This is a genomic window from Xanthobacteraceae bacterium, assembly GCA_019454205.1.
Lineage (GTDB): Bacteria > Pseudomonadota > Alphaproteobacteria > Rhizobiales > Xanthobacteraceae.
The window spans coordinates 1,756,880-1,979,196 of the sequence record CP075369.1 but is presented as its reverse complement, the minus strand read 5'-3'; the positions used below and the strand labels follow the sequence as shown (position 1 = coordinate 1,979,196).

The window sequence follows — 222,317 nt, the reverse complement described above, 5'->3', positions numbered from 1 at the left end:
GAGTCGCTCGGCGAGCACACCACCGCTTCGGTGGTGAAGGCGATCTTCCTCGTCATCGTGCTCGACGGTTTCTTTGCGATGTTCTTCGCAGGCATCGGGTGGTGAGCATGGCGGATGTCGCGCATGTCACCGGCAACATGCAGAATCGCAACGTGAAGGCGGGCCGCGAGGCGGTGATCCGCGTGCGCGACGTGCATGTGTCGTTCGGCGACAATCCGATACTGAAGGGTCTCGATCTCGACGTATACCGCGGCGAAATTCTCGGCTTCGTCGGTGCGTCGGGCGGCGGCAAGTCCGTGCTGATGCGCACCATTATCGGTCTCGTCCAGAAGCAGTCCGGCATGATCGAGGTGTTCGGGCAGGACCTCGACGCGATCAGCGAGGAGCAGCGTCAGGCCATCGAACGGCGCTGGGGCGTGCTGTTCCAGCATGGCGCGCTATTTTCCTCGCTGACGGTGCGCCAGAATGTCCAGTTCCCGCTGCGCGAATACCTGAAGCTGTCCGACCGGCTGATGGACGAAATCGCGGTCGCCAAGCTGGAAATGGTGGGCCTCCCGGCCTCGGTCGTGGACAAGTACCCGTCCCAGCTTTCCGGCGGCATGATCAAGCGCGCGGCGCTAGCCCGCGCCCTCGTGCTGGACCCCGAAATCGTGTTTCTGGACGAGCCGACTTCAGGCTTGGACCCCATTTCCGCGGGCGATTTCGACGAACTGATCGCCGCGCTCCAGCAGACTTTGGGGCTGACCGTTTACATGGTAACCCACGACCTCGACAGCCTTCATACGGTCTGTAATCGGGTCGCGGCTCTGGCCGACGGGAAGATTATTGCCGAAGGCCCCATTGAGGCCATGCTTGCATCGGACCACCCCTGGTTGAAGTCCTATTTCCACGGGAAACGGGCATCCAGCCGCATGAACGGCAAGAAGGGCTAGACGGGCGAAAATGGAAACGCGCGCCAACTATGTGACGATCGGCATTTTCACGCTCGCCGTGATCGTCGGCATTTTTGCGTTCGTCTGGTGGTTCCAGCGGCTCGGCACCGGCGAAGAGCAGGTCGAGTACGAGATCTATTTCGAGAGTCCGGTTTCCGGCTTAAGGCAGGGCGCGGTCGTGAACTTCAATGGCATCCGCGTCGGCGACGTGAAGAATCTCGGCCTCGTCTTCAACGATCCGCAGGCGGTCATCGCCATCATTCAGGTGCGCAAGAGCACCCCGATCCGGACCGACACCAAGGTTTCGCTCGAATATCAGGGCCTCACCGGCATCGCGAATATCGCGCTCACGGGCGGCGCATCGAACGCGCCGATGCTGATGGAGCAGATGGCCGAGAAGGATAAGGGCAAGAAGCTGCCGCGCCTCGTCGCGGCCAAGACCACCGATGCCTTCACCGCCGCGACGCAGTTGATGACGCGCCTCAACGACTTGGTCGCCGCGAACGAAATGCGCTTCAATGAGATCACGACGAATCTCGCGGAAGTCTCGCGCATTCTGGCGCAGAGGGGCGACATGACGCTGACCGAAGTGCAGAACGCGGCCGAGGCGATCCGCAAGCTGGCGGACAGCGTGAACAACCAGACCGGGCCGGCGCTCAACGAATACCGCCAGCTGGCGTCGGATGCGCGCCGCGCAGTCAGCGAGATCGACCGCCTGATCCGGAATATCGAACGGAATCCGAGGCAATTTCTCTTTAACAACGGCGGAACCGTTCCGCAGTATAATCGCTAACAACAAAGTTCATGGGGCTGGTGCGTTTGTTCAAGTCGGTTCGAGATAACGCTGCGCGGATCGCGCTCTGCGTCTCGCTGGGGTTCGCCCTCGGCGGGTGCAGTGGCGGCGTCGTGGGCAGTCTGGTCGGCACCGGCAACAACCCGACGCCGACCTTCGACCTGACCGCCCCGCGCAACTTCGGGCGGCTGCCGCCGCGTGCGCGCGGCCTGCTGGCGGTCGATCAGCCGACCGCGCTGCAAATCCTCGACACCGAAAAGATCGTGGTCGCGCCGCAGCCGGGCGAGGTCGCCTATCTGCCCGACGCGCAATGGCTCGACCGGCTGCCGAAACTCTTGCAGGCGCGCATCGTGCAGGCCTTCGAGAACTCGACCCGCATCCGCGCCGTCGCCCGCACGCAAGATCGCGTGAACGCTGACTATCTGCTCGTCATCGACATCCGCCAGTTCGGACTGAGGGCGTATGAAGACAACACCGCCATCGTCGAGATGTCGGTGAAGATCGTCTACAACCGCGGCGGCCGCATCGCCGCAGGTACCGTGTTCGGCGCCAAGGTGAAGGCGAATAGCACAAGCGGTTCCGACGTGACGCTGGCGCTCGATCAGGCGTTGTCGCAGGTGATCGTTGAAATGGTGAAGTGGACTTCGCGGCGGATTTAATCGCCCGGCAATTTCTACGAACCCGAATAAAAAAGCCCGCCGGAATGGCGGGCTTTTTCTTTTCGGCGATGCCGGCGATCAGCCGAGGCGTCCGGCGGCGTGGGCGAGGAGCGTATAGACCTTGCCCGTCTCCGAGGTGAGGTAGGTGCGGGTCAGTGCCTGTCCGCGCTCGTCGCGGGAGACCTGATCGAGCAGCTTCTCGAACTCGTCGATGTAGCGGTCCACCGTCTCGCGGAACTCGCCGTTGCGGCGATACTTGCGGCGGATGTCCTCGAAAGCCTTCTGGCCAGTGCTGGTGTAGAGGCGTCGCGTGAACACGCCGCGCTCGCCGCGCTTCTGGCGATCCCATGCTTCGGCCGCGGCTTCATGGTCGATCATCCGTGCGATGTCGGCGGAGAGTGAATCCAGAGACTCGATGGCGGTGCCGTCGTCTTCCGGTTCGCGCTCGCGCGGCGGCTGCTTGTTCAGCGCTTCGTTGAGACGCGCGGCACGGTCAGCCGCGGGGCGCGCGGGCGGCGCGGCGCGCGGACGCTCGCGTGCCGGTTCCTGCCGCGAACGTGCGGGCGGGGCCGGGGGCAGGTCGTCTTCGTATGCCGGTTCCTCGCGCACCGGCGCGGGACGCGGCGGGGCGATCTGGCGCATCGGACGCGCGCCGCCAACAGCGGCCATCTCTTCCTCGCGATAGCTGTAGGAAGAAGCGGGCGTTTCGACCTCGCGGCCGTGGCGCGCGACGATCTCGTTCAGTTCGGCCAGCGCCTTGATCTGGTCGGCGACGACGCGGCGCATCGCGGCGGTGCTTTCCTTGGTCTCGGCAGGAAGCTCGAACACGGTGCGGCGGATTTCTTCGCGGGTGGTGTCCAGCGTGCGCTGGATGTCGTCGGAAATCTCGCGCAGGTCACGTGCCGCTTCGACGAACCGCTGGTTCTGCTCCGCGAACAGCGCATTCACCGATTCCGTGGCCTCGTTGTAAGTCGATTTCAGCGAGGCGGCGGTGCGCTCGCGCTCTTCTTCCGACGAGTTGCGGATCAGTTCGTACTGGCGCGCGATGGACTGCGTCGCGCCGGCGGTGCTTTCCGCGACCAGCTTGGCGATGTCCTGGGTCTTGCCCTGCGCCTGCGTGAAGGTCTCGTGCAGCATCGTGTTGAAGCGGGTGAGCCGCTCCTCCAGATCGCTGGTACGCGACGCAAGGATGCCGGTGATCTGCTCGATCGCGTTGCGGCGCTGGTCGATGCCGCTGTCGATCTCGCGATGCGCGGTGGCGAGGGCTTCCGAGGAAGCCGCGATCAGCCGTACCTGCTCCTCGAAGCGGAGCGTCAGGTTCGAGACGTCGCGGAGCACGCCGTTCGACGACGAATTCAGGTCGCGGATCTGCGCGTCCATCTTTTCCGAGGTCTGACGCGTCGAGGAAATCGCGTCGTTCAGGGTCTGGTGGAACGCGGTCACCTTCTCCGCCACCCGCGTCTCGATCGGGCCGAGCGTGGAGGAGGCGGTGTCGATGGTCGATTGCAGCAGCGAGTGGACGTTGCCCATCTCGCTGAGGATGTCGCGCACTTCGTTGCGCAGCACTTCGTGGCTGCCCGTGATGTTGTTCACGCGCTCGACGAAATTCTTCGAGATGCCGTCGGCGAGTTCGTTCAGGGTCATGCCAACCGATGCAGCCTGATTGCGCATCAGTTCGGTGACCTGTTCGACGCGGTGGACGAGGTGATCCGCGACCGAAACGCCCTTCTGCTCGATGGTGTTCGAGATATGTTCGAGGCGATTGACCACCATTTCCTCGAACTTGCCGACGCGCGCATCCATCGTTTCGGTGATCTGCGCGGCGCGGGCGTCGAGCGTTTCGGCGATCTGCGTTGCGCGGCCGCCCAGCGTTTCGTCGATCTTCTCGGTGCGTTCTGAGAGCACGGTCGAGATTTCCTGCGACTTCCCGGCGAAGTATTCGCCGATGCCGGCGATAGTTTTGTCTACCGTCTGCGTGGTGGTCGCGGCGCCGTCGGTGACCGCCTTGGCGAATTCCATCGTGCGGTTGGACAGCGTTTCGTTCAGCGTCTTCATGCGGGTATCGAGCGTCTGCTCGATCCGCGCGATGCGTGCGTCTACCGCGTCGGAAACCTCGGAAGTCTTCGCGCTGACCCGCTCGTCGAAGGCGGCGAGGGTGTCGCGCGAGACTTCGCCGATCGCGCCCACGGTGCCCTTCATTTCGGCGAGTACGTTGTTGCCGAACACCTTCACCGTGGTGTCGAAGGTCTGCAGGCCTTCGGTGAACTTGGTGGCAAGCGCGGCGGATTCGGCGCCGAGCGTCGCGGCGATGTCGTTGCCGCGCTGGGTCACGGTGTCGACCAGCGACTGCAACTGATTGCCGACGGTGTTCTCGAAGGTCTGGCCGCTTTCCGCGATCATTTGCGAGATGCCCGCAGCACGGTCGGCGAGACGGGCATGCATTTCGGCGGCAGATTGGGTCAGCGTTTCCGAAACCTTCTCGTTCCGGTCGGCAATTGCGCGAGCGATTTCGACGCCGACATCGGTCAGGCGCAGGGTCGCCTCGGCGCTGCGTTCGGCAAAGGTCTGCACCACGGTTTCGCCCGCGGCCATCAGCGTATTGCGGGCATCTTCAGCGCGCAGCGAGATGTTATCGGTGATGCGGCCGGTCGCATTGTCGAGCGCGCCAGCGACACGGTCGGCAACGTTCTGAATGTCGAACGAGAAGGATTCGTTCGCGGTCGCAATCGCTTCGCGCAGGCGCGCGGAATGCTGGATGATCGCGTCGCGTTCGGTATGGAGTTCGTCCACCAGCGCGCGCACGCGGTTTTCGTTCTCGTCGTAGGCACGCTCCAGCGTGGAGACTTCGGAGCGGACCATCGATTCCAGTTCGGAGGCGCGGGCAACCGCGCGCTCGATGCCGTCGCCGAGGGCCGCGACCTCGCGGCGGATCGCCTGACCGACGCTGACAATCGCGTCGGTGGAGACGCCTTCCGGTTCGGCGAGGCGGAGCGTGACTTCCGTCATCGCGCGGGAGATGTGGCGCATTTCCTGCGCGCGGCGCGTCAGCATCGCGAGCAGCATGAACACCATCGGGGGCAGCAGGATCGCCGCGAGGATGGCGAGGAAGGAGGGCTGCGCCGCGATTTCGCTCAGGCGCATGGTCGCGCCGCTGGCGTCTCGGAACAGGGTCGCGATCAATGCACCGCCGCCGATGATCCATGCGATGGATGCGCCGAGCGCCAGAATGATCGGCATGCTCGAAGGCTTGCGGTGGAGTGCGGAAAGAATCTGCCCGACCGACGGACGGTCGTCGTTTGCGGCAGGGCGCGCCTTTACGCGCTCGCGGGTAGAACGCGAACGGGGCGCGAAAACTTCTTCACCGGCATTGCGCTCAGGGGCAGGTTGCGGCTCGCCACGGCGGCCCGAGGCCGCGGGCGGCGCAACTTCCGGCGCTTCCTTGCCGATGTTCAATGCCTCTTCGATCGCCGAGAGCGCCGCCTCGGTCGGATCCTGGGACTTACGGTTCTTCATACGCCTTCGCCTCCGGTCCGTACTCGATACCGCGGCCGGCAACATGCCGCCCGGGCCGGAAAAAACTAAAAAAGGACCGAACCCCTCAAAGTCCCGATGGCCACATTCCACGCGAAATGCAGGCCGGCCGGGACTCCGGTCCACCGCTTGCGGTATCCTACCGCGCCGCCGTGTGGAAAAGGAACGCCAATCCGGCCCACTTTAGAAACATCGTTAACGTCTTGTTCACCCTACGGATCGAGCAATGGCGCGGGAAAAGCGAGGCAAACCGGGCGAAAAGGGCCGCGAACTCAAGGCTCGCGAACCCAAGCCCTGGGAGAGCGCCGACGGGAGTTCCGAAGCGCAGCGCCGCTACCTGTTGCGCGGAGTGGACCAGCCCGGCGGAAAGCTTCCGCTGTTCGATGAGCTGGGCCAGGAAATTCCCAAGGCTACGATCCGCGCCTGTATCGCCCACGGTTGGGCCGAGCCGTGGAGCGCAAACCCGATCCATCCCGACTGGCTGGTCTGCCGCCTGACCGATGCGGGGTATCGTCTGGTTGGTTACGACCCCGCCAGAAAGCGAAAACCGGCGAAGTTTTGAGACGCCGTTTACTCGACCGCGCGATACTCGCCGCATGGAAAATGCCATCGACCGCGAACATCTCGACGCCGCCACGTTCGGCGACCGCGCGTTACGGAGCGAGGTGCTGCGGTTGTTTCAGGCGCAGGTCCGTATTCTGACGGCGGCAATACGCGATGCAGACGGCAAGCCGCGCATGGATGCCGCGCATACGCTGAAAGGTGCGGCGCGCGGCATCGGCGCGTTCGCGCTGGCGGATGCGGCGGAAGCGATCGAGCGCGGCGATGAAGCCGCGCTCGCGCAACTCGAAACGCTCGCGATGCAGGCCAGCAAAGACGCGGAAGCGCTTGCCTCCTGAGGTCCGCGCTTAGCGCGGATCGACCGGAACGTGCAGGATGCTCAGGAAGTCGTTGTTCGATTGCGGATTGCACGCGAACACGTTGGCGTGCCGCCAGTCGCTCTCGCTGAGACGCCACGCAAACTGGTTGAGCTTGCAGCGGTCGCTGACGGGAAGCTCGCTGTTCCTCAACGGCGTGCCGTAGGTGCGGTGCAGCCAGCGCGCGATTTCAGGTTGCTCGGGGCGGACTTGCGATTCGAGGTTTACCGCGGAGAGCTTGTCGTCGCGGAAATAGAACACCGCGAGATAGGAGAAGCCGTTCACCTTCACGGGAGCGACCGCCAGCACCTCGCCCCATTTCTCCAGCCGCTTGCCCTGCTTCTCGGTGTCGGTGGCGAGACGCACGCCCTGGCTGCTGAAGGTCATTAGCTGGTCAAGAGACATGCCCCAGCGGGTGAACTCCCAGTTGGCGTGCGCGGGAGCGGAGGCGAGAAGCAGAAGTCCAAGAAACGCGGCACGGATAGCGGATTTCATGGTGATTTTCCTCGACGCAGGATGCGGCGAAAGGGAGACTAGCAAAGGCTCGCAAATCGCGTACTTCACATTATATAGAGCAGCCCTTCCTTGCTCCTCCCGAAACCGTTATCTCCCGCCAATGCCGACAATTACTTTCATCGAACAGGACGGCACCCGCCGTACCGTGGATGCCGAAACCGGCTCGACTGTCATGGAAGCCGCGATCCGCAATGGTATTCCGGGGATCGAGGCGGAATGCGGGGGAGCATGTTCCTGCGCCACCTGTCATGTTTATGTGGACGAGGCGTGGAGCGAAAAGGTCGGCAAGCCTTCACCGATGGAAGAAGACATGCTGGACTTCGCGTTCGACGTCCGTCCGACGTCGCGGTTGTCCTGCCAGATCAAGGTCACCGACGAACTCGATGGTCTGGTCGTCAATACGCCGGAGCAGCAAGGCTAGCCCGGCGCAAAGCGGAGCGCTGATATGAAGGCTGTCCATACTTTCATTCTTCGTTGTCTGGCCGTGGCGGCGATGACGGGCGCTGCAACCCTTGCCGCGCAGGCACAGGGCTGGTCGGGGCTGGCACCGAACGGCGAGAACACCGCGCCGGTCGTGCGCGGCGATACGCGCGAGATCGCGCGCGACCGCGCCGTTGCCGCGTGCCGCCGGGTTTCCAATAGCTGCACCGACCAGCCGGCCCTGACGCAAAACCTTGAGGATATTTTCGCTCTCGTTTGCTGCGACAAGCCGCGGCGCGGCTGCGTGGCGGCCCCGCGCCAGAACCGCGCGGACGGCGTGCGAGAAGCGCTTCGCGTACTGGAGAATGCTAATTTCTCTTCGTGCCAGACGGTCGCTTTCTACTCCGCGCGCACTGGCGAGAACCTGCCGCTGAACGAGGTGCCACAGCGGCCGCAACAGCAACAACAGCAGCAACAAAACCGCGATACCCGTGACTTCCAGAATCGCGATACGAACCGCAATCAGCCGCCCGGCACTGACGGGCCAATCGTGCCGCCGCAACAGGATTAATCCGCGTCAGATACCGGCGCTTTGCGGAGTGTTCATGTATCGCTCCCAGTAGCCTTCCGCGGGATGCGTCTGCTGGACGACATCGACGATGACGCCGGAAGGATCGGTAAGCGTGAAACGGCGCTGACCCCACGGCTCGTCGTGCAGATCATAAAAGATGTGGACGCCCTTGGCCTTCAACGCGGCACAAGCTTTCGCGGCGTCGCGAACCTGAATCGTTACGATTATGCCCTTGCCGTCGAAGGTTTCCGGTCCGGGAGGATTGGTCGGGTGATCCGGCGTCATCAGGCCGAGCGCGATCTTGCCGCTTGCGGGATCGCCGAGCATCGCGACCCAGTCCGCTTCGAAGATAACGCCGAGGCTGAAGTGTTTCACATAGAAGTCGCGGCTGGCCGCCATGTCGCGCACGGTGATGAGCGGATAGCTGTCCATGATTTTCATAGGTCACCTTTCAGCGGGAGATGAACGCGCGTCCGCAGTTTCGGCGGTGGCGTGTCGCGCGGGTCGTCGAGATATTCCTCGAAGCAGGGGAAATCCCCGGCTTCAAAGCCGCTGCCGGGAAGCCAGTCGCGGAACAGGGCGCGGTATGCGCGTTCGAGTTCGGCATAAGGGCCGGTATGCAGCACGCTTGCGCAGTGCATCGCGGGAATCCTGCGTTCGCGCACCGCACCGCTTTGCGGAATTTCGCCAGTGGTTTCGAGTCCCGCCTCCGCGCGCAAATCTTTCTCCGCGACGCTTTCGGGATCGTCGAAATAGATTCCGAACGAACGCGTGAAAGGAAGATCACGCGCGGCGAACCAGATTTGCAGCCTGGCGAAGCTGTTGTTGATCTTCTGGTAATCGCCGCGATGAGCGATGGCGGCAAGCCGCGCGCCGGCGAAGGGCGCTATCTCGACCCGATAAGGCATGGCCTGTGCATGCGGGCGCTTCGGCGAAGGCGGCAGCAACTGGCCCCGCATACGATAGGTGCCCGGCGGTACGCCATAGTCGGACGCGAAAGCACGGGAGAAGGCGGCGAGCGTGCCATAGCCCGCGCGCTTCGCGATTCGTTCGAGCGAAGTATTTTCCCGCGTCAGCTCGGTCGCCGCACGGTGCAGGCGAAGACGCCGCACGGTATCGGCCAGCGTTTCTCCGGTCGCCTCGCGATAGATGCGATGAAAGTGAAACGGCGAGAAGAATGCCACTTCCGCGAGCCGCTCGACGGAAAGGTCGCCGTCGAGGTTTTCGGCGATGTGGTCGGCCACACGGGCAATGCGGCGGCCATAATCGAGGCGGGTTTCGGGTTTTGTCATGCCGCGACATTAGCGCCAGCGGATTGATCGAAGTTGCGAAGTCTGGAGCGCTGGTCCTATATCGCGCGGGAAATAGTCTCGTATCACAGCAGAATTCCGGAAATTATGAGCGAAATCGTCAAAACGGATGCAGTCATCATCGGCGCCGGTCCTGTCGGTCTGTTCGCCGTATTCGAACTCGGCCTCGTCGATATCAAGGCGCATGTGATCGATATTCTCGACCGGCCCGGCGGCCAGTGTACGGAGCTGTACCCGGAGAAACCGATCTACGACATTCCGGGTCTGCCGATGGTGACGGGGCAGGCCCTCGTCAACAACCTGCTGGAGCAGATCAAGCCGTTCGGCCCGACCTTCGAATATGGTGCGCGCGTGGAAACGCTTGAGCGCATCGATGGCGGCTTCCGCCTGAAGACCGATATCGGCGGCACCATCGAAGCAAAGGTCGTGGTGATCGCAGCGGGCGGCGGTTCGTTCGAATCGAAGAAGCCACCGCTGCCAGGCATCGAGCAGTACGAAAACAAATCCGTGTTCTATCTCGTGCGCTCGATGGAAGCGTTCCGCGGCAAGAACATCGTGATCGCAGGCGGCGGCGACTCCGCGCTCGACTGGACGCTCAATCTCGCGCCGCTTGCGAAGAAGCTGACGCTGCTGCACCGGCGCGATGCGTTCCGCGCCGCGCCCGACAGCGTCAACAAGATGAAGGCGCTGGTCGCGGAGAAGAAGATCGATTTTCAGCTCGGCCAGTTGCACGCACTGGAAGGCGATAACGGCCAGCTCCGCAAAGTGATCGCGCGGCGCGACGACAACTCCACCTTCGACATCGACGCCGACGTGCTGTTGCCGTTCTTCGGGTTGACGATCAAGCTCGGCCCGGTCGGCACCTGGGGACTAAAGCTCGATCAGGAGCGCCTCGTGGTCGATACCGAGAAATTCGAAACCAGCGAGCCGGGCATCTTCGCCATCGGCGACATCAACTATTATCCCGGCAAGCTGAAGCTCATTTTGTCAGGCTTCCACGAGGCCGCGTTGATGTCGCAGGCCGCGCACAAGATCATTTACCCGGAGAAGCGTCTCGTGTTCCAATACACGACGACCAGTTCGAGCCTGCAAAAGAAGCTCGGGGTCTAAGGGGAAGGCAATGGCCACTTTCGTCGTCGCGCATGGCGCCTGGTCCGCGGGCTGGGCGTGGAAGAAGATGCATCCGCTCATGCGCGCGAAGGGCCATGAATTGCTGACGCCGACCTACACCGGGATCGGCGACCGCGCGCATCTCGCCAGTTCCTCGATCGGGCTGGAGACGCATGTGCAGGACATGCTGATGTTTTTGCGTGTCGAAGACGTGCGCGACGCCATCCTGATCGGCCATTCCTACGGCGGCATGGTTGCGACCGGCGTTGCCGATCTCGCGTCCGATCGCATTGCGCAGCTTGTCTATCTCGATGCGTTCGTGCCGCAGCACGGCAAATGCGTGTTCGACTACACGCCGCCGGAGCATCGTAAACGCATGGAAGACAATGCGGTGGAGGGCTGGAAGATTCCGCCGAACCCACTGCCGCCGGATACTTCGCCGCGCGACGTGGACTGGATCATGCCGCGGCGCGTGCATCAGCCGCTGGCATGTTTTCAGGAACCGCTGCTGCTGGAGAACGGCGAGCCGCAGATGCCGCGCACCTATATCTACGCGGCGCGTTCAGGCCCCGGCGATACGTTCCGCCAATTCGCGGAACGCGCGCGCGCGGAAGGCTGGAATTATGTCGAGATGGACGCCAGCCATTCGCCGCACATCACCGCGCCGGAAGCGCTGACCGAAGTGCTGGACAAGATCGCGCGCGGCTAAGTTAGCGGGACTTTTCCGGCTGGCTCGCGGGCACCGGCAACGGCACGGGCTTCTGCGAAAGCCCGATCGAGGCGAGTGCGCGTATCGCCGTTTCTTGCCATCCGCTTCGCAGGAGCAGGAATTGCACCGCGAGCAGCGACCACAGGAACGGCGCCATCCATGCGACGCGCGCGCCATAGCGGTGATGCGGGTTGGACAGCACGCCGGTCACGAAGGCGTTGGCGAACAGCGCAAGGATGATTGTCGCCGCCAACAGGTCTGTGTCGCGGATGGTTCCGCGCCGCCACGCAAACACGAGCAGCAGGGGCAGGAACGCCATGCTGCCGAGCGCCAGCGGCACATGCACCTTGTTCAGCGCAGTGAAGACCGGCGGCAGCAGCTTGAAGCGCTGCCGGGAAGTGTGCATCGCGACCGAACTCTCCGGCGCGTATTTGTCGATGCCGGCATAAGCGCTCCAGATTTCCTGCACGATGCCATCGCCGGTCTCGACCTTCACAAGCTGGATCAGTGTCGATTTCACCGCGGTCGTGACATGCATCCACGGATACATCGTCAGGCTTTCCAGCGTGATGGGGTTCATATGCTCGGCGCCGTCGAAGCCGCCGATGGAAACGAACGGGCCATGCGGTGCCTGATGCCACAGAAAATCGTCTGCGGTTTTCGGAATCTGCTTCTCGAACTTGCAGAGCCGGATTGCCGGGTCGGGGCACTTGTCGGCCAGATAGCGCGCGACGATACCGTCCTGCACCAGCCGGCTGAAGATGAATGCCGAGCCGCCGGGCGTCCACGCGAACTTGCCACCGAAAACGAAATTGACGGTCGGCAGAATGAGAATGCTGAGCAAAGTGGCAACCGTCGCGAAGCGCAACGCACGAAACGGCAGGATTTTTTTCGCGAATGGTGCGATCACCCATCCTGCCGCGAGCAGCAGGAGCAGTACGGCGAGGGTCGCGTTATGCGCGGTGCTGGCGAAAATAATCAGTGCGGCGAGTGCGTATGGCTCGAACCGGCCGAGCTGTCCGCGCTTGAACACGAGAAGATAAAGCGCGAGCACGGCCAGCGCCGCGAACAGATCGGGCATCATCTGGCCTGCGAACCACGGCAGCGCGGTCAGTGTGGCCAGCGTCAGCGTCACGGCCACCAGCGTAAGCGGCAGCGCGGCGGGGCGATTGCCCAGTCCATGCGTCCGCAGCATCAGATAGATTACCCACACGCTGATCGCGCATTGTGCTGCTGCAACCGGCCAGAAGTGGGGATAGCGTAGCGCCGCCAGCCACAGGCCGTACACCATCGAGCGGCCGGCACTGATCGTGCCTTCGAACGGACGCTCGAAATAGGCGCCGGTGTCGAAGAACATGAACGGAAAATCATTCCAGATTGCGGGCGCAAGCAGAATCAGCGTCGCCGCGATAAAGGCTCCGAGCATTGCAACAGGATAGGAAGGGCTTCGCGTGACGGCAGCCATGTATGTTCCGATGTGGACGCGGTACACGGCGCCGCGCCGGGCTGAGCAAGTTTTTGCCGTGAAGCGGTAACATAATGCGCAGCACGCGGTTCTGGTTCCCGCGCTGCGCATGCAACGGGATTAAATTTCGGCAATCCTTGAACATATTTCATGCAGCGCGGCTTCATTCGAACAACGCGCGTGCAAAGGGAGACGGCACATGAGGTTCGGTGGTTTTTTGCTGGCAGGTTTGTTCGTGCTCGTCATGGGCAGCAACGCCGAAGCGCAGCGTCGCGCGCCGCCCGATGCATGGTGCCGCGACATGCGGATCGGCGGCGGGCCGTTCGATACCGTGATGGTTTGTCAGGCCTATACACGCGAGCAGTGCCTTGCTTCGCGTACCGGCTGGAACGAACGCTGCTATCCGAATCCGCGCTATCAGCGGCGGTAAGGATCAGACGCGCTGCCGCTTTGCCGTGCTATGGCTTCACGCCGTAGCCCACGAATTCTTCCGCAATCCCGGGATCGATTGCTTTCGCCGCCTCGATGTCGGCGTTCCCACCTGCGGTATCGCCTTTTCGCAGTCGTGCGATGCCGCGGCCAAAAAGAGACGCCGGAATCTTTGGTTCGATTTTGAGGACTGCATCATAGTCGGCGATGGCCTGGTCGAAGCGGCCCAGAAGCACCTTGAGCAAAGCGCGGCTGTCGAGTGCCGGTACATAGTCCGGTTTCAGCTCGAGCGCCCGGTCGCAATCTTTCAGGGCCTCTTCCAGTTCGCGATTGTTGATGGCGCGTAGCCAGCACCTGCTGTTCCAGTACGCCGGCTCGGCGGGAGCAAGCTCGATTGCCTTGCTCAGATCTTCCAGCGCCGGATTGAAGTTCTTTCTCTCGCTGTGCGCTACGCCACGCTCGTAATAGGCTTCTGCGTGTGAACCGCTCAGCCGGATCACTTCCGTATAATCTGCAATGGCGCGGTCGTAATCCTTCTTTCTGGCGTGATAGCGCGCCCGTTGTTGCCACGCCTTGGCATAGGCAGGGTCAAGCTGGATGACGCGGTCGTAATCTGCAAGCGCGCGCACAAGTTCGCCCTTGGTTTCGAGCGCCGCGCCGCGATGCAAATAGGTGTCCGGTAAATTCGGATCCAGCCGCAGGGATTCCTCGAAATCCGCGAGCGCACGGTCAATCTCGACTTTTTGCAGGTAGGATTTGCCGCGATTGATAAACGCGAACGCGCTTTTCGGATTGAGCGTTAGCGCCTTGTCGAAATCGGCAATCGCCTTATCGAAGTCGCCGGTTTCGTTATAGCCGTGCCCGCGAATGACAAGCACGTCCGCCAGATCGGCGCCGCTGAAACGGCCGCTTTCGATCACCCCGGTACAGACCTCGATGCCTTTTTTCACGGTCGCCGGATCGAGGATCAGGCTGCGGCAGTCCGGGGTCGTTTGGGAGAGCGCGGGAGTAAAGGCAGATGCAATAAAGAGCGCTACGGCAATAACGGTTCGTTTCATGGCCGCAGGCTAGCAAACCTGCATAAGCGGAAAAGAGGCTACTCCCGGAATTCCTGCGCTTCCGGCACGCGCGTGAACGCAATCTTCGCGCCGAGATATTGCAGGCCGAGGTCTTTCTGCGAGGCCAGCGTCACCGTTTCGCGGCCATAGCGCGCAACCAGCTTGTCCACCGAACGCCAGAGAATTTCCTGCCGGGTGAGGCCGTCCGGCCGCGTCTCGATGAAAAGGTCGCGCGGGCGCGTCTCGACCGGCGTTAAACGCGAAACCCAGATCGAGACTTTCTTGAACGGCTCGCGCGAGCGCGGAAACTGCCGCCAGAGATCGTCGAGCGTGCGCAGCAACGTGAAGGAATCCTGCGTGGCGGAGAAGGTCATCTCCGCAACCAGGCTCGGCTGGTGCGCGCGCCTTGCGGAGAGGCCGAGCGCGCCCGCGGCAAGGCCGTAGCGGCGAAGCCTCGTCGCCGCCTTCATCAGCAGCGCGCGGCTGACGACGCGGGCGCGGCCGGGCGGGCGCATGTCGGGCGAGAGTACGCGCGAGTGGCCGATGGTGCGGCGGCCGTGCCCGGTATCGGGAATGTCGAAGCCTTGCAATTCGTACCAGTAGCGTTCGCCGCCGACCGATCCCCAGATGTGCCGCGCTTCTTTTGGCTCCAGCGCGAGCAGCGAAGCGATGTCGCGCACGCCGCCGCGATGCAGGCGCGCCTCCATGCCGTTCGCGATGCCGGGAAGGTCGGTGAGCTTCAGGTCGTGCAGGACATGCGGCAGGTCATGCTTTTCGATCAGCGTGAGGCCGTCGGGCTTCTGCATGTCGGATGCGATTTTGGAGAGCAGCTTGGTCGGCGCGATGCCGATGGAGGAGGTGAGGCACTGGCCGACATTGTCGCGGATGCTCGCTTTCATGCTGCGCGCGATTTTCTTCGCGTTCTCCGGCGCGCATTCGTCGCCGATCAGCTTGCAGATGAATTCGTCGATGGAGCCGGTCTTCATGATCGGCGCGTTGTTCTCGACCTGCTCTTTGAGTTTCTCGTGCACATCGACATAGAGATCGTGGCGCGCGGGTACGCAGATCAGGTCGGGGCAAAGCTCTTTCGCCTCCCAGATGCGCGTGCCGGTTTTCACGCCGAAGGCTTTGGCTTCGTAGCTCGCGGCGATGGCGCAGGTCTTGTCGGTGTTCGCGATCGGGACGACCGCGACCGGGCGGCCGCGCAGCCTCGGATTCATCTGCTGCTCGACGCTCGCGAAATACGAGTTGAAGTCGATGGTGAGGTAGCTGAAACGGCCCATGACGCGGCACTCATTCGAGGGCCGGAGAGGCTAGAACAAAAAGAGAACAAAGAAAAGAGGCCGTTCAGCGCGGCCTCCAGTCTCCGGACTGTTTTCTCAAAACGGTGCCTGCGCCACTGCAAGGGCGAGGAGAATGGCGGCGGTCACTGCCGCGCCTCCGGCCCATGTCAGGGCACTGGAAGCTTCTTCCCGGTCTTCGAACCTGTCGCCGAAATGCATGACGACCTCCTGTCGCCAGACCCTCCGATGAAGGCAAAACGCGCAAGCGTCGAAAACGATCCGCGGCGGCGTGGAGAAAAGAGAGGCGCTCAGTGCAGGCGAAGCAGGGACTTCGCGGCCTTCGCGACGGAAACGGGAAGGCGCGCGAGCAGCGATTTCGCCTGCGGCGCGAAGCGCAATGCGCGCGCGGTCAACTGGCCCTGCACCGAGAACGGCAGCGCGTAGTCGCAGACCGAAATCGCGCCGGTCGCGATCACGCGCTTGAAGGGATCGGCAGGCGCGAGCAGGTCGTAAGCGGAGAAGCCGTGCTCGCGGGCGTAGTCGATGGTGTCGGCCATCTGCACCTGTCCGGGGCCGCTCCTCGCGAACTCCGGGTCGATCGCGCCGAGGAAAGCGTGCCAGCGCTTGCCGTGCGTGACCGCAACTTCCAGTGCGGCAAGTTTTCCGCCGACTTCGAGGCGCGCGCAGGCGAGCAGGTTTGCGTGTTCGGTGACGAGGGAAACCAGCACGCCTTCCCAGTGTTCGTCGCCGATCACGGAGGAGGAATATCCCTTCGCCGCCAGCCAGCCGCGTTTCAGGTCCAGCGCGGTGCGTACGCAGGGAAGCGCGCTCTCGCCGCGCGTGATTTTCAGTTCGACATCGCCGCGCTCCGCGAGGCGGCGGCGATAGCGGCGCAACTCGCGCGCATCGCGCGGCGGCAGCTTCGCTTCGCGGCGGAGATCGACATAGGGCGACTCTTCCACCGACGACACATGCGCGCGGCGCGAAAGCAGCGGGGCGAGTTTTGCGTCCTTTCGCACCTTGCGAAACAGCGCGGCATCTGCGCCGAGCGTTCCGGCGGCGAGCAGCGCGCTTACGAGATGCGCTTCGGTGCCCGCGCACGACAGGATCGCGTCGCCATATTGAATTAGCGGATCGCCGAGGAAGCGGAGCACGCGCGAACCGGCCATCGACGTCATCACCAGCGGCAGGATGGCGCGCACCTCGCCGTATTCGCGCACGGTGACGATATGCGGCACATGCCCATGCGCGAGATGCGCGGGGAGAACGGCCTCGGCCACGGCGAGGGACTGGAACGGCGTACCGGGCGCTGTTTCCTGCTCCAACTGCCGCCAGTCGTGGCGCATGGCGTCGAGCGCTTCCACACCGGAGAAAATTTCGGTTTCGCCGGCGGCGCGATCGGCCACCGCCGCGCGGCGCGCGCCTTCGAACCCGGCCGCGAGTTCGGGCAAGGATTCCAGCGCGGCGAATACTTCGAGGGCGATATCGACGGGCATCTTGCTCTTTTATGTTTCCTGCCTTTTGTAGCCGCGGCGGCTTTATTATTCATTGCATTACGGCGCGCGCGGCAGGCTGCGCGGGCCTTAATCGTCCGCTATCCTTAACGCGGCGCCCGTTTCACGGTAGAAGTACGGGGCAAAAATCCGGAACGTCCGATGTTCATAAACTTCTTCAACGAGCTGAAATCCGCGGGCCTGCCCGTGACGGTGCGCGAGTACCTGACGCTGATGGAAGCGCTGAACTCCGACGCCGATCTCGCGAACCGGCGCGTGGAAGATTTCTATTTCCTCTCGCGCGCGGCGCTGGTGAAGGACGAACGCAACCTCGACAAGTTCGACCGCGTGTTCGGCCATGTGTTCAAGGGCCTCGACCTGATGTCGGACGCGGCCGGCACCGCGCAGATTCCGGAGGAGTGGCTGCGCAAGCTCGCCGAGAAATATCTCACCGAGGAAGAGAAGGCGCAGATCAAGGAGCTTGGCTGGGACAAGCTCATGGAGACGCTGGCGCAGCGCCTCAAGGAACAGAAGGGCCGCCATCAGGGCGGCAACAAGTGGATCGGCACCGCGGGCACGTCGCCGTTCGGCGCTTACGGCTATCACCCCGAAGGCATCCGCATCGGGCAGGACAAGAACCGCAACAACCGCGCCGTGAAAGTATGGGACAAGCGCGAGTTCAGGGATCTCGACGACACGGTCGAGCTTGGCACGCGCAACATCAAGGTCGCGCTGCGGCGGCTTCGCAAGTTTGCGCGCACCGGCTCGCCGGACGAACTCGACCTGCCGGGCACGATCCGCGAGACCGCGAACCACGGCTTCCTCGACGTGCAGATGCGCCCCGAACGGCGCAACGCGGTGAAGGTGCTCCTGTTCCTCGACATCGGCGGCTCGATGGACTGGCACATCGAACTATGTTCGGAGCTGTTCTCCGCCGCGCGCACGGAATTCAAGAACCTTGAGACCTTCTACTTCCACAACTGCCTCTATGAGAGCGTGTGGAAGCAGAACGTGCGGCGGCACTCGGAGCGCACGCCGACCTGGGACGTGCTGCACAAGTTCCCGTCCGACTACAAGGTGATCTTCGTCGGCGACGCGAGCATGAGTCCTTACGAGATCATGATGCCGGGCGGCTCGGTCGAGCACATGAACGAGGAAGCGGGGCAGGTGTGGATCGAGCGCGTCACGCGCACGTATCAGCACGCGGTGTGGCTGAACCCGGTGCCGCGCGAGCACTGGGACTACACGCAATCGGTCCGCATGATGCGGCAGCTTTTCTCCGACCGCATGTATCCGCTCACTTTGGAGGGGCTGGATGAGGCGATGCGGGAGTTGGTGAGGTAGGGATTGTTGCGCGAAATTACGCGGGTTTGAAAATACTTTGCGGGTTATCTGAGTGCAGTCGGGCATAGAACTCGACCGCGTACCGGTCGGTCATTCCGGCTACAAAATCGCAAACGACCCTTTGGCGTGATGTCGCATTCGACTCTGCATTTCGGTACAAATCTCGTACGTCGTCAGGCATCAATAAATGTCCCCTCGCGCCGCTTAGTGCATCGAATATTTTCTTTACGACTTCATAGCCGCGATATTCAGCTAACTTCAATCGCGTCGACGAAATAGTAGCTTCGAATGTATAATTCTTTAGAACTTCGACTTTGAATCTAGCGTCTTTGCTCAGCTCTACTTTCGAAAGCGCGGGCTGGTTTTTGTTGATCTCTAATACTTCGACTGCGCCAATAAATTCTCCAACAAGCTGTGACGTAAAGCTAGAACGCTTGTAACCGGACTCTGCTAAGTCTTGTGACGCTTTGAAGCCGCGAATGTGATCATAAAGGGCATCCGTCTCACCATCATCGAGATCAGATTTTGCTGTGATCTCTTGGAAGATATCCCAGAATGTAGCGACGATATCTGCCGACGTTGTGTTTCGACCAGTCGCTTGTTTAACTTTCTTCGCGACTCGATCTAACAGGGACCCGTTGGATGCAAGGATAGATGATGGGCTTAAAAATCCAGCTTTGAGCGAGTCTTCTAGGTCGTACGTCGAATATGCGATGTCATCCGCGATATCCATTATCGCGCATTCGATTGTTTTAAACTCCTCAACGTTGGCATTCGGCGCAATTGAGTTTTTTATTTTGCCTACGAGATCAGCTTGATCTGCGTAATATCCCTTCTTCAAACCTTCTTCAGCGGAACGTCTGCTAGGAATTAGTTTGTCGTACTTTAATATGGACCCCAATGACCTGTATGTAAGGTTAAGTCCAATTCGCGAGTCATTCGAAGATTTTTCAGCAAGTCGTTTCTTTTTCTCAATCTTGGCTATGATGCGAAGCGTCTGTGCATTTCCTTCAAAACCACCAAATTCACGCATAGAGTCGTCGAGCGCTTTTTCTCCGTTGTGTCCGAATGGTGGATGCCCCATATCGTGCATGAGGCCAGCGGAAAAACAAACTCTCGGGTCAATCGGATTTTTCTTAAAGAATGGGTCAGTTGCATTTAGTCGATGCGCGATCGACTCTGCAATTTGCGCTACTTCAAGTGAATGCGTTAGCCGATTACGAAAGAAATCTGACTCGTTGCCGGGAAATAGCTGTGTTTTTCCTTGGAGTCTTCGGAAGCTCGGAGAATGGACGATACGTGAATAGTCTCGTCGTGCTTCGCTGCGCCAAGGTTCGTTCGAAGGCTCTTTGACTTCTCGTCCCCAGTCGGAGGCCCGATATAGCTTCGAGATTAAGTCTGCGCTGAGCGCTTCTTTCTTAGTTTTTGAACGCGCGCCTTTGCTCGCAATTTTGACTTTCCTTGAAGCTTTGCGCGCAGCTTTATTACTGCGACTTGCCGAAGAATTATTAGCGCGCGATCGGCTTCCTCTGACGCCTCTTTTACTGCTGCGTACCTTGCCATTTTGCACCCTCTTGCTTTTGGCAGCCATGCGCTACTCACTAACTATACGATTCGCTACAAAAATAGGTAAAGAAGTAAGGCCCGTAATATCTTAGCTAAGAGTGGCTTTTTGACAAACTCAATGTTCAAAAGCCCTGTTTTACGTGCTCCGCAATCTTCCGCAGCACTTCGCTCGGGCGGTGATGATGTCGCCGTGCGAGGGGATCACGCGTTTTAGATCGGGAAGTCGGCTCACCGCTCTAATTGCGCGGCCCAAACTTACCTTGACTTTCCCACCGATACGGACTATATTCCTATCACCTTTTCCTCAAGGGGCCGCTCTCGCGAGGCGTCGCTAGATGAGGGAAGGGTGCGGCGCCCGCTGTTCGTGGTTCGCAGCCATGGATACCGGGAGGCCTCGGGTAACCGTCCGCGCGCACTACGACGCGCCGCCGTCCCTTCAATGGGCGCGAGCTTCCTCGCGATGGCTGGAATGGAGATCGGAAGTGCCGAAAGAAACGTCGGCATGGAAGGTCTCGGAAGCACGGTCCTGAGTCTTTCAAAACGCCGCAGGTTGTGAGTGGCGCGAGCTGCGCAAGCTTCTCGCGCGCTCCGAGCGCCGTAAGGCGTCACGCGAGGTATAAAAGCCTCGCGGCTAGAAATACCTAAGCGCTTTACGGCGCTCGCCGGCCCCACCGTAAACGGGGCAATCCAATGGGGGAGGCTTCCAACGCGCGCGATGGTCGCGCGCGAACAATGGAGCTTGCCTGCATGAAACGTGTCGCGCCTTCCCGGTTTCCTTCTCCCCGCGCGCGCCGCGCGGGCGCGGCTCGCTCCAACGAACGGGTGCGGGGAAAAGACGGCGCGCAGCAGAGCCGCGCGCCGGATGAAGGGCGGACGCAAACCGCGCCCAACACCCGATTGCTTCGGGATCGACCTCTCCCCGTAAAGGACGGGCAGAGGGAAAGACATTCTGCCCATGAGGAAAGAGGCGCGGCCAATACCCTCTCAAATCCCGTCGAGCATGGCTTCATGATCACCTGCTGGCAGCAAGGCCGCCGCATGCTGATGCATTCGTCCGAAGTGGCGAAGATGATGAAAGGCGCGCGCCGCGCCGGCGCGGTTCGCGCCGATCCAGTGGAGCAGGGAGAAAGCCGCGAACCGGATAACGGGCAATCGCAAGCTGTGCGCGCTACGCGCTCGCGCGCTGTTGCGCTTGATCCTTCTCTCCCCACAGAAAAGGCGGAGCGTGAAGCCGTTGCGAAGCCCGCATATGATCTCAGCCCGCCGCCGTTTCGTCCGCGCTCGCGAAGGCTTGCGGAAAACGAGACGTGGCAACTTCTGGCAAAGGAAATGGTGCGGCTCGCTGGCCATCCGCCGCGCTGCCACAAGGCCGCTTGCCGCCGCGCGAAGAAATGCGCGGGCGGTTCCGATGCCTGTTACCTGCGCGAGTTCGACACCGTCGATGTCGTCATGCAGCGCGACGTGCTGCCCGCGATCAAGCGCGCGGGGAGCGCCGCGCCGTGAGTTTCCGGTTCGCGAAAAGGCCGGGTTGCGGGAACCTGCTTTGCCGCGTACCCGTGATTCATGCGCCGCGACTCGAAATACCTGCCGATGGAACTTCGCCTGCGCGCGTTCGAGCGCTTTCCCGAAGTGCAGCGCATCGTGATCGGCCCGTTGAAGCGCAAGCGCTGGATGAAGCATCGCGACGGCTATCTGCGCATACGCCGCGCGCTGGCGGGCGGCTATGTCATCGTCGCCTACAGCTTCGAGGGGCGGCGCGATGCGATTATCCGCTGCGCTTCCGAACACATGCCGCGCGTGCGCGACCTGATCGAAGCGGTCTCCTGCGGCGAGGCGCGGGCCGAGAGGCCGCTCTCGCCCGCCGCCTGATCGCGCGCTTACGCCTTCTTCAGAAATTCCGTCCGCAGCACCAGCCCCTTCACCTGCTTGGTGTTGCATTCGACCTCGTCCGGATCGCCGGTGAGGCGGATGTTCTTGACCAGCGTGCCGCGCTTGATGGTCTCCGAGGTGCCCTTCACCTTCAGGTCCTTGATCAGCGTGACGGAGTCGCCGTCTTTCAGTTCGTTGCCGTGCGCGTCGCGCGTGATTTCCTCGTCTGCCATTTCGCTTCCGGTCCGCTTGCCGCTCCCGCGGCAACGGCAGGATGCCGGGCCGGGCGGGAATCATCCGCAAGGTTGTCGGAAATGAAAGCGATACCGGTCAAGCACCATCGGCCGCGCCCGATGCGGCGCGCAGTTCGGCTTCTTCCTTGCTCGCATGGGGCTTCAGATGTGCGATGACGCGGGGCAGGTCGTCGTTGGAAAAGCGGGCATTGCAATAGATGCAGAAGAAATTGCCGGGCCTTGCCGCGGGCTTCGGCGGCTCGGCGCGGCGGAAAAGGTTGCGCAGCCATTCCATATCCCTAAGAGTCCGCTCGCCCGCCGAAAGTTCCCCATGCCGCAAACGAATTCCGGTTTTCTCGCCATCTTCAGCGACGTCGCCTCCGCGGACGAGACCGATTACCTGCACTGGCTCACGCGCGAGCATGCGCAGGAGCGGCTTTCGGTGCCGGGCTTCCTCGCGATGAGGGTGTTTCGCGCGCAGGCCGTACAGGCGGCGCGCTTCTTCATCTTCTACCGGCTAGCCGCGCCGGACGTGGTCGCGAGCGAAGCCTATCTCGCGCGGCTGAACGCGCCGACGCCGTGGTCGCAACGCATCATGCCGAAGCTGACGAATTTCATGCGCGGCGGCGGCGCCGTCGTGGACGAGATGGGGAGTGGCGGGGAGGGCATGGTGGCGGCGACCGTGCTGTTCGACGCCGCGGCAATGGAAGGCTTCCGCGCTGCATCCGCCGAAATTGCAGCCGCCGACAAGCTGGCGGCGGTGCGCGTACTGCAAACAAGCGCGGCCGGAACAGGGATACAGACCAGCGAGAAATCGTTGCGCAAGGGTGATCGTTCCTTTTCCGCGATGCTGTTGATCGAGGCGCTGGACGAAGCGGTGCTTGCGCCAGTGATGATGCTGGCGGACGCCGCATCCGAGCCGCCGCAAATTTATCGTCAAATTTTTGCGCTCCGGCGCGATGCGTAACGGCGCAGGGGCATGTCAGCCGTCACACCGTTGACTTGTTTGCGCGCGATCCATGCACCATGCTTCTCGCATTCAACACGGGAGACGCCTATGGACGACAAGGAATTCGATGCCGCGCTGGGCAAGCTCGAAAACAGCCAATCCGAAGAGATCAAGTCGATCGCCATGCTGATCGGCCAGCTTCGCGACGCCATCAACGATATGTATGAAGGCGGCGACGAAGACGATGACGACGATGATGACGACGACGATCGCCGACGCTGATTGTCACGAAATACAAAAAGCCCCGGAGCGATCCGGGGCTTTTTCCTGCCGATGGCGATATGCCGGTATCAGTTCTTCTTCATTTCCTTCACGGCGTCTTTCGGCATTTCGCCGCCCTTTTGTTTGCCCTTCACCATCTCCTTCGGCATGCTTTGCGGCTGGCTCTTGGGCATCGGCGCCTTAGGATCGGCTTTCTGCGCGCCTTCTTTTGTCGCGGGAGCCTGGGCATAGGCGCTGCCGCAGAGCAGAAGTGCGCTCACCACGCCGGCAATCAGCTGTTTCATCCGTCGTTCTCCTCATGGCCGCTAACGGCAGCCGTCGCGAATCAGCGGGGCATGACACCATGTCCTTGCGGCCGCCGCCACGTTGCTTCGCACCATCCAATCAAGGCTATTTTGCAACATTTCTCGCCGGAGGAACCGTCCCGCAGGCGGGCAGTTGCCTATACGGCTGGAGTAAAAAGAAGAATGGGCCAATGGACGAATATCTCGCAGAAGTGGCCGCCCGCATCCGGCGGCTGTCCCGGGCGACGCTCGACATAAGCACTGCGCGTTCGTTGCGGTTGCTGGCGGGAGAGGTCAGCGAAAGGGCAAAGGAAAGCGACGGCACTTTTCATGCGACCGGCAATGGCAACGGCAATCATCGCGGGATGTAGGCTAGTGAAACCTAGCGCGGCGCAAATCTGATCTGGCAGCGCAATCCTTCCGGGCGGAAATTCGCGTCGATGCCGCCGCCGAGTTGCCTGAGCGTTCTCGTAATCAGCCGCGATCCGAAACTGAAGCGTGCGGGCGGCGCGACCGGCGGGCCGCCGCTCTCTTCCCAAGCGAGATCAACCAAGCGGTCCGCCATCCGCCACTCCACCTTCACATGCCCACCGGGGCGCGACAGTGCGCCATGCTTGGCAGCGTTGGTCGTCAATTCGTGAAACACCAGGCTGGCGGCGCGTGCGATCTCGCCGGAGAGTTCGACTTCGGGTCCACTCAACGTGCAGCATTGCATCCCGTACGGCTGGATTTCTCGCGCGAGGATATTGCGTAACGAGATGGTTTGCATGGGGCTGTCGGCCAGAAGTTCGTTGGTCGAGAAAACAGTCCGCAGCCGCTCGACCAGAATGTGCGCGCGGTCACGTTCGTCGCTTTCGGCGCTTTGCAGGATGATCGCCTCGATGATCGCAAGCATGTTTTTGCTGCGATGTTCGAGTTCGCGGGTCAGCAGTCGGCGCTCGTTCTCCTGCCGCTGGACGCGTTCGACAAGCTCGCGGTGGACTGCGGCCAGCCAGACCACCATCAGGCTGCTGATCCCGAACAGAACGAAGTTGCCGATCTGGACCGGAGAGAGTGTTTCAAATCCGTAGGTCGGAGGAATTATGACCGACCACACCGCGAGGATGGAAAGCGCGGTCGCGGCGACGCCCGGCCAGAAACCGGCGAACAGGGCGGCGATCAGGATGGCTGGAAAGAAGGTTGCGAAGAAGAGCGTGTTGCCGAGCAGCCAGCCGGTGAAGAGCCGGAAGAGAAGCGCGCCGCCCACGCAGAGAACGGCGAAAGCGAATGCGGCTGGTGAGTTCGGACGAAAGCGCTTTCGCGCTATTTTCCACCACCGCTCCATTTCCGTCATCCCCCTCGCGCCAGCTTAACGGCTTTGCCGTGCAGGTGAAGGGGATCGGCAGAAACGCGTCCGCTACCGGTCATATGGCGAAATCGCGGCGGTAGCCTGAACCGTCGTTCATGCAACTTTGCGTGATCTCGCGCGTTGGTGAGATTGAACCTGCGCGGATCGTTGCTACATGGAGCGTTCCTAGCAGGAGTTGAAGGAGGTTCTGATGACCACTCTTCGCAAGAAAATCACTGCGATCGCGCTGGCCGGCACCGTTGCCGCCGGTTCGTTCGCCATCGCTCCCGCATCGGCGGCGCCGGTCGCTCCGAATCAGGACGGCGTGAAGCAGTCGGTGCAGGCGAACAAGGAAGATGCGCGCTGGCGCCGGGGCCGCTGGGTCGGTCCTGCGATCGCTCTCGGCGTGATCGGCGCAATCGCCGCGCATCAGTACCGCCGCGATCGTTACTACTACGATGACTACGGCTATCGTGGTTACTACGGTCCGACGTACTACTACGGTCCGGGCTATGGCTACTATGGTCCGCGCCGCGGTTACTACTACGGCTGGTAACCTGGCCTGAAACCCGAAAAGACGGGCGCGCAGCGATGCGCGCCCGTTTCGTTTGCGTTTGGGGCTGCGTGCGATACAAGCGCCGCCATGACCGAACTGGAAAAGCCGCTTACCTACAGCTATCGCCCCCGGCCGCTTGGCGACGGCTACGAATTTCGTCTCACGCCTCATACGCTGGACTGGAATCTGGGGATGCGCTCCGGGCAGATCGCCTATCCGATGATCCGGCATGTCCGGCTCGGCTTCAAGCCGACCAACATGGCCGGCTCGCGCTATTTGGCTGAGATATGGCCGGTGAACGCGCCGAAGCTGGTGCTCTATTCCACTTCGATGCAATCGCTCATCAACACTGCCGATCAGGGCGAGGAGTATTCCGCTTTTCTGCGCGAGTTGCACCGGCGCATGGCGGCGGCAGGAGCGAAGTGCGTTTATCAGGCCGGCTTCTCGGCGTGGCGATGGTGGCTTGCACTTGTCGTCGCGGTCGCGACCTTTTTTGCTGTGCTCTATGTGATCGTGCGCGGCTTCGTAGCGGGCGAATATCTCGTCTCGGCGCTGATTGCTTTCGTCGGCGCGTGGTTTCTATGGCAGGTATCGAACATCGTCCTGCGCAACCGGCCGCGCATCTACACGCCGGACAATATCCCGCGAGAAGTCTTGCCGAATTGAAATCGTTATTCGCATGAAAGCGTGTTCCGGAAACCGGGGCATGGCTGCTTATGCGTCGAGTGTCTTCGGCGTCAGAAACATTTCCAGTCGGCCAGCCGGGGGAGCTGCTTTCTTCCAGTCGTTGATAGGCAATTCGAGCACGGCGAGGCCCGCGGTCGGATATTTTCTGTTGATGCGGCGGATGGCGTCCGCGTCGCCCGACATGGCGAAAGCGCGCGCCAATGTTTCTGTGCCGGGGTTGTGGCCTACCAGCATCAGCGTTTCAATTTCGGTAGGAGTATCGCGCACCAGATCGAGCATGACATTCGCGGCGGCGCCATAGAGACGGTCCTCGAAGCGGAATCCCGGATTTTGCAGGGCAGGAGAAACCAGCTCCCAGGTCTCGCGGGTGCGGATGGCTGGCGACACCAGTGCCAACGCGGGAAAGAGCTTTGCTTTTGCCATTGCCCGGCCCACTTCCGGGGCATCACGACGCCCGCGCTCGCTCAAAGGACGCTGCCGGTCTTCCAAATCCGCAGGCCAGTCGGATTTGGCATGGCGCAACAAAAGCAAACGGCGCATTCTGTTCCTCTCGACGGCGGAGCCGCTCCTCTCTATCAGGTTCGCCGTGAACGGTCTGCGACAATCGGCAATGGCGCCCACCATCCCCACCTATTACGAGGAAACGTCAGAGCCGTTTTCGGCGCGGCCGCGGCTGCAACACGACATCGACACGACGGTCGCTATCGTCGGCGGCGGCTTCGCGGGACTGTGGATGGCGCGAATGTTGTTGCGGCGCCATTACGATGTGGTGCTGATCGAAGCGGAGCGGGTTGCGCATAGCGCGTCCGGCCTCAACGGCGGTTTTGTTTCGGCGGGTTTCTCGGAACGCCTGCCGCGCATCATCGACCGCGTCGGTCTCGATCATGCGCGTTCGCTCTACCGGCTATCGCGGCGTGGCGTCGAACTGGTGCGCGAGGAACTTGCTTACGGCCTGCCCGGCGTGAATGCCGTGCCGGGAAGACTGCATGTATCGCGCGTGGACCGCGGCGAGGATCTGCAACGCGAAGCCGAGCGCATGGCGCACGATTTCGACCACGATCTCGTCTATTGGCCTGCCGAGCGGGTACGCGAAACGCTTGCGACCGATGCCTATTATCAGGCGCTGCACGACGCCGATGCGTTTCATATTCATCCGCGCAATCTTGCCATCGCACTGGCCGAAGAGATCGAGCGGCTGGGTGGACGTATTTACGAAGATACGCCGGTAACGACGGCAGATATTACCGGCGTGCGCAAATCGCTGACGACACCGCGCGGGCGCGTGAGGGCGCATCACATCGTATTCTGCGGCAGCAATTTGCTTCATGGCGCGTTCCCGGAACTGGCGCGCACCCTGGTTCCTGTCGCCACCCATGTGGGCGTTACAGTGCCGATGGCGGAGAAACTCGGCAGCGCCATTCGCTATGCAGGTTGCATTTCCGATAACCGCCGCGCCGGGGATTATTACCGCGTGATTGGCGACCGGCTGCTCTGGGGTGGCCGCATTTCGACGAAGACGAGTACGCCAGCCAATTTACGCCGGATGCTGGCCGCAGATATCGCGTCGGTTTACCCGCAGTTGAAGCCAATCGAGATCGAAAGCGCTTGGACCGGCTCGATGGCTTACGCGGTACACCAGATGCCGCAGATCGGGATGCTCAGCCCCGGCATCTGGATCGCGAGTGCGTTCGGCGGTCACGGTCTCAACACGACCGCGATGGCGGCGGACTTGATTACATCCGGCATCGTCGACCGCGACGACCGCTGGCGGTTGTTCGTGCCATTCGGGCTGGTCTGGGCGGGTGGTGGCTTCGGCAAGCGCATGGCGCAAGCCGCGTACTGGTCGATGCAGATGAAGGATCGCTTCGACGAGCGGCGCTCGCGCAGGCGCGCGAAACGCAACCCAACGAAAATCGAAGAGAAAGCCGCCGCAGGCTGACGCGGTTTCAGCCCTCGCGCCGCGCGAGGAAGGCGAGGCGTTCGAACAGGTGGACGTCCTGTTCGTTTTTCAGCAACGCGCCGTGCAGCGGCGGGATCAGCTTCTTCGGATCGCGCTCGCGCAGCGTTTCCGGGCCGATGTCCTCGACCATGAGCAGTTTCAGCCAGTCGAGCAGTTCGGAAGTGGAAGGCTTCTTCTTCAGGCCCGGCACTTCGCGGATTTCGTAGAACATGCGCAGCGCTTCCGAGACGAGACGCTGCTTGATGCCGGGGAAGTGGACCTCGACGATCGCCTTCATGGTGTCGGGGTCGGGGAAGCGGATGTAGTGGAAGAAACAACGGCGCAGGAAGGCGTCCGGCAATTCCTTTTCGTTGTTCGAGGTGATGACGATGATCGGGCGCTTCGCGGCCTTCACGGTTTCGCCGGTCTCGTAGACGTGGAATTCCATCCGGTCGAGTTCCTGCAACAGGTCGTTCGGGAATTCGATGTCGGCCTTGTCGATCTCGTCGATCAGAAGCAGCGGGCGCTGCTCCGAGGTGAATGCGTCCCAGAGCTTGCCGCGCTTGATGTAGTTCCTGATTTCGGAAACGCGCGGATCGCCGAGCTGGCTGTCGCGCAGACGCGCCACCGCGTCGTATTCGTAAAGGCCCTGTGCCGCCTTGGTGGTCGATTTGATGTGCCATTCGATCAGGGGTGCGCCGATCGCGCGCGCCACTTCCGCCGCCAGCACGGTCTTGCCGGTGCCCGGCTCGCCCTTGATCAGGAGCGGCCGTTCCAGCGCGATGGCGGCATTTACGGCAACCTTCAGATCGTCGGCAGCAACGTAATTCTTGGTACCTTCAAAGCGCATCGAACGGACTCCGGGGGCAGGGCGGCGCACCTTATGGGGGGTCTAAACAGCGGGCAAGGCGAAGTTTTCTGCCTTTTCCGGGGGTCGGGAGGCTGTGCTAGAAGCCGCGCGCATGGATCAGGCCGATAACATCCCGCCGGAACTCGCAGGTCGCTGGCAGCCCGGCGTCGTGCTCAAGCGCGACGTCTTCTCGACGGTCGAGCGCGGGCGTTTTGCCGCGCAGGACGGGGAGCAGCATGCGGTGCTGCGGCGGCTCGACACCGTGCCGTGGTGGTCGTTCCCGCTGGCGCTGCATCTGTTCCGCCGCGAAAGGAAGGCGCTGGCCGCCGCCAACGATCTCGATGCCGGGCCGAAGCTGCTCTATGGCGGCGAGCGCTATCTGGTGCGCAGCTTCATTGACGGCGTCGCACTTCACATCGCGAAACCGCAAGGAGAGCGGGCCTATTTCCGCTCGGCGATTGCGCTCCTGTTCCGGCTGCATCGCGCGCGCATCACGCACAACGATCTTGCTAAGGAGCAGAACTGGCTGCGTGGTGCGGATGGACGGGCCTATGTCACGGATTTCCAGCTTGCGATCTGTTTCAAACGCCGCTCGAAGCTGTTTCGTCTCGCGGCCTATGAAGACCTGCGTCATTTGCTGAAACACAAGCGTAAGTATTGCAAGGAAGCGTTGACTGCGACCGAGCGCCGGATACTCGCGAAGAAAAGTCTGCCGACGCGGATCTGGATGGCGACCGGAAAGAAAGTCTATTACGCGATTGCGCGCGGTATCTTCAATTTCACCGACCGCGAAGGTGGCGGCCCGCGCTTCGTGCAGGATGCCGGCGTGATTGCCGGGCGGTTGAAGGCGCATCCGCAGGTAAGGGACGCCGCGGTAGTTGCGTTTCCCAAGCGCCGTGAAGGCGCTGGGCTTTATGCCTTCGTGGAAAGCACGGGCGTGGCGGAGGACGAGCTTCGCGATTTCGTCGCGCAGCAGCTCGGCCGCGAGCGCGTGCCGGAAGCGGTGCAGGTGGTGGATGCCCTGCCACGTAACGCAAACGGCGAGGTGCGCAACGAAATCCTGCAACTCGTCGCCATGAACCAGCTAGAGCCGGTCGACTCGCTCGCCCGTTCCGACGAGGAGCGGGCGCTGATCGGACGCATCGTCGCCGGGCGGCGTAATTTCCACGACCGCTTCTCCATGCGCGTGAAGGGCTGAACAGCCCGGCAGGACTTGCCGGGGCGGCAAAGCCTGCCCGTCTTCTTCGCACCAGCCTTCAATAAAAGCTATGTTTTACAATAACTTATATGTGCCGCTATCTGGCACGCCCATTGCCATTCCTGTTCCGGGGCTCGCATGCGCGGGCTGCGGATTCTGGAGGAGTAGTATGGGTATCTTCGGTGCAATGACGACGGCGGTGGGCGGCCTGCAGGCGCAGTCCTTCGCGCTGGAAAACATCTCCGGCAACATCGCCAACTCGCAGACGACCGGTTTCAAGCGCGTGGATACGAGCTTCGCCGACATGGTCGCGAGTTCGAGTGCCAAGCGTCAGACCGCCGGCGGCGTCACCGCGCTCTCCCGCCAGACCAACAACGTGCAGGGCGACATCCAGACCGCTGGTGTCGATACCTTCATGGCGATCAAGGGCGACGGTTATTTCGTCGTGCAGAAGCCTGCGGGCTTCCCGGACGGCCAGCCCACCTTCGTCGGCGTGGACCTCTACACGCGACGCGGCGATTTCGAACTCGACAAGAACGGCTACCTCGTCAACGGCTCCGGCTACTACCTGAAGGCGCTGCGGATCGACTCGATCACCGGCAACACCATCGGCAGCGTTCCCGAGGTGCTGCAATTCACCAACGACTTCCTGCCGTCGCAGACGACGACGATCATCGAATACCGCGCGAACCTCGCCAGCATGCCGCGTACGCAAGCCTATACCGCAGCGCCAGATACGCCGGGCAGTGAACTGATCGATCCGGGTGCATTCTCCGGCAGCAACCCGCTTGATGCGGGCGATGGCACGGTCGAGGGCGCGGACGTCGGCGTATTTCTCGAGCAGTCGATCGCGGGTGGCGCGATCACCGTTTACGACTCACTCGGCAACGAAATGAACGTCCAGATGCGCTGGGTGAAGACCGACTCCGCCGCCACCGGCGGCACCGATACCTGGGAGATGTTCTATCTCGAGAATTCCAACGCGGGTAACACCGATGTTGCTTGGCGCAACGCCGGGCAGGTCTACTCGTTCAATGCCAGCGGTATTCTCGATCCCAACATTCCCGCGGTTACGATTAGCAACCTCACCATCGACGGTGTGGTGATTGGCAACGTCGTGCTTTCGCATGGCGCGTCGGGCGTCACGCAGTTCGCCGATTCCAACGGCGTCGCGAAGGTGAACCTGCTGAACCAGAACGGCTACGCCGCTGGCGAACTGCAATCCATCGCGGTCAGCGACAAGGGCCGTATCGTTGCGAGCTATTCCAACGGCCGCGCCATCGATATCGCGGAAATTCCGCTGGCGAGTTTCCTCGGCGACAACGCACTGAAGCGTCTCGACGGCGGCGCATTCGAGGCGACCTCGGAATCCGGTCCAGCGATCTTCGGCGCATCCGGCACCATCGTCGGTAAATCGCTGGAAGGCTCGAACACCGACATCGCCGACGAATTCACGAAGCTGATCGTTACGCAGCAGGCTTACGCGGCGAACACACGCATCGTGACCACCGCCGACCAGATGCTGCAAGAAACGATCAATATGATCCGCTAAGCGGACGAGAGCGAGTAAGCAATGGGGCTGACCACCGCCTTATCTTCGGCATTAAGCGGTCTTCGCGCGACACAGACCGGCATCAACGTAGTGGCGACCAACGTCGCCAACGCGGAAACGCCGGGCTATTCGCGCAAGACGCTTTCGCTGGAAACGGCGCTGGCGGGCGGCTCGGGCATCGGTGTCCGGGTCGCCAACGTCAATCGTGAACTCGATATTTATGTGCAGCGGCAACTGCGCACCGAGCTTGCCGGGTCGAATTATATCGACACCATCGCGCAGGTCCGCCAGCAGATCGACCGGATGTATGGCCAGCCGGGGTCTGCCAGCGCGCTCGACACCATCATCAACAGCTTTACCAGTTCGTTGCAGGCGCTTTCTGCCGATCCGCAGTCAGTATCGACGCGGCAGGCGGTCCTGAATGCCGCGCAGGTCATGGCGCAGAAGCTGCATAGCCTGTCGAACGATGTCACGTTGATGCGCAACCAGGCCGAAAGCGGGATCGGCGACGCGGTCGAGCGCGTGAACGGACTGCTGAAGACAATCGAGAACGTGCAAACCCAGATCATTGCGCTGTCCTCGCAGGACGTGGAACTTGGCGCGCTGCTGGACCAGCGCGATGCGGCCATCAACGAACTGGCCGGTCTGATCGATATTCAGGTCACGCCAAACGGCGCCAATAACGTTTCGATCTTCACGAATTCCGGCGTCAGCCTGTTCGACATGCAGGCTTCGCAACTGGCGTTCGACGAAAAGCCACTAAGCGCGCAGTCGATGTGGAACGCTAATCCCGCGCTGTCGGGCGCGGGCACCATCCGGCTGGTTTCGCCGAGCGGCTATTCGCAGGATCTGATCGCCGACGGTTCGATCCGTTCGGGCAAGATCGCGGCGCTGCTTGAGCTTCGCGACGACATTCTCGTCAAGGCGCAGGCGCAACTCGACGAAATCGCACATTCTCTGGCGGCGTCGCTCTCCAGCCGGACCGTAGCCAGCACGAACGTAAGCAGTGGTTTGCAAACCGGCTTTCAAATTGATCTTGCCGACTTGCAGAACGGCAACTCGATTTCGCTGACCTACACGGACAATTCCGGGCCGACCACGCATCGGGTGACGATCGTGCGCGTCGACGATCCGTCGTCGCTGCCGCTTTCAAATTCGCTCACCGCCGATCCCGGCGACGAAGTAATCGGCATTAGCTTCGCGGGTGGCGTTGCGGGCGCACTTGCGGCTCTCAACACGGCGCTCGGCCCCAGTGTGCAGTTCGACAATCCGAGCGGTTCGATCCTGCGCGTGCTCGACGACGGCGCGCCTAATCTCGTCAACATCGACGCGCTGAGCGCGAACGTCACGACCAATACGGTTCAGTCCGGCGACGGTACGTTGCCGTTCTTTGTCGATGGCAGCGGGAATTCGCTATACACCAACGTCATCGACGGCGGCCGGCAGCAAAAGGTCGGGTTTGCCGCGCGGATTGCGGTGAATTCCGCGCTGCTCAACGATTCCTCCGGTCTCATCAATATCGACGCCAACACCCTGCCCGGCGACTCGACGCGGCCGGAGTTTCTCTGGCAACGACTGACGGCGGCGAACCAGATGTTCTCGCCCTCCACCGGCATCGGCGGTACGGGCACGCCGTTCTCCGGCTCGGTCGTCGGGTTTGCGCAGCAGATCATCACCTACCAAAGCACGGCGACGGAAAACGCGCTGCGCCTGAAAGACGGACAGGACGTCGTGCTGAACTCGTTGCAGGACCGCATGGCCGAAAGCACGGGCGTCAATATCGACTCGGAAATGGCGCGCCTGCTCCAGCTTCAGAACGCCTATGCCGCGAATGCCCGCGTGATGACGGCGGTGAAGGAACTCTTCGAATTGTTGATCAGGGTCTAGGCGAATGTCGTCGATTTCAGGGACCAGCCTCACCACGACGATGGCGGCGCGCACGATCTCGCAGATGCGCGATCAGCTCTCCGAACTGCAGCGGCAGCTTGGCACGGGAAAGAAATCCGATACTTACGGCGGCCTCGGTCTCGGCAGCGGACTTGTGCTCAATCTGCGTGCGCAACTCACCGGCATGAGCGTTTTCAGCTCGAATTCGATCAACGTGCAAACGCGCGTCAGTTTGATGAACACGTCGCTGCAGCGCATCGGCGATTTGCGCGACGAAACCCGTTCCGATCTCGCCGCGCCGTTCGATTTTACGCTCGTGCAAGGTGGACAGAGCGCTGCACAGCGCTCCGCGACGGGACGCCTTAGCGAAATGCTGAGCCTGCTGAACCTCGATGCTGGCGGACGTTATCTTTTCTCCGGCCGCGCCACCGATAAGCCCGCGACCGATACGATGACGCGCATTCTCAACGGCGAAGGCGCACAGGCGGGGCTGAAGCAAATCATCAGCGAGCGTTTGCAGGCGGATCAGGGCGCTGACTTGCGCGGCCGTATTCAGGTCAACGCTGCCGCGGGCAGTATCGTATCGCTTGCCGAAGACGGCACGCATCCGTTCGGTTTCAAGATTACCGGCGCGACGACGAGTTTCGGCGCGACGATCACCGGCCCCGCCGGTGCCCCTCCCTCGCTTTCGGTCGATCTCGGCGCGACCAATCCGCCGGCTAACGGAACCGTGCGTATCACCCTTGCGATGCCGGACGGCACCTCGACCGCGATCGAACTGACGGCAACCACCGCGAATCCGCCGGGCGACAAGCAGTTTACGATCGGCGCAACGCCTGCCGATACCGCTGCCAATCTCACCGCTGCGATGGATACCGAACTACAACGCTTGGCGCAGGTCGATCTCGCCGCCGCTTCGGCGATTCAGGCGGGGAACGATTTCTTCGCGACGGACGCATCCAATCCTCCGCAGCGCGTGGCCGGCCCGCCGTTTGCGACAGCGATCGCGATGGTCGACGGCACGCCCGCGAATACGATCTCGTGGTATCTCGGCGACAACAATACCGATAACGCACGCGATACCTCGATTGCACGGGTCGACGATGCGATCACGGTCAGCTACGGCGCGCGCGCGAACGAGGAAGGTATTCGCTGGATCGTACAGAACACGGCTGTATTCGCCGCGGTTGGCTTCTCGGATTCCGACCTGAATGCGCGGGATCGCTATTATGCGCTTGCTGGCCGCGTCGGTGCGGCGATGAATGTGCCGTCCGGCATGCAGCAAATCGAGGCAATCCAGACAGAGATCGCAGGTGCCAATGTTTCCGCACAATCCGCAAAGCAGCGCATCGCGGAACGCCAGCCCCTGCTTCAGGATATGATCGACGGCGTCGAAAATATTTCCGATGAGGAAATAAGCGTGAAGTTGCTTGCACTGAACACGCGAATGCAGGCATCGCTGCAGGTGACCGCGATGCTCTCGCAGTTGTCGCTGGTCAATTACATTTAGGCGGGTTTCTGGAAAGAAAAACGCCGCGGCGGAAATCCGTCGCGGCGTTCCTTAATTCGATTTTCGCGCCGCTTATGCGGCTTGCTGCTGGGTGCGAAGGCCCGCCGCGATTTCGCGGTTGATGTTGATCAGCACGCCGACGCGATCCGCGGTGCCTTCGGTGGAGGTTTCCAGCGAAAGCGAGTGTTTCACGATGAAGTTCGCGAGATTGGCGAGGTTCTGCTTGATCGTCTGCGGCAGCGGATTTTCCGGGCGGCCAACAGAACCACCGAACAAAATCCAGAGGCGACGGTTATAGCGGAGTGCGGAGACGACTTCTTCGCTCTTTACAAGTGAGCCGTCACGGACGGCCTGCAACCTGGCGGCGGCGCGCATCAGGAGTTGCGCTTCAAGTTCTCGCGGGCTGCCCATTTGCTGGGCGTTCTTCGCATAGGTTTTCGTCGCGTCATACATTCGCGAGCAGATCCTTCTCGTATTCGATAAGAGACTGGGTCTCTTTCAGCGCTTTATAAACATTTCCGGTTAATATCTGATTATTAATCCGGTCGAAGTACGGCTTGGTGCTCGGCGCGGCCTCGAGGGTCTGTTTCATCAGGCTGAAATAAAGCTCATGGTGCACCGCAGGGTCGCGGCTCAGGTACATCAGCTGCACCACCATGTAAATTTTCTTGCAGGGTGTGTCGGCCTGCTCCGATGTCATGATGTCCTTCTCGCGAAGGATCGGGGCGTCGCCTTCTATGATGAGGCGGGTGCGCTGGTCGTCATTGGTGACGATCGAGTCCCCGATAATGATCCGCTCGCCTGGCCTTAATTCGACTTTGAGGCCCATCGCCTACTCCTCCGAATCAAATGTAGCCGCGTAACACCGGACCGTGCGCGAAAGCGCGCCGCCTTTCAACTTCCCCAAAAGCAAAACGGCGGGGCCAAGGCCCCGCCGTTTCTTTCTTGGTTCCCTGTCCGGCTTAGCCGAAGAGGCGCAGCACGTTCTGGTCGGCCTGAGCGGCCATGGCCAGCGACGTGGTGGACAGCGACTGACGGGTCTGCAGCGCGAGGAGGTTCGCGCCTTCCTCGTTGGTGTCGGCCAGCGTCAGGTTGTCGGCGCCGATCTGCAGCACGTTGATCAGGTTCTTGGTGAAGTCCTGACGGGTCTGCACGACCGAGAGCTTCGAACCGAAGGTCGAAGACTGGGTGCGCAGGGTCGACGTGGCGGTATCGAGCGAGGTGATCACAGCGTTGATCGTCGAGTTGGTCTGGAAGGCGTCGCCAGCCTGCGTGGTCAGGCCGAGGCCTGCCGCGTCGAAGGTGACACCATTGATCGACAGCGAGCTGGAGCCGTTCTCGTTGAAGACGACCGAGAGGTTGTCGCCGTTCAGGAGGTTCACGCCGTTGAACGAAGCATCCGAAGCGAGCTGCGAGATCTGCGTCAGCAGCGAGTTGAAGTCCGCCTGCAACGAAGCGCGGGTCGCGTTCGGCGTGCCGATCGTGGTGGTCGCGTTCGTGGAGCCGGCCGTGAGGCCGAGCGCCGGGAGAACCGTGCCGCCGAGCGTCAGGGCTTCACCGTTGGTCGACGAGAACGTGATTGCGTTCGTCGTGATGTTGGCGGTGAGGCCAGTGATGCCGAGGCTGCTCAGTGCAGTCGTCAGGTCGGCGCGGGTTTCAATGTTGCCCGAACCGAACGTGAGGGTCTGCGCCGTGCCGGTACCCAGCTGAACCGTCAGCGTGCCGGTGAGCGCGCCGATGTCGCTGTTGACGAGGCTGGACGTGGTGGTGGTGCCGAAAGCGCTGTCGGCGCCGTTGCCGGAGATCGTCAGCGTGTCCGCATTGCTGCCGGCAGTCGCTTCGAGCTGGCCCGAGCCGTTGACCGCAACAGTCCAGGTGGCAGCGCCGCCGTTCAGCGTGGTGATGACGTCGTCGATGTCTTCCGCCGACGCGTCGACGACCGTGTGGGTAACGGTGTTGGTGCCGTCGGAGATCGTGATCGTCTCACCGTTCGCGATACCGAGCGATTGCAGCGTCGAAGCGCCGGTGATCGAGCCAACGGTACCCGTCGCAACGGAGTCGTCAGCCGCAATCGCCGAACCAGCGACGCTCAGCGTGCTCGTGGAAGCCGGAAGCGAAGCAGTCAGTGCCTGCTTGGCCGTCGACTTGGCGGCTTCGACGAGTTTCGTGATCGCCGAGATGCCCTTGTCGGCAGCGTTGATGGTCTGCACCGCGTTGCTGACGCTGTCGAGCAGGGTGGACAGATCGCCGGCGCGGGCCTGGAGGCCAGCGGCGGTGAAGAAGTTCACCGGATTGTCGATAGCGGAGTTGACCTTCTTGCCGGTCGCGAGTTTCTGCTGGACGGAGTTCATCATTTCCGCCGTCGACTGCAGAGACATCAGGTTGGCGCGAACGCCAGCCGAGAGAGTGATATTGCTAGCCATAGCTAATCCTTCCTAGGAGTTACACGTTACTAGTCGGCCACCGTTCTGGTAGCCGGGGCCGCGTTTGTCTCACGGGGCGCCCTAACGCCTCGTTACTTCTGGAAAGCGGTGCGGGCTGCTTAACGAGCGGTTAAATTGTGCTGCCGCTCTGCGGCGAGCGGGCGCGCAAACAAAAACGGCGGGGCCGAAGCCCCGCCGCGTTTATCCGGTTTACGTCCCGTTAAGTTACTGGAACAGGCGCAGCACGTTCTGGTCCGCCTGCGCTGCCATCGACAGCGAGGTCGTGGAGAGTGACTGGCGAGTTTGCAGAGCCAGAAGATTGGCGCCTTCCTCGTTGGTGTCGGCAAGGATCAGGTTGTCGCCGCCCAGCTCCAGCACGTTGATCAGGTTCTTGGTGAAGTCCTGTCTGGCCTGCACGATCGAGAGGTTCGAGCCGAATCCGGACGCCTGCGCGCGGAGCGTCGCAGTCGCGGCGTCGAGCTGGGCGATGGCGGCGTGTACGTTTGCCTGAATCTGGAAACCGTCGCCTGCAATCGGTGTCAGGCCAAGGCCAGCGGCAGTGAAATCGACGCCCTGGATGTTCAGCGCGCTGGAGCCGTCCTCGTTGAAGATCACGCCAAGGTTGTCGCCGTTCAGCAGGTTCACACCGTTGTAGGAAGCGTCGCGGGCAAGCTGCGTAATCTGCGTGAGCAGTTCGTTGTAGTCGGACTGCAACGAGGTGCGCGTTGAGTTAGGGGTCGTTACGGTTGCGGTCGGATTGGTCGAACCGGCCGTGATGCCGAGCGCCGGGAGGACCGTGCCGCCGAGGGTCAGGGCATCGTCGCTGGTCGACACGAAGGTGATCGCGTTGCCGGTGATCGAGGCCGTCAGGCCGGGGATGCCGAGGCCGGCGAGTGCGGCCGTCAACTGGGCGCGGGTCTGGATGTTGCCGGAACCGAAGGTCAGAGTCTGCGTCGCGCCGGCACCGAGCTGGACAGTCATCGTGCCGGTGAGTGCGCCGATTGCGCTGTTGACGAGGCTCGACGTGGTGGTTGTGCCGAAAACGCTATCGGCACCGTTGCCGGAGATCGTCAGCGTGTCCGCATTGCTGCCGGCTGTCACTTCGAGCTGGCCCGAGCCGTTGACCGCTACGGTCCAGGTGGCCGCGCCGCCGTTCAGCGTGGTGATGAGATCGTCGATGTCTTCGGTCGTTGCGTTCACGACCGTATGGGTCACGGTGTTGGTGCCGTCGGAGATGGTGATGGTTTCGCCGTTCGCGATGCCGAGCGATTGCAGCGTCGAAGCGCCGGTGATTGAGCCAACGGTACCCGTCGCAACCGCGTCGTCGGCCGGGATCGCCGTACCGGCAACGTTCAGCGCATAGGTAGCGGTAGGTTGACCGGCAATGATCGCCTGTTTCGCCGTGGACTTGAGGCTTTCCACGAGTTTCGAGATTGCCGAGATGCCCTTGTCAGCGGCGGCGAGTGTCTGCACGCCGTTACCGATCGAGTCGAGCAGGGTGCCGAGATCGTTTGCGCGGGCATGAAGACCGGCTGCGGTGAAGAAGTTCACCGGGTTGTCGAGTGCCGAGTTGACCTTCTTGCCGGTGGAAAGACGCTCCTGCGTGCGCGCCATGAGTTCGGCCGTGGTTTGCAGCGAAAGGAGATTTGCTCTTACGCCCTTCGAGAGAGTTACATCATTGGCCATGGCATCGGTCCTTTTGCTTCTGTCCGAATCCACGCGTTCGCGCGGTTACTATTCGTCAGGAAACGTAAAGAAACGTGCCTAATAAAAGGTTACTTCCCCGGCGGAGGGTGAGGAAAACCGCGGTTTTTCGTGGTTAATGAAGCGTTAAATAGTTAACGCCGGTCGTTTCCGACCGGCGTTCCGAAGGCGTCGGTTTGAACGTGATTGGGGAGGTCAGCTCGCGCGGCTGACCATCACCGGGCGCCCGCCGCGGGCGGGGGCGGCAACCTTGCCGTTCGAGCCGTAGCTCTGCGGCCCGGACTTGCGGGCGGCCTCTTCCGAAGCGCCGCGCATGATCCCTTCGGCAACCGATTGGGCGGTCGCGACCACGCGCAGGTTGTGGCTGAGAATTTCGCGGAAGGTCTGGTGCGCACGGCGCAGTTCGTCGACCAGCACCGGCACGGTCTGGCCGATGAAGCCGGCGTTGCCCTTCAGCAGTTCGATCTCGCGGAGATAGGCGGCGGCGAGGTCGGTTTTCTGCTGGGTCAATTCGGCGGCGCTGGCCAGTTTCCCGGCCTCGACCAGCTTGGTTTCCTTTTCGAAGATCTGGACGAGCTGGACCATGCAGTCGCCGATCCGGCGCAGCAGGGTTTCGGCATCATCCCGGCTCTTGATCGCCTGTGAGATACGCTTCACGTCGTCGGTCATCGGGTACGCTCCTGCAAGGCTACGAGTTCACGCTGAACCTGATCCGCGATGCCGATACCGCCATTGGCGGAGACCGACTTCGCGTATTCCTCGGTGAGCATCGAGCGCCACGCACTCTGCGCGGGGCCGGCACCCAGCGGGCCGTCCTGTTCCTGGACCCCCGCGAACATTTCTTCGAACATGTTGGTTAAAAAAACGCTCTCGAACTGCTGGGAGACGTCTTTCACCTTGCGGTTCGCGGTAGGCGAGAGCTTCTCGACGGCTTCGCCGATTGCGCTTGCGGCGGTCAGCGCGGCCATGACGGGGGCGACCATTACATCACCTCGATTTCGGCCTGGATGGCACCGGATGCCTTGATGGCTTGCAGAATGGAGATCAGGTCGCGCGGTCCCACGCCGAGCGCGTTCAGGCCATCGACCAGTTCCTTAAGTGTTACCCCTTCGTTAACGACGCCGAGCTTGCGGCCGTCCTCCTGCACCTGAATGTGGGTGCGCGGAACGACACGGGTCTGGCCGCGCGCAAAGGGATTGGGCTGGCTGACCTGCGGCTGTTCGGTGATCGTGACGGTGAGATTGCCCTGCGCGACGGCGACCGTGGAGACGCGCACGTCACGTCCCATCACGATGATGCCGGAGCGCTCGTCGATCACGACCTTGGCCGGCTGATCTGGTTCGATCACGATCGGTTCGATCTCGGTCAGCAACGAGACGATGTTGCCCTTGTATTTTTCGGGAACGGTGAGGGCGACGGTCGCGCGATCGACCAGTTCGGCGACCGGGCCGCCGAGGAAATCGTTGATGGCGCCCGCGATCCGCTTCGCGGTGGTGAGGTCGGGATTGCGCAGCGACAGGCGCACCGTGGTCATACGGTTTAGCGCGAAATCGATCTCGCGCTCGACCACCGCGCCGTTCGAGATGCGGCCCACCGTCGGTACGCCGCGGATGATCTTGGCGGCGTCGCCTTCGGCTTGGAAGCCCGCGACCGCAACTGTGCCCTGCGCGACTGCATAGACATTGCCGTCCGCGCCAAGTAGCGGCGTGACGAGGAGCGTACCGCCTTGCAGGCTTTTCGCGTCGCCGAGCGCAGAGACCACCACGTCGAGGCGCGTGCCTTGCGTGGAGAAAGCGCGCAAGTTCGCGGTCACCATGACGGCCGCAACGTTGCCGGTGCGCAATTGCGCGCCACGGATGTTGACGCCGAGACGCTCCAGCATCGCCTGCAGGCTCTGCTTCGTGAATGGCGAGTTGTTGAGGCTGTCGCCGGTGTTGTTCAGGCCGACCACGAGGCCGTAACCGATCAACTGGTTCTCGCGCACGCCTTCGACGTCGGTCAGGTCCTTGATGCGCGAAGCGCCGAGGGCATCGCCTGCAAGGACGGCGCCGAGCGCCAGAAGAAACACGAGACGTTTGAACATAGGCATCGACAGGGCTCCCCAGCGGGTCGATGTGAAACCGGAGAGTCCTTTGCGAAGCGCGTGCCAAGGCGCGCTGTTCGCTAACGTCTTGAAGGGAATCGCTTTTCCTTATTGCGCGCGCGTGCGGCGACTGCCGGGCGGCAGAAATGGCGCGCCCACCCGGCAAGAACTTCCCGGTCCTTAACCGCTCGTTAACCATACCGGCGCGAGGGTAAGCAGGCCGGAACAACGAACATTTCTCCGGCCGGAGCAGGCCATGCGGATCAATTCCGCGACCCAGAGCAATCAGACCAGTGCAGCCAGCGCGCCGCGCCGCGCAAGTGCGGCGGGCACGTTCACGCTCGAAGAAACCGGCCCGGCCGGCAAGGCCGCGACCGCCGGTGCAGCCGCATCCATCGGCGGTCTCGACTCGCTGCTCGCCTTGCAGGGCGTGGAAGACCCGCTCGCGCGCCGCCGTCGCTTTGCGAGCCGGGGCAAATCGGCGCTCGATCTGCTCGACGAACTGAAGGCGGAACTGCTGGGAGACGACCTGCGGCCGGAAACGCTCGGCCGGCTGAAGGCCATGCTCGATTCGCTTTCAGAGCGGAGCGGCGTCGACGGTCTCGACACCGTGCTCGACGAGATCGGGCTTCGGGTCGCGGTAGAACTGGCCAAGCGCACGCCTAAAGCCGCCTGAAAGCGCCAAAATTCCGGCTTTACGACCGCTGCCGGACGTTACGGCCTTGTGATTTTCCACTGCTATTTCCGCGCCCGTCCGGCCATTGCTGCCGGGCGGCGACATGGCTATAAGCCCGCGCAATTCGGGGCGAGGAAAGCAAGAACACCGGCTGCAGAAGGCCGGGAGCAGTACAGGGGATTGTTCCATGGTTGCGTTGGTCGAGAACTATCGTCCTACCGATGACGAGCCGTTCATGAACGAGCGGCAGCAGGAATACTTCCGGCAGAAGCTGTTGCGTTGGCGCGAAGACATCCTCCGCGAAGCGAAGGAAACGCTGCTGCATTTGCAGGAAGAGAACGTCAATCATCCCGATCTCGCGGATCGTGCTTCGTCGGAGACCGACCGGGCGATCGAACTGCGCGCGCGCGACCGCCAACGCAAGCTGATCTCAAAGATCGACGCCGCACTGGCGCGTATCGACGATGGCTCCTATGGCTATTGCGTGGAGACCGGCGAGCCGATCTCTCTGAAGCGTCTCGATGCGCGGCCGATTGCAACGCTCTCGATCGAGGCGCAGGAGCGTCACGAGCGCCGCGAGCGCGTCTATCGCGACGAGTAACGCTTGCTGTTCCGGATCCTGTTCGGAATTGCGGCGCTTGCCGCGGCGGTTGTCCTGTTCTTTTTCTTCTGGGGCGTTTCCGACGGCACTGTCTCGTCGTTCAATATCGGAATCTGGATTGCGCTGCTCGCCGCGGCGCTGGGTATTCCCGCCGCGGGATGGCTGTTGAACGCCAAAGGCTATCGCGGCGCGGCCTGCGCCGTGCTGCTCGTTGCGGCTATCCCTGCGCTGCTGTTTGCGCTGTTCTTCCTGTTCATCGTCATCGCCCAGCCGCGCTGGAATTGATGCACCTTATCCGCGCACGAACAGCGACTTGATCATGCGGAAGATGGTGTAAAGCACGAGTTCGACGGCGGCAGCGAGCAGCAACAGAAACAGCGAGCGCTGGCCGAGATCGTCAGTGATCGCCGCGCGGAATTTATATTTGATGTCGTCGGGAAAATAATTCTCGACCAGCGAATACAGTGCGTTGGTCAAAGGCTGTAGCGTGGAGTAGGCACGGCCAAGAATGTCGAGATGATAAGCGACGAGATAGCCGTAAAGCAGCCAGACGACGGCAATCGTCAGCGCAAGTAAAATAACTTTCCCGATGAAAGCGGAGAAAAAACCCGATCCGCGGCGCGGCGGCGATTCGTCGTAATAGGACATGGCAAGCCCCGGTTGAACCGCGAGATGCTATCCTTCGTTCCGTACGAAGGACAGATGGCGCTGCATCAACTTCGCATAATTCCGTTCAATCGTTTTCGCCGAACGCGAACAGGTCTATGTCCGGTTCGGGCTTTCCGCTCAATGCATTGGCGATCATTTCCGCGGCCACTTGTGCATAGGTCGTGCCATTGCCGCCGAAGCCAAGGACGGCACAGACGCGCGGCATGCCCGGTACATTGCCGATCACTGGCAAGCCGGTTGCCGAAGCGCCGAAGGCGCCGGCCCATGAATATTCCACGTCTTCGTCTTCGAACGCGATCTGCGGCATCAGTCTTTTTAGCTTGCTCCTGAAGCGGGCAATCTTGGCGGGCATGCGTTTTTTCCGGCGCATGTTGTCGTCGTGCGACTCGTCTTCGCCGCCGATGACGACACGGCCGTCCAATGTAGTTCGAATGTAGACGTAAGGATCGGCCGCTTCCCAGATCAGCGCGCGGGACGGCCAGATGTTTTCCGGCTGCGGTCTCGTAGCGGCGGCCCAGGTTGAAACGATCTGGTGGCGTTTCGCGGAGAGAAATCCGGGTAATTCAAATCCGCAGCAGAGTACGACGTAATCCGCGGAAATTCGAATGCCGGATGCCGTCGTGACGACAGCTTGCTTCCTGTTTGTTTCAAGAGATTTCGCGTCAACCAGTGTGAATAGTTTCGCGCCGCTTTCGATCGCGTGCTGCAAAATACCAAGCGACATCTTCACGGGATGCGACTCCGCAGAATTGCCCGATATGATTGCGCAGGGGCGGTCGATGCCGAATTCCCGTACCAGCTCTTCACGCTCTGCCACGCGCGAAGGAAAGCCAAGCGCAATTCGTGCTTCGCACTCGCGTCGCAATCCGGCTGGGCCAAGCACCTTGCCCGGAAGCAGCAAGGCGTCTCGACTGGCATATTCACAGTCGATGCCGAGGGTCTGAATTTTTTCGGTCAAGGAGCGCATCGCGCGGTAGGACCGCAGCCAAGCCCGCTCCGCCTTTTGCGGGCCGATCTGTGCGCCGAGGACGACCAGCGGCTTGTCGATTTCAAACAGCAACAAGGATGTGCTTGCAGCCGTAGAACCGCCGCCGGGCGGGTGACGGTCGATCACCGTCACTTCACGGCCGATTGCGGTCAATGCTTCGGCGACCAGCGAACCGGTGATGCCCGCACCGACGACCAGAACTTCGGTGCGGATGTCCTTGTTCAGTTTTTTGGATGGAATTCCGGAGTGGGATTTCTCCCACAAACTCGTCCCGGCTGTCGCAGTGCCATTTCCCACGGCATCAGAACGATCCGAGGCGTAACAAGTTCCATGCCTAAGCGAAGATCAGGCTTCGGTCTTTTCCCAACGGCCGACGAAACGGTCGTCCTGCCAGACCTCGATGGCGCGGAAACCGGCGCGATGTTTGCCGCGCGTATTGGCGTCGGCATCGTCGAGGCACTGCTCGACTTCGCGCTCTACCATATGGTCGCGGTGGTCGAGAAAACGGAAAACATAGGCATTGTTATCGTCGTCGCCGGCCATGATACGCCCCGCAAATTGAACAGGCGGGCAGACTCGCGCCTGCAGGTAAACAGACAGTTTGCAAATCGAAAATGGAACCGTGACAGCCGGATTTGCCAGTGAAACAGCGTTTATCCGGGAAGGAACGCGATGCGTTTCTGCTCGGAAATCGTTTCCACCGGCGCGGCATACAGCTTTTCGAGATTCTTGCGCGTGAGTATGGCGGCGGAATCGCCGCCGCCGATCACGCCTCCGTCGCGCAACAGGTACGCGCGGTCGGATGCGCGCAGGGCGTGGTTCGGATCATGCGTCGTGAACAAGACGCCCAGTCCCGATTGAGTCAGCGCGCGGATTTCCTGCAAAACTTTTCCCTGATTGCCGAAGTCAAGTGCAGCAGTCGGCTCGTCCAGCACGACAAAGCGTGGCTCCTGTGCGAGCGCGCGCGCAAGCAATACAAGCTGCCGCTCGCCGCCGGAGATTTCGGTATAGGGACGCTCCGCGAGCCGGAGAATATTGAAGCGCTCCATCGCTTGCGCCGCGATCTTGCGGTCGTTCGCGGACGGACGCGCGAAAATCGAGCCGTGCGCGGTGCGCCCCATCAGCACCACGCTTTCCACCGGAAATGCGAAGGTGCCGTGATGAACCTGCGGAACATAGGCGATGATGCGCGCACGTTCGCGCGCGGAGAATTCGCCGAGGGGCTTTTCACGCAACGTCACGCTGCCCGCGAGTGGCGGCAGCAAACCGAGCAGGGTCTTCAGCAACGTGGTTTTGCCGCCGCCGTTCGGGCCGAGCAGCGCGAGCGCTTCGCCTTCGTTCAGATGAACGCCGATGTTGCTTCCCACCAGATGGCGCGGGTAGCCGATGCTCAGGTTTTTCCCTGCGAGCGTCATGCCCAATCCCGCTGCATAGAGGCAAGCAGCCAGATAAAGAACGGCGTGCCGACGACGGCGGTGAGAATACCGAGCGGCACTTCGATGGGTGCGATGGTGCGCGCGAGCGTGTCGATGATGAGTAGAAAACTTCCGCCCAGTAGCGCCGCGACCGGCAACAGGCGCGCGAAATCCGGCCCGGCAATCGAGCGCGCCATGTGCGGCACGACAAGGCCGACCCAGCCGATGATGCCGGCAGTCGCGACGCTCGCAGACGTGACCAGCGTCGCCGCCGCGACGATGGCAATGCGCAGCGGGCCGGTCGGTACTCCGAGTGCGCGCGCTTCTTCTTCGGGAAGCGTCATGACATTCATGCGATGGCGCAACACGATCAAGACCAGTGTGCCGAGCGCGACCAGTCCGAACAGCGGCCACAGATCTTTCGGTCCGGTAGCGGCGAGGCTGCCGAGCAACCAGAACGTCATCGCGGGTAACTGGTTGTACGGGTCGGCGAGATATTTCACGAGGCCGACGCCAGCGCCCAGCAGCGAACCGATCACGACGCCGGTCAATACCAGCACGAGGATCGGGTCGCGGCTGCGCAATGCCGAACCGATCAGATAGACCGCCGCGACCGCGATCAATCCGCCGATGAAGGCGAAGCCCTGAATCGCGAATACATTCAGCGAAAAGAAAATACCGAGTACGGCGCCGAGGGCCGCACCCGATGACGCGCCGAGAATGTCGGGCGACACCAGTGGATTGCGAAACAATCCCTGGAATGCGGTGCCCGCTACGCTCAACGCCGCGCCAACGAAGAAAGCGGCGAGCACGCGTGGTCCGCGTACTTGCAGGATTACGGTTTCGGCGGCGGGAACGACGCCGCTCGCCGTGCCGGTGATTTTTCCCCAAAGCGCGCCGAATATGTCGCCGACCGAGATCGGAAAACGCCCGACAAGCATTGCGATTGCGAAGCCTGCGATCACGCAACCAATCGCAAGGGCAAGACCGGGCAGGGCGGAGCGGCGCATGATCTCAGACTTGTCCGCTCAGCACGCGCGCAATCTGCGCTTCGGTGGGCGTGACATGATAGATCAGCTTGTGAAATTCGCGAGCCAGCGCGGCGATGTCTTCGGGGAATTTTTCCGGATAAAGAATCTTTCCGAGCCACCACAGGCCGATCAAACGGTTTACCGAAGGCGGGAAGTCTACCCAGCCGAAGGGAACGTGCGGCGAAAGATAGACGCGCCCGTTTTTTACGGCCGATACGTTCGCCCACGCAGGATCGGTTTTCACGTTCTTTGCGAATTCGGGTTCGATGGTGACGATGGCGTCCGGGTTCCAGAGCAGCACCTGCTCGATGGAAACATTGGCCATGCCGCCGCGCGTGGCTCCGGCGACATTCTGCGCCATCATCTCAATCGACTCGACATTAATGGAGCCGCCAAGACCCGTCTCCAGTCCGCGCGGGCTGCGGGCGTAATAAACTTTCGGACGCTTTTCCTGCGGAACATCGGCGATACGTTTCAGAACGCTCTCGAAGGTTTTTTCTGCGTAATCGGCGCGCACGTTCGCGTCTTCGCGGCGGCGGGTCAGTTCGCCTAGGGTGCGGTACGAAGTGTGAATGGCGTCGAAGCGCCCGTCGAGCAGTACATAGGGAATTCCTGTCTGCTCCTGTACGCGTTCGGCCAGAGAAACATAGGTCTGGCTGGTGGAGCCGACGTCGAGAATCATGTCTGGTTTGAGCGCCAGTACGCTCTCAAGATTTGCCGTGTTGCCGCGTCCGGTGATGCGCCCCAGTTCCGGACGGCTTGCAATTTCAGGGAGCAGAAACTCTGCCTCTTCCTTGCGAAGCGCGCGCGGCCAGCCGAGCAGCAATTCCGGCGCGACTGAATAGAGCATGATCGCTGCCGGTGGCCCGGCAGGGAATACGCGCTTCACGCTCGCGGGAATTTTCAACTCACGTCCCGTCGCGTCCCGCAGGTTCTGCGCGCGCGAAGTTCGCGGCGCAATCGTCGTCGCAGCCATTCCGGCAAGCAGGGTGCGGCGGTTCAGCAATTCATTTTCTCCCGGAGAATGTATTTTCCGCACAGTAGCACAGATCAAAAAGGAAGACGGCCCCCGCGGGGGAGTGCGGGGGCCGTCAGATCGCCAGCCAAGGGGAGCTGGGCCGGCGTACTCCGCGCGCCTTCAGGGGGAGCTGGGAGCGGCGCGCTTACAAAACCGGAACGGGCGGCAAAACTAGAAGGGCAGGATCGCGTCGAAGATCTGATGGCCCCATCGCGGTTGCTGCACATCGGTGATCTGGCCACGGCCACCGTAGGAGATGCGCGCTTGCGCGATCTTCTGCGAGTCGAGCGTGTTGTCGGCTTCGATGTCTTCCGGCCGCACGATGCCTGCGACGATCAGTTCGCGCATCTCGAAGTTGACGCGCACTTCCTGCTTGCCCTCGATCACGAGGTTGCCGTTCGGCAAAACCTGCGTGACGACTGCGGCGACGTTGGTGAGCAGCGCTTCCTGCCGGTTCACCGAGCCTTTGCCGTCGGTTTGCGTCGTCGAGTCTGCCGTCAGCAGGCGGTTCGGGATGGCCTGTTTGGTGAAAGGAATTTTCATGAGGCCAAACAGATTGTCGATGCCGGAATCTTCTTTGGTATTGCGCGAACGCTTGGTCTCGTTGTCGATCTCGGCCTTGTCCTGAATCTTGACCTTGATGGTCAGGATATCGCCGACCTGGTGCGCGCGCTGGTCCTTGAAGAACGCGCGGCTGCCGTTGCGCCAAAGCGAGTTAGGGCTGTAGGCGACCGGCTGCAACTCCGGCATCGGCATCGAAACCGGACGGTAGTTCGGCGTCGTGGTCGGATTGTTCACCGGGCTGAGCGGCGGCTGCTGACCCATGTTGGCGATGCGGTCGATATTCGCACATCCGCCGAGCAGCGAGCCGGCAAGCGTCAACGCGGCCGCGCCACGGATCACTCGAAACATTTTCATCTTCTGCCTCATGCTACGCTTGTATCGACTCAACGGTTGCCGTTGATCGCCGCGGTGTTGATCGGATTGATGTCGCCGACGGTGACAATGCCGGGGCCGGTAACGGTGGCCTGAATGACCCGCTTCGATTGCGGGTTGAGAACGGAGATCATTTCGCCTTCGGTGCCGTTGGACTGTGCCTTGCCGCGCGCGGTCAGCACGACGCCCCCGGTGCGGAATACAATGGTGACGGTATCGTCGCGGTTGACGATCTGCGGCTTCATCAGGTCGGCGGCGCGCACGGTCTGTCCGGTACGCAGCGATTTGCGCGCGGCCTGATTGGCAACGAGTTCGATACGCGTCAGTGCGTCGGAGCCGACCTGCGCGCGAGCGACACGCTCGACCACGAGATCGCTTTCGCGGATGGTTTCGCCGCGGTTGATGGCACGCGCGATGGTGACGACTTCGACCGTTTCGACCAGCGTGCCGGTGAGGCGTACCGGGTTGCGGCGCAGATGTAGCGAACCCGGCATGTCGACCAGCGCTTCGAAGCGGTTGCTGTTCGGATCGAACACGATGTTGAAGACGCGCGGCGCTTCGGTCAGGTTCGGTTCGACATTCAGCGCCTTCATGTGGTTGTCGAAGGTGACCGAAATATCCTGCGCACTGGAGAGTTCATAGCGTTTCACCGCGGCTTCGGCGACTGCGCGGCCGAGATCATTCAGCGACACGGAACGGCTCGCACGCGTCACGAGCACTTCGGAAAGACCCTTGGTGTCGAACACCAGCATGCCCTGGCTGCGGAGCGCTTCGATCACACGATGGGTCTGGATAGTACCGTTGGCGCCGAGTTCGGGCGCACGGAAAATCGGGATCGCGGCGAAGGAGCCGGCATTGTCGAGAATGTCGCCGATCTTTACGAGATCGCCCTGCACGATGGTTTCGGACTTCAGCGTAGGCACGCCTTGCGCGCGCGCACCGGAAGCGAGCGCCCAGATGACGACGATCGCCGCGAGGGTAAGCGCCAGAATTTGTTTGATCTGGTTCATGGCGATCATCCTCAGCGCAGCATGTTCGCGGTGGCTTGCAGCATTTCGTCCGCTGCCGAGACCACCTTCGCGTTCATGGAGTAGGCGCGTTGCGCAGCGATCAGGTCCGAGATTTCCGTGACTGCGTTTACGTTCGCGGTTTCCAGCTGCTTGTGCAGCAACGTGCCGGTGCCGTCGGTACCGGGATTGTTGAGCTGCGGCGTGCCGCTCGATGCGGTTTCCAGATAAAGGTTGTCGCCGACCGGCTGCAGGCCGGAGCGGTTCACGAAACGCGCAAGCTGAATCTGTCCGATTTCGGTCGGGTTGGTCTGGTTCGGCAGCGTTACCGAAACCTGGCCCTGCTGGTTGATGGTGACGCCGGTTGCGTTCGCCGGAATGGTCATCTGCGGATCGAGCAGATAGCCTTCCGGCGTAACGATGCGGCCCTGATCGTCGCGCTCGAACGAGCCGGCGCGGGTATAGGCGATGCGGCCGTCGGGCAATTGAATCCGGAAGAAGCCTTCGCCGCGTATTGCGACGTCGAGGTCGCGTTCGGATGCGGCAAGGTTGCCCTGACTCATGATGCGCGGCGTGCCGACGACCTTTACGCCTCCGCCGATGTCCACGCCCGCAGGCAGACGCGTGCCCTGATCGGACGAGTTGGTGCCGACGCGGCGCAGGTTCTGGTAGATCAGATCCTGAAACTCGGCACGCTGCTTCTTGAAGCCCGTCGTGCGCATGTTCGCGATGTTGTTCGAGATGACCTCGACGTTGAGTTCCTGGGCCATCATGCCGGTGGCGGCGGTATAGAGTGCGCGCATGGTTTGGTTCTCCCGGCTTACGCTTCAGCGAGCTTTTCGATCGCCTTGCGGCGAAGCTCGTCGGTACGCTGCTGCATGGCGGTGATGGTGGAGTAGGCGCGCGTGACTTCGATCATGCGGTTCATTTCGCGCACCGCGACGACGTTGGATTTTTCGAGCGCGCCTTGCACGACGCGCGTGCTGACATCGGCGACCAGCGGCGTATTGTTCGCGCCCGCTCCCCAGAGGCCATGGCCTTCCTGCACAAGACGGGCGGGGTTATCGAAATTTACGAGACGGATTTTCCCGCGTTCGCCGACCTGGCCGAGCGCGTTGGTCGCGGAGACCGTGCCGTCGGCGGCAATCGTGATGCCGGTGTCGGTAGGCTCGAAGACGATGGGTCCGCTCGCGCCAAGCACCGGGTTGCCGGATGCGTTAACGAGCTGACCCTGCGTGTTGAGGTGGAAATTGCCGCCACGGGTGTACCGCTCGCCGTTCGCGGTCTGCACGGCGAAGAAGCCGGGGCCGTTGATTGCAAGATCAAGCGGCGCTTCCGTGCGTTGCAGGGGGCCTTGGCTGAAGTCCTGCAATGTCGCGCGGTCGAGCACGAAATTAATCCGGCGGTCGTTGACCGGGAACATCTCGTGGCGCGCGGTGGGGTCGAGAAACTGCTCGAACATCATCGACTCCGACTTGAAGCCGGTGGTGTTGATGTTCGCGATGTTGTTGGCGATCACGTCCAGCTCGCGCCGAAGTGCAACCTGCCGCGAAAGACCTACCAGAAGCGCATTTTCCATAGCCTGCTCCCCAAATCGGACCACCCGCAAAACGCTCCCCAGCGGGGGCGATCCGGGGTGTTCTTGGCAGGAGCCGTGCCAGAGGCGTTCTCCGTTATTTTCTAAAGGCTTAGGAAAATTGCGAGGCTGGAGGGGCTGCCCGGCGGCAGTTTCGACCCGGCAAAAAATGCCCCCTTTAGGAATTCGTTAACCATACCAACCCTAGGTTTTCCTCGACGAAACGGGCCTGGGGAGCGGCCTGCGAGGGGAGCCGATCATGGCGAATACCGCCGCCGCGGATGCGGAAGACCTGCCGGAAGGCGGGAACGCGAAGCCTGCCAAGTCGAAAAAGAAGCTGATGATGATCGGCGTCGGCGTGCTTCTGCTCGCCGCGCTCGGCGCCGGATATTTCTTTTTCTTCACCGGCGGCAAGCCGGCGGAAAAGCAGGAAGTCGTCAAAAGCTATTACTACGACCTGCCCGAAATGACGGTGAACCTCTCGGCTTCCAGCGAGCGGCCGCAATATCTCCGGGTCAAGATCACGCTGGAAATGGCCGACAACAATGTCGCCGAAGCGCTGAAAAAATCGATGCCGCGCGTGATCGATACCTTCCAGGTGCATATGCGCGAGCTGCGCGCGGTGGATCTCGAAGGCTCTGCCGGCTTGTATCGGTTGCGCGAGGAATTGCTGCGCCGGATCAATGCCGCGATTGCGCCCGCGAAAATCCGCCAGGTCCTGTTCAAGGAAGTGGTGATCCAGTGAAGGCGCGCCAGTATGGCTGAAACGAAAGCCCCGGCGAAATCGCAGAAACCGGACGACGACGCGGTCGCTGCGAACTGGGAAAAGATGGTGGACGAGTCCGCTGCTTCGGAAGTGGAGGTCGCGGGTGCCGCCGAGCGCGCGCTCAATCAGGAAGAAATCGACAGCCTGCTCGGTTTTCGCCTCGACGACCTGAATCTCGCCGAACAGAACGGCCTGCGCGCGATCATCGACTCGGCGACGGTTTCCTACGAACGCCTGCCGATGCTGGAGATCGTGTTCGACCGGCTGGTCCGGTTGATGACGACATCGCTCCGCAATTTCACTTCCGATAACGTCGAGGTCTCGCTCGACCGCATCACTTCAGTTCGCTTCGGCGAATACCTGAACTCGATCCCGCTGCCCACCATTCTCGGTGTATTGCGCGCGAAGGAGTGGGACAGCTTTGGCCTGTTCACGGTCGAGTCGTCGCTGATCTATGCGATGATCGACGTGCTGCTCGGCGGACGGCGCGGCACCAACGCGGTCCATATCGACGGGCGGCCGTACACCACCATCGAAACCGGCCTTGTGCGGCGCATGATGGAGCTGGTGCTGACCGACGCGGAAGCGGCGTTCAGTCCGGTGACACCGGTGTCGTTCTCCATTGACCGCGTCGAGACCAATCCGAAGTTCGCGGCGATCTCGCGGCCGACCAACGCGGCAATTCTGGTGCGGCTTCGCGTCGAGATGGAAGATCGCGGCGGCTGCATCGAAATCCTGCTGCCCTATGCCTCGATCGAGCCGATCCGCACGACGCTGCTCCAGAACTTCATGGGCGACAAGTTCGGGCGCGACTCGATCTGGGAGTCGCACCTTGCCACCGAAATCTGGCACGCGCAGATCGAAGTCGACGCCGTACTTTATGAGGACATGCTGCCGCTGAAGAAGCTGATGAACCTCGACGTCGGCGATACGCTGATGCTCGACATCCGGCCGGACACGCTGGTCAAGGTTCGCTGCGGCGGCGCGCTGCTTTCCGAAGGGCGCATGGGCCGTGTCGGCGATCGAGTCGCGGTCAGGGTCGCAAAACCCCTGCGGCGTTCGCGTACCACGATGGCGATGTTCGAACAGGCCGGCACGATGTCGGGCCGGGTGGAGGCAACATGAGCGGCAATCTCTACGGATTGATTATCGAAGGACTGGTCGCGATCCTGCTCGGACTGACGATCGGTTACTGTATCGTACTGAACAAGCGTCTCGCCCGGCTGCGCTCCGACGAGTCCGCGATGCGCGGCACGATCGGCGAACTGATCACCGCAACCGAATTTGCGGAACGCGCGATCAACAATCTTCGCACTATCGCGCGCGAGACCAACGATACCCTCGGCGAAAGCTTACGGACGGCCCGCGAGACGACGCAAAGCCTGGACGAACAAATGGCGCGCGGAAACGAAGTGCTGCAACGCATCGCGCAGATCGCGGATGTGGCGGAAGCGGCGCGCATGCAGCCGGCAGCCCCACAACAGGAACCCGTGAATGTCGCGCCGATGCGCTCGGCTGCGAAAACCGCGCAGGCGGCGCAGGCGCTCGCCATGCGCGCGAGGTTGCGGGCCGGCGAAGCCGCGTAAGGCAAAGGTAAGGAATGACCCGTCTCCGGCTTATCCCCGTCGTCATCTTCGCCGCGGCATCGCTACTGCTGATCAAGGCGATGACGATCTTTTCGGGCGGGGATCGCCTGTCGCGGCCGTTGACGGTGGTTGCGACCGAGCCGCCGCGGGCGATGCAGACCAACGACAACGCGCCCGATTATACGAGCGCGATGCCGGCGAAGGAGACGAAGAAGGAAGAACCCAAGAACGGCCCGCAAGATCCGCCGCCGGGTCCGCCCAAGGCGCCGGAAACCCCGCCGGGGATTCATGTCGGCGTGCCGGGCGATCCTTCGCCCGGGCAGCGCGCGCTGCTGGAGCGTTTGCAGCAGCGCCGCGAGGAACTCGACGCCAAGACGCGCGATCTGGAATTGCGCGAGAACCTGCTGAAAGAGGCGGAGCAGCGGCTCGAAGCGAAGCTGAACGAACTCAAGATGCTTGAAGCCGCGGGCAACGAAAAGCCCGCGGATACCGAAGCCAAAATGAAAAACCTCGTCATTATGTACGAGGGCATGAAGCCGAAGGATGCCGCGCGCATCTTCGACAAGCTCGACATGAAGGTGCTGGTCGAGGTTGCGCGCGCCATGAAGCCCGCGAAACTTGCCGACGTGCTCGCGGTCATGTCGGTGGAGCCGGCGCAGCGTCTGACGATCGAACTGGCACGCGGGCTTTCGCCCGACAAGGCGACGCCGCCGGGCGATTTGCAGCGGGTGAATGTCCCGCCACCAGCGCCGAAACAGCAGCCGAAACAGCAAAAGACCAACCCGCCGCCGGTACGTTAACGTCTCGCTAACGATCCCGGCCCGCTAATCCTGCATTAACGCTGTTTGCCTAGGGTCTGCGCTGGAAGCAGCGGCGGAATAAACCGGGCAATCATGGTGGCGTTTCTCTCGAACAAACGGCGCGTCTGCGCCGCGGCTTTTACTGTCGCGGCGTTGTTTGTCGCGGCGGCTTTTGCTCCGCTTCGCGCACAGCAGCCGCAGGCGCTGGAGGCCGAGCTTTCGGCCACGATGGAGAATGGTTTCGCGCGGCTGATCTTCACGTTCCCGGAGGAAGTGAAGACGGAGGCGCGTTTCTCCAACGGCGTGCTCATCGTCCGTTTCGAACGGCCCGTGCGCGTGAAGCTCGATAGCCTGCAATCCGATTTGCGCGATCTCGTGCAGGTTGCCCGCGCCGATCCCGACGCGAAGGCGGTTCGTATTGCGCTGTCGCAGAAGGTCACGGTCAACACGATGGCGGCCGGCGAGAAGCTGTTCGTCGATCTCCTGCCCGAAAATTGGACAGGATTGCCGCCGGGATTGCCGCAGGACGTGGTGGATAATCTCTCGCGCCGTGCGCGCGATGCGGAAAGAGCGATCCGCCAAAAGAATGCCGTGCAAGAGAAGGCCTGGCAGCCGGTGAAGCTTCGCTTCGCACAGGCGCCCGCGTTTTCGCGTTTTGCGTTCCTGCTAGGCGACCCCATGCAGATTTCCTACGAGCAGGACGGGCAGGAAATCCGCATTACCTTCGCCGCGCCGGTGCAGGTCGATCTCGGCGAAGTGAAAGCACTGTTGCCGCCGAGCGTCGCCGGTATCGAGACAGAGACCGATAACGGCACCGCCATCGTGCGCATGATCCTTGCGCCGAAAGCGACCGCGCGGGGTTTCCGCGAGCAGAGCCAGTTCATCGTCGATGTGACGCCGCCACCCGTGGAGAAGCCCGAGCCGGTGCAGGGCCAGACTCCGGAAGCGGACGACAAGAACGAACATATCGGTCAGCAACCTCCCGGTTATCCCGCGCAGGCTGCGGCTCCGCCGCCAGCGCAGCTTCCGCAACAACCGCAAAAACCGGCGGCGCCTGCCGCCGATGTTCCGCCTGCTGTCGCGAACGACGCGCCGCCAAAGGTCGAAATGCCGGAGAAGGCGGCCGACCGGCAAGGAGCGGATGACAAGACGGTGATGGTCGCGTTGACGGCGACCAACAGCGGCGTGCGGCTCGGCTTTCCCTATCTCGATGCTCCCGCCACCGCGATCTTCCGGCGTGGCGAGTGGGTCTGGATGATTTTCGATTCCGGCAACGCGATCTCCTTGCGCGAACTGCTCGAGGACAAGAGCCGCGTGTTCGCCGAAGTTTCCGTGGTCGATTTGCCGGGTGCGAAAGCGGTGCGTTTGCGGCTCCTGCGTAACTGGCTGGTCAGCGCGGAAACCGACGGCAAGGCTTGGACCGTGTATTTCGGGGACGCGATGATCGGCGCTGCGCGTCCGCTCAACCTGCGGCGTATTCCGGGCGCGATTGGCGCAGCGCTGGCCTTTCCGATGGAAGCCGCTGCGAGCGGTACCTTGCACCGGCTGAAAGATGAGGCGACCGGGGACGAGCTTCGTATTCTCACTGCGCGCGCGCCTGCGCGCGGTGTTCTGCGCGAGCAAAACTATGTCGAATTCCGCGTGCTCGCTTCCGCGCAAGGCATCGCAGTGGTGCCGCTTGCAGACGACCTCGAAATCGAAGTGAAGCAGGATCTCGTGGTGATTGGCCGTCCGAAAGGACTTGCGCTCTCGACGCCGCCGCGTGCTGCCCCTTACCGCGAAGATCGCACCGACACGTCGCCGTTGAATGCGACGCTGTGGGAAGCCGAGCGCAACCGGCGTTTCCGCGAGCGCGAGGCGGAGCTTTCGTTGCTTGCCGCCGAAGCGCAGCCGCAACAGCGGGTCGAGCTGCGCATGGCGCTCGCTACGTTCTATCTCGCGAACGGTTACGCAGCCGAAGCCAAGGGCACGCTGGACTATATCGTGCGCGAAGACTCCAAAACGCCGCTCAGCTCGCGTTTCTACCTTCTGCGTGCGTTGAGCGAATTGATGCTGCACCGTCCGGCGCAGGCGGCCAACGACCTGATGCATTCGGAAGTGAAGGATACGCAGGATGCCGCGCTGCTTCGCGCCATTGCCTTCGCGGAGATGGGTGACTGGAGCGGCGCGCGCGAGAATTATCGTGCCGGACTTGCTGGATTGAAGCTGCTGCCGGTCGATTTGCAGCGGCGCGTGCTGTTCTCGGCACTGCGTTCGGCCATCGAAGTGCGGGACTTTCAGGAAGCGGGCCGCTTGATCGCCGACATTGAAACCGTCGAAGTGCCCGACGATTACGCAAAGCAGTTCGCGTTGTTATCCGGGCGCTTTGCCGAAGGACTGGGCCGCATCGACCGCGCGTTCGCGCTTTACGATCTCGCGCAGCGCGGCGACACCGATATGTATACGGCAGAGGCCGCATTCCGGCAAATCGAACTGCGCTTTACGCGCGGCGAGTTCAATCGCGCGAAGGCCATCGACCGGCTGGAGTCGCTTGCATTCAACTGGCGCGGGGACCGCGTTGAACTCGAAGCCAATCGCTTGCTGGGGCGGCTGTATGTCGGTGAGGCGCGCTACCGCGAGGCATTCCGGCTTCTGGATCACGCGCTGCTCGCGCAAAACAATTCTCCGGTCACGCGAACATTCCATAACGAGATGGCGCTGGTGTTCGAGGATCTATTCCTGTCGGACAAGGCCGATGCGTTGCCGCCAATCGAGGCGCTCGCGCTCTATTACGATTTCTCGAAGCTGACGCCAGTTGGCCGCCGCGGCGACGAAATGATCCGGCGGTTGTCCGACAAGCTGGTCGCGGTCGATCTGCTCGATCAGGCTTCCGAGCTGCTGCAGCATCAGGTGGAGTTTCGCCTTACAGGTGCGGCACGCGCGCAGGTCGCGGCAAGGCTGGCAATCGTTCATCTCCTGAACCGCAAGCCGCAGAAGGCGGTCGCGATCCTCGCGGCCACGCGCCTCGCGGATTTGCCGCACGACCTTCGCGAAGGGCGGCTGCTGCTGGAGTCGCGCGCGCTGATGGATACCAACCGCTTCGATCAGGCGCTGGACATCATCTCCGGCCTGAAAGGGCCGGAAGCCGACCGGCAGCGTGCCGATATTTATTGGGGCGCGAAGCGCTGGCGCAAGGCCGGCGAAGCGATCGAGGCGATGCTGGCGGCGCGCACCGAGAGCGAAGCGCCGCTACAGGATTACGAGAAGAACGACATTCTACGCGCTGCGCTCGCCCATGCGCTTTCCGGAGAAGCGATCGGTCTGGACCGTTTGCGGGAGAAATATGCGGGCGCGCTTGAGGGGCCGGCCAAGGAATCCTTCGAGCAACTCACCACCAATCCCGGTCCGCGTTCCATTGCCGGTGCGGCGAAGGTGCTGGCGTCGGTCGATACGCTCGGCCTTTTCCTCAAGCTCTATCAGGCGAAATATCCGTCGGCGCCGCTGCCGCAGCGTAACGAGCAACTTTCGGCGCGATAAGGAAAGCGGGCTTCGCTACGTTCCGAAGCTCTGCACCAGCGAGCCTGCGACGAGGCTCCAGCCGTCCACCAGGACGAAAAAGATCAGCTTGAACGGCAGCGATACGATGACCGGGGGCAGCATCATCATGCCCATCGACATCAGTACCGACGCGATCACGAGATCGATCACGAGAAACGGCACGAACAGCAGAAAGCCGATCTCGAACGCGCGGCGCAGTTCGGAAATCATGAAGGCCGGGACGAGAATGCGGAGCGGCGTGGCTTCCGCCGTTTCCGGCTTCTGGTCGCGCGAGAGGTCGATGAACAGCGCGAGGTCTTTCTCGCGAACGTTCTTCAGCATGAACGCGCGGAACGGTTCTGCGCCTTTTTCGAATGCCTGCTGCGGCTGCATCTCGCCGGCGATGATCGGCTTGACCGCGGTGTCGTAGGCGGTCTGGAACGCGGGCGCCATCACGAACGCGGTGAGAAACAGCGCGAGGCTGACGATCACGGCGTTCGGCGGTGCGGTTTGCAGGCCGATGGCGGTGCGCAACAGCGACAGCACAACCACGATGCGGGTGAAGCTCGTCACCATGACGAGGATCGCAGGCGCGAGCGAAAGCACGGTGATCAGCGCGATCAGTTGAATCACGCGCTCGGTCGTGCCCGCGTTGTTGTTGTTGCCGAAGGTCAGGCTGATGTCCTGTGCGCCCGCCACGCCCGCGAAAGCGAGCAGTGCGATCCCTGCGAACAGTGCAACGAGGCGGGCACGGGACATTCTCAGTTCTTCTTTCCGTCCTGACCGAGGAGGCTCGCCATTTCGGCCTCCAGGCTGTCGAAGACATTGTCTTTGCTGGAGCCTGCGGGCGCAGGCGCGGCCGTTGCAGGACGGGGAGCGGGCGGCATGGGTCGCGCCGGCGCTGCCGGCGGCCGCGGGCTGCCAGCCTGCGGCATCATCGGCTTGGTCGGTGCAGGGGCAGGAGAGGCGGGAGCCACGACAGGCGGAATGACCTGCGTGGGCGCGGGCTGCGGGGCAGGCGTCGAAGGCGGCGTCGCCGGTTTGCGAAGTGCAGCCTCGAGGCGTTGCGCCATGTCGGCGTATTGAGGATCGAGCTTCTGTTGTTGCGCGCCGGGTGCAGCGGGCACCATCGGCGGAGGGGCCATCGGCGCGGGAGCGGGCGGCAACGGCGAAGCGGCAGCCGGAGGCGGAGCCATCGGGCGCGGCGGCGGAGGAGCCATCGGCGCGGGCGGAGCGGCGCGCTGCGGCATGGGCGGGGGCGGAGAATAAGCGGCCGGCTGCGGACGCGGCGCCGGTTCCTGAATCATGTCGGGTTCGGGGACCAGCGAAGGTTCGGGCAATTCCGGCTCGACGGCCTGCATGCGCGCTTGCGGCATCGGACGTCGTTCGGGCTGCGGCATCGCAGCTGCGCCGCCGCGGACGATGTTCGTCTCCACGACCACGTCGGTCGGGCCGCCGATCATGATGAGGTGTTCGGCGTTGTCGCGCCGGATCAGGACGAGGCGGCGCTTGGCGTCCACGGCGGCGCTGTCCAGCACGCCGAGGCGCGGCTGCCGGCCACGGCCACCGCCGGAGGAAGGCAGCCGCCCGCTGCCGAAACGGCGGAACAGGAGCGCCATAATGCCGATCAGCGCGAGTACGCCAACGAAGGCCACCGCGAAGATGAGAATCTGGTTGTCGCCGAAGATCGATTTCAACATGTACGCGCCCCTTCCTTAACGGGCAGGCAAAAAATGCCGCCCCTATGCCTAATAAATCGTTAACGCGGGGTCCCGAACAGCCCGAAAAACGCGGCTTTCCTTGGGCCTTCAGCGGGCCGGACTTGCCGCGCGGGCCGGTTTGGTTAACGCGTTAACCAGCCCTTAACCATAAACCCGGCAAGACTTGCCTGCTGGTCCAATCCGGATACTGGGGCTTTTCGTCATGTCGGTCGGCGATCTTCCGCTGCTTTCGATGCTGAAATCGAAGATGCGCTGGCTGGAAGCGCGCCAACGCCTGCTATCGGAGAACGTCGCCAATGCCGAGACCCCCGGCTATCGCGGGCGCGACCTGAAAGTGCAGGACTTCGGCCGCCAGTTGCAGGCGGCAACCTCGGTGCAGGTGGCTGCGACCCAGAACGGGCACATCAACGGCATTAGCGGCGGTGACCCGTCTTTCGCATCCGACCGCTCGCAGCCGTTCGAGGTTACGCCGCGCGGCAATTCCGTCTCGCTCGAAGAAGAGATGATGCGGATCGCGCAGAACCAGACCGATCACCAGACCGCGGCGGCGCTCTACTCGCGCACGCTCGGTCTTTTCAAAATCGCCATCGGCAGGAAGTGAGGGCAGGTCATGGACTTCATGCGCTCCATTTTTATCTCGGCCACCGGCCTGCGGGCGCAGTCGGGCCGCATGCGGATCATCGCGGAGAACATCGCGAACGCGAACTCGACCGCGAACGCTCCCGGCAACGATCCTTACCGCCGCCGCATTACCACGTTCCAGACCCGCTTCGACCGCGAATTGCAGGCGACCGTCGTCAACATGGGCAACGTGCGCACGGACCAGAGCGACTTCACCGTGCGCAACGAGCCGGGTCACCCCGCCGCCGACCCGCAGGGCAACGTGAAGTATCCGAACGTCAATCCGCTAATCGAAACGGTGGACATGCGCGAGGCGCAACGCTCTTACGAAGCGAACCTCAACGTCATCACCGCCACGCGCCGCATGATCGCGCGCACCATCGAAATCCTCAAAGCGTAAGCCGGGGGCATAACGCATGACCACGCCGACAATCGCCGCCAATGCCTATGCCGCGCTCCAGCGCGCGGCGACCGGGCCGATGCAGGGACCGAAAGCCAACGCGAACGACGGTTCGTTCGGCTCGATGCTGCAAAACGCGCTCGGCGACTTCCAGAACAAGATGCAGGCCGCCGACGCGAAGATGGTGGCCGCCACCAACAACAAGGGCGATCTGGTCGACGTCGTGACCGCGGTCGCGGAAACGGAAGTCGCGGTGGAAACGCTGGTTTCGGTGCGCGACCGCATGATCCAGGCTTACGAAGAAATCATGAGGATGCCGATCTGATGAATGGCCCCGAAGTTCTCGACGTTGCGCGCGATGGCATCTGGACGCTGTTGCTGGTGGCCGGTCCACTGATGATCGTGGCGCTGGTCGTCGGCGTCGTCATTTCGCTGTTTCAGGCGTTGACGCAGATTCAGGAAATGACGCTGGTATTCGTGCCAAAGATCATCGCGATCTTCGTCGCGCTCCTGATTGCGCTTCCCTTCATGGGCGATTTGCTGAACGGCTACATGGGCCGCATCGCTACCCGCATCATCTCCGGCTAGTTGCGCGAAGGCCGCGTCGTGACCGTCAATATCTCTTTCCTTCCCGGTCTGGCGGCGACCTTCATCCTGATGTTCGCACGGCTCGGCACGATGACGATGCTGATGCCGGGGATCGGCGAGCGCGGTATCCCGACGCGCATTCGTCTAGTCATTGCATTATTGCTGACACTGGTGCTGCTGCCGATCTATCGCGCGAATTATCCGGCGTTGCAGGGCACGAATTATGTGCCGCTGGTCGGCGTGCTGATTCAGGAAGTCATCATCGGCGCGGTGCTTGGTCTTACCGCGCGTATCACGCTGTCCGCACTGGAAGTCGCGGGCGCGACCATCGCCAACCAGCTCGGCCTCGGCTTCGCGACCGCCGTCGACCCCAATCAGGGCCAGCAGGGCATGATGATCGGCAATCTGTTGGGGATGCTCGGCGTCACACTGATCTTCGCCACCGACCTGCATCATCTCGCCATCGGCGCGCTGGATCAAAGCTACACGCTGTTTCGTCCCGGCGAGATTCTCCCGACCGGGGAGGCGACGCAGCTGATGGTGACCATCGTCGGCGGCGCGTTCAAGATAGGCCTGCAACTCGCCGCACCGTTCCTTGTGTTCGGGCTGCTGTTCAATCTCGGCCTCGGACTCCTTGCGCGGCTGATGCCGCAGTTGCAGGTGTTCTTTCTCGGCCTGCCGCTCTCGATCATGATCGGTTTCGCCATGCTCGGCGCTTTCATCGGCGCGGCGATGCTCGTCTTCCTCGGCCATCTCGAAACCGTGCTGCTTGGCATCGTCCGGTAAAGGCAGGGCGCGATGGCGGAGAGCGAAGGGCAAGATACCGAAAAGTCAGAAGACCCAACCGCAAAGCGGCTGGAAGACGCGATCAAGCGCGGCGATGTCGCCAAGAGCCAGGAGGTCAATACCTGGTTCCTGCTGCTCGGCGGTACGCTGGCGTTGTTCATGTTCGGCGGTTCGGCGGCGAACAAGCTGGCGGTCGCGTTTCGCGACGTGCTCGGCAACCTGCATCTCGCCAACGATCTTACGATCGTGCTGCACATCATATTCAGGGTGCTCGGCCAGACACTGATCGCGATTGGTCCTGTGCTCGCGATTCTGGTCGTCGCCTGCATTGCAGGCAGCGCGATCCAGCACCGTCTGCTCTGGACTACGGAGCCGCTCGCGCCGAAGCTGAACCGCATTTCGCTGATCTCGGGCGCAAAGCGCATTTTCTCGAAGCACGCGCTTGTGCAGTTCGTGAAAGGCCTGCTTAAGCTCGCCATCGTCGGCTCGGTGATTTACGCGGTCGGCGCTTCGGAAGTGGAGCGCACGGGCCTGCTGATTCAAGGCGAGATCGGGCTTTCGCTGAGGGTCACCTTCATCCTCGCGCTGAAGATTATGGCGGGGGTCACCGTCATCATGGCACTGATCGCGGCCGCCGATTATTTGTGGACCAAGCACGAATGGTATGAGCGCCAGCGCATGTCGGTCCGCGAAGTGCGGGAGGAATACAAGGAACAGGAAGGCGATCCGACCATCAAGGCGAAGCTGCGCCAGATCCGCCAGTCGCGGTCGCGCAAGCGCATGATGCAGGAAGTGCCGGGCGCGACCGTGGTCGTGATGAACCCGACCCACTTTGCGGTTGCGCTGAAGTACGAGCAGGGCATGGGTGCGCCGGTCTGCGTCGCCAAGGGGCAGGACAACATCGCGTTGAAGATCCGCGAAGTCGCGACCCGGAGCGGGGTTCCGGTGATCCAGAACCCGCCGCTGGCGCGCGCGCTGTTCAAATCGGTCGAGATCGATCAGGAAATCCCCACCGAACATTACAAGGCGGTGGCCGAACTCATCGGCTACGTCATGAAGCTGCGCAACGCCAAGCGCGACCCGCGTTACCGGAACTGATCGTGCGGGACGCGGGGGTTGCGGGGGTTGTCAGGGCGAACGGAATAACGGAAGGCTTGCCCATGGCCGGGCCGGAAAAGGACGAAGAACTGGCGGGCGTGGACCGCGCGCAGGCGACGGGAAGCGCCGGGCTGGTCCTGTTCGTGGCTGTTGCGCTGGTCGGCGCGACGGTCTCGCTCCTTTTCCTGGGGCGCGAGCAGGCGGAGCCTTACATCATCGCCGTGCTGGCGGGTCTTGCGGTCGCAGGCGTGTTCGCGCTGTTCGCTTACGCTTCCGGCATCGTGGAATTCGCCGGCCGCGCCAGCCGCAACGACCTGACCAAGGCGCTGGCCGACACGGGCAGCGATGGCGTTGCCATCGCCGACGCTTCCGGCCGCGTGGTCTATGCGAACCGCGCCTATCTGGAACTGACCGGGGCCGAGCATCCCGACGACGTGCGCCCGGTCGAGCGGCTTTTCACCAGCGACCCTACCGTCGCGGATGCGATCTACCGTCTGGCGCAGGCGGTGCGCGCCGGCCGTTCGCATGTAGAAGAAATCCGCGTGCCTTCCGAAACGGCGGATGGCGCGGCGCGCTGGTTTCGCCTGCGTGCTCGTCCGCTCGGCACCAAGGGCCGCCTCGCGCGCATCGCGGCGTGGACCATGGCCGACATCACGCGCGATCGCGAGCGGCAGGAAACGGCGTTCCAGTCGTTGCAGCAGGCAATCGACTTCCTCGACCACGCGCCCGCCGGATTCTTCTCCACCGACGAGAAGGGACGCATCGGTTACCTGAACGCGACGCTCGCGAACTGGCTCGGCTACGACATCGCGGAAATCGGCGGCGAAGGGATGCCGCTTACTTCTCTGGTGCAGGGCACTGGCGCGGCGTTGTTGCAAAACATCGTGCCGTCGCCGGGCGCGGCGCGCGTTGAAGTGCTCGACATCGACCTGCGCAAGAAGGACGGGACCAGTTTGCCGGTGCAACTGTTGCATCGCGTGGCGTTCGCGTCCGACGGTACGCCGGGTGCGTCGCGCACGCTGGTGCTCAACCGGCAGAAAAGCGGCGATGCCGCGGATGCGTTGCGCGCGGCGGAAGTGCGCTTTGCGCGCTTCTTCCATAGTTCTCCCGCCGCCATCGCGACCGTGGATCGCGACGGCAAGATCGTCAGCTCGAACGCGACCTTCGCGCAACTATTCGGCTCGGCGGTCGCCGGTGCGACGCAGCCTTCCGTCTTCGCGACGGTGGCGGCGTCGGAGCGCGGCAAACTAGAAGCATTGATGCGCGGCGTGCTGGAGAGCAAGACCGCGTCGAAGGAAGTCGAACTGCCGCTCGCGGTCGGCGAAGCACGCTTTGCGCGCTTCTTCGTGACGCCGGTGGACGAGTCGGCGGATGCGAACGAGGCGGCCATCGTTCACGCCATCGACACCAGCGAAGAAAAGAAACTGGAAAACCAGTTCGCGCAGGCACAGAAGATGCAGGCCATCGGCGAGTTCGCCGGCTTCATCGCGCACGACTTCAACAACGTCCTGACAACGATGATCGGCAACGCGAGCCTGTTGCTGGTCAAGGTGCGCCCAACCGATCCGGGTTTTCAGGAACTGAACCAGATCCGGCAATACGGCACGCGCGCGGCGGCGCTGGTACGGCAACTGCTTGCATTCGCGCGGCGCGAGACGCTGGTGCCGGAAATGCTCCATGTCGGCGACGTGGTGTCCGATCTTTCCACGGGCCTCCTGCGCCGCGTCGTCACCGAGAAGGTCAAGATCGAAACGAATTACGGCCGCGAGCTTTGGCCGATCAAGGCGGACATCAACCAGCTAGAGCGCGTGCTCATCAACCTCGCTGCGAATGCCCGCGATGCGATGCCGGACGGCGGTGAACTCAGCATCCGCACCGTGAACGTGAATAAAGAGCAGGCCGCACACTTCTCGCACGAAGGCATGCCACCTGCGGAATATGTGATGATCGAAGTGTCCGACACGGGACACGGGATTGCGCCGGAAGCCATCGGCAAGATCTTCGAGCCTTTCTTTACTACCAAGGAGAAGAACAAGGGCACCGGTCTCGGCCTTGCGGCGGTGTACGGCATCGTCAAGCAATCCGGCGGTTACATCTATGCGCTGAGCCAGCCGGGCAAGGGCGCGACGTTCCGCATCTTCCTGCCGCGCTACATTCCGACTGAGGCGGAGGTGATCGCGGCTCGCGAAGCGGCGACCGTGAAAGCGGGCGGCGACGATGCGAAGCCGCAGAATCTCACCGGACGCGGCACCATTCTTCTGGTCGAGGACGAGGATGGCGTGCGCCGCTTCGCGTCCCATGCGCTTTCCATGCGCGGTTTCACAGTGCTGGAAGCGGCGGATGGCGAGGAAGGCCTCGAAATCGCAAAGCGTGAGAACGGCAATATCGACCTCATCGTCTCCGACGTGATGATGCCGGTAATGGACGGCCCGACCATGCTGAAAGAAATCCGCAGCGCAGGCATCACTACAAAAGTGATGTTCGCTTCCGGTTATTCGGAAGGGCTGGCCGCGCAGTTGCCGGGCGAGGAGTTCGCATTCCTGCCCAAGCCGTTCGACCTTACCGCGCTGGTTTCCGCGGTGAAGGAACAGTTGCAGCAGAGCTAGCGCGCAAGCGGCCAGAACAACGCGATCAGCGGCGTTCCCGCGGCGAGCACCAGCAGCGAAAGCGGCAGGCCGAGACGCCAGTAATCGCCGAAGCGATAACCGCCCGGTCCCATCACCAGCGTATTCGACTGATGCCCGATGGGCGTGAGGAAATCGCAGGCCGCGCCGATGGCGACCGCCATCAGGAACGGATCGGCGGAGTAGCCGAGCTTCTGCGCGAAGCTCGCCGCAATCGGACCCATCACCAGCACGGTCGCGGCGTTGTTGAGGAACGGCGTCACCGCCATCGCTGCGAACATGATGAAGGCAAGCGCCCAAGGTCCGGAGATGTAATTCCCCGCCTGCGACAGCAGCCCGGCGATGATCTCCGTGCCGCCGGTGGTGCGCAGCGCGTCTGAAACCGGAATCAGCGCGCCAATCAGAATGAGAATGGGCCATTCTATCGCGGCATAGGCTTCTTTCAGCGAGATCGAGCCGAACAGGATCAACAGCGTTGCCGTTCCGAAAAAAGCGATTGCGATGGGAAGGTGGCCGAGCGCGACCAGTATCATCGCGCCTGCAAGCAACGCGATCGGCAATATGCTGCGCCGGGTATTACCAAGCGGCATGCTGCGCTCTGCTAGCGGCAGCAGACCTAGTTCGCCCAGCGCCTCCGGCATTTCCGAGAGATTGCCGCGCAGCACCACGACATCGCCCGTGCGGAAACGCATGGAGCGCAATTGCGAAGTAAGCCGCGTACCGGCACGGCTTGCAGCTAACAGTGTAAGGCCATGCCGGTGATAGAGGCGCGTCTGCGCAGGCGTGGAGCCTGCGAGCGGAGAGCCTTCGCTGACCACCGCTTCCATGACCCCGATGTCGTCGGAGGGCGTATCCGACTTCTTCGAACTGCGCTTCTTGTCGGCGACGAGTTTCAGCTTCGCATCGGAGACAGCCCTCTCCAGCGCATCCGGTTCGCCTTCGAGCAGCAATACGTCATAGGCACGCAGTTCGGTGTTTTCGGTGGGAACATAACGCCGTCCGCCTTTGCGGAAGATGATCAAGACTTCCACTTCGCCGTTGGACAGTTTCTCCAGTTGCCCGACGGTCTTCCCGACCGTTTCGGTTTTCGGCTCGACGCGCGCTTCCGTGGTGTAGCCTTCGAGGTTAAACGCCGCTTCGATGGATGCGGCACCCTTGCGGTTGCGGGGCAGAAGCCTCCAGCCGACCGCAAGGAAGGCGAGGCCAAGCAGCGTCAGCACGATGCCGACTGGAGTGAAGTCGAACATCGCGAAAGGCTTGCCGGTGATTTCCTCGCGGACCCGCGACACCAGAATATTCGGCGAAGTTCCGACCAGCGTGACGATGCCGCCGAGCAGCGAGCCGAACGCCATCGGCATCAGCAATGCGGAAGGCGAAGTTTCGGTACGTCTTGCAAGTTGGAATGCGACCGGCATCAGCATTGCGAGCGCGCCGATGTTCTTCACGAAGCCGGACAGGGCGGCGACGCTCGCCGACAGGACGAATACCTGCACGGTAGGCGAGGTCATGTGGGCAGAGATGGGCTTCAGCAGTCGCTCGACGATGCCTGAGCGCGCGACGGAAGCACTTACCACCAGTGCGGATGCGATGATTGCGATGATGTCGTCGGAAAAACCGGAGAAGGCTTTGTTCGCGGGGACGATGCCGATCAGCACGGCAACCAGCAGGGTCACCATCGCCACCAAATCGTAGCGGTAACGTCCCCAGACGAACGCTGCCATCATCAGCCCAATCAGGCCGAAGGCGGCACCTTGCTGCCATGTCATGAAATTTGCCCCGGAGTAGCGTAGCCCGCGCGGATAACGCGCGAGCTGCCGCACTAGTTCCGCAGCGCTGCCTCGACGAAATCCAGCCGGTCCTGCCCGAAGAACATTTTATCGCCGACGAAAAATGTGGGAGCACCGAATACGCCGCGTTGTACCGCTTCTTCGGTGTTGGCGCGTAGCGTATCCTTTACGCCCTGATCTTCGATCGCGGCCAGCATCTGTTTCGGGTCGTAACCGGCTTTCGCGAGCACGGCACCGACGACCTGCGGATCGTTCATGTTCTGTGGCTCGACCCACATGGCATGGAAGATTGCATCCACATAAGGGCCAAGCTTGCCGTCGCGCTGCATCGCGACCGCGCCGCGCATCAGCATCATGGTGTTGATGGGGAAGTTCGGATTGTGTTTGAAGGGCACCCCATAGCGTTGCGCAAACGCTTTCAGGTCGCCGCCCATCCATTTCGACTTTGCCGGAATGAATGCGGGCGACTGATTGCCGGTCGCCTTGAATACGCCGCCCAGCAGCATCGGCCGGTACAGAACTTCCGCGCCGGTTTCTTTTGCGATGCGGGGCATCTGCGTATGCGCGAGATAAGTGGTAGGGCTGCCGAAATCGAAGAAGAATTCGAGACGCTTCACTTTCATCCTCCCGCAAACGCATGGCTGTTCTTACCGCCATTTGATTGACAGGTTCCGGCGCGGCCAGCACCGTGTCAAGAAAGTCCGGGGAGCAAACATGGCCGACAAGGTCGCGCTGGTGATCGGCGCGGGTGACGCTACGGGCGGTGCGATTGCGCGGCGTTTCGCACGCGAAGGCTATGTCGCCTGTGTCACGCGGCGGCACGCCGACAAGCTGGAACCGCTGGTCAGACATATCGAATCCGAAGGCGGGCGGGCGCGCGGCTTCGGCAACGATGCGCGAAAAGAAGACGAGATGGCCGCGCTGTTCGAGGAGATCGAGCGCGATATCGGCACCATCGAGGTTGCGGTCTACAACATCGGTGCGAACGTGCGTTTCCCGATCCGCGAAACGACGTCGCGCGTATTTTTCAAAGTATGGGAGATGGCCTGTTTCGGCGGCTTCCTGATGGGGCGCGAAGCGGCCAAGGTGATGGTGCCGCGCGGCCGTGGCACGATCATCTTCACCGGCGCGACCGCGAGCGTGCGCGGCAGTGCCGGCTTCGCGGCTTTCGCTTCCGGCAAACATGCGCTGCGTGCGGTGGCGCAGAGCATGGCGCGCGAACTGGGACCGGAGGGCGTGCATGTCGCGCATGTCGTGATCGACGGCGCCATCGATACCGCGTTCATCCGCGAGATGTTTCCGGAGCGCTATGCGCTGAAGGAAAACGACGGAATTCTCCAGCCCGACCAGATTGCGGAGAACTACTGGTATCTCCACAACCAGCAACGCAGCGCATGGACGTTCGAGATGGATCTCAGGCCGTGGATCGAGAAGTGGTAATTGTCGCTGTCTGCGGCTTCGCGTAAATAACAGCCCATGCAACGCAAGGACTTCTGGCACTTCACGCCGTTCCGTGTCCGCTATTACGAGGCGGATGCGCAAGGCATTTTATTCAACGCAAATTACCTCGCCTATTTCGATACCTGTATCGTCGAATATTTGCGCGACCTGCCGTTCGATTGGCATGCGGAGAAGGCGAAGCACAATACGGATTTTCACACCGTGCGCGCACTGGTCGAGTACGCGGCGCCGGTGCGCTACGACGAGCAGATCGAGATCGGCACGAAGATCGAGAAGCTCGGCCGATCCTCGATGACATTCAAATTCGCGCTGTTCGGGAAGGGCGAAGACAACGTGCGCTCGACCGGCGAAGTGGTGTGGGTCAATGCGGACCAGTCCACGCATAAATCGGCCCCGCTGCCGGACGTGCTGCGCGAGCGCATCAATAAAAAAGAAAAGCTGTCTGAGCCGGCCGCCTGACCGGGAGAGGCCGGGGCTTTATTCTATTCCGGAAATCTCCACCGCGCGGCCCTTGTTGCCGATGATGTGCGTTTTATCCTTGTCGCAGTCGAAATCCTTCGCGAGTTCGTCGGCAGCCTTTTGCGCGAGCGCGTTCGGATTTTCGTTCGCGCGCACGTCGATATAGGCGACGTGGCAGGCTTTCCCCGGCGGAATGCGCGTGACGACCAGCAGCCCGGCGCTGCGCGGCTGGATGTCCTTTTCCACGGCATCGTTATCCGTGAGCAACCAGCGCTGGATCGTGGCGAAGGGCTTTTTCGTTTTTGCGTCGATACGCCATTCGAGATTGTCGTGGACCGCGTTGAACGGCGAGAAGCCTTGTTCGTAAGCACGCTGGTCGCTCGCGTGTTTGCGGCTGGTGCCGATCGAGACGGTCGTGCGTAAATCGCCTTCGTCGATAAGCACGATGTAGCCGGGCAGGCCGCGGCAGGCGTAGGTCACGCCATGCTCTTCTTCCTCGACCTTGACGGCATTGACCTTGGTGCAGGTCTTCGGTGCGACGGAAGTGTATTGCGACGTATTCTGCGCGGCCGCGGGCGTCGCCGCTGCGAGCGCAAGCAGGGCAGAGGCGAGGAAGGTGGTGCGCAATTTGCCCGGCATCGGAATGCCCCTCGTTTTGCTTCTTCTCATGCGGGTTTCACCATAACAGCGGGGCGTCATTGTGCTGCGAGGGCGATTTTGAAGGGGGAGCGCCGTTCGTCCGCTCGCGGCAATCTGCCGGTTATTTCGAAAGAGGGCGTCCCACAGATAAAGAATCGGGAATTGCCGGGGTGCGGTACCGCGAGCCGGTTTCACGGCCCGGCGCATTAAGAGACCGCTAACCATAGGGGTTTTTCGCGTTCACGGCCCCATTAGAACGTATTGCGAACAGAGAACAAACAAGGTACATTGTCCTTGTTCTGTTCCAGAGGGGCAGGACCCTGAGAGGCGGCAGGGCCTCTAGGCAGCGGGACCGGGAGTCTCTTATGTCATCGCAAGCCCATCTCCGAGTCGTGGAAGGCAATTCCGTGGACAAATCCAAGGCGCTCGACGCGGCGCTTTCTCAAATCGAGCGTGCCTTCGGCAAAGGCTCGATCATGAAGCTCGGCAAGAGCGACAAGCCTGCCGGGGTGCAGGTCGTCTCCACCGGCTCGCTCGGCCTCGACATTGCGCTCGGCGTCGGCGGGTTGCCGCGCGGCCGTGTCATCGAAGTTTACGGGCCGGAGTCTTCCGGCAAGACCACGCTGGCGCTGCACACCGTCGCCGAAGCCCAGAAGCTCGGCGGTACCTGTGCCTTCATCGACGCCGAACACGCGCTCGATACGATTTATGCCAAGAAGCTCGGCGTCGATATCGAGAACCTGCTGGTGTCGCAGCCCGACGCCGGCGAACAGGCGCTCGAAATCGCCGATACGCTGGTGCGCTCCGGCGCGGTGGACGTGCTGGTGGTAGACTCGGTCGCCGCCCTCGTGCCGCGCGCCGAACTCGACGGCGAAATGGGCGACGTGCAGCCCGGTTCGCAGGCGCGCCTGATGAGCCAGGCGCTCCGCAAGCTCACCGGTTCGATCGCGAAATCGAACACGATGGTGATCTTCATCAACCAGATCCGCATGAAGATCGGCGTCATGTACGGCTCGCCGGAAACCACGACCGGCGGCAATGCGCTGAAATTCTATGCCTCCGTCCGCCTCGATATCCGCCGCATCGGCGCGATCAAGGAGCGCGACGAGGTGATCGGCAACCAGACCCGCGTGAAGGTGGTGAAGAACAAGGTCGCGCCGCCGTTCAAGCAGGTCGAGTTTGACATCATGTACGGCGAGGGCGTCTCCAAGATGGGCGAACTCATCGACCTCGGCGTGAAGGCCGGGGTGGTCGAGAAGTCCGGCGCCTGGTTCTCCTATGACAGCCAGCGCCTCGGGCAGGGCCGCGAGAACGCCAAGGCCTTCCTGCGCGAGAACCCGCAGATCGCGAACGTCATCGAAGCCGCGATCCGCTCCAATTCCGGTCTGGTCGCGGAACAGATCCTCGATCAGGCTGAAGATACCGGCGAAGACGACGCCGACGAAGCAGCCGAGGCCTGATGGCCTGCCGCCACTTCTCCGGGGTTTGACCGTTCGCCGGGTTCGTAGCCCGTCCCGGCAACGGTGGAGCCGACGCCCGTGATTGCCTCGCGGGAAGGCTGAAACCCCGATGGAAGCAGGCCCCGGTACTGCCCGGATCGCTGCCGCCTCAAGCGTTCCGGTTCATGGGCGCGGCCTTCTCGCTCCTAGGGCTTTCCCCGCCCCGGCGAGAGGCCGCGTCGCTCATTTCCGGCTTTTACGTTCCGGGGGTTTTCCGGCGGCATGGGACAGCCGCACCGCTCGACCCGGACGGCCCGCTCGGCTAGAGAACTGACCTCTTAGTCCTTCTCCGGCAAGCCTTTGAAATCATGAGCGGCGTCAACGAAATCCGGTCGACCTTTCTCGAGTTCTTCGCGAAGAACGGGCACGAAATTGTGTCCTCGTCGCCGCTCGTCCCGCGCAACGACCCGACGCTCATGTTCACCAACGCGGGCATGGTGCAGTTCAAGAACGTCTTCACCGGCGTCGAGAAGCGGCCATACAATAAGGCGACGACCTCGCAGAAATGCGTGCGCGCCGGCGGTAAGCACAACGACCTCGATAATGTAGGCTACACCGCGCGGCATCACACCTTCTTCGAGATGCTCGGCAACTTCTCGTTCGGCGACTACTTCAAGGAGCGCGCGATCGAGCTGGCGTGGACGCTGTGCACCAAGAACTTCGACCTGCCGAAGGACAAGCTGCTCGTCACGGTTTATCACACCGACGACGAGGCCTTTAACCTCTGGAAGAAGATCGCGGGCCTGCCGGAAAGCCGCATCATCCGCATTCCGACTTCCGACAACTTCTGGGCCATGGGCGACACCGGCCCCTGCGGGCCGTGCTCGGAAATCTTCATCGATCAGGGTGACAAGCTGCAAGGCGGCCCTCCGGGCAGCCCGGATGAAGACGGCGACCGCTTCCTCGAATTCTGGAATCTCGTCTTCATGCAGTACGAGCAGGTTACGCGCGAGCAGCGCATCGACCTGCCGCATCCGTCCATCGACACGGGCATGGGTCTGGAGCGTATCTCCGCGATCCTGCAAGGCGTCTATTCCAACTACGACACCGACCTGTTCAAGGCGTTGATCCGCGCCAGCGAAGAAGCGACCGGCGTAAAAGCGGAAGGCGACAATCGCGCGGCGCATCGCGTGATCGCGGACCATCTGCGTGCGTCCTCGTTCCTCGTTGCCGATGGTGTGTTGCCGTCAAATGAAGGCCGCGGCTACGTGCTTCGCCGCATCATGCGTCGCGCAATGCGCTATGCCGAACTGCTCGGCGCGAAAGAGCCGCTGATGTTCCGGCTGGTGCCTGCGCTGGTGCGTGAAATGGGTTCGGCTTATCCCGAACTCGTGCGCGCGGAGAGTCTGATTATCGAGACGCTCAAGCTCGAGGAAACCCGTTTCCGCAAGACGCTGGAGCGCGGCCTCGCCATGCTCGAAGAAGAGTCGAAACCACTAAAGAAGGGCGACAGCTTCAGCGGCGCAACTGCCTTCACGCTGTACGATACTTACGGCTTCCCGCTCGATCTCACGCAGGACGCGTTGAAGCCGCGCGGCATTTCCGTTGATACCACGGCGTTCGAAGCCGCGATGGAAAAGCAGAAGGCCAAGGCGCGCGAAAGCTGGAAAGGCTCGGGCGATGCGGCGACCGAAACGGTCTGGTTCGGCCTGAAAGAGAAACTCGGCGCGACCGAATTCCTCGGCTACGAAACCGAAACCGCCGAAGGCGTGGTCAGCGCGATCGTGAAGGAAGGCGCGGAAGTAAATTCGCTCAAGGCGGGCGAGGAGGGCGCAGTCATCCTCAACCAGACCCCGTTCTATGGCGAGAGCGGCGGTCAGGTCGGCGATACCGGCGTTCTCATCGGCGAGAAGGTCAAGTTCCGCGTCACCGATACGCAGAAGAAAGCCGGGGACCTGTTCGTCCACTTCGGAAAGGTCGAAGAGGGAACGCTCGAAGCCGGCAAACCGCTGGAACTGAAAGTCGATCACGCGCGCCGCGCGGACATTCGCCGCAACCACTCGGCAACGCATCTTCTGCACGAAGCGCTGCGTCAGGTGCTCGGCGATCACGTTGCGCAGAAGGGTTCGCTGGTTGCGCCCGACCGCCTGCGTTTCGACTTCTCGCACCCGAAGCCGATCACGCCGGAAGAAATGGCGAAGATCGAAGACATGGCCAACGATTACGTCCTGCAAAACTCCGCTGTTACGACGCGCGTGATGGCGCTGGACGATGCGCGCGCTTCCGGTGCGCGTGCGCTGTTCGGCGAAAAATACGGCGACGAAGTGCGCGTGGTCGCGATGGGCGATGCGCCCGGCAGCAATATGCTCGGCTGGTCGGTCGAACTTTGCGGTGGCACGCATGTGAAGCGTACCGGTGAAATTGGCCTCATCGCGGGCCTTGCGGAAAGCGGCGTCGCCGCTGGTGTGCGCCGCCTTGAAGCCTTCACCGGCGCGGGCGCGCGTCGCGCGCTTTCCGGCGACAGCAAAAAGCTCCGCGACGTGGCGGAAGCGATCAAGTCTCCGCTCAGCGAAATCGGCCACCGCGTCGAGCAGTTGCTCGACGAGCGCAAGAAGCTGGAGCGCGACCTGGCGGATGCGCGCAAGAAGCTCGCGATGGGTGGCGGTGGCAAGGACGCAGCCGCGGACGCGATCAGGAATGTAGGCAGCGTGAAACTGTTCGCGCGCGCGGTCGAAGGCATCGAGATGAAAGATCTCAAGAGCCTTGTCGACGAAGGCAAGAAGCAGGTCGGCTCCGGCGTTGTCGCAATTGTCGCTATCGCGGAAGACGGCAAGGCGGGCATCGTGGTCGGCGTTACGCCGGATCTCACGTCGAAGTTCAGCGCGGTCGATCTGGTGCGCAAAGGCGCGGAAGCGCTCGGCGGCAAGGGTGGCGGCGGCCGTCCGGATATGGCGCAGGCCGGCGGTCCGGACGGAACCAAGGCGAACGAGGCGCTGAAAGCCATCGAATCAGCAATCGCTGTCTGAGCTGGCGGGCCTGAACAGGTCAGCAGTGCTGCCCAAATTGTCATCGGGCTTTAACGCGACATCCGTCCGCAGCGCAGTTTTACGGGGTTCGTGGGAACGCCCACCTCGCTGCGCTTCCTAGTTAATACTCTAAGTTTTTCAATATTTTAGAGCTTGCGCAGGGGCATTTCTCGGCCCGTAAAACCATACCGTTCCTGCACAACCAGAAGTCATCGCCGTTGAAAATCGCCTATTTTTGCGCGTTGCAAAAATCGTGTGCGTCGCAATATAAATTTGGAGATGAACGAATCTTCAGAAAAGGATGCCCGTACAATGTCTGGAAACGTGTCGCCTAAGGCGGGACGGGTTGCGCTGACCTCCGCGTTATCCGCCGCTCTTTTGTCGATTGTCGTAGCCGGCTGTACCGAAAGCAAAAGCGCCCAGAGCCAAGTTCCTTCCGCGCCGGAGGAAGTGGGTATCGTTACGCTGGAAGCGGCGCCGCGCCCTTACATTCGCGAGCTGCCCGGACGCATCGCGCCGACGCGCATCGCCGAACTTCGTGCGCGTGTCGCCGGCATTGTCACCGCCCGCACCTTCGAGCAGGGCAGCATGGTGAATGCAGGAGATGTTCTCTATCACCTCGACCCCGCGCCGTATGAAGTCGAGCTGAGCGCTGCCGAAGCCGCGCTGAAAAAAGCCGAAGCGGTTCTCGCGCGAGAAGAATTGCAGATGCAGCGCATCGAAGCGCTGATCGTATCGCAAACCGCCTCGCAGGCGCAGCTTGAGAATGCGCGCGCCAATCTGCAACAGGCGCGCGCCGAAGTGCAGGCCCGCAAGGCGGATGTCGCGCGGGCGACCATCAATCTTTCCCATACCAAGCTGAAAGCGCCGATCAGCGGCCGCATCGGCTCCGCGCTCGTCACCGAGGGCGCGCTGGTCGGGCAGGGCGAAGCGACCCATGTCGCGACGATCCAGCAGTTGAACGTCGTCTATGCCGACTTCACGCAATCGGTCACCGAACTCAATCAACTTCGCCGCGCGCTGACGCAGGGCGATCTGGAAGCCGCAGGTCCGGAGGCCGTGAAGGTCCGTCTGGTTCTCGACAACGGCGAACTCTATCCGATCGAAGGCAAACTGCTGTTCTCCGATGCGCGCGTTGATCCGACCACCGGTCAGGTCACGCTACGCGGCGAATTCCAGAATCCGAATGGCGATCTGTTACCCGGCATGTATGTGCGTGTGCGCATCGTGCAGGGTGTTGACCCCGACGGTATTGCCGTGCCGCAGCAAGCAGTCCGCCGCACCGATACGGGCGACGCGGAAGTATTCGTATTGCGCGACGACAATCGCGCGGTGCTGCAACCGGTGCGGCTGGGCCGGACCGTGGATGATCTTTGGATCATCGAAAACGGGCTGAAGCCGGGTGACCGCGTTGTTGTGGATGGCTTCCAGAAGTTCGTCGCAGGCGATGTCGTTGCGCCGAGGCCGTGGGCACGGCTTGGTCAGTATATCGGCGAACTGCGCCGCGACGCGATGCTGAGGCCCAAGAACCCAATCCGCTGACGGAATATCCATGCCGAGCTTCTTCATCGACCGGCCCATCTTTGCGTGGGTCGTGGCCCTCCTCGTTTGTCTGGGAGGTATGCTCAGCATTCCGCGTCTGCCGGTCGCGCAATACCCGATCATCGCGCCGCCCTCGATCTCGATCAGCACCAGCTATCCGGGCGCGTCGCCGGAAAATATCTACAACAGCGTCACCCGGATTATTGAAGAGGAACTGAACGGCGCCGCCGGCATCCTCAATTTCGAATCCACCAGCGACTCGCTGGGGCAGGTGGAAATCATCGCGAACTTCGTGCCCGGCACGAATACGGAAAGCGCATCCGTCGAGGTCCAGAACCGCATCAAGCGCGTGGAAGCGCGGTTGCCGCGGGCGGTCATGCAGCAGGGCATCCTGATCGAAGAAGCCTCCAGCGCGGTGCTCCAGATCATCACGCTACGCACGACAGACGACAGCCTGGACGAAATCGCGCTCGGCGACTTCATGGTGCGCAATATCGTCGGCGAGTTACGGCGTATTCCCGGCGTGGGCCGGGTAAACCTCTACTCCACCGAGCGCGCACTGCGCATCTGGATCGACCCCGCGAAACTGATCGGCTTTAATCTCACTGCGGACGACGTAACGCGCGCGATCAACGCGCAGAATGCACAGGTAGCATCGGGTGCCATCGGCGCTGAGCCGAGCAACAAGGGTCAACAGATTGCCGCGCTGGTGCTGGTAAAGGGCCAGCTACAATCGCCGGAAGAATTCGGCGCCATCGTGCTGCGCGCGAATACCGACGGTTCCACCGTGAGGTTGCGCGATGTGGCGCGGATCGAAGTCGGCGGGCTGAGTTACCAGTTCAACACGCGGCAGGACGGCAAGCAGACCGCGGGTCTTTCCGTGCTGCTTTCGCCGACCGGCAACGCGCTTGCCACTGCCAATGCGGTGAAAGCGAAGATGGCGGAGCTTTCCAACTTTTTTCCGCCCAACATCAAGTACGACATCCCCTACGACATCACCCCCACAGTCGAGGCTTCGATCCGCAAGGTGCTGATGACGCTGGCGGAAGCAGTGGTGCTGGTGTTCCTGATCATGCTGCTGTTCCTCCAGAACATTCGCTACACGATCATCCCGACCATCGTGGTGCCGGTGGCGTTGCTCGGCACCTGCATGGTGCTGACCCTGTTCGGCCTTTCCATCAACATGCTGACGTTGTTCAGCATGGTGCTGGCAATCGGCATCCTCGTCGACGACGCCATCGTGGTGGTCGAGAACGTCGAGCGCATCATGGCGGAGGAGGGATTGCCGCCCAAGGAAGCCACCCGCAAGGCGATGGGTCAGATCACTGGTGCGATCATAGGCATTACGCTGGTGCTGGTCTCGGTCTTTATTCCGATGGCGTTCTTCCCCGGTTCGGTGGGGATCATCTACCAGCAGTTCTCGATCACGATGGTCGCGGCAATCGCTTTCTCCGCGCTGATGGCGCTTTCGCTCACGCCGGCGCTCTGCGCCACGCTGCTGAAGCCGGTGAAGGCAGGCCACCATCATGAGAAGAAGGGCCTGTTCGGCTGGTTCAACAAGCGCATGGACACCGCGCGCGACCGATACAAGGGCGTCGTACAGTGGTCGTTGCCGCGCGTGGGCCGGCTCATGCTGATTTACGCCGCGCTGCTGGTTGGCGTGGCGTGGGGACTGACACGACTGCCGGGCGGCTTTCTCCCGGTTGACGATCAGGGCTTCATCACGGTGGACGTGCAGACGCCGCCGGAAGCCTCCTATAACCGCACGCTCAACGCGGTGAAGGAGGTGGAAGACTATCTCTTGAAGCGCGACGGCATCGACAAGATCACTTTCCTCACCGGCTTCAGCTTTCTCGGGCAGGGCATGAACACCGCGCAGGCGTTCATTACCCTCAAGCACTGGTCGGAGCGAGGATCGAACGATTCCGCGCAGAAGATCGTGGCGGAGGTCAACGAAAAGCTCGGCCGCACGATCCGCGACGCCAAGATTTCGGCGCTGGAGCCGCCGCCCATCGACAACCTCGGCAACTCCTCCGGTTTCAGCTTCCGGCTGCAGGATCGCGGCCAGAAGGGATACACCGAGCTGATGCGGGCCAAGGACCAGTTGCTTGCGCTCGCGGAACGCAGTCCGGTTCTTCAGGACGTTTACGTTGAGGGATTGTCGCCCGCGCCACAGGTCGAACTGAACATCGACCGCGAGAAGGCGGCGGCGTTTGGCGTCACCTTCGACGAGATCAACAACGCGATCTCAACCTATCTCGGTTCCGCCTACATCAACGACTTCCCAAACCGCGGGCGCATGCAGCGCGTGATCGTGCAGGGCGACGGCGGTTCGCGGATGCAGGCGGACCAGATATTGTCCTACAGCGTTCGCAACAGCCGCAGCCAGCTTGTGCCGTTCTCCTCCTTCGCGACCGTGAACTGGTCGGTTGGTCCGGCACAGATCGTGGGCTTCAATTATTACCCCTCGGTGCGTATTTCCGGCTCGGCAAGGCCGGGCTTCACCTCCGGCGATGCCATCGCGGAAATGGAGCGCTTAATGCGGCAGCTTCCGCGCGGTTTCGGCTACGAATGGACCGGACAGTCGCTACAGGAGAAGCTTTCCGGTTCGCAGGCGCCATTACTGCTCGCGCTTTCCGCATTGCTGGTCTTCCTTGTGCTTGCGGCGCTCTATGAAAGCTGGACGATTCCGCTCGCGGTGCTGCTGACCGTGCCGCTGGGACTGCTCGGCGCGGTGCTGGCGGCGACATTACGCGGGTTGCCGAACGACGTCTATTTCACGGTCGGACTGATTACGATCATCGGTCTCGCGGCGAAAGACGGCATCCTCATCATCGAGTTTGCGAAGTCCCTGCGCGAGCAGGGCAAGTCTCTGAAGGACGCGACGCTGGAAGCCTGCGAGTTGCGCTTCCGCCCGATCCTGATGACGGGTCTCGCGTTCTGTGCCGGCGTCGCGCCGATGGTGATTGCATCGGGGGCGAGCGCGAAGAGCCAGCAGGCGCTCGGCACAGTCGTGATGGGCGGGATGCTTTCGGTGGTCATCCTCGCGCTCTTGATGGTGCCGGTGTTCTTCGTGGTGGTGATGCGGACGTTTTCGGCAGAAGGACTGGGCAGCCTCAAGGTTGCGAGCGTGCCGGGGCGGGTAAAGGCTGCTGCTGCGGGCCTGCGGAAGCGGACCTCGGCACGGTTGAAACTCAAGCGCTCGAAGTCATAGACCTGCGGTTATGAAGTCCAATGAAACCGGGCTTTTTCGCTTCAAGTTAAAGTAGAGATTCAAGCACCTCAGGACATGAATCCGATTCAGCAAAACGGCCCGGAACGAGTCGTTCCGGGCCGTTTTCGTTGAAGTTCTGATTCAGATTCAGGTCAGGCCATATTCTTCTTAAGCCATGGCCTTCTTCAGGTTCTCGTCGATCTTGTCGAGGAAGCCGCCGGTGGACAGCCACTTTTGGTCGGAGCCGACGAGGAGGGCGAGGTCCTTGGTCATGAAGCCGCTCTCGACGGTGTCGATGCAGACCTTCTCCAGCGTCGCCGCGAACTTCGCGAGTTCGGCGTTGCCGTCGAGCTTGGCGCGATGCGACAGGCCGCGGGTCCATGCAAAGATCGAGGCGATGGAGTTGGTCGAGGTCTCCTTGCCCTTCTGATGCTCGCGGTAGTGGCGCGTGACGGTGCCGTGGGCGGCTTCCGCTTCCATGGTCTTGCCGTCCGGCGTCAGCAGCACGGAGGTCATAAGACCGAGCGAGCCGAAGCCCTGCGCGACGGTGTCGGACTGCACGTCGCCGTCGTAGTTCTTGCACGCCCAGACATAGCCGCCGGACCACTTCAGCGCGGACGCCACCATGTCGTCGATCAGGCGGTGTTCGTAGACGATCTTCTTCTTCTCGAACTCGGCCTTGAACTCGTTGTCGAACACTTCCTGAAAGATGTCCTTGAAGCGGCCGTCATAGGCTTTCAGAATCGTGTTCTTTGTCGAGAGATAGACCGGGTAGTTGCGTGCAAGCCCGTAGTTCATCGAGGCGCGCGCGAATTCGCGGATCGAGTCGTCGAGGTTGTACATCGCCATCGCGACGCCGCTGCCGGGGAAGTCGAACACCTTGTGTTCGATCTTCTTGCCGTCATCGCCCACGAAGCTGATGGTCAGCGTGCCCTTGCCCGGCACCTTGAAGTCGGTGGCGCGGTACTGGTCGCCGTAGGCATGGCGGCCGACGATGATCGGCTGGGTCCAGCCCGGCACGAGGCGCGGCACGTTCTTGCAGATGATCGGTTCGCGGAAGATCACGCCGCCGAGGATGTTGCGGATGGTGCCGTTCGGCGACTTCCACATCTGCTTGAGATTGAATTCCTTTACGCGCGCTTCGTCGGGCGTAATCGTCGCGCATTTCACGGCGACGCCGACTTCTTTGGTCTTGTTCGCGGCGTCGATGGTGATCTGGTCGTTGGTTTCGTCGCGTTTCTCGACGCCGAGATCGTAGTAGAGCAGGTCGATGTCGAGGTAAGGGTGGATCAGCTTGTCCTTGATGAGCTGCCAGATGATCCGTGTCATCTCGTCGCCGTCCATTTCGACGACCGGATTCTTGACCTTGATCTTCGCCATAGCGTGAAGGCTCCCCCGAAGCGCGATATGCAGGAAAAAGGCGGGTAGAAGTGGCCCGCCGGTCAGGGGTCGCTATAGCATCGGCTCCCGGTCGGCGGAAGCCGACCTTGGTCGCGAAATCGGCGGTAATTACAGGCTTTTCAATGCCCGGAGCGGGAACAGACCGGACCAAGGAATGGATCGCAGGAAGCGGTCCGGTAATCGTTCTGGTCGAGCCGCAACTCGCCGAGAACATCGGCGCGGTCGCGCGCGCCATGGGCAATTTCGGGCTGTCCGAACTGCGTCTCGTGAAGCCGCGCGATGGCTGGCCGAATCCCGGAGCGCATCGCACGGCCTCAGGCGCGGACCGCATTCTAGAGGAAGCCAAACTTTACGACGTGCTGGATCAGGCGATTGCGGACTGCACGCTGGTAATCGCCGCGACTGCGCGGCAACACGACCAGATCAAGGATGTGGTCGGGCCGGAACAGGCGGCGCGCGATCTCCTGCCGCATGTGCGGGCAGGCAACAATGCTGCGCTTGTTTTCGGCCGGGAGCGCAACGGTCTCGAAGTCCATGAAGTGGGACTTGCCGACAAGATCCTCACCATGCCGGTAAACCCGGCCTTCGCCTCGCTCAACCTCGCGCAGGCGGTGATCATTTGCGCCTACGAGTTCTACAAGCTGGCTTCGGAGAACGCGCTGCCGTTCGTGGCGCCGGACTTTTCCCCGCCTGCCTCGAAAGCGAAGTTCGAAGCGTTCTTCGCAACGGTGGTGAACGAGCTGGAGCGGCACGAATTTTTCCGCCCGCCCGAAAAGCGCGAAAACATGATCGTGAATTTGCGCAATATCTTCCTGCGGCTGCGGCCCACCGATCAGGACATGCAGACGTTGCACGGCGTGATCCGCACGCTGGCGCAAGGCTCGAAGGGGCCAGCCACCGGCGGCATTCTACGCGGTGGGGAGGCGGAACTGCTCCGCGAACTCCTGAACCGGCAGGGCGGTGAAGTTTCGAGCGGAACCGCGCCGGGCAAGGGGCTGGCGCGTCTGCTCCGGCGTAACCCGACCGAACTGGAGCGTAATCTCTGGAAGGCGCTTACCAACGACCGCCGCTTCGCGGGACAATTCAAGCGCAACGTCCCCATCGGCCCGCATGTCACGGATTTCCTCGCGCAGTCCCTGCGCCTCATCCTCGCGATTGTGCCCGAGGAAGAAGACCCGGCACAGAAAGCGATGCGGGACGCGAAACACGCATGGCTGCGCGCGCGCAACTACCGGATCGTTGAGATAAATTCGAGCGAGCGGGAACTGGAGGCTCTGCTCGCACGAATTGAGCAGGCGATGGAAGTAACTTCTCCTAGCAGAGGCTGAATCCGCAACCGTGAGATTCGACGATCGCGTTAAACCGCAAAAGAACACCGCGAGAACCGAAGTTGAACAAAGCGCAGCGTGTTTACGATACCCGATGAACAAAAGCGTATTGCGCGATAAACTCAGGTTCCGATGCAGGATTCGTTAGCCACTTCCGTCAACCCGTCCGTGCTCGTGTTCGACTCCGGGCTTGGAGGGCTGACCGTGCTGCGCGAGATTTCAGCCGCGCGGCGCGACCTGAACCTCGTCTATGCGCTGGATGACGAGGGCTTCCCCTATGGGCCGCGCAGCGACGAGGATGTAATCGCGCGCGTCGATGCGGTGATGGATGGCCTGATCGAGTGCTACCGGCCCGATCTAGTCGTGATTGCGTGCAATACCGCGTCCACGCTGGTTCTTCCGCCGCTGCGGGCGAAACATAAAATGCCGTTCGTCGGCACCGTTCCGGCGGTCAAGCCGGCCTGCGCGCAGTCGAAGACCAAGCGCATTTCGGTGCTGGCCACTCCGGGCACCGTTAAGCGCGACTACACGCGCGCGCTGATCGAGGAATTTGCCGCCGACTGCAAAGTCGATCTGGTCGGAAGTCCGCAGCTCGCGCCGCTCGCGGAAACAGCGTTGCGCGGGCATGCGGTCGCCGACGAGGCGATCTGGAAGGAAATCGCCCCGGCATTCGTCGATGACGGATCGAGGACCGACACGGTCGTGCTGGCCTGCACGCATTATCCGTTGCTGCTGGAGCGTTTCGTCCGCCTCGCGCCGTGGCCGGTGGAGTGGGTCGATCCGGCGCCCGCCATCGCGCGGAGGGTCGCGAGTCTCTTGCCTGCTCCCGGCAATCCCGTCGCGGCGTTGGTGCGGGCGCATTTCACCAGCGGCAAACCGCCGGGCCTTTCTCTTGCTAAGTTGTTGAAATCATTTGGTATCGAGGCGGCGGGCGAGGCTGTTTGACAGGTCTCGCCTGACCCTTTATCCCCACGCACTTCCCGCACCCGTGGCGGCCTTCCTCAACGAAACCGGCACTGCCGGTTCCGGCGCTCGGAAGTTCGCCTGTCGGCTGGCTCGCAAGGGTCCGCAAAGGAGGGCGCAATCCAACGATGAGGATTAGCGATGTCGAAGCGTCACTCGGCCAAGCACAAACTTGACCGCCGCCTGGGCGAAAATATCTGGGGCCGCCCGAAAAGCCCCGTCAACCGCCGCGAATATGGTCCGGGCCAGCATGGCCAGCGCCGCAAGGGCCGCCCGTCCGACTTCGGCGTGCAGCTGCGCGCGAAGCAGAAGCTCAAGGGCTACTACGGCAACATTTCCGAGAAGCAGTTCCTCGGCATTTACAAAGAGTCGGTCCGCCGCCGCGGCGACACCAGCGCGCTCCTGATCGGCCTGCTCGAGAGCCGTCTCGACGCGATCATCTACCGCGCGAAGTTCGTGCCGACTGTTTTCGCCGCCCGCCAGTTTATCAACCACGGCCACGTGCAGGTGAACGGCAAGAAGGCGACGATCCCGAGCATGCGCCTTGAGCCGGGCGACGTGGTTTCGATCAAGGAAAAGTCGAAGCAGTTGCCGCTGGTGCTGGAAGCGACCCAGCTCGCCGAGCGCGACGTGCCGGACTACATCGAAGCCGACCACACCAAGATGACCGCCAAACTGACCCGCGTGCCGGTGCTTACCGAAGTGCCGTACCCGGTGCAGATGGAGCCGCATCTGGTCGTCGAATTCTACTCGCGCTAAACCGCGGGCGATCAACAAAAGAAAAAGCCGCCCGCTTCGGGCGGCTTTTTTTGTTGGTCTTATCCTGAGGAGCGCGAGCGCGTCACGCAGGATGGGCCTTATGGTTCGAGACGCATCGCTTCGCGATGCTCCTCGCCAAGAGGGTTGCCTACGCCTTCGCGGCGGCCTTCACGCCTTTTTCCGCGAGCATCTTCTGCAATTCGCCGGCCTGGAACATCTCGCGCACGATATCCGCGCCGCCGACGAACTCGCCTTTGACGTAGAGCTGCGGGATGGTCGGCCAGCTCGCGTAGTCCTTGATGCCCTGACGCAGTTCGGCGCTGTCGAGCACGTTGATGCCCTTGTAGGGCGCGCCGACGTAATCGAGAATCTGGACGACCTGACCGGAGAAGCCGCATTGCGGGAACTGCGGCGTGCCTTTCATGAACAGCACGACGTCGTTCGAGGTCACTTCGTTCTTGATGAAATCCTGAATGCTCATGTTTGATTCTCTTGGCCGTTGTTCGCCGTGTCTAGTCCGGTGCCGCTGTTTGTAGCGCGAGGGCATGGAGCACGCCACCCATCTGCCCCTTCAGTGCCGCATAGACCATCTGATGCTGCTGCACGCGGCTCTTGCCACGGAAGCTATCGGAGATGACCGTGGCGGCATAATGGTTGTTGTCGCCCGCCAGATCCTTGATCTCGACACGGGCGTCGGGAAGCGCCTCCTTGATCAGGCGTTCGATTTCGGCGGCTTCCATCGGCATTTCGCGTCTCCTTCGGTGTCCTAGCCTGCCATGTAGTCCGGCAACCAAGACTCATGCCGTTTTCGCAACTCTGCCACCACAATCGGGCGCTCGCCGGAAAGGGTCAATTCCGCGCCGCCGGTCGTCCCAATACGGGTGGCCGTTACGCCTGCTTTCGCGGCAGCCGCTTCGATTTCAGCCACCGCGGCGGCGGGGGCCGTCACGACATATCGGGCCTGATCCTCGCCGAACCAATAGGCATGCGGCGAAATGGTTTTGGATGCGAAGGCGTCCAGCGACGCACCCATGACACCCGCCATCGCCATTTCCGCGACCGCGACGAGGAGGCCGCCATCGGAGCAATCGTGGACGGCCGTGACCCGGCCCGCGCCGATCAGCGCACGGACGAGGTCACCAGTCTTCTTCTCCTTGGCGAGGTCTACCGGCGGTGGCGCGCCTTCTTCCCTGCCATGCAAGGTGTAGAGGTACGACGACTGGCCAAGCCAGCCGCTCGTGTCACCGAGCAGCAGGATCGCTTCGCCTTCGTTCTTGAAGGCAATTGAAGCCGACTTCGTGAAATCGTCGAGCAGGCCGACCGCGCCGATGGTAGGGGTCGGCAGGATCGCGCGGCCATGGGTCTCGTTGTAGAGCGAGACGTTGCCGGACACGACCGGGAATTCCAGCGCGAGGCAGGCTTCCTTGATGCCGCGGATGCAGCCGACGAACTGGCCCATGATGTCGGGTTTCTCCGGATTGCCGAAGTTCAGGTTGTCGGTGATCGCGAGCGGCTTACCGCCGACGGCGGTGATGTTGCGCCAACATTCGGCGACCGCCTGCTTGCCGCCTTCGAAGGGATCGGCCTGGCAGTAGCGCGGCGTGACGTCGGTGCAGATCGCGAGCGCCTTCGGGCCGTCGAGCACGCGCACGACGGCAGCGTCGCCGCCGGGGCGCTGCACGGTGTTGTTCAGAATGAGGTGGTCGTACTGCTCCCAGACCCAGCGCTTGGAGCAAAGGTCGGGCGAGGCGACGAGCGCTTCCAGCGCATCCGCAAGCGAAGCGGGAGCCGGCACGCTCGCGGCATCGAGGACGGGCAGCTTCGGCGTTTCGGTGAACGGGCGATTGTATTCGGGGGCCTGATCGCCAAGCTCCTTGATCGGCAGGTTCGCCATTTCATCGCCGTTCACGCGCACGCGGAAGCGCAGATCGTCGGTGGTGTGGCCGACGATGGCGAAGTCGAGGCCCCATTTCCGGAAGATGCTTTCGGCCTCGGCTTCCTTGCCGGGCTTGAGCACCATCAGCATGCGCTCCTGAGACTCGGACAGCATCATCTCATAGGCGGTCATCGCTTCTTCGCGCACCGGCACTTTTTCGAGATCGAGTTCGATGCCGAGGTCACCCTTCGCGCCCATCTCGACCGCTGAGCAGGTGAGGCCCGCCGCACCCATGTCCTGAATGGCGACGACGCAGCCCTTGGCCATGATTTCCAGGCAGGCCTCCAGCAGAAGTTTTTCGGCGAACGGATCGCCGACCTGCACGGTTGGGCGCTTTTCTTCCGCGCCTTCGCCGAATTCGGCGGAAGCCATGGTTGCGCCGTGGATGCCGTCGCGGCCGGTCTTCGAGCCGAGATAGACGACGGGCAAGCCGACGCCGGTGGCCTTCGCGTAGAAGATTCCATCCGCTTTCGCGATGCCTACCGCCATCGCGTTGACGAGGATGTTGCCGTCGTAGCGCTCGTGGAAGCCGACCGAGCCGCCGACGGTCGGAACGCCGAACGAATTGCCATAGCCGCCGATGCCTGCAACGACGCCGGAAACGAGGTGGCGCGTGCGCGGATGATCCGGCGAGCCGAAGCGCAACGCATTCAGGCACGCGATCGGCCGCGCGCCCATGGTGAATACGTCGCGCAGGATGCCGCCAACGCCCGTTCCTGCGCCCTGATACGGCTCGATGAAGGACGGATGGTTGTGGCTTTCCATCTTGAAGACGCAGACGAGGCCGTCGCCGATGTCGATGACGCCCGCGTTCTCGCCCGGTCCCTGAATCACAATCTTGCCGGTGACCGGGAGCGTCTTCAGGTGAACCTTGGAAGACTTGTACGAGCAGTGCTCGTTCCACATCGCCGAGAAGATACCGAGTTCGGTGATCGTCGGTTCGCGGCCGATGAGTTTCAGAATCCGATCGTACTCGTCCGGCTTCAGTCCATGTTCCGCGACGAGTTCGGGCGTGATCTTGACGATGTTGGAAATATTCACGCCGCCTCCAGGACGGTCTTGATGCTTTCGAACAGGCCGCGGCCGTCGGTCGGGCCGATGGCGGGATCGACGTGATTTTCCGGATGCGGCATCAGGCCGAGCACGTTCAGCTTCTCCGAGAGAATCCCCGCGATGGCGTTGGTCGCGCCGTTGTAATTCCACGCCGCGTCGAGCTTGCCTTCGGGCGAGGTGTAGCGGAACAGCACGCGGCCATCGCCTTCGAGGCGCTTGATGGTCTCGACGTCCGCCGTGTAGTTGCCTTCGCCGTGCGCGACCGGGATTTTCAGCACGTCGCCCGCGTTATAGCGGCGCGTGTAAGGCGTGTCGGAACGCTCGACGCGCAGATAGACTTCCTTGCACATGAAGCGAAGTTGCGCGTTCCGTTGCAACACGCCGGGCAGCAACTGCGCCTCGCAGAGGATCTGAAATCCGTTGCAGATGCCGAGTACGAGGCCGCCGCGCGCGGCGTGCTCGCCGACCGCCTTCATGATCGGCGCGCGCGCAGCGATGGCGCCGCAGCGCAAATAGTCGCCGTAGGAAAAGCCGCCGGGCAAAACGACGAGATCGGTTTTCGCGGGGAGGGTAGTGTCGGCGTGCCAGACGATGGACGCTTCCTTGCCGGAGATGCGCTTGATCGCGCTGGCGACATCGCCTTCGCGATTGGAGCCGGGGAAAAGAACGACGGCGGCGTTCAAAGCGTCTTCTCCAACTCCATATTAAAATCGTTCAGCTTAGTTTTGAGTAGCATTCCTGCATAAGCTTCAAGAATAATTCGAACAGGGGCGGAATTTACCTCAATAAAGCGCGCTTTCATTCGTCTCACTTTATGAGCCGCTCTTCGATATGCGATCAGATAGTTAGCGTCCTTGAAGAATTCCTGACGACTTTTCGGATAGCGCCCACCGACTTTAACAATCTTAGCTTCGAGGAAAGCAAGCTTCACGGTCAGCGCAGAAGCAACCCTTCGATCTTCAATGTGTTGGTGAAACCGCCTTTTGAGGTTCGTTGCAATACCTGCATACAGCGCCGACTTACCATCATAGACAACATAAACGCCGCCGGTTTTGGGAAATCTGGAGAGGTCATCTAACGGCTTAAGCTTAGCCCGTGTAAGCTCTGTAAGATGCTTTTCGACCGACTTAGCTATTGCTTGCAGGTTACGTCTCACTAAAGCACCTCGACGCGGTAGTTCTCGACCACGGTGTTGGCGAGTAGCTTGTCGGCGGCAGCCTTGAGCGCCGCTTCGGCCTTGGCGCGGTCGCCGTCTTTCAGTTCGATCTCGAACACCTTGCCCTGCCGGACGCTTTCGACGCCGTCGATGCCGAGCGAGCGGAGCGCGCCTTCGATGGCCTTGCCCTGCGGGTCGAGCACGCCGTTCTTGAGGGTGACGGTAACGCGGGCTTTCATCGGGAGACTCCGTATCAGCCTTTCGGATAGGCGGGCGAAGGCCGTCTTTCAATCGGCAAGCTGTCGCAAGAGCGGGTAATCCACCACGCCGTCGAGAGCACTCTATTTAGGCGGTTTCGGGGTCCATGTAAGTGTCCCGGCGAGCGCCTCCAGCTTCGGTCCGAACTCGGTCCAGCGCCGCTCAGCGAAGGCACAAGTCAGGGTCAGCAGCACGGCACCGCGCTTCGTCATTAGGATGGTTCCTTCGACCGTATGACCGGGCGAGATGCTTCCGAGTAGCGATGCGCGGACCCATGGCACCAAGGCCAGACGAGCGCTTTCCGGCTCGGTGCTTACGGAAAGTCGTAGCTCCGGATTGCGGGTCAGGAACCGTGCGGCGGCGCGCTCGAATTCCTTGCGGGAAAAAGCCGCCAGCGTTCCGTCGGGTGCGGTGTCCGGTTCTGCGGTCTTCTCGGCACTTAGCGTGCAGAACTGCCGCCGGATGGAGGAGGGGATGCCTTCGCAGGCGGCAAACAGACATTCCAGATCGGCCGTGCCGTCCCGGTTCGCGTGCAATGTCCAGTCGCGGGTCGGACCGAGGGTGAAACGGCCATCGGGGTCGCGCAGCAAGGTCTGCGCGCCCGCATGTTGAGTCAGTAAGAACAGGAAGCCGGCGAGTAGCCAGACGCTCCGGCGTTCACTGCACCAGAACAGGTCCGCGCCCCTGCGGCGGCTCGCCCTCGGACATGATGCCAAGCCGGCGCGCCACTTCCGTGTAGGCTTCGATCAGGCCGCCCATGTCGCGGCGGAAGCGATCCTTGTCCAGTTTGTCGGCGGTCTTGATGTCCCACAGGCGGCACGAATCCGGGCTGATCTCGTCAGCCACGACCACGCGCACCATGTCGTTTTCCCAGAGGCGGCCGCATTCCATCTTGAAGTCGATCAGGCGGATGCCGACGCCAAGGAACAGGCCGGTGAGGAAATCGTTCACGCGGATCGCAAGCGCGATGATGTCGTCGATCTCCTGCGTGGTGGCCCAGCCGAACGCGGTGATGTGCTCTTCCGAGACCATCGGGTCGTTCAGCTTGTCGTTCTTGTAATAGAATTCGATGATCGAGCGCGGAAGCTGCGTGCCTTCCTCAAGGCCTAGGCGGGTGGCCAGCGAGCCGGCCGCGACGTTGCGGATCACCACCTCGATCGGGATGATCTCGACTTCGCGGATAAGCTGCTCGCGCATGTTCAGGCGTTTCACGAAATGCGTGGGCACGCCGATGTCGTTCAACCGCTGGAAGATATATTCCGAGATGCGGTTGTTCAGCACGCCTTTGCCGTCGACGACCTCGTGCTTCTTGGCGTTGAACGCGGTGGCGTCGTCCTTGAAATGCTGAATCAGCGTTCCTGGCTCTGGGCCTTCGTAAAGGACCTTGGCCTTGCCTTCGTAGATGCGGCGGCGGCGGCTCATGGGAATGTACCGTGGTTCTAGAAAATCCATTCGAACCGGAACTCCGGGCGTAAGCAACTGGCGAAATCGTCTGGAAACCGGGCTGTTTTCGGCTTTTCAACAGGCGAATCCAGCCTGCCGCAGCGCGAAAATCGACCTTATCCGACCGGTTTCGCCAATACAAACCGATGCGGGTTTTTGCCGCGAAACCGCGGGCGTACAGCGTGGGGAACTACGGTTGAAATAGGCATTTCCAGCCTATATGCAACCGGGCGATCAACCGTATTGCGACAAAGGGCGCCCTGATGAGCAGCTTCGACAAACGTGAGGAAGCCTTCGAGAAGAAATATGCGCTCGACGAGGAGATGAAGTTCAAGGCGACCGCGCGCCGCAACCGCAAGCTGGGCGACTGGGTCGCCGGGCTGCTCGGCCTCTCCGGCGACGAGGCGGTGGCGTACGCGAAATCCGTGGTCGCTGCCGACTTCGAGGAAGCGGGCGACGCCGACGTGATCCGCAAGGTGCGCGCCGATCTCGACGCGAAGGGCAAACGCGACGTGACCGATCAGCAGATCGCAGCCAAGCTCGACGAACTGATGCACGCGGCGATCGCGGACGTGAAGGCCGGGAAATAGCCACGTCTCTGAATACACATTCAGCTTCAATCGTAGCGGACGGCTTTTGCCGCCCGTTTTCTTACCAAGGTTTCACTTGCACGCGCGGAACCGCGCCCTATTTCCGTTGTTCTATTCAATGGCGCTACTTGTGCGCAGTTGTTGAAAAGGACGACGCCCGTGCTTGCCAGAAATTCTTTCTTCGCCGCCGCAGTGCTGCTCTCCTCCGCGGGCGTAGTTTCGGCTGCGCCACTCGCCATTCCCGCCGATGTCAATCTGCGCTGGGGTCCGGGTCTCGAATATCCGGTGCAAGTGGTCGTGCCTGAAGGAACGGTCGTCGAAGTAGAGCGCTGCGACGAACTCTGGTGCGAAGTGAAGTGGGAAGATTTCGCGGGCTTCATGAACCGCGAAGTGATCGGGCTTGGCGAAGGCAACGCTTACCCGCCGCAGGTCTTCACGCAGGCGCCGCCCGCCTACGTGCAGGGCTTCGATGATTACTACTACGACGACGACACCAACTACCTTTACGGGCCGGGCTTCGGCTTCCTCTACTATGGCGGTTTCCACGGACGCCATAACTCGCATCTCGCGATTCACGCGCGTGCGCAGTCGAAGCTGCGCCACCATAGCCGCGACGTGTCGCGCGCATCGTTCCACGATCCGGCGACCTCGCAGCGCGCAGGCCATAACCGCGCGCTTTCGCAGGCGTTCTTCCATCAGCGCGCGACTTCGCAATCCCTGCGCCGCGGTAATAACCAGCGGCAATTGCTGCGGCAGAACATTCAGCAGCAGCAGCGGGTGATCGGCCAGCAGAAGGGCTTCATTCGCCAGCAGCGGCAGTTGCTGAAGCAGCAGAAGACGATCATCAACAACCAGCAGAACCTGCCCAAGCAGAACGTGCAGCCGCGCATCCAGCAGAAGCAGGTTCCGCAGATCCAGCAGAAGCAATACCAGCCGCGTATTCAGCAGAAGCAGTTCCAGCAGAACCCGCAGGTTCAGCCGCGCCGCTTCCAGCAGCAGAATGTGCAGCCACGGCGCTTCCAGCAGCAGAACGTGCAGCCACGTAATTTCCAGCAGAACCGGCCGCAGATTCTGAACAGGCCGCAGATTCAGAACAGGCCGCAAATGCAGAACCGCCCGCAGATGCAGAACCGGCCGCAAATCCAGCGGCAGGCGCCTCCGCAGCGGCAGAAGAGCAACTAAAGCGGATTGATGAAATGAGAAGGGCGGCTTTCGAGCCGCCCTTCTTCTTTTCTATGGTTCGCGGGCTTACTTGCCGAACACGCGCGCGAAGATCGTGTCCACGTTCGACAGGTGATGGCCGAGGTCGAAGCAAGCGTCGATCTCGGCGGCGGTCAGCAGCTTCGCGACATCCGCGTCGGCTTTCAGCGATTGCTGGAAATCCGCGCCTGCGTCCCAGGTCTTCATCGCGTTGCGCTGTACGAGGCGATAGGCGTCCTCGCGCGCCATGCCCTTGCGGGCGAGTGCAAGCAGTACGCGCTCCGAATGAACAAGGCCGCCGAACAGTTCGAGGTTGCGCTTCATGTTCTCCGGGTAGACCACAAGCTGCTCGATCAGTACGGCGAGGCGGTTCAGTGCGAAATCGAGGGTGATCGTCGCGTCCGGGCCGATCATGCGCTCGACCGAGGAGTGCGAAATATCGCGCTCGTGCCAGAGCGCGACGTTCTCCATCGCAGGCATGGCGTAGGCGCGCACCATGCGGGCGAGGCCGGTGAGGTTTTCGGAGAGCACCGGATTGCGCTTATGCGGCATCGCCGACGAGCCTTTCTGGCCCGGCGAGAAGTATTCTTCCGCTTCTTTCACTTCGGTACGCTGCAAGTGGCGGACTTCGACCGCGAGCCGTTCCATCGAGGATGCGATGACGGCGAGTGTCGCGAAGAACATCGCGTGGCGGTCGCGCGGGATGACCTGCGTCGAAACCGGCTCGACCTTCAGCCCCATCTTCTCCGCGACATAGGCTTCGACCTGCGGGCTGATGTTCGCGAAGGTGCCGACCGCGCCGGAGAGTGCTGCGGTGGAGATTTCTTCCTTCGCGCGCAGGAGGCGTTCCTTGCCGCGCGAGAACTCGGCATAGGCTTCCGCCATCTTGAGGCCGAAGGTGGTCGGCTCGGCGTGGATGCCGTGCGAGCGGCCAACGGTCACGGTGTTCTTGTGCTCGAAGGCGCGCTTCTTCAGCGCCGCCAGCACCTTGTCGAGATCGGCAAGCAGCAGATCGGCGGAGCGGGAAAGCTGCACGTTCAGGCAGGTGTCGAGCACGTCCGAGGAAGTCAGGCCGAGATGCACGAAGCGCGCTTCCGGTCCCACGATCTCCGCGAGATGCGTAAGAAACGCGATGACGTCGTGCTTCACCTCGCGTTCGATCGCGTCGATGCGCGCGATGTCGAATTTCGCGTCCTTGCCCTTCGCCCAGATCGTCTTCGCGGCTTCCTTCGGGATGACGCCAAGCTCCGCCATCTTGTCGGCGGCGTGCGCCTCGATTTCGAACCAGATCTTGAAGCGGCTCTCGGACGACCAGATTTGCACCGCTTCGGGGCGGCTGTAGCGCGGGATCATTTTGCTCTCATGCGGCGGCGCGCGGCTGTGCTGCGCGGATCGCCTCGATGTTCTTTTTGTATTGTTCGGGGCCGCCCTTGTAGACGGCGGAGCCTGCGACCAGCACGTTGGCGCCGGCTTGCGCCGCGAACGGCGCGGTCTCGGCGGTGATGCCGCCGTCGACTTCGAGGTCGATGGGACGGTCGCCGATCATCTTGCGCAGTTTCGCGATCTTCGCGGTGACGGCGGAGATGTAGCTCTGGCCGCCGAAGCCGGGGTTCACGCTCATCGCAAGGATGAGATCAACCTTGTCGAGCACATATTCGATTGCGCTTTCCGGCGTCGAAGGATTGAGGGCGACGCCCGCCTTCTTGCCGAGATCGCGTATCACTGAGAGCGAGCGCTCCAGATGCGGGCCTGCTTCCGGATGAATGGTGATGATGTCGGCGCCGGCTTCCGCGAAAGCCGCGAGATAGGGGTCCGCGGGCGCGATCATCAGGTGCACGTCGAGGATTTTCTTCGTGTGCGGGCGGATCGCCTTCACGATGGCCGGGCCGAGCGAGATATTCGGGACGAAGTGGCCGTCCATTACATCGACGTGAATCCAGTCGGCGCCGGCGGCATCCGCGGCGCGTACTTCCTCGCCGAGCTTCGCGAAGTCGGCGGCAAGAATGGACGGCGCAATCAACAAGGGACGAGTCGGCATGGCGGCTCCAGGCGGAGGCCGTAACATGCCTATTTGCCGTGGGGCAACCGTCGCTCCAGCAGACGGTGAACAACCGGGGCCGCAAGCGCCGGGAGCAGATAGATCGGGAACTGGGCCACCGCGAAGTAAATCCAGGTCAGCTCCGGCAGTCCGCTGCCTGCCGCTGCGACCATCACGCCCATGTTCCGGTGCGCGCTCGAAAAACCCAGCGCCAGCGATTTCTTCAACCCCTCGCGCCCGAACAAAAGCGTGGTCAACACATACATGCCGATGGCGATGGCAAAGGCGATGAGCGTCAGCGCGCCTACCAGCAGCGGTTCACGGACCGCGCGTCCGGTAACGCCGTCCATGGCGGCGACGCCGAACAGGAACAACAGCAACGCGTTGATGCCGTCCACCGAGCCTTTCGCCGCGGCGATTTTCTCGTTGCCGAACCACCAGCGCAGCAGGCTGGCGACAGCGAAGGCCCCGCCGAGAAACGCGAACAGCCGCAGGGCGAGCTGTGCGACATCGAGCGTCAGTGCATCTCCGGCAAAATGGGAGACGATAAGCGGCGCGAGCAGGGGCGTAAGCGCCATGCATACGATCAGCACTGCCAGTGTCAGCGCCGTATCGAGGCGGAGCATCGCCGCGAAGGCAGCCGAAGACATGATGGGCGGAGCCGCGAGATACATCATGAGGCCAAGTGCGACGCCGGGGCCGAGACGCTCGATGCCGAGGTGCGGGAGCGCGAAGCCAAAGGCGAGCGGCGTCACGACCATTATGCCGAGGCAGGCAAGCCCTACGAGGAGCGGCGACCTGAAATGGGCACGCAATTCGGCGGGATCGACGCGCAGGAACGCGAAGACGAGCAGCAGGAAGATTGCGACAGGCAGGAGCGGTTTCAGTATCGCCGCGAGCGGTGGAATCGCGAGGCCCACCAGTACGCTTGCGGCTGCGATCCGGGTGCCTTGCCGGCCGAGCCATTCGATGCCGGGTTTCAGGTCCATGTTCCGGACCGCAGGCTTCGGGCGTAAAGAACACTCATTCCGTCTGCAGCTTAGCGTTCCTTGCCGCGAAATGCCTGTGAATTGCCCAGAAACCCGGCTGGATAGGCTCGGATTGTTTTAATAGAAATAACAAATGATGCAAAAGAAAAATGTAATCGTTCTTGGGGCCGGGATCGTAGGTATCTCCGCCGCGCTGCATCTCCAGAAGCGCGGCGTCTCGACCGTACTGGTGGACCGGCAGGGGCCGGGCGAGGGCACGTCCTACGGCAATGCCGGGATCATCGAGGGCAATACGCTTTTCCCGTATCCGTTTCCGCGCAGCGTGCGGGCGCTGGCGCGCGTCGCGCTGAAGCTCGCGACGGAAGCAAATTATCACGCCGGTTTCCTGCCGCGCATCGCGCGCTGGCTGTGGAATGTGCGCCAGGCAACGACACCGGAGGGACTGGAAACCGCTGCGCGCACCATGCGTCCGCTGTTCGGGCGCGCGCTGGCCGAACACGAGGCGCTGGTCGAAGCGGCGGGTGCGCAGCGCTACCTGCGCCATACCGGCTGGCTTCGCGTTTACAGGAGCGACAATGCGCTCGAAAAACTGGCGGCAGAATTGAAGCTCGCCGACGAATTTGGAATTCCCTACGAGAGACTTTCGGTCGAGCAGTCGCTCGCGCTGGAGCCGTCGCTTTCGCCGGTGTTCAAGCACGGCGTGATGTGGCCGAACGCGGCGAGCTATTCCAATCCGCTCGGCGTCTCGCGCGCGTTCAACGCGCATTACCTTGCGCTCGGCGGCGAGAATGCGAAGGGCGATGCGAAAACCTTGAAGCGTGCGAACGGCGGCTGGTCGGTGACGACCGAAGACGGCGAGGTTCATGCCGAGGAAGCGGTGGTCGCGCTCGGTCCGTGGTCGCCGGATATTTTGCAGCCACTCGGCATCGACCTGCCGCTCGCGGTGAAGCGCGGCTATCACTGGCACTTTGCGGCAAAGGGGAACGCTTCGCTCACGCGCCCGGTGCTGGACGCGGAAGTCGGATTCATTCTCGGACCGATGGAGCAGGGCATCCGCCTCACCACCGGCGCGGAGTTCGCGCACCGCGACGCGCCGCCGACACCGGTGCAGATCGACCGCCTCATGCCGTACGCGAAAAGTTTGTTCCCGCTCGGCGATCCGGTGGAGCCAAAGCCGTGGCTCGGCGCGCGTCCGTGCTTCTGGGATTCGCGGCCCGTGATCGGCCGCGCGCCCGGACAAAAAGGTTTGTGGCTCGACTACGGTCATGGCCATTCGGGGCTGACGCTCGGCCCCGTGTCGGGGCGTCTGCTCGCGGAAATGATGACCGGCGCGACGCCGGTGGTCGATCCGGCGCCGTTCGCGGCGGAACGCTTCCTGAAAAACTAACGGCCGTATTTATCTTTCCACGACGGCGGCGAGCCGGGGAAAGAAAGCGCGCCCGCTTCATAAACACCGCGCGCAACCGCGCGTGCGAGACATTGCGCGGCGATCGCGCCGATGCGGGCCAGCGCATGCACGGGATCGTTGAGTGCTTTCTTTCCGGTCGCGGCGGCAAACACCACGTCGCCGTCGAGCGGCGTGAAGACCGGATGAATCGACATTGCGAAACCAGCGCCTGCCATCACCGCGAGGCGTTTGGCTTGCGCCTTCGTCAGCACTGCGTCGGTCGCGACCAGTGCAATGGTCGTGTTCTGACGAAGGTCTCCCTTCAGTGCGGTTCCAATTTTGGTTTGTTGTTTCGGAAATCCGTGCCCGCCGAACTCGCCGTTCCGCTCGAATGCTGCTGCGAAAAAATGCGGACCGTCGCCGATGGTGACGCGCCCCGCGGCATTGACCGCCGCAACCGCGCCGACGGTGAAACCATCGGGCGTCGTATCGGAAGCCGAACCGATTCCACCTTTGAGGTTTTGCGTCTTCGCGCCGTAGCCAGCGCCGACAGTGCCAAGCTTGAAATCGTGCGAGGCATTCGCCGCCGCCGCGTAACCAAGATCGCGATAGGGCGGGAAGCGGCCCCAGTTTTTGTCGCCGCCGGAATGCAGATCGAACAGGATTGCGCCCGGCACGATCGGGATGAGGGCAGTGCCGACGGCGAAACCGCGGCCTTGTTCGGCAAGCCATGCCTGCACGCCGGCGCCCGCATCGAGGCCGAATGCGGAGCCGCCTGAGAGTGCGAAGCCGTCGATCCGGTCGACGGTCGCGACCGGATCGAGCAGGTCGAGTTCGCGCGTGCCGGGACCGCCGCCGCGCATATCGACGCTTGCGACCGCCGGTTCGTCGAACACGATGGCGGTTACGCCGGTCGCGATCTTCGCGTCATCGGCGTTGCCGACGCGAACGCCCGCGACATCCGTAATCAGGTTCTTCATGCGCGCGACTGAACCCGATTGCGCGCGGTGCCGCAACCCAAACAAAAAGCCCGCCGTTGCCGGCGGGCTTTTCGCATTTCATGCAGGTGAAGTTTATTTCTTCAACTCGGCATAGGTGCCGTCGGCTTTCCAGCCATAGACGACGTAGTCGAGCACGGTGATGTCGCCCTTGGCGTCGTACTTGATCGGGCCAAGCACGGTTTCCCAGGTGCCGGCTTTAATGGTTTCGGCGACCTTCTTCGGGTTGGTGGTGTTCGCCTTCTTCACCGCTTCGGCCCAAATCTGGATCGCGGCGTAGGTGTAGAGCGTGTAGCCTTCCGGATCGATGCCCTTTTCCTTGAAGCGCTTCACGATCTGCGCGGCCGATGCACGGTTGCGCGGATCGGGACCGAAGGTCATCAGCACGCCTTCGGCATGCGGGCCGGTGATGGACGCGAACTGCTTGTCGGCGAGTGCGTCGCCCGACATCAACACGGTCTTCATGCCCTGGTCGCGCATCTGGCGCAGGATCAGGCCGGCTTCGGTGTGATAACCGCCGATGTAGACGACATCGATGTTCGCGGCCTTCATGCGCGAGACGAGCGCGGAGAAGTCCTTGTCGCCCTGCGTGTAGGCTTCGTTGAGCGCTTCGGTCACGCCGGCGGCGTTCAGCGCCTTCTTGGTTTCGTTGGCGAGGCCCGCGCCGTAGGTGGACTTGTCGTTCAGGATCGCGATCTTCTTGTCCTTGAAGTTGGTCGCGAGATAAGCGCCCGCGACTGCGCCCTGCTGGTCGTCACGCCCGCAAACGCGGAACGTGTTCCAGAGCTTGCGCTCGGTGAACTGCGGGTTGGTCGAAGCGGGGGTGATCTGCAGCACGTTGCCTTCGGCATAGGCTTCCGACGCCGGGATCGACGACGACGAGCAGTAATGGCCTGCGACGAAGGGCACCTTCTGGTCGACGAAGCGGTCGGCGGCGGCGCGCGCCTGCTTCGGATCGCAGGCATCGTCGCCGACGATCAGTTGCAGTTTCTGGCCGAGTACGCCGCCAGAGGCGTTGATGTCTTCGATGGCGAGGTTCGCGCCGTTGCGAAGCTGCTGGCCGAACGAAGCATATTGTCCGGTCATCGGCCCGGCGACGCCGATGGAAATTTGTGCCTGAGCCGGTTGCCCGAAGCCGAGCAACATGCCGGCCGCGGCCAGCAGGGCAAGACGCGCGCTTTTCATGATTTCTCCCTCAAGGTGAAAGCGTTTGCTGTCGGAAAGGCGGCCATTCTGGCGGGTTTTGGCCGCTTGTCCATGAGCATTTATACGGCGGTTATGCAGGTGTTTCGTGTCTTCCGCCTTCGAGATAGGCGGCGCGGACTTCCGGCTTCGCGAGCAGTTCGGCGCCGGTGCCGGCCATTGCAATACGGCCATTGACCATGACGTAACCGCGATGCGCGAGTTTAAGCGCGTGAAACGCATTTTGCTCGACCAGGAAGATGGTCAGCTTTTCGGTGCGGTTGAGATCGCGGATCGCAGCGAAAATCTGCCGGACGATGAGGGGCGCGAGGCCGAGCGACGGCTCGTCGAGCAGGAGCAGGCGCGGGCGGCTCATCAATGCGCGGCCGATGGCGAGCATTTGCTGTTCGCCTCCGGAGAGCGTTCCGCCGCGCTGGCCGCGGCGCTGTTCGAGAATGGGAAACATCCTGAATACGCGGGCGAGGTCGGCATCGAAGTTCTCGCCGCTGCCGCCGGTCGCGCCCATTTGCAGGTTTTCCAGCACGGTCATGCGCGGGAAGATGCGACGGCCTTCGGGCGAGAGCGCGATCTTCTTGCGCATGATCTCGTGGGTTGGCAGCGAAGTGATGTCTTCGCCTTCGAACGCAATGCGGCCTTCGCGCGCGCGGGGATTCCCGCAAATCGTCATCATCAGCGTGGATTTGCCGGCGCCGTTGGCGCCGATGATGGTGACGATTTCGCCGGGCATGACCTCCATGTCTATGCCCTTCAGCGCAGCGATGCTGCCGTAATAAGTGTGGACGCCGCGAACGGAGAGAAGGGGCGTGGCGGCGCTCATAATCCGGCCTCCGCTTCCGCTTCTTCCACGGCGTCTTCCTCGACGCCGAGATAGGCAGCGATAACTTTTGGATCGTTGCGAATTTCTTCGGGCGTGCCTTCCGCGATCTTCTTGCCGTGATCGAGCACCACGATGCGGTCGGAAATTTCCATCACCACGGACATGTCATGCTCGATCAGCAGGATCGAGGTGCCGGTTTCGTCGCGGATACCGCGCAGCAGCCGGTTCAGTTCGTCGGATTCGTTCGGGTTGAGGCCGGCTGCCGGTTCGTCGAGGCAGAGCAGCACCGGGCCGGTACACATGGCGCGCGCGATCTCGAGACGCCGCTGCGCACCGTAGGGGAGGCTTCCCGCGGGATCGTCGGCGCGCTCGGTGAGCGCGGTGCGCTCCAGCCAGTGCTTCGCGCGTTCCACCGCTTCGCGTTCGGCGTTGCGGAAGCTCGACAGGCCCAGCAGGCCGAAGATCGAATAGCCGGAAGCGCGCATGAGGTGGTTGTGTTGCGCGACCATCAGGTTTTCGAGTGCGGTCATGCCGGGAAACAGGCGAATGTTCTGGAACGTGCGCGCGATCTTCGCATCGCGCGTGATCTTGAAATCCTGCATCCGGTCGAGGCGGAATTGTTTGCCGTCGCGGTGACGCACCTCGATCTCCCCGGAGGTCGGCTCGTAAAAGCCGGTCACGCAGTTGAAGACCGTGGTCTTGCCTGCACCGTTAGGTCCGATCAGCGCAGTGATGTCGCCGCGCATCGCCTGAAACGAAAGGTCGTCCACGGCGAGCAGGCCGCCGAAGCGCATGGACAGGTTGCTAACGGAGAGGAGGGTATCCTTCATCAGCCATGTCCCTCGGAGACATGCGCACCGGAAATGGATTTCTTCTCGCGCAGATACACGGTCGGATCGCGGTGCGAGATCAGTCCGCGCGGACGCCAGACCATGATCGCGACCATGCCGAACCCGAAAAGGACGAGGCGGAATTGCTCGAACTCGCGGAACAGTTCGAGGCTGACGACCAGCGCAATCGCGGCCAGCACGATGCCGATCTGCGAACCCATGCCGCCCAGCACGACGATGGCGAGGATCAGGGCGGACTCCCCGAACGTAAACGACTCCGGGCTGATGCCGCCCTGGCGCACGGCGAAGAACGAACCGGCGAAACCGCCGAACATCGCGCCAATGGCAAATGCAGTGAGTTTGGTGTTGGTCGTGTTCACGCCGAGCGCGCGGCAGGCGATTTCGTCTTCGCGCAGCGCTTCCCACGCGCGGCCGATGGGCAGCCGGCGCAGCCGCATCGCGGTCCAGTTGGTGAGGAGTGCGAGTGCCAGGATGATGTAGAACAGGAATACGGTTCTGTGCGCGGGATCGAATTCGAGGCCGAAGGTAGCGGCAAAGCCGTTGTCGTCGGTGTTGAATGGAATCCCGAAAAAGCTCGCGCGCGGAATGGTGTTGATGCCGTTCGGGCCGCCGGTCACCGAAATCCAGTTGATGATGACGATGCGGATGATCTCGCCGAACGCCAGCGTGACGATGGCAAGATAGTCGCCCCGCAATCGCAATACCGGAAAGCCGAGGATGATGCCGAAGAACGCGGCGAATACGCCCGCGAGCGGCAGGCATACCCAGAACGACCAGCCCAGTTCCTTTGCGATGATCGCGTAGGAATACGCGCCGACGGCATAGAAGGCGACATAGCCGAGATCGAGCAGTCCCGCGAGGCCGACCACGATGTTCAGGCCCCAGCCGAGCATCACATAGATCAGCACGGTGATGGCGATGCCGAGATAATAGGAGCGGGTGTAGAACATCACCGGCACGAGCAGCGCGAAGATGAGGAGTGCCGCGCCGAAATAGGGGGTCGCCGCTGCGAACTTCTCCTGCGTGAATAAAGTCGTGCTCGAAGCCGAATGCGAAACGCGGCGCGCGAGATAAAGGCGATAGCCGAGCGCGACGAGGAAGCGTCCTGCGAAAACGAGACCGACCGCCTTGGCCAGCAATTCGGGGCGCGGGGTCAGCTTGAACGGACCCGTCGAGTCGTCGAGCAGGAAGCCGAGCATCAGCACGAACAGGCCGAAAGCGACGACTGCTGCGATGCAGGCGTCCTTCAGCGCATGGGCGAAGGCGCTGCCGTAAAGATTTTGCGGTTGCGGAGTGGCGGGCGCGGACACGGGCAAAATTTCCGGATCAGACTTTCTCGACTTCGGGTTTGCCGAGAATGCCGGTCGGCATGAAGATCAGGACGACGACAAGGATCGAAAACGCAGCGACATCCTTGTATGCGCCCCAGAGATACGCGGCCCAATAGGTTTCGATCAGGCCGATGAGCAGGCCGCCGATCATCGCGCCGGGCAGCGAGCCGATGCCGCCGAGGACGGCGGCAGTGAATGCCTTCACGCCCGCGACGAAGCCGATGTGGAAGTCGATCACGCCGTAGGTGAGGAGATACATCAGCCCGGCAACGGCCGCGAGCGCGGCGCCCAGCAGGAAGGTCAGCGTGATCGTCCGGTTGGTATCGACGCCAAGGAGAGACGCCATCTTCAAGTCCTGTTCGCAGGCGCGCATGTCGCGCCCCAGCCGCGTCGACGTGACGAGCCAAGTGAACACGCCCATCAGGACCAGTGTCGTGACGACGACAAGGATCTGCTTGTTGGAAATGTCGAACGAATAATTGCCGGACGAAAGGATCTTGTGGGAGCCGTCGATCTGGGAAGGCAGCGCCTTGATGCGCGAGCCTTGCGCAAGCTGCACGTAGTTTTGCAGCACGATCGACATGCCGATCGCAGAGATTAGCGGCGCGAGACGGAACGAACCGCGCAGCGGGCGATAGGCCATGCGCTCCACGGCCCAGCCGTAGAGCGAGGTGAACAGCATGGCGATCAGCAGGACGAGAAAGAGCGCCAGCGGAATGGCGGTAACGCCGATGGCGAGCAGCCCAAGGAACGCGATCATCGAGATATACGCGCCGACCATGAACACGTCGCCGTGGGCGAAGTTGATCATGCCGATGATGCCGTAGACCATGGTGTAGCCGATTGCGACGAGGCCGTAGATCGAGCCGAGCGCAATGCCGTTCACCGTCTGGTTGGCGAAATACAGGAACCCTTGCAGAAAATAATCCATCCCCGTTGCGCTGCTTTAGCGCTTCCCTTGTCCGTTCTTGTGTTCGTTCTTGGCGCTTCCCGGCGCAGCTCGCAGGCTAGCGCGCTGGCCGGAACCCGACAATTCGCAACAACACGGTTTTCACCGTGCTACTTGATCGCAATGCAAGAAGCGTGCGCAGCGGAACATGCGCAGAACCGTTGCATGGAACGAAGTGCGAAACGGGACGTTGACCTTCGCTGGGGAGCAACTTCAAGGAGTAATCCAGCCATGGCCAATCAGCAGAACGACAAGAGCCGTCAGCAGAACCAGCAACAGGGCGGCCAGAATCAGCAGGGTCAGCAGTCCCAGAACCAGGGACAGCAGAACCAGCAGAACCAGCAGGGTCAGCGCCAGCAGGGCGGCCAGAACCCGGGCGGCCAGCAGAACCGCTAATTCCCTGTACGAGGAAGTCCCGCCATCTGGCGGGACTTTCCCCGTCAACCAAAAGGCGAATCCTCACTTTTCTTTTTTGTCCCGGTTGCCCTATTTTCCGGCCCATGAAGCGCGCCGGCCTGCCTCTCTTTCATCTTTACGGTGATCCGCCGGACGATCAGGCGTTCGACTTCGTTCATATCGAAAGCATTTCCTCGCGCTCGTCGGTGAACGACTGGACGATTACGCCGCACCGGCACCGCAACCTGTTCCAACTTATGCTGATCGAGCAGGGCGGCGGCATTCTCGATCTCGAGGCTGACTCGATTTCGTTCGAGGCGCCTTCGATCATTTTGCTGGCACCGACAGTGGCGCACGGTTTCCGATTCAAGCCACGTGTAACCGATGGCTTCGTAATCAATTTTACAGAAGATGTTACCAGCGCACTTGGCGAACAGGCGGGGGTGGCGCTGGCTCGTCTCAAGCATATTGCTGCGCAGCCATTGTTACCGGTCGCGAAACCTGAGACGGCGCGCTTCGCCGCAATTTGCCGCGATCTCATCGAGGAGCAATCGCTCGGCCGCGAAGGTTTCGAACTCGCCAGCCGCGCGCTGCTGGCGTTGCTTGGTGTCGAGGTGGCGCGGCTCTACGCGAGCCAGGCGCGTTCCGGCACCATTACGCTCGCACCTGCCGATGCGACGGTCGAGGAATTGCGGCGCCTGATCGAGGAAAATTTCCGCTCGCAGCGGCAAATCGGATTCTATGCCAGCAAACTTGCGATGACCGCCGACCGGCTGAACGATCATGTGAAGCGCGCGACCGGCGTGACCGCGGGACACCTGCTGCGGCAACGGTTGTTGACGGAGGCAAAGCGCCAACTCGTTTTCACGGATCTTTCCATCGGCGAGGTCGCCTACGACCTCGCGTTCGCCGATCCTTCGCACTTCGCCCGCTTCTTCAAGAAACAGACCGGAACGACGCCGCAGGCGTTTCGCGAGTCCTCGCTGCGGATGCGCGCCAACACGCACTGATCATTTCGGACGGGACTCCGTCAGGAAAGCATCGGGCTGTTTCAGTTCGCCCCTGCGCAGCAATCTGACGCCCTCGATCAGCGCACGCGCCGAGTTTTTCACGTCCTCCTGAAAATCCGTATCTTCGTCGAGATCCTTGTGGCTCGTTGCATAAGGTTCGAGATAGCCGATATACGCGCCGAATTGCGATTTGTGCCCGCAACCGATCATGCCGATATCCTGCAACCAGTCGCACAGGATGCGGCGCAGGTTCTCGACGCCGGCCGCGTCGCCATGCACAGCGACCGAAAAATGCGCGGCCCGCGAGATGGCGCGGATAGGGCCAGCCTTTCAGTTCCAGTTCTTTCGCGGGCGCGACGCTTTTCATCCTTGTCGTCGTGGGATCGGGATTGCCGCCGTCCGCGCAGACGAGCCGGTCGATCATCAGCTTCAGCGAACTTGGTGCCTGATACCAGTTGACGGGCGTCACGATCATCACGCCGTGGGCTGCGACCCACTTCGGATAAATTTCCGCCATCCAGTCGTTGACCTGTCCGAGCGCGAAGTTCGGATAGCAGGTGCAGGGCCAGTGGCAGAGCGGCTGCGCGGTCGAGAGGCACGCCTTGCAGGGATAGATCGCTTTCTGCGCCTCGGAGGCGAGCAGGCTCAAATCAAGCACTTCGGCTTCGAAGCCTTGCTGTTCCTCGACCAGTGCGCGGCACATCTGGACGAGGCGCCAGGTCTTCGACATTTCGCCGGGGCAAGTCTGGTCGCTGCGGGTGGAGCCGTTCACGATGAGAATGCGCGAGGGTGATTTCGGATCGGCATGGCGCTTCGCCGCCGCCTCGATTGCGGCGCGCGCCGCGAGCCATTCGACCGGCAATTCGAAATCAGGATCGGCGAAGCCTTCGCCTGCGCGTTGCTTGCGCGGGTTCTTGTTGTAACCGTCGTATGATTGCCATGCAATTTCGGCGATCTTCGCAATCTCGGCTTCGACCTTCGCGAACGCCGGGTCGAAGAATTGCTCACGGAAGCGTTTCTCGAACTCGGCCCGTTCGAGATGCGTGGAAGGCATGCCCTTGCGAATATCGACGGCCATGAGCGAACTCCGTTGCGGCGGCTGCGGATGCGTCGAGCCTGTCAGTTCCGCGCAGCGGCGGGAAGCGCTCCTTCGTTCACGGTTTCGCGACGATAAGCGCGTCAGCCGGCCTTGCCGATCTCGGCGAATACTTCCGAAGCCTCATGGAACGCCGTATTGGCGGCCGGCACACCGCAGTAAATCGCCTGCTGGAGAAGTAGTTCCTTGATGTCTTCCTTGCTGAAGCCGCCTTCCACCATGGCGGCACGGACATGCAGGCGGAATTCCTCCCAGCGGCCGAGCGCGACCATCGAGCCAATCACGATCAGGCGGCGGGTACGTTCGTCGAAATGCGGACGGGTCCAGATTTCGCCCCACGCATAACGGGTGATGAGATCCTGAAATTCGGCATTGAAGTCGTTCTTCTTCGCAATCGAGCGATCGACCCATGCGTTGCCGAGCACCTTGCGGCGCTTCGCCATTCCTTTTTCGTGACGTTCGCGCTCGTCCATGGTTTCTACCCTTTCAGGAAATCGCCCAGCGCCGCGTTGAAGGCTTCCGGCTGCTCGATGTTGGATAGATGCGCGGCGTCGAGCGCAACAAGTTTTGCGCCGGGGATGCGTCCGGCGATCAGTTGCGCGGCTTCAAAGGGGGTGGCGGGATCGTGCCTGCCGCCGATCACCAGCGTCGGCGTTGCGATGTTCGCGATGGGCCAGCGCTGATCGACGTCGCGGATAGCTGCGCTGTTGCCTGCATAGCCCTGCGCGGGCGTGGCATGAAGCATGGATTCGACGGGCTTGATCTTGTCCGGCGATGTTTCGCGGAAAGTTTTGGTGAACCAGCGCTCCAGCACGGTTTGCGTGATCGCCTTCATACCGCTGCCGCGCACGGTGGCAATGCGCTGGTTCCAGATGTCGGGCAGGCCGAACTTCGCTGCCGTGTTGCAAAGCACGAGCTTGTGCAGGCGGTCTGGCGCGTTGCGGCCGAGCCACATGCCGATCATGCCGCCCATCGAGAGGCCGCAGAAATATACCTTGTCGATCTTGAGCGCATTGAGCAGCGCCAGTGCGTCGTTGCCGAGCATGTCGCAGGTGTAGGGATAATTTGGCGCTTCGCTTTTGCCGTGGCCGCGCGTGTCGGCGCGCAGGATGCGGAAATGTTTCGAGAGCGGTTCGATCTGGCCGTCCCACATGTGCAGATCGGTGCCGAGCGAATTCGAGAACATGAGGACGGGCGCGCCTTCCGCCGCGCCGTCGAAGCGGTAGTTGATGGAAATGCCGTTGGCTTGCATTGCAGGCATGTTCTTCCCTGACTTTATTTCTTGAGCGATTTGAGCGCCGCGCTTGCGGAGGCTTCGGCGAAGCGCGCGGCCTCGCCGAGATAATTGCCCGCCACGAACAGCGCATCGAGTTGCTTGCGGGGAAGTGCGTTGGCGACTTCCGGAATGGAAAGCAACTCGTCTTTCAGGGGCTTGCCGTTCTTTGCAGTAAGTTTGGCGGCCGCGCTAAGCATCTCATGCGCCTGTGCGCGTCCCATCTTTTCGCCGAGCGCCATCTGCACGGCTTCGGCGAGAACCTGTCCCTTCGTGAGTTCGAGGTTCGCGGCCATGCGCGCCTTATCCACTTCAAGGCCAGTTGCGATTTCCGCGATGCGTTCGAACGCGCCGGAGGCGAGCAGGAGAAGCTGCGGCAGCGCGAGCCAGCTTGCCTGCCAGCCGCCAGTGCTGCGTTCGTGTTCCTGTACCAATCCGGCCAGAATCGCGGACACGAAACCCGGCGCGAGTTGTGCGGCGGCGAGAACCTGTGCCGAAAGGGCAGGGTTGCGCTTCTGCGGCATGGTGGAAGATCCGCCGCGCCCGCTTGCCGCCGGCTCGAACACTTCGCCGACTTCGGTCTGCATGAGCAGCGCGACATCGCCAGCGATTTTTCCGCATGTACCGATTGCGATGCCGAGCGCCGCGGCGACGGCGGCAAGCCGGTCATTGTGCGCATGCCACGGCGCTTCGGGCACCTTGAGGTCGAGCCGCTTGCCGAGTGCTTTCGCGACGGCCGGACCTTTGCCTTTCAGCGAAGCCAGCGTACCCGCCGCGCCGCCAAACTGAAGCACCAGCGCGCGGTCAATTGCGTCGAGCAGCGAGGTACGCACTCGCGCCAGCGAAGCTGCATAGCCGCCCGCCTTCGCGCCGAAGGTGGTGGGCAGGGCCTGCTGCAGCCATGTGCGTCCCGCCATCGGTGTGTTGCGATGTTTCTTCGCGAGCGCAACGAAACCGCGCACGGCTTTGGTCAGGTCGGCGTCCAGCAATTTCCGCGCGTCGCGCAGTGCGAGAACGCTCGCGGTATCGATGATGTCCTGACTCGTTGCGCCCCAGTGTACGAAGCGCGCGGCGGATGAATTTTTCTTCGTCACTTCGGCGGTAAGCGCCTTCACCAGCGGGATCGCGACATTGCCCGCGCGTCCGGCGGCTTCGCCCAACGACGCGAGATCGAAGTGCCGGGCGTTGCATGCCACTGCGATCGGGGAAGCGGCGGATTGCGGAATGACCTTTGCCGTTGCTTCGGCATGGGCAAGCGCGGCTTCCACATCGAGCATTCGTTGCAGCAGCCGCGCATCGTCGAGCGCAGCGCGCATCTTCGCGCTTGCGAACAGGGGACCGAGCAAAGGGGAGGCGGCTGAACTGAGTGCGCTCATGGCTCGACAATAACGGAAAAGACTCGCGTGAAATCTAGTCGCGTGCCGGTATTGCTGGAAGCTTTTTCGGATTTTCGCGTGGGTCGCGGTTAAAATGGAGAATAGACCGACAATGTGGCGTAAGCGCCGGTGCCTTTATCGCTGTTGTCCAGCACGCCTGCGGAAAGTGCGAATATCTTGCGCTGCCATGTCAGCACCCCGGTCAGGCCGGCGCGCAGTTCCGAGGTGCGGGCGTCGCCCAGTGCACCGCCTTCCAGACCGAAGGCCCAGCGCTCGTCCAGTTCTCGCAGGAGCGTGGCACGCGCGTTGTATTTCCGGTGCACGGTGGATGCGGAAGCGAAGCCTGTCACGACGTAGCTGTCCCAGAGCCGCGTATAGACTTCGATGCTGCCCTTGATGCCTGCTTCCGTTCCCGCGGTCGGGTTGAACGGATCGGGCAGGGCAAGCATCTGCTGTTCGATGTGGAAGCCGAGATAGCCGCTGACATAGACCTTGCCGTAGGTCGCGCGATAGCCGCCGAGCAGTTCGCCGGACATTACGTTCGCGTCGTTCACGCCACCGGGAACATTGCCGGTGCGATAGCGATAGGTGCCCGCGCCGCCGGCAATGCGGACCCGAAACCCGTCTTCATCGAGCCTGCCCGCAGGCGCGTAGGTCACGCCGCTCCAGGCGAAGTAAGTGTCCTTAGCGCCGTCGATCCCACCGAAGAAATCCGCGCGGCCGTTCAGTTTGGGAAGGATGTCGATCTCGCCGCCCTGCGCGAGCGAAGACAAATAGAGTGTGGCGGCCAGCGTGGCCGCAACGCGGGATTGCCACGCGAGTTTTCTCGCGCGATGCAACATGGCTTTTACGGCGAATGCCGCCTCCCGGAAGCAGGGCTGCCGTCCCCACCTCGTTCCGGATTTTCTGCAGGGCTGCTATTCTCAGGCCACGAAATGCCGATTGTGGGCTGCAATTACGGGTTGATTTCAGGTATCTGATTGCCACCCTTGAATTGAATTTTTAGACGGCGCGTATGCACAAGAAGCAGGGTAGCAAACGAATACCTCACCGCGCCTGACGCCAGAAAGAAGCAAGACCATGAATGACGCAAAACGCCAGCTGCGTTTCATCAACATCGCGCACTTCATCGACCATTACGTGCTGCTGATTTTCCCGACCGTCGTGATCGGTTTGCAGCTTGAGCTTGCGCGCAGCTACGCAGAACTGATCGCGCTTTCGACGGCGTGTTTCGTTGCATTCGGTCTGTTCTCGTTGCCGTGGGGTTGGCTCGCCGACTACTGGAGCCGCCGCAAGATCATGGCGATTTTCTTTTTCGGTTGCGCGGTGGCGATGGCGGGCATCGCGTTTGCGCCGAATGTATTCTGGATCGGCGCAGGACTATTGCTGCTCGGTGTCTTTGCCGCGATCTATCATCCGGTCGGCGTTCCGATGGTGCTTTCCAACGCGACCGATCGCGGGCGCGATATTGCGACCAACGGCGTGTTCGGTAATCTCGGCGTTGCGTTTGCGCCCGGCATCACCGCAGGTTTGATCGTGCTGTTCGGCTGGCGGTCGGCGTTCCTGATCCCCGCAGTGGTGTGCGCACTGCTCGGTGTTGCATACCTCTACATGACCAGTGAATCGCGCGAGAAGATCGCGGAGCGTGCGCGCGTTGCCGAAGTGCCGCTCACGTGGACGCTTGCCGCAGCGATGTTCGGTTTCTTCGCGCTGATCGCATTCGCGGGCGGGATCGTGTTCAACACCATCACCATCGCGATCCCACAGATCGTGAAGGAAGGCTTTGCCGAAGCCATTCCGTTGACCGTGATCGGCTCGATTGCTACCGGCGTGTTGCTGTTTGGCGGCGTCACGCAACTCATCGTTGGGCGTCTGGTGTCGCGCTACGCGCCGCACATCCTGTTCGCAGTGATCGGGGCGATGCAGGCGACCGGCGTGATCTGGGCTTACTTCGCAAGCGGTCCTGCATTGCTCGGCGCGCTGACGCTTTCGATCATCGCGATCTACGGGCAGGTGACGCTGAGCGATATCGTGATCTCGCGCTACACGGCCGATGCATGGCGTGGCCGTATCTATGCGGTGCGCTTCTTCCTCGCTTTCATCACCAGCGGCATCGCGGTTGCGATGATCGCGGCGCTGCACGGGCAGGGTGGTTTCACGCTGGTGCTGCTGACGACGGCGATATTTGCCGCGCTGTTCGCGGTTTCCACTTTCGCAGTTGCCGTAATCGCCACGCGCGTCGAGGCGCGCGCCCACGCGGCACAACCGGCGGAGTAGCAAGATGTTCGGCATGCGGCGGTTTTTTCTCGGCGCTTTGGCGGGATTGCTGCTTGCCGTGCCTGCCGTTGCGCAGCCCAAGGACAAGGCCGAGGCATTCGACTTTACCGCGCAGGTGTTCATTACCGCGACGGGAGAGTTCAGTCCCGACATCTTCAAGCTGGAGAAATTCGCCTCCTGGAATTTTCACGCGAGTTGGGAGGAGGACGGGAAGGAAAAGGGCGGGAAGTTCGAGGGGATTCTGTTTCGTGTTGCGCTTCGCGCGGATACGGAAGTTTTCGCACAGGGTCGCCAAGGCCAGCTCATCATCCGCGAGCTGAAGACGAAAAAAATCCTCAGGACATGGAATCTTTCCGACATCTATATCGGCACGGATAAGATCGGCTATCGCGCCATGTTCATGCAGGGCCTCGATTGCTACCAGATGGAAGTCACGCTGATTTCCGGAAAAACCAAGATCTCACGCGAGCTGCATATGCCGTGTGGCGAGTAGCCTCCTTCTATCTATTTGTTTTTCTTCGCTAATTTTCGTGAATGGTTGGCTCTCTCGTCCGCATTGACTCTGACTGACTAGTCAGTCATATAGCAGGAATGGCGAAAACGACAAAACCGAAAAGATTGCAGGCGGCGGAAGCTGTGCCGAACCCGCAGGCGAGGCAGTCCGCGCGCGCAGCGCAACCGCGTGGCAAGGGCGACGAAATTCTCGACGCCGCGCTTGAGGAATTCTCCGCAAACGGATTTGCCGCGACCCGGCTCGATGATGTTGCAAAACGCGCAGGCGTCGCGAAGGGGACGATCTATTTCTACTTCAAGGACAAGGAAGAATTGTTCGAGCGGCTGCTGCACTCGTACATGAGTCCGCTGGTGGATGCGCTGGAGAGTCGGATCACGGGCGAGGCTCCGGCTCGCGTCGTGCTGGAGACGATGGTCGATGTATTCGACCGCGAAGTGTTGCAAACGCGGCGCAAGGATATTTTGCGCCTCATCATCAGCGAAGGTCCGCGCTTTCCTCGCATTGCGGAGGCCTATTACCGCAACGTGCTGTCGCGCGTGCAGGCGGTGATGCGCCGCGCGCTCGCAGGGGCGGTGGAACGCGGCGAGATTTCGAAATCCTTCGTCGAGTTTCCGCAACTTGTGTTCGCGCCGGCGCTGGTTTCGGTGGTCTGGAAAAGCATGTTCGATCGCTTCCAGCCGCTCGACGGCAAGAAGCTGATGCTCGCGCATATCGGCGTCATATTCGGGGATCGGGGAAAATGAGTAGGGTTCGTTTGCTGGCAGCGGCCGCCGCCGTGCTGGTCATCATCGCGGTTAGCGTGGTGTCGTGCGGGCGGAACGGGAACGGCTCCTATCAGGGCTGGATCGAGGCCAATCTGATTTTCGTCGGGCCTGAAGAAATCGGCCGCATCGAAGTGCTGAACGTGCGCGAAGGCGATATTGTCACGAAAGGCTCGCCGCTGTTCTCGCTGGAAGCGGATTTGCAAAAGGCCGACGAGCTTGCGGCCCGCGCCGCGCTGGAGAATGCGCGGCTGGCCCATGCGCGCGCGGAACAACTGCTCAAGAATAACAGCGGCACGCAAAAAGCCTTCGACGATACGCAGGCCACGCTGCGCGAGGCGGAAGCGAAGCTCAATTCCGCGGTGACCCGGCTGACGAGGCGCACGATCCTCAGTCCGGTCGGGGGCACGGTGCAGCAGGTCTATTTCCGCGCGGGCGAACTCGTCGTCGCAGGCAGGCCCATCGTTGCGCTGCTGCCGCCGGGGAACGTCAAGGTTCGTTTCTATGTGCCGCAGGCGTTGCTGCCGCGCATTGCCATCGGCGATACGGTGAACATGGTTTGCGACGGTTGCGCCGAGGTCACGGCGAAGATCAGCTTCATCGCGCAACAGGCCGAGTATACGCCGCCGGTGATTTATAGCGATCAGGAGCGTAACAAACTGGTGTTTCTGGTCGAGGCACTGCCGGAAAACCCCGGGGCGCTGCGCGTCGGCCAGCCGGTGAGCGTGAAAGTCACGCCGCACGAACAGAAATGAAATCCCCCGACGACATCGCCATCGACGTTCGCGGCCTGACCAAATCGTTCGACGGCCGGGTCGTGGTGCACGACCTCTCGATGCAGGTGAAGCGCGGCACGATCTACGGCTTCCTCGGCCCGAACGGTTCCGGCAAGACCACGACGATCCGCATGTTGTGCGGGCTGCTCACGCCGGATAGCGGCGAGGGTACCTGTCTCGGTTATGACATCCGCACGCAGGCCGAACAGATCAAGCGCCACGTCGGCTACATGACGCAAAAGTTCTCGCTCTATCAGGATCTTTCGGTGCGCGAGAACCTCGAATTCGTTGCGCGCATTTTCGGCATCGACGAGCCGGTGCAGGCAGCGCGCGTGATGATCGAGCGGCTCGGCTTGCATGGCCGCGAGGAACAGCTTGCCGCGCAGCTTTCCGGCGGCTGGAAACAACGGCTCGCGCTCGGCGCCTGTACGCTTCCCAACCCGCAACTCCTGCTGCTCGACGAACCGACCGCAGGCGTCGATCCGAAGGCGCGGCGAGAATTCTGGAACGAGATTCACGCGCTCGCAGGTGAGGGGCTGACCGTGCTGGTCTCCACGCATTACATGGACGAAGCCGAGCGCTGTCATGAAATCGCATACATCGCCTATGGCGAACTGCTGACCCACGGCACGGTCGAGCAGGTGATCGACCAGTCGAAGCTCGCCACCTACAATGTCAGCGGCGAGGATTTGCAGCCATTGCTGCATCAGCTCGACGGCAAGCCCGGCATCGACATGGTGGCGCCGTTCGGCACCAGCCTGCATGTCTCAGGCCGCGACGAGGAAAAACTGGAAGCCGCGATCAAGCCGTATCGCGCCGACAAAAAATACGTCTGGTCGCGCTCCGAGCCGTCGCTGGAAGACGTATTCATCGAACTGATGAACCGCTCGAAGGATAATTTCCAGTGAGCTGGATCGAAACCATCCGCGCCCCCGGCTTCTGGCAGCGCGCCCGCGCGATGCTGGTGAAAGAATTCATCCAGCTTCGCCGCGACCGCGTTTCGTTCGCGATGATCGTTATGATCCCGATCATGCAGCTCATCCTGTTCGGGTTTGCGATCAACACGACGCCGCGCAACCTGCCGACTGCGGTGCTGTTGCAGGAAACCAGCGATGTCGGCCGCAGCATCCTCGCCGCGATCGAGCGCACCACCTATTTCAAGATCACGCACCGGCTGAGTTCGGCGGAAGAATTCGACAAGGTGCTGGCGTCGGGCAAGGTGCTATTTGCCATCGAAATTCCTGCCGGGTTCGAGCGTGCGCTCCGGCGTGGCGACAAGCCGGCGTTGCTGGTCGCCGCCGATGCCACCGATCCGGTCGCGAGCGGCACCGCACTCGGCAGCCTGAACCGCATCGTGGAGCTTGCGCTCCGCAACGAGCGCATGTTGCCGGACGTTTCGCAGCCGCTGTTCGAAATCAGGAGCCACGCGCGCTATAATCCGGCGGCGGTAAGTTCGCTGAACATCGTGCCGGGACTGGTCGGCACCATCCTCACCATGACCATGCTGATTTTCACGGCGCTTTCGGTGACGCGCGAGGTCGAGCGCGGCACGATGGAGAGCTTGCTCTCCATGCCGATCACGCCGCTGGAAATCATGATCGGGAAGATCATTCCCTACATCATGGTCGGTTTCACGCAGGCGACGCTGATCATAGGCTTCGGCGTGTTCCTGTTTGGCGTACCGATCCACGGCAGCCTGTTGCTGCTCGCGTTGCTGTCCACGCTGTTCATCGCGACCAATCTCTCCATCGGCTACACGTTCTCTACGATTGCGCAGAACCAGCTACAGGCAATCCAGATGACGTTCATGTTCTTCCTGCCGAACATCCTGCTTTCGGGCTTCATGTTTCCGTTTGCGGGCATGCCGATATGGGCGCAGTGGATGGGGGAATGCCTGCCGCTCACCCATTACCTGCGGATCGTGCGCGCGATCATGCTGAAAGGCTCCGGCTTCTCTGAATTGCAATACGACATGGCCGCCCTGTTCGTGCTGATGCTGGTGGCGATGACGATTGCCGTGACGCGGTTCAGAAGGACGCTGGATTAAACCCGCGATGCTTTCGCAGAGGCGGCTTGCTATTTAAGCCGCTTGATCAATTCCATCGCCGCGGCCGGCGCGCGCACCTTGCCTTCATGGATGAAGTAGACAAATACATCGCGCGGCTTCGCGGCCGGCTTGGTCTTGTCCGCATGGGGCAATGCGGCGATGTCCTTGCCTGACGCCCACGCCTTCGCGTGTTTTGCCCAGCCTTCGATTTCTTTCGGCGGGTATCCGGTTTTCACTTTGTCCTTGCCGCGCTGGAGGCGCGCATAGACGAAATCGCCGGTGATGTCGGCGATGTTCACATAGTCGATGTGGTCGGTGTAGCAGACTGAAACGCCGAAACTCCGCGCCAGCTTGATGAACGCAGGCGTCGAGAAGCTTTCGTTTCTCGGCTCCACGACATGCCGGATTTTGCGGCCGTCGAATTTCTGCGGCAGCTGTTCGAGAAACTTCCCGAAATCCGCCTCATCGAATTTCTTGGTCGGCGCGAATTGCCAGAGCAGGGGGCCGAGCTTGTCTCCAAGCTCCGTCACGCCGCTGTCCATGAAGCGCTTGATGGAGTCGCCTGCTTCGGCGAGCACGCGGCGGTTCACTGCGTAGCGCACGCCCTTCAGCGCGAACACGAAACCGTCCGGAACTTCGCTCGCCCACTTTTTGAACGTCTTTGCGTTCTGCGTGCGGTAGAAGGTGCCGTTTACCTCGATCGAAGTCAGCGCGCGGCTGGCATATTCGAGTTCCTTCGCGTGCGGCAAACCCTTCGGGTAGAACACGCCGCGCCACGGCTCGTAGGTCCAGCCGCCGATGCCAGTATAAATACTGCCCTGCTTTGCCATCAGATGAAGTGTCCCGGAAACAGGTCGACGATCTTCGCGCCGGTTTCCTCTGCCACCAGTTCCGCAATCTTGCTGCGGTGACATTCTTCCGGTTTTCGCTCGTAGCAGAGCAGGCAGACCTTTTTCCCGTCTTCGACCAGTTTGTTCAGTTCGGCCAGTTCTTCCTGCGCCGACTTGGTCTTGATGTGCTTGCCGTAAATCTTCCACAGCTTGCTGTAGTTCCCGGCGCGGGCAGCTTCGCGCCCCGAGGCAGGCGTGCCAAGTTTCTGAAAGTGCAGATATGCAATGCCGGCTTCGTCCAGTGCCGCGGAAAGCGCTTTCTTGGAAAAGCCGGGCCGCCGCGACGCAGCAACGGCGCGGGTATCGACCAGAATCTTCACTTTCGCGCGTTTCAGCGCGTCGAGGACGTCGGCCAGCGGCGTCTGTTCATAACCGATGGTGAAAAGCGAGGTGGCCATCGTTCCGGATGCCCTTCACAAAATCTGCGAGCGGTGAAACCATCCACTCATCTGCCGTGTTCCCGCAACACTGTACGGGTATAGCAGCAATGTGCCGCGGCGCGGCCAAGAATCACTTTTGGGAGGTTTCGATGCTTTCAGTCAACCGCCGCGCCCTCATTGCCGGCGCGGCTGCGGTGAGTGCCTATGCAACGCTTCGCACAACGGAAGTATTCGCGCAGGAAGAAGGACCGTTCAAGCTGCCGCCGTTGCCTTATGCGGCCGACAAGAACGAAGCGGCCATTGACAAGATGACGATGGAAATTCACCACACCCGCCATCATCAGGCTTTCATCAACAATCTGAATAACGGTGCGAAGGCGAATGCCAAGGCGTTCGAGATGCCGATTCAGGAAATGCTGGCGAAGCTCGCGAACCTGCCGGAAGGCATCCGTCCGCTGGTGCGCAATTCCGGCGGCGGTCACGCTAACCACTCGATGTTCTGGCAAGTCATGGGCGGCGCTGGCGGCGAACCGACCGGCGAGATCGCGGCGGCGATCAAGGCTTCGTTCGGCGATTTCGCGAAGTTGCAGGAAACTTTCAACGCGCGCGGCGCTGGAGTGTTCGGTTCGGGCTGGGTGTTCGTCACCTCGAACAAGGAAGGCAAGCTCTCGCTCGAGTCGCAGCCGAACCAGGACTCGCCGCTGATGTACGGGCGCATGCCGATCTTCGGCAACGACGTCTGGGAGCACGCTTATTATCTGCGCTACCAGAATCGGCGCCCCGATTACCTCAAGTCGTGGTGGAATGTCGTGAACTGGGACGTCATCAACCAGCGCTACGCCGACGCGAAGGCAGGCAAGTTCACAGTCTGATTTTGCAAAGCTGATACGAACAGGGCGCGGTTTCGGCCGCGCCCTTTTTCGTGGCATAACGCCGCGCGATTTTTTTGGAGATTGCGATGCGCATAGCGGTAATGGCGACGGGTGCCCTGGGTGCTTATTTCGGGGGGCGACTCGCGGAAGCAGGGCACGAAGTTCATTTCATTGCGCGCGGCGCGCACGGAGATGCCATTGCGCGGGATGGCCTCAAGGTCGAAAGCCCGCTCGGCAACATGCTCATCAAGCCCGCGAATGTGACGGATGATCCGAAGAGGGTCGGCGCGGTTGATGTCGTGCTGTTCGCAGTGAAGCTCTGGGATACCGAAAAGGCAGGCGAACTGTCGAAGCCTTTCGTGAACAAGGATATGCGGGTGCTTTCGATGCTGAACGGCATCGACTCGGTAGACCGGCTGACACCGATCCTCGGCGATGTCGTCTGCGGCGCGCCGACCCAGATCTCCGCGGTCATTTCCGGGCCGGGCGTGGTCTCGCACAAAAGCACGTTTGCAAAATTTTCCTGCGGTTTTCTCGATGGGCGCGACGACGCGCGGCTTAAATCGCTGGTCGATGAAATGCGCCGCGCCAAGATTGATGCGGAATTCTCCACTGATATTCGTAGAAGCCTCTGGCAGAAGTTCGTCTTTCTCGTCGGCATTTCGGGAGCGACCGCGAGCACGCGCAGCACGATGGGGCCGATTCTTGCCGATCCGGATACGCGCGCGCTGCTTGAGAGCTTGATGCGCGAGACGGAAGCCGTCGGTATCAAATCCGGCGTTGCGATCGAGGGCGAGGTGGACAAGCGCATGGCTTTTGCCAGCAGCATCGGGCCGCATATCAAGGCGTCCATGCTGGAAGACCTGGAGCGTGGCAATCGCCTCGAACTCGACTGGCTGCAAGGCAAGGTGGTCGAACTCGGCAAAAAACTCGGCGTGCCGGCGCCCGCGAACGAATACGTTTACAAGGTGCTGAAGCTGCTGAGGAACGGCAAGCCTGCGTAAAGAAAAAGCCCGTTCGAAAGAACGGGCTTCTTATCTAGGAACGCTTTATCCGAACTTTTATACGCAACCACCTTAAGATGGTTATGCTAAACTTGATGCTTTGCATCATGACCCCAATGACTGGAATCTCATATTTCACTAACCCGAACTAAAATCCGGCGTTAGGTAAAGTTTCTTTCGCACGTAAGGCAGTTGGTTATGAAAAAGGCGGGCCGCAAGAGACCCGCCTTTCCAACTGGATATAGAGTAGGACTTAGAAATCCATTCCGCCCATGCCGCCGCCCGGCATTGCCGGGGCAGCGCCGCCACCCTTCTTCGGCAGTTCGGCGACCATCGCTTCCGTGGTGATCAGTAGCGAAGCGACCGAAGCGGCGTCCTGCAGCGCGGTGCGCACGACCTTGGTCGGGTCGATGATGCCCTTCTTGAACATATCGACGTACTGGCCCGACTGCGCATCGAAGCCGAACGAGTACTGATCCTTCTCGAGGATCTTGCCGACGATGACCGAGCCGTCTTCGCCTGCGTTGAGGGCGATCTGGCGGGCCGGAGCCTGGATCGCCTTCTTGACGATCTCGACGCCGGTGCGCTGGTCGTCGTTCTCCGGCTTCACGCGCGAGAGCGCCTTGACGGAGCGGAGGAGGGCAACGCCGCCACCCGGCAGCACGCCTTCTTCCACGGCCGCGCGGGTCGCATGCATCGCATCGTCCACGCGATCTTTCTTTTCCTTCACTTCGACTTCGGTCGCACCGCCGACGCGGATCACCGCAACACCGCCCGCGAGCTTCGCGAGACGCTCCTGCAGCTTCTCCTTGTCGTAGTCCGAGGTGGTTTCCTCGATCTGCGCCTTGATCTGGGAGACGCGCGCTTCGATGTCGGCCTTCTTGCCGGCACCGTTGACGATGGTGGTGTTTTCCTTGTCGATCATCACCTTCTTGGCGCGGCCCAGCATGTTGAGCTGGACGTTCTCAAGCTTGATGCCGAGGTCTTCCGAGATCGCGGTGCCGCCGGTCAGGATCGCGATGTCCTGCAACATGGCCTTGCGGCGATCGCCGAAGCCCGGAGCCTTCACGGCCGCAACCTTGAGGCCGCCGCGGAGCTTGTTCACGACGAGGGTCGCGAGCGCTTCGCCTTCGACTTCTTCCGCGATGATGAGGAGCGGCTTGCCCGACTGCACGACCGCTTCCAGCACGGGAAGCATTTCGTTCAGCGAGGAGAGCTTCTTCTCGTTGATGAGGATGTACGGATCGTCCATCTCGACGCGCATCTTGTCGGCGTTGGTGACGAAGTAGGGCGAGATGTAGCCGCGGTCGAACTGCATGCCTTCTACGACATCGAGTTCGGTTTCGAGCGACTTGGCTTCTTCAACCGTGATGACGCCCTCGTTGCCGACCTTCTTCATGGCGTCGGCGAGGAACTTGCCGATTTCCTGATCGCCGTTCGCGGAGATCGTGCCGACCTGCGCGACTTCGTCGTTCGAGGTGATCTTCTTCGAGTTCTTCTTGAGGTCTTCGACGATGGTCTCGACCGCGAGGTCGATGCCGCGCTTGAGGTCCATCGGGTTCATGCCGGCGGCAACGGACTTCGCGCCTTCCTTCACGATGGCCTGGGCGAGGACGGTGGCAGTCGTGGTGCCGTCACCGGCGAGGTCGTTGGTCTTCGACGCCACTTCGCGCACCATCTGCGCGCCCATGTTCTCGAACTTGTCTTCCAGTTCGATTTCCTTCGCGACGGTGACGCCATCCTTCGTGATGCGCGGAGCGCCGAAGGACTTGTCGATCACGACGTTGCGGCCTTTCGGACCGAGCGTGACCTTCACGGCGTTGGCGAGGATGTCGACGCCGCGCAGCATGCGGTCGCGCGCGTCAACGGAGAATTTTACTTCTTTAGCAGCCATTGTTTTCTACTCCTGATCTCGACGAGGCACGCTTACGCGGCCTTCTTCTTCGTGGCGGCGCCTTCGAGCACGCCGAGGATGTCGGATTCTTTCATGATGATGAGGTCTTCACCGTCGATCTTCACTTCGGTGCCCGACCACTTTCCGAACAGGATGTGGTCGCCGACCTTGAGATCGATCGGGATGAGCTTGCCGGCTTCGTCGCGGCCGCCCTGGCCGACAGCGATCACTTCGCCTTCGGCCGGCTTTTCCTTCGCGGTATCCGGGATGATGATGCCCGACTTCGTGCGCTCGTCAGCCTCGATGCGGCGGACGACGACACGGTCATGCAGCGGACGGAATTTCATAAGCAGTCCTCCAAGACCTTGATTTTGCTAGCGAATTGGACGAACGCGCCGGGGTTCCAGCCGCGTTCGAAAGCCAGATGGATGCGGGTTTTCGGCCCTTCAAGAGGGGAAGTCAAATTTTTTGGCACTGGGGCCGGGCGAGTGCCAGGGCTCGGCAGGGTTGCAAGGCGGTTGTTAGCCGCCAGCGCACTTGGCTGCTAGTGCTTTGATTCTAAACAGAAAATTCACTTTTCAGGCTTGAAATCGGTCCGGGCAGGCGGAAACATTAGGCGTCCTTCAGCATTAAGGATGTTCGATGAATCGAGTCTCGGAAGACTTTAAGCGGCAGCTCGACGGCTACGGCCTGACCACGGCCCAGATCCTCTATCGGCTGCCGGACCACCCGAAGCTCCTGCAAACCTTCGTCTGGCAGGAATACGACCTGTTCCCGAAATTCCCGACGCTCTCGCGCTTTCTCGATTTCTGGACGCGCGAGCTCACGGGGCCGCTCTACTCGGTCACGGTCGCCCACGCGCGGCTGATCAAGCCGTCGGAGTTTCGCGCGGTGAATGGGGAATACCTTCTCAACTGAGCAGGCCGACGATCGCGCCCATTATCAGTGTCGCGATGGTGCCGGAGACAACGGTTTTCATCGCGAGCGAGAGAATATCGGCGCGGCGTTCCGGCACCATAACGGTGAGGCCACCGATCATGATGCCGACGCTGCCGAAATTCGCAAAGCCGCAGAGCGCGTAGAGCATGATCAGGCGCGAACGCGGATCGAGCGCGTCGGCAGGAAGCTGCGACATCTGCAGGTAGGCGATCAATTCGTTGAGGACGGTCTTGATGCCCATGAGTGCGCCGGCGGTCGGCGCCTGCGGCCAGGGAATCCCGATCAGCCAGCATACCGGCGCCATGACGTAACCGAGCAAGCGTTGCAACGTAATCGCTTCGCCGCCGATTTGCGGCAGCAACGAAAGCATTCCGTTCACGAGATGCACGAGCGCGACGAACACGATCAGCATCGCCATCATGTTGAGAAGCAGCGAAAGTCCCGCGGCCGTTCCCTTCGTGATCGCATCCATCGTGCTATCGGCAACCGGTTCGGCGATTTCCAGTTCGCCTGTCTTTGCGTCGGCGTCGTCCGGCACCATGATACGGGCGACAAGAATCGCAATCGGCGCGCTCAGCACGGATGCGATGATGAGATGGCCTGCGGCATCCGGTACGCGGTCGCGGAGAAATTGCGCATACAGCACCAGCACGGTCCCCGCGATCCCCGCCATGCCGCAAGTCATCACCACGAATAGTTCGCTGCGCGAAAGTTTCGCCAGATAGGGGCGGATGAATAACGGCGCCTCGACATGGCCGACGAAGATATTCGCCGCCGCCGAAAGGCCGACCGCACCGCCGACACCGAGCGTGCGATTCAGCAGGAATGAAAAGCCGCGAATGACCGGCGGCAGGACGCCCCAATAAAACAAGAGCGTGGTCAACACGCTCATCAGAAGCACGAGCGGTAGCGCGTTGAAGGCCAGGACAAACTCAGCGCCCGGCGATTTCAATTCAAAAGGTAGCGGCCCGCCGCCGAGATAGCCGAACACGAACGAGGTTCCCGCGCGTGTCGCGGCGGCAATTGCATCGACCACGCCGTTCATCGCGGCGAAGGCGGCCGTAACCGGAGGAGCCTTCAGGAACAGCACGGCGAGAAGCAATGTGAAGACGAGACCAGCCGCAACCGGCTTCCAGCATATGGCGGAGCGCTTCTCGCTGATCGCCCACGCAAAGCCGATGAGGGCCGCAATGCCTAGCGCCGATTGCAGATTTTGCATCGCTTGTCCCGTTTCGCGCGCGGTTGCCTATTGACCCCTGCAGCCATCCTCCGGTTCGATGCCGGGCCGGGTCAAGGCTGCCGAAGGCAAGGAGAGGAAAGACGTGCGCATTCGTTTCGATTTCGGGGGCATTACGCTCGATGCCGAGTTGCTCGACACGCCTACCGCGAAACAGATCGCGGCAGTGCTGCCAATCGAAGGCCGCGCGCAAACCTGGGGCGAGGAAGTCTATTTCGACATTCCGGTGGATGCGGAACGCTAGCCGGATGCAAAAGCCGTGGTGATACCCGGCGAAATCGCCTACTGGCCTGACGGCAATGCCATCGCCATCGGTTTTGGGCGCACACCGATCTCGAAAGGGGACGAAACCCGGCTGGCTTCTCCCTGCAACATCTGGGCGAGGGCGCTTAGTGATGTGAAGGCATTGAAGCCGGTGCGCAGCGGGACCAGAATTAGCGTCACCCGAATCGAGTCGTAATTTCCGCGTATAGGAGCGGACATGCTTCGCTTGGCCGCCATCCTCATTCTTGCATTCACTTCTTTTGCCGGCGCGCAGACGCCGCGCGAGAAGCTCGAAGGCTTCTACAAAATTCCATTCGGTACGCCGCTTGAAGCGGTGAAGGCCAAGCTTGGTCCGGCAGCCGGCGAAAGCTACTGGCAGAGCGAAGACAAGACGGTTCGGCTGAAGACGATCACGCATCACGATCCCGACCTGAAGATCGGCGGTCGTAGTCATTTCGTGACCTACTATTTCAGCGCGGAAGAGAAGCTCATCGCCGCCGCCTTCGTCGCCAAGTACCAGTCGAAGGAAGAGGACGACGTGGCCGCGTGCTATCGCGCCAGTGCCGTGATGAAGGACATTATTGCCCAGCACGGCCAGCCCAATAGCCAGCGCGAACGGGAAGGCGCGCTCTATGTGCTGTTCAGCTTCAAGGACGGGTCGGAGATCGAGGCGCGCATCGACAGCGAGGACAACGACTGCGAACTGCGGCTCGTGCTGCGCAGCGCGGAGGGGGAAAAGCGGAAGCTGTTCGACGATTAAAGGGCTATTTGGCTTTTTATCACTTTCTATAAATGTGAAATAAAATAAATCACATTCCTATATTGAAAAAGATTTGGCGGCGCTTTATTCGTCCGTGAATAGCCGGGCTGAAGCCCGGCGTTTCGGAGTTTTCAAACGATGTTGCGCGCTATCCGCTTTGCCGCTGCCGCGGCAGTCCTGCTTGCCGCCGGTTCGGTGCAGGCCCAGCAAAACACCACCATCCGTATCGGCTACATCCCGGTCATGGGTGCGGCGCAGCTTTTCGTTGCGCAGGGCGAGGGCTGGTTCAAAGAGCAGGGTCTGAATGTCCAGTTCACGAAATTCGAATCCGGTCCGAACCTGATTCAGGCCGTCGCGTCCGGCACCATCGACGTCTACAACGCGGGCTTCGCGCCGCTGCTCGTCGCACGCGCGAAGGGACAAGACATTCGGGTGATCGCGGCGACGGTCGTCGAGGAGCTTGGCATCGCGGGCAGCGCAGACCTCGCGCCGTTCCTCGAAGGTAAAAAGGTCAGCGAGAAAGCCGCGGCGCTGAAGGCGTTCCGCCAGAAGCATGGCCGACCGGTGAAGTTTGCGACCCAGCCGCTCGGCTCCGGCCCGAACACTTCGCTGCAATACTGGCTGTGGGAAGTGATCAAGGCCGACAAGGAAGACGTCGAGATCGTCGAACTCGGCATCGACGCGACCCAGCGCGCGATCCTGACCGGTGCCGTCGATGCCGGCTCGATCCGCGAGCCTGCGCTCTCGATCATCCGCAAGCAGAATCCGAAGATCAAACTGGTCGCGGACGGTGCGGAAATCTTCCCGAACTTCCCCGGCGTCGTGCTTGCCGTCACCGGCGATTTCGCGAAGCGCGATCCGGAAGCCGTGAAGAAGCTGATCCGGCTGACCGTGCGCGCGACCGAATTCATCGAAAAGAATCAGGAAAAGTCGGTGAAGCATCTCGGCGAAGCGTTCGGCCGCGGACTGCTGCCGGATGACATTCTGCTGGCGTCGCTGAAATCGCCGCAGACGCGTTTCGTCGCTGACCCGAACCGCATTACCGCGCCTGCGACGAAACTGCAGGAGTATCAGGTCAAGATCGGTGTTCTGAAAAAGGCTGATCCGGTAGACCCGCTGTTCGCGCTCGACGTTTACAAGGAAGCGATTGCCGGGCGATAACAGCCGCCCGCCAATTTTTTCCGAGAGCGTTATGAAATGAAAGGCCGCTATTCGTTCGCGCTCGCTGCGCTCGGTCTGGCGGTCTTTCTGCTTTTCTGGGAGGCGCTGCCGTACTTCGGTCTCGTGCGCGCGGACTTCCTGCCGCCGCCCAGCGTGTTGCCGGAAACCTTCATGCGCGAGGTGCGCACCGGCATCTGGCACCAATCCGTGCTGCTGAGTTTGCGGCACTATCTGATCGGCCTGATGCTTGGCGGTTTCCTCGGCGTTGCGTTCGGTGTCATCACCGGCATCTTTCGTCCGCTGGAAGACTCGCTCAGCTGGGTAGTGCGCATTCTGCGCCCGATACCGGGGCTGGCCTGGGTGCCGTTTGCGATCCTGTGGTTCGGCGTGAATCCGTCCGGCGCGGTGTTTATCATTGCAATCGGCGTATTCTGGATTTCGTATTTCGCAGCGCTCGGCGCGGTGCAGGCGGTGGACCGCGACCTGCTCGAACTTGCGGACGCGTTCGATTTCCGCTGGTGGTTCCAGAAACTCTACAAGGTGATCCTGCCGGCTTCCGCGCCCGGCATCCTCGCGGGGCTGCGCACTGCGCTGGGGCAGGCGTGGATGGCCGTGGTCGCGGCGGAAATCTTCGGCGTGCCCGGTCTCGGCTCGCGCATGATGCAGGCATCGAACCTGCTCGCGTCCGATGTGGTCGTGATCTACATGGCGACGATGGCGCTGCTCTACGGCATCATCGATGCGATCTTCGTCGCCATTCAGAACTGGTTGCTGCGATGGAAACGGTAGTCGAACTTCGCAAGGTCGGGCTGAGCTTCGAGCGTAACGGCGAGCGCACGGAAGTATTGCGCGGCCTCGACCTCGACGTGCAGCGCGGGGAGTTCGTCGCCATCGTCGGTCCGTCAGGCGTCGGCAAATCGACCTTGCTGCGCGTGATTGCCAACCTGCTCGAACCCAATACGGGTGAGTTCACCGTACGCGCGCCGCGCAAGCGCGGCAGCCTGCCGGTCGCGATGGTGTTTCAGGATGCGCGGCTGCTGCCGTGGCGCAAGGTGCTCGACAACGTCGGCTTCGGTCTCGAACACTGGGGAACCGGGGCCGATGAGCGCAGGGAGCGCTCGCAGAAAGCGCTCGACCTGGTTGGCCTCGGCCATCTCGGCGGACGCTATCCGCACGAACTTTCCGGCGGCCAGCGCCAGCGCGTCGCGATTGCGCGCGCGCTCGCGGTCGATCCGGAAGTGCTGCTCATGGACGAGCCGTTCGCGGCGCTCGATGCCATCACGCGCGAGGGCTTGCAGGACGAACTGGCGCGCATCCGTGCCGCGACGAAGAAGACCATTCTTTTCGTCACGCATTCCATCGACGAAGCGGTTTATCTCGCCGACCGCGTCGTTGCGATCATTGGTACGCCGGGCGCATTTCGCGCTTCGCTGCCGATCAATCTTCCGTTCCCGCGTAAACGGAACGACAAGGCGCTGCTCGAAGCGGCACAGACCTTGCGGCAGGAACTGGCGACAGGTTCGAGCGGGTTGTAGTCCGTTTTACCTCTCCCCATCGGGGAGAGGGGGTAAGTTTATCCTCGTCCCACAAACGGCATCTTGGTCGCCATCACGTTCATAAAGAGGACGTTCGCATCCAGCGGCAGCGACGCGATGTAGACGATTGCGTTCGCGACATGCTCGACGGCAACGCGCGGCTCTACTTTCGTGGTGCCGTCCGGCTGCAATACGCCGTTCGCCATGCGCTCGGTCATCGGCGTCACGGCGTTGCCGATGTCGATCTGGCTGCAGGCAATATCGTAAGCGCGGCCGTCGAGCGCGGTGGCGCGGGTCAGGCCGGAAATGGCGTGCTTGGTGGAAGTGTAGGGCGCGGAGAAGGGGCGCGGCGCGTAGGCCGAGATCGAGCCGTTGTTGATGATGCGGCCACCGCGCGGGTTCTGGTCCTTCATGATCTTGAAGGCTTCCTGCGTGCAGACGAACGGACCGGTGAGGTTCGCGGCAACGGTCGCGTTCCAGTCTTCGAGTTTCACTTCTTCAAGCGGCACCGGCGGCGTACCGCGGCCCGCGTTGTTGAAGATCACGTCGAGGCGGCCGAATTTTTCCTTTATTTTCGCAAACAGCGCTTTCACCTGCGCGGGATCGCCTACGTCGGTCGGCACGACGAGCGCCTCGCCGCCGGCGGCTTTGATTTCCTTTGCGGTTTCCTCCAGCGGCGCGGGCGTGCGGCCCGCAATCGCGACATTGAATCCGGCTTTGGCGAGCGCGACGGCGCTGGCCTTGCCGATGCCGGAGCCGGCGCCGGTGACGAGCGCGATTTTCCGCGAAGCAGCCATGATAGTCCTCCCGTGATTTTTATTCGGCGTTTTTGTTTGTGGTCTTGTTCGTCAGCGCGACGGCTTGCGCAGGGTCATTCCGGCGGTGAGTTGCGCGCTTGCATCGTTCGCAAGTTTTTTCGGCAACAGCAGCGTGTCGATCGCTTCCGCGGGCGCCATCGCCTCAACCGGGCGGGTAGCATAGGGCGGGCGCGGGATCGCGATATGCGCCGCGCGCAACGCCGCCGACCAGCGCTCGCGCAGATCGGTGAAGTAGGGTTCGCCCGGCATGATGCGGTAATTGAGTTCGATCTGCATGGTGTCGCGGCGGATCACCGCGAGGTCGATGGGCAGGCCGACCGCGAGGTTCGAGCGCATGGTCGAGTCCATCGAGATCAGGCCGATCTTCAGCGCGTCGTAGAGATCGGTTTCATAATTCACCGCGCGATCGAGGATCGGCTTGCCGTATTTGTGCTCGCCGATCTGGAGATAGGGCGTATCGGTGGTGCATTCGATGAAGTTGCCCGCCGCATAAATCATGAATAGGCGCAGCCGCCGTCCGGCGACCTGGCCGCCGAACAGGAAAGAGACGTCGAAATTGACTTCCGAATCTTCCATCGCCTTTGCGTCGTTCTCGTAGACCATGCGCACGGCGCGGCCGACGCGTTGCGCGGCCTGAAACATGGTCGGCGCATCGGTGAGGCGTTCGCGTTCTCCGGTTTCCGGATTTTCGATGCCTTCGCTGAGCAGCGAAACCACGGTTTGCGAGACGGAAAGATTGCCGGCGGTGGAGAGCGCCATCACGCGCTTGCCCGGTTCCTCGAACAGGTGGAGCTTGCGGAAGGTGGAGATGTTGTCGAGACCCGCATTGGTGCGCGTGTCGCCGATCATCACGATCCCGTCGCGAACGAGGATTCCGCAGCAATAGGTCATCGACTCGGAGCCTGCCTTTAACCGGTGCGCACTATGCCCGACCGGAACCGGTCAGCAAACCATACCTATTGTTGCGCCTGCCGGCCCGCCTGATCCACCACAACCTTAACGTCCAGCTTTTCGCCTATGCCGCCTCGGCGGTTGCCCCGGACCGGGGCCGCCCCCTGACAATCGAGGCCAATGGCGACCCGGATATAGGCGTCATCCGCCGACATGCCGTGAGCGGGGTCGAAGGCGATCCAGCCCAGATCGGGCAGCCATGCCTCGGCCCACGCATGGCCGGACTCGGTTTCGACAATGCCGTCGCTGCGCTTGAAGTAGCCGCCGACATAACGGGACGGGATGCCGAGGTGGCGCGCGGCCGCCGAGAACACATGGGCGAAGTCCTGACAGACGCCATGTTTCTGGGCGAAAGCCTCCGCCGCGGTGGTCGTCGTCAGCGTCGAGCCTGCATCGAAACGGAAAGTCTCGTAGATTCCGGTGGAGAGCGCGTGCAGCGTATCGAGCGCGGGGCGTTTGCCGCCGTCCGCGACTTCATTCGCCCATGCGCTCATCGCGGCGTCCGGGAGCGTCAGGTCGGTCGGACGCAAATAGAGCGAAGGAGGAAATTTCTCGCGCGTGCCGCGAATGATGCCATGCGTGTTCTGCGTCTCGACTTCGCCCGCGACGCGCACCGACAATTCGGAAATCGGGCCATCGACGGTGAAGGTGTGGGTGAGGTTGCCGAAGGCATCCTCGCGCGGCTCGACGTGACAGTCCTCGGAGACTTCCACGCGCCAGCGCACGACATATTGTCCGTCGTAGTTGCGCGGCCACAGGCGCAGAATCTGGATCGCGTTGGTGGCTGGCGTGTCGTAGCGATAAACGGTTTCGTGCGCGACGCGAATTCGCATTGAACTTCACTCAGATCAGGTACTGATCGGCAATCGCGTTGCCGACACGATTGTTCTCGATCAGGAAACTTGTAATGAACTCGTGGAGACCCGACTGGAAGATGTCGTCCATCTTTCCGTTTTCGAGTTTCGAGGTCATGGCGCGGGCGAGGCGCTGCGCCGGACCCTGCCGTCCGTAGAACTGCGCGAGATCGTCGAGGTATCGATTGATGTTCTCGTAGCAGCTTGCGAGCGAACGAGGCATCTGCCGGTTTAGAATGAGCAGGTCCGCGACCAGCCACGGCTTCACGCTCTCGCGGTAAACCCAGTGATAGCTGGTGCGTGCCGATACGGAACGCAGGATCGAGGCCCACTGGAAATAATCGAGCGGACCGCCGACCTGCGCTTCGCGCGGCAAGAGCACATGATACTTCACGTCGAGGATGCGCGCGGTGGCGTCGGCACGTTCGACGAGAAAACCGAGTCGCGAAAACCAATAAGCGTCGTTTCGCAGCATGGTGCGGAAACTGGTGCCGTCGAAGCGTACCGAGGTTTCCATCACGAAATTGAGGAAGCGCGAGAACTCCTCGCGCGTCGCGCGATTCGGATCGTAGCGGCGCATTTCGTGCCATGCCGAATTGATCGCGTCCCACATTTCCATCGTGAGCGCGGTACGGACCGAGCGCGCGTTCTGCCGCGCGATTTCGAGGCAGTTGCGGATCGAGGCGGGGTTCGCGGGCGAGAAGGCGATGAACTCGGTGACGGTGCGCTCGTTCGCTTCCTCGTAATTCTCGAAGAAGGAAACGAGGCATCCTGCCGTCGCCAGCGCGGATTTCCATTCGTTGGTTTCGCCGCCGTAGCCCTGCGGGAGCGCAGAGAGGCGATAAGTGGCATCGAGGATGCGCGCGAGGCACTCGGCGCGCTCGACGTAGCGGGATAGCCAGTAGAGGTTGTCTGCGGTGCGCGAGAGCATGTCAGCGATCCAGCACCCAGGTGTCTTTCGTGCCGCCGCCCTGCGACGAGTTCACGACCAGCGAACCTTCCTTCAGCGCGACGCGCGTCAGTCCGCCCGGCACGATGCGGACGCGGTCGCGGCCCGTCAGTACGAAGGGGCGCAGGTCGACATGGCGCGGTGCGATGCCGGCGTCGGTGAAGGTGGGGCAGGCGGAGAGCGAAAGCGTCGGCTGCGCGATGAAGCCGTGCGGATCGTTCTTCACCTTCGCCGCGAAATTCTCGATGGTCTTCTTATCGGCGGCAGGCCCGATCAGCATGCCGTAGCCGCCGGAGCCGTGGACTTCCTTCACGACAAGCTGCTCGATGTTTTCGAGAACGTATTTCAGGTGGTCCGGCTCGCGGCAACGCCAGGTATCGACATTCTTCAGGATCGGTTCTTCGCCGAGATAGAATTTGATGATGTCCGGCATGTAGCTGTAGACGGCCTTGTCATCGACGATGCCGGTGCCGATTGCATTGGCGAGCGTGACGTTGCCGGCCTGATAGACCGACATCAGCCCCGGCACGCCGAGCATGGAGTCGTTGCGGAACACCAGCGGATCGATGAAATCGTCGTCCACGCGGCGATAGATCACGTCCACGCGCTTCGGGCCTTCGGTCGTGCGCATGTAGAGCATGTCGCCCTTCACGAACATGTCGCGGCCTTCGACCAGCTCCACGCCGAGTTTATCGGCGAGGAAGGAGTGTTCGTAATAAGCGGAATTGTAGATGCCGGGCGTCATCAACACGACATTCGGCTCGCCGGATGACGTGATAGGCGCGACTGATTTCAGGGTTGCGAGCAATTCGTCGGCGTAATTCTCGACCGGCGCGACCGGGTGGTCGATGAACAGTTCGGGAAACAGCCGCAACATGATTTCCCGGTTCTCCAGCATGTAGGAGACGCCGGAGGGAATGCGCGCGTTGTCTTCCAGCACATAGAAGTTGTCGGGATCGACACGCACCACATCTACGCCCGCGATATTGACGTAGACGTTGTGCGGTACGTTCATTCCGTTCATTTCGGGCCGGAAGACAGGATTTCCGTAGACCAGATCTTCGGGAACGATACCGGCGCGGAGGATTTCGCGCTTGTGGTAGACGTCGTTGAGATAGGCGTTCAGCGCCTTCACGCGCTGTTCCAGCCCGCGCGCGAGCTTCTTCCATTCGCCGGCCGTGATGATGCGCGGAATGATGTCGAAGGGAATGAGCCGCTCGGTGGAAGCGGCGTCGCCATACACTGCGAAGGTGATGCCGATGCGCCGGAAAATGAACTCAGCTTCCTTGCGGCGATATTCGAGGACGTCCTTCGGGACTGTGTTCAGCCAGTGCGCGAGCTGGATATAAGCGGGCCGGACCGAGCCGTCGGGCGCGTGCATTTCGTTGAAAAAGGCGGGATTACGCGCTGACAAGTCTTGCTCCGGCGAGGCGGGTTATTTCCGTTCCGCAGCATGCCAGCAGCGGCGTTCTGGCGCAAAAGGCGGCAGCGCACAGGATTGATGCAACGCGCTCAAAACTTAATCGTTCCGCGTCAGGCGGCGAAGATGACTTCGGGGCCGGGCGAGGCTGCAAACAGCCGGGCAATCTCCGGCGCGCGCCGCTCCAGCGCCGCGCGCTGGTTGATATAGCCTTTGTCGGTGATTTCGTTGGCGTCGATAGAAGGGGCGTCGGGCAGCAGGATTGCGCGGGCAATCTTGCCGGAGAGGCCGGACTGCGTTGCGTTCCATTTTTTGAGCGCCACTGCGACATGCTCGCGCACTTTTTCGTGGCTTGCCAACGCGGGAAGCGGTGTCGAGGCTTCGACGCTCGCAATCTTCGCGGCGCCTGCGGGGTTGAGCCAGACCAGCACGCCGACATGCTCGCGTCCTTCGCCGCAGATCACCATGTCCTGCACCACGGGCGAGCAGGCGGCGATGGCGGCGACGCGGAGCGTTCCAACCTGTACCCATGTGCCGCTGGTGAGCTTGAAGTCTTCCGCGAGACGGCCATCGAAAATCAGGCCTTTATCGGGATCGTTCGGGTCTGAGAAGCGCACGGCGTCGCCGGATTTGTAGAAGCCTTCTTCATCGAACGCGGTTTCGGTCTGGTCGTCGCGTTTCCAGTACCCACGCGAGACGTTCGGCCCGCGCACGCGGATTTCGAGCTTGTTGCCGGACGGGACGAGCTTGGTCTCGACGCCTAGACACGGCACGCCGATCACGCCCGGACCGTCGGCGAAGAAATGCTGCATCAGGGAGAGCGGTGCGGTTTCCGTGGTGCCCCACGCGGTCGCCATCGGCACGCGCGCGCCGGTGATGCGCACGGAGAGATTTTCGAGGCGGTCCCAGAGATCCTGCGGGAGCGATGCGCCTGCGTAGAAAATCATTTGCAGGCGTGCGAAGAATTTTTTCGCGAGCGCGTCGTCGCGTTCGAGGAATGGCAGGAGCATGGCGTAGCCCGCGGGCACGTTGAAGTAGGTCGTCGGCGAAACATCCGCGACGTTCTTCACGGTCTGCTCGATCAGGCCCGGCGCTGGCTTGCCGCCGTCGATATGCATTGTGCCCGCGAGGCGCGCGGGCAGGTTGAAGCAGAAGCTGCCGCCGAAGGTATGGTTCCACGGCAGCCAGTCGCACAGCACCAGCGGCGTTTCTTGCAGGTAGGGCCAAGAGCCGACGATCTGTTCCTGATTGGCGGTGAGCATGCCGTGCGTCGTCGCGACGCCTTTCGGCAGGTTGGTCGAACCGGAGGTGAACAGAAACTTCGCGAGCGTATCTTTCGTAATCGCGGCGACCGCTTTTTCAAGCGCCGCGCCGGGTTTCGTCTGCGCGAGCTGATCGAACAGCGTGACGTTCTCAAGATTTGCGGAATTGCTGCTCGCGACGATTTCTGCGTTCGTTCCCGCGATCGCCAGCGCCTTCGCGAAGGGGCCGGTGTCGGCGGCGTAGACAAGGCCGGGGTTCAAGAGTTCGGTAATGTACTTGATCTTGGCGAGGTCGCTGCTCATCAGCGAATAGGCGACCGAGATCGGCGCCACCGGAATCCCGGCGGCATGGCATGCCTGGGTCAGCATCGCGTGGTCGATGGCGCCGCCCGACAAAATCATCACCGGCCGTTCGGCGGAAAGGCCGCGTTCGAGCAAGGCGGAGGCGATCGCATCCACCTTGCCGCGTGCCTGCTCGAACGTAATCCTGCGCCAGTCATTGCCGGCACGCTCCGCGAGATAAACGTGGGAGGGCGCTTTCTCGACGGCCCGGCGAAACAGGTTCGCGAGCGAGGGATCGAATTCGGGAAGCGGGTAGCGCGAGCGCAGCAGGATCGCGCCGTCGGGGCGCTCGCTGCGTTCGACGGAAACGGGCGCGAAGTTCAGCGGCCTGAATGGCGGTTTTGTTTGCGGCGCGGCGGACTCCGCCGCTTTCACGGCAGGCTGGCTGTTCATGGGCGTTCCTCGGGTCGCGGGCGTTTCGCAGTGCGAACGCCTCTTTGCTTGCCGCTACGATGATGCACAATAATTCAGGGGTCCATCAAAATCGCATGGGGACCTTGCGAATTATATTTCTTGGCGTTCGCGGGCCGGGTGCCGGATAATCCCTCGCATGGCCGATAATCCGCAAACGCTCGTCACTGCCGGTATCCTCGTGATCGGCGACGAACTGCTTTCCGGGCGTACCAAGGACACCAATGTCGGACACATCGCAGAGAACCTGACCGCCATCGGCATCGACCTGCGCGAGGTGCGTTTTGTCCCGGACATGGAGGAGGAGATCGTGGCCGCGCTGAACGCGCTGCGCTTCCGCTACTCATATGTGTTCACGACCGGCGGCATCGGTCCAACCCATGACGACATTACCGCGGATGCGGTGGCCAAAGCCTTCGGCGTGGGCATCGGCCACGACCCACGGGCGGTCGCACTGCTGAAAGAGCGCTTCACCGACGGCGAACTGAACGAAGCACGGATGCGCATGGCGCGGATTCCCGATGGCGCGGAGCTTGTGGTCAATTCCGTTTCCAAAGCGCCGGGCTTCTGGCTCGGCAACGTAATCGTGATGGCGGGCGTTCCTTCCATCATGCGCGCGATGCTGGACTGGGTATTGCCGCAACTCAAAACCGGCGTGAAGGTGCTTTCCGAAACCATCGATGCCGGATTGAAGGAAGGCGACATCGCGAGCGACCTGCGCGAAATCGCGAAGAACCATCCGGAGACAACGATTGGTTCATATCCCTATATGTCGGAAAAGGGATTTGCGACGCGTGTGGTGGTGCGTTCGCGCGATGCTGAGAAGCTCGCGGTAGCGAAGGCAGACGTAGAAGCAATGTCCGCGCGCATCCTTGCGGAACTGAACGCGAAGAAGACGGCCAAAGCCGTCTCTTGATTTTCGCGCGAAGACCGCGATTGTTTCCGCAGATCAGACTTTCGCAATCCGAAGCCGTAGTGCGTTTGCAATCACGCTGACGGAAGAGAGCGCCATAGCAGCCGCGCCGACGATGGGCGACAGCAGGATTCCGAATACCGGATAGAGCACGCCTGCTGCAACCGGCACACCTGCCGCGTTGTAGAAGAACGCGAAGAACAGGTTTTGCCTGATGTTGCGCATTGTCGCCTGCGACAGGTGACGCGCGCGTAGAATTCCGGCGAGGTCGCCCTTCAGCAGCGTTATGCCTGCGCTTTCCATCGCAACATCGGTGCCGGTGCCCATTGCGACGCCGACATCCGCTGCGGCGAGGGCAGGTGCGTCGTTCACGCCGTCGCCTGCCATCGCAACCACTGCGCCCTTGGTGCGGAGTTGTTCGACGATTTCCTTCTTCCGTTCGGGCAGCACTTCCGCCTCGACTTCCGAGATGCCCAGTTCGCGAGCGATGGCGTCCGCGGTGGTGCGGTTGTCGCCGGTAAGCATGACGATGCGCACACCTTCGGTGCGCAATGCCGCGATGGTTTCTCGCGCGTTTTCTTTCAGCGGATCGCGGATCGCGAATAGCCCTGCGGCCCTGGCGTCAACGCCCGCGAAAATCACAGTCGCACCTTCGGCGCGGAGCTTATCCGCTTGCGCCTCGAAGTTTCCGGTTTCGACACCCCGCTCGCGCAGGAAGGCGGCGCTGCCGAGCGTAATCTGCTTGCTCTCCACCGTTCCGAATGCGCCTTTGCCTGTGGGAGAGTCGAACTGCGCGACTTCTGCCAGCGAAATCTTGCGCTCCTGCGCCGCCGTGACGATGGCATGGGCGATGGGATGCTCGCTGGCGCGCTCGACGCTCGCGACCAGACGCAGCAATTCGTTTTCCTCGAACGAGGGCGAGACAATACTGACCAACTTCGGCTTGCCTTCGGTCAGCGTGCCGGTCTTGTCCACGACCAGCGTGTCGACGCGCTCCATGCGCTCCAGCGCCGCGGCGTTCTTCACCAGCACGCCGTTCTGCGCGCCGCGCCCGACGCCGACCATGATCGACATGGGTGTCGCGAGGCCGAGCGCGCAGGGGCAGGCTATGATGAGCACGGTAACGGCAGCGACCAGTGCATAGGTAAAGCGCGGTTCCGGCCCGAACAGACTCCACGCCGCGAAAGCGGCGAGCGCGGCGGCGATCACCAGCGGTACGAACCACGCGGAAACCCGATCCGCGAGACGCTGGATCGGCGCGGCGGAACGCTGCGCCTGCGCCACCATCTGCACGATTTGCGACAGCATGGTGTCGCGGCCGACTTTCTCCGCGCGCATCACCAGCGCGCCGCTCTGGTTCACGGTTCCGGCGATCAGTTTCGCGTCACTATCCTTTGTGACCGGCATCGACTCACCGGTGACCATCGACTCATCGAGCGACGAGCGGCCTTCGATTACGACACCATCGACCGGAATCTTCTCGCCGGGACGGATGCGGAGCTTGTCTCCCGCCTGCACGGTGTCGATTGCGACCTCTTCCTCGCTGCCGTCATCTTTCACGCGGCGTGCCTGTTTCGGGGCGAGACCGAGGAGTGCACGGATCGCGCCGGAAGTTTGTTCGCGCGCCCGCAACTCCAACACTTGTCCCAGCAACACGAGGGCGGTGATGACTGCCGCCGCCTCGAAATAAAGCGCGACGTTGCCGTGATGGTCCTTGAATGCGGGAGGGAAGATGCCGGGAATAAAAAGCGCGACTACGCTGTAAAGCCATGCGACGCCGGTGCCGAGCGCGATCAGCGTGAACATGTTCAGGTTTCGCGTAAGCAAGCTCGCCCAGCCACGCTCGAAGAATGGCCATCCGGCCCAAAGCACGACCGGCGTCGCCAAAGCGAACTGGAGCGGTCCAGACCATTCTGCGCGTACGAAGCGGATACCGGTGAGGTGCGGCACCATTTCCAGAAATAGTACCGGGATCGACAACGCGAGCGCGATCCAGAATCGCCGCGTCATGTCGGCAAGCTCAGGGTTCGGCGGCGTGTCGAGCGAAACGAGTTCGGGTTCCAGCGCCATGCCGCAGATCGGGCAGGCACCGGGGCCGACCTGCCGCACTTCCGGGTGCATCGGGCAGGTGTAGATCGTGCCTGCGGGCACATAGTCCTTGCGCGGCTGGTCCGACAGATACTTTTCCGGATCGGCGATGAACTTCTCGCGGCATTTCGGATTGCAGAAGTAATAGGTATGGCCGCGATGTTCGGCGCGATGTTTCGCGGTGTGCGGATCGACCATCATTCCGCAGACGGGGTCCTTCACCTTGTGCGCGTCCAGTTTTCCGTGAGCGCCGCCGCAGCAACTCTTTGGCGCGGCTTTGTCGTGATGGTTGTGGTCGTGTGCATGATGATCGGACATTCTCGGCCCTTGCGGCATATACCCTAGGGGGGTATATAGACCCCATGCAAAAGGAAGCCAAGTCCGAAACCCTGAAGCGTCTCAACAGAATTGCAGGGCAGGTGCGCGGTCTTGCGGGCATGGTCGAGGAGGACCGTTACTGCATCGACATCCTGACGCAGCTATCCGCCGTGCGCGCAGCACTTCGCAAGGTCGAGGACGAAATCCTGCGCGATCATGTCGGGCATTGCGTCGAGGGCGCAATCCGTAGCGGCAATAAGGCTGAGCAGCGCAAGAAGGTCGCGGAACTGATGGACGTTTTCGCGCGTGCGGAGCGCTAGGCGCTCTGCACGGCGATTCTTCATGCCGATTTGCGAGGGCAGGTCGTGACGCCGAACAATGTATAGGCGGGACACCAGCCGATCAGCGCGGTCAGAATTGGCACGACGCCGATCCAGCCAAGCCAGTTAAAGCCGGTTGCCGGGAAGATATAGCCGAGCGCAAAAGCCAGCAGCGCAAGTCCGAGCACGATACGCGCCACGCGGTCTGCCATTCCAACGTTCATGACATTCATCCGTTTTTGTACGGCGAAATACTGTTGTGCGCGGTCCGCGGTCCGTTTGATTCAAATCAAACGCGGGGCAGCCATGTCAATCGGGCAGGGAGTTGATCGCGATCATGGTGCGGAGCAGTTCGTCTGCAGTCATGCCGAAGTTCTTGTTCGCGAGCGCTTCGATGCGTCCTTGGCGCGCGAGCCGCGCCAGCGTGCGATCGACGATAAGGCGGAACGATGCATCGCCTAGTTGCAGCGCGAGGCCATATGTTTCGTAGCTGAAATATTTGCGGCCGAGTTTGAACTGCTGACCCTGTTCGCGCCGCGAATGAAGGAAAGCAAGAATGGCGCGATCCGCGAAGTAGGCGTCGATCTTTCCTTCCGCCAGCAGGCGGATTCCTTCGCGATGGTCTTTCGCGACCACGACTTCCGCCTTGACGCCGAGTTGCGCGAGCGAGCCACGCAGCAGGTCGTGCGTGGTGGTGCCGCTCAGCACACCGACGCGTTTTCCCTGAAAGTCCTCGAAGCGCTCGATTTCGTTGCCGCGAAAGGCGACGCCTGCGCCGTCCACGAAGGTCGGGATGGAGAAGTCGACAATCTCGCGGCGCGAGATCGTGATCGAACTCGGATCGCAGAGCAGGTCGATCTTGTTCTCGCGCAGCATCTCGAAGCGAGATTCGGAGGTGACGACCACGAACTCGATCTTCACGTCGCGCTTCAGTTGTTGCTGCACTGCCTGCGCCACGTCGCGGCACAGGTCGACGATATAGCCCGCGGCGTTGCCGTTATTGTCGCGGAAGGAGTGCGGCTGCGCGTCGGCGCGGTGGCCGATGCGGATGATGCCGCTCTCGCCGATGCGTTTCAACGTATCGGCGCTTGCGGTGGTCAGCCACGCCGCGAGAACGGCGGCAACGAGCCATACGGAACGCAGCATGATTTCCCTCCTGCGCAGGAGAGCAAATCATTCGCGGCCCGCCAAGGCAATCGTTATCCGAAGCGCTCGCGCGCCAGCGCCGCGCCCTTGCCGAGTGCAGCGAGCTTGGCGAAGGCGATTTCGCGCTTCATCGGCGCCATGCCGCAGTTGGTGCAGGGGAAGATGCGGTCTTTCGGGATGTAGCGCATCGCTTCCTGAATGACGGCGCAGACTTCTTCCGGCGTTTCGATCTCGTCGCTGGCCACGTCGATCGCTCCGACGAGCACGTCCTTGCCTTCGAGGAGGCCGATCAGTTCGAGCGGCACGCGGGAATTGCGGGCTTCGAGTGCGACCTGCTGGATTTTGCTTTTTGCGATGGCGGGGAAGATGTCTTCGTATTGCCGCCACTCGTCGCCGAGCGTTTTCTTCCACGCAAGGTTGGCTTCGATGCCGTAGCCGTAACAGATATGGACAGCGGTGGTGCAGGAGAGGCCTTCAGCTGCGACATGCAGCGCGTCAATGCCCCATTGCGTGACTTCGTCCATGTAAACGTTGAAAGCCGGCTCGTCGAACTGAATGGTATCGACGCCGTCTTTCTCCAACGCCTTCGCTTCCTGGTTCAGCAGCTTCGCGAATGCCATCGCCATCTTCACGCGGTCGCCGTAATGCTGATCGGCAATGGTATCGATGATGGTCATCGGGCCGGGCATGGTGATTTTCAGGCGGCGCTTGGTATGCGCGCGTGCGACCTTCGCCTCGAATTCGTGGACGCGGCCTTTCAGTTTCAATTCGCCGACGACTTGCGGCACCATCGCTTTATATCTGTCGTTGCGAATGCCCATTTCAATCTTATTTGCGAAGTCGATTCCTTCGACCTGTTCGAGGAAGCCGTGAACGAAATGTTGCCGGGACTGCTCGCCGTCGGTGAGGATGTCGATGCCGGCATCCTCCTGTTCTTTCAGAATGAGCACTGTCGCGTCGCGCTTGGCATCGCGCAGCGCCTGGCCGGATTGTTTCCACGGCGCCCACAGCACGTTCGGCTCCGCGAGCCATGCTGGCTTGGGCAAACTTCCGGCAATCGTCGTCTCGAACATGTGGCGTTTCCTTGGACGTTGTGGGTCACGGCTTATGCCGTTTATCATTTGCGCTGGCCGCTCGTTCCGCTCGCCAGCGCGATTTTTTATTTCTCTGGCAGGGGAATGAACTCGGTTTCGTCGGGTACCTGCTTGAAGCGGCCGGTCTTCCAGTCTTCCTTCGCCTGCTCGATGCGTTCCTTGCTCGAGTGGACGAAGTTCCACCAGATGTAGCGCGGACCTTCGAGCGCGGCGCCGCCCAGAAACATCAGCCGTGCTTTGGTGACGGCACGAACGGTGATGCGGTCGCCGGGACGGAAGATAAGAAGACGCGGCGCCTCGAAATGGTCGCCTGCGATCTCCACTTCGCCTTCGACCACATAAATCGCGCGTTCTTCGTAATCGGGATCGAGTGGCGCGATAGCGCCGGCATCGAGTACGACTTCGCCATAGAACCAATCGGAATACATACCGACCGGAGATTCCTTGCCGAACATTTTCCCAGCGACCACGCGCGCACGGAATGCGCCGTCGTCGATCACGGGCAGGCTTTCGGCGGTGAAGTTCTGAAATGTTGGTGCGGTTTCTTCGTGCGATTTCGGCAGCGCGATCCAGCTTTGTAGCCCGCTCATTTTTAGGCCGCCGCCGCGCGCGTCGCCGGGCGTGCGTTCGGAATGGGCGATGCCGCTGCCCGCGGTCATCAGGTTCATCGCGCCCGGCGTGATTTCGAGCGCATTGCCTTCACTGTCGCGATGCATGATGCGGCCGTCGAAAAGATAGGTGACGGTCGCAAGGCCGATATGCGGATGCGGCCGCACGTCCATTGCCTGACCGGCGACAAACTGCACGGGGCCGAATTGATCGAAGAAGATGAAGGGGCCGACCATCTGCCGCTTGCCGTGGGGCAGTGCACGGCGCACCTCGAAATCGCCGAGGTCGCGCGCGCGCGGGACGATGACGAGCTCGAGCGCATCGCAGGAGCGCTTGTCGCCGAGAATCGGATCTTGCGAGGGCAGCCAGGACATGCGCCGATATTAGGCGATTTTTCCCCGAGTGCGAGCGGCGTTCTTGCCCACTTTGGTTGCAAGCAGGCACAGCCCGCGCCTATGTTCCGCTCCGTTGCCGGCGTGGCGGAATGGTAGACGCAAGGGACTTAAAATCCCTCGGAGGGAAACCTCTGTCCCGGTTCGAGTCCGGGCGCCGGCACCATAGTTACGAACGGGGAATTCATGCGCGCCTACGTTATGAACCGATACGGCGGTTCGGAAGGTTCGCAACTGACCGAAGTGCCCGTGCCGGTGCCGGGACCACATGAAATTCTTGTGCGCGTTCGCGCTGCGGGGATCAATCCGGTCGATTTCAAATTCCGGCAAGGCAAGCTGCGCGTTATCTACCGGCCGAAACTTCCGTTCGTGCTCGGCAACGAAGTCGCGGGCGAAGTGATTTCGGTCGGCAATGGCGTGAGACGTTTCCGCGTAGGTGATCGCATCTTCGCGCGGCTCAGGAAAGATCTGGGCGGTGCATTCGCCGAGCAGGCAATAGTGGATGAAGAACACGCGGCGCTCATTCCTGCGCAACTCGATTTTGCGACCGCAGCCGCTGTGCCGTTGGCGGGACTCACCGCACTGCAAGCCTTGCGTGATGAACTCTCGCTAAAGCCTGGGAGCAGGGTGCTGATTACGGCGGGTGCCGGTGGCGTTGGCACGTTCGCGATCCAGATTGCGAAATGGCTCGGGGCGCATGTTACGACCACGGCCTCGAAACGAGGCGATGCGCTGGTTCGTTCGCTCGGGGCTGACGACGTGATCGATTACACTTCGCAGAAATTATCGAACAGCGGGCGGGTATTCGACGCCGGTTTCGATCTGGTTGGCGGCGAAACACTAAACGAGATGTTTGGGGTCATGAAAGCTGGCGCGAAAATCGTCTCGGTTTCTGCGCTGCCGGAGCCGCAAACCGCGCTCAAGGATCTCGGCCGTGGTTATTCGCTCGCGGCCTTGTTCTGGCTTGCCAGCTATAAACTGAGATCGCGCGCAAGAGCGGCTAATGTCGAGTACCGCTTTCTGTTCATGCACCCAAGCGGCAGCGAACTGGCGGAACTGGGTAGCTTGATAGAGCAAGGAAAAATGAAAGTTATCCTCGACCGGAAATTCCCGCTCGAACAGATTGCCGAAGCTCTGGCTTATCTGGAGGCTGGAAAAGCGAAGGGTAAAGTCGTCGTCGAGATAAACTGACGCCCGTGCTTTCAGGTTGACGCCACGTCACCCTTGCACTGCTTTCGCGTTTGGTTGAACTTCGCGGACTAAGCGCGCGAAAGCTGCGCGCACAGTTTGCGAAGTTGCAACAGGGGTTTTCGATGCATCCGTTGGACGCGGCAACCGCGCTGGAAAAATCCGGCGACAAAGTTTCCGGAAAGACCAGCGACGCCTACTGGAATTTCACCGGCCCGTTCGGCGGCGCGACAGCGGCGACGCTGCTGCATGCCGCGATGGAACATCCGGCGCGGCAGAACCTGCCACTCGCCATGACCATCAATTATTGCGCGCCGGTCGCGAAGGAGGCGTTCGAGATTTTTGTGAGCGAGAAGCGTACCAACCGCTCGACGCAGCATTTTTCCGTGGAGATGAAACAGGGCGCGGACATCGTCAGCACCGCGACGCTGGTTTTCGCCGCGCGGCCCGAAGGCTTCTTCCATACGTCCGGCAAGATGCCGGATGTCCCGCCGCCGGAGAAAATCGACCCGCCGAAGGCGAGCGCACCGCTGGCGTGGATCAGCCGTTTCGACATGCGCTTCGCCAGCGGATTCCCGGCGATGCGGCCGAACGAAGATGCCCCGCTTGGAAGTGCGCGCACGGAAGTGTGGATGCGCGACAACCCGGCGCGTAAAATGGATTTCTTGTCGCTGATGAATATGAGCGACGCGTTTTTTGCGCGGCCGTTTCATGTGCTCGGAAGGCTGATTCAGGTCGGCACGGTTTCCATGACGACCTACTTCCATTGCGACGAATCCGATCTCGCGGAAGTGGGAGACGACTTCGTACTTGGCGTTGCCGACGCGAGCATTTTCGCGAACGGCTACGCCGACCAATCCGCGTGGCTTTGGTCGCGCGGCGGCAGACTGCTCGCTACCAGCCAGCAGATCCTCTATTTCCGTGACAAGGCGTTTGTGCCCGGCGGGAAAAAGTAATCAGCGGGCCACTAGCGGCGAGAAGCCGAGATGCATCCCGGCATCGATCAGCAGTGTTTCGCCGGTGACGTTGCGCGAAGCATCCGACAAAAAGAACAGCGCGGCGTCGGCGACATCCTCTGCGGTTGATGCGACTTTCAGCGGCGAATTTGCGATTACGCGCTCGCGCAGCGCGGCGGCCGCCTGATCGCCGATGGTTTTCGTGAACCACGGCGTGTCGATGAAGCCGGGGCAAATGGCGTTGATGCGGATTTTCGGTGCGAGCGCGCGGGCCAGTGCGATCGTCATGGTGTTGAGCGCGCCCTTGCTCGCGCCGTAAGCGACCGACGAGCCGACGCCTGTTACCGCTGCGATGGACGATGTCATCAGCACGCTAGGCCGCGGGGCGGCTTCAAGCAGCGCGCGCGTTGCCCGCAGCATCTGGAACGGGCCGATGGTATTCACGGCGTAGAGCCGGAAGAAATCTTCCTTCGAGATTGCATTCAGGTCGGCGTGGTTCGGCGCCATCTTGGTGATGCCGGCGTTGTTTGCGAGCGCATCGACGCGGCCGAATTTTGTGGCCGCTTCCGCGATCTTTTTGCAGTCGGCGTCTTCGCTGACGTCACCCTGTACGATGGCCACCTCCGCACCGGCCGAGCGGCAGGTATCGGCGGTTTCTTCCGCTTCCTTCGCACTGCGCGCATAATTGACGATCACCGCTTTCGCCCCGCGCTTTGCAGCGCCGATTGCGATAGCCGCGCCGAGACCGGTGGAAGAACCAGTAACCAGCACGATCTTGCCGTCGAAATCGCCCGCCATGTTTCGCTCCCGGTTTTCTTCTTTCATCTTCCGGTGAAGGCGGGCGGCTGGCAAGCGAGGATGCGGAAGTGCGCTTGCCTTGCTTCCAGGGTTATTTCCTCGTTCTTGATTTCTTCATGCTGCGGGGACGAACCGGATCGCAGCCAGCGCGCTGGCGGATGATCTCGTGCAGTTGCTCCAGTTCCTTGTCGGTCAGATCCTCGATCTGCGCGAAGTCGTTGCGCGCACCGTGCATCTTGATGATGAGTTCTGAGAGCTTGACCTGCACGGCGAGGGCGTCGCGGTTTTGCGTGTTCTGGATGAGGAAAACCATCAGGAAGGTAACGATCGTAGTGCCGGTATTGATGACGAGTTGCCATGTATCGGAAAAGCCGAACAGCGGCCCGCTGATGGCCCATACCAGAACGGTGAGCACCGCCAGCGTGAATACCCACGGGCTGCCGCTAAAGCGGGAAGTGTTATGGGCGAATTCCGTGAACCAGGTATCCAGCCGGTCGCTGAAACCATCAGGCGGGCGGAAGGAAACGGCGGACAGTTTCGCTGCGGCTTTGCTTCGGGTGCGGCCCATTTTCGTTCCGGGGTTGTCGAACATTGCATAACGCCGCACGTACGCAGTCCGTTCCGCGCTTAGCCGCGATAAATCCATTCATTTCGTTTGAGCAAGCCCGCGCCGCCGAGACGTTGCAGCACCGCGTCGCGTGCGTGCCACCACGGCCAGCCAATGTGGTAGGCGCGTCCCGCCTTTCGCGCCTCGCGTTGCATCCGCGTTGCGCGCGCAATGCGGACGCCTTCGTAACGGCGGAGCGCGACGGCAACGTCCTCATGCTCGCACATGGTGGACGCGAGCGCGGCGGCATCCTCCAGCGTGGCGGCGGCACCCTGTGCGAGAAACGGCATCATCGCGTGTGCGGCGTCGCCGAGCAGGGTGGCACGGCCTTCGGTCCAGACCGTCATCGGGTCGATGTCGCTCAGCGTCCAGCGGCGAAACTGTTTCGCGAGTGCGAGCACTGCGCGCGGTTCTTCGTTCCAGTGCGCAAAGAAGGGAAGAATGTCGCTTGGCGAACATTCTTCGCCCCAGGATTCGCTGGTGCGCGCATCGCGGGCGACGGCGACGAGATTGATCCGGCTGCCGTCGCCTGCCGGATAATGAACGAGATGCCCGCCGGGGCCTAGCCAGATGCGCACTTCGTTGCGGCGGCAATCGTCCGGCATTGCGCCGGCGGGAAGCAGCGCGCGCCACGCGGCAAAGCCGCTCGCGGCCGGTTTTGCATCAGGCGCAAGGCGAAGGCGGGAGAGGGAGCGGATTCCGTCCGCGCCGATCAGCGCGAGGCCGTTGATCTCTTCCGCCTGCGTACCTTTGTACGCCAGCGCGGTGATGCCGCGATTATGAATTGCAAAATCGCCGATCGAAATGCCGTAGCGGATTTCTATGTCGGCATGATCGGAGGCAAGCGAGAGCAGGGTCTCGTGCAGGTCGGGCCGCAGGCAGACGAGATAGGGCGAGCCGAACTTTTCCGCCATCACGCTTTTCAGCGGCATTTCCGCGAGCAGCGCGCGGTTGATGCCGTTGGACACGACGAGCGACTCCGGCTCGATGGCGCGCTTCATCAACGGCGCGAGCGCGCCGATTTCGTTCAGCGCGCGCGTTGCGTTGGGAGAGAGTTGAATACCGGCGCCGGCTGGGTCCGGCTTCGCGTCACGCTCGAACAGGACCGAGCGGAATCCGGCTTTCGATAATGCGAGTGCCGTGGCAAGGCCGCCGATCCCGGCACCGGCGATCAGGATGGTTCGTGACCGCGCCATTTGCGCGATCCTGCGTTACGCTGCGGCTGGCGCGCGATAGACGCATTCCGGCGGGTTGGACGTGCCCGCCGCGAGCTTCGGATTATAGCGGTAGAGCGTCGAGCAGTACGGGCAGATGATCTCGTGTTCCGAACCCATGTCGAGATAGACGTGCGGGTGATCGTAGGGCGGGCGCGCGCCGACGCACTTGAACTCGTGCGCACCGATTTCGATCACGGGAATTCCGGCATCGTTGTGGAAGTGGGGAACGACCTGGTCGGCCATGGCGAAGCCCTTGATTTGCGGGCGCACCATAACGGCATAATGCGCGTCGAAACAAGCCGCCGGAGCGGCTGAGTGGAGGACCAAAATGCCGCGCGTTACCTATGAAAAAGACGGCCGCATCGCGCGCGTGACGCTGAACCGTCCGGAGGCGATGAACGCCATCGACATGGAATTGCCGGGCGAACTGGCGGCAGCGGTGGAGAAGGCCAATGCCGACTCGAAGGTGCACGTGATCGTGCTCTCCGGCGCGGGCAAGGCGTTCTGCGCGGGCTACGACCTTTCGCTGTTCGCCGAAGCGGGCGGCAGCAATCCAGGCGTGCAGGAAATGCCATGGGACCCGATGAAGGACTATGCGCTCATGATGGGGTTCACCGAAAAATTCATGAGCCTGTTCCGCTCGTATCGTCCGGTGATCTGCAAGGTGCACGGCTTCGCGGTAGCGGGCGGCTCCGACATCGCGCTCTGCTCCGACTTCGTGATCATGAGCGAGGATGCGCAGATCGGATACATGCCGGCACGGGTCTGGGGTTGCCCGACCACGGCGATGTGGGTGTACCGGCTCGGCGTCGAGCGCGCGAAGCGCATGCTGTTCACCGGCGACAAAGTGGATGGCCGCGAGGCGGAGCGGATGGGGCTGGTGCTGAAGGCGGTTCCGGCAGCGGAACTGGACGGCGAGGTCGAGCGCTTCGCGGAGCGGCTGGCTTCCGTCCCGGTCAATCAGCTCATGATGCAGAAGCTGATGATCAGTCAGGCCTACGAGAACATGGGCCTGCGCACGACCCAGATGTTCGCGACACTGTTCGACGGCATCACCCGCCATTCGCCGGAAGGTATGGCGTTCAAGCGCCGGGCGGAAACGGTGGGCTGGAAACAGGCGGTGCGCGAGCGCGACCTCGGCACCTACGACTGGACCGCGGACAAGCCCATTAACCGCGCCGACTGAGGCGCTTAAAGAGGGAGGGCACGCCCCTTGGCTTTGCCGCAATCGCAACGCATATGCGGCAGCATGAAAGGCATTCTGGTCCGTCTCGTCATCGTCTGTGCGCTTGCCGGCGCGGCGATTTATTCGCTGCCGGAAGGCTGGCGTATGACGGAACTCGCCATCGCCTCGCGCGACCCGGCGGCGCTCGCCGATCTGCGCCTGCGCGGCTTCGACCGCGACATGGCAGTCACCGAGATCGAGGCGGCGCTCAAAGCGGACGACGCGGAACTTGCCAACAGCTTTGCGGCGCTCGCTGCCGACCGCAAAATCGAATTGCCGAAGGAACTGGCCGCGAAAGTCGAAGCCGCGAACTCGCTGGCGGCGAGTACCAAGCGCAACCTGTCGAGTTTCGTTAGCGGCTTCCTGTACGGCGAACCAAAAGACGGCGCGGGTTTCGCCGGTGCCACTACCGGCGATTTCATGATCTACGGCGACGTGCGCGACCTCGTGCGCGAAGGCTCGCGCTGGGTGCGCGGCGTCGAATCCGATCCGCTCATCATGGGCCTTGCGGGCGCGGGACTGGTCGCGACCGCAGGCACCTATTTCTCGTTCGGCGCGGCTGCGCCCGCGCGCGTCGGCTCGACGCTCCTGAAAGTCGCGCGCCGTACCGGAAAGATCAGCGGCAAGCTCGCAGACAATTTCGTCACACTGCTGAAAACCGGCGGCAAGACGAAGGTCGCCGGAGCGCTTGCCGACATCGCGAAAGTCCAGCGCAAGGGCGGCACGCGCGCGGCGCTGGAAGGCTTGAAGAGCGCCGACAACGTCACCGATCTCGCCCGTGCGGGCGTGCTGGCCGAGAAGAAGGGCAGTGCGACGCTCGCGATCTTCAAGCGGCTGGGGCGCGGCGCAGTTGCGGTAGGCGTCGGCGCGCTCGCCATCGCCGGCTGGATGATCGGCGCCGCGAGCAGCCTGTTCTTCTTCGTGGTCGCGGTGGTGAGCTTCATCGCCGCCGTGCTGCGCTGGATGTGGCCGGGCCGCTGGCTGAAACCAGCCGCCGCCCCGCGGCGCGGATGGCTTGGTGGCTTCGTGCGCTATCTGCTGGAGCCGTTCCGCGTCCGTCCGACGCCCAGCGCGGGCTGATTATCCTAAAAATCCATAGCGCGTCGTAGCGTCATGCCGTCCATGCATGGCTTTGCGCTGGCGAATCCGGTTTTGCGCCGCTAGACCATCGCCCCGATGGTCAGCTTCACACATAACGGCACCGAGATCGCGTATCTCGACGAAGGCTCGGGCGATCCGGTCGTGCTGGTGCACGGCTTCGCGTCCAGCAAGGAAACCAACTGGGTCTATCCGGGCTGGTTCAAGCCGCTGAAGGATGCCGGGTACCGCGTGATCGCGCTCGACAACCGCGGCCACGGCGCTTCGACCAAGCATTACGACACCGCGCGCTACTCCATCGCCGAGATGGCGGACGACGTGATCGCGCTGCTCGACCATCTGCAGATCGAGAAGGCCGATCTGGTCGGCTACTCGATGGGTGCGCGCATCTCCGCCTATGCCGCGTCGCATTTCCCGTCGCGGGTACGCTCGGCCACGCTGGGCGGCATGGGCATGACGCTGGTGCGGGTCGCGCCTGCGAACACGGAAATCGCCGAGGCAATGGAAGCAGAAAGCGCGGAAGGAATTACCAATCCGGTTGCGCTGCGGTTCCGCAAGTTCGCCGAACAGAGCGGCGCCGACCTGAAGGCGCTCGCCGCGCTGTCGCGATCCAACGAGCGCACCGTTGATTTGGCCGCGGCGGCTGCGATCCCTGTCCCGGTTCTGATCGTGGTGGGGACGAAGGACGATATCTCCGGCTCCGGCGAGGACCTGGCCAAGCTGATCCCGAATGCGAAGTTCGTTTCGCTGCCCGACCGCGATCACATGCGCACGGTGGGCGACGCGAAGTTCAAGCAGGCTGTCATCGACTTTCTCAGGGAACGCCCGTGATGCTGGAACGCGCGCCGCGTACCGAAACCTTCACCGGATCGAGCGGCAACAAGCTTGTCGGAGATTTTTACGGCAAGGGTCCGCGCGCGGTGCTGCTGCTGCACGGCGGCGGGCAGACGCGCCATGCCTTCGCCGGTACGGCGCAGGAACTCGCGAAAGCCGGTTGGAGCGCGCTGGTACTCGACCAGCGCGGACATGGCGACAGCGAATGGGTGGAAAGCGGGGCGTACACCGCGCCTGATTTCGCGCGCGATGCGATTGCCGTCGCGGCGGAATTGACCAAGCGCTTCGGCGCGCCGCCGGTGCTGGTCGGCGCATCGCTCGGCGGCATGGCCGGGATGCTGGCGGAAGGTTTCGCCTTCAACGAAAAGCGCGCGCCGAACTTCGCGGCGCTGGTGCTGGTCGACGTGACGCCGCGGTTCGATCCGCAGGGTGCCTCCAAGATCCGCGACTTCATGCGCGGGCGCGCGTTCGAGGGCTTCGCGAGCATTGAGGAAGCGGCGGACGTGGTCGCGCAGTACCTGCCGCACCGGCCGCGTCCGGCTTCCAACGAAGGGCTGCGCAAGAACCTGCGGCAGCGCGATGGCCGCTGGTACTGGCACTGGGACCCGCGTTTCTTCGACGGCCCGCATCCGATCAGCCACGAACGCCACCTCTATGAAGAGGAGCGGGTGGAGGCGGTGCGCCACCTTCGCATTCCCGCGTTGCTGGTACGCGGCGGGTCTTCCGAACTGGTCAAGGAAGAACACGCGAAAGAGTTTCTCGCGCTCGCTCCGCACGCCAAATTCGTCGATGTGGCGGGTGCCCGGCACATGGTGGCGGGCGACCGCAACGACGTTTTTTCGGCGGCTATCGCCGATTTTCTGGCGCAGCTACCCGAATAATCGGGAAATATAAATTATCGAGTCTTTTGAATCGGTTGGCGGTGCCGGCTGAAGGCGCGATTCCGCGTGAGCCACTTCAAGTTCAGATTCCGATTCAGTTGAAGTTGAGAATCCGATTCAACGAAACCCTGAGTCTTTCCGCGGTTTTTCCGGTTCAGGTTCCGATTCAGATTCCGGCCATGCTTGCGAAGAGATTCAGGGCGGAGTGGCGCGTCATTCGCCCCTGAACACCGGCTTGCGCTTGTCGAGAAACGCCGCGCGACCTTCCTTGTAATCGGCGCTGTCGAAACATTTTTCCGCCGCCGCGAGCACGGCTTCCAGCGAAGCCGCGGCTTCAAAGCCTGCCGCGTGATTGATGGCGAGCTTTCCGGCGCGCAGCGAGAGCGGCGCATTGTCCGCAATCGTCGCGGCAAGTGCTTCCACTTCCGATTCAAGTGCCGCATCCGCGACCAGCCGGTTGAGGAAGCCGAGTTTTTCCGCTTCCGGCGCTTTCACGCGGCGCGCGGTGTAGAGCCAATCCTTCGCGTTGGGTGCGCCGATGCAGGCGACGATGTAACCGATTGCCTGCGGCGGGTAGGCGAGACCGAGACGGCCCGGCGGAATTGCGAACTCGGCGTTGTCGCTTGCCACGCGAAGGTCGCAGGCTGCGGCAAGACCCACGCCGCCGCCCATGCAAAAGCTGCGGATCATTGCGATCGTCGGCACGGGACAGCTTCCGATTGCGTCGAACGCGACGATGTTTGCCTCCTCATAGGCGCGCGCGCCGTCGGCGGAGGCGCGCACCGTCTCGAACTCGGAAATATCAGCACCCGAACAGAACGGCAGATCGCCCGCGCCGCGCAACACGATGGCGCGGACCTCCTTGTTTTCCGCGAGTGCAGCCAGCAACTTGGGCACCTCGCGCCACATGTCGAAGGAGAGTGCGTTCTTGCGCTCCGGGCGGTCAAGGATCAGGTAACCAACCGGGCCTTTGACTTCGGTGCGGATGGGGGATTTCTGCGGCTGCGTTTGGTGCATGGCTGGGAACGGACCGGATTGCTAAGGATTTCGAAGGTATCACCCCGTCACATAGCCTGTGCTAGGATGACGGCCTACCCAATTCATCATTCAGGCGAAGCGGAACAGAGCCATGGCGCTGCATAAGACGCTACCGAAGGGGGTTAAATCCCTCGATCCGGTCTGGAGCCGGGTCCGCGAGGAAGCGGAGGAAGTCGCGCGCCGCGAACCGGCGCTGGCAAGCTTCATTTTCACCACTGTCCTGAACCACGACGCCATCGAGCATGCCATCGCGCACCGCGTGGCGGCGCGCCTCGGCTCCGGCGACGTGTCGAGCGAACTGATCGTGCAGGCCTTCAACGAGGCGATTGCCGCCGACAGCAACATCGGCGCCGCCATGCGCGCCGATATCGTCGCGGTGGCGGAGCGCGATCCGGCAACCACGCGCTATCTGGAGCCGATGCTTTATTACAAAGGCTTCCATGCGTTGCAGGCGCACCGCCTTGCGCACTATCTCTGGCACAAGGGCCGCAAGGACTTCGCCCTTTACCTGCAAAGCCAGTCTTCGTCCGTGTTCGGCGTGGACATCAACCCGAATACCAAGATCGGCCGCGGCATCTTCATCGACCACGCGACCGGCGTGGTGATCGGCGCGACCGCCGTAATCGACGACGACGTTTCCATTCTGCAAGGCGTGACGCTGGGTGGCACCGGCAAGGAGCAGGGTGACCGCCATCCGAAGATCCGGCGCGGCGTGTTGCTCTCGGCAGGCGCGAAAGTGCTCGGCAATATCGAGGTCGGTTCCTGCGCGCGCGTCGCGGCGGGTTCGGTGGTGCTGAAACCGGTTCCGGCCAATGTCACGGTCGCAGGCGTGCCCGCGCGCGTGGTGGGCGACGCCGGCTGCAAGGACTCGCAGCCCTCGCATTCCATGAACCAGATTTTCGAGATGCCGTTCATGGGCGAAGCCATCTGACCGGCGGTTTTGTGTTTCGCGGCAGGCGCGGGTAGGTTGCCCGCGCCTTCGCTTTTTGGAGATTCCCCTTGGACCGCGCCGAACTCGACCGCCTGCAAACCTATCTTCAGCGCATGTTGAATCCGGAGATCGGGTTGGCCGCGCGGGCGCGCGTGCAGAACATGGCGGAGCTTATTCTCAACGACGAGCCGATCGGCCGCGTGACTGTCGACGACGAGGACGGCGACCGTTCCTACAACGTCACGGTTTCCATCGAGATGCCGTCCGCGAATCCGAACCTCAACGAGGCGGTGCGCGGCAAGTTCGGGAACCCGAAACTGCGGGTCGTGCCGCGTCCAAAGAAGACCGACTCCTCCGAAATTTATCTCGAAGACGAATATATCGCCGTGCTGTTCCGGGACGACGCCTCCGGCCGCTCATGGACCTTCGAGATGGCGGTGCTCGACATCGACCTCGACGAGGCCGATTAACCTCGCTGCCGGAAACGGCTTGCACGGCGCTTTAAGAGATTATTAACCTCGCCGCCACGGGCCAAGAAAGCCCGCAGTACGGGTGGCGTTGCGTGATTTCCCAGGAAGCCTTGCAGTCCCTTTATGCGCTGGCGTTCGGCTTTTGCCTCGCCGGTATGCTGTGCTCCGGCTATCAGGTTTTCGCCGAGCGCCCGGCCAGCTTCCGCCTGCTGAACAGCACGCGCATGATCGCCCTGAGCGCGGTCCCGTTCCTCGTCTTCGCCGCGCCCTTCATCATCATCCGCAACACCATCCGCGGCCGCCAGATGGAAGACCGCAACATGATGTTCGTGGTCCTCGCGACGGTGATCGCGGGCCTGTGGAGTTTCTTCTCCGGCGTCGCGGCGGTGGAAGCGCTCCGCTACGCGGCCGGGCTGTAATTCGCTCGCGATTTTCGCACGTGCGTGGCATGGTCCCGCGCGAAAAGTAATTCACGCGAGACAAGCAATGCCCGTCTATGAATTCGAAGGAATCCGCCCGGAGCTTCCAGCGCCTGGAACGTTCTGGATAGCGCCGAATGCAAGCGTCGTCGGCAAGGTGCGCCTGCGCGAACAGGTGAGCATCTGGTTCAGTGCGGTGCTGCGCGGCGACAACGAGTGGATCGAAGTCGGCGTGCGTTCCAACATTCAGGACGGCTGCGTGATGCATACCGATCCGGGTTTCCCGCTGAAGATCGGCGAGGGCTGCACCATCGGACACAACGCGATCGTGCACGGCTGCACCATCGGCGACAATTCGCTGGTCGGCATGGGCGCGACCATCATGAACGGCGCGAAGATCGGCAAGGACTGCATCGTCGGCGCAAACTCGCTCGTATCCGAGGGCAAGGAATTTCCGGACGGCTCGCTCATCATCGGCGCGCCCGCGAAACTCGTGCGCCCCCTCGACCAGAAAACCATCGACTTCCTGAAGCTCGCAGCCGCCAGCTATTACAATCGCTGGCCAAAATACGCGGCGAGCTTCAAGCAGGTGGATTGAACGGCGGCGGTAATCCGGGCCGCTTCGCAAGGCGAAATTACGAGTTCCGTTTTACTGCCCTGTTTCCCCGCCGCCAGAATGCGCTAGCATCGGCGGCGAGGGAGAGGGGTCTTGTCTCGCCAGTTCTTTTCGACGCTGCCGCCGGGTACGCTCATCGCCGGTTACGAGATTGTGCGTCCGCTCGGACAGGGCGGCTTCGGCATCACCTACGAAGCCTATAACAAAATCGCCAAGCGGCGCGTCGCCATCAAGGAGTTCTTTCCGAGCGCGCTGGCTTCGCGCGATGGCGCCACGCAGGTCGTGTTCTTCGGCAAGGACGACTCCGTATTCCGCTCGGCGCTGGATCGTTTCGAGAAATCGACTTCCGCGCTTGCCGACCTCCAGCACAAGAATATTCTCGATGTGCTGAATTACGTCTCGGCGCACGGCACCGGCTACATGATCATGGAACTGGTGGACGGGGACACGTTCCTCGACTGGCTGCGCAATAAAGAGTCCGGCATGCCGGAAATCGGGGAGTTGCAATCCATCCTCGAGCCGGTCTGCGACGCGCTGGAATATGTTCACGCGCGCAATACGCTGCATCGCGATGTCGCCCCCGACAACATCATGATCCGCAAGAACGGTCAGCCGGTGCTGATCGACTTCGGTGCGATGAAGGTGATCGAGAGCGATACGCGGCTAAAACTAGGCAGTGCGGAACACGCAATCAGCAGCCAGATTACGTTCAAGCCGAATTATTCCTCTCCGGAACAGGTGGCGGGCAAGGCACTGGATGCCAGCAGCGACGTCTATTCGCTGGCTGCGGTGCTCTATCGCGCGGTGACCGGCAGGCCGCCGGAAGACGCTATGAAGCGCCGCAATAATCTGATCGACGGCGAGGGCGATCCTTACGTTCCAGTGCGCGAAAAGAATCCGGACGTGCCGCAAGCGCTGGCTTCGGCCATCGACCGCGCGCTGACGCTTCGCCGCGAAGATCGAATGGCGACTGTCAGCGAGCTTCGCGCCGCGTTGATGTCGGTGAAAGGTGACGATGGCGGCGAGACGATTCCGGGTGTGAAAAAGAAGATCCCGCAGCAGGAAACGCCGCCACCGCCTCCACCTGCAACGCCGGAGCGCATCGTCTCCGGCGGGAACGGATTGCCGCCGCAGGGTAGCGGCATGCCGCCATCGGCGGGTGAGCGCCGGTTTGGCTGGCCTGCCATCGCGGCGGTGATCGGCGCGATTGCGTTGCTGTTGTTCGCGGGCGTCTATTCCTATCGTGAAGGATTATTCTCCGGCACGACGCGCGTTTCAGAATTGCCGAAGCCGGAGCCGCAGCCCCTTCCGCAGCCGAAGCCCGAAGCGCTGCCGCCGCTGGCGGAAGGCCATGCCTATTGCCGCAGCCGTCACGGGCAGCAATCGTTCGCAGTCGAGGTCGTCGCGGACAAGAACCATCCGTTCCGGTGCGATTGCGGCGGTGGCTTTGTCTGGAACGATGCGCGCACGCTTTGCGTGCAGCCGAAGCCGGCACGGACGATTGCGGACGGGCATCCGTATTGCCGCAGCCGGTTTGGCGAGTTCGCTGTCGCGGTTCGCGTCAATGACAGCGAAGCAAATCCTTACGAATGCGGATGCCGCGCCGAGTACTCCTTCAATCCGTCGCAAACGCAATGCCGCTTAACGCCGACGCTCGAGCGCGGTCATGCTTTCTGCCGCCAGCAATACGGGAATGCGCAGGCGGTGTCGGTCAACCATGCGCAGGAACAACCGTATGCCTGCTCCTGTTCGGGAAACCATATCTGGAACGATGCGCGTACTTATTGCGTCGCGCCGCCACCGCCGCGGCAGACCTTGGCCAATCGTCTCGTCGCAGGAGGGCGTTGGGCGGTCAGCGGCAATTGCCAGACGCCGCGGGATACATACACCGCACGAATTTCCGGAAGCAATTTCATCTGGCGAGACGGTCTTGGCCGCGAATATGTCGAAGCCATCGAGTATAACGGCGACGACGAACTCCGGACGAGAACGATAAACTCTCCCGATCCAAAAGACATCGGGGCGCTATGGAGCTATGTCAGCTTCGGCGACAACGACATTAGCGTAAGAAAGAACGGAAGAGTCGTCGCTGCCACGCTGCGGTGCAGGTAGAAAAGGTGATGCGGCTCTAGCGGAAAAACGGGAAGAACGATTGCCCCGCCGTTTCGCGCTCGCGTTCGCGCGGCGAGCGCAGCTCGATTGGCGGCGGGTTCACGTAAGCTCGCGCCTTGTTGGTCTTCGCATCGCCGAGGTTGCGATAGCCCTTCTCCTCGAAATAGATGAAGAACTTCGCTTGCTGCGGAATCCACCAGCGCGAAAGTTTCGCCGCATAACGGCTGAGCCGCACGCAGCCGAGGCTTACCGGCGAACCGAAGGTGCCGCCGGAATCGAGGCCGCCGGCGATCTGGTGGATGCCGTTCGCGCGCTCGCCCTTGTAGCCTTTCTCCGGAAGGAAATGCAGGAAGTTCGGCATCTCGATCGGGCGGCCGCCGTTCTCGAACATGGCGATATGTGCGCGCCCGCCGCCCATGCGCTCGTCGCGTTTCGCGTCGGCTGGCGTGTAGCGGCGATCCGAACTCCAGTTGCGGTTCGCGATGTAATTGATCGGTGCGTAGTAGTTGTTGTTCGGCTTCTGGATCCAGCGGCTCGATGAAGTCAGGAAGCGGTAGACCAGCTTCGGCTTGCCGTCGACGATTTCGCAGTAGTTCAGCGTCTGGCCGATGCAGTAGCCGGAATGGACGCGCGCCTTCACGATCGGGTCGGTCTTGAAGCGATGTACCTGCGCGACGTAATTCTTCAGGTCCTCGATCTCGATGGCGAGCGCCGCGGCTTCTTCCGGCTTCTCGACCGAGGCGAGGATGACCTGTGGGTTCTCTTTCTCAAGCGCAATCAGGTCGATGCCGCGCGCGGATGCGATGGCGCGCAGCTTCGGAAATTCGCTCAGGTCCTCGATCCGCGAGAAGTGTTCCTCCACGCCGCGGCAAAAGCCGTTCTCGTCGGCGGTGTTGAAGTCCGCAACGATGTAGCGGTTACGCAGATGCGCCGCGAGTTTCTCGTTTTCGTTGCGCACCGCGCTCAGCGGAAAGAAATCGCTGGTTTTCGGGTCTTTGAGTTTCTCGAAGGGGATGCGGCAGGGCGCGTCGATTTCGTCGTTGCCGAGATCGTGAACGGCGGCGGGCAGGTAATCCGGCAGCGGGATTTGTTTGGCGTCCGGCGTGCTCTGCGCACCCGCAGGAGCCGCGGCGAAATGCAGGGCGGCGAGAGCCAGGATCAGTGACGGTGCGCGCATACCATTCCCCAACAGCCGGTTCCTTTTTAGCATCAAACGTTCTCCGGAATCCCACCATGCACAAAAAAGTGAGGCCGGCTTCGGGGGGACGAAGCCGGCCTCCGCATGTCCGGTCAGGGGACGGGGAGGGGTGGGGACGTGACCGGGCCTGCGTTTCCTTGTTTCTCGTTATCGTGCCGCGACGAACGGCGTGGGGCGGTCGTCGCCGAGCGCAACCCAGAGATTCGGGTCGGTCTGCGACTGGCGCTTGATGTAGCGGTATCCGGTTTCAGCCCAGGGCAGGACTTCCTCGACCTGGTTGTCGAGAATGAACTCGCCCTTGTCGGTGCGAACCGTGAGCACCGAGTGGCCTTCGCCCTTCTTGTCGCGGACGACGGTGATCAGCAGCGCCGAGCGCGGCCAGCCCAATTCCATGAGCATGCGGCGCTTGAGCAGAACGTAGTCCTCGCAATCGCCGTAACCGTCTTCCGGATAGGTCCAGTGCTCGACCACGCCGTAGTGTTCGAGGTCCGTCATCGGCTTGATGCGCTCGTTGACGAAACGGTTGATGCGATCGAGTTCGCGGCGCGCGGCAACGGTGTATTGGATATCGCGCGCGCTGACGCGCGGCACGTTGCATTCCCACGGGCGCTTTTCGCAGAACTGCACCCAGCCGATCGGCGGACGCGAACTGTCGCCGACCGCGACGAACTGCATGCGCTTCTGCTGCTGCGCGTGCGCGGTGCCCGTGAAAAAGATGGCGGCAAGCGCGGTCAAAACAACCGCCACTGGCGCCTTGTACGCCTGATACGCAACCATTGAACGCCCCAAACCCGTTTTTCTTGTTGGGGCGATACTGACAGACAGCTTTTGAGGTTCGTCTAATTCGCGCCGCGAAACTCGCGGCTTTGTTTTCGAAAATTGTTTCGTAATTTTCCGAAAACCAGAATCGAATTTGATTCAAATTTGAATCATTCGCGCACTTGTTGCGATGGCACAGCATGAAAACGAAAAAGCCGCCCGGTGCGGGCGGCTTTCTGGAGGATTTTCGTTTTCGCGGACGTTCACATTTCGTTGACGCTGATGTTCTGTTCCAGTGCGTCGGTGGTCTGAACCCGGGTGAATTCGATTGCAAAGCCCTGCTCGATGTGACGCACCACGCGGCCCGGCGTCTTGCCGAGTACGACCGGGGTGCCGACCGGCGGCTTGTCGCGCGTCTGCACAGCGGCGCCGGAGAGCGAAACGTCGAGGACGCGCGCGGGCACCACTTCGCCGCCCGGCAGCGTGAGGGTGGAGCGCGGGTTGCGCAGCGTGAAGCGTTCGTGGCGGCGGTCTTCGGGCAGTCCGAGCGAATTGCGGTTGGCGAACCAGGTGAGCTGGTCGGCGAGCTTGTCGCGGCGGCGGATCGTGCCCTGCACGGTCATCGCGAAGCCGTTCTCGAACAGGCGCACGCAATGGCCTTCGAGGCGGCCGATATGATCGATGTAGGCGACCACGGGTTCGCCGGGACGCGGCAATGCGGGTGCGATCAGCGCCGCGCCGCCCGGCGACATGTCGAGCGTGCGGCAGGTGAATTCGCGCCGGTCGGCCAGCATGTAGCGGCCGGTCAGATCGACTTTCACGCGCTGGCTGCGGCGGCGTTCCTGATTACGAGGAACAATGGCCGCTGCTGGATTGAGTTGACGCATGATTTTGCCGGGTTTCGCGCTGAAGTGCGTAAAACCTACGGGAGCGTTGGTTAACGGCCCGTATCGGGACGAGGCCGTTTTCAGGCAGGGTTAATCCGTTCCGCTATGAACCAGACGCAGGTGCGCGCGGGCGGGGCGGGGTGCGCTGGGCGCAAGCGTCGCCTCGCCATCTTCCCGATGCAGGCGCAGCGAGCGGATGCGCAGTTCGCCAAGTGGGTGGGAGCCGACCCAGTAGGGCACCTCCAGCGGGGCCAGTATTCCGAGCATTCGTGCATGGCTGTCACCACGGTAACGCAGGGGCAGAAGCAGGAGTTCCATCTCGATGCTCTGGCCCTGTTCCGTTTCGCCGATCACGGCGGCAATGCCCGGAACGGCCTCGGAAGCGGTTTCGTCCAGCAAAGCAAGCAGTGCCGCGCGGTCGGTGCGGGCGAACAGGCTGACGAAGCTCTTGCCCCGGACCTCCTTGCCGAGCAGGGCGCACAAACGGGTTCCCGCCAGGCGCACCTTGAAGCGCTCGAACCCGCCGCCTTCCAGCAGCACGATGTCGCCGAGCAGGCGGCCGATCTGGCCCGGCTCGATTTCGCTGCGCTCCGGCGCGGGGCGACCGCGGCGAAGCCTGTCCCAATACGCATGGAGCGCGCGGGCAGATGGATGTCTCATAACGCTATTCCCCACTCCGGTTCTCACCCGTCGCAAGACGGGACGGTGCCACGGAGCAGGAGCAGGCGCTGTGCCGGGAATGGAACCATCAACAGCCCCCGGCAGGTAGGGTTAACGCAGGCTTTCGGTTTTGCTCCCGGTTCAATCGGCTATGGTGGGAATGGCTCAAGGCTCTCGCGAATTCGCGGCTCCCGCCGCCGGCCGTCGGTGACGACGGCGGTCAACAAAGGGGAGCGGCGCAAACTGAAGACAAGTTTTCTGGGACGTGACCGGCCCGCGAAATGGGGATTTTCGCGGGCCATTTCTTTTGTGGCGCCCGCGTCCTTGCGTAATCTTGCCGATGTGGATGCCGCCCTCTAAGGGAGGCGGGTGAATTACGCGAATTTCCCGCCGGAAGCGCGTCAGCGCGAGCCGGTTTTCAATCTCCCGCCCGCACTCGCCGTTCTGCTCGTGCTGCTGGTCGCGATCCATATCGCGATGTGGGCGATCGAGGAGTGGGGCGGACGCGAAGCCTACGGCAACGCACTGGCCTGGCTCGCGTTCTGGCCGCCCCGCTACAACGGCATGATCGCGGTGCCGGGTGCATTGCCCGGCGGGTTTGCGGCCGATGTCTGGACCTTCGTCACGTACGCACTGTTGCACGGCAACATGCTGCATCTCGTCTTCAATCTGTTGTGGATGCTTGCCTTCGGCAGCGCCGTGGCGTGGCGCTTCGGTACCGCACGCTTTCTGTTGTTCTGTGCGGTGACCGCGGCGGCGGGCGCAGGCGTGCATCTGCTCACCAATTTCCAATCTATGCTGCCACTGGTGGGCGCTTCGGCGGCGATTTCCGGTCTGATGGCGGCCTCGATGCGCTTCGCGTTCGAGGCGGGCGGACCCTTGAGCGCGTTCCGCATGAAGGGCCGTCAGGCTTTTCTGGTGCCGGCACTGCCGTTGTTTGCGGCACTGCGCAATCCGCAGGTACTTATTTTCCTTGCGGTCTGGTTCGCGCTGAACCTGATGTTCGCCCTGACGTCCGTGTTCGACGGCGGCGGCGACGTCGCCTGGCAAGCACATATCGGCGGTTTTATCGCCGGGCTGCTGTTATTCCCGCTGTTCGATCCGGTGCCGCGGCCCGTTTATCACTGATACATCCGGGCTTGCCGGTTTCGCAGTTTCAGCCAATCATGGTGCGGCGTCCTCTCGTCGGACAGAGCCGGAGATTGCCATGACCGTACGCCGGATTCTCAACTTCAAAGGATCGGACGTTGTTACCGTCGCGCCGAATGTTTCGTTGCACGAAGCGATTTCGTTGCTGACGAAACACCAGATTGGCGCGCTGGTCGTAACCGATAACGGCACGGTTCTCGGCGTGCTCTCGGAGCGCGACGTCGTGCGGCTGCTCTCAAACAAGGATACCAACCGCTTCGACAATCCGGTGTCGTCGGCGATGACGAAGGATGTCAAGAACTGCACGCCGGAAGACAGCATCCAACAGCTCATGCATGTGATGACAATGGGACGCTTCCGTCACATGCCGGTCGTCGAGAACGGCAAGCTGGCAGGCGTCATCTCCATCGGCGACGTGGTGAAGCTGCGTCTTGAGGAAATGGAACGCGAAAGCGAACACCTCAAGAATTATATCGCGACTGCCTAGACAGCGCAGTTACGCGCTGAGTCTTGCGACCGTTTCCATGATGTCGCCGAGCGCGCGTTCGGCAGCTTCCTCGCCGGCCTTGATCGACTCTTCCGCGCGATAGAATTCGAACAATCCGACGTTGTTCAACCGGGGCGAGATCATCACGTCCGGCGGATCGCCGGCAAGGCGTGAGCGCGAGATGCGGTCCTGCGTGATGTTGAAAGCGTGCATCATCACACGCGAAATTCCCCGCGGGCCGTCGTCTGCCGGAGAGGAGACGCGCGGCTTCATGCCGAACATACGGCGGACCACGCCACGCGGAGCTTCTGCGGGCTGGGGAAGCGAAACCGCATCCGGTTCGTCGCTGCCGTTGTTCTGGATCACTGTGCCCTTACCGAACACATCCGAGTGCAGGTTGACCGCAATCACTACGCGAGCACCGAGCGCGCGTGCCGCCGAAACCGGAATCGGATTCACCAGCGCACCGTCTACCAGCCAGCGTCCGCCGATCTTGATCGGCGTGAAGATGCCGGGCAGGGCGTAGCTTGCCCGCATAGACTGGATCAGGTTGCCGCGGGTCAGCCAGATTTCGTGTCCGGAAGAAAGCTCGGTCGCGATCGCGGCGTAGCGCAGCGGCAGATCCTCGATGCTGGTTTCGCCGAAATTGAGTGAGAGGATGTTCGCGAGGCGGCGGCCGGAAATCAGCCCGTTGCCGCCAATGCGCCAGTCGAGAAACCCGAACATGCGGCGCTTGGTCATCGAGCGCGCGAAGTCTTCCAACTCGTCGAGGCGGTTTGCGGCCCATGCGCCGCCCGCCAGCGCGCCCATCGAAGTGCCGGCAATGACGTCGGGCTTGATGCCGGCTTTGTTGAGCGTGCGGAGGATGCCGATATGCGCCCAGCCGCGCGCGGCGCCGCCACCGAGCGCAAGCCCGATACGGGGCTTGATCTGCTTTGGCTCTTGCCGGTCGACCGGATGGCTCTCGACCGGGCGGTCGTTACTGTCGCGGGAAAAAACCTTCAGAAGCATTTGGCCCTCAACGCCTGCAATTCAGGAGGTGTTCCTGCCTTAACTCCAAAAATCGTCGCTGCACCGCACCTTTATGACCGACAACCTTGGCAGGATCGCGTCATGCGTAGCCGGGCGCAAGAGCGCCTATTTCGCTAGCGAGAGGGCCGGCTTGCCGTCTTTCAGCGTTAGCACCCGGTAGAAACAGGAGCGGCGTCCGGTGTGGCAGGCCTTGCCGTCGCCTTCCGCCGTGACGCGCAGGAGAATCGCATCCTGATCGCAGTCCACCCGGATTTCCCTGACGCGAAGTACGTTGCCGCTGGTCTCGCCCTTCTTCCACAGGCTCTTGCGCGAACGCGACCAGAACCACGCTTCTCCCGATTCCAGCGTCCGCCGGAGCGCTTCCTCGTTCATGTGCGCGAGCATTAGCACTTCGCCGCTCTCCGCATCGGCGGCGATGGCGGTGACGAGGCCGTTTTGGTCGTAGCGGGGGCGGAAAGCGAGGCCTTCCTCAAGTTCGGTGTTGGCGCTCATGCGGTAACCTGGTCGTGTCTGGAGTGTTTGCGCGTGTCGTGACACCTTCTAGCAGATGGGACACGCTAAGGGGGCCGGAATGAAATTCAGGGCGTTCGCGATGTCAGCGGTGATGCTCGTGGCAACTTTGCCTGTGCAAGCGCAAAGCGCCGCCGAAGTGCTGCGCGAGGCGGGAATCGAAGGCACATGGTCGGTGAACTGTTCCGTGCCGCCCGGCGATCGCAACGGTCACCACACCTACATCTATGAAGGCGGCGGTGTTCGCGAGGCGCGCGATTTCGGCAATTCCCGCGACTCGAGCGACGTGATCCGCGCGCGCATCTTCGACGACGGCACGCTCGAAATCGTAACCCGCAATCCGCAGTTTACGTGGCGTGTCGTGTACCGGCGGCTCGGCGACGGAAAAATCCGCGCGATCACCAGTGGGGAAGAGGGCGGTACGAACCGGCTGACGATCCAGAACGGCCGTTTCCTTCACAACGGCAATGAGACGCAGGCGCTGGTTCGCTGCAACTGACATTCGCTGACTCCAAAAATCAAAAGCCCCGGCTTGAGGCCGGGGCTTTTTCGTTTCGTCTCTCGCTTGAGCGATCAGTCCTTGCGGCTGCCGCGCACCAGCGTGAAGAAGCGAACCTGCTCGGCCGGATCGTCGCGGAAGACGCCCGTGAACTGGGTGGTGACGGTCGATACGCCCTGGCGCTGCACGCCGCGCATCGCCATGCACATATGCTCGGCTTCGATCATCACGGCGCAACCGCGCGGCTTCAGGTGCTCGTCGATCGCGTCGGTGATCTGCGAGGTGAGGTGTTCCTGCGTCTGCAAGCGGCGGCCGAAGATCTCGATCAGGCGCGAGAACTTCGAGAGACCGACAACACGCTCGACCGGGAAGTACGCGATATGCGCCTTGCCACTCATCGGCATGATGTGGTGCTCGCAGTGCGAGAAGAACGGAATGTCGCGAACGACAACGAGGTCGTCGAACGTACCGATCTCGCCGAAGGTGCGGCCGAGAATCTCTTCCGGGGTTTCGCCGTAACCGCCGAAAACTTCCTCGTATGCCTTCACCATGCGGCGCGGCGTATCGAGCAGGCCCTCGCGGTTCGGGTTGTCGCCGATCCATGCGATCAGCGTGCGGGCAGCAGCCTCCGCCTCTTCACGAGAGGGGCGCTTCACCGGCGATAAATCTGGTGCTGCATCCGCCTGCTTCAGCAGCGACGTGACGACGGCATCCATCTTGGTCTTCTCCATTCGATCCGGAAGACGCCCGTCTTCCGGTGGCTATTCCAGTTTTGCAGTCCGGCCTCCGGGCGGAGGGTCGGCTATGCAGGAGGCACATTTCTTCTCATTGGCCGGGCACCTTCCAACCCGACCGAACCCGTCCTATTTTTCCGGGGTAAGCGACTTGCGTTTGACGCCTTGTTGGCAGTTTCCCGAAACTTGCCGCCTTCTTACGGGCGGCCAGCACTCGAGAGAACATGCACCCCCGTACATTAGTTCCCGCAAGCCGTGAAGAAATGTGGTGTTCGATTGAGGCAATTTCGCGGAGTATGACAAGGCCGGACCATGCTTAACGACGTCTACAATCGCCGCATCCTGGAGCTGGCCGCCGATATTCCGCGGATCGGGCGGCTATCCGATCCGGGGGCTTCCGCCACCGCCCATTCCAAGCTGTGCGGGTCGACGGTCACGGTCGATCTCAAGATGGACGGGGATACCGTTACCGACTTCGCCCACGATGTCCGCGCCTGCGCGCTCGGTCAGGCTTCTTCGTCGATCATGGCGCGGCATGTCGTTGGGGCGAAAGCCTCGGAATTGCGCGATATCCGCGACCAAATGTACCGGATGCTGAAGGAGAACGGCCCGACGCCGGGTGGCGAGTGGGCCGACCTTGCAGTGCTGGAGCCGGTCCGGGATTACAAAGCGCGGCACGCTTCCACGTTGCTGACCTTCGATGCGGTGGTGGACGCCATCGGCCAGATCGAGAAGACCAGAGACGCCACCAAGGCCGCCGGTTAGCCCGCTGCTGCATTGCGGCGTTACGCGGCGAAATGGAATTTGATGGACGCCCACCGGCCCGAATGCACGCACGGAGCGAAGGAGCGGGGCTTTCCCCTGCGCTGGCGCCAGCCGGTGACGAGTGCGATGCGGCTTCTCGTCCTCGGCTACCGCTATAGCCTTTCGCTGCTGATGGGACGGCGCTGCCGCCATCTGCCGACCTGCTCGGAATATGCCGACGAGGCACTGGCGCGGCATGGCGCATGGGCCGGAGGCTGGATGTCGCTGGCGCGGATCGTGCGCTGTAACCCGTGGGGGTCCGCCGGCCTCGATTTCGTACCCGCCGCTTTGCCTGACTGCGCAAGCTGGTACACGCCGTGGCGCTACGGGCGCTGGAGCGGGACGAACGAAGTGCCGCCGGCGAAATAGCGCGCGCTATTTTTTCTTCGGCGGTTTCGGGGCCTTGCCGTCGATCCGCATTTCGATTTCGGACGGCTTCACCGCCCGGCCTTTGGCGTCGATGTAGCCCACCGAAATCCTGTCGCCGGTTTCCTTCGTATGAAGCGTCAGCGGCGAACTGCCTTCGCCCAGCCAAACATCTCCCCACGCGGTCATGGCCATGAAGGGCAGGGTGAGCGTCCGTCCCATTTCGGTCAGCCAATATTCGGTACGCGGGCGCTGGCCGTCCTCGCGATATTCGCGCCGCTCCATGATGCCGCTTTCGACCAGGCCGGCGAGGCGGGCGCTGAGAACGCTGCGCGGAATGTCGATGTCGGCCTGAAAGTCGTCAAAGCGGCGCAGGCCGTACAGCGCCGAGCGCAGGATCAGGAGCGACCAGCGGTCGCCGATCAGCTCGAAACTTTTTGCGAGATTGCAGCGCCGCACCGGCACGGGCGAGCGGCGGACGAGGGGCACTTCGGTCATCCGGATATTTTACCTGAGTTGCAATTCCATATCCAGATGTTAGTCTGAGTCCATAAAATGAACTTAAACGGAGGCGGCAATGGGCGGAGCGTCAGCGGCAAGGAGCGTGAAGGTGGACGATCCGCTCGACGATTTCTCCGCGCGCGAGATCACGCTCAATGGCGCGGCCAAGCGGGTCTATGTGGCGGGCGAGGGACCGGCGGTAGTCGTGATGACGGAAATGCCCGGCATCAGTCCCCATGTCGCGCGTTTCGCGCGCTGGGTGCGAGACGGCGGGTTTACTGTTTACATGCCCTCGCTGTTCGGGCGCGACGGCGCGCTTGCGACTGCCGAGGAAGGCGCGGAAGTTTTCCGGCGCGCGTGCATGAGCGCCGAGTTTCGCGCGCTTGCCGCTAATCAATCCAGCCCGGTCACGCGCTGGCTCATGGCGCTGGCAAAACTCGCGCACGATGAATGCGGCGGGCCGGGGGTTGGCGCGATCGGCATGTGCTTCACCGGCAACTTCGCGCTGACCATGATGCTGGAGCCGTCCGTGCTGGCGCCCGTGCTGTCGCAGCCGACGCTGCCGCTGAACAATCCCGCCGCGCTGGAAATATCGCCGGAGGAGATCGCCGCCGTCCGCGAGCGGCTCGAGGAGGAAGACCTGACCGTGCTGGCCTATCGCTTCGACGGCGACAAGTTCTGCCAGGCGCAGCGCTTCGCCGCCTATGCCGAAAAGCTCGGCGAGCGCTTCATCCCGCGCGTGCTGCCGGACAGCGCGGCGAACCGCGACCTGCCGCCGTTCTTCGAGCGCTATGTCACGACGCCCCACAGCGTCGTCACCGCGCACCTGATCGACGAGGCCGGGCAGCCGACGGTTGCGGCGCGCGACGAGATCGTCGCTTTCTTCCGCCAGCGGCTTTTCACGCCGCGATAGGGAAGGCGTCGGCCTCCGTTTGCATCCGAATCCGGATTGTAATAATCCAGCGCCAATAAGCATTTCGATTCAAACGTCGCTTACCTGCCTGGTTTGCAGGAGTGAGCAGGAGGACAAGATGGTCACGCTGACCTTTCCCGACGGCGCACGCCGCGAATTTCAAAACGGCATTTCCGGTCTCGACATCGCGAAGGGCATTTCGCCCTCGCTCGCCAAGCGCACGGTCGCGATGGCGCTCGATGGTGAGGTTCTGGACCTCGCCGATCCGATCAACCGTGATGCGAAGATCGAGTTCATCTCGCGCGAGGACCCACGCGCGCTGGAGATGATCCGCCACGACGCGGCGCATGTGATGGCCGAGGCGGTGCAGGAGCTTTTCCCCGGCACGCAGGTCACCATCGGCCCGTCGATCGAGAACGGCTTTTATTACGACTTCTTCCGCAACCAGCCGTTCACGCCGGAAGACTTTCCCGCCATCGAAAAGAAGATGAAGGAGATCATCGCGCGGGACAAACCCTTCACGAAGGAAGTCTGGACGCGCGACAAGGCGAAACAGGTGTTCCGCGACAAGGGCGAGAACTTCAAGGTCGAACTGGTCGAGAGCATTCCCGCCGATCAGGAACTGAAAATCTACAAGCAGGGCGAATGGTTCGATCTCTGCCGCGGCCCGCACATGCCTTCGACCGGCAAGGTCGGCAGCGCCTTCAAGCTGATGAAGGTCGCGGGCGCGTACTGGCGCGGCGATGCCACCAAGCCGATGCTGACGCGCATCTACGGCACCGCGTGGCCGGACCAGAAGCAGCTTGACGATTACCTGCATCGCCTCGAAGAGGCGGAGAAGCGCGACCACCGCAAGCTCGGCCGCGAGATGGATCTCTTACATTTTCAGGAAGAGGGACCGGGTGTCGTATTCTGGCACGCGAAGGGATGGTCGCTGTTCCAGTCCATCGTTTCGTACATGCGCCGCCGACTGCGTGGCGACTACGACGAAGTGAATGCGCCGCAGCTACTCGACAAGGTGCTCTGGGAAACGTCGGGTCACTGGGAGTGGTACCGCGAGAACATGTTCGCGGCGCAGTCTGCGGGAGACGATGCCGAGGACAAGCGCTTCTTCGTGCTGAAGCCGATGAACTGTCCGGGCCACGTGCAGATTTTCAAGCACGGTCTGAAAAGCTATCGCGATCTGCCGATCCGTCTCGCGGAGTTCGGCGTGGTGCATCGCTACGAGCCTTCCGGTGCGATGCATGGGTTGCTGCGCGTACGCGGTTTCACGCAGGACGACGCGCATGTGTTCTGCACGGAAGACCAGCTTGCGGACGAGTGCCTCAAGATCAACGACCTCATTCTCTCGACCTATGACGACTTCGGCTTCACCGGCGAACTGACGGTGAAGCTCTCGACGCGCCCGGAAAAGCGCGTCGGTGCGGATTCGTCGTGGGATCACGCCGAAGCCGTGATGGAGCGCGTGTTGAAGCAGATCGCCGATGCTTCCGGCGGCCGCATCAAGACCGCGATCAATCCAGGCGAGGGCGCGTTCTACGGGCCGAAGTTCGAATACGTGCTGCGCGACGCCATCGGCCGCGACTGGCAATGCGGCACGACGCAGGTGGACTTCAACCTGCCGGAGCGTTTCGGTGCATTCTACATCGACGCAGACGGCGGCAAGAAGACGCCGGTGATGGTGCATCGCGCGATCTGCGGCTCGCTGGAGCGCTTCACCGGCATCCTGATCGAGCATCACACCGGGCATTTCCCGCTGTGGCTCGCGCCGGTGCAGATCAAGGTCTGCACGATCACGCAGGACGCCGACGCCTATGCGGAACAGGTCTTGAAAGCCGCGCGCCGCGCGGGGCTGCGGGCGGAGATCGACCTTCGCAACGAGAAGATCAATTACAAGGTCCGCGAGCATTCGCTCGCGAAGATCCCGGTGCTGCTCGTCGTCGGCAAGAAGGAAGCGGAGGAGAAGACCGTTTCGATCCGCCGCCTCGGTTCGCAGGCGCAATCTTCTATGACGCTTGACGCCGCGTTGAAATCGCTGGTGGATGAATCTCTCGCGCCCGATTTGAAGCGCGAGAAGACGGAAGTGGCGTAACTACTGCCCGCGCGCGGGCTGCGCGTTGGTTGGCGGCGGGATGTTCTCGGCGCGCGCCAGCACTTCCACTTCGCGGTCGCGGCCCGACACCACCTTGAAGTTCGCCTGATAGGTCTTGCCTTCGTGGCGGGCGACCGCGACGTATTCGCCGTCAGCCAATACAATGGACGGAAACGCGCCGATGAACTCCTTGATGGAGTCGCCGCCCGGCGTCAGCACCGACCATGAAGTATTCGCCAGCGCTTCGCCGCCCGCGGCATGGACGAGACGAAGCGTGATCTGTGCCGCGCGGTGATGCACGGTCGCATCGGTGAGGCGGCCCGGCTCGATGCGCACGTCCGCGGTGACGGTCGAATTGCCTTCGCCATAGGTCGATTGCACGTAATAGGTGCCGGCGGGGAGCAGCACGAGATCGCCTGCGATCACGCCGCGCACGACCGGCGGGCGCTCGGAGCGCGCACCGCGCTTCTTCTTATCGTTGATGCTGCCGCGCTGGAGGAACGTGCCCTCGAACACATCGAAGCGCAGTTTCTGCGCCGAGATGTTTGCGTCGCCGACACGGCCGCGCACGCGAAGTCCACCGGCTGCGACGATGACGGTCTCGCGCTTGCTGTCGGTGAGGTCCACGCGCTGCGCGAAGCTCGCGAGGCCGTAGGCGACATGCACGACATATTTCCCCGGCGCGAGATTGAAGTTCGGCGCGGCGTCGGCGGATTCGGTCACCAGCGTCAGCGGTGTCTGGCCGCCGGGGCGCTCGGTGAATACGCGCCAGTGCAGCGAGTGGTTTACGGTCGCGCCGTCCGGCGAGTAGCGCGCGTTCAGGCTTAGCGTCGCTCGGCCTGCGGGGTTTGGCGCAGCAGTTGGTGTCTGCTTGGTAGCAGGCGGCGGTGCGGGCGGCGGCGGGGCCACCGCAGGCGGCGGGTTTGCGGGGCCGGTAAAGGGGAAGAACTGCGCGTCGGCGGTGCCGGAAAGCAGGAGAAGCGCCAGCAGGGCGGGCAGCGGCTTCCGGAAGGGCAGACGGCGGAACATCCGGCCCTTTTAAGCCCGGAAAAGGCGAATGCAAGGCGGAGGGCCGGGCTATGCAAGGCCAAGTCATTGGAGACATTGGTATCCCATGCTACCGCTCGCTCTGCCCCACCTTTGAGCAATCCATGCCAGACGCACTCAAACTCCTCAAAACCCGTGCCTCCTCCCGCGCGCAGGACCTTGCAGAGCCGGCTCCCAGCGACGCGCAACTTCAACAGATGCTGGAAATCGCCGCGCGCGTGCCCGATCACGGCATGATGACGCCGTGGCGCTTTATCGTGCTCTCGAAAGAGAACCGCGCCGCGGTCGTCGAGAAATTGACGAAAAATTTCCGGGCCGGAAATCCAGTAGCGCCGGAGCAGGATGCCGAAAAGCAGAAGCTGCGGTTCGGTGGCAGCCCGGTGATCGTGGTCGTGGTCGCGCGCACTGCGCCGAATCCGAAAGTGCCTGAGATCGAGCAATTGCTGTCCGCTGGCGCGGCCTGCATGAATCTCCTGCACGCCGCGAATGCGCTTGGCTTTGGCGCGAACTGGCTGACCGGCTGGGCCGCATTCGATGCGAGCAGCAAGGAAGTCTTTGGGTTGAAGGACAACGAACAGATCGTGGGCTTCGTCCACATCGGCACGGCGAAGGCTGAACCGTTCCAGCGCCCGCGTCCGAAGCTTTCCGACATCGTCAGCAAGATTTGAGGGCGCACCTTTGTTTTACGAGCCGCCGAAGCGCAACCACGGTTTGCCGCACGATCCTTTCAAGGCCATCATCGCACCGCGCCCCATCGGCTGGATCAGTTCGCTCAGTGCGAAGGGCGAATTGAATCTCGCGCCGTACAGTTTCTTCAACGGTGTCGCGACGTTTCCGCCGATGGTGATGTTCTCGAGCGACTCGCCGAAGGACTCGCTGCATAACATTCGCGAGACCGGTGAATTCGTCTGCTCGCTTGCGACCTGGGATTTGCGCGACGCGATGAACAAGACTTCGCAGGCGGTGCCGGGCAACGTGAACGAGTTCGAGCTTGCGGGGTTGGAAGCGGCGCCGTCGAAACTGGTCAAGCCGCCGCGGGTCGCGGCTTCGCCGGTGGCGCTCGAATGCAAGGCGACGCAGATTCTGCAACTCACCGACGCGAACGGGAACGACATCTCGAACATTGTCGTGTTCGGGCAGGTGATGGGAATTTATATCGACGACCGGTTCCTGAAGAACGGCATCCTCGATACTGCGGGCATGAAGCCGATCGCGCGGTGCGGCTATCGCCAGTATGCGGTCGTCACCGAACTGTTCGAGATGACGCGGCCGGACGAGCGCTGATTATTTCCGCACGCGCGCGAGCAGCCGCTGTGCGCGTTTCAGGTGCGGCTGGTCGAGCATCGCGCCGTCCAGCGAGATGACGCCGGCATTGTTCGCAGTTGCAAAGGCTTCGACCACGCGCTTTGCCTGCGCAATCGCTTCCGCCGAGGGCGTGTAAATCTCGTTGATGACCGGCACCTGATCGGGATGGATCGCCATCTTGCCCGTGAAGCCGTCGCGCCGGCCTTCCAGCGTTTCCTTTCGCAAGCCTTCAATGTTGCGGAAGTTGGCGTAGATGGAATCGATCGGCGGCGTATCCGCATTCACGGCGGCGAGCAGGCATTGCGCACGGGCGAGGCGGTAAGGGTCGGTGTATTCGCCGCGCTCGTCGCGGTTGGTTTCCGCGCCGATGTCCACGGAGAGGTCTTCGCCGCCCCACGTCATGCCGGCGAGCCTCTTGCTGCTGCCGCGGTAATTCGCGAGACCGAAGAGTGCCTGCGCGCTCTCCGTTACCAGCACGAGTATTTTGGTCGCGCCATCGGGAAGCCCGAACATGGCTTCGCGCGCGGTGATCTTGGCATCGAGATGCGCGACGTCCGTGCCGCTCCGGCTTTTCGGAAATAAAATGCCGTCGGGCCGCGCGGGCAGCACCGCGTCGAGGTCGGCGTCCGTCATGCCGGTATCGAGTGCGTTCACGCGCACGAACAGGCGAGGGCGCTGCTCCGCTTTGATGTGCGCGTTCAGGTAGTCGCGCACGACTTCGCGGGCCTTGGCCTTGTTATCAAGCGCGACTGCGTCTTCAAGATCGAGGAGCAGCGCGTCCGCGCCGCTCGCAAGACCCTTTTCGAGCTTGCGCGCACTGTCGCCGGGTACGAACAGATAGGACCGCATCGGACGATTCTTATACGTTGATCTTGCGCTTCAGCATAAAGGCCTGCCGCTTGCACTCGGCCACCAGCTTGCCGTCCTGATTGAAAGTGCGGTGATGGAAATCGACGATGCCGGCGTCGGTCCGTGACTTCGACTCGCGCTTGCCCATGACCTCGGTAGTGCAGTTAACAGTATCGCCCTCGAACAGCGGGTGGGGGAATTTCACGTCGGTCATGCCGAGATTGGCGATTGTCGTGCCGACCGTGGTGTCGTTGACCGAAATCCCGATCATCAGGCCGAGGGTGAACAGCGAGTTCATCAGCGGCTGCCCCCACTGGGTCTCCTTCTCGCAGAAGTCGCGGTCGATGTGCAGCGGCTGCGGGTTCAGGGTCATGTTCGAGAACAGCATGTTGTCCATCTGCGTCACCGTGCGGCGCAAGCGGTGCTCGATCAGGGTGCCGGGCTGAAAGTCCTCGAAATAGAGGCCGCCTCTGGGGTGGCGGCCCTCGCTCTTGTGCATTGCTTCCTCCGGAATCCGGTTTGTTAAGGTTCCGTTTACCATAAAGCGCCAAGTTCCATGCGGGCTTCTCTCCGCACCGCTCCCGGCCGCGGACAAGGCTCCCCGGAACAAGACGCCATGTTCCTCGAAACGCTGCTCGGCACGAAAGAGCGCGTCACAGACGCGATCAAGGCTGCCAGTCAGGCGACCGGCACCAGCTTCGATTATCTCCTGAAAACGGCCGTGCGCGAGTCCGCGCTGGATCCGAAGGCGGCGGCGGCGACGTCCTCCGCGCGCGGGCTGTTCCAGTTCATCGACACCACATGGCTACAGACCGTGAAGGAAGACGGTCCCGCCTTCGGCCTGCGCAACGAGGCGAACGCGATCGAGCGCTCCAGCGACGGCCAGTATTTCGTGCGCGACCCGAAGGTGCGCGCGCAAATCCTGAAGCTGCGCGAGAACCCGGAAATCGCGGCGGTGATGGCCGGCGCGTTCTCGCAACGCAACGCCGCCGAAATCCAGACCGTGCTCGGCCGGCGGCCGACCGCGGGAGAGCTTTACATCGCGCATTTCCTCGGCGCGAACGGCGCGAAGCGCTTTCTCTCGATGCGCATGGCGAACCCGGAGGCGTCTGCGGCAGCGGCGTTCCCCGATGCCGCGCGCGCGAACCGCTCGATCTTCTACGGCCCGAACGGCGCGCGCTCCTTCGATGACGTCTATCGCGTGCTGGTCTCCAAGCACGACAACACCAAACCCGCGACCACGAACATCGCGGTCGCAGGGGTAAACGCACCGGCTAACGCCACCGTCAACAACACGGCGCAGGGCGAGGCGCCGGGCAACAGCCTGTTCAACCGGATCGCGCAGGCATTCGGTCCACGCCGTAACGCAAACGGGCCGACCCGCACCATGCCGCGCACCACGCCGGGATATTTCCCGGTGAGCCAGAACACGCCGCGCATGCAGGCGCGCGCCGATACGCCGCCGCCGGCCGCCGCCACGACCGTGCAGGAAACGACCCAGCAGACGGTGCAGGCCAATGCCTACGCCGCGACCCCGCAGGAAAATATCGGCGACCGTCCGCATTTCCGCGGCCTGTTCCAGAACCAGCAGGCCAACCCGCTCAATCCGAGCGTGCGCGAATTGTGGGGCAACGTGCCGGTGCGTCCGCAGGGCGGCTGAGGCTTCAATCCTTAACGAAATCCGAATTTATACGGTGAACGCTTTGTTAAGAGCGCGCGCCTAGGCTTACCGAAAGCAACAGCAGTTCGGGTGTGCCTCGCGATGATCGTGCGTCACTTCCTCAAGTGGATACAGACGGCTCCTCCCGCCGAGCGCGCGGAAGCGACCGGTGCATTGGCCCGCGCCTATCTCTATTCGGACATGTCCACGGGCGACCGCATGGCTGCCGAAGCGGCGATGATCGTGCTGCTCGACGATCCCAGCCCGCGCGTGCGGTTAGCGCTCGCGGAAACGCTGGCTACGCAGGAATACGCGCCGCGCAGCGTCATAATCGGCCTCGCGCACGACCAGCCCGACATCGCCGAACTGATTGCCGGCAACACGCCGGTCTTGCTCGACGCCGAACTGGTCGATCTCGTCGGTACCGGCAAGGAACGCATCCAGCATGCAATCGCTTCGCGCGAACTGCTCTCGCGCGCGGTCGCGGCTGCGGTCGCCGAAATCGGCAGCGCTTCCGCCTGCCTGATCCTGATCGAGAATCCCCATGCGGAATTGACCGGTGCGGTGCTTGCGCGCATCGCGGAACGGCACGGCCATCTCGCCGCGATCCGCGACACGCTGCTTGAGCGCGACGATCTGCCGACCGAAACGCGGCAGGCGCTGGTGGCGACGCTCGCCGATACGCTCGCGCGCTTTGTCGCGCACAAGGAATGGCTTTCCGAGGCGCGCGCACAGACGGTCGCGCGCGAAGCCTGCGACCGCGCCACCATCGCGATTGCCGCCGGGCAAACGCCGGAACAGGTCGCGGGTCTGGTTCGTCATCTCGCGGATACCGGCCAGCTTACCGGTGCGCTGCTGCTTCGCGCGTTGCTCTCCGGCAATACGCGCTTTCTCATCGACGCGCTGAGCGAACTCTCCGGGCTGTCCGCGTCGCGCGTCGCGGCGATTTTGCCGGATCGTTCGGGGCAGGGCTTCCGTGCGTTGTTCGAGCGCGCAGGCCTGCCGCAGGGCGCCTATGGCGCATTCCGTGCGGCGCTCGAAGTATTGCAGGAGATGGGATTGTCGGGCGACGTGCCGGGCTACAGCGCTATCGGCCGCCGCGTGGTCGAGCGCGTGATCGCGCGTTACACGCCGGAATCCTACGGCGAACTGGATGAACTGTATGCGCTGCTGCGCCGTTTCGCGACCGAAGCCGCGCGCGACGAGGCACGGCTTTTCACCGCCGATCTGGTGGCGGCAGCCTGAAATCCAAAACAGAAATCAGGAAGCGAGCGGCTTGTTCGCCACGCGCATGATGCCCGGCGCGACGTCGCCCGCGATTTCCGCGTAGCTGTCCTTCAACTCGCCGGCGAGGAATTGCTCGGCCATGATCGCGAGCTTTTCCGCGACTTCGATGCCGCTGCGGTTGTTCATGTCGCCGATGTTCTCGCGTACCGTGGCGCGGATTGCCGCGACATGATGCTCGATCAGCGGCATCGGAATCCGCGATTTATCGGGTGTGTGCAGCAGCAGGCGGCACAGGCTGTTGGCGATGCGGGCGGCAAGCGGAAAACCGAGCGTCTCGGCCGAACCCTTGATGTCGTGTGCCGGATGAAACAACTGCTCGGTACTTTCCTTGCTCAATCCTTTTTCGCGGACGACGGTACGGGCCGCTTCGAGCCGCGCACATTCTTCCGCCATCCAGTGACTGAACTCGCCCCTGATCTCCGCCAGTGCAGCTTCCGCGCGCGCGACCACGTCCATCGCGACCGTGCCGGGTTCGCGCGTGTGCTGGACCACGCTTTTCAGGCGATGCGGGGGAACGATCACCGAGTGATCGTCGAACTTCTTTTCCGGCGGCTTCTGATCGGTCGGTTGCGGCATGGCGGGTATCCGTAGTCTCAGGCAGCCGGATTCGGACGCGGCGCGCTCTGCGCATCGCCGCTGTTCTTGTTCCGCTGCTGATGCAGACGATTGTCGATGGGAGCGACTTCGATGATCTCGGCGCCGGAAGTGCCCTTGCGGCGTTCCGGTCCGGTGTACTTCGCATTCATTGTACGGCGGCGGTCAGGACCGAAATAATCCTTGGTGCGGATAAAGGGCCGCGGCGCAAGCACCACGCTCAGGATCCGCTCGTAGAGCGATTTCGCGGCGATCGGCTTGGTGAGGAATTCGGTGACGCCGGCATCGCGCGCCTCGATCACGCGGCGCTTCTCGGAGTGGCCGCTCAACATGATGATCGGCACGAAGCGGGTGATCGGGGATTCCGATTTGCGGACGGCGAGGGTGAACTCGATGCCGTCGAACAGGGGCATTGCCCAATCGGTGATGACGATGTCGGGCTTCTGCGCGGTGAAGATGTCGAGGCCAGCCGCGCCGTCTTCCGCCTCGAAGATTTCGCGCGAGCCGAAGCCATGCAGCAACTGGCGGACGATCCGCCGCATGTGGGCGTTATCGTCGATTACCAGGAACTTGAGGCGGTTGAAGTCGATCCGGATCATGGCGCGGCGGCTCCGAAGGCCGCGGCCGGCCATACGCGGAAATACCGCGCGATTATTGGCCCGGTTATATTTAATTTTCTGTTGAGACGGCTTTTACCCGTTTAGTAGCCGAACTGCTCGCTCAGGATGCGCTCATCAAGGCTGTGGCCGGGGTCGAACAGCATGACCACCGAGGAGCCGACGTCCATCCGGGCCTTCACGCGGGTCACGGAGCGGACCTCGTAGTGGTCGGCCACGGCGTTCACCGGGCGCTTTTCCTGTTCGAGTATCTCGATCTCGATGGCCGCGCGGTCGGGCACCAGCGCGCCACGCCAGCGGCGGGGCCGGAACGGGCTGATCGGCGTGACTGCAAGGAAGGGCGCCGCCAGCGGCAGGATCGGACCGTGGGCCGAGAGGTTGTAGGCGGTCGATCCGGCGGGGGTCGCGACCAGAATGCCGTCGCAGATCAACTCCTCCATGCGAACCTTGCCGTCGATATGGATGCGCAGTTTCGCCGCCTGATAGGACTGGCGGAGCAGGGACACCTCGTTCAGGGCGGGGGCGCGATGGCTTTTTCCGCTGGCGTCGATCGCTTCCATGATCAGCGGATGGATCACGCTGCGTTCGGCCGCGGTAATGCGTTCGCGCAGGCCATCTTCCTGAAACTCGTTCATCAGGAAGCCGATGGTGCCGCGGTTCATGCCGTAGATCGGGATGCCGGTATCGCGGAATTTATGAAGGGCCTGGAGCATGAAGCCGTCGCCGCCGAGCGCGACGACGACTTTCGCCTCGTCTTCATCGGCATTGCCGTAAACCTCGATCAGCCGCGCACGCGCCGCCTGTGCGTCGGGCGCGTTGCTCGCGACGAAAGCGATCTTGTCGTAGCGTGAGGTCTTGTCGGTCATGGGGCAGGCCGGCGTTAAGAAATGCGGAGCGATCCGATGGAGCGGCCGGTTCTCGTCTATACGACCTTTCCTTCGCTTGTCGAGGCGGAGGCAGCCGGGCAGGTTCTGGTCGAGAAAGGGCTGGCCGCCTGCGTCAATATTCTTCCCGGCATGCGCTCGATCTACCGCTGGCAGGGCGCGGTGGAGCGGGCAGAGGAAGCCGTGATGATCGTCAAAACCCGCGATGCCGTGAAAGACGCCGCCGCCTCCGAAATCCGCAGCCTTCATTCATACGATACGCCTGCGATTCTGTTCCTCCCCGTGGAGGGCGGTGATGCGGACTACATCCACTGGATTCTGGCGGAGTCATTGGGAGTGGGTGTCACGGGGCGTACATAGGATTGTTGCGTTGCGGCAATATTCCGGTTCCGCGCTGAATGCTCATTCATGAATCTGAACCGATCCTGACGATCCGTTTCAGGAGGTATTCAGCGCGAAAAAGCGAATGTGTGCGCACGGTCAGCAGGGGGCTGACCATTCGCGGCGCGTAACGCCGCGAAACCCCAAAAGGATAGAGACAATGTTGAAGAAGCTCGCTGCGGTAATGACCGCCGGTGTGATCTTCGCTGTACCGGTCATGATCGCGAACGCGCCGGCGGAAGCCCGCGAAGCGACTGTCGCGACCGACGTCGTGCAGACGAAGAAGAAGAAAACCGTGAAAGCCAAGCGTAAGGCCAAGCGCAAAGCGAAGCGTAAGGCAAAGCGCAAGGTGAAGCGTAAGGCCAAGCGCAAGGTGAAGCGCAAGGCGAAGCGGAAAGCACAGCGCAAGGCTGCGCCGAAGGCGAAGAAGAACAACTAAGTTCTTTTCCGTTCCGATACGAAGAGGCCGGCCCGCAAGGACCGGCCTCTTTTTTTTGCGCGGTTATTCCTGACCGAGCTTGATGCGGATGCCGCCCATGACGGTGCGCGGCGGTGCGCGGTAGGTGAAGATGTCTTCGTACTGATGGTCGAAAACGTTCTCGCCCTTCAGGAAAACCGTCGCCGTTTTGGTCAGATCGTAAGAGATTTGCGCGCGAACCAGCGTGTAGCCCGGAAGTTGGGTGGGCGAGGGCACGGCCGGGACGAAGGAGGAGTCCAGCCGCTTGCCGTTATAGGCTGCTCCGACCAGGAAGCGTCCCTTGTTCTCTGCGAACAGCGCAACCGCTTCGAACGAACCGGAATGCGGCGGGCGGCGCAGGGCTTGCTGGCCGAAGCGCGTGGTGGCGTCGGTGTAGGTGTAGCTCATGTTGGTCGAGAGCCAGTCGAGCCACTGAATCTTCGCGACGACCTCGACGCCCTGACGCTCGGCATTCGACGGGTTGTTGATGTAGGGCGAACCGAAACCGCCCGACTGCACGATCTCGTCGGTCAGCGTCATGCTGAAATAGGTGATGTCGGTGACGATGCGTCCGCCGAGAAAGCGCTGCTCCCAGCCGATATCCCAGCCGGTCGAATGTTCAGGGCGCAGGCTGAAGTTCGGCGCATTGAACGCGGTGCCGCCGACTTCGCCGAAGGTCGGATCGGTGATGCCCTTGCCGTAAGCGGTATGCAGGCGGCCGCCGATATTCGCGAATTGCTGCGAAAGGGCGATGCGCCATGTCACGACGTCGGGAAAATTCGAATTCCAGTCGTTGCGAAGCGCGGTCGAGATCGTGGTCGCGGTCGGCAGCGTGAGAACGTATTCGCCCGCCACGCCGATGCGGTCGCGATAATAGGGAGCCGGATCGAAGATGCTCTGATACTTCTCGTCGCGATAATCGGTCAGCAGCGAGAGCGAGTGTTGCTCGCCGCCGAAGACATTCGTGCTGCCCAGCAGTGTTGCCTTGTAGTCGAACATCGTGCGCTGACCATCGGTGCCGAAGCTCTGGAAACCGGATTCGAACGACGCAGTCTTTTCGTTGTACTGTTTGATGTTGCCGCTCTGGATGAAGCGGCCGTCCCACGATTTGTAGGTGAAGCCGATACGGCCGATCAGGGATTCGTAGGTGCCGTTGGCGGTATCGTCGACGACATAACCGGTGAGGGGACCGAAAAACGACTGCGGATCGTAGCCGTTGTTGCGGTTGGTATAGCGCAGCACGCCCTCGACATTCAGATCAGGGCTGATGTCGATGCCGCCCTTGAACGTGAAAACATGCGCGCGATTGCCGTCGCGCTCGTCGCCGAAGCGCGAGATGTTGTAGCCGGAAGACTGCAATTGCGAGAACGTGACCGACGCGTAGAGCGGGCCGGTCTGGCCGCGCAGGTTCAGGCTGCCCGAACCGGTGCCGAGCGTGCCGCCTTCCAGCCGCGCGGTGAGCTGCGGTTTCTGGAGCCCGCGGCCGGAGCGCGTGATGATCGAGATGACGCCAGCGTGCGCGTTTGCGCCGTAAATGCCGGACTGCGGGCCGCGAATGACTTCGATCCTGTCTACGTCGTCGATGGGGAAATCGGCGAAATCGAAGCCGCTGTCGGTGAGCTGGTTGACTTCGATTCCATCCACCATCACGAGCAGGTGGTTCGCTTCCGCGCCGCGGATACGGACCTGCGTCAGCGTTCCGCTGTTGCCTGAAGGCGAGACGTGAACGCCGGGCGTGAAGCGCAACGCATCGACGAGATTCATGATGCCGTCGGCGCGCAGTTTGTCGCCGTGCAGCACGGTCACGCTCGCACCGACGCGGTCGGCGTCCTGCGGCGTCTGGCCCGCGGAAATCACGACTTCCGGCAGTTGCGTCTGCGCAAGCGCCGCCGGAGCGAGCAGGGAAAGGGTTAGAAGACCGGCTAGTGCCGGTTTAGCTGGCCGAAACATGGAAGTCCCCCAGGGATTGTCTTTGGACAAGCCGCGGAGGCGCGCGAAAGTGCGGAGCGCAAAGCTCCTGTCTTTCCAGTACGCCGAATATCGAGATGCAGCCCCACCTGCGCCTCCGCAACGGTTCACGTCTTCACGTGTCACCGCTGCGGATAGCCGCACCGATCGCACGCCCCGCGCGCCGGTAGGGTGACTGATGCGGTCGGTCTCCTGGCTCGCGGGTCTCGGCTTTCGCTCCGCCTTCCCAGACTTTCGCCCAGTGGCACTTGAAACGAGAGCTACCGCTTACAGTTGCGGGGGCAGCTACGGATTCGGACCAGAAACGCGATCCCCACCGTATTCCCATGTTCCTTGCGGCCTTTCGGCCACGCGGAACACCGGCATCGGGACGATCTAAACGCGGAGACGGTGAAGGAGTCAATTCTCCGCAAGACAAGACAAAGCGGCTTTGCGAGAACGGCCTTCCAATGCGGGCAAAGAAAAGAAAACCGGTCAGGCCAAAGCTGTCAGGCAGGCTCGCTGCGGATGACGTGGCGAGCGTCTTTCGCAGTTACCCGCCGAAGTTGCGCGGCAAATTGCTTGCGCTCCGGCGACTCATTCTCGATACGGCGGCGAAGACCGAAGGCGTAGGTGCGCTCGAAGAAACACTGAAATGGGGCCAGCCCAGCTATCTGACGAGCGATACCGGCAGCGGCACGACTATTCGCATCGACCGCATGAAGCGCAGCGACGACCGCTACGCGATTTTCTTTCATTGCCAGAGCGGTCTGGTGCCGATGTTCCGCGATCTGTACGGCGACAAGTTCGAATACGAAGGCAAGCGTGCGCTCTTGCTTCGCGCGGACGAAAAGCCCGACGAGAAGGCGCTCGCGCACTGTGTCTCTCTGGCGCTGACGCATCATGCGCGAAAGAAGAAGCAAAAATAAAAGGCCGCCATCGCTGGCGGCCTTTCGTTTTCTCGCGTGAAATCTTTACGCCGCGTGGAGCTTGTATCCGGTTGCCGTCTTCTCGATGCGGCCGAGCGCCGGGAAGGGGAAGTGGAACCCTTGCACGCGTGTCTTCTGCGCGGCGAGCTGATCGTACGTTTTGCGGCGCGTGGCTTCCGCCTGTTTCGGATCCTGGTCGAACGTAACGTGCCAACCCGGATTGGTCAGGAACAAGGCGGGTATGTTCGTCACGTCAGACTGGATGAAAATGCTTTCGCGACCAGAAGCGAGCGTGAACGAAGTATGGCCCGGCGTATGACCCGGTGTGCCCACCGCGGTGAGACCCGGTAGCACCGGACGGCCCCATTGATACTGCGTGACCTTGCGGTCGAGCGCATCGAACACACGGCGCGCATTCTTGAACACGCCCTCCATGCGGCCCGGAGGCGCCTTCTTCATGTTGTCGTCGTTCATGAAATACGCCCATTCCGGAGCAGGCACGAGAATTTGCGCTTTCGGAAACGACGGCTTGTTGTCCGCGCCGAGCAGGCCGTTCATGTGATCGCCATGGAAGTGCGAGATCACGACATGAGTCACGTCTTCCAGTTTGTAACCGGCGGCGGCGAGATTTTTCTGGAATTGACCGTTGGGTCCGCCTGCTGCGGCCGGGCGTTCGCCGGTGTCGATCACGACAAGGTTTTTGCCGTTCTTGAACACGGTCGGGTTGATCGGAATATTCAGTTTTTCGCCATCGAGACCGGCCGCTTTCAGGGCCGCGGAAACTTCTTCTTTTTTCTTGTTCACGACGAAGGTATCGCCAAGCGGGACGTTGTAAGCGCCGTCGTTGACCGCCATTACCTCGATCGCACCCACCTTGTATCTGTTGAAGCCCGCGGCTTGCGCCTTCGCGCCGGTGATGAATGCTTCGAGGAAGGACGGTGCCATCGTCAGCACGGCAGCCGTGGAGGCGGAGCCGGACAGCAAGGCCCGGCGGGAAAGGGTCGGCATAAGTCACTCCCTGAAAATTGGCCCGCTCATTCGGGGCCGTTGGCTGCAGTTTAACAGGTTTTCGATTGCGGGGATGCAACGGCTGCCGTCCGCGCCTGAAAGGTGCCGCGATCCACGGCATAGTCAGGGCGGGGCTGGACCGGAATCGCTTGTTCCTAGATGATCGAACGCAGGAAAATCGGGCCAGACCCAGGAACCGTTCCCCGGCGCATCGGACAGCCGGTCTATTCATCCAATAAACCGGACCAGGATTGCCGCGTAGCGATACCGCGCTGCACATCGGCTGGACTCACGGCGGAGCCGCCAAGCGGAAAACAAGCATGAGCGCAAACAACACTGCGAACGAAACTCCGAAAGCCGCTGGTGCCGTCAGCGGGCTGTTGCTCCCGTTGTTCGCGCTCGCGATCTTCGTCAGCGCGGCGCTTCTTTTCTTCGTGCAGCCGATGTTCGCAAAAATGGTGTTGCCGCGTTTCGGCGGTGCGCCGGCGGTGTGGTCGGTCGCGATGGTGTTTTTCCAGTCGGTGCTGCTGGCGGGTTACGCCTACGCGCATTTCGTGACGCGGAATTTGCAGGGCCGTCACGCGATCATGCTGCATCTTGCGGTCATGTGTGCGGCGCTGGTTTTCCTGCCGCTCGGTATCTCCAGCGCATGGGGCAAGCCGCCCGCGACCGGAGAGGCGGTTTGGCTACTCGGCCTGTTCGCGGCTTCCATCGGCCTGCCATTCTTCGCGTTGTCCGCCAACGGGCCGCTGTTGCAGGCGTGGTTCGCGCGCACCGATCATCCGGCGGCGAAGGACCCTTATTTCCTCTACGCCGCTAGCAATATCGGCAGTTTCCTCGCGCTGCTCGCATATCCATTCGTGTTCGAGCCGCTGACACGCCTGCCGCAACAGACACTGTGGTGGTCCGGACTGTTCGTCGTGCTGATCGTGCTGATCGCGGGTTGCGGCTATCTCACCTGGAACGCGCGCGACCTGCGCGCTGCATCGAAAGGCGCGGAGAAGCCGGAAGAAAAGCCGACGTGGAGCGACGCGATGGTTTGGGTGGCGTTGTCCGCCATTCCTTCCGGCCTCCTGATTGCGGCGACCAACCACATCTCGACCGACGTCGCGGCGGTGCCGTTCCTCTGGGTGGTGCCGCTTGCGCTGTACCTGTTGACGTTCGTGATCGTGTTCTCGCGGATTGCGCCCTATGTGCATACGTTCGCGCTGGTGGCGCAGCCGATTGCGATCATGCTCCTGATCGGCAGCATGGTGTTCGAGGATTTCGACCTCAACATCGCCTTGCAGAAACTATTCATTCCCGCGGACTTCGACTTCCTGAAGATCTCGTTCAGTTCGATCTTCTCGATCCTGATGATTCATGTCTCCGCGTTCTTCCTCACCGCGCTGGTGTGTCACGGCGAGTTGGCGCGCACGCGACCCGCGCCGGCGCACCTCACCGAGTTCTATATGTGGATGTCGGCGGGCGGTACGCTCGGCGGTATTCTCGCGGCACTGGTCGCGCCGCAGATTTTCAACTGGGTCGCCGAGTATCCGATCCTGATCGTGCTGGCGCTGTTGTGCCGTCCGGGCTGGGTATGGCCCGAAGGCGGCAACGCCCGCTGGTTCTGGCTGTTCGCCGCGGTGCTGGCGGCGCTCGCGATGCTGTTCGCGTTCGGCTACCGCTTTCAGGGGATCGAGCTTGTGCGCGAATACCGCTGGTTCTTCGGTGTGCTCACGGTGCTGGCCGCCGCCTTCGCGATCTACGACCTCTTGTCGCGTCAGGGCTATGTCTCGCGCATCAAGCGTCCGGAGACGTCATCCGTGTGGTCGGTGGCGTTCTGGGTGGCGCTGGCGGTGGCCGCGATCTTCATCCTGCTGCCCGCCTTGCATCTCTCGCAGGATGCGACCGCACTGACCCTTCGCGACAAGTTCGGCGACGGCGCGGTGGCCATCTGGCGTTCGCTCAAGCCGACGCTGGCATGGGTTGAGAGTTTCGAGGTCTACGAGAACCTGCGCTGGATCGTGCTGGGCCTGCTGGTGGTTTCGCTGCTGCTCGTATTCGGCTCGGTAAAATACGCTTACGTCATCGGTCTGTGTTTTCTCGCCGTGAAGGCGTACGAGAACACCGGCTCGCGGCAGGTGGTGCCGATGCGCAGTTTCTTCGGCGTCCACAAGATCACGGATACCGCGGACGGACGCTTCCGGGTGCTGCTCCACGGCACCACGATCCACGGTGCACAACGGCTGCTCGACAATAAATTCCATCCGGTCACCGGACGGCCTGAACTGACGACTTATTATTATAAGTCGGCGGCGATCGCGCAGGCGGTGGCACAGGCGCGCCTCAACAAGAAGGGGCCGATCACCTACGCAGTCGTGGGCCTCGGCACGGGTACGCTCGCTTGCCACAAGCAGCCGACCGATACGCTGCACTATTACGAGATCGACCCGACGATCATCCAGATCGCGACCAAATATTTCAGTTTCCTGTCGCAATGTGCGCCGGATGCGAAGTTCATCCTCGGCGATGCGCGCCTGACGATGGCCGATGCGCCGGACGGCATCTATGACTTCCTCATCATCGACGCCTTCTCTTCGGACGCGATCCCGATCCACCTGCTCACGCGCGAGGCGGTCGAGATCTACAAGAAGAAGCTCTCCCCCAAGGGCATCCTGGTGATGCACGTCTCGAACCGTCACCTCGAACTCGCCTCCGTGGTGGCGGGTATCGCCAATGCAAACGGGATGACGGTCCGTGTCCACAACACCACCGAGGACGACGAGGAAGTGAACGACAACGATTACAAGTTCTCCGGCACCGTCACAGCTGCCGTACGCGACCCGGCGGATTTCGGTGCGCTGAACGAGGCGAAGCACTGGAAGGACCAGCCGGTCGACAAGACGCAGTGGGTCTGGAGCGACGACTACCAGAACGTGATCGGTTCCATCCTCCGGCATCGCCGCGGGGAGTGACCGCGCGCGCATGACGGCGGCGCGCGCCGCAAGGGGATGGCAGCGGCTGATCGGGCCGCTGATCGTCCTGCACTTCGCACTGTTTTGCTACGTGCTGTTCCAGCCGTTGGTGCTTACGCGCATCACGTTCTTCTTCCGCAACGAAATCACGCTGTTGCAGGCGGCAGCCGACCTCTGGCGCATCGACAAGGTGCTGTTCGTGGTGGTCGCGCTGTTCGGGATCGCCGCACCGGCGGCGAAGATGCTGGCGATGGCGGGGGTCTGGTATTTCGCGGACGTGAAGCGCGCGGAAATCTGGAACCGCTGGCTGATGCTGCTCGGCCGCCTCGCGATGCTGGATATTTTTCTGATCGCAATCCTGATCGTGCTGATCAAGGGCACCGGCGTCGGCTCGGTGACGATCCGACCGGGGCTTTATCTCTACGTCGCGCTGGTCGCCGGGTTCTTCTTCCTGTCGCTCGCAGTGGAGCGGCTGCTGCGGCAGTTTCAGGAGAAGAAGTAAAACTGGTGCCGGCGGAGAGGATCGAACTCCCGACCTTCGGTTTACAAATTCGTCTCGTGCGCATTCATAGCATTGCATGCCTCTCGGCGCTAACCGGAAATCCCTGCTTTCTCAAGGAGATGATTTACATAGCACCACATAGCTATGCGCCTCTACCCGCGTGATTTGGGAGACAAAATGGAGACAAAAATGGGGATGGAGTGCTTGCGCGTTTCAGTATCCGTGATTCAATTACAAGATACTAGCTAGTGCGTTCTGTTCTGCCGCTTCGTCACTAGCGAGCGGTGGAGTAGAGCGAGATACAATGAGAGAGATAAAGTTTAGGGCGTGGGATAAGTTACAGAATGTAATGCGTCCGTCGTTCGGAATGTTCGCAATTCCCGCATGGACCGAACCGATGACAAGACCGGACCATGTTGTCGTCATGCAGTTCACGGGGATGAAAGATAAGCATGGCGTGGAGATTTTCGAAGGAGACATCCTTCACCTTCGACCAGTGCCTAGCAAACGCACCAGAGATTGGGAGCAGTGGTCTACGAACGAACGCAAGCCGGTTGTTTTTGATGGCGCGGCGTTCCGACTTGATGGGATGAATCTCGCCGAACTGTTGGGATGGGGTGGTTATCCCTCGCATATAGAGCCGGAAATTGTCGGTAACATCTACGAAAACCCGCAGGTCGTAAGTTCCTAGTTTTTGCTATATTCAACCGAGTGCAAACTTGGGGGAGTGAATGAGGTTTGCTACTGGCCTTGGCTTGGCAATTCTGGGTGCTTTTTCAGCCGGCGCACAAGCTCCGACACCAGAATACCTCCGAGCTAACAATAATCTCGCACATGAGAATTTGATATGCGCGGCGTACTACGCTGCCGTTCACGCGTGTCTCGGTGAGCGAGATAAGGAATTGAAAGAGCGTTACGAGAAAGTTGGAGTTGTATTTTTAGAGCGAGCAAAGATCCATACTCAGGAAGCAAAACTTCTCGAAACCACGATTGCCGCTCGATTGAAGATGGCAAGTGAGGACATGACCAAGGCCATCGGAGGTCAATGCCAAAACATTTCAGTTCTGCTTGCTACATACGGAAACTCTTGCAAGTTTCTTGTAGAGCAGCCGTTAGCACGGGCGAAGCAATTGATAGATGCCGAGTTCAACAAGAAGTGACGTGGTGAGGCCGAAGTGGATAGAGACCATAGCCGCATCATTATTTTTCTGCTTGGCGGTATTCTTGCAGTTCTGCTTTTCGGCCGAGAAGTCGCTCTCGGCTCGGTACAAACTATTTTTTGGGTAGGTTTAGTAGTCGGAATCGTCTGGCTTATTTTTTGGGCGATAATAGCAACTATTCGTTTTTTAAAGCGCGAGTCTGTTGCGTACCGAGATGAGGTACGCCGCGACCGCGAAGAGGGCCGTCCTTGGCTGTACACCTTTGTCGCCTGGCCAGGAATAATCGCTAACTTTGGCGTATTCGGTCTTGCAGCATACTCCCGACATATAGAGGGCTCATGCCGCGCCTTAACTGGCGATTGCTTGCGCGAGATTCCGTTTTGGTGGCTACCCGTCTGTCTTTTGCTGGGGAGCATCCCAATCATGTGGCTTGAGAAGCTGTTCAATTATTTTCGAGACAAAGAGTTGTAAGAAGCGAATGGTGCGGGCCTAGCTCAGCAGCCGCATTCGTTGTTTTGAAATGGTGCCGACTACAGGATTCGAACCTGTGACCCCTTGATTACAAATCAAGTGCTCTACCAGCTGAGCTAAGTCGGCAAAAAAGGACGCTGTGAACAACTATGTAGCTCTATCAACGCGATTTGGGAGACAAAAAAGAGACAGAGATTCCCATTTCTTCATCAATCACAAGTAGTTAAAAAGACCGACGCTCGCCTTACAAAACCGCTGCACTACCGCTGTGCTACGCCGGCATTTTATTGGCGCATGGCCTTATCCGAAAACCGGTATCCACTTTTCGGGGCCATGCGCTGGTGGCGCAGGACCTTATCCGAAAACCGGTATCCACTTTTCGGGGCCATGCGCTGGTGGCGCAGGACCTTATCCGAAAACCGGTATCCACTTTTCGGGGCCATGCGCGGAGCTATTTGCGATGCATTGGCCCCGTACGCAAGGCGATAACCATAGCCGCAGGTCGTAAGCAGCCGGTAACCGGGAACAAAACCCCGTCATGCAAGGCTTCAGAAGCATCCGGAGCCTTGCCATGCGTGTTTGTGCCGCCATTCTGCTCGTTGCCTTTGCCGCCGCGCCAGCGGCTGCCGATCATCGTCCGGTGGTGCTGCCGAATGGCGCGGTCGTGCATGGCGACTGGGGTCTCCATCGCCCCGGCCATATCGTCCCTTATGTGGACGATGCCGCGAGCTGGTTCTATGGCGCGCCCGCCTATGGCTATTACTTCGCGCCCTCGGCCTATTTCCCGTCGAATAAAGGCGATCCGCATGCCTACCGCACGCGCAGGACGTGGCAGCCGACGCAGCCCGGCGCGCGCTACCAGAGGACGTGGAGCACCAATTCCAACACGCCCGCCGATCTCAACGCGCAGCCGCCGCTGCAGGGTCCGATCGTGATTCCGGCGCCGAACGGCGACAAGTAGACCTTCAAAAAAGAAAGCCCCGGAGGGCCGGGGCTTGAGAGTGAAAGCAGGGGCGGCGTCTGTGCGCCGCCCCGTTTTCGTTATCGGCTCAGTGCCACTTCGAAAGATCGCGATCCTTCGTTTCCGGTACGAAGATGGCGCCGATAATCAGCGTCATCACCGCGACGACGATCGGGTACCACAGGCCGTAGTAGATATCGCCTGTAGCAGCGACCATCGCGAAGGCGGTCGTCGGCAGGAAGCCGCCGAACCAGCCGTTACCGATGTGATAGGGCAGCGACATCGCGGTGTAGCGGATGCGGGTCGGGAACAGCTCGACGAGCTGCGCCGCGATCGGGCCGTACACCATGGTCACGAGCAAGACGAGGTAGGTGAGAACGACCACCAGCATCGGCTTGTTCATCGCGGCCGGATCGGCCGCGGCGGGATAGCCGTGTTTGCGGATCGCCTCCGTCATCGCCTTGTTGAAGTCAGCCGTCTTGGTCTTCATCTGGTCGGCCGGAAGGCCGGTGCCAGCGAACGACGCGACGACCTGGTCGCCGATCTTGACCTGAGCGACAGTGCCGGCCGGTGCGGCCTCGTTCTTGTAGTTCACCGAGTTACGCGCGAGGAAGCTCTTCGCGATATCGCACGAAGAGGTGAACGCCGCGGTACCTACCGGGTTGAACTGGAACGAGCACTCCGCCGGATTGGCCACCACGGTCACCGGTGCCGTTGCCTGCGCTTTTTCGAGGGCAGGGTTGGCATAGTGCGTGAGCAGGCCGAAGGCCGGGAAGTAGGTGAGCGCCGCGAGCAGGCAGCCGCCGAGGATGATCGGCTTGCGGCCGATCTTGTCGGAGAGCCAGCCGAACACGATGAAGAACGGCGTGCCGATGACCAGCGAAGCCGCGATCAGGATGTTCGCGGTGGCGCTGTCGACCTTCAGCGTCTGGGTCAGGAAGAACAGGGCGTAGAACTGACCCGTGTACCAGACCACTGCCTGACCGGCGGTGCCGCCGAGGAGCGCAAGCAGCGCGACCTTGGCGTTTTCCCAACGGCCGAATGCTTCGGACAGCGGGCTCTTCGAGCCTTTGCCTTCCGCCTTCATCTTTGCGAAGGCCGGGCTTTCCTGCAGCGTGAGACGGATCCAGACCGAGATGGCGAGCAGCACGATCGAGAGCAGGAACGGAATGCGCCAGCCCCACTCTGCGAACGCCTTCTCACCCATCCACGTACGGGTGCCGAGAATGATGAGCAGCGAGAGGAAGAGGCCGAGCGTCGCAGTGGTCTGAATCCACGAGGTATAGAGACCGCGCTTGCCGTTCGGAGCATGCTCCGCGACGTAGGTCGCAGCACCGCCGTACTCGCCGCCGAGTGCGAGACCCTGGAAGAGACGCAGACCGATCAGGATGACCGGCGCCGCAATGCCGATCGTCGCGTAGTTCGGAAGCAGGCCGACGATAAAGGTCGACAGACCCATGATCACGATGGTGACGAGGAAGGTGTACTTGCGGCCGACGATGTCGCCGAGACGGCCGAAGAACAGCGCGCCGAACGGACGGACAGCAAAGCCTGCAGCGAACGCCATCAGCGCGAAGATGAACGCAGCGGTCGGGTTAACGCCCGAGAAGAATTGCGCGGAGATGATCGCAGCGAGCGATCCGTAAAGATAGAAATCGTACCATTCGAAAACGGTGCCGAGCGACGAAGCGAAAATGACCTTCTTCTCACCGGCGGTCATTTTACGGTTGTCGGCGCTCGCAGTCGTTGCGGCGTTAGCCATGAGCGTCCCCCATTTTTGGTTTACGTAACAACGAGTGCGCGAAACAGAATCCGTTCCGCGATCTCGATGGGGACGCTACGTGGGGGTTTACGCGGGGTCGCGATACCAAGTCGTATTAGGCGAAAGGATGATGTGCGGCGCGGTAGGCTATGGAAAACAATAAGCAATCGCGAAAATATTCGATGCGATTAGCAACAGCAGGCACGTAAATTAATTTGTTGGCTGTCAGATGTAATCTTTTCGTAAATTTTCGTCGTTCGCTCCATGCGTGCGGAGCAGCCAGCCGACTGTTTCGAGAATTTTTCCGCGTTCGCGCCAGGTTGATTTCGCCCAGTAGCGCGATTTCAGAAGTTCTTTCGCTTTCACGATAAGCGGCGCGGTGGCTTCCTTTGCGGCAAGCTTGCCAAGCAAAAGAAGATACTCATTGCGAAGCGCTATGATTTCGCGCTCATCGACGGTTTTCTGTCGGGTAAGAAGTACTTCGAGTTTTCTTGTCGGCATATTCGCTTCGTCTTTCGAGACGAAGCTAAACAAAACGACTTCACAGGAACCGTAACGACTTCCCGCGTAGGTATAAATTGCACGTAACTATTTACGTATGGAACCTGAACAGTCGAGATCAGTGCTGCGTGACGCGCGCATTGTCATTAGTCGAAAGGCGATAGCCGACGCCGAGTTCCGTGATCAGAAGTTTCGGCTGAGTGGGATCGACCTCGATTTTTTGTCTCAACTTGCGGACGAAGATACGCAGGTAATGCGAATCCTGGTCGTGGCCCGCGCCCCACACCTCGTTCAGCAACTGGCCGTGAGTCACGACGTTGCCGGCGTGCTGGGCAAGGATTTGCAGCAGACGGAATTCCTTACGCGTCAACGCAAGGCGTTCTCCGTCGAGGAAAACTGCGCGGTTCGCCATGTCGATCGAAAGGCGGCCGAGATTGACTACGGGATCGCCGCTCTGGTTGCGCGTGTGACGACGGATCGCGGCATGCGAGCGGGCTAAAAGCTCAGCCATACCAAAGGGTTTCACGACATAGTCGTCCGCGCCAAGCTGCAGTAGCCGCACCTTTTCGTCTTCGCTGGAGCGGACCGACAGCACGATCACCGGCACGTTCGACCACGAACGCAGCCGCGTAAGAACTTCGGAGCCGTCGATGTCGGGCAGGGCGAGATCGAGGATCACCAGATCCGGCGGCCGCATGGTCGCGTTCCTGATGCCGTCGGCGCCGTTATCGGCGTCCTGAACGCTGAAGCCGTCCATTTCAAAACCCGCGCGAAGGAAACGGCGGATTTGCGCTTCGTCATCGACCACCAGAACGGCGGGATTGTTCTTAGTCATCGGCATTGACGTCGGCCTCCTGCGGCGGCTGATCCGGTATAGGCAGCTTGATAATTACGGTGCAACCATGGCCGAGGCCCGCGCTCGTCGCATGGATGGTTCCGCCGCTCGCCTCGATGAATGCCTTGGCGATCCATGTGCCGAGGCCGGAACCGGTGGTGATCTGCTGCTGCCGCGGGCCGCGATAGAAACGTTCGCCCCAACGGGCCTGCTCTTCGGGAATTAGGCCGGCACCCTGATCCATGACTTTGATTTCGATCATGCCTTCGTGCTGGCGGACCTCGACGTTTATTTCCGACTGCGGCGGCGAGTATTTCGCGGCGTTGCTCAGAATCTGTCCGATCGACTGGTCGATCAGGACAACGTCGCCCTGAAACAGCGGAAGCGAGTCGGCAAACTTCACCACCACATTGTGCGCGGCGAGGTTCCGCTTTCGCCGCTCGATCGCGATGTTGACGATGTCCGCGGGGTCGATCCATTCCCGCTTGGGGCGGATGCCTTCGCTGGAAATGCGCGTGGCGTCGAGCAAATTCTGGATGTCGTGGTTGAGGCGCTCTGCTTCTTCGCGCACGACATTGGCGAGCGTCGAAAGCCGGGGATCGTTCTTCACGTTCGTGGAATCCGAGATCACCGACGCCGCGCCGAGGATGGAGGCGAGGGGCGTACGCAGTTCATGGGATACCGAACCGATCAGCGCTTCACGAAGGCGGTCCACTTCGTCCTGCTGGCGCAGCCGGGTCGCCAGATGACTCGTAAACGCAGCGACAATCGTGAAGAGAACCAGATCGACCTGATTGTCCCAGTTGTGCGCGCGAAAATCATAAATTGGCGGATAGAAGAAGAAAGCCGAGCAGCCGACGCTGATCAGCGCCGTAAACATTGCGGGCAGGAACCCCCAGCGGATCGCGACAATGAAAACGGGAAGCAGATAGATGATGCCGACGTTCTGAAAGTCGATCCGGCGCAGCACCAGCGAAATCGTCAGGGTGGTGATCGTGACGAGAACGGCCGATACGGCGAGCGGTACGATGTAGCGTGCGACGCTGCCGCCCGGCGGCATGGTTCGGTGAATCCAGCGTTGAACAATCATCGAAACTACCGTGTGGAGCGGGTGGCCCTGTCGGCAATGTAAAGTGCGAGCGCTGCTGCGTTCGACACGTTGAGACTCGCAATTGCGCCCGGCAGGTCGAGGCGTGCGATCACGTCGCAGGTTTCACGGGTAAGCTGGCGCAGTCCCTTGCCTTCTGCGCCGAGCACGAGTGCGACCGGCGCGCGGAGTTTCGTTTCGCTCAAATCCGCTTCGCCTTCTTCCGCAAGGCCGACCATCGTGAAGCCGCGCTCTTTCAGTTCGTTCATCGCGCGGGCGAGGTTCTGCACCAGCGCGATCGGCACATGCTCCAGCCCGCCGGAAGCGGATTTCGCGAGTACGCCTGTCGCTTCCGGCGAATGACGCGCGGTGGTCACGATCGCGGAGACCTTGAAGGCGGCGGCGGTGCGCACGATCGCGCCGAAGTTATGCGGATCGGTGATCTGGTCGAGCACGAGTACAAGCCGGTCGAGCGCGAGTTCGTGCAGGCCGGGCGAGGGCAGCGCGTCGGTGACGGCGAACAGCCCCTGATGCACGGCATCGGGGGTGAGCTTCTTGTCGAGCGCGTCGGGCCGCACGATTTCCGGCTGCACGGGCAGTTCGATGTTCTCCTCGCGCAGCCGCCGCAATGCGTTTTCGGTCGCGATCAGCACGCGAAAACGGCGCGCGGGATTCTTCAGCGCTTCCGAAACCGGGTGCCAGCCGTAGAGGATGGTGTGGTCGAGCGGGATCTTGCGGCCGTCCGCGCCAAAGCTGCGCCGGCCGGTGAGGGCGGTTCGGTTTTTCGGCGGTTTTTGCGGGCGTCCGGGCATCGGATTTATCTCGTCGGGGCGGGCATCTAGGCCCCGCGGCGGTGGCTTGGCAATTCGGGGACGGGAGAGGCCTAACCCTCCCGTATCAAAGCGATTTCGCAGGGTTGACACCCTTCTGGTCGGCAACCATAAGTCCCGCCGCTGGGCCTCGCGGGTGGCGGGGCCTGGTTCGTTTCTGCTCTATTTCGAGCGAAACCCGGTACTTCCGGGGGAGTGTCCCGAGCGGCAAAGGGGGCGGACTGTAAATCCGCTGGCTATGCCTTCGCAGGTTCGAGTCCTGCCTCCCCCACCACCGCCTTTCACGTCTTTTGTGACGGTTAGGCAAAAGCAGCCAATCATTCTTGGCGAGCCATGGCGTTCCCGTTAAAAGACCCGCCAATTCGCGGGTGTAGCTCAATGGTAGAGCAGCAGCCTTCCAAGCTGACGACGAGGGTTCGATTCCCTTCACCCGCTCCAATCCGTCCCAACAACAGATCGGCGACCGCAGGAAAAACAGAGAAGATCAATGGCCAAGGAAAAATTCGAACGCACGAAACCGCATTGCAACATTGGCACGATTGGTCACGTTGACCATGGCAAGACGTCTTTGACGGCTGCGATCACGAAGGTGCTTGCCGAGACGGGCGGTGCGCAGTTCACGGCCTATGACCAGATCGACAAGGCGCCGGAAGAGAAGGCGCGCGGTATTACGATTTCGACGGCGCACGTCGAATACGAGACCAAGAACCGCCACTATGCGCACGTCGATTGCCCCGGCCACGCGGACTACGTGAAGAACATGATCACGGGTGCTGCGCAGATGGACGGCGCGATCCTCGTCGTATCGGCCGCCGACGGTCCGATGCCGCAGACCCGCGAGCACATCCTGCTGGCGCGTCAGGTCGGCGTTCCGGCGATCGTGGTGTTCATGAACAAGGTCGACATGGTGGACGATCCGGAACTGCTCGACCTCGTCGAGCTGGAAGTCCGCGAGTTGCTGTCGAAGTACAACTTCCCCGGCGACAAGATCCCGATCATCCGCGGCTCGGCGCTGATGGCGCTGGAAGACAAGAACAAGGAACAGGGCCACGACGCGATCCTGAAGCTGATGGAAGCGGTGGACGCCTCGATCCCGCAGCCGGACCGTCCGGTGGACGGCGCGTTCCTGATGCCGGTGGAAGACGTGTTCTCGATCTCGGGCCGCGGCACGGTCGCGACCGGCCGCGTCGAGCGCGGCATCATCAAGGTTGGCGAGGAAGTCGAGATCGTCGGCATCCGCGACACGCAGAAGACGACCGTCACGGGCGTCGAGATGTTCCGCAAGCTGCTGGATCAGGGTCAGGCTGGCGACAACGTCGGCATTCTGCTCCGTGGCACCAAGCGCGAGGAAATCGAGCGCGGTCAGGTGCTGTGCAAGCCGGGTTCGGTGAAGCCGCACACGAAGTTCACGGCTGAGGCCTACATCCTGACCAAGGAAGAGGGCGGCCGTCACACGCCTTTCTTCACGAACTACCGTCCGCAGTTCTACTTCCGCACGACGGACGTGACGGGCATCGTCACGCTGCCTTCGGGCACCGAGATGGTGATGCCGGGCGATAACGTCTCGATGGAAGTGCAGCTGATCGTGCCGATCGCGATGGAAGAAAAGCTCCGCTTCGCCATCCGCGAAGGCGGCCGTACCGTCGGTGCCGGGGTTGTTGCGAAGATTATTGAATAATCGAACGGCAAGTCCGGTAGCGACAACCAGCTACTGCCATCCATAAAGAAGAAGGGGCGCCTTTGCGGGCGCCCCTTTAGTTTGAGAGGTCAATCGATGATGGTTGACCCTAGCCGGAGGGCGGGGCCGGGGCTGTGCCGGCCGTCACAGAATCACGCTTTTCGAGGTCCGGCACGGTTAGGGAGCAGGCCCGGGACAGGGCCGGTGGAAACAGGGGCGTAGAGGGCAAAAAAGCCCTTACAAAAGGCCGAATCCGCCCTATATTGGCGCCATCACGCCCTTGCAATCAGTGTCTTAATACTGCATTAGTCCCCCCGCGGCGGGCCTTATGGCCTTTTTGCCGCCTTTCCCGCTTGCGGAGGAGTGTAGCTCAATTGGCTAGAGCACCGGTCTCCAAAACCGGGGGTTGGGGGTTCGAGTCCCTCCACTCCTGCCAGCCAGTGGGCAACGGGCAGGAATAAAGAGCAAGGCGTAACGAGAAAAACAGCGCGCAGTCTCGCGCGCGAACAGGGCGACGGCGGAAGGCGGACGGCGGAAAATGGCGATCAAACCCTTCGAGTTTCTCCAGCAGGTACGGGCCGAGACCGCGAAGGTCACCTGGCCGACCCGCCGCGAGACGATCCTGACGACCATCATGGTGTTCGTGATGGCGACGGTCGCTTCGATCTTCTTCCTGCTTGCGGACCAGATCATCCGCTTCGGGATGAGCTTCCTGCTGAACATCCTGCGCTGACGGAGAAGCAATTGGCCAAGCGCTGGTACATCGTCCACGCCTACTCGAACTTCGAGAAGAAGGTCGCGGAATCCCTGCGCGAGCAGGCGCAGAACCGCGGCCTCGCCGATGCGTTCGAAGATATTCTGGTGCCGTCCGAGAAGGTCACCGAGGTGCGCCGCGGGCGCAAGCTCGAGATCGATCGCAAGCTCTATCCCGGCTACGTGCTGGTGAAGTGCGAACTGACCGACGAGGTGTACCACCTCATCAAGAATACGCCGAAGGTCACGGGTTTCCTCGGCGCAGACAAGAAGCCGATGCCGATTCCGGATTCGGAAGCGCAACACATCCTGCAGCAGGTGCAGGAAGGCATCGAGCGTCCGAAGCCGTCGATCACCTTCGAGATCGGCGAACAGGTGCGCGTGGCCGATGGCCCGTTCGCTTCGTTCAACGGCACGGTGGAAGAAGTAGACGACGACCGTTCGCGCCTGAAAGTCGCTGTTTCGATTTTCGGCCGCGCGACGCCGGTCGAGCTGGAATTCGGGCAGGTCGAGAAGACCTGACCGGCATTGTGGGAGGCAGGGCTTGCGCATCGCCGCGCTTGTCTCGGAGCCGCACCACGACACTAGACGAGGGGTATGCCCTTCGTAACTGGAGAAGACGATGGCGAAGAAAGTAACGGGTTATTTGAAATTGCAGGTGCCCGCCGGCGCGGCCAATCCCGCGCCGCCGATCGGTCCTGCGTTGGGCCAGCGCGGCCTGAACATCATGGAGTTCTGCAAGGCCTTCAACGCGAAGACCGGGCAGATGGAGAAGGGGATGCCGATCCCCGTCACCATCACGATCTATCAGGATCGCTCCTTCACGTTCGAGATGAAGACGCCGCCGGTCTCCTTCTTCCTGAAGAAGGCCGCGAAGGTGCAATCCGGCTCCAAGACGCCGGGCCTTTCCACCGCCGGTTCGGTGACGCGCGCGCAGATCAAGGAGATCGCCGAGAAGAAGATGGCCGATCTCAACTGCACGACGGTCGAATCCGCAATGAGCATGATCGAAGGCTCCGCCCGTTCGATGGGCCTGACGGTGACGGGGTAAGCGCCATGGCAAACAAACGATTCAAGAAAGCCGCCGAAGGCATCGAGCCGATGAAGCTCTACGCGCTCGACGAAGCCGTGAAGATGGTCAAGGAACGCGCGAAAGCGAAGTTCGACGAAACCATCGAGATCGCGCTCAACCTCGGCGTCGATGCAAAGCAGACCGACCAGATGGTCCGTGGCGTCGTCACGCTGCCGAACGGTACCGGCCGCACCGCGCGCGTCGCGGTGTTCGCCAAGGGTCCGAAGGCGGAAGAAGCCAAGAAGGCGGGCGCCGACGTGGTCGGCGCGGAAGACCTGTTCGAACAGGTGAACGCGGGCAACATCAATTTTGATCGCTGCATCGCGACCCCGGACATGATGGGTCTGGTCGGCCGTCTCGGTAAGGTACTCGGCCCGCGCGGCATGATGCCGAACCCGAAGGTCGGCACCGTGACGATGGACGTCGCCAACGCGGTCAAGGGTGCGAAGGGCGGCTCAGTCGAATTCCGTATCGAGAAGGCGGGCATCATCCAGGCCGGCGTCGGCAAGGCGTCGTTCTCGGCCGAGCAGCTTTCGCAGAACATTCGCACTTTCGTCGACGCGGTTTCCAAGGCGAAGCCGTCGGCGTCGAAGGGCACCTTTATCAAGAAGATCGCCATCTCATCGACGATGGGACCCGGCGTTCGCGTTGATACGCAGACCGCGCTCAACGCCTAATCGAGTTTCCGCGCAGCGTTCGCGCTGCGCGGTGACACCGGGAGAGCTTCGGTTCTTCCGGTGGTCCTGTCCGAGACTGCCGGTGCCCACGCTTCGCGTGCGCTTAATCCGTAAGGGCCAGCAATAGACGGGGAAGACCGGGATTTTCGCTCACATATATATGTGCGCGCCTTGAACGGTTCGAACCAAAGACCGCGCGTCTGGGCAACCGGATGAACGGGGACAGGGCAGAGAGCGCCGTTCCGCGCTTTTCGCCCGAAAGCGAGAAGACGGGCCGGCATTGTCGAAGCCGGCGGCGCGGGAATAGTCCCGCACCGTCAACCGGAGAAGTGAAAGTGGACCGAGCGGAAAAGCGCGAGTTCGTCACGGACTTCCATAAGGTGCTGAAAGGCTCCGAGGTCGTCGTGGTGGCTCATTATTCCGGCCTCACGGTTGCTCAGATGACGGCCTTGCGCCGGAAGATGAAGGAATCGGGAGCCGGCGTGAAGGTCGCGAAGAACCGTCTCGCCAAGATCGCTCTCAAAGACACCGACGTTGCCCACATCGAGTCCCTGCTGAAGGGTCCGACGATCATCGCCTATTCGGGTGATCCCGTGGCTGCGCCGAAGGTCGCCGTCGAATTCGCCAAGGCGAACGAAAAGTTCGTGATCCTTGGCGGCGCGATGGGTGCGACCGCTCTGAACCCCGATGGCGTCAAGGCTCTTGCCTCGCTGCCGTCGCTCGACGAACTGCGCGCGAAGCTGATCGGCCTCATCCAGGCCCCGGCTACCAAGATCGCGCAGCTCGCCAATGCTCCGGCTGCGAAGCTGGCGCGGGTTTTCGGTGCCTATGGAGCGAAGGATGCCGCGTGAGGCGGTCCGGTAGCAACATTCTGGTTCGAACCTACATAAGGAACTGAAGAAATGGCCGATCTGGCAAAAATCGTTGACGATCTTTCCTCGCTCACCGTCCTCGAGGCGGCCGAGCTGGCAAAGCTGCTCGAAGAAAAGTGGGGCGTCTCGGCGGCGGCCGCGGTTGCGGTTGCAGCCCCGGGCGCTGGCGGCGGTGCCGCTGCTGCTGCGGAAGAGAAGACCGAATTCACGGTCGTGCTCGCCGCTGCTGGCGACAAGAAGATCGAAGTGATCAAGGAAGTCCGCGGTCTCACCGGCCTCGGACTGAAGGAAGCGAAAGACCTCGTCGAAGGTGCGCCGAAGACCGTCAAGGAAGGCGCTTCCAAGGACGAAGCCGCGAAGATCAAGGCGACTCTCGAGAAAGTCGGCGCCAAGGTCGAACTCAAGTAATCGCTTGCGTAAGCCGGGCGGCGTGAAGCGCGCCGCCCGGTACTACCGCTTCTTTTCAAGCGGACGAGATTCTTTTCCGTTCGATGCGGGCGGAAATTCGAGATTCGGAAATCGTGCGGCGCGCTTCGCGTGACGCGCGGAACCCAAAGCGAGGAAGCCAAATGGCGCAAACTTTCACTGGCCGGAAGCGGGTTCGCAAATTCTTCGGGAAGATCGCGGAAGTGGCTGAGATGCCGAACCTCATCGAGGTTCAGAAGGCGTCCTACGACCAGTTCCTGCAGATCGACGAACCGGAGGGCGGCCGCCCGGACGACGGATTGCAGGCAGTGTTCAAGTCGGTGTTCCCGATTTCGGACTTCGCCGGCACGTCGATGCTTGAATTCGTGAAGTACGAATTCGAGCAGCCGAAGTACGACGTGGACGAGTGCCGCCAGCGCGGCATGACGTTCGCTGCGCCGCTGAAAGTGACGCTGCGCCTGATCGTGTTCGATGTGGACCCGGAAACGCAGGCCAAGTCGGTCAAGGACATCAAGGAGCAGGACGTCTATATGGGCGATATCCCGCTCATGACGTCCAACGGCACGTTCATCGTGAACGGCACCGAGCGCGTGATCGTCTCGCAGATGCACCGCTCGCCGGGCGTGTTCTTCGACCACGACAAGGGCAAGACCCATTCGTCGGGCAAGCTGCTGTTCGCTGCCCGCATCATTCCGTATCGCGGTTCGTGGCTCGACATCGAGTTCGACGCGAAGGATATCGTGCACGCGCGCACCGACCGCCGCCGCAAGATTCCGGTGACGTCGCTGCTCTATGCGCTCGGCCTCGATGCCGAGGAAATTCTCCGCACGTTCTACGAGATCGTCACCTACAAGCGCACCAAGGACGGTGCGTGGCGCGTGCCGTTCGACCCGCGCCGCATGAAGGGTTTCCAGGCGACCACGGATATCGCGGACGCGGATAGCGGCGAAGTCGTCGTCGAGGCGGGCAAGAAGCTCTCGGTTCGTCAGGCGCGCCAGCTTGCGGACAAGGGCCTCAAGGCGCTGAAGCTCTCGAACGAAAACGTATTCGGCCAGTTCATCGCGGAAGACCTCGTCAACCCGGAAACCGGCGAAATCTTCGTCGAGGCCGGTACCGAAATCGACGAGAAGGTCATCGCGACGCTGGACGAGGCGGGCTACGACGAAATCCCCGTGCTCGACATCGACCACGTCACGGTCGGCGCCTACATCCGCAACACGCTGATGGTGGACAAGAACAACACGCGCGAGGAAGCGCTGTTCGACATCTACCGCGTGATGCGTCCGGGCGAGCCGCCCACGGTCGACACCGCGGAAGCGATGTTCAAGTCGCTGTTCTTCGATCCGGAGCGCTACGACCTCTCGGCCGTCGGCCGCGTGAAGATGAACATGCGCCTCGACCTGAAGGCGGACGACACCGTGCGGATTCTCCGCAAGGAAGACATCATCTCCGTCATCAAGACGCTGGTGGACCTGCGCGACGGCAAGGGCGACATCGACGACATCGACCATCTCGGCAACCGCCGCGTGCGTTCGGTCGGCGAGCTGATGGAAAATCAGTATCGCCTCGGCCTGCTGCGCATGGAGCGCGCCATCAAGGAGCGCATGTCGTCGGTCGATATCGACACTGTCATGCCGCAGGACCTGATCAACGCGAAGCCGGCGGCTGCCGCCGTGCGCGAGTTCTTCGGTTCCTCGCAGCTCTCGCAGTTCATGGACCAGACCAATCCGCTCTCCGAGATCACGCACAAGCGTCGTCTCTCGGCGCTCGGACCGGGCGGACTGACGCGCGAACGCGCGGGCTTCGAGGTGCGCGACGTGCACCCGACGCACTATGGCCGCATCTGCCCGATCGAAACGCCGGAAGGTCCGAACATCGGCCTGATCAACTCGCTCGCCACGTTTGCGCGCATCAACAAGTACGGCTTCATCGAGACGCCGTATCGCCGCGTCGAAAACGGCCGCGTGACGGAAGACGTCGCCTATCTCTCCGCGATGGAGGAGGGCAAGTATTACGTCGCGCAGGCGAACGCCGAGATCGACGGAAACGGCAAGTTCACCGAAGAACAGATCATCTGCCGCCATCAGGGCGACGTGCTGCCGGTTCCGGTCGAGCGCGTCGATTACATGGACGTGTCGCCGAAGCAGCTCGTTTCGGTCGCCGCGGCGCTGATCCCGTTCCTCGAGAACGACGACGCCAACCGCGCGCTGATGGGTTCGAACATGCAGCGTCAGGCCGTGCCGCTGATCCGCGCGGAAGCGCCGTTCGTCGGCACCGGCATGGAAGGCGTGGTTGCGCGTGACTCGGGTGCTGCGATCGCGGCCCGCCGTACCGGCGTGGTCGACCAGATCGACGCGACCCGTATCGTCATCCGCGCGACGGAAGACAACGATCCGTCGAAGTCGGGCGTCGACATCTATCGCCTGATGAAGTTCCAGCGCTCGAACCAGAACACCTGCATCAACCAGCGTCCGCTGGTGCGCGTGGGTGACGCGGTGAAGAAGGGCGACATCATCGCCGACGGTCCCTCGACCGAACTCGGCGAGCTCGCGCTCGGCAAGAACGTGCTCGTCGCGTTCATGCCGTGGAACGGCTACAACTTCGAAGACTCGATTCTGCTCTCCGAGCGGATCGTGAAGGACGACGTGTTCACCTCCATCCACATCGAAGAATTCGAAGTGATGGCGCGCGACACCAAGCTCGGACCGGAAGAGATCACGCGCGACATTCCGAACGTTTCGGAAGAAGCGCTGAAGAATCTCGACGAAGCCGGCATCGTCTATATCGGCGCGGAGGTTCGCGCCGGCGACATCCTGGTCGGCAAGATCACGCCGAAGGGCGAAAGCCCGATGACGCCGGAAGAGAAACTGCTGCGCGCGATCTTCGGCGAAAAGGCCGCCGACGTCCGCGACACCTCGCTGAAAGTGCCGCCGGGAGTGCAGGGCACGGTCGTCGAAGTGCGCGTGTTCAACCGTCACGGCGTCGACAAGGACGAGCGTGCGCTCGCGATCGAGCGCGAGGAAATCGAACGCCTCGCGAAAGACCGCGACGACGAACAGGCGATCCTCGACCGCAACGTGTTCGGCCGTCTGGCCGAGATGCTCGACGGCAAGAGCGCCGTCGCGGGTCCGAAGAACTTCAAGAAGGACACCGCGATCACGCGCGACGTGCTGAACGAGTATCCGCGCCAGCAGTGGTGGCAGTTCGCGGTCAGCAACGAAAAGCTGATGGGCGAGATCGAAGCCGTCCGCAAGCAGTACGACGAGTCGAAGAAGCGCCTCGAACAGCGCTTCCTCGATAAGGTCGAGAAGCTGCAACGCGGCGACGAACTCCCGCCGGGCGTGATGAAGATGGTCAAGGTCTTCGTCGCGGTGAAGCGCAAGACGCAGCCGGGCGACAAGATGGCCGGCCGTCACGGCAACAAGGGCGTGGTCTCCAAGATCGTGCCGCAGGAAGACATGCCGTTCCTCGCGGATGGTCAGCCGGTGGACATCGTGCTGAACCCGCTCGGCGTGCCTTCGCGCATGAACGTCGGCCAGATTCTCGAAACCCATCTCGGCTGGGCCTGCGCAGGCCTCGGCAAGATGGTTTCGCAGGCAGTCGACGAATACATGGCGCAGGGCGACGTGAAGCCGCTCAAGGAAACGCTGTCCAAGATCTACGGCAAGGACGACACCATCGCTTCGCTCAACGAGTCGCAACTCCGCGAGCTTGGCACCAATCTTCGCCGCGGCGTGCCGATGGCGACCCCGGTGTTCGACGGCGCCAAGGAAAAGGACATCGAAGACATGCTGACCACGGCCGGGCTGGAAAGCTCCGGTCAGGTGCAGCTCTACGACGGCCGCACCGGCGAGCCGTTCGCGCGCAAGGTGACGGTCGGCTACATCTATATGTTGAAGCTGCATCACCTCGTGGACGACAAGATCCACGCGCGCTCGATCGGCCCGTACTCGCTCGTCACCCAGCAGCCGCTGGGCGGCAAGGCGCAGTTCGGCGGCCAGCGTTTCGGCGAAATGGAAGTCTGGGCGCTCGAAGCCTACGGCGCAGCGTACACGCTGCAGGAAATGCTCACGGTGAAGTCGGACGACGTGGCCGGCCGCACCAAGGTCTATGAGGCGATCGTCCGCGGCGACGACGCTTTCGAGGCAGGCGTTCCCGAAAGCTTCAACGTGCTGGTCAAGGAAATGCGTTCGCTCGGCCTCAACGTCGATCTCGTATCGACCAAAGGCAAGCCGGGCACCACGCAAGAGGCTGCAGAGTAACAGGCAGGCGCGGGGAGTTTCTCCCCGCGTCCGTCTCGTTCGCGTTACGCGCGTTTTGAATTTGAACTGATCCTCCGGCAGCGGCACCGCCGCTCACCCGGATCAAAGGAGAAGGTAATGAACCAAGAGGTTATGAATCTCTTCGGCCCGCAGACGCCGGCTCAGGTCTTCGACCAGATCCGTATCTCGATCGCGTCTCCGGAAAAGATTCTGTCCTGGTCGTACGGCGAAATCAAAAAGCCGGAGACGATCAACTATCGTACCTTCAAGCCGGAGCGCGACGGCCTGTTCTGCGCGCGCATCTTCGGCCCGATCAAGGATTACGAGTGCTTGTGCGGCAAGTACAAGCGCATGAAGTACAAGGGCATCATCTGCGAAAAGTGCGGCGTCGAGGTCACGCTCCAGCGCGTGCGCCGCGAGCGCATGGGCCATATCGAACTGGCCGCGCCGGTCGCGCATATCTGGTTCCTGAAGTCGCTGCCTTCGCGCATCGGCCTGCTGCTCGACATGACGCTGAAGGATCTCGAGCGGATTCTCTACTTCGAATACTACGTCGTGCTTGAGCCGGGCCTGACCCCGCTGAAGGACCGTCAGCTGCTCTCCGAAGAGGAGATGCTGAAGGCGCAGGAAGAATACGGCGAGGATTCGTTCACCGCGAAAATCGGCGCGGAAGCGATCCGCGAACTGATGCGCGGCATGGACCTCGAGAAGATCGCGGCCGACCTGCGCGTCGAAATCGCGGAGTCCACTTCGGAACTGAAGCCGAAGAAGCTCGCGAAGCGCTTGAAGCTGATCGAGGCGTTCCAGCAGTCGGGCAACAAGCCGGACTGGATGATCATGACGGTGATCCCGGTCATTCCGCCGGATCTGCGTCCGCTGGTTCCGCTGGACGGCGGCCGCTTCGCCACGTCCGACCTGAACGACCTGTATCGCCGTGTCATCAACCGTAACAACCGCCTCAAGCGGCTGATCGAGCTGAAGGCGCCGGACATCATCATCCGCAACGAAAAGCGCATGTTGCAGGAGGCCGTCGACGCATTGTTCGACAACGGCCGCCGCGGCCGCGTCATCACCGGCGCCAACAAGCGCCCGCTGAAGTCGCTCGCCGACATGCTGAAGGGCAAGCAGGGCCGCTTCCGCCAGAACCTGCTCGGCAAGCGCGTCGACTACTCCGGCCGTTCGGTGATCGTCGTCGGTCCCGAACTGAAGCTGCACCAGTGCGGCCTGCCGAAGAAGATGGCGCTCGAACTGTTCAAGCCGTTCATCTATTCGCGGCTCGAAGCGAAGGGCCTGTCCACCACGGTCAAGCAGGCGAAGAAGCTCGTCGAAAAAGAGAAGCCCGAAGTCTGGGATATTCTCGACGAGGTCATTCGCGAGCATCCGGTTCTCCTGAACCGTGCGCCGACGCTGCACCGTCTCGGCATTCAGGCGTTCGAGCCGACACTGATCGAAGGCAAGGCGATCCAGCTTCACCCGCTGGTTTGCGCTGCCTTCAACGCCGACTTCGACGGCGACCAGATGGCCGTGCACGTTCCGCTGTCGCTCGAAGCGCAGCTGGAAGCGCGCGTCCTGATGATGTCGACCAACAACATCCTGCATCCCGCGAACGGCTCGCCGATCATCGTGCCGTCGCAGGACATCGTGCTCGGCCTCTATTACCTGTCGCTGATGCGCGACAAGGAGCCGGGCGAGGGCATGATGTTCGGCAACATCGGCGAGATCGAGCACGCGCTCTCCTCGGGCGCGGTGTCGCTGCATGCCAAGATCAAGGGCCGTTACATCGGCGTGGACGACAAGGGCAACAAGGTTTCCAAGATTTACGAAACCACACCCGGCCGCCTCATGCTCGGTGAAGTGTTGCCCAAGCACCCGCGCGTTCCGTTCGACGTCGTGAACAAGCTCATGACGAAGCGCGAAATCTCGGGAATGATCGACCAGGTCTACCGCCACTGCGGCCAGAAAGAGACGGTCATCTTCTGCGACCGCATCATGGCGCTCGGCTTCCACCACGCGTTCAAGGCCGGCATTTCGTTCGGCAAGGACGACATGGTCGTGCCGACCAAGAAGTGGGAAATCGTCGACCAGACGCGCGGATTCGTGAAGGAGTTCGAGCAGGAATACAACGACGGCCTCACCACCGAAGGCGAGAAGTACAACAAAGTCGTCGACGCCTGGGACAAGTGCACCAAGAAGATCGCCGAAGAGATGATGAAGGAAATCTCGTCGGTGAAGAAGGATTCGAACGGCCGCGAGAAGCCGATCAACTCGATCTACATGATGTCCCATTCGGGCGCGCGCGGCTCCCCGGAGCAGATGAAGCAACTAGCGGGCATGCGCGGTCCGATGGCGAAGCCGTCCGGCGAGATCATCGAAAGCCCGATCATCTCGAACTTCAAGGAAGGCCTGTCGGTTCTCGAATACTTCAACTCGACCCACGGCGCCCGTAAGGGTCTCGCGGACACCGCGTTGAAGACCGCGAACTCCGGCTACCTGACGCGCCGTCTCGTCGACGTCGCGCAGGATTGCATCGTCACGGAAGAAGACTGCGGCACGAAGGCGGGCATCAAGATGCGCTCCATCGTCGACGCGGGCACCATCGTGGCGTCGCTGGCGAGCCGCATCCTCGGCCGCACCACGCTGGAAGACATCAACGATCCGGCGACCGGCAAGCCCATCGTCAAGAAGGGCGTGCTGCTCGACGAAGCGCTGGTCGACCAGATCGCGAAGGCCAAGGTGCAGGAAGTCCGCATCCGTTCGCCGCTCACCTGCGAAACGGTCACGGGCATCTGCCGCAAGTGCTACGGGCGCGATCTTGCCCGCGGCACGCCGGTCAACCTCGGCGAAGCGGTCGGCGTCATCGCGGCGCAGTCCATCGGCGAGCCGGGCACCCAGCTCACCATGCGCACGTTCCACATCGGTGGTGCGGCGCAGATTGCCGACCAGTCGTTCATCGAGTCGAACTTCGAAGGCACGGTGAAGATCAAGAACCGCGAGATCGCGAAGAACTCGGATGGCGACACCATCGTCATGAACCGCTCGCTCGCGGTCATCGTGGTCGATCAGGACGGCACCGAGCGCGCGACGCATCGCGTTCCGTTCGGCGGCCGCCTCAAGGTGGACGAGGGCCAGAAGATCATCCGCGGTCAGCGCATCGCGGAGTGGGACCCGTATACCCGCCCGATCCTCACCGAAGTCGACGGCCACGTCGCCTTCGAGGATCTGGTCGAAGGCCAGTCGCTTTCGGAATCGGTGGACGAAGCCACCGGCATCGCGAAGCGCATGGTCATCGACTGGCGCGGTTCGGTTCGCAAGAACGAGGAATTGCGTCCGGCCATCGTGATCAAGGGTTCGGAAGGCGCGCTGGCGAAGCTCAAGCTTCGCCGCTCCGGCGCGGAAGCGCGCTACACGCTTCCCGTGGATGCGATCCTGTCCGTCGATCCGGGCGAGGCGGTGAAGGCCGGCGACGTGCTCGCGCGCGTGCCGACCGAAGGCGCCAAGACCCGCGACATCACGGGCGGTCTGCCGCGCGTGGCCGAGCTGTTCGAGGCGCGCAAGCCGAAGGATTCCGCGATCATCGCGGAAATCGCCGGCACGATCTCGTTCGGCAAGGATTACAAGAACAAGTATCGCCTCTCGATCATTCCGGCGGATTCCAAGCAGGAGCCGGTCGAGTATCTCATTCCGAAGAGCCGTCACGTCTACGTGCAGGACGGCGACACGGTGGAGAAGGGCGATTACATCGTGGACGGCAATCCCGCGCCGCACGACATCCTTGCGATCAAGGGCATCGAGGAGCTTGCCGCTTACCTCGTGAACGAGATCCAGGAGGTCTATCGGTTGCAGGGCGTCGGCATCAACGACAAGCACATCGAGGTGATCGTTCGCCAGATGCTGCAGAAGGTCGAAGTGACCGACATCGGCGAGACCGGCCTGCTCAAGGGCGAGCAGATGGACAAGATCGAGTTCGACCAGATCAACGCCAAGGCCAAGGAAGAAGGCAAGAAGATTGCGACTGCGCATCCGGTGCTGCTCGGCATCACCAAGGCGTCGTTGCAGACCCGCTCCTTCATCTCGGCGGCGTCGTTCCAGGAGACCACGCGCGTCCTCACCGAAGCCGCCGTCAACGGCAAGGTCGATACGCTCGAAGGCCTGAAAGAGAACGTCATCGTCGGCCGCCTCATTCCGGCGGGTACCGGCGCTGCAATGGCGCAACTCCGCTCGGTTGCGACCAAGCGCGACGATCTCATCGCCGCCGAACGCGAGAAGGAAAAGCCGGCCGTGGAATCCTCCACGCCTGCGCTGCCTGCCGCGGAGTAAGTATCGCTGCATGAAATGCAAAAGGCCGCCCTTCGGGGCGGCCTTTTTGTTTGTCTTTGTTCGTCTCGTTATTCTCGCGTGTGTAAACGCGTTGAGGCAATGTATTACCGTCCTTGCGGAGCAAAGAGGGTACGCGCGAGGGATGCGTAAATCTGCTATGTTCTTTCTGCCGGCATGGTCCTGCCTGTTGTTCTTATTCATTGGATGCCGGGGGAAGTTTTCGAAGGCAAAAATTTGCAGGGACGCCCAAGGGCCGCTCGAAAGGGCGGTCCTTTTTTCTTTCATGTTTCCGTGTCACGGCCTTCGCATGAAGAAGACTATTTGGTTCGCGGCATTGTTTGTTGTCTGCGTTTCGGTTTCGCCGTTGCTTGCGCACGAAATTCTGGCGAAGCGCGAAGTCGAAGGCTTGAGCGATCGCGACCGCTTGGCCGCAACCAATGCCGAAAGGGAAGTTCTCGACCGCGACGTGCCGGTCAAGAGTTACGAATGGCACGGGCCGGATGGGGCGAGCGGCTTCATCATCGTCGGCGGCGAATATCCCGATCACGTTGCACTCGGCAGGTGCCGCACCTTTATCCATATCATTCGCCACGGAAACGACGGCGGTTTGAACCCCACCTTTCGTGGTAAGGTATGCCGCGGCTGGGACGGCGAGTGGGCGGTAGAATAGCGAAGCGGACGGAAAATGAATCGCAGCTTGATGGTTCTCGCAGCGTTGCTGTTGCCGATGCAGGTTTCGGTTGCGCAGCAGGAAAAAGTGTCCGGCATTTTCGCTGACCGCGAGACGGCCTCGCTTTCCTATCCGGACAAGCTCGCCGCGCGGGAAGCAGAGCGCGCCGCGCTGGTCAGCGGAGAAATCGTCACCGGCTATGAATGGAAGGGACCGGATGGCGCGTCCGGTACGGTCATCGTTGGCGGGCTGGTCGCGGATACGTTGAGCGCCACGTTCTGTCGCCGCTTCATCCATGTCGTGCACCACAAGAACGATGGCGGGTTGAATCCGACCTTTGTCGGCACGCTTTGCCGCGGCGTAGACGGGCGGTGGACGTTGCGCGAACGGATCAGCGGGTAGGGCGGTGCGTCTCTTCCTTACGGCAGTTCTGTCGCTGCAAATTTCCGGCGCGATGTCCGTCGCGTTCGCGCAGTCGCCGTCCGTGCCCGGAATACTTGCGGAAAAGGAAACCGCGCTGATGCGCTACGAGGACAAGCTTGCCGCCTACGATGCCGAACAGGCGGTGCTGGCACAGGACGGTTTGATTACCGGCTACGACTGGCGCGGCCCGCATGGTTCGTCGGGCACCATCATCGCGGGACTGAAAGTGCCGGACAGCGAAGGCGCATGGTTCTGCCGCCGCTTCATTCATGTCGTGCATCACGCGAATGATGGCGGGCTGAATCCGACATTTCAGGCGACCGTCTGCCGCCATCCGGACGGGAAGTGGCGCGCGCGGCCGGTGCGCAGAATCGAGTTCAATGAAAATTCTGCCGGAAGCGGTCTGCGCTGACGTCTCTTTCGTTTCGGGTCACCGTGCTGTGCGGGGCGTGATGGCGGAAACGGCGGGTGCCGGGGGCGGTCCGTGCTCCGAGGCGCAGGCGACAGACTTGCTGAAGGCCGGCAGAATCAGTTCGACCGCCTCCTGAGGGCCTGACCGGAAACTCTAAGTATCTGGAAAATAATGACAATTAACCCGCCATGCGGGGCAATGCGGATGCGGTGGTAAAGCCTTCCGGCCGGACTCGCGGACCGGCATCCATGCTTTCTCATGAATGGGAAATCGTGCGCAAAAGAGTGGACTCTTTTTCGCCTGAATGTGACGGGGCCAGCAGGGGCAAAAAGCCTCAAAAACCCGCGATTCCCAAGGGGTTTTTGCCTTGACGCATCCCGACTCGCGAGTCTAAAACCCGGCTCGAAATTGCAGGCAGGCGGTCGGATCCGCCGATCAGCGCAACAGCGCAGATCCAGGGTTCCGAGACGCTGCCTCTGACTACCGACGTCAGATCAGGGTGTACGACCGGGCCGGGGCAACCCGCACTCGGTCCTCTGTGCAGGCAAATGGGCGCTTTTCCGCGTGTCCCGTGGAAAGAGCGCACGTTTTGTTTGCTCGTTTTTCTACTGCCGGAGCCGGACGCGGCTTTGGCGAACACAGGGTGAAGGCCGAATGCCTACGATTAACCAGCTCATCCGCAAGCCTCGGATCGCGCCGCGCTACCGCAACAAGGTGCCGGCACTTCAGGCGTCGCCGCAGAAGCGCGGCGTCTGCACGCGCGTCTATACGACGACCCCGAAGAAGCCGAACTCGGCGCTTCGCAAGGTCGCCAAGGTTCGCCTGACCAACGGCTTCGAAGTGATCGGCTACATCCCGGGTGAGGGCCACAACCTGCAGGAACACTCGGTGGTGATGATCCGCGGCGGCCGCGTGAAGGATCTTCCGGGCGTCCGCTACCACATCCTCCGCGGCGTCCTCGATACGCAGGGCGTCAAGAACCGCAAACAGCGCCGTTCGCTCTACGGCGCGAAGCGTCCGAAGTAAGGGGAGCGCGAACATGTCCCGCCGCCACCGCGCAGAAAAACGCGAACTCCTTCCGGATCCGAAGTTCGGATCGCTCGTCGTAAACCGCTTCATGAATGCGGTGATGAAGCAGGGTAAGAAGTCGGTCGCCGAAGGAATCGTCTACGGCGCGCTCGACGTCATCGAGGCGAAGGCCAAGACCAGCCCGCTCACGGTTTTCCAGTCGGCGCTCGACAACGTCGCGCCGTCGGTCGAAGTCCGCTCCCGCCGCGTCGGCGGCGCGACCTATCAGGTGCCGGTCGAAGTCCGTCCGGACCGCCGCCAGGCGCTCGCCATCCGCTGGCTGATCGACGCCGCGCGCGAGCGCAACGAAAAGACGATGGTGGACCGTCTGTCGGGCGAACTGCTCGACGCAAGCAACAACCGGGGCAACGCCGTCAAGAAGCGCGAAGACACGCATCGCATGGCCGAAGCGAACCGCGCCTTTTCCCATTACCGCTGGTAACGCGCAGAAACCGGCCGAGGACACATCATGCCCCGCACCCATAAAATCGAAGACTACCGCAACTTCGGCATCATGGCGCATATCGACGCCGGCAAGACGACGACGACCGAGCGGATTCTCTTCTACACCGGCAAGTCGCACAAGATCGGCGAAGTCCACGACGGCGCCGCGACCATGGACTGGATGGAGCAGGAGCAGGAGCGCGGCATCACGATCACGTCCGCCGCGACCACCGCGTTCTGGAACGACAAGCGCCTGAACATCATCGACACTCCGGGCCACGTCGACTTCACCATCGAAGTCGAGCGTTCGCTGCGCGTGCTCGACGGCGCGGTCGTCGTGCTCGACGGCAACCAGGGCGTCGAGCCGCAAACCGAAACCGTGTGGCGTCAGGGCGACAAGTATCGCGTGCCGCGCATCGTGTTCGCGAACAAGATGGACAAGATCGGCGCCGACTTCTTCAAGTGTCTCGACGACATCGTGAAGCGTCTCGGCGCGAAGCCGGTTGCGATCCAGCTGCCGATCGGCGCTGAAGCCAATTTCAAGGGCGTGATCGACCTCGTGAAGATGAAGGCGATCATCTGGCACGATGAGTCGCTCGGCGCGAAGTTCGACGTGACCGACATTCCGGCAGAGTTGCTGGATCAGGCGAAAGAATATCGCGAGAAGCTGATCGAGGCGGCCGTCGAACTCGACGACGCAGCTCTCGAGAAGTTCCTCGAAGGTGTTGAGCCGGACGAGGCCACGCTCCACAAGCTCATCCGCAAGGCCGTGCTCACCAGCGCCTTCTATCCCGTGCTGGCCGGTTCTGCGTTCAAGAACAAGGGCGTGCAGCCGCTGCTCGACGCGGTCGTCGCTTATCTTCCCAGCCCGCTCGACGTTCCGGCGATCCGGGGCGAGGACGAGAAGGGCAACGAAGTGCTGCGCAAGCCCGACGACAGCGAACCGATGTCGCTGCTCGCGTTCAAGATCATGGATGACCCGTTCGTCGGCACCATCACCTTCTGCCGCATCTATTCCGGCGTGCTGCAGTCGGGCACCGGTGTCGTGAACTCGACCCGCGACAAGAAAGAGCGCGTCGGCCGCATGCTGCTGATGCATGCGAACAACCGCGAAGACATCAAGGAAGCCTATGCGGGCGACATCGTCGCGCTGGCGGGCCTGAAGGAAGTGCGCACCGGCGACACGCTGTGCGACGCCAACAAGCCGGTCATTCTCGAAAAGATGGAATTCCCGGAGCCGGTCATCGAAATCGCGATCGAGCCGAAGTCCAAGGCCGACCAGGAAAAGCTGGGCGTGGCGCTGGCAAAGCTCGCGGCGGAAGATCCGTCGTTCCGCGTTTCGACCGACACCGAGTCCGGCCAGACCATTCTCAAGGGCATGGGCGAACTCCATCTCGACATCAAGGTCGATATTCTCAAGCGCACCTATAAGGTCGACGCCAACATCGGCGCGCCGCAGGTCGCTTATCGCGAGAAGATCACCAAGCCGACCACCGTCGACTACACCCACAAGAAGCAGTCGGGCGGTTCGGGCCAGTTCGCGCGCGTGAAGCTCGAGATTGAGCCGAACGAAACCGGCAAGGGCTTCGAGTTCGAGAACGAGATCGTCGGCGGCGCGGTGCCGAAGGAATACATCCCCGGCGTCGAGAAGGGTCTCGAGTCGGTGCTGGGTGCGGGCGTGCTTGCCGGCTTCCCGGTGGTCGATCTCAAGGTTCGCCTCGTCGACGGTGCGTATCACGACGTCGACTCGTCGGCGCTCGCGTTCGAAATCGCGTCGCGCGCGGCGCTGCGCGAAGGCTTGCAGAAGGGCGGCTCGGTGCTGCTTGAGCCGATCATGAAGGTCGAGGTCGTGACCCCGGAAGACTACACCGGCTCGGTCATCGGCGACCTCAATTCCCGCCGCGGCCAGATTCAGGGCCAGGACATGCGCGGCAACGCCAACGTCATCAACGCGATGGTGCCGCTCGCCAACATGTTCGGTTACGTGAACAACCTGCGCTCGTTCTCGCAGGGCCGTGCGACCTTCACCATGCAATTCGACCACTACGAACAGGTTCCGAACAACGTCGCGCAGGAGGTTCAGGCAAAATACGCCTGAGCCTTTCGCATTTGGATTCAACAGGACTTCGCCGCTTAGGCTGAACGGAGAGCAAGATGGCCAAGGAAAAATTCGAACGCACGAAACCGCATTGCAACATTGGCACGATTGGTCACGTTGACCATGGCAAGACGTCTTTGACGGCTGCGATCACGAAGGTGCTTGCCGAGACGGGCGGTGCGCAGTTCACGGCCTATGACCAGATCGACAAGGCGCCGGAAGAGAAGGCGCGCGGTATTACGATTTCGACGGCGCACGTCGAATACGAGACCAAGAACCGCCACTATGCGCACGTCGATTGCCCCGGCCACGCGGACTACGTGAAGAACATGATCACGGGTGCTGCGCAGATGGACGGCGCGATCCTCGTCGTATCGGCCGCCGACGGTCCGATGCCGCAGACCCGCGAGCACATCCTGCTGGCGCGTCAGGTCGGCGTTCCGGCGATCGTGGTGTTCATGAACAAGGTCGACATGGTGGACGATCCGGAACTGCTCGACCTCGTCGAGCTGGAAGTCCGCGAGTTGCTGTCGAAGTACAACTTCCCCGGCGACAAGATCCCGATCATCCGCGGCTCGGCGCTGATGGCGCTGGAAGACAAGAACAAGGAACAGGGCCACGACGCGATCCTGAAGCTGATGGAAGCGGTGGACGCCTCGATCCCGCAGCCGGACCGTCCGGTGGACGGCGCGTTCCTGATGCCGGTGGAAGACGTGTTCTCGATCTCGGGCCGCGGCACGGTCGCGACCGGCCGCGTCGAGCGCGGCATCATCAAGGTTGGCGAGGAAGTCGAGATCGTCGGCATCCGCGACACGCAGAAGACGACCGTCACGGGCGTCGAGATGTTCCGCAAGCTGCTGGATCAGGGTCAGGCTGGCGACAACGTCGGCATTCTGCTCCGTGGCACCAAGCGCGAGGAAATCGAGCGCGGTCAGGTGCTGTGCAAGCCGGGTTCGGTGAAGCCGCACACGAAGTTCACGGCTGAGGCCTACATCCTGACCAAGGAAGAGGGCGGCCGTCACACGCCTTTCTTCACGAACTACCGTCCGCAGTTCTACTTCCGCACGACGGACGTGACGGGCATCGTCACGCTGCCTTCGGGCACCGAGATGGTGATGCCGGGCGATAACGTCTCGATGGAAGTGCAGCTGATCGTGCCGATCGCGATGGAAGAAAAGCTCCGCTTCGCCATCCGCGAAGGCGGCCGTACCGTCGGTGCGGGCGTCGTGGCCAAGATCATCGAGTGATCCGCGACTACCGGAAATAAAAGTAACCCAAAACGCGGGACACCCGTGGAGCTAATGCGATGAACGGCCAGAATATCCGAATCCGCCTCAAGGCGTTCGACCACCGAATTCTCGATACTTCGACGCGGGAAATCGTGGCGACCGCCAAGCGTACGGGCGCGCAAGTACGCGGGCCCATTCCGCTGCCGACGCGGATCGAGAAGTTCACCGTCAACCGCTCGCCCCACATCGACAAAAAGAGCCGCGAGCAGTTCGAAATGCGCACTCACAAGCGCCTTTTGGACATCGTCGACCCGACGCCGCAGACCGTGGACGCGCTGATGAAGCTCGACCTGGCTGCGGGCGTCGATGTCGAGATCAAGCTCTAAGCGATAAGCGAACGAGGAAAGTACAATGCGCTCCGGCGTAATCGCACAGAAGATCGGCATGACCCGCGTCTTTACCAACGCGGGCGAGCATGTCCCGGTCACGGTGCTGAAACTCGAAAACTGCCAGGTCGTTGCCCATCGCACGATGGAAAAGAACGGCTATGTCGCGCTCCAGCTTGGTGCCGGCACGCGCCGCACCACGCGCGTCTCGAAGGCCATGCGCGGCCACTTCGCCGTCTCGAAGATCGAGCCGAAGCGCAAGCTCGTGGAATTCCGCGTGCCCGCCGACAGCCTGATCCCGGTCGGCGCGGAAATCACCGCGGACCACTTCGTGGAAGGCCAGTTCGTCGACGTCACCGGCACCACGATCGGTAAGGGTTTCGCCGGCGGCATGAAGCGCTGGAACTTCGGCGGCCTGCGCGCCTCGCACGGCGTGTCGATCTCGCACCGCTCGATCGGTTCGACCGGCGGCCGTCAGGATCCGGGCAAGACCTTCAAGAACAAGAAGATGCCGGGTCACATGGGCGACGAAACCGTCACCACGCTGAACCTGAAAGTCGTGCGCACCGATGTCGAGAAGGGCCTCCTGCTCGTCGAAGGTGCCGTTCCGGGCGCGAAGGGCGGCTGGATCATGGTGCGCGACGCCGTGAAGAAGGCGCTCCCGAAGGATGCGCCGAAGCCGGGCAAGTTCCGCCTTGCCGATGAAGCCAACAAGAAGCCGGAAGCAAAGAAGGAAGAAGCGCCTGCCGCTGACGCCGCTCCCGCTCCGGAAGCAACTGAAGCGAAGGAGGGCGCATAATGGAACTCTCCATCGTTTCGCTCGACGGCAAGAAAGGCGAGTCGGTCAAGCTGGACGACGCGATCTTCGGTCTCGAAGTGCGCGCCGACCTGCTGCATCGTGTCGTCAACTGGCAGCTCAACAAGCGCCGCGCCGGTACGCATAAAGTAAAGAACCGTGCGGAAATCTGGCGCACGGGCAAGAAGATGTACGGCCAGAAGGGCACCGGTAATGCCCGTCACGGCTCGGCCCGCGTGCCGCAGTTCCGTGGCGGCGGCCGCGCCTTCGGTCCGGTCGTGCGTTCGCATGAAACCGAACTGCCGAAGAAGCTGCGTCAGCTCGCGCTGAAGCATGCGCTTTCGGCGAAGGCGAAAGAGTCCGCGATCGTCGTGCTCTCGGAAGCGACGCTGAAAGAACCGAAGACCAAGACGCTGGCGAAGAACTTCGCCGATCTCGGTTTCTCGAATGCGCTCGTCATCGGCGGCGCGGAGATCGAGAAGAACTTCGGCCTTGCCGCGCGCAACCTGCGCGAGGTCGACGTGCTGCCGGTTCAGGGCATCAACGTCTACGACATCATGCGCCGCCAGAAGCTGGTGCTGACCAAGGCCGCCCTCGATGCGCTGGAGGCGCGATTCAAATGAGCAAGGAAACGCGCCATTACGACGTGATCCTGTCGCCGGTCGTGACCGAAAAGGCGACCGCGGCCTCCGAGCACAACAAGGTTGTGTTCAAGGTTCGCCTCGACGCGACCAAGACCGAGATCAAGAACGCGGTCGAGAAGCTGTTCGAGGTGAAGGTGACGAGCGTCAACACCACCATTCGCAAGGGCAAGGCCAAGCGGTTCCGCGGCGTGCGCGGTTTTCAGGGCGACGTGAAGAAAGCGATCGTGACGCTCGAAGCGGGCAGCACCATCGACGTCACCACGGGCCTCTGAGGATAAGAAGTCATGGCACTCAGAACATATAAACCCGTCACTCCCGGTCTCCGGCAGTACGTCAGCGTCGATCGCACCGGCCTGCACAAAGGTAAGCCGGAAAAGAGCCTGACCACCGGCAAGATGAACACGGGTGCGCGCAACAACAACGGCCGCATCACCGTCCGCTTCCGCGGCGGCGGTCACAAGCGTTCGCTGCGCACGGTCGATTTCAAGCGTGTCACGCGCGACATCGTCGGCACTGTCGAACGGATCGAATACGATCCGAACCGTACGGCGTACCTGGCGCTGCTGAAGTACGACAACGGCACGCTCGCCTACATCCTCGCGCCGCAGCGCGTGAATCCCGGCGACAAGCTCGTCGCCGGTGAAGATGTGGACGTGAAGCCGGGCAATGCGATGCCGCTGGAGAACATGCCGGTCGGCACCATCGTCCATAACATCGAGACCAAGATCGGGAAGGGCGGCCAGATCGCCCGTTCCGCCGGCACCTACGCGCAGATCGTGGGCCGCGACCAGGGTTACTGCATCGTTCGCCTGCATTCGGGCGAGCAGCGCCTGATCCACGGCCGCTGCTTCGCGACCGTCGGCGCGGTGTCGAACCCCGATCACATGAACACCGCGATCGGCAAGGCCGGCCGCAACATCTGGAAGGGCAAGAAGCCGGGCAACCGCGGCGTCGCGATGAACCCGGTCGACCACCCGCACGGCGGCGGCGAAGGCCGCACTTCGGGCGGCCGCCATCCGGTGTCGCCGTGGGGCTTCCCGACCAAGGGCAAGAAGACCCGCAAGAACAAGCGCACCAACAAGTTCATCATTGCGAACCGCCACGCGCGGAAGAAGAAGGCCTAAACGATGAGCCGTTCAGTTTGGAAAGGTCCTTTCGTCGACGGGTATCTGCTCAAGAAGGCAGATGCCGCGCGCGGTTCCGGCCGCTCGGAAGTGATCAAGATCTGGAGCCGCCGCTCGACGATCCTGCCGCAGTTCGTCGGCCTGACCTTCGGCGTCTACAACGGCCAGAAGCACGTTCCGGTCTACGTCTCGGAAGAGATGGTGGGGCACAAGTTCGGCGAGTTCTCGCCGACCCGCACGTTCACGGGCCACACCGCCGCCGACAAGAAAGCCAAGAAGGCTTAATCGGGAACAGTCATGGGCAAGCCAGCAAACAAACGAGCGCTGAAAGACAACGAGGCCAAGGCGGTTGCGCGCAACCTGCGCATCGGCCAGCGCAAGCTCGACCTCGTCGCGGGCCTGATCCGCGGCAAGAAGGTCGCGACCGCGCGCGCCGACCTGCAGTTCTCGAAGAAGCGCATCGCGAAGGACGTGATCAAGTGCCTCGATAGCGCGATCGCGAACGCGGAAAACAACCACCAGCTCGATGTCGACGATCTCGTCGTCGCCGAGGCCTACACCGGCAAGGCGCTGGTGATGCAGCGGTTCACCCCGCGCGGCCGCGGCCGTTCGTCTGGTATCGAAAAGCCGTTCTCGAACATCACGATCGTCGTGCGCGAGGTCGAGGAACATGCTCCGAAGAAGAAATCGAAACCCAAAGCAGAAGCGAAAGCGAGCGCCTGATGGGACAGAAAGTTAATCCGACCGGCCTCCGGCTCGGCATCAATCGCACCTGGGACTCGCGCTGGTTCGCTCGCAAGAACGAATACGGCAAGCTCCTGCACGAGGACATCAAGATCCGCGATTTCCTCATGAAGCAGCTCAAGCAGGCCGCGGTCGCGAAGATCGTGATCGAGCGCCCGCACAAGAAGTGCCGCGTGACGATCCACTCCGGCCGTCCGGGCGTCGTGATCGGCAAGAAGGGCGCCGACATCGACAAGCTGCGCAAGCAGATTTCGAAGATGACGGACTCGGAAGTCATCATCAACATCCTCGAAATCCGCAAGCCGGAAATCGACGCGCATCTGGTCGCCGACTCGATCGCGCAGCAGCTTGAGCGCCGCGTTGCGTTCCGCCGCGCCATGAAGCGCGCGGTGCAGTCCGCGATGCGCCTCGGCGCCGAAGGCATCCGCATCAACTGCTCCGGCCGTCTCGGCGGCAACGAAATCGCGCGCATGGAGTGGTACCGCGAAGGCCGCGTGCCGCTGCATACGCTGCGCGCCGACGTCGATTACGGCACCGGCACCGCGTTCACCACCTACGGCACCTGCGGCGTGAAGGTCTGGATCTTCAAGGGCGAAATCCTCGAACACGATCCGATGGCGCAGGACAAGAAACTGGCGGACGGCGACAACCGCACCAGCCGCCGCGGCGATCAGGCCGCGTAAGGCAAGGAATAAAGAGTAACCACCATGCTGCAACCCAAGCGCACCAAATTCCGCAAGCAGTTCAAGGGCCGCATCCGCGGCACCGCGAAGGGCGGTACGCTGCTTTCGTTCGGCGAATACGGCCTGAAGGCGCTCGAGCCGGAGCGCGTCACCGCGCGCCAGATCGAAGCCGCGCGCCGCGCCATGACGCGCCACATGAAACGCGCCGGCCGCGTGTGGATCAACGTATTCCCGGATATTCCGATTTCGAAGAAGCCGACCGAAGTCCGCATGGGCAAGGGCAAGGGTCAGCCGGAATTCTGGGCGGCGCGCATCAAGCCGGGCCGCATCATGTTCGAACTCGACGGTGTCGACGAAGCGACCGCGCGCGAAGCGCTGCGCCTTGCCGCCGCCAAGCTTCCCATCAAGACGCGCTTCGTCGCGCGCATTCAGTAACGGGAGATTTGAAGATGAAAGTCGAAGACGTTCGTCAGCTCACTCCCGACCAGCTCACCGACAAGATCGCTGAGCTGAAGAAGGAGCAGTTCAACCTTCGCTTCCAGAAAGCGACGGGGCAGTTGGAGAATACCGGCCGCGTGCGGCAGGTGCGCCGCGACATCGCGCGCCTTTCGACCGTTGCCAACGAGAAACGCGCCGCCGGCGCGAAGAAGGGCAAGTAAAATGCCGAAGCGCGTATTGCAGGGCACCGTGGTCAGCGACAAGCAGGACAAGACGATCATCGTCCAGGTCGAGCGCCGCTACACCCATCCGTTGCTCAAGAAGACCGTGCGCCGTTCCAAGAAGTTCCACGCGCACGACGAAGCCAACAAGTTCAAGGTCGGCGACACGGTCCGGATCACGGAACATCGTCCGATCTCCAAGCTGAAGCGCTGGATCGTCCTCGACGAGAAAGCCGGTTGAAACCCCGCGCGGCCCAATAGGGACGCGTAGCCGGAATCCCGGCGAGAAGAACGGAATAAAGGTGCCTTATGATTCAGATGCAAACGAACCTGGACGTCGCGGATAATTCCGGCGCGCGCCGCGTCATGTGCATCAAGGTTCTCGGCGGCTCGAAGCGCAAATACGCGACTGTCGGCGACGTCATCGTCGTTTCGATCAAGGAAGCGATCCCGCGCGGCCGCGTGAAGAAGGGCGACGTGATGAAGGCGGTGGTCGTGCGTATCCGCAAGGATCTGCGCCGCGCCGATGGTTCGGTGATCCGCTTCGACCGCAACGCGGCCGTGCTGATCAACAACCAGATGGAGCCGGTCGGCACCCGTATCTTCGGACCCGTGCCGCGCGAACTCCGCGCCAAGAACCACATGAAGATCATCTCGCTCGCGCCGGAGGTGCTGTAATGGCCGCGAAGATCAGAAAAGGCGACAAGGTCATCGTCCTGACCGGCCGCGACAAGGGCAAGTCGGGCGAAGTGATCGAAGTACAGGTCTCGGAAAGCCGTGCGCTGGTTCGCGGCATCAACATGGTGCGCCGTCACCAGCGCCAGTCGGCGAAGACCGAAGGCGGCATCGTGAACAAGGAATCGCCGATCCACCTGTCGAACATCGCGCTGGCCGATCCGAAGGACAGCAAGAAAGCGACGCGGATCGGATTCAAGGTTTTGAATGACGGGCGCAAGGTGCGCGTGGCACGCCGCTCGGGAGAGCAGATCGATGGCTGAGAAAGATTACACACCGCGTCTGAAGACGCAGTTCGAGAAGACCATCCGCTCGAAACTCGTCGAGCAGTTCGGTTATTCGAATCCGTTCGCCGTGCCGCGGCTCGACAAGGTCGTGCTGAACATGGGCGTGGGCGAGGGTGCGTCGGACCAGAAGAAGGTCACCGCAGCCGCCAACGACCTGACCGCGATTGCCGGCCAGAAGGCCATCATCACGAAGGCCCGCAAGGCGATCGCGAACTTCAAGCTTCGCGAGAACATCGGCATCGGCACGAAGGTCACGCTGCGCGGCGACCGCATGTACGAATTCGTCGATCGTCTGGTCACGGTTGCGCTGCCGCGCGTCCGCGACTTCCGCGGCCTCAACCCGAAGAGCTTCGACGGCCGCGGCAACTACACGATCGGCATCAAGGAACACATCATTTTCCCGGAAATCGACTACGACAAGACGGAGTCGGTCTGGGGCATGGACATCATCGTCTGCACGACGGCGAAAACCGACGACGAGGCGCGCGCTTTGCTCGCGGCTCTGAACTTTCCCTTCCGGCAGTGAAGCATCGCTTCAAACGCGGAGACTAGGAGCAGAAATGGCGAAGAAGAGTTCAATCGAGAAGAACGAGCGCCGGCGCAAGATGGCCAAGAACACGGCCGCCAAGCGCGCGAAGCTGAAGGCGATCGTCATGGACAAGAAAGTGTCCATCGAAGACCGTTTCAACGCGGTGTTGAAGCTCGCGCAATTGCCGCGCAACTCGGCCAAGGAGCGCGTGCGCAACCGCTGCGCCGTGACCGGCCGTCCGCGCGCGACCTATCGCAAGCTGAAGATGTCGCGTCTCGCGCTCCGTGAATACGGCTCCAAGGGCCTGATTCCGGGCCTCGTGAAGTCGAGCTGGTAAGGGGAGGGATCGAACATGGCATTGCACGATCCGCTCGGCGATATGCTGACCCGCATCCGCAACGCGCAGATGCGCAAGCGCGACCGCGTTTCCACGCCCGGTTCCTCGTTCCGTGCGCGCGTTCTCGACGTGCTCAAGGACGAAGGCTACATCCGCGGCTACTCGACTACCGAGTTCGGCAATGGCCGGACCGAGTTCGACGTCGAACTGAAATACGCCGAAGGCGGGCCTGCGATCCGCGAGATCGCGCGCGTCTCCAAGCCGGGCCGTCGCGTTTACGCGTCGGTCGATGCGCTGCCGCGCGTCAACAACGGCCTCGGCATTGCGATCCTGTCCACGCCGAAGGGCGTGATGGCTGACCACAACGCCCGCGAACAGAACGTCGGCGGCGAAATTCTCTGCACGGTGTTCTGAGGAAGGAACGGGAACCATGTCCAAGATCGGAAAACGCCCCGTCGCCATTCCGTCCGGCGTGACCGCTACCGTCACCGGCCAGACCGTGAAGGTAAAGGGTCCGAAGGGCGAGCTTTCGGTCGTGCTCAACGACAACGTTGCGCCGAAGCTCGACAAGAACCAGATCACCTTCGAGAAGAAGGGCGAGGAGAAGCAGGACCAGGCGTCCTGGGGTCTCTATCGCGCGCTGGTGAACAACATCGTGACCGGCGTCACCAAGGGTTTCGAGCGCAAGCTCGAAATCAACGGCGTCGGCTACCGCGCGGCGATGGCCGGCAAGAACCTGAGCCTTTCGCTCGGCTACAGCCACGACGTGACCTACAAGGTTCCGGATGGAATCACGGTTGCGACGCCGAAGCCGACCGAAATCGTGATCACCGGCATCGACAAACAGAAGGTCGGTCAGGTTGCCGCCGAGATCCGCTCGTACCGTCCGCCGGAGCCTTACAAGGGCAAGGGCGTGAAGTACGCCGATGAATTCATCTTCCGCAAGGAAGGCAAGAAGAAGTAACGGGGAACGACGATGGCATCGGTCAAGGATCGCACTCGCGCAAAGCGCCGCACCGCAAGCGTGCGCCGCTCGCTGAAAGCGTCGGCTTACGGCCGTCCGCGCCTGTCGGTTCACCGCTCAGGCATGAACATCTATGCGCAGGTCATCGACGACGCGAAGGGAGCGACGCTCGCTTCCGCTTCGTCGCTGGAAAAGGACATGCGCGGCAAATTGAAGTCGGGCGCGAATGTCGAGGCCGCGAAAGCGGTCGGCAGCCTGATCGCCGAACGCGCGAAAGCGAAAGGCGTGAAGGAAGTCATCTTCGACCGCGGCGCCTATCGCTTTCACGGCCGCGTCAAGGCACTCGCCGACGCGGCGCGTGAAGGCGGATTGAGTTTCTAAGGACAGCATCATGGCACGCGAAAGAGAAGAGAAACGAGGCCGGGGCAAGGATCGCGATCGCGACCGCGAGGAGCGCGACGGCCTGGTCGACAAGCTGGTCCACATCAACCGTGTTGCGAAGGTCGTGAAGGGCGGTAAGCGCTTCGGCTTCGCAGCGCTCGTCGTTGTCGGCGACCAGAAAGGCCGCGTCGGCTTCGGCCACGGCAAGGCGCGCGAAGTGCCGGAAGCGATCCGCAAGGCGACCGATGCCGCCAAGCGTTCGCTGATCCGCGTTAACCTGCGCGACGGCCGCACGTTGCATCACGACGTCAACGGCCATCACGGCGCCGGCAAGGTCGTGCTGCGCGCGGCTCCGGCCGGTACCGGCATCATCGCCGGCGGCCCGATGCGCGCGGTGTTCGAAACCGTCGGCGTGCAGGATGTCGTCGCCAAGTCGTTCGGCTCGTCGAATCCGTACAACATGGTTCGCGCGACGTTCGATGCGTTGAAGAACCAGGACAGCCCGCGCTCGGTCGCGGCGCGCCGCGGCATCAAGGTCTCGACCTTGCAATCGCGCCGTCAGGGCACCGACGCCGAAGCGGCGGAAGCGTAAGAGGAGAGGGTCATGGCCGGTAAGAAGATCACCGTCGAACAGTTCGGCAGCCCGATCCGCCGCGAGGCCAAGCAGCAGGAAACGCTGATTGGCCTTGGCCTGAACAAGCGCGGCAAGCGGCGCGAGCTGGTGGATACGCCGGCCGTGCGCGGCATGGTCGCGAAGGTCGCGCACATGGTGCGGATCGTCGAAGACAAGTGAGGATGAGGCGATGAAACTCAACCAGATCGCGGACAACGAAGGCTCGCGCAAGAACCGCATGCGCATCGGCCGCGGTATCGGCTCCGGCAAGGGCAAGACCGGCGGCCGCGGCGTGAAGGGTCAGAAGGCGCGTACCGGCGTTCGCATCAAGGGCCGCGAAGGCGGTCAGATGCCGCTGCATCGCCGTCTGCCGAAGCGCGGCTTCAACAACATCTTCGCCATCGAATACAACGAAGTGAACCTCGGCCGCATCCAGAAGGCGGTGGACGCGGGTCACATCAAGGCTGGCGACACTGTCACCGCGGACTCGCTCGCGAAGGCGGGCGTGCTGCGCCGCGCCGGCAACGGCGTGCGTCTGCTCGGTGCCGGCGAACTGAAGACGAAGCTCTCGTTCGAAGTCGCGGGCGCGTCGAAGTCGGCGATTGCCGCGGTGGAGAAGGCGGGCGGCTCGGTGAAGCAGCTTGTCGTGAAAAAGGCCGACCGGGAGAAACCCGGCAAGATGCAGAAGAAGCCGAAGAAGGAATCGGCCAAGTAAACTTGGGCCGTACTTTCTTTAAGGGAAACAGTCGGGGCGGATCGGAGCGAACATGGCGTCGGCAGCCGAACAACTCGCGGCAAATCTGAACTTCAGCGCGCTCGCGAAAGCGGACGATCTGAAGAAGCGCATCTGGTTCACGCTGGGTGCGCTGCTGGTCTATCGTCTCGGCACCTTCATCCCGATGCCGGGTATCGATCCGGTCGCGTTCGCGAACGCCTTCAATCAGGCGCGCGGCGGCATCCTCGGCCTGTTCAACATGTTTTCCGGCGGCGCAGTCGAGCGCATGGCGATCTTCGCGCTCAACATCATGCCGTACATCTCGGCGTCGATCATTCTGCAACTGCTGACCACCGTTTCGCCGACGCTCGAAGCCTTGAAGAAGGAAGGCGAGCAGGGCCGCAAGGTCATCAACCAGTACACGCGCTATCTCACCGTGCTGCTCGCAGCCTTGCAGGCCTACGGCATCGCGGTCGGTCTTGAAGGCGGGCAGGGCGGCATCGTGTCGAATCCGGGCTGGTTCTTCCGGCTCTCGACGGTGATCACGCTCACCGGCGGCACCGTGTTCCTGATGTGGCTCGGCGAACAGATCACCGCGCGCGGCATCGGTAACGGCATCTCGCTGATCATCTTCGCCGGTATCGTTGCGGAATTGCCGGGCGCGCTGGCAGGTCTGCTCGAACTCGGCCGGACCGGCGGTATTTCCACCGTAGTCATCATCGGCATCATTCTGATTGCGGTCGCCGCGATCTACTTCATCGTGTTCATGGAGCGCGCACAGCGCCGTCTCCTGATCCAGTATCCGAAGCGCCAGATCGGCAACCGCATGTTCGAGGGCCAAAGCTCGCACCTGCCGCTGAAGCTGAACTCGTCGGGTGTGATCCCGCCGATTTTCGCGTCGTCGCTGTTGCTGGTGCCGACCACGGTTGCGCAGTTCAGTCAGGGCTCCGGCCCGGAATGGCTGAACTACATGACCACGCTGCTCGCGCACGGCCGTCCGACCTACATGACGATCTACGTGCTGCTGATCGTGTTCTTCGCGTTCTTCTATACCGCGATCGTGTTCAATCCGGTCGAGACCGCGGACAACCTGAAGAAGCACGGCGGCTTCATTCCGGGCATCCGTCCGGGCGAGAACACCGCGAAATACATCGACTACGTGCTGACGCGCATCACAGTCGTCGGCGCTGCTTATCTCTCGATCGTCTGTCTGCTGCCCGAACTCATGGTCGCGTACTGGGCGGTGCCGTTCTACTTCGGCGGCACCTCGCTCCTGATCGTGGTCTCGGTGACGATGGACACGGTTTCGCAGGTGCAGGGCTATCTGCTCGCGCACCAGTACGAAGGCCTGATCAAGAAGTCGAAGCTGCGCGGGGCGCGGCGATGAGACTTGTCTTGCTTGGACCGCCGGGTGCCGGAAAAGGCACGCAAGGCGACCGGCTGATCGAGCGGCACGGCATTACCCGCCTGTCCACCGGCGACATGCTGCGCGCGGCGGTGAAGGCTGGTACGCCGGTAGGTCTGAAAGCGAAGGACATCATGGCGCGTGGCGACCTCGTTCCGGACGAGGTCGTGATCGCGATTATCGACGACCGCCTCAAGGAAGCGGACGTGCAGAAGGGTTTCATCCTCGACGGCTTCCCGCGCACGGTCGGTCAGGCCGAAGCGCTCGACAAGCTGCTCGCGGGGAAGGGCATCAAGCTGGATGCCGTGGTCGAACTCAAGGTGGACGAAGGCGCATTGCTCAAGCGCATCGAGACCCGCATCGCGGAAATGACCGCGCGGGGCGAGACCATCCGCGCCGACGACAATCCCGAAGCGCTGAAAAAGCGCCTCGACGCCTACCGCGCCCAGACCGCGCCGCTGTCCGCCTATTACGGCAAGCAGGGCACGCTGCTGGAAGTGGACGGCATGGCTGCGATTCCCGCGGTGGAAGCCGCCATCGACCAGGGCCTGACGGCCCGCAAGTCATTGAATTAGAAGGCGGTTTTGTCCGGTTGACTCGCTATGACGATCTCCTTACATACCCGCCATCAGTCGGTAAAACCGAAGCGATGCCGAGCCCCCTTCGCGGGCGGGTTGGGCGTCGATTTTTGCCGTACTGATCACCACGCCGGGCCATGTCGCCCGCTTATTGGAGACTAAGACCTTGGCCCGTATCGCAGGCGTGAACATCCCGACCGGCAAGCGCGTCGTCATCGCGCTTCAGTATATTCATGGCATCGGCCAGCTCCGCGCGAAGAAGATCGTGGACGAGCTGAAGATTCCGGCCGACCGCCGCGTCAACCAGCTTACCGACCAGGAAGTGCTGCAGATCCGCGAAATGATCGACCGCGACTATGTCGTGGAAGGCGATCTGCGCCGTGAAGTCACGCTCAACATCAAGCGTCTGATGGACCTCGGCTGCTATCGCGGCCTGCGTCACCGCAAGGGTCTGCCGGTTCACGGTCAGCGCACCCACACGAATGCGCGCACGCGCAAAGGCCCGGCGAAGGCGATTGCCGGCAAGAAGATGGCCACGCGCTAAGCGCGACAGACATAGAGAAACAGGTTCGATATGGCGAAAGAGCAGAAAGTCGTCCGCAAGCGCGAGCGCAAGAACATCGCGGCCGGCGTCGCGCATGTCGCGGCTTCGTTCAACAACACGATGATCACCATCACCGACGTGCAGGGCAACACGATTGCCTGGTCGTCGTCGGGCACGATGGGTTTCAAGGGTTCGCGCAAATCGACCCCGTATGCGGCGCAGGTCGCGGCGGAAGACGCCGCGCGCAAGGCATCCGAACACGGCATGCGCACCCTCGAAGTGGAAGTTTCCGGCCCCGGTTCGGGCCGCGAGTCGGCGCTTCGTGCGCTGCAGGCCGCGGGCTTCACCGTTA

Annotated in this window: 239 protein-coding genes, 5 tRNA genes, 4 pseudogenes and 1 riboswitch (2 of these 249 running past the window's edge); of the genes and pseudogenes, 145 read left to right on the top strand and 103 right to left on the bottom strand. The window is 62.0% G+C overall.

Annotated features, from left to right (window positions below; genetic code table 11):
- The 4 genes and pseudogenes from KF794_09965 to KF794_09950 all read left to right on the top strand — a co-directional run.
- Positions 1-105 (top strand): annotated as a pseudogene (locus KF794_09965) (MlaE family lipid ABC transporter permease subunit) (it extends 1,047 nt beyond the left edge of the window).
- Between the two features lie 32 nt (positions 106-137).
- Complete coding sequence (locus KF794_09960; GenBank protein QYK46663.1) at positions 138-932, top strand: ABC transporter ATP-binding protein; 795 nt, start codon at positions 138-140, stop codon at positions 930-932.
- Between the two features lie 10 nt (positions 933-942).
- On the top strand, positions 943-1,725 hold the full coding sequence (locus KF794_09955; protein ID QYK44116.1) for an MCE family protein: 783 nt from the start codon (positions 943-945) through the stop codon (positions 1,723-1,725).
- An 11-nt stretch (positions 1,726-1,736) separates the two neighbouring features.
- Positions 1,737-2,384: a membrane integrity-associated transporter subunit PqiC gene (locus tag KF794_09950; GenBank protein ID QYK44115.1), complete on the top strand. Its 648-nt coding sequence runs from the start codon at positions 1,737-1,739 to the stop codon at positions 2,382-2,384.
- A 78-nt stretch (positions 2,385-2,462) separates the two neighbouring features.
- Here KF794_09950 and KF794_09945 read toward each other — a convergent pair whose 3' ends face one another.
- Positions 2,463-5,897: a hypothetical protein gene (locus KF794_09945; protein QYK44114.1), complete on the bottom strand. Its 3,435-nt coding sequence runs from the start codon at positions 5,895-5,897 to the stop codon at positions 2,463-2,465.
- 367 nt (positions 5,898-6,264) lie between these two features.
- Between KF794_09945 and KF794_09940 the strand changes: the two genes are divergently transcribed.
- Together KF794_09940 and KF794_09935 are read left to right on the top strand one after the other, a co-directional pair.
- Positions 6,265-6,477 (top strand): hypothetical protein, encoded by a 213-nt coding sequence (locus KF794_09940; protein ID QYK46662.1) that lies wholly within the window; start codon positions 6,265-6,267, stop codon positions 6,475-6,477.
- A gap of 34 nt (positions 6,478-6,511) precedes the next feature.
- Positions 6,512-6,814, top strand: coding sequence for an Hpt domain-containing protein (locus tag KF794_09935; GenBank protein ID QYK44113.1), 303 nt, complete (start codon positions 6,512-6,514; stop codon positions 6,812-6,814).
- Positions 6,815-6,823: 9 nt separating this feature from the next.
- Here the strand turns inward: KF794_09935 and KF794_09930 are convergent, their stop codons facing one another.
- Positions 6,824-7,327: a hypothetical protein gene (locus KF794_09930; GenBank protein ID QYK44112.1), complete on the bottom strand. Its 504-nt coding sequence runs from the start codon at positions 7,325-7,327 to the stop codon at positions 6,824-6,826.
- A 121-nt stretch (positions 7,328-7,448) separates the two neighbouring features.
- Here KF794_09930 and KF794_09925 point away from each other — a divergent pair, with 121 nt between their 5' ends.
- Positions 7,449-7,769: a 2Fe-2S iron-sulfur cluster binding domain-containing protein gene (locus KF794_09925; protein ID QYK44111.1), complete on the top strand. Its 321-nt coding sequence runs from the start codon at positions 7,449-7,451 to the stop codon at positions 7,767-7,769.
- A 24-nt stretch (positions 7,770-7,793) separates the two neighbouring features.
- Positions 7,794-8,339: a hypothetical protein gene (locus KF794_09920; protein ID QYK44110.1), complete on the top strand. Its 546-nt coding sequence runs from the start codon at positions 7,794-7,796 to the stop codon at positions 8,337-8,339.
- Positions 8,340-8,345: 6 nt separating this feature from the next.
- Here KF794_09920 and KF794_09915 read toward each other — a convergent pair whose 3' ends face one another.
- Together KF794_09915 and KF794_09910 are read right to left on the bottom strand one after the other, a co-directional pair.
- Positions 8,346-8,780 (bottom strand): VOC family protein, encoded by a 435-nt coding sequence (locus KF794_09915; protein QYK44109.1) that lies wholly within the window; start codon positions 8,778-8,780, stop codon positions 8,346-8,348.
- Positions 8,777-9,631: an AraC family transcriptional regulator gene (locus KF794_09910; GenBank protein QYK44108.1), complete on the bottom strand. Its 855-nt coding sequence runs from the start codon at positions 9,629-9,631 to the stop codon at positions 8,777-8,779. Before KF794_09910 ends, KF794_09915 begins: the two co-directional genes overlap by 4 nt.
- A 105-nt stretch (positions 9,632-9,736) precedes the next feature.
- Between KF794_09910 and KF794_09905 the strand changes: the two genes are divergently transcribed.
- Positions 9,737-10,759, top strand: a complete 1,023-nt coding sequence (locus KF794_09905) for an NAD(P)/FAD-dependent oxidoreductase (GenBank protein ID QYK44107.1) — start codon at positions 9,737-9,739, stop codon at positions 10,757-10,759.
- A 10-nt stretch (positions 10,760-10,769) separates the two neighbouring features.
- Positions 10,770-11,468, top strand: coding sequence for an alpha/beta hydrolase (locus KF794_09900; protein ID QYK44106.1), 699 nt, complete (start codon positions 10,770-10,772; stop codon positions 11,466-11,468).
- A 1-nt stretch (position 11,469) separates the two neighbouring features.
- Here KF794_09900 and KF794_09895 read toward each other — a convergent pair whose 3' ends face one another.
- On the bottom strand, positions 11,470-12,933 hold the full coding sequence (locus tag KF794_09895) for a hypothetical protein (GenBank protein QYK44105.1): 1,464 nt from the start codon (positions 12,931-12,933) through the stop codon (positions 11,470-11,472).
- A 199-nt stretch (positions 12,934-13,132) separates the two neighbouring features.
- On the opposite strand from KF794_09895, the gene KF794_09890 reads away from it, so the two are divergent.
- Complete coding sequence (locus tag KF794_09890) at positions 13,133-13,363, top strand: hypothetical protein (GenBank protein ID QYK44104.1); 231 nt, start codon at positions 13,133-13,135, stop codon at positions 13,361-13,363.
- A 28-nt stretch (positions 13,364-13,391) separates the two neighbouring features.
- Here the strand turns inward: KF794_09890 and KF794_09885 are convergent, their stop codons facing one another.
- The 3 genes from KF794_09885 to KF794_09875 all read right to left on the bottom strand — a co-directional run bounded on the left by KF794_09885 (position 13,392) and on the right by KF794_09875 (position 17,199).
- Positions 13,392-14,420 carry a tetratricopeptide repeat protein gene (locus KF794_09885; protein ID QYK44103.1) on the bottom strand — a complete coding sequence of 343 codons (1,029 nt, stop codon included), beginning with the start codon at positions 14,418-14,420 and terminating at the stop codon, positions 13,392-13,394.
- Between the two features lie 38 nt (positions 14,421-14,458).
- Positions 14,459-15,703 (bottom strand): type VI secretion protein ImpB, encoded by a 1,245-nt coding sequence (locus KF794_09880; protein ID QYK44102.1) that lies wholly within the window; start codon positions 15,701-15,703, stop codon positions 14,459-14,461.
- A gap of 308 nt (positions 15,704-16,011) precedes the next feature.
- Positions 16,012-17,199: a GNAT family N-acetyltransferase gene (locus KF794_09875; protein QYK44101.1), complete on the bottom strand. Its 1,188-nt coding sequence runs from the start codon at positions 17,197-17,199 to the stop codon at positions 16,012-16,014.
- Between the two features lie 159 nt (positions 17,200-17,358).
- Between KF794_09875 and KF794_09870 the strand changes: the two genes are divergently transcribed.
- The gene (locus tag KF794_09870) at positions 17,359-18,540 is read left to right on the top strand and encodes a VWA domain-containing protein (GenBank protein ID QYK44100.1); all 1,182 of its coding nucleotides are present in this window, start codon (positions 17,359-17,361) and stop codon (positions 18,538-18,540) included.
- 16 nt (positions 18,541-18,556) lie between these two features.
- Here KF794_09870 and dgt read toward each other — a convergent pair whose 3' ends face one another.
- Complete coding sequence (gene dgt, locus KF794_09865) at positions 18,557-20,131, bottom strand: dNTP triphosphohydrolase (protein QYK44099.1); 1,575 nt, start codon at positions 20,129-20,131, stop codon at positions 18,557-18,559.
- A 983-nt stretch (positions 20,132-21,114) separates the two neighbouring features.
- Here dgt and KF794_09860 point away from each other — a divergent pair.
- Both KF794_09860 and KF794_09855 read left to right on the top strand, forming a co-directional pair.
- Complete coding sequence (locus KF794_09860) at positions 21,115-21,609, top strand: hypothetical protein (protein ID QYK44098.1); 495 nt, start codon at positions 21,115-21,117, stop codon at positions 21,607-21,609.
- Between the two features lie 60 nt (positions 21,610-21,669).
- Entirely contained in the window at positions 21,670-21,975 is a 306-nt protein-coding gene (locus tag KF794_09855; protein QYK44097.1) for a hypothetical protein, read from the top strand.
- An 8-nt stretch (positions 21,976-21,983) separates the two neighbouring features.
- Here the strand turns inward: KF794_09855 and KF794_09850 are convergent, their stop codons facing one another.
- Both KF794_09850 and KF794_09845 read right to left on the bottom strand, forming a co-directional pair.
- On the bottom strand, positions 21,984-22,208 hold the full coding sequence (locus KF794_09850; GenBank protein ID QYK44096.1) for an alkylphosphonate utilization protein: 225 nt from the start codon (positions 22,206-22,208) through the stop codon (positions 21,984-21,986).
- Between the two features lie 97 nt (positions 22,209-22,305).
- The gene (locus KF794_09845) at positions 22,306-22,503 is read right to left on the bottom strand and encodes a hypothetical protein (protein QYK44095.1); all 198 of its coding nucleotides are present in this window, start codon (positions 22,501-22,503) and stop codon (positions 22,306-22,308) included.
- A gap of 36 nt (positions 22,504-22,539) precedes the next feature.
- On the opposite strand from KF794_09845, the gene KF794_09840 reads away from it, so the two are divergent.
- Positions 22,540-23,175: a hypothetical protein gene (locus KF794_09840; GenBank protein ID QYK44094.1), complete on the top strand. Its 636-nt coding sequence runs from the start codon at positions 22,540-22,542 to the stop codon at positions 23,173-23,175.
- A 90-nt stretch (positions 23,176-23,265) separates the two neighbouring features.
- The gene (locus KF794_09835) at positions 23,266-23,439 is read left to right on the top strand and encodes a hypothetical protein (GenBank protein QYK44093.1); all 174 of its coding nucleotides are present in this window, start codon (positions 23,266-23,268) and stop codon (positions 23,437-23,439) included.
- A gap of 68 nt (positions 23,440-23,507) precedes the next feature.
- Here the strand turns inward: KF794_09835 and KF794_09830 are convergent, their stop codons facing one another.
- On the bottom strand, positions 23,508-23,723 hold the full coding sequence (locus tag KF794_09830) for a hypothetical protein (GenBank protein ID QYK44092.1): 216 nt from the start codon (positions 23,721-23,723) through the stop codon (positions 23,508-23,510).
- A gap of 191 nt (positions 23,724-23,914) precedes the next feature.
- Here KF794_09830 and KF794_09825 point away from each other — a divergent pair, with 191 nt between their 5' ends.
- The gene (locus tag KF794_09825) at positions 23,915-24,094 is read left to right on the top strand and encodes a hypothetical protein (GenBank protein ID QYK44091.1); all 180 of its coding nucleotides are present in this window, start codon (positions 23,915-23,917) and stop codon (positions 24,092-24,094) included.
- A gap of 11 nt (positions 24,095-24,105) precedes the next feature.
- Here the strand turns inward: KF794_09825 and KF794_09820 are convergent, their stop codons facing one another.
- The gene (locus tag KF794_09820; GenBank protein QYK44090.1) at positions 24,106-24,969 is read right to left on the bottom strand and encodes a DUF4118 domain-containing protein; all 864 of its coding nucleotides are present in this window, start codon (positions 24,967-24,969) and stop codon (positions 24,106-24,108) included.
- Positions 24,970-25,261: 292 nt separating this feature from the next.
- Between KF794_09820 and KF794_09815 the strand changes: the two genes are divergently transcribed.
- Positions 25,262-25,606, top strand: a complete 345-nt coding sequence (locus KF794_09815) for a hypothetical protein (protein ID QYK44089.1) — start codon at positions 25,262-25,264, stop codon at positions 25,604-25,606.
- 87 nt (positions 25,607-25,693) lie between these two features.
- Positions 25,694-26,272, top strand: coding sequence for a hypothetical protein (locus KF794_09810; protein QYK44088.1), 579 nt, complete (start codon positions 25,694-25,696; stop codon positions 26,270-26,272).
- Between the two features lie 48 nt (positions 26,273-26,320).
- On the opposite strand, the gene KF794_09805 is transcribed toward KF794_09810, so the two are convergent.
- The gene (locus KF794_09805; protein ID QYK46661.1) at positions 26,321-26,833 is read right to left on the bottom strand and encodes a histidine phosphatase family protein; all 513 of its coding nucleotides are present in this window, start codon (positions 26,831-26,833) and stop codon (positions 26,321-26,323) included.
- Between the two features lie 70 nt (positions 26,834-26,903).
- On the opposite strand from KF794_09805, the gene KF794_09800 reads away from it, so the two are divergent.
- Entirely contained in the window at positions 26,904-28,232 is a 1,329-nt protein-coding gene (locus KF794_09800) for an FAD-binding oxidoreductase (GenBank protein QYK44087.1), read from the top strand.
- A 7-nt stretch (positions 28,233-28,239) separates the two neighbouring features.
- Here KF794_09800 and KF794_09795 read toward each other — a convergent pair whose 3' ends face one another.
- Positions 28,240-29,082: a MoxR family ATPase gene (locus tag KF794_09795; protein ID QYK44086.1), complete on the bottom strand. Its 843-nt coding sequence runs from the start codon at positions 29,080-29,082 to the stop codon at positions 28,240-28,242.
- Between the two features lie 112 nt (positions 29,083-29,194).
- Between KF794_09795 and KF794_09790 the strand changes: the two genes are divergently transcribed.
- From KF794_09790 to KF794_09775, 4 genes are all read left to right on the top strand, one after another.
- Entirely contained in the window at positions 29,195-30,280 is a 1,086-nt protein-coding gene (locus KF794_09790) for a serine/threonine protein kinase (protein ID QYK44085.1), read from the top strand.
- 169 nt (positions 30,281-30,449) lie between these two features.
- Positions 30,450-31,832 carry a flagellar hook-basal body complex protein gene (locus tag KF794_09785; protein ID QYK44084.1) on the top strand — a complete coding sequence of 461 codons (1,383 nt, stop codon included), beginning with the start codon at positions 30,450-30,452 and terminating at the stop codon, positions 31,830-31,832.
- A 21-nt stretch (positions 31,833-31,853) separates the two neighbouring features.
- On the top strand, positions 31,854-33,719 hold the full coding sequence (gene flgK / locus KF794_09780; protein ID QYK44083.1) for a flagellar hook-associated protein FlgK: 1,866 nt from the start codon (positions 31,854-31,856) through the stop codon (positions 33,717-33,719).
- 4 nt (positions 33,720-33,723) lie between these two features.
- A complete protein-coding gene (locus KF794_09775) occupies positions 33,724-35,229 on the top strand; it encodes a flagellar biosynthesis protein FlgL (protein ID QYK44082.1) in 1,506 nt (501 codons plus the stop codon).
- Between the two features lie 72 nt (positions 35,230-35,301).
- On the opposite strand, the gene flaF is transcribed toward KF794_09775, so the two are convergent.
- The 7 genes from flaF to KF794_09740 form a co-directional block, all read right to left on the bottom strand.
- The gene (gene flaF / locus KF794_09770) at positions 35,302-35,682 is read right to left on the bottom strand and encodes a flagellar biosynthesis regulator FlaF (GenBank protein ID QYK44081.1); all 381 of its coding nucleotides are present in this window, start codon (positions 35,680-35,682) and stop codon (positions 35,302-35,304) included.
- Entirely contained in the window at positions 35,675-36,058 is a 384-nt protein-coding gene (gene flbT, locus KF794_09765) for a flagellar biosynthesis repressor FlbT (protein QYK44080.1), read from the bottom strand. Before flbT ends, flaF begins: the two co-directional genes overlap by 8 nt.
- 133 nt (positions 36,059-36,191) lie before the next feature.
- Positions 36,192-37,652 (bottom strand): flagellar protein, encoded by a 1,461-nt coding sequence (locus tag KF794_09760; GenBank protein QYK44079.1) that lies wholly within the window; start codon positions 37,650-37,652, stop codon positions 36,192-36,194.
- Between the two features lie 225 nt (positions 37,653-37,877).
- Positions 37,878-39,338, bottom strand: coding sequence for a flagellar protein (locus KF794_09755; protein ID QYK44078.1), 1,461 nt, complete (start codon positions 39,336-39,338; stop codon positions 37,878-37,880).
- Positions 39,339-39,551: 213 nt separating this feature from the next.
- Entirely contained in the window at positions 39,552-40,025 is a 474-nt protein-coding gene (locus KF794_09750) for a hypothetical protein (GenBank protein ID QYK44077.1), read from the bottom strand.
- Complete coding sequence (locus KF794_09745; GenBank protein ID QYK44076.1) at positions 40,022-40,339, bottom strand: rod-binding protein; 318 nt, start codon at positions 40,337-40,339, stop codon at positions 40,022-40,024. Before KF794_09745 ends, KF794_09750 begins: the two co-directional genes overlap by 4 nt.
- The gene (locus KF794_09740) at positions 40,339-41,445 is read right to left on the bottom strand and encodes a flagellar basal body P-ring protein FlgI (protein ID QYK44075.1); all 1,107 of its coding nucleotides are present in this window, start codon (positions 41,443-41,445) and stop codon (positions 40,339-40,341) included. The genes KF794_09745 and KF794_09740 overlap by 1 nt, the downstream gene beginning before the upstream one ends.
- Before the next feature lie 250 nt (positions 41,446-41,695).
- On the opposite strand from KF794_09740, the gene fliX reads away from it, so the two are divergent.
- From fliX to KF794_09725, 3 genes are all read left to right on the top strand, one after another.
- Positions 41,696-42,115, top strand: coding sequence for a flagellar assembly regulator FliX (gene fliX / locus KF794_09735; GenBank protein ID QYK44074.1), 420 nt, complete (start codon positions 41,696-41,698; stop codon positions 42,113-42,115).
- Between the two features lie 187 nt (positions 42,116-42,302).
- Positions 42,303-42,716, top strand: coding sequence for an RNA polymerase-binding protein DksA (gene dksA, locus KF794_09730; GenBank protein ID QYK44073.1), 414 nt, complete (start codon positions 42,303-42,305; stop codon positions 42,714-42,716).
- A gap of 3 nt (positions 42,717-42,719) precedes the next feature.
- Positions 42,720-43,001, top strand: coding sequence for a hypothetical protein (locus tag KF794_09725; GenBank protein QYK44072.1), 282 nt, complete (start codon positions 42,720-42,722; stop codon positions 42,999-43,001).
- A gap of 6 nt (positions 43,002-43,007) precedes the next feature.
- On the opposite strand, the gene KF794_09720 is transcribed toward KF794_09725, so the two are convergent.
- From KF794_09720 to flgF, 10 genes are all read right to left on the bottom strand, one after another.
- On the bottom strand, positions 43,008-43,364 hold the full coding sequence (locus KF794_09720) for a hypothetical protein (GenBank protein ID QYK44071.1): 357 nt from the start codon (positions 43,362-43,364) through the stop codon (positions 43,008-43,010).
- A gap of 85 nt (positions 43,365-43,449) precedes the next feature.
- The gene (locus KF794_09715) at positions 43,450-44,637 is read right to left on the bottom strand and encodes an FAD-binding oxidoreductase (GenBank protein QYK44070.1); all 1,188 of its coding nucleotides are present in this window, start codon (positions 44,635-44,637) and stop codon (positions 43,450-43,452) included.
- 81 nt (positions 44,638-44,718) lie between these two features.
- Positions 44,719-44,916: a hypothetical protein gene (locus tag KF794_09710; protein ID QYK44069.1), complete on the bottom strand. Its 198-nt coding sequence runs from the start codon at positions 44,914-44,916 to the stop codon at positions 44,719-44,721.
- Between the two features lie 110 nt (positions 44,917-45,026).
- Positions 45,027-45,788, bottom strand: coding sequence for an ABC transporter ATP-binding protein (locus tag KF794_09705; GenBank protein QYK44068.1), 762 nt, complete (start codon positions 45,786-45,788; stop codon positions 45,027-45,029).
- Positions 45,785-46,798 (bottom strand): iron ABC transporter permease, encoded by a 1,014-nt coding sequence (locus tag KF794_09700; GenBank protein ID QYK44067.1) that lies wholly within the window; start codon positions 46,796-46,798, stop codon positions 45,785-45,787. The genes KF794_09705 and KF794_09700 overlap by 4 nt, the downstream gene beginning before the upstream one ends.
- A gap of 4 nt (positions 46,799-46,802) precedes the next feature.
- The gene (locus tag KF794_09695) at positions 46,803-47,825 is read right to left on the bottom strand and encodes an iron ABC transporter substrate-binding protein (GenBank protein QYK44066.1); all 1,023 of its coding nucleotides are present in this window, start codon (positions 47,823-47,825) and stop codon (positions 46,803-46,805) included.
- A gap of 183 nt (positions 47,826-48,008) precedes the next feature.
- Positions 48,009-48,767, bottom strand: coding sequence for a flagellar basal body L-ring protein FlgH (locus KF794_09690; GenBank protein QYK44065.1), 759 nt, complete (start codon positions 48,765-48,767; stop codon positions 48,009-48,011).
- 17 nt (positions 48,768-48,784) lie between these two features.
- On the bottom strand, positions 48,785-49,783 hold the full coding sequence (gene flgA / locus KF794_09685; protein ID QYK44064.1) for a flagellar basal body P-ring formation protein FlgA: 999 nt from the start codon (positions 49,781-49,783) through the stop codon (positions 48,785-48,787).
- A gap of 11 nt (positions 49,784-49,794) precedes the next feature.
- A complete protein-coding gene (gene flgG, locus KF794_09680) occupies positions 49,795-50,583 on the bottom strand; it encodes a flagellar basal-body rod protein FlgG (protein ID QYK44063.1) in 789 nt (262 codons plus the stop codon).
- Positions 50,584-50,600: 17 nt separating this feature from the next.
- Entirely contained in the window at positions 50,601-51,359 is a 759-nt protein-coding gene (gene flgF, locus KF794_09675; GenBank protein ID QYK44062.1) for a flagellar basal-body rod protein FlgF, read from the bottom strand.
- Between the two features lie 256 nt (positions 51,360-51,615).
- Between flgF and KF794_09670 the strand changes: the two genes are divergently transcribed.
- From KF794_09670 to KF794_09650, 5 genes are all read left to right on the top strand, one after another.
- Positions 51,616-52,101: a flagellar basal body-associated FliL family protein gene (locus tag KF794_09670; GenBank protein ID QYK44061.1), complete on the top strand. Its 486-nt coding sequence runs from the start codon at positions 51,616-51,618 to the stop codon at positions 52,099-52,101.
- Positions 52,102-52,113: 12 nt separating this feature from the next.
- A complete protein-coding gene (gene fliM, locus KF794_09665; GenBank protein ID QYK44060.1) occupies positions 52,114-53,247 on the top strand; it encodes a flagellar motor switch protein FliM in 1,134 nt (377 codons plus the stop codon).
- A complete protein-coding gene (locus KF794_09660) occupies positions 53,244-53,708 on the top strand; it encodes a chemotaxis protein (protein QYK44059.1) in 465 nt (154 codons plus the stop codon). Before fliM ends, KF794_09660 begins: the two co-directional genes overlap by 4 nt.
- A 14-nt stretch (positions 53,709-53,722) precedes the next feature.
- Positions 53,723-54,508, top strand: a complete 786-nt coding sequence (locus tag KF794_09655; protein QYK44058.1) for a flagellar protein FlbB — start codon at positions 53,723-53,725, stop codon at positions 54,506-54,508.
- Between the two features lie 93 nt (positions 54,509-54,601).
- Positions 54,602-58,024, top strand: coding sequence for a hypothetical protein (locus tag KF794_09650; GenBank protein QYK44057.1), 3,423 nt, complete (start codon positions 54,602-54,604; stop codon positions 58,022-58,024).
- Positions 58,025-58,039: 15 nt separating this feature from the next.
- On the opposite strand, the gene fliP is transcribed toward KF794_09650, so the two are convergent.
- Together fliP and KF794_09640 are read right to left on the bottom strand one after the other, a co-directional pair.
- Positions 58,040-58,783, bottom strand: coding sequence for a flagellar type III secretion system pore protein FliP (gene fliP / locus KF794_09645; protein ID QYK44056.1), 744 nt, complete (start codon positions 58,781-58,783; stop codon positions 58,040-58,042).
- A gap of 2 nt (positions 58,784-58,785) precedes the next feature.
- Positions 58,786-59,724, bottom strand: coding sequence for a flagellar biosynthetic protein FliO (locus KF794_09640; GenBank protein QYK44055.1), 939 nt, complete (start codon positions 59,722-59,724; stop codon positions 58,786-58,788).
- A gap of 223 nt (positions 59,725-59,947) precedes the next feature.
- Between KF794_09640 and flgB the strand changes: the two genes are divergently transcribed.
- From flgB to KF794_09605, 7 genes are all read left to right on the top strand, one after another.
- Entirely contained in the window at positions 59,948-60,346 is a 399-nt protein-coding gene (flgB, locus tag KF794_09635) for a flagellar basal body rod protein FlgB (GenBank protein ID QYK44054.1), read from the top strand.
- 9 nt (positions 60,347-60,355) lie between these two features.
- Positions 60,356-60,766, top strand: coding sequence for a flagellar basal body rod protein FlgC (gene flgC / locus KF794_09630; GenBank protein ID QYK44053.1), 411 nt, complete (start codon positions 60,356-60,358; stop codon positions 60,764-60,766).
- Between the two features lie 16 nt (positions 60,767-60,782).
- Positions 60,783-61,091: a flagellar hook-basal body complex protein FliE gene (fliE, locus tag KF794_09625; protein ID QYK44052.1), complete on the top strand. Its 309-nt coding sequence runs from the start codon at positions 60,783-60,785 to the stop codon at positions 61,089-61,091.
- A complete protein-coding gene (gene fliQ / locus KF794_09620) occupies positions 61,091-61,354 on the top strand; it encodes a flagellar biosynthesis protein FliQ (GenBank protein QYK44051.1) in 264 nt (87 codons plus the stop codon). The genes fliE and fliQ overlap by 1 nt, the downstream gene beginning before the upstream one ends.
- An 18-nt stretch (positions 61,355-61,372) precedes the next feature.
- Entirely contained in the window at positions 61,373-62,140 is a 768-nt protein-coding gene (fliR, locus tag KF794_09615) for a flagellar type III secretion system protein FliR (GenBank protein QYK44050.1), read from the top strand.
- 12 nt (positions 62,141-62,152) lie between these two features.
- Positions 62,153-63,238, top strand: coding sequence for a flagellar biosynthesis protein FlhB (flhB, locus tag KF794_09610; GenBank protein ID QYK44049.1), 1,086 nt, complete (start codon positions 62,153-62,155; stop codon positions 63,236-63,238).
- A gap of 62 nt (positions 63,239-63,300) precedes the next feature.
- The gene (locus KF794_09605; GenBank protein ID QYK44048.1) at positions 63,301-65,844 is read left to right on the top strand and encodes a PAS domain S-box protein; all 2,544 of its coding nucleotides are present in this window, start codon (positions 63,301-63,303) and stop codon (positions 65,842-65,844) included.
- Here KF794_09605 and KF794_09600 read toward each other — a convergent pair.
- Together KF794_09600 and KF794_09595 are read right to left on the bottom strand one after the other, a co-directional pair.
- Positions 65,841-67,628, bottom strand: a complete 1,788-nt coding sequence (locus tag KF794_09600) for an SLC13 family permease (GenBank protein QYK44047.1) — start codon at positions 67,626-67,628, stop codon at positions 65,841-65,843. The two genes, KF794_09605 and KF794_09600, sit on opposite strands and share 4 nt — an antisense overlap.
- A 53-nt stretch (positions 67,629-67,681) precedes the next feature.
- Complete coding sequence (locus KF794_09595; GenBank protein ID QYK44046.1) at positions 67,682-68,272, bottom strand: 2-hydroxychromene-2-carboxylate isomerase; 591 nt, start codon at positions 68,270-68,272, stop codon at positions 67,682-67,684.
- Between the two features lie 91 nt (positions 68,273-68,363).
- Here KF794_09595 and KF794_09590 point away from each other — a divergent pair, with 91 nt between their 5' ends.
- A complete protein-coding gene (locus tag KF794_09590) occupies positions 68,364-69,089 on the top strand; it encodes an SDR family oxidoreductase (GenBank protein QYK44045.1) in 726 nt (241 codons plus the stop codon).
- A 36-nt stretch (positions 69,090-69,125) separates the two neighbouring features.
- Complete coding sequence (locus KF794_09585) at positions 69,126-69,569, top strand: acyl-CoA thioesterase (protein QYK44044.1); 444 nt, start codon at positions 69,126-69,128, stop codon at positions 69,567-69,569.
- 18 nt (positions 69,570-69,587) lie between these two features.
- On the opposite strand, the gene KF794_09580 is transcribed toward KF794_09585, so the two are convergent.
- Positions 69,588-70,208, bottom strand: a complete 621-nt coding sequence (locus KF794_09580; GenBank protein QYK44043.1) for a hypothetical protein — start codon at positions 70,206-70,208, stop codon at positions 69,588-69,590.
- 365 nt (positions 70,209-70,573) lie between these two features.
- Between KF794_09580 and recA the strand changes: the two genes are divergently transcribed.
- From recA to KF794_09560, 4 genes are all read left to right on the top strand, one after another.
- On the top strand, positions 70,574-71,668 hold the full coding sequence (gene recA, locus KF794_09575; protein ID QYK44042.1) for a recombinase RecA: 1,095 nt from the start codon (positions 70,574-70,576) through the stop codon (positions 71,666-71,668).
- Positions 71,669-72,015: 347 nt separating this feature from the next.
- On the top strand, positions 72,016-74,673 hold the full coding sequence (gene alaS / locus KF794_09570; protein ID QYK44041.1) for an alanine--tRNA ligase: 2,658 nt from the start codon (positions 72,016-72,018) through the stop codon (positions 74,671-74,673).
- Between the two features lie 312 nt (positions 74,674-74,985).
- On the top strand, positions 74,986-76,215 hold the full coding sequence (locus KF794_09565) for an efflux RND transporter periplasmic adaptor subunit (GenBank protein QYK44040.1): 1,230 nt from the start codon (positions 74,986-74,988) through the stop codon (positions 76,213-76,215).
- Between the two features lie 10 nt (positions 76,216-76,225).
- Positions 76,226-79,429 (top strand): multidrug efflux RND transporter permease subunit, encoded by a 3,204-nt coding sequence (locus KF794_09560; protein QYK44039.1) that lies wholly within the window; start codon positions 76,226-76,228, stop codon positions 79,427-79,429.
- A 168-nt stretch (positions 79,430-79,597) separates the two neighbouring features.
- Here the strand turns inward: KF794_09560 and KF794_09555 are convergent, their stop codons facing one another.
- Positions 79,598-80,809, bottom strand: coding sequence for an NADP-dependent isocitrate dehydrogenase (locus KF794_09555; protein QYK44038.1), 1,212 nt, complete (start codon positions 80,807-80,809; stop codon positions 79,598-79,600).
- Between the two features lie 143 nt (positions 80,810-80,952).
- On the opposite strand from KF794_09555, the gene KF794_09550 reads away from it, so the two are divergent.
- From KF794_09550 to rpsD, 3 genes are all read left to right on the top strand, one after another.
- Positions 80,953-82,158, top strand: a complete 1,206-nt coding sequence (locus KF794_09550; protein ID QYK44037.1) for a TrmJ/YjtD family RNA methyltransferase — start codon at positions 80,953-80,955, stop codon at positions 82,156-82,158.
- A gap of 132 nt (positions 82,159-82,290) precedes the next feature.
- Positions 82,291-83,103 carry a glutamate racemase gene (locus tag KF794_09545; GenBank protein QYK44036.1) on the top strand — a complete coding sequence of 271 codons (813 nt, stop codon included), beginning with the start codon at positions 82,291-82,293 and terminating at the stop codon, positions 83,101-83,103.
- A gap of 159 nt (positions 83,104-83,262) precedes the next feature.
- The gene (gene rpsD / locus KF794_09540; protein QYK44035.1) at positions 83,263-83,880 is read left to right on the top strand and encodes a 30S ribosomal protein S4; all 618 of its coding nucleotides are present in this window, start codon (positions 83,263-83,265) and stop codon (positions 83,878-83,880) included.
- Between the two features lie 148 nt (positions 83,881-84,028).
- On the opposite strand, the gene grxD is transcribed toward rpsD, so the two are convergent.
- The 8 genes from grxD to KF794_09500 all read right to left on the bottom strand — a co-directional run bounded on the left by grxD (position 84,029) and on the right by KF794_09500 (position 89,735).
- Positions 84,029-84,361, bottom strand: a complete 333-nt coding sequence (grxD, locus tag KF794_09535; protein ID QYK44034.1) for a Grx4 family monothiol glutaredoxin — start codon at positions 84,359-84,361, stop codon at positions 84,029-84,031.
- 31 nt (positions 84,362-84,392) lie between these two features.
- A complete protein-coding gene (locus KF794_09530) occupies positions 84,393-84,626 on the bottom strand; it encodes a BolA family transcriptional regulator (protein QYK44033.1) in 234 nt (77 codons plus the stop codon).
- 20 nt (positions 84,627-84,646) lie between these two features.
- Positions 84,647-86,851: a phosphoribosylformylglycinamidine synthase subunit PurL gene (gene purL / locus KF794_09525; protein ID QYK46660.1), complete on the bottom strand. Its 2,205-nt coding sequence runs from the start codon at positions 86,849-86,851 to the stop codon at positions 84,647-84,649.
- 2 nt (positions 86,852-86,853) lie between these two features.
- Entirely contained in the window at positions 86,854-87,552 is a 699-nt protein-coding gene (gene purQ, locus KF794_09520; protein ID QYK44032.1) for a phosphoribosylformylglycinamidine synthase subunit PurQ, read from the bottom strand.
- Positions 87,549-88,025, bottom strand: a complete 477-nt coding sequence (locus tag KF794_09515; protein QYK44031.1) for a GIY-YIG nuclease family protein — start codon at positions 88,023-88,025, stop codon at positions 87,549-87,551. The genes purQ and KF794_09515 overlap by 4 nt, the downstream gene beginning before the upstream one ends.
- Positions 88,025-88,264 carry a phosphoribosylformylglycinamidine synthase subunit PurS gene (gene purS / locus KF794_09510; GenBank protein ID QYK44030.1) on the bottom strand — a complete coding sequence of 80 codons (240 nt, stop codon included), beginning with the start codon at positions 88,262-88,264 and terminating at the stop codon, positions 88,025-88,027. The genes KF794_09515 and purS overlap by 1 nt, the downstream gene beginning before the upstream one ends.
- Positions 88,265-88,366: 102 nt before the next feature.
- Complete coding sequence (locus KF794_09505; GenBank protein QYK44029.1) at positions 88,367-88,873, bottom strand: hypothetical protein; 507 nt, start codon at positions 88,871-88,873, stop codon at positions 88,367-88,369.
- A gap of 67 nt (positions 88,874-88,940) precedes the next feature.
- Positions 88,941-89,735, bottom strand: a complete 795-nt coding sequence (locus KF794_09500) for a phosphoribosylaminoimidazolesuccinocarboxamide synthase (protein QYK44028.1) — start codon at positions 89,733-89,735, stop codon at positions 88,941-88,943.
- A 254-nt stretch (positions 89,736-89,989) separates the two neighbouring features.
- Here KF794_09500 and KF794_09495 point away from each other — a divergent pair, with 254 nt between their 5' ends.
- A complete protein-coding gene (locus KF794_09495; protein QYK44027.1) occupies positions 89,990-90,316 on the top strand; it encodes a DUF1476 domain-containing protein in 327 nt (108 codons plus the stop codon).
- 159 nt (positions 90,317-90,475) lie between these two features.
- Entirely contained in the window at positions 90,476-91,498 is a 1,023-nt protein-coding gene (locus KF794_09490) for a hypothetical protein (GenBank protein ID QYK44026.1), read from the top strand.
- A gap of 66 nt (positions 91,499-91,564) precedes the next feature.
- On the opposite strand, the gene KF794_09485 is transcribed toward KF794_09490, so the two are convergent.
- The 3 genes from KF794_09485 to KF794_09475 are packed head-to-tail and all read right to left on the bottom strand — an operon-like array spanning position 91,565 to position 94,543.
- On the bottom strand, positions 91,565-92,869 hold the full coding sequence (locus tag KF794_09485; GenBank protein ID QYK44025.1) for an adenylosuccinate lyase: 1,305 nt from the start codon (positions 92,867-92,869) through the stop codon (positions 91,565-91,567).
- Positions 92,870-92,876: 7 nt separating this feature from the next.
- Entirely contained in the window at positions 92,877-93,554 is a 678-nt protein-coding gene (locus KF794_09480; protein QYK44024.1) for a ribulose-phosphate 3-epimerase, read from the bottom strand.
- 29 nt (positions 93,555-93,583) lie between these two features.
- Entirely contained in the window at positions 93,584-94,543 is a 960-nt protein-coding gene (locus KF794_09475; GenBank protein QYK44023.1) for a hypothetical protein, read from the bottom strand.
- A gap of 133 nt (positions 94,544-94,676) precedes the next feature.
- Between KF794_09475 and KF794_09470 the strand changes: the two genes are divergently transcribed.
- Positions 94,677-95,930, top strand: a complete 1,254-nt coding sequence (locus KF794_09470) for an FAD-binding oxidoreductase (protein ID QYK44022.1) — start codon at positions 94,677-94,679, stop codon at positions 95,928-95,930.
- Here KF794_09470 and KF794_09465 read toward each other — a convergent pair.
- The 6 genes from KF794_09465 to KF794_09440 form a co-directional block, all read right to left on the bottom strand.
- Complete coding sequence (locus KF794_09465) at positions 95,927-96,910, bottom strand: P1 family peptidase (GenBank protein ID QYK44021.1); 984 nt, start codon at positions 96,908-96,910, stop codon at positions 95,927-95,929. The genes KF794_09470 and KF794_09465 overlap by 4 nt on opposite strands.
- Positions 96,911-97,003: 93 nt before the next feature.
- Positions 97,004-98,113, bottom strand: a complete 1,110-nt coding sequence (locus KF794_09460; protein ID QYK44020.1) for a branched-chain amino acid ABC transporter substrate-binding protein — start codon at positions 98,111-98,113, stop codon at positions 97,004-97,006.
- Positions 98,114-98,204: 91 nt separating this feature from the next.
- On the bottom strand, positions 98,205-98,948 hold the full coding sequence (locus KF794_09455) for an ABC transporter ATP-binding protein (protein QYK44019.1): 744 nt from the start codon (positions 98,946-98,948) through the stop codon (positions 98,205-98,207).
- A complete protein-coding gene (locus KF794_09450; GenBank protein ID QYK44018.1) occupies positions 98,945-99,778 on the bottom strand; it encodes an ABC transporter ATP-binding protein in 834 nt (277 codons plus the stop codon). The genes KF794_09455 and KF794_09450 overlap by 4 nt, the downstream gene beginning before the upstream one ends.
- The gene (gene livM, locus KF794_09445) at positions 99,778-101,109 is read right to left on the bottom strand and encodes a high-affinity branched-chain amino acid ABC transporter permease LivM (protein QYK44017.1); all 1,332 of its coding nucleotides are present in this window, start codon (positions 101,107-101,109) and stop codon (positions 99,778-99,780) included. The genes KF794_09450 and livM overlap by 1 nt, the downstream gene beginning before the upstream one ends.
- Positions 101,110-101,125: 16 nt before the next feature.
- On the bottom strand, positions 101,126-102,061 hold the full coding sequence (locus tag KF794_09440; GenBank protein ID QYK44016.1) for a branched-chain amino acid ABC transporter permease LivH: 936 nt from the start codon (positions 102,059-102,061) through the stop codon (positions 101,126-101,128).
- Between the two features lie 249 nt (positions 102,062-102,310).
- Between KF794_09440 and KF794_09435 the strand changes: the two genes are divergently transcribed.
- Both KF794_09435 and KF794_09430 read left to right on the top strand, forming a co-directional pair.
- Positions 102,311-102,475, top strand: coding sequence for a hypothetical protein (locus KF794_09435; protein ID QYK44015.1), 165 nt, complete (start codon positions 102,311-102,313; stop codon positions 102,473-102,475).
- Between the two features lie 104 nt (positions 102,476-102,579).
- A complete protein-coding gene (locus KF794_09430; GenBank protein QYK44014.1) occupies positions 102,580-103,485 on the top strand; it encodes a helix-turn-helix domain-containing protein in 906 nt (301 codons plus the stop codon).
- On the opposite strand, the pseudogene KF794_09425 reads toward KF794_09430, so the two are convergent.
- From KF794_09425 to bcsS, 5 genes and pseudogenes are all read right to left on the bottom strand, one after another.
- A pseudogene (locus KF794_09425) lies at positions 103,486-104,563 on the bottom strand (flavodoxin family protein).
- A gap of 101 nt (positions 104,564-104,664) precedes the next feature.
- Positions 104,665-105,054, bottom strand: a complete 390-nt coding sequence (gene pcaC / locus KF794_09420; protein QYK44013.1) for a 4-carboxymuconolactone decarboxylase — start codon at positions 105,052-105,054, stop codon at positions 104,665-104,667.
- A 5-nt stretch (positions 105,055-105,059) separates the two neighbouring features.
- Entirely contained in the window at positions 105,060-105,842 is a 783-nt protein-coding gene (gene pcaD / locus KF794_09415; GenBank protein QYK44012.1) for a 3-oxoadipate enol-lactonase, read from the bottom strand.
- A 14-nt stretch (positions 105,843-105,856) separates the two neighbouring features.
- Positions 105,857-107,230 carry a 3-carboxy-cis,cis-muconate cycloisomerase gene (gene pcaB / locus KF794_09410; protein QYK44011.1) on the bottom strand — a complete coding sequence of 458 codons (1,374 nt, stop codon included), beginning with the start codon at positions 107,228-107,230 and terminating at the stop codon, positions 105,857-105,859.
- Positions 107,231-107,319: 89 nt separating this feature from the next.
- Complete coding sequence (gene bcsS / locus KF794_09405) at positions 107,320-108,072, bottom strand: cellulose biosynthesis protein BcsS (protein ID QYK44010.1); 753 nt, start codon at positions 108,070-108,072, stop codon at positions 107,320-107,322.
- Positions 108,073-108,310: 238 nt separating this feature from the next.
- Here bcsS and KF794_09400 point away from each other — a divergent pair, with 238 nt between their 5' ends.
- The 6 genes from KF794_09400 (at position 108,311) to KF794_09375 (ending at position 113,605) form a co-directional block, all read left to right on the top strand.
- The gene (locus tag KF794_09400; protein ID QYK44009.1) at positions 108,311-109,507 is read left to right on the top strand and encodes an MFS transporter; all 1,197 of its coding nucleotides are present in this window, start codon (positions 108,311-108,313) and stop codon (positions 109,505-109,507) included.
- A 13-nt stretch (positions 109,508-109,520) separates the two neighbouring features.
- On the top strand, positions 109,521-110,000 hold the full coding sequence (locus KF794_09395; GenBank protein ID QYK44008.1) for a hypothetical protein: 480 nt from the start codon (positions 109,521-109,523) through the stop codon (positions 109,998-110,000).
- A 98-nt stretch (positions 110,001-110,098) separates the two neighbouring features.
- Positions 110,099-110,764: a TetR/AcrR family transcriptional regulator gene (locus tag KF794_09390; GenBank protein QYK44007.1), complete on the top strand. Its 666-nt coding sequence runs from the start codon at positions 110,099-110,101 to the stop codon at positions 110,762-110,764.
- Positions 110,761-111,537, top strand: a complete 777-nt coding sequence (locus KF794_09385) for an efflux RND transporter periplasmic adaptor subunit (protein QYK44006.1) — start codon at positions 110,761-110,763, stop codon at positions 111,535-111,537. The genes KF794_09390 and KF794_09385 overlap by 4 nt, the downstream gene beginning before the upstream one ends.
- Positions 111,534-112,466 carry an ABC transporter ATP-binding protein gene (locus tag KF794_09380; protein ID QYK44005.1) on the top strand — a complete coding sequence of 311 codons (933 nt, stop codon included), beginning with the start codon at positions 111,534-111,536 and terminating at the stop codon, positions 112,464-112,466. Before KF794_09385 ends, KF794_09380 begins: the two co-directional genes overlap by 4 nt.
- A 50-nt stretch (positions 112,467-112,516) precedes the next feature.
- A complete protein-coding gene (locus KF794_09375) occupies positions 112,517-113,605 on the top strand; it encodes an ABC transporter permease (GenBank protein ID QYK46659.1) in 1,089 nt (362 codons plus the stop codon).
- Between the two features lie 29 nt (positions 113,606-113,634).
- On the opposite strand, the gene KF794_09370 is transcribed toward KF794_09375, so the two are convergent.
- Entirely contained in the window at positions 113,635-114,435 is an 801-nt protein-coding gene (locus tag KF794_09370) for a DUF72 domain-containing protein (protein ID QYK44004.1), read from the bottom strand.
- Positions 114,435-114,893 carry a DUF488 domain-containing protein gene (locus KF794_09365; GenBank protein QYK44003.1) on the bottom strand — a complete coding sequence of 153 codons (459 nt, stop codon included), beginning with the start codon at positions 114,891-114,893 and terminating at the stop codon, positions 114,435-114,437. The genes KF794_09370 and KF794_09365 overlap by 1 nt, the downstream gene beginning before the upstream one ends.
- 131 nt (positions 114,894-115,024) lie before the next feature.
- Between KF794_09365 and KF794_09360 the strand changes: the two genes are divergently transcribed.
- Both KF794_09360 and KF794_09355 read left to right on the top strand, forming a co-directional pair.
- A complete protein-coding gene (locus KF794_09360) occupies positions 115,025-115,747 on the top strand; it encodes a superoxide dismutase (GenBank protein QYK44002.1) in 723 nt (240 codons plus the stop codon).
- An 86-nt stretch (positions 115,748-115,833) separates the two neighbouring features.
- A complete protein-coding gene (locus KF794_09355; GenBank protein QYK44001.1) occupies positions 115,834-116,751 on the top strand; it encodes a ketopantoate reductase family protein in 918 nt (305 codons plus the stop codon).
- 253 nt (positions 116,752-117,004) lie between these two features.
- On the opposite strand, the gene groL is transcribed toward KF794_09355, so the two are convergent.
- Entirely contained in the window at positions 117,005-118,645 is a 1,641-nt protein-coding gene (gene groL / locus KF794_09350; GenBank protein ID QYK44000.1) for a chaperonin GroEL, read from the bottom strand.
- Positions 118,646-118,677: 32 nt separating this feature from the next.
- Complete coding sequence (locus tag KF794_09345; GenBank protein QYK43999.1) at positions 118,678-118,992, bottom strand: co-chaperone GroES; 315 nt, start codon at positions 118,990-118,992, stop codon at positions 118,678-118,680.
- A 295-nt stretch (positions 118,993-119,287) separates the two neighbouring features.
- On the opposite strand from KF794_09345, the gene KF794_09340 reads away from it, so the two are divergent.
- The gene (locus KF794_09340) at positions 119,288-119,563 is read left to right on the top strand and encodes an usg protein (protein ID QYK43998.1); all 276 of its coding nucleotides are present in this window, start codon (positions 119,288-119,290) and stop codon (positions 119,561-119,563) included.
- Here the strand turns inward: KF794_09340 and KF794_09335 are convergent.
- Positions 119,556-120,803 carry a nucleoside:proton symporter gene (locus tag KF794_09335; protein QYK43997.1) on the bottom strand — a complete coding sequence of 416 codons (1,248 nt, stop codon included), beginning with the start codon at positions 120,801-120,803 and terminating at the stop codon, positions 119,556-119,558. The genes KF794_09340 and KF794_09335 overlap by 8 nt on opposite strands.
- Positions 120,804-120,861: 58 nt before the next feature.
- On the opposite strand from KF794_09335, the pseudogene KF794_09330 reads away from it, so the two are divergent.
- The 5 genes and pseudogenes from KF794_09330 to KF794_09310 all read left to right on the top strand — a co-directional run bounded on the left by KF794_09330 (position 120,862) and on the right by KF794_09310 (position 124,541).
- Positions 120,862-121,281: pseudogene (locus tag KF794_09330) on the top strand (hypothetical protein).
- A gap of 21 nt (positions 121,282-121,302) precedes the next feature.
- Entirely contained in the window at positions 121,303-121,845 is a 543-nt protein-coding gene (locus KF794_09325) for a hypothetical protein (protein QYK43996.1), read from the top strand.
- Positions 121,846-121,983: 138 nt separating this feature from the next.
- Positions 121,984-123,006 (top strand): ABC transporter substrate-binding protein, encoded by a 1,023-nt coding sequence (locus tag KF794_09320; protein QYK43995.1) that lies wholly within the window; start codon positions 121,984-121,986, stop codon positions 123,004-123,006.
- A 36-nt stretch (positions 123,007-123,042) separates the two neighbouring features.
- A complete protein-coding gene (locus KF794_09315) occupies positions 123,043-123,795 on the top strand; it encodes an ABC transporter permease (protein QYK43994.1) in 753 nt (250 codons plus the stop codon).
- Positions 123,783-124,541, top strand: coding sequence for an ABC transporter ATP-binding protein (locus KF794_09310; protein ID QYK43993.1), 759 nt, complete (start codon positions 123,783-123,785; stop codon positions 124,539-124,541). The genes KF794_09315 and KF794_09310 overlap by 13 nt, the downstream gene beginning before the upstream one ends.
- A gap of 38 nt (positions 124,542-124,579) precedes the next feature.
- Here the strand turns inward: KF794_09310 and KF794_09305 are convergent, their stop codons facing one another.
- The 6 genes and pseudogenes from KF794_09305 to KF794_09280 all read right to left on the bottom strand — a co-directional run bounded on the left by KF794_09305 (position 124,580) and on the right by KF794_09280 (position 131,530).
- Entirely contained in the window at positions 124,580-125,338 is a 759-nt protein-coding gene (locus KF794_09305; protein ID QYK43992.1) for an SDR family oxidoreductase, read from the bottom strand.
- A 180-nt stretch (positions 125,339-125,518) separates the two neighbouring features.
- Positions 125,519-126,250 (bottom strand): annotated as a pseudogene (locus tag KF794_09300) (peptidase).
- A 65-nt stretch (positions 126,251-126,315) separates the two neighbouring features.
- On the bottom strand, positions 126,316-127,143 hold the full coding sequence (locus KF794_09295) for a transglutaminase family protein (protein QYK43991.1): 828 nt from the start codon (positions 127,141-127,143) through the stop codon (positions 126,316-126,318).
- A 10-nt stretch (positions 127,144-127,153) separates the two neighbouring features.
- Entirely contained in the window at positions 127,154-128,095 is a 942-nt protein-coding gene (locus KF794_09290) for an alpha-E domain-containing protein (protein ID QYK43990.1), read from the bottom strand.
- Position 128,096: 1 nt separating this feature from the next.
- Positions 128,097-129,494: a circularly permuted type 2 ATP-grasp protein gene (locus tag KF794_09285; protein ID QYK46658.1), complete on the bottom strand. Its 1,398-nt coding sequence runs from the start codon at positions 129,492-129,494 to the stop codon at positions 128,097-128,099.
- Positions 129,495-129,646: 152 nt separating this feature from the next.
- Complete coding sequence (locus KF794_09280; protein ID QYK43989.1) at positions 129,647-131,530, bottom strand: feruloyl-CoA synthase; 1,884 nt, start codon at positions 131,528-131,530, stop codon at positions 129,647-129,649.
- A 157-nt stretch (positions 131,531-131,687) separates the two neighbouring features.
- Here KF794_09280 and KF794_09275 point away from each other — a divergent pair, with 157 nt between their 5' ends.
- Positions 131,688-132,464, top strand: a complete 777-nt coding sequence (locus KF794_09275; GenBank protein ID QYK43988.1) for a competence/damage-inducible protein A — start codon at positions 131,688-131,690, stop codon at positions 132,462-132,464.
- 33 nt (positions 132,465-132,497) lie between these two features.
- Here the strand turns inward: KF794_09275 and KF794_09270 are convergent, their stop codons facing one another.
- The gene (locus KF794_09270; GenBank protein ID QYK43987.1) at positions 132,498-134,867 is read right to left on the bottom strand and encodes a heavy metal translocating P-type ATPase; all 2,370 of its coding nucleotides are present in this window, start codon (positions 134,865-134,867) and stop codon (positions 132,498-132,500) included.
- A gap of 44 nt (positions 134,868-134,911) precedes the next feature.
- Between KF794_09270 and KF794_09265 the strand changes: the two genes are divergently transcribed.
- Positions 134,912-135,187, top strand: a complete 276-nt coding sequence (locus KF794_09265; protein QYK43986.1) for a metal-sensitive transcriptional regulator — start codon at positions 134,912-134,914, stop codon at positions 135,185-135,187.
- A gap of 20 nt (positions 135,188-135,207) precedes the next feature.
- Here the strand turns inward: KF794_09265 and KF794_09260 are convergent, their stop codons facing one another.
- The 4 genes from KF794_09260 to KF794_09245 all read right to left on the bottom strand — a co-directional run bounded on the left by KF794_09260 (position 135,208) and on the right by KF794_09245 (position 138,410).
- Complete coding sequence (locus KF794_09260; protein ID QYK43985.1) at positions 135,208-135,420, bottom strand: DUF2892 domain-containing protein; 213 nt, start codon at positions 135,418-135,420, stop codon at positions 135,208-135,210.
- Between the two features lie 76 nt (positions 135,421-135,496).
- Positions 135,497-136,333: an amino acid ABC transporter substrate-binding protein gene (locus KF794_09255; protein QYK43984.1), complete on the bottom strand. Its 837-nt coding sequence runs from the start codon at positions 136,331-136,333 to the stop codon at positions 135,497-135,499.
- 53 nt (positions 136,334-136,386) lie between these two features.
- The gene (locus tag KF794_09250; protein ID QYK43983.1) at positions 136,387-137,406 is read right to left on the bottom strand and encodes a methionine synthase; all 1,020 of its coding nucleotides are present in this window, start codon (positions 137,404-137,406) and stop codon (positions 136,387-136,389) included.
- Between the two features lie 86 nt (positions 137,407-137,492).
- Entirely contained in the window at positions 137,493-138,410 is a 918-nt protein-coding gene (locus tag KF794_09245) for a pirin family protein (protein ID QYK43982.1), read from the bottom strand.
- A 96-nt stretch (positions 138,411-138,506) separates the two neighbouring features.
- Between KF794_09245 and KF794_09240 the strand changes: the two genes are divergently transcribed.
- From KF794_09240 to KF794_09230, 3 genes are all read left to right on the top strand, one after another.
- A tRNA-Leu gene (locus tag KF794_09240) sits at positions 138,507-138,594 on the top strand.
- 20 nt (positions 138,595-138,614) lie between these two features.
- Positions 138,615-139,619: an NADP-dependent oxidoreductase gene (locus tag KF794_09235; GenBank protein QYK43981.1), complete on the top strand. Its 1,005-nt coding sequence runs from the start codon at positions 138,615-138,617 to the stop codon at positions 139,617-139,619.
- Positions 139,620-139,741: 122 nt separating this feature from the next.
- Positions 139,742-140,572, top strand: a complete 831-nt coding sequence (locus KF794_09230; protein ID QYK43980.1) for a thioesterase family protein — start codon at positions 139,742-139,744, stop codon at positions 140,570-140,572.
- Here KF794_09230 and KF794_09225 read toward each other — a convergent pair whose 3' ends face one another.
- From KF794_09225 to KF794_09210, 4 genes are all read right to left on the bottom strand, one after another.
- Complete coding sequence (locus KF794_09225; GenBank protein QYK43979.1) at positions 140,573-141,370, bottom strand: SDR family oxidoreductase; 798 nt, start codon at positions 141,368-141,370, stop codon at positions 140,573-140,575.
- 91 nt (positions 141,371-141,461) lie between these two features.
- Positions 141,462-141,938 carry a low affinity iron permease family protein gene (locus KF794_09220; GenBank protein ID QYK46657.1) on the bottom strand — a complete coding sequence of 159 codons (477 nt, stop codon included), beginning with the start codon at positions 141,936-141,938 and terminating at the stop codon, positions 141,462-141,464.
- A gap of 59 nt (positions 141,939-141,997) precedes the next feature.
- Positions 141,998-143,173, bottom strand: coding sequence for an FAD-dependent monooxygenase (locus tag KF794_09215; GenBank protein QYK43978.1), 1,176 nt, complete (start codon positions 143,171-143,173; stop codon positions 141,998-142,000).
- A 15-nt stretch (positions 143,174-143,188) separates the two neighbouring features.
- Entirely contained in the window at positions 143,189-143,437 is a 249-nt protein-coding gene (locus tag KF794_09210) for a zinc-finger domain-containing protein (protein ID QYK43977.1), read from the bottom strand.
- A gap of 85 nt (positions 143,438-143,522) precedes the next feature.
- Between KF794_09210 and KF794_09205 the strand changes: the two genes are divergently transcribed.
- The 4 genes from KF794_09205 to KF794_09190 all read left to right on the top strand — a co-directional run bounded on the left by KF794_09205 (position 143,523) and on the right by KF794_09190 (position 147,232).
- Positions 143,523-144,380 (top strand): crotonase/enoyl-CoA hydratase family protein, encoded by an 858-nt coding sequence (locus KF794_09205; protein ID QYK43976.1) that lies wholly within the window; start codon positions 143,523-143,525, stop codon positions 144,378-144,380.
- A gap of 63 nt (positions 144,381-144,443) precedes the next feature.
- Positions 144,444-145,499, top strand: coding sequence for a hypothetical protein (locus KF794_09200; protein ID QYK43975.1), 1,056 nt, complete (start codon positions 144,444-144,446; stop codon positions 145,497-145,499).
- 96 nt (positions 145,500-145,595) lie between these two features.
- Positions 145,596-146,348 carry an alpha/beta hydrolase gene (locus KF794_09195; protein QYK43974.1) on the top strand — a complete coding sequence of 251 codons (753 nt, stop codon included), beginning with the start codon at positions 145,596-145,598 and terminating at the stop codon, positions 146,346-146,348.
- Positions 146,348-147,232 carry an alpha/beta hydrolase gene (locus tag KF794_09190; protein QYK43973.1) on the top strand — a complete coding sequence of 295 codons (885 nt, stop codon included), beginning with the start codon at positions 146,348-146,350 and terminating at the stop codon, positions 147,230-147,232. Before KF794_09195 ends, KF794_09190 begins: the two co-directional genes overlap by 1 nt.
- A gap of 213 nt (positions 147,233-147,445) precedes the next feature.
- On the opposite strand, the gene KF794_09185 is transcribed toward KF794_09190, so the two are convergent.
- On the bottom strand, positions 147,446-148,249 hold the full coding sequence (locus KF794_09185) for an enoyl-CoA hydratase/isomerase family protein (GenBank protein QYK43972.1): 804 nt from the start codon (positions 148,247-148,249) through the stop codon (positions 147,446-147,448).
- Between the two features lie 112 nt (positions 148,250-148,361).
- Here KF794_09185 and cysE point away from each other — a divergent pair, with 112 nt between their 5' ends.
- From cysE to KF794_09160, 5 genes are all read left to right on the top strand, one after another.
- The gene (cysE, locus tag KF794_09180) at positions 148,362-149,201 is read left to right on the top strand and encodes a serine O-acetyltransferase (protein ID QYK43971.1); all 840 of its coding nucleotides are present in this window, start codon (positions 148,362-148,364) and stop codon (positions 149,199-149,201) included.
- A 68-nt stretch (positions 149,202-149,269) separates the two neighbouring features.
- Positions 149,270-149,671, top strand: a complete 402-nt coding sequence (locus tag KF794_09175; GenBank protein ID QYK43970.1) for a DUF3126 family protein — start codon at positions 149,270-149,272, stop codon at positions 149,669-149,671.
- A 95-nt stretch (positions 149,672-149,766) separates the two neighbouring features.
- Complete coding sequence (locus tag KF794_09170) at positions 149,767-150,090, top strand: hypothetical protein (protein ID QYK46656.1); 324 nt, start codon at positions 149,767-149,769, stop codon at positions 150,088-150,090.
- Between the two features lie 67 nt (positions 150,091-150,157).
- On the top strand, positions 150,158-150,688 hold the full coding sequence (locus KF794_09165; protein ID QYK43969.1) for a gamma carbonic anhydrase family protein: 531 nt from the start codon (positions 150,158-150,160) through the stop codon (positions 150,686-150,688).
- Positions 150,689-150,799: 111 nt separating this feature from the next.
- On the top strand, positions 150,800-152,818 hold the full coding sequence (locus KF794_09160) for a serine/threonine protein kinase (protein ID QYK43968.1): 2,019 nt from the start codon (positions 150,800-150,802) through the stop codon (positions 152,816-152,818).
- A 16-nt stretch (positions 152,819-152,834) separates the two neighbouring features.
- Here the strand turns inward: KF794_09160 and KF794_09155 are convergent, their stop codons facing one another.
- From KF794_09155 to KF794_09140, 4 genes are all read right to left on the bottom strand, one after another.
- Complete coding sequence (locus KF794_09155) at positions 152,835-153,995, bottom strand: L,D-transpeptidase (GenBank protein QYK43967.1); 1,161 nt, start codon at positions 153,993-153,995, stop codon at positions 152,835-152,837.
- A gap of 168 nt (positions 153,996-154,163) precedes the next feature.
- Entirely contained in the window at positions 154,164-154,793 is a 630-nt protein-coding gene (locus KF794_09150) for a transglutaminase-like cysteine peptidase (GenBank protein ID QYK43966.1), read from the bottom strand.
- Between the two features lie 245 nt (positions 154,794-155,038).
- Positions 155,039-155,662, bottom strand: a complete 624-nt coding sequence (locus tag KF794_09145; protein QYK43965.1) for a PilZ domain-containing protein — start codon at positions 155,660-155,662, stop codon at positions 155,039-155,041.
- A gap of 90 nt (positions 155,663-155,752) precedes the next feature.
- Positions 155,753-156,322: a PAS domain-containing protein gene (locus KF794_09140; GenBank protein ID QYK43964.1), complete on the bottom strand. Its 570-nt coding sequence runs from the start codon at positions 156,320-156,322 to the stop codon at positions 155,753-155,755.
- 477 nt (positions 156,323-156,799) lie between these two features.
- Between KF794_09140 and KF794_09135 the strand changes: the two genes are divergently transcribed.
- Positions 156,800-157,450, top strand: coding sequence for a rhomboid family intramembrane serine protease (locus KF794_09135; GenBank protein ID QYK46655.1), 651 nt, complete (start codon positions 156,800-156,802; stop codon positions 157,448-157,450).
- 79 nt (positions 157,451-157,529) lie between these two features.
- Positions 157,530-157,958: a CBS domain-containing protein gene (locus KF794_09130; GenBank protein QYK43963.1), complete on the top strand. Its 429-nt coding sequence runs from the start codon at positions 157,530-157,532 to the stop codon at positions 157,956-157,958.
- 9 nt (positions 157,959-157,967) lie between these two features.
- On the opposite strand, the gene KF794_09125 is transcribed toward KF794_09130, so the two are convergent.
- Together KF794_09125 and hisI are read right to left on the bottom strand one after the other, a co-directional pair.
- Positions 157,968-158,969: a patatin-like phospholipase family protein gene (locus KF794_09125; GenBank protein ID QYK43962.1), complete on the bottom strand. Its 1,002-nt coding sequence runs from the start codon at positions 158,967-158,969 to the stop codon at positions 157,968-157,970.
- Positions 158,970-159,095: 126 nt separating this feature from the next.
- Positions 159,096-159,482: a phosphoribosyl-AMP cyclohydrolase gene (hisI, locus tag KF794_09120; GenBank protein QYK43961.1), complete on the bottom strand. Its 387-nt coding sequence runs from the start codon at positions 159,480-159,482 to the stop codon at positions 159,096-159,098.
- Positions 159,483-159,561: 79 nt separating this feature from the next.
- Here hisI and KF794_09115 point away from each other — a divergent pair, with 79 nt between their 5' ends.
- Positions 159,562-159,999, top strand: a complete 438-nt coding sequence (locus tag KF794_09115; GenBank protein ID QYK43960.1) for a hypothetical protein — start codon at positions 159,562-159,564, stop codon at positions 159,997-159,999.
- A gap of 74 nt (positions 160,000-160,073) precedes the next feature.
- Here the strand turns inward: KF794_09115 and folE are convergent, their stop codons facing one another.
- On the bottom strand, positions 160,074-160,715 hold the full coding sequence (folE, locus tag KF794_09110; GenBank protein QYK46654.1) for a GTP cyclohydrolase I FolE: 642 nt from the start codon (positions 160,713-160,715) through the stop codon (positions 160,074-160,076).
- 330 nt (positions 160,716-161,045) lie between these two features.
- Between folE and KF794_09105 the strand changes: the two genes are divergently transcribed.
- Positions 161,046-161,498 carry an iron-sulfur cluster assembly scaffold protein gene (locus tag KF794_09105; GenBank protein ID QYK43959.1) on the top strand — a complete coding sequence of 151 codons (453 nt, stop codon included), beginning with the start codon at positions 161,046-161,048 and terminating at the stop codon, positions 161,496-161,498.
- 42 nt (positions 161,499-161,540) lie between these two features.
- Complete coding sequence (gene yidD, locus KF794_09100) at positions 161,541-161,906, top strand: membrane protein insertion efficiency factor YidD (protein ID QYK43958.1); 366 nt, start codon at positions 161,541-161,543, stop codon at positions 161,904-161,906.
- 6 nt (positions 161,907-161,912) lie between these two features.
- On the opposite strand, the gene KF794_09095 is transcribed toward yidD, so the two are convergent.
- Complete coding sequence (locus tag KF794_09095) at positions 161,913-162,401, bottom strand: helix-turn-helix transcriptional regulator (GenBank protein QYK43957.1); 489 nt, start codon at positions 162,399-162,401, stop codon at positions 161,913-161,915.
- Between the two features lie 79 nt (positions 162,402-162,480).
- Here KF794_09095 and KF794_09090 point away from each other — a divergent pair, with 79 nt between their 5' ends.
- Both KF794_09090 and thrS read left to right on the top strand, forming a co-directional pair.
- A complete protein-coding gene (locus tag KF794_09090; GenBank protein ID QYK43956.1) occupies positions 162,481-163,317 on the top strand; it encodes a dienelactone hydrolase family protein in 837 nt (278 codons plus the stop codon).
- A 118-nt stretch (positions 163,318-163,435) separates the two neighbouring features.
- Positions 163,436-165,409 carry a threonine--tRNA ligase gene (gene thrS / locus KF794_09085; GenBank protein ID QYK43955.1) on the top strand — a complete coding sequence of 658 codons (1,974 nt, stop codon included), beginning with the start codon at positions 163,436-163,438 and terminating at the stop codon, positions 165,407-165,409.
- Here thrS and KF794_09080 read toward each other — a convergent pair whose 3' ends face one another.
- Complete coding sequence (locus KF794_09080) at positions 165,410-166,438, bottom strand: hypothetical protein (protein QYK43954.1); 1,029 nt, start codon at positions 166,436-166,438, stop codon at positions 165,410-165,412.
- Between the two features lie 122 nt (positions 166,439-166,560).
- Between KF794_09080 and KF794_09075 the strand changes: the two genes are divergently transcribed.
- Both KF794_09075 and KF794_09070 read left to right on the top strand, forming a co-directional pair.
- Positions 166,561-167,124, top strand: coding sequence for a nitroreductase (locus KF794_09075; GenBank protein QYK43953.1), 564 nt, complete (start codon positions 166,561-166,563; stop codon positions 167,122-167,124).
- Between the two features lie 10 nt (positions 167,125-167,134).
- Positions 167,135-167,740 (top strand): flavin reductase family protein, encoded by a 606-nt coding sequence (locus tag KF794_09070; GenBank protein QYK43952.1) that lies wholly within the window; start codon positions 167,135-167,137, stop codon positions 167,738-167,740.
- Here KF794_09070 and KF794_09065 read toward each other — a convergent pair whose 3' ends face one another.
- Both KF794_09065 and KF794_09060 read right to left on the bottom strand, forming a co-directional pair.
- Positions 167,741-168,610 (bottom strand): CoA ester lyase, encoded by an 870-nt coding sequence (locus KF794_09065; GenBank protein ID QYK43951.1) that lies wholly within the window; start codon positions 168,608-168,610, stop codon positions 167,741-167,743.
- A gap of 10 nt (positions 168,611-168,620) precedes the next feature.
- Positions 168,621-169,109, bottom strand: coding sequence for a MaoC family dehydratase (locus KF794_09060; GenBank protein QYK43950.1), 489 nt, complete (start codon positions 169,107-169,109; stop codon positions 168,621-168,623).
- 117 nt (positions 169,110-169,226) lie between these two features.
- Between KF794_09060 and KF794_09055 the strand changes: the two genes are divergently transcribed.
- Positions 169,227-170,270: a lytic transglycosylase domain-containing protein gene (locus KF794_09055; protein ID QYK43949.1), complete on the top strand. Its 1,044-nt coding sequence runs from the start codon at positions 169,227-169,229 to the stop codon at positions 170,268-170,270.
- Positions 170,271-170,372: 102 nt separating this feature from the next.
- Positions 170,373-171,515, top strand: coding sequence for a DUF2336 domain-containing protein (locus KF794_09050; protein QYK43948.1), 1,143 nt, complete (start codon positions 170,373-170,375; stop codon positions 171,513-171,515).
- Positions 171,516-171,530: 15 nt separating this feature from the next.
- On the opposite strand, the gene KF794_09045 is transcribed toward KF794_09050, so the two are convergent.
- The 3 genes from KF794_09045 to KF794_09035 all read right to left on the bottom strand — a co-directional run bounded on the left by KF794_09045 (position 171,531) and on the right by KF794_09035 (position 173,634).
- Positions 171,531-172,133: an Hpt domain-containing protein gene (locus tag KF794_09045; GenBank protein QYK43947.1), complete on the bottom strand. Its 603-nt coding sequence runs from the start codon at positions 172,131-172,133 to the stop codon at positions 171,531-171,533.
- A 17-nt stretch (positions 172,134-172,150) separates the two neighbouring features.
- Entirely contained in the window at positions 172,151-172,750 is a 600-nt protein-coding gene (locus KF794_09040; GenBank protein ID QYK43946.1) for a response regulator, read from the bottom strand.
- Between the two features lie 101 nt (positions 172,751-172,851).
- The gene (locus KF794_09035; protein QYK43945.1) at positions 172,852-173,634 is read right to left on the bottom strand and encodes an NAD kinase; all 783 of its coding nucleotides are present in this window, start codon (positions 173,632-173,634) and stop codon (positions 172,852-172,854) included.
- Between the two features lie 36 nt (positions 173,635-173,670).
- On the opposite strand from KF794_09035, the gene KF794_09030 reads away from it, so the two are divergent.
- Together KF794_09030 and KF794_09025 are read left to right on the top strand one after the other, a co-directional pair.
- Complete coding sequence (locus KF794_09030; protein QYK46653.1) at positions 173,671-174,012, top strand: divalent-cation tolerance protein CutA; 342 nt, start codon at positions 173,671-173,673, stop codon at positions 174,010-174,012.
- Between the two features lie 181 nt (positions 174,013-174,193).
- Entirely contained in the window at positions 174,194-174,472 is a 279-nt protein-coding gene (locus tag KF794_09025) for a hypothetical protein (protein QYK43944.1), read from the top strand.
- 63 nt (positions 174,473-174,535) lie between these two features.
- Here KF794_09025 and KF794_09020 read toward each other — a convergent pair whose 3' ends face one another.
- Positions 174,536-176,440 carry a TonB-dependent receptor gene (locus tag KF794_09020; protein ID QYK43943.1) on the bottom strand — a complete coding sequence of 635 codons (1,905 nt, stop codon included), beginning with the start codon at positions 176,438-176,440 and terminating at the stop codon, positions 174,536-174,538.
- 182 nt (positions 176,441-176,622) lie between these two features.
- Positions 176,623-176,837: riboswitch (cobalamin riboswitch) on the bottom strand.
- A gap of 70 nt (positions 176,838-176,907) precedes the next feature.
- On the opposite strand from KF794_09020, the gene KF794_09015 reads away from it, so the two are divergent.
- Positions 176,908-177,366 (top strand): DUF1801 domain-containing protein, encoded by a 459-nt coding sequence (locus tag KF794_09015; GenBank protein ID QYK43942.1) that lies wholly within the window; start codon positions 176,908-176,910, stop codon positions 177,364-177,366.
- Positions 177,367-177,411: 45 nt separating this feature from the next.
- Here the strand turns inward: KF794_09015 and KF794_09010 are convergent, their stop codons facing one another.
- Entirely contained in the window at positions 177,412-178,374 is a 963-nt protein-coding gene (locus KF794_09010; GenBank protein QYK43941.1) for an MBL fold metallo-hydrolase, read from the bottom strand.
- A 320-nt stretch (positions 178,375-178,694) separates the two neighbouring features.
- Here KF794_09010 and KF794_09005 point away from each other — a divergent pair, with 320 nt between their 5' ends.
- The 5 genes from KF794_09005 (at position 178,695) to KF794_08985 (ending at position 183,464) form a co-directional block, all read left to right on the top strand.
- Complete coding sequence (locus KF794_09005; GenBank protein ID QYK43940.1) at positions 178,695-181,331, top strand: fused MFS/spermidine synthase; 2,637 nt, start codon at positions 178,695-178,697, stop codon at positions 181,329-181,331.
- 10 nt (positions 181,332-181,341) lie between these two features.
- The gene (locus tag KF794_09000; protein ID QYK43939.1) at positions 181,342-181,833 is read left to right on the top strand and encodes a paraquat-inducible protein A; all 492 of its coding nucleotides are present in this window, start codon (positions 181,342-181,344) and stop codon (positions 181,831-181,833) included.
- A 349-nt stretch (positions 181,834-182,182) separates the two neighbouring features.
- A complete protein-coding gene (locus tag KF794_08995) occupies positions 182,183-182,524 on the top strand; it encodes a hypothetical protein (GenBank protein ID QYK43938.1) in 342 nt (113 codons plus the stop codon).
- A gap of 40 nt (positions 182,525-182,564) precedes the next feature.
- Positions 182,565-182,993, top strand: a complete 429-nt coding sequence (locus tag KF794_08990; GenBank protein ID QYK43937.1) for a hypothetical protein — start codon at positions 182,565-182,567, stop codon at positions 182,991-182,993.
- Positions 182,994-183,008: 15 nt separating this feature from the next.
- Positions 183,009-183,464, top strand: a complete 456-nt coding sequence (locus KF794_08985; protein QYK43936.1) for a hypothetical protein — start codon at positions 183,009-183,011, stop codon at positions 183,462-183,464.
- 50 nt (positions 183,465-183,514) lie between these two features.
- Here the strand turns inward: KF794_08985 and KF794_08980 are convergent.
- Positions 183,515-183,590, bottom strand: a tRNA-Thr gene (locus KF794_08980).
- Positions 183,591-184,035: 445 nt separating this feature from the next.
- Between KF794_08980 and KF794_08975 the strand changes: the two genes are divergently transcribed.
- Positions 184,036-184,425, top strand: a complete 390-nt coding sequence (locus KF794_08975) for a hypothetical protein (protein ID QYK43935.1) — start codon at positions 184,036-184,038, stop codon at positions 184,423-184,425.
- A gap of 88 nt (positions 184,426-184,513) precedes the next feature.
- On the opposite strand, the gene KF794_08970 is transcribed toward KF794_08975, so the two are convergent.
- The 5 genes from KF794_08970 to rlmB form a co-directional block, all read right to left on the bottom strand.
- Positions 184,514-186,145, bottom strand: coding sequence for an MHS family MFS transporter (locus tag KF794_08970; GenBank protein QYK46652.1), 1,632 nt, complete (start codon positions 186,143-186,145; stop codon positions 184,514-184,516).
- 267 nt (positions 186,146-186,412) lie between these two features.
- Entirely contained in the window at positions 186,413-186,688 is a 276-nt protein-coding gene (locus KF794_08965) for a hypothetical protein (GenBank protein QYK43934.1), read from the bottom strand.
- Positions 186,689-186,806: 118 nt separating this feature from the next.
- Positions 186,807-187,523, bottom strand: coding sequence for a response regulator (locus tag KF794_08960; protein QYK46651.1), 717 nt, complete (start codon positions 187,521-187,523; stop codon positions 186,807-186,809).
- Positions 187,516-188,613 (bottom strand): DUF4118 domain-containing protein, encoded by a 1,098-nt coding sequence (locus KF794_08955; protein ID QYK43933.1) that lies wholly within the window; start codon positions 188,611-188,613, stop codon positions 187,516-187,518. Before KF794_08955 ends, KF794_08960 begins: the two co-directional genes overlap by 8 nt.
- A 5-nt stretch (positions 188,614-188,618) precedes the next feature.
- Positions 188,619-189,422 (bottom strand): 23S rRNA (guanosine(2251)-2'-O)-methyltransferase RlmB, encoded by an 804-nt coding sequence (gene rlmB, locus KF794_08950; protein QYK43932.1) that lies wholly within the window; start codon positions 189,420-189,422, stop codon positions 188,619-188,621.
- 207 nt (positions 189,423-189,629) lie between these two features.
- Between rlmB and KF794_08945 the strand changes: the two genes are divergently transcribed.
- The 44 genes from KF794_08945 to rpsK all read left to right on the top strand — a co-directional run.
- Positions 189,630-189,714 (top strand) — tRNA-Tyr (locus KF794_08945).
- A 90-nt stretch (positions 189,715-189,804) separates the two neighbouring features.
- A tRNA-Gly gene (locus tag KF794_08940) sits at positions 189,805-189,878 on the top strand.
- Positions 189,879-189,927: 49 nt separating this feature from the next.
- A complete protein-coding gene (gene tuf, locus KF794_08935; protein ID QYK43931.1) occupies positions 189,928-191,118 on the top strand; it encodes an elongation factor Tu in 1,191 nt (396 codons plus the stop codon).
- Positions 191,119-191,477: 359 nt separating this feature from the next.
- A tRNA-Trp gene (locus KF794_08930) sits at positions 191,478-191,554 on the top strand.
- Between the two features lie 102 nt (positions 191,555-191,656).
- A complete protein-coding gene (gene secE / locus KF794_08925; protein QYK43930.1) occupies positions 191,657-191,851 on the top strand; it encodes a preprotein translocase subunit SecE in 195 nt (64 codons plus the stop codon).
- Positions 191,852-191,862: 11 nt separating this feature from the next.
- Positions 191,863-192,393, top strand: a complete 531-nt coding sequence (gene nusG, locus KF794_08920; GenBank protein QYK43929.1) for a transcription termination/antitermination protein NusG — start codon at positions 191,863-191,865, stop codon at positions 192,391-192,393.
- A gap of 100 nt (positions 192,394-192,493) precedes the next feature.
- Complete coding sequence (gene rplK / locus KF794_08915; protein QYK43928.1) at positions 192,494-192,922, top strand: 50S ribosomal protein L11; 429 nt, start codon at positions 192,494-192,496, stop codon at positions 192,920-192,922.
- Positions 192,923-192,927: 5 nt separating this feature from the next.
- The gene (rplA, locus tag KF794_08910) at positions 192,928-193,620 is read left to right on the top strand and encodes a 50S ribosomal protein L1 (GenBank protein ID QYK43927.1); all 693 of its coding nucleotides are present in this window, start codon (positions 192,928-192,930) and stop codon (positions 193,618-193,620) included.
- 212 nt (positions 193,621-193,832) lie between these two features.
- Positions 193,833-194,471 carry a 50S ribosomal protein L10 gene (rplJ, locus tag KF794_08905; GenBank protein ID QYK43926.1) on the top strand — a complete coding sequence of 213 codons (639 nt, stop codon included), beginning with the start codon at positions 193,833-193,835 and terminating at the stop codon, positions 194,469-194,471.
- 51 nt (positions 194,472-194,522) lie between these two features.
- A complete protein-coding gene (gene rplL, locus KF794_08900) occupies positions 194,523-194,900 on the top strand; it encodes a 50S ribosomal protein L7/L12 (GenBank protein ID QYK43925.1) in 378 nt (125 codons plus the stop codon).
- Positions 194,901-195,061: 161 nt separating this feature from the next.
- The gene (gene rpoB, locus KF794_08895; GenBank protein QYK43924.1) at positions 195,062-199,180 is read left to right on the top strand and encodes a DNA-directed RNA polymerase subunit beta; all 4,119 of its coding nucleotides are present in this window, start codon (positions 195,062-195,064) and stop codon (positions 199,178-199,180) included.
- A 117-nt stretch (positions 199,181-199,297) separates the two neighbouring features.
- A complete protein-coding gene (gene rpoC, locus KF794_08890) occupies positions 199,298-203,497 on the top strand; it encodes a DNA-directed RNA polymerase subunit beta' (protein QYK43923.1) in 4,200 nt (1,399 codons plus the stop codon).
- 142 nt (positions 203,498-203,639) lie between these two features.
- Entirely contained in the window at positions 203,640-204,167 is a 528-nt protein-coding gene (locus KF794_08885; protein QYK43922.1) for a hypothetical protein, read from the top strand.
- A 15-nt stretch (positions 204,168-204,182) separates the two neighbouring features.
- The gene (locus KF794_08880) at positions 204,183-204,569 is read left to right on the top strand and encodes a hypothetical protein (protein QYK43921.1); all 387 of its coding nucleotides are present in this window, start codon (positions 204,183-204,185) and stop codon (positions 204,567-204,569) included.
- Between the two features lie 4 nt (positions 204,570-204,573).
- Complete coding sequence (locus KF794_08875; GenBank protein ID QYK43920.1) at positions 204,574-205,002, top strand: hypothetical protein; 429 nt, start codon at positions 204,574-204,576, stop codon at positions 205,000-205,002.
- Positions 205,003-205,656: 654 nt separating this feature from the next.
- The gene (gene rpsL, locus KF794_08870) at positions 205,657-206,028 is read left to right on the top strand and encodes a 30S ribosomal protein S12 (GenBank protein ID QYK43919.1); all 372 of its coding nucleotides are present in this window, start codon (positions 205,657-205,659) and stop codon (positions 206,026-206,028) included.
- A gap of 13 nt (positions 206,029-206,041) precedes the next feature.
- Positions 206,042-206,512 (top strand): 30S ribosomal protein S7, encoded by a 471-nt coding sequence (rpsG, locus tag KF794_08865; protein ID QYK43918.1) that lies wholly within the window; start codon positions 206,042-206,044, stop codon positions 206,510-206,512.
- Between the two features lie 27 nt (positions 206,513-206,539).
- On the top strand, positions 206,540-208,612 hold the full coding sequence (fusA, locus tag KF794_08860) for an elongation factor G (GenBank protein ID QYK43917.1): 2,073 nt from the start codon (positions 206,540-206,542) through the stop codon (positions 208,610-208,612).
- A 56-nt stretch (positions 208,613-208,668) separates the two neighbouring features.
- Positions 208,669-209,859, top strand: coding sequence for an elongation factor Tu (gene tuf / locus KF794_08855; protein ID QYK43916.1), 1,191 nt, complete (start codon positions 208,669-208,671; stop codon positions 209,857-209,859).
- Positions 209,860-209,918: 59 nt separating this feature from the next.
- Positions 209,919-210,227 (top strand): 30S ribosomal protein S10, encoded by a 309-nt coding sequence (gene rpsJ, locus KF794_08850; GenBank protein QYK43915.1) that lies wholly within the window; start codon positions 209,919-209,921, stop codon positions 210,225-210,227.
- 25 nt (positions 210,228-210,252) lie between these two features.
- On the top strand, positions 210,253-211,026 hold the full coding sequence (gene rplC / locus KF794_08845) for a 50S ribosomal protein L3 (GenBank protein QYK43914.1): 774 nt from the start codon (positions 210,253-210,255) through the stop codon (positions 211,024-211,026).
- Positions 211,026-211,646 (top strand): 50S ribosomal protein L4, encoded by a 621-nt coding sequence (gene rplD, locus KF794_08840; GenBank protein QYK43913.1) that lies wholly within the window; start codon positions 211,026-211,028, stop codon positions 211,644-211,646. Before rplC ends, rplD begins: the two co-directional genes overlap by 1 nt.
- A complete protein-coding gene (locus tag KF794_08835) occupies positions 211,643-211,939 on the top strand; it encodes a 50S ribosomal protein L23 (GenBank protein ID QYK43912.1) in 297 nt (98 codons plus the stop codon). The genes rplD and KF794_08835 overlap by 4 nt, the downstream gene beginning before the upstream one ends.
- Before the next feature lie 12 nt (positions 211,940-211,951).
- A complete protein-coding gene (rplB, locus tag KF794_08830; protein ID QYK43911.1) occupies positions 211,952-212,791 on the top strand; it encodes a 50S ribosomal protein L2 in 840 nt (279 codons plus the stop codon).
- Positions 212,792-212,794: 3 nt separating this feature from the next.
- A complete protein-coding gene (rpsS, locus tag KF794_08825) occupies positions 212,795-213,076 on the top strand; it encodes a 30S ribosomal protein S19 (GenBank protein ID QYK43910.1) in 282 nt (93 codons plus the stop codon).
- 12 nt (positions 213,077-213,088) lie between these two features.
- A complete protein-coding gene (gene rplV / locus KF794_08820; GenBank protein QYK43909.1) occupies positions 213,089-213,514 on the top strand; it encodes a 50S ribosomal protein L22 in 426 nt (141 codons plus the stop codon).
- Positions 213,514-214,218 carry a 30S ribosomal protein S3 gene (gene rpsC / locus KF794_08815; protein QYK43908.1) on the top strand — a complete coding sequence of 235 codons (705 nt, stop codon included), beginning with the start codon at positions 213,514-213,516 and terminating at the stop codon, positions 214,216-214,218. Before rplV ends, rpsC begins: the two co-directional genes overlap by 1 nt.
- Before the next feature lie 24 nt (positions 214,219-214,242).
- Complete coding sequence (gene rplP, locus KF794_08810) at positions 214,243-214,653, top strand: 50S ribosomal protein L16 (protein ID QYK43907.1); 411 nt, start codon at positions 214,243-214,245, stop codon at positions 214,651-214,653.
- Between the two features lie 14 nt (positions 214,654-214,667).
- Positions 214,668-214,877 carry a 50S ribosomal protein L29 gene (gene rpmC, locus KF794_08805; GenBank protein ID QYK43906.1) on the top strand — a complete coding sequence of 70 codons (210 nt, stop codon included), beginning with the start codon at positions 214,668-214,670 and terminating at the stop codon, positions 214,875-214,877.
- 1 nt (position 214,878) lies between these two features.
- The gene (rpsQ, locus tag KF794_08800) at positions 214,879-215,118 is read left to right on the top strand and encodes a 30S ribosomal protein S17 (protein ID QYK43905.1); all 240 of its coding nucleotides are present in this window, start codon (positions 214,879-214,881) and stop codon (positions 215,116-215,118) included.
- A gap of 68 nt (positions 215,119-215,186) precedes the next feature.
- Positions 215,187-215,555 carry a 50S ribosomal protein L14 gene (gene rplN / locus KF794_08795; protein ID QYK43904.1) on the top strand — a complete coding sequence of 123 codons (369 nt, stop codon included), beginning with the start codon at positions 215,187-215,189 and terminating at the stop codon, positions 215,553-215,555.
- On the top strand, positions 215,555-215,875 hold the full coding sequence (gene rplX, locus KF794_08790; GenBank protein QYK43903.1) for a 50S ribosomal protein L24: 321 nt from the start codon (positions 215,555-215,557) through the stop codon (positions 215,873-215,875). The genes rplN and rplX overlap by 1 nt, the downstream gene beginning before the upstream one ends.
- Positions 215,868-216,425 carry a 50S ribosomal protein L5 gene (gene rplE / locus KF794_08785; GenBank protein QYK43902.1) on the top strand — a complete coding sequence of 186 codons (558 nt, stop codon included), beginning with the start codon at positions 215,868-215,870 and terminating at the stop codon, positions 216,423-216,425. The genes rplX and rplE overlap by 8 nt, the downstream gene beginning before the upstream one ends.
- Positions 216,426-216,459: 34 nt before the next feature.
- Positions 216,460-216,765, top strand: coding sequence for a 30S ribosomal protein S14 (gene rpsN / locus KF794_08780; protein QYK43901.1), 306 nt, complete (start codon positions 216,460-216,462; stop codon positions 216,763-216,765).
- 15 nt (positions 216,766-216,780) lie between these two features.
- Positions 216,781-217,179 (top strand): 30S ribosomal protein S8, encoded by a 399-nt coding sequence (gene rpsH, locus KF794_08775; GenBank protein QYK43900.1) that lies wholly within the window; start codon positions 216,781-216,783, stop codon positions 217,177-217,179.
- A 16-nt stretch (positions 217,180-217,195) separates the two neighbouring features.
- Complete coding sequence (gene rplF / locus KF794_08770; protein QYK43899.1) at positions 217,196-217,729, top strand: 50S ribosomal protein L6; 534 nt, start codon at positions 217,196-217,198, stop codon at positions 217,727-217,729.
- Positions 217,730-217,741: 12 nt separating this feature from the next.
- Positions 217,742-218,110, top strand: a complete 369-nt coding sequence (gene rplR, locus KF794_08765) for a 50S ribosomal protein L18 (GenBank protein QYK43898.1) — start codon at positions 217,742-217,744, stop codon at positions 218,108-218,110.
- 10 nt (positions 218,111-218,120) lie between these two features.
- The gene (gene rpsE, locus KF794_08760; protein ID QYK43897.1) at positions 218,121-218,702 is read left to right on the top strand and encodes a 30S ribosomal protein S5; all 582 of its coding nucleotides are present in this window, start codon (positions 218,121-218,123) and stop codon (positions 218,700-218,702) included.
- Between the two features lie 12 nt (positions 218,703-218,714).
- Positions 218,715-218,903: a 50S ribosomal protein L30 gene (rpmD, locus tag KF794_08755; protein ID QYK43896.1), complete on the top strand. Its 189-nt coding sequence runs from the start codon at positions 218,715-218,717 to the stop codon at positions 218,901-218,903.
- A gap of 10 nt (positions 218,904-218,913) precedes the next feature.
- Positions 218,914-219,438: a 50S ribosomal protein L15 gene (rplO, locus tag KF794_08750; GenBank protein QYK43895.1), complete on the top strand. Its 525-nt coding sequence runs from the start codon at positions 218,914-218,916 to the stop codon at positions 219,436-219,438.
- Between the two features lie 52 nt (positions 219,439-219,490).
- Complete coding sequence (gene secY / locus KF794_08745) at positions 219,491-220,825, top strand: preprotein translocase subunit SecY (GenBank protein ID QYK43894.1); 1,335 nt, start codon at positions 219,491-219,493, stop codon at positions 220,823-220,825.
- Complete coding sequence (locus tag KF794_08740) at positions 220,822-221,418, top strand: adenylate kinase (protein ID QYK43893.1); 597 nt, start codon at positions 220,822-220,824, stop codon at positions 221,416-221,418. The genes secY and KF794_08740 overlap by 4 nt, the downstream gene beginning before the upstream one ends.
- 169 nt (positions 221,419-221,587) lie before the next feature.
- A complete protein-coding gene (gene rpsM / locus KF794_08735; GenBank protein ID QYK43892.1) occupies positions 221,588-221,965 on the top strand; it encodes a 30S ribosomal protein S13 in 378 nt (125 codons plus the stop codon).
- Positions 221,966-221,995: 30 nt separating this feature from the next.
- On the top strand, positions 221,996-222,317 hold the 5' portion of the coding sequence (rpsK, locus tag KF794_08730) for a 30S ribosomal protein S11 (GenBank protein QYK43891.1). Its footprint extends 68 nt past the window's final position; only the first 322 of its 390 coding nucleotides appear in the window; it begins with the start codon at positions 221,996-221,998; its stop codon lies beyond the right edge, outside the window.

Coding starts and splice junctions, on each gene's coding strand:
- KF794_09960 (QYK46663.1), top strand. CDS start 138: ATGCAGAATCGCAACGTGAAGGCGGGCCGCGAGGCGGTGATCCGCGTG.
- KF794_09955 (QYK44116.1), top strand. CDS start 943: ATGGAAACGCGCGCCAACTATGTGACGATCGGCATTTTCACGCTCGCC.
- KF794_09950 (QYK44115.1), top strand. CDS start 1,737: ATGGGGCTGGTGCGTTTGTTCAAGTCGGTTCGAGATAACGCTGCGCGG.
- KF794_09945 (QYK44114.1), bottom strand. CDS start 5,897: ATGAAGAACCGTAAGTCCCAGGATCCGACCGAGGCGGCGCTCTCGGCG.
- KF794_09935 (QYK44113.1), top strand. CDS start 6,512: ATGGAAAATGCCATCGACCGCGAACATCTCGACGCCGCCACGTTCGGC.
- KF794_09930 (QYK44112.1), bottom strand. CDS start 7,327: ATGAAATCCGCTATCCGTGCCGCGTTTCTTGGACTTCTGCTTCTCGCC.
- KF794_09925 (QYK44111.1), top strand. CDS start 7,449: ATGCCGACAATTACTTTCATCGAACAGGACGGCACCCGCCGTACCGTG.
- KF794_09920 (QYK44110.1), top strand. CDS start 7,794: ATGAAGGCTGTCCATACTTTCATTCTTCGTTGTCTGGCCGTGGCGGCG.
- KF794_09915 (QYK44109.1), bottom strand. CDS start 8,780: ATGAAAATCATGGACAGCTATCCGCTCATCACCGTGCGCGACATGGCG.
- KF794_09910 (QYK44108.1), bottom strand. CDS start 9,631: ATGACAAAACCCGAAACCCGCCTCGATTATGGCCGCCGCATTGCCCGT.
- KF794_09905 (QYK44107.1), top strand. CDS start 9,737: ATGAGCGAAATCGTCAAAACGGATGCAGTCATCATCGGCGCCGGTCCT.
- KF794_09900 (QYK44106.1), top strand. CDS start 10,770: ATGGCCACTTTCGTCGTCGCGCATGGCGCCTGGTCCGCGGGCTGGGCG.
- KF794_09895 (QYK44105.1), bottom strand. CDS start 12,933: ATGGCTGCCGTCACGCGAAGCCCTTCCTATCCTGTTGCAATGCTCGGA.
- KF794_09890 (QYK44104.1), top strand. CDS start 13,133: ATGAGGTTCGGTGGTTTTTTGCTGGCAGGTTTGTTCGTGCTCGTCATG.
- KF794_09885 (QYK44103.1), bottom strand. CDS start 14,420: ATGAAACGAACCGTTATTGCCGTAGCGCTCTTTATTGCATCTGCCTTT.
- KF794_09880 (QYK44102.1), bottom strand. CDS start 15,703: ATGGGCCGTTTCAGCTACCTCACCATCGACTTCAACTCGTATTTCGCG.
- KF794_09875 (QYK44101.1), bottom strand. CDS start 17,199: ATGCCCGTCGATATCGCCCTCGAAGTATTCGCCGCGCTGGAATCCTTG.
- KF794_09870 (QYK44100.1), top strand. CDS start 17,359: ATGTTCATAAACTTCTTCAACGAGCTGAAATCCGCGGGCCTGCCCGTG.
- dgt (QYK44099.1), bottom strand. CDS start 20,131: ATGGCTGCCAAAAGCAAGAGGGTGCAAAATGGCAAGGTACGCAGCAGT.
- KF794_09860 (QYK44098.1), top strand. CDS start 21,115: ATGATCACCTGCTGGCAGCAAGGCCGCCGCATGCTGATGCATTCGTCC.
- KF794_09855 (QYK44097.1), top strand. CDS start 21,670: ATGCGCCGCGACTCGAAATACCTGCCGATGGAACTTCGCCTGCGCGCG.
- KF794_09850 (QYK44096.1), bottom strand. CDS start 22,208: ATGGCAGACGAGGAAATCACGCGCGACGCGCACGGCAACGAACTGAAA.
- KF794_09845 (QYK44095.1), bottom strand. CDS start 22,503: ATGGAATGGCTGCGCAACCTTTTCCGCCGCGCCGAGCCGCCGAAGCCC.
- KF794_09840 (QYK44094.1), top strand. CDS start 22,540: ATGCCGCAAACGAATTCCGGTTTTCTCGCCATCTTCAGCGACGTCGCC.
- KF794_09835 (QYK44093.1), top strand. CDS start 23,266: ATGGACGACAAGGAATTCGATGCCGCGCTGGGCAAGCTCGAAAACAGC.
- KF794_09830 (QYK44092.1), bottom strand. CDS start 23,723: ATGAAACAGCTGATTGCCGGCGTGGTGAGCGCACTTCTGCTCTGCGGC.
- KF794_09825 (QYK44091.1), top strand. CDS start 23,915: ATGGACGAATATCTCGCAGAAGTGGCCGCCCGCATCCGGCGGCTGTCC.
- KF794_09815 (QYK44089.1), top strand. CDS start 25,262: ATGACCACTCTTCGCAAGAAAATCACTGCGATCGCGCTGGCCGGCACC.
- KF794_09810 (QYK44088.1), top strand. CDS start 25,694: ATGACCGAACTGGAAAAGCCGCTTACCTACAGCTATCGCCCCCGGCCG.
- KF794_09805 (QYK46661.1), bottom strand. CDS start 26,833: ATGCGCCGTTTGCTTTTGTTGCGCCATGCCAAATCCGACTGGCCTGCG.
- KF794_09800 (QYK44087.1), top strand. CDS start 26,904: ATGGCGCCCACCATCCCCACCTATTACGAGGAAACGTCAGAGCCGTTT.
- KF794_09795 (QYK44086.1), bottom strand. CDS start 29,082: ATGCGCTTTGAAGGTACCAAGAATTACGTTGCTGCCGACGATCTGAAG.
- KF794_09790 (QYK44085.1), top strand. CDS start 29,195: ATGGATCAGGCCGATAACATCCCGCCGGAACTCGCAGGTCGCTGGCAG.
- KF794_09785 (QYK44084.1), top strand. CDS start 30,450: ATGGGTATCTTCGGTGCAATGACGACGGCGGTGGGCGGCCTGCAGGCG.
- flgK (QYK44083.1), top strand. CDS start 31,854: ATGGGGCTGACCACCGCCTTATCTTCGGCATTAAGCGGTCTTCGCGCG.
- KF794_09775 (QYK44082.1), top strand. CDS start 33,724: ATGTCGTCGATTTCAGGGACCAGCCTCACCACGACGATGGCGGCGCGC.
- flaF (QYK44081.1), bottom strand. CDS start 35,682: ATGTATGACGCGACGAAAACCTATGCGAAGAACGCCCAGCAAATGGGC.
- flbT (QYK44080.1), bottom strand. CDS start 36,058: ATGGGCCTCAAAGTCGAATTAAGGCCAGGCGAGCGGATCATTATCGGG.
- KF794_09760 (QYK44079.1), bottom strand. CDS start 37,652: ATGGCTAGCAATATCACTCTCTCGGCTGGCGTTCGCGCCAACCTGATG.
- KF794_09755 (QYK44078.1), bottom strand. CDS start 39,338: ATGGCCAATGATGTAACTCTCTCGAAGGGCGTAAGAGCAAATCTCCTT.
- KF794_09750 (QYK44077.1), bottom strand. CDS start 40,025: ATGACCGACGACGTGAAGCGTATCTCACAGGCGATCAAGAGCCGGGAT.
- KF794_09745 (QYK44076.1), bottom strand. CDS start 40,339: ATGGTCGCCCCCGTCATGGCCGCGCTGACCGCCGCAAGCGCAATCGGC.
- KF794_09740 (QYK44075.1), bottom strand. CDS start 41,445: ATGCCTATGTTCAAACGTCTCGTGTTTCTTCTGGCGCTCGGCGCCGTC.
- fliX (QYK44074.1), top strand. CDS start 41,696: ATGCGGATCAATTCCGCGACCCAGAGCAATCAGACCAGTGCAGCCAGC.
- dksA (QYK44073.1), top strand. CDS start 42,303: ATGGTTGCGTTGGTCGAGAACTATCGTCCTACCGATGACGAGCCGTTC.
- KF794_09720 (QYK44071.1), bottom strand. CDS start 43,364: ATGTCCTATTACGACGAATCGCCGCCGCGCCGCGGATCGGGTTTTTTC.
- KF794_09710 (QYK44069.1), bottom strand. CDS start 44,916: ATGGCCGGCGACGACGATAACAATGCCTATGTTTTCCGTTTTCTCGAC.
- KF794_09705 (QYK44068.1), bottom strand. CDS start 45,788: ATGACGCTCGCAGGGAAAAACCTGAGCATCGGCTACCCGCGCCATCTG.
- KF794_09700 (QYK44067.1), bottom strand. CDS start 46,798: ATGCGCCGCTCCGCCCTGCCCGGTCTTGCCCTTGCGATTGGTTGCGTG.
- KF794_09690 (QYK44065.1), bottom strand. CDS start 48,767: ATGAGGCAGAAGATGAAAATGTTTCGAGTGATCCGTGGCGCGGCCGCG.
- flgA (QYK44064.1), bottom strand. CDS start 49,783: ATGAACCAGATCAAACAAATTCTGGCGCTTACCCTCGCGGCGATCGTC.
- flgG (QYK44063.1), bottom strand. CDS start 50,583: ATGCGCGCACTCTATACCGCCGCCACCGGCATGATGGCCCAGGAACTC.
- flgF (QYK44062.1), bottom strand. CDS start 51,359: ATGGAAAATGCGCTTCTGGTAGGTCTTTCGCGGCAGGTTGCACTTCGG.
- KF794_09670 (QYK44061.1), top strand. CDS start 51,616: ATGGCGAATACCGCCGCCGCGGATGCGGAAGACCTGCCGGAAGGCGGG.
- fliM (QYK44060.1), top strand. CDS start 52,114: ATGGCTGAAACGAAAGCCCCGGCGAAATCGCAGAAACCGGACGACGAC.
- KF794_09660 (QYK44059.1), top strand. CDS start 53,244: ATGAGCGGCAATCTCTACGGATTGATTATCGAAGGACTGGTCGCGATC.
- KF794_09655 (QYK44058.1), top strand. CDS start 53,723: ATGACCCGTCTCCGGCTTATCCCCGTCGTCATCTTCGCCGCGGCATCG.
- KF794_09650 (QYK44057.1), top strand. CDS start 54,602: ATGGTGGCGTTTCTCTCGAACAAACGGCGCGTCTGCGCCGCGGCTTTT.
- fliP (QYK44056.1), bottom strand. CDS start 58,783: ATGTCCCGTGCCCGCCTCGTTGCACTGTTCGCAGGGATCGCACTGCTC.
- KF794_09640 (QYK44055.1), bottom strand. CDS start 59,724: ATGTTGAAATCGATCTTCGGCGACAACCAGATTCTCATCTTCGCGGTG.
- flgB (QYK44054.1), top strand. CDS start 59,948: ATGTCGGTCGGCGATCTTCCGCTGCTTTCGATGCTGAAATCGAAGATG.
- flgC (QYK44053.1), top strand. CDS start 60,356: ATGGACTTCATGCGCTCCATTTTTATCTCGGCCACCGGCCTGCGGGCG.
- fliE (QYK44052.1), top strand. CDS start 60,783: ATGACCACGCCGACAATCGCCGCCAATGCCTATGCCGCGCTCCAGCGC.
- fliQ (QYK44051.1), top strand. CDS start 61,091: ATGAATGGCCCCGAAGTTCTCGACGTTGCGCGCGATGGCATCTGGACG.
- flhB (QYK44049.1), top strand. CDS start 62,153: ATGGCGGAGAGCGAAGGGCAAGATACCGAAAAGTCAGAAGACCCAACC.
- KF794_09605 (QYK44048.1), top strand. CDS start 63,301: ATGGCCGGGCCGGAAAAGGACGAAGAACTGGCGGGCGTGGACCGCGCG.
- KF794_09600 (QYK44047.1), bottom strand. CDS start 67,628: ATGACATGGCAGCAAGGTGCCGCCTTCGGCCTGATTGGGCTGATGATG.
- KF794_09595 (QYK44046.1), bottom strand. CDS start 68,272: ATGAAAGTGAAGCGTCTCGAATTCTTCTTCGATTTCGGCAGCCCTACC.
- KF794_09590 (QYK44045.1), top strand. CDS start 68,364: ATGGCCGACAAGGTCGCGCTGGTGATCGGCGCGGGTGACGCTACGGGC.
- KF794_09585 (QYK44044.1), top strand. CDS start 69,126: ATGCAACGCAAGGACTTCTGGCACTTCACGCCGTTCCGTGTCCGCTAT.
- KF794_09580 (QYK44043.1), bottom strand. CDS start 70,208: ATGCCGGGCAAATTGCGCACCACCTTCCTCGCCTCTGCCCTGCTTGCG.
- recA (QYK44042.1), top strand. CDS start 70,574: ATGTCATCGCAAGCCCATCTCCGAGTCGTGGAAGGCAATTCCGTGGAC.
- alaS (QYK44041.1), top strand. CDS start 72,016: ATGAGCGGCGTCAACGAAATCCGGTCGACCTTTCTCGAGTTCTTCGCG.
- KF794_09565 (QYK44040.1), top strand. CDS start 74,986: ATGTCTGGAAACGTGTCGCCTAAGGCGGGACGGGTTGCGCTGACCTCC.
- KF794_09560 (QYK44039.1), top strand. CDS start 76,226: ATGCCGAGCTTCTTCATCGACCGGCCCATCTTTGCGTGGGTCGTGGCC.
- KF794_09555 (QYK44038.1), bottom strand. CDS start 80,809: ATGGCGAAGATCAAGGTCAAGAATCCGGTCGTCGAAATGGACGGCGAC.
- KF794_09550 (QYK44037.1), top strand. CDS start 80,953: ATGCCCGGAGCGGGAACAGACCGGACCAAGGAATGGATCGCAGGAAGC.
- KF794_09545 (QYK44036.1), top strand. CDS start 82,291: ATGCAGGATTCGTTAGCCACTTCCGTCAACCCGTCCGTGCTCGTGTTC.
- rpsD (QYK44035.1), top strand. CDS start 83,263: ATGTCGAAGCGTCACTCGGCCAAGCACAAACTTGACCGCCGCCTGGGC.
- grxD (QYK44034.1), bottom strand. CDS start 84,361: ATGAGCATTCAGGATTTCATCAAGAACGAAGTGACCTCGAACGACGTC.
- KF794_09530 (QYK44033.1), bottom strand. CDS start 84,626: ATGCCGATGGAAGCCGCCGAAATCGAACGCCTGATCAAGGAGGCGCTT.
- purS (QYK44030.1), bottom strand. CDS start 88,264: ATGAAAGCCCGCGTTACCGTCACCCTCAAGAACGGCGTGCTCGACCCG.
- KF794_09500 (QYK44028.1), bottom strand. CDS start 89,735: ATGGATTTTCTAGAACCACGGTACATTCCCATGAGCCGCCGCCGCCGC.
- KF794_09495 (QYK44027.1), top strand. CDS start 89,990: ATGAGCAGCTTCGACAAACGTGAGGAAGCCTTCGAGAAGAAATATGCG.
- KF794_09485 (QYK44025.1), bottom strand. CDS start 92,869: ATGATCCCGCGCTACAGCCGCCCCGAAGCGGTGCAAATCTGGTCGTCC.
- KF794_09480 (QYK44024.1), bottom strand. CDS start 93,554: ATGCCGACTCGTCCCTTGTTGATTGCGCCGTCCATTCTTGCCGCCGAC.
- KF794_09475 (QYK44023.1), bottom strand. CDS start 94,543: ATGGACCTGAAACCCGGCATCGAATGGCTCGGCCGGCAAGGCACCCGG.
- KF794_09470 (QYK44022.1), top strand. CDS start 94,677: ATGATGCAAAAGAAAAATGTAATCGTTCTTGGGGCCGGGATCGTAGGT.
- KF794_09465 (QYK44021.1), bottom strand. CDS start 96,910: ATGAAGAACCTGATTACGGATGTCGCGGGCGTTCGCGTCGGCAACGCC.
- KF794_09460 (QYK44020.1), bottom strand. CDS start 98,113: ATGAAAAGCGCGCGTCTTGCCCTGCTGGCCGCGGCCGGCATGTTGCTC.
- KF794_09455 (QYK44019.1), bottom strand. CDS start 98,948: ATGAGCGCCGCCACGCCCCTTCTCTCCGTTCGCGGCGTCCACACTTAT.
- KF794_09450 (QYK44018.1), bottom strand. CDS start 99,778: ATGAAGGATACCCTCCTCTCCGTTAGCAACCTGTCCATGCGCTTCGGC.
- KF794_09440 (QYK44016.1), bottom strand. CDS start 102,061: ATGGATTATTTTCTGCAAGGGTTCCTGTATTTCGCCAACCAGACGGTG.
- KF794_09435 (QYK44015.1), top strand. CDS start 102,311: ATGGCCAATCAGCAGAACGACAAGAGCCGTCAGCAGAACCAGCAACAG.
- KF794_09430 (QYK44014.1), top strand. CDS start 102,580: ATGAAGCGCGCCGGCCTGCCTCTCTTTCATCTTTACGGTGATCCGCCG.
- pcaC (QYK44013.1), bottom strand. CDS start 105,054: ATGGACGAGCGCGAACGTCACGAAAAAGGAATGGCGAAGCGCCGCAAG.
- pcaD (QYK44012.1), bottom strand. CDS start 105,842: ATGCCTGCAATGCAAGCCAACGGCATTTCCATCAACTACCGCTTCGAC.
- pcaB (QYK44011.1), bottom strand. CDS start 107,230: ATGAGCGCACTCAGTTCAGCCGCCTCCCCTTTGCTCGGTCCCCTGTTC.
- bcsS (QYK44010.1), bottom strand. CDS start 108,072: ATGTTGCATCGCGCGAGAAAACTCGCGTGGCAATCCCGCGTTGCGGCC.
- KF794_09400 (QYK44009.1), top strand. CDS start 108,311: ATGAATGACGCAAAACGCCAGCTGCGTTTCATCAACATCGCGCACTTC.
- KF794_09395 (QYK44008.1), top strand. CDS start 109,521: ATGCGGCGGTTTTTTCTCGGCGCTTTGGCGGGATTGCTGCTTGCCGTG.
- KF794_09390 (QYK44007.1), top strand. CDS start 110,099: ATGGCGAAAACGACAAAACCGAAAAGATTGCAGGCGGCGGAAGCTGTG.
- KF794_09385 (QYK44006.1), top strand. CDS start 110,761: ATGAGTAGGGTTCGTTTGCTGGCAGCGGCCGCCGCCGTGCTGGTCATC.
- KF794_09380 (QYK44005.1), top strand. CDS start 111,534: ATGAAATCCCCCGACGACATCGCCATCGACGTTCGCGGCCTGACCAAA.
- KF794_09375 (QYK46659.1), top strand. CDS start 112,517: ATGCTGGTGAAAGAATTCATCCAGCTTCGCCGCGACCGCGTTTCGTTC.
- KF794_09370 (QYK44004.1), bottom strand. CDS start 114,435: ATGGCAAAGCAGGGCAGTATTTATACTGGCATCGGCGGCTGGACCTAC.
- KF794_09365 (QYK44003.1), bottom strand. CDS start 114,893: ATGGCCACCTCGCTTTTCACCATCGGTTATGAACAGACGCCGCTGGCC.
- KF794_09360 (QYK44002.1), top strand. CDS start 115,025: ATGCTTTCAGTCAACCGCCGCGCCCTCATTGCCGGCGCGGCTGCGGTG.
- KF794_09355 (QYK44001.1), top strand. CDS start 115,834: ATGCGCATAGCGGTAATGGCGACGGGTGCCCTGGGTGCTTATTTCGGG.
- groL (QYK44000.1), bottom strand. CDS start 118,645: ATGGCTGCTAAAGAAGTAAAATTCTCCGTTGACGCGCGCGACCGCATG.
- KF794_09345 (QYK43999.1), bottom strand. CDS start 118,992: ATGAAATTCCGTCCGCTGCATGACCGTGTCGTCGTCCGCCGCATCGAG.
- KF794_09340 (QYK43998.1), top strand. CDS start 119,288: ATGAATCGAGTCTCGGAAGACTTTAAGCGGCAGCTCGACGGCTACGGC.
- KF794_09335 (QYK43997.1), bottom strand. CDS start 120,803: ATGCAAAATCTGCAATCGGCGCTAGGCATTGCGGCCCTCATCGGCTTT.
- KF794_09325 (QYK43996.1), top strand. CDS start 121,303: ATGCTTCGCTTGGCCGCCATCCTCATTCTTGCATTCACTTCTTTTGCC.
- KF794_09320 (QYK43995.1), top strand. CDS start 121,984: ATGTTGCGCGCTATCCGCTTTGCCGCTGCCGCGGCAGTCCTGCTTGCC.
- KF794_09315 (QYK43994.1), top strand. CDS start 123,043: ATGAAAGGCCGCTATTCGTTCGCGCTCGCTGCGCTCGGTCTGGCGGTC.
- KF794_09310 (QYK43993.1), top strand. CDS start 123,783: ATGGAAACGGTAGTCGAACTTCGCAAGGTCGGGCTGAGCTTCGAGCGT.
- KF794_09305 (QYK43992.1), bottom strand. CDS start 125,338: ATGGCTGCTTCGCGGAAAATCGCGCTCGTCACCGGCGCCGGCTCCGGC.
- KF794_09295 (QYK43991.1), bottom strand. CDS start 127,143: ATGCGAATTCGCGTCGCGCACGAAACCGTTTATCGCTACGACACGCCA.
- KF794_09290 (QYK43990.1), bottom strand. CDS start 128,095: ATGCTCTCGCGCACCGCAGACAACCTCTACTGGCTATCCCGCTACGTC.
- KF794_09285 (QYK46658.1), bottom strand. CDS start 129,494: ATGCACGCGCCCGACGGCTCGGTCCGGCCCGCTTATATCCAGCTCGCG.
- KF794_09280 (QYK43989.1), bottom strand. CDS start 131,530: ATGAACAGCCAGCCTGCCGTGAAAGCGGCGGAGTCCGCCGCGCCGCAA.
- KF794_09275 (QYK43988.1), top strand. CDS start 131,688: ATGGCCGATAATCCGCAAACGCTCGTCACTGCCGGTATCCTCGTGATC.
- KF794_09270 (QYK43987.1), bottom strand. CDS start 134,867: ATGTCCGATCATCATGCACACGACCACAACCATCACGACAAAGCCGCG.
- KF794_09265 (QYK43986.1), top strand. CDS start 134,912: ATGCAAAAGGAAGCCAAGTCCGAAACCCTGAAGCGTCTCAACAGAATT.
- KF794_09260 (QYK43985.1), bottom strand. CDS start 135,420: ATGAATGTCATGAACGTTGGAATGGCAGACCGCGTGGCGCGTATCGTG.
- KF794_09255 (QYK43984.1), bottom strand. CDS start 136,333: ATGCTGCGTTCCGTATGGCTCGTTGCCGCCGTTCTCGCGGCGTGGCTG.
- KF794_09250 (QYK43983.1), bottom strand. CDS start 137,406: ATGTTCGAGACGACGATTGCCGGAAGTTTGCCCAAGCCAGCATGGCTC.
- KF794_09245 (QYK43982.1), bottom strand. CDS start 138,410: ATGTCCTGGCTGCCCTCGCAAGATCCGATTCTCGGCGACAAGCGCTCC.
- KF794_09235 (QYK43981.1), top strand. CDS start 138,615: ATGCGCGCCTACGTTATGAACCGATACGGCGGTTCGGAAGGTTCGCAA.
- KF794_09230 (QYK43980.1), top strand. CDS start 139,742: ATGCATCCGTTGGACGCGGCAACCGCGCTGGAAAAATCCGGCGACAAA.
- KF794_09225 (QYK43979.1), bottom strand. CDS start 141,370: ATGGCGGGCGATTTCGACGGCAAGATCGTGCTGGTTACTGGTTCTTCC.
- KF794_09220 (QYK46657.1), bottom strand. CDS start 141,938: ATGGGCCGCACCCGAAGCAAAGCCGCAGCGAAACTGTCCGCCGTTTCC.
- KF794_09215 (QYK43978.1), bottom strand. CDS start 143,173: ATGGCGCGGTCACGAACCATCCTGATCGCCGGTGCCGGGATCGGCGGC.
- KF794_09210 (QYK43977.1), bottom strand. CDS start 143,437: ATGGCCGACCAGGTCGTTCCCCACTTCCACAACGATGCCGGAATTCCC.
- KF794_09205 (QYK43976.1), top strand. CDS start 143,523: ATGCCGCGCGTTACCTATGAAAAAGACGGCCGCATCGCGCGCGTGACG.
- KF794_09200 (QYK43975.1), top strand. CDS start 144,444: ATGAAAGGCATTCTGGTCCGTCTCGTCATCGTCTGTGCGCTTGCCGGC.
- KF794_09195 (QYK43974.1), top strand. CDS start 145,596: ATGGTCAGCTTCACACATAACGGCACCGAGATCGCGTATCTCGACGAA.
- KF794_09190 (QYK43973.1), top strand. CDS start 146,348: ATGCTGGAACGCGCGCCGCGTACCGAAACCTTCACCGGATCGAGCGGC.
- KF794_09185 (QYK43972.1), bottom strand. CDS start 148,249: ATGCACCAAACGCAGCCGCAGAAATCCCCCATCCGCACCGAAGTCAAA.
- cysE (QYK43971.1), top strand. CDS start 148,362: ATGGCGCTGCATAAGACGCTACCGAAGGGGGTTAAATCCCTCGATCCG.
- KF794_09165 (QYK43969.1), top strand. CDS start 150,158: ATGCCCGTCTATGAATTCGAAGGAATCCGCCCGGAGCTTCCAGCGCCT.
- KF794_09155 (QYK43967.1), bottom strand. CDS start 153,995: ATGCGCGCACCGTCACTGATCCTGGCTCTCGCCGCCCTGCATTTCGCC.
- KF794_09150 (QYK43966.1), bottom strand. CDS start 154,793: ATGGTTGCGTATCAGGCGTACAAGGCGCCAGTGGCGGTTGTTTTGACC.
- KF794_09145 (QYK43965.1), bottom strand. CDS start 155,662: ATGCGTCAACTCAATCCAGCAGCGGCCATTGTTCCTCGTAATCAGGAA.
- KF794_09140 (QYK43964.1), bottom strand. CDS start 156,322: ATGAGACATCCATCTGCCCGCGCGCTCCATGCGTATTGGGACAGGCTT.
- KF794_09135 (QYK46655.1), top strand. CDS start 156,800: ATGTGGGCGATCGAGGAGTGGGGCGGACGCGAAGCCTACGGCAACGCA.
- KF794_09130 (QYK43963.1), top strand. CDS start 157,530: ATGACCGTACGCCGGATTCTCAACTTCAAAGGATCGGACGTTGTTACC.
- KF794_09125 (QYK43962.1), bottom strand. CDS start 158,969: ATGCTTCTGAAGGTTTTTTCCCGCGACAGTAACGACCGCCCGGTCGAG.
- hisI (QYK43961.1), bottom strand. CDS start 159,482: ATGAGCGCCAACACCGAACTTGAGGAAGGCCTCGCTTTCCGCCCCCGC.
- KF794_09115 (QYK43960.1), top strand. CDS start 159,562: ATGAAATTCAGGGCGTTCGCGATGTCAGCGGTGATGCTCGTGGCAACT.
- folE (QYK46654.1), bottom strand. CDS start 160,715: ATGGATGCCGTCGTCACGTCGCTGCTGAAGCAGGCGGATGCAGCACCA.
- KF794_09105 (QYK43959.1), top strand. CDS start 161,046: ATGCTTAACGACGTCTACAATCGCCGCATCCTGGAGCTGGCCGCCGAT.
- yidD (QYK43958.1), top strand. CDS start 161,541: ATGGACGCCCACCGGCCCGAATGCACGCACGGAGCGAAGGAGCGGGGC.
- KF794_09095 (QYK43957.1), bottom strand. CDS start 162,401: ATGACCGAAGTGCCCCTCGTCCGCCGCTCGCCCGTGCCGGTGCGGCGC.
- KF794_09090 (QYK43956.1), top strand. CDS start 162,481: ATGGGCGGAGCGTCAGCGGCAAGGAGCGTGAAGGTGGACGATCCGCTC.
- thrS (QYK43955.1), top strand. CDS start 163,436: ATGGTCACGCTGACCTTTCCCGACGGCGCACGCCGCGAATTTCAAAAC.
- KF794_09080 (QYK43954.1), bottom strand. CDS start 166,438: ATGTTCCGCCGTCTGCCCTTCCGGAAGCCGCTGCCCGCCCTGCTGGCG.
- KF794_09075 (QYK43953.1), top strand. CDS start 166,561: ATGCCAGACGCACTCAAACTCCTCAAAACCCGTGCCTCCTCCCGCGCG.
- KF794_09065 (QYK43951.1), bottom strand. CDS start 168,610: ATGCGGTCCTATCTGTTCGTACCCGGCGACAGTGCGCGCAAGCTCGAA.
- KF794_09060 (QYK43950.1), bottom strand. CDS start 169,109: ATGCACAAGAGCGAGGGCCGCCACCCCAGAGGCGGCCTCTATTTCGAG.
- KF794_09055 (QYK43949.1), top strand. CDS start 169,227: ATGTTCCTCGAAACGCTGCTCGGCACGAAAGAGCGCGTCACAGACGCG.
- KF794_09050 (QYK43948.1), top strand. CDS start 170,373: ATGATCGTGCGTCACTTCCTCAAGTGGATACAGACGGCTCCTCCCGCC.
- KF794_09045 (QYK43947.1), bottom strand. CDS start 172,133: ATGCCGCAACCGACCGATCAGAAGCCGCCGGAAAAGAAGTTCGACGAT.
- KF794_09040 (QYK43946.1), bottom strand. CDS start 172,750: ATGATCCGGATCGACTTCAACCGCCTCAAGTTCCTGGTAATCGACGAT.
- KF794_09035 (QYK43945.1), bottom strand. CDS start 173,634: ATGACCGACAAGACCTCACGCTACGACAAGATCGCTTTCGTCGCGAGC.
- KF794_09030 (QYK46653.1), top strand. CDS start 173,671: ATGGAGCGGCCGGTTCTCGTCTATACGACCTTTCCTTCGCTTGTCGAG.
- KF794_09025 (QYK43944.1), top strand. CDS start 174,194: ATGTTGAAGAAGCTCGCTGCGGTAATGACCGCCGGTGTGATCTTCGCT.
- KF794_09020 (QYK43943.1), bottom strand. CDS start 176,440: ATGTTTCGGCCAGCTAAACCGGCACTAGCCGGTCTTCTAACCCTTTCC.
- KF794_09015 (QYK43942.1), top strand. CDS start 176,908: ATGCGGGCAAAGAAAAGAAAACCGGTCAGGCCAAAGCTGTCAGGCAGG.
- KF794_09010 (QYK43941.1), bottom strand. CDS start 178,374: ATGCCGACCCTTTCCCGCCGGGCCTTGCTGTCCGGCTCCGCCTCCACG.
- KF794_09005 (QYK43940.1), top strand. CDS start 178,695: ATGAGCGCAAACAACACTGCGAACGAAACTCCGAAAGCCGCTGGTGCC.
- KF794_09000 (QYK43939.1), top strand. CDS start 181,342: ATGACGGCGGCGCGCGCCGCAAGGGGATGGCAGCGGCTGATCGGGCCG.
- KF794_08995 (QYK43938.1), top strand. CDS start 182,183: ATGCGTCCGTCGTTCGGAATGTTCGCAATTCCCGCATGGACCGAACCG.
- KF794_08990 (QYK43937.1), top strand. CDS start 182,565: ATGAGGTTTGCTACTGGCCTTGGCTTGGCAATTCTGGGTGCTTTTTCA.
- KF794_08975 (QYK43935.1), top strand. CDS start 184,036: ATGCGTGTTTGTGCCGCCATTCTGCTCGTTGCCTTTGCCGCCGCGCCA.
- KF794_08970 (QYK46652.1), bottom strand. CDS start 186,145: ATGACCGCCGGTGAGAAGAAGGTCATTTTCGCTTCGTCGCTCGGCACC.
- KF794_08965 (QYK43934.1), bottom strand. CDS start 186,688: ATGCCGACAAGAAAACTCGAAGTACTTCTTACCCGACAGAAAACCGTC.
- KF794_08960 (QYK46651.1), bottom strand. CDS start 187,523: ATGACTAAGAACAATCCCGCCGTTCTGGTGGTCGATGACGAAGCGCAA.
- KF794_08955 (QYK43933.1), bottom strand. CDS start 188,613: ATGATTGTTCAACGCTGGATTCACCGAACCATGCCGCCGGGCGGCAGC.
- rlmB (QYK43932.1), bottom strand. CDS start 189,422: ATGCCCGGACGCCCGCAAAAACCGCCGAAAAACCGAACCGCCCTCACC.
- tuf (QYK43931.1), top strand. CDS start 189,928: ATGGCCAAGGAAAAATTCGAACGCACGAAACCGCATTGCAACATTGGC.
- secE (QYK43930.1), top strand. CDS start 191,657: ATGGCGATCAAACCCTTCGAGTTTCTCCAGCAGGTACGGGCCGAGACC.
- rplK (QYK43928.1), top strand. CDS start 192,494: ATGGCGAAGAAAGTAACGGGTTATTTGAAATTGCAGGTGCCCGCCGGC.
- rplA (QYK43927.1), top strand. CDS start 192,928: ATGGCAAACAAACGATTCAAGAAAGCCGCCGAAGGCATCGAGCCGATG.
- rplJ (QYK43926.1), top strand. CDS start 193,833: ATGAACGGGGACAGGGCAGAGAGCGCCGTTCCGCGCTTTTCGCCCGAA.
- rplL (QYK43925.1), top strand. CDS start 194,523: ATGGCCGATCTGGCAAAAATCGTTGACGATCTTTCCTCGCTCACCGTC.
- rpoB (QYK43924.1), top strand. CDS start 195,062: ATGGCGCAAACTTTCACTGGCCGGAAGCGGGTTCGCAAATTCTTCGGG.
- rpoC (QYK43923.1), top strand. CDS start 199,298: ATGAACCAAGAGGTTATGAATCTCTTCGGCCCGCAGACGCCGGCTCAG.
- KF794_08885 (QYK43922.1), top strand. CDS start 203,640: ATGCGTAAATCTGCTATGTTCTTTCTGCCGGCATGGTCCTGCCTGTTG.
- KF794_08880 (QYK43921.1), top strand. CDS start 204,183: ATGAATCGCAGCTTGATGGTTCTCGCAGCGTTGCTGTTGCCGATGCAG.
- rpsL (QYK43919.1), top strand. CDS start 205,657: ATGCCTACGATTAACCAGCTCATCCGCAAGCCTCGGATCGCGCCGCGC.
- rpsG (QYK43918.1), top strand. CDS start 206,042: ATGTCCCGCCGCCACCGCGCAGAAAAACGCGAACTCCTTCCGGATCCG.
- fusA (QYK43917.1), top strand. CDS start 206,540: ATGCCCCGCACCCATAAAATCGAAGACTACCGCAACTTCGGCATCATG.
- tuf (QYK43916.1), top strand. CDS start 208,669: ATGGCCAAGGAAAAATTCGAACGCACGAAACCGCATTGCAACATTGGC.
- rpsJ (QYK43915.1), top strand. CDS start 209,919: ATGAACGGCCAGAATATCCGAATCCGCCTCAAGGCGTTCGACCACCGA.
- rplC (QYK43914.1), top strand. CDS start 210,253: ATGCGCTCCGGCGTAATCGCACAGAAGATCGGCATGACCCGCGTCTTT.
- rplD (QYK43913.1), top strand. CDS start 211,026: ATGGAACTCTCCATCGTTTCGCTCGACGGCAAGAAAGGCGAGTCGGTC.
- KF794_08835 (QYK43912.1), top strand. CDS start 211,643: ATGAGCAAGGAAACGCGCCATTACGACGTGATCCTGTCGCCGGTCGTG.
- rplB (QYK43911.1), top strand. CDS start 211,952: ATGGCACTCAGAACATATAAACCCGTCACTCCCGGTCTCCGGCAGTAC.
- rpsS (QYK43910.1), top strand. CDS start 212,795: ATGAGCCGTTCAGTTTGGAAAGGTCCTTTCGTCGACGGGTATCTGCTC.
- rplV (QYK43909.1), top strand. CDS start 213,089: ATGGGCAAGCCAGCAAACAAACGAGCGCTGAAAGACAACGAGGCCAAG.
- rpsC (QYK43908.1), top strand. CDS start 213,514: ATGGGACAGAAAGTTAATCCGACCGGCCTCCGGCTCGGCATCAATCGC.
- rplP (QYK43907.1), top strand. CDS start 214,243: ATGCTGCAACCCAAGCGCACCAAATTCCGCAAGCAGTTCAAGGGCCGC.
- rpmC (QYK43906.1), top strand. CDS start 214,668: ATGAAAGTCGAAGACGTTCGTCAGCTCACTCCCGACCAGCTCACCGAC.
- rpsQ (QYK43905.1), top strand. CDS start 214,879: ATGCCGAAGCGCGTATTGCAGGGCACCGTGGTCAGCGACAAGCAGGAC.
- rplN (QYK43904.1), top strand. CDS start 215,187: ATGATTCAGATGCAAACGAACCTGGACGTCGCGGATAATTCCGGCGCG.
- rplX (QYK43903.1), top strand. CDS start 215,555: ATGGCCGCGAAGATCAGAAAAGGCGACAAGGTCATCGTCCTGACCGGC.
- rplE (QYK43902.1), top strand. CDS start 215,868: ATGGCTGAGAAAGATTACACACCGCGTCTGAAGACGCAGTTCGAGAAG.
- rpsN (QYK43901.1), top strand. CDS start 216,460: ATGGCGAAGAAGAGTTCAATCGAGAAGAACGAGCGCCGGCGCAAGATG.
- rpsH (QYK43900.1), top strand. CDS start 216,781: ATGGCATTGCACGATCCGCTCGGCGATATGCTGACCCGCATCCGCAAC.
- rplF (QYK43899.1), top strand. CDS start 217,196: ATGTCCAAGATCGGAAAACGCCCCGTCGCCATTCCGTCCGGCGTGACC.
- rplR (QYK43898.1), top strand. CDS start 217,742: ATGGCATCGGTCAAGGATCGCACTCGCGCAAAGCGCCGCACCGCAAGC.
- rpsE (QYK43897.1), top strand. CDS start 218,121: ATGGCACGCGAAAGAGAAGAGAAACGAGGCCGGGGCAAGGATCGCGAT.
- rpmD (QYK43896.1), top strand. CDS start 218,715: ATGGCCGGTAAGAAGATCACCGTCGAACAGTTCGGCAGCCCGATCCGC.
- rplO (QYK43895.1), top strand. CDS start 218,914: ATGAAACTCAACCAGATCGCGGACAACGAAGGCTCGCGCAAGAACCGC.
- secY (QYK43894.1), top strand. CDS start 219,491: ATGGCGTCGGCAGCCGAACAACTCGCGGCAAATCTGAACTTCAGCGCG.
- KF794_08740 (QYK43893.1), top strand. CDS start 220,822: ATGAGACTTGTCTTGCTTGGACCGCCGGGTGCCGGAAAAGGCACGCAA.